Consider the following 170357-nt stretch of genomic DNA (forward strand, 5'->3'; position numbering starts at 1 on the left):
GGAAGACAGGACTAAAGACTGTCGGAGCTGACCGGTACTAATAAGCCGATAACTTGATAATCACTACACTCATACCGTTGTAAAGGCTGGTAGGAGTGGCCAGAGATTGCTTGCGTCCACTTTGTGGTTCCCAGAAGACGGGCACCCCGCATCCTCCTTCGGGAGGAGCGGAACAATTGAATACACGCACGGCGTGTAACCCAGATTTGACCATGTGCCCTCGGGTGCGTGTGTCGCCAGGGTTACGGCGGCCATAGCGAGAGGGAAACGCCCGGTCACATTCCGAACCCGGAAGCTAAGACTCTCAGCGCCGATGGTACTGCAGGGGGGACCCTGTGGGAGAGTAGGACACCGCCGGACACCATTCACGATGGCCACCCAGAAATGGGTGGCCATCGCTGTTTAACCGGTCGGTCTCTGTTCGAGGACGAACAGTACCGGCCGGAGCGACGATGACCGTCGTCGCCCGACTCCGGAACGAGGAGCAGCGATGACTCAGCACGACCCGACGCCCTCTCCGGAATCGAGGCCGCTCCAGAACGGCTTCGACGTCGTGGAGGAACACGTCCTGTCAGACGAGCTCCTCCGGATCGAGCAGACTGCGCTCGACGAGAGGGCAGCCGGATACGTCCAGCTGCAGGAGCAGCTGCGCATCCGACTCGAGAACGCGGACCGCGAGCGATGACCGAAGACTCGCGACTCGACTCGGCTCTCGCCGAACGTGGCATCGCCCGGTCCCGCACCCATGCCGCTCGGATGATCGCCGACGGTCTGGTGACGGTGGACGGCGTCCCTGCACTGAAGCCCTCGATCCGCGTCCGCGACGATCAGGACGTCGCGGTCGCCGGCCTCGACCACTACGTCAGCCGAGCCGCCCACAAGCTGCTCGCCGCCCTCGACACCTTCGCGACGGTGCGAGTCGCCGGCCGGAACGCTCTCGACGTCGGGGCGTCGACGGGCGGGTTCTCGCAGGTCCTGCTCGAGCGCGGCGCCGCCTCGGTGATCGCGCTCGACGTCGGGCATGCCCAGCTCGCTCCGCGGATCCGGTCCGACGATCGCGTCCACGTGGTGGAGGGGTTCAATGCGCGGGATCTCACCGCCGCCCGGCTCGCCGAAGCCGCCAGGACCGCGATCGTGCCGGACCTGGTCGTGTCCGACGTGTCCTTCATCTCCCTGCGGATGGTTCTGCCTCCGGTCGCCGCCTCTGTGGATCCGCTCGCCGACTTCGTGGTGCTGGTGAAGCCGCAGTTCGAGGTCGGCCGCTTGGGAGTGCGGGAGGGGATCGTCCGGGATCCCGAGCTGCGTCGCGAGGCCCTCTCGGACGTCCTGTGGTCGGCGTGGGACCTGGGGCTCGGCGTCGTCGGCCTGGCCGAGTCGCCACTCCCGGGGGGCGCTGGGAATCGCGAGTATCTGGCGCACCTCCACCGCGACCGTGGAACGATTCCGACAGAATGGAGGGACGCGGTCACCGCGCTCACCACCGGATGACGCGATCGTGTCCGCCGCTGTCGACCGACCAGAAGGACACACCCTCGATGCAGTCCCCTCGTGACGAGCGCAACATCCTCGTCGTCGCCCACACCGGACGGACGGACTCCCTCGATGCGGCGGTCCTCGTCGTCGAGCGCCTCCGGAACTCCGGCGCCCACCCCGTCCTCTGCGCCGACGACAAGGGCGACATCGTCGCGGTCGCTCCGGATCTGAGCGACGTCGCCGTGCTCGGGTCCGACGTGCCGCTCGAGTCCATCGAGCTCGTGTTCGTGCTCGGCGGGGACGGGACCATCCTCCGCGCAGCGGAGATCGTCCGGTCCGGGACGGCCCCTCTGCTCGGCGTGAACCTCGGCCACGTCGGGTTCCTCGCGGAGAGCGAGCGGGACGATCTCGACGACGCCGTCGCCCGTGCGCTCGACGGCGACTACGCGGTCGAGGAGCGGATGACCCTGCAGGTGCGCGTCAAGATCGACGAGGCCGTCGTCTACGAGACCTGGGCGCTCAACGAGGCGACCGTCGAGAAGGGCAGCCGCGAGCGGATGCTCGAGGTCATGGTGGGCGTCGACGGACGTCCGCTGTCGAGCTTCGGCTGCGACGGCATCGTCGTGTCCACTCCGACCGGTTCCACCGCTTACGCCTTCTCCGGGGGCGGCCCCGTCGTGTGGCCGACCGTCGAGGCGATGCTCCTCGTTCCGCTCAGTGCCCACGCGCTCTTCGCGCGGCCCCTCGTCGTGGGCCCGTCGTCGAGCCTCGCCGTCGAGGTCAAGGAGAGGACCGACGGCGTCGGCGTCCTCTGGGCCGACGGCCGGCGCGCCTACGAGCTGCCGCCGGGAGCGCGCGTCGTCTACCGGCGCTCGCCCGTGCCCGTGCGCTTCGCACGCCTGCACGACGCCCCCTTCACCGATCGACTCGTGCACAAGTTCGGTCTCCCCATCCGCGGATGGCGGGGGTCGGCGGAGACGGAGTAAGGCCCGATGCTCGAAGAGCTGCAGATCCGCGACCTCGGAGTCATCGCCGAGGCGACGCTCCCGCTCGGACCGGGCTTCACCGCGGTCACCGGCGAGACCGGCGCCGGCAAGACGATGGTGGTCACGGCGCTCGGCCTCGTGCTGGGCGCGCGCTCGGACGCGTCCGCGGTGCGCTCGGGAGCGAAGCAGGCCTGGGTGTCGGGGCGCTGGCTGGTCCCCGAGGAGGGCCCGGTCGCCGAGCGCGTCCACGACGCCGGCGGCGATCTCGACGGCCCGGAGCTGCTCCTCGCGCGGTCCGTCTCGGCGGAGGGACGCGGGCGAGCCGTCGTCGGCGGCCGGAGCGCACCGGTCAGCGTGCTGAGCGAGCTCGCCGATCAGCTGGTCGTCGTGCACGGGCAGTCGGACCAGATCCGCCTCCGCTCCGCCGCGGCGCAACGCGAGGCGCTCGACCGGTTCGGCGGACCCGGTCTCGCCGACGCCCTCCGCGACTACGCGAGCGCCTTCGAGCGCTGGCGGGCCAACCGGGAGGAGCTCGATTCGCTCACCGAGGCCCGGGAGACGCGCGCCCGCGAAGCCGAACGGCTCCGCTCCGCCCTCGCCGAGATCGAGGTGGTCGCCCCCCAGCGCGGGGAGGACGTCGAGCTCGCGGCGCAGTCCGCCCGGCTCGGGAGCATCGAGCAGCTGCGGCTCGCCGCCGGCGAGGCCCGCGAGGCGATCTCGTCCGAGGAGCTGGACGGGCGGGACGCGCTCGGGCTCCTCGAGACGGCGCGGCGCGTGCTGGAGCGGGCGGCCGAGCACGACGCCGCCCTGCAGCCGACGGTCCAGACGCTCGGCGAGGCGGCGGTGCTCCTCGTCGACGCCGCCGGCGGGCTCTCCTCGTACCTGGCGGAGCTCGACCTCGACGGCGCGCACGACCTGGAGCTGATCGAGAACCGGCGGGCGGAGCTGTCTCTGCTCGCCCGCACCTACGGACCGACGCTGGACGACGTGCTCGACCTGGTGGACTCCTCCGGACTCCGCCTGCTCGAGCTCGACGGCGACGACGAGAGGATCGCGGCTCTCGAGGCAGACACCGCTGCCGACGCGGACCTCGTCGACCGCCTCGCGACCCGGCTGACCGAGCTGCGGACCGCGGCGGCCGCCGAGCTGGGGGAGCGGGTCAGCGACGAGCTCACCGCGCTGGCCATGGCGGATGCGCACCTGCACGTGAAGGTGACGGCCGCGGGGGAGCCGAGCGTCCACGGGCGCGACTCCGTCGAGATGCTGCTCCAGCCGCACACCGGGGCCGCACCCCGGCCCCTCGCCCGCGGAGCCTCGGGAGGCGAGCTCTCGCGGGTGATGCTCGCGATCGAGGTCGTGGTCGCCGCCAACGACCCCGTGCCGACGTTCGTCTTCGACGAGGTCGACGCAGGGGTCGGCGGAGCGGCGGCGATCGAGATCGGCCGACGGCTCGCGCGGCTCGCCGAGACGTCGCAGGTCATCGTGGTGACCCACCTCGCGCAGGTCGCCGCATTCGCCACGAACCACCTCCGCGTCGAGAAGGGCTCGGACGGCGCGGTGACCTCGAGCGCCGTGACGCAGCTCGACTCCGAGGAGCGGGTGTCCGAGATGGCGCGCCTGCTCTCGGGGCTCACCGACTCCGCCAACGCTCTCGCTCATGCGCGGGAGCTCCTCGAATCGAGTCGGCGGGGCTGATCGCGAGCGGCCCGGGACGACATCGATCCGTCCCGGGCGGTCCGCCGCCGCCGTTCTGCTGTTACGGTGGAACCCCGTGGTGGACTTTACGAACGCGGGCCTTTCCTCTTCTTCTCCCTCGGATCCCGAGGGCTCCTCCGGGTCCTCGACCCGGAGCGCTTCGACGGCCGGGCAGGACGCCCCCTCGAAGATCACGAAGCACATCTTCGTCACCGGCGGTGTCGTCTCCTCGCTCGGCAAGGGACTCACTGCCGCGAGCCTGGGCAACCTGCTGACCGCGCGCGGGCTGCGCGTCGTCATGCAGAAGCTCGACCCGTACCTCAACGTGGACCCGGGGACGATGAACCCGTTCCAGCACGGCGAGGTCTTCGTGACCGACGACGGCGCCGAGACCGATCTCGACATCGGCCACTACGAGCGCTTCCTCGACATCAACCTGAACCAGGCCGCGAACGTCACGACCGGCCAGATCTACTCGCGGGTCATCGCGCGGGAGCGCGCCGGCGAGTATCTCGGCGACACGGTCCAGGTCATCCCGCACATCACGGACGAGATCAAGCGGCGCATGCGCCTCCAGTCGGAGGACGACCCGCAGCCGGACGTCATCATCACCGAGATCGGCGGCACCGTCGGCGACATCGAGAGCCAGCCGTTCATCGAGTCGGCCCGCCAGGTCCGCCACGAGCTCGGCCGCCGCAACGTCTTCTTCGTGCACGTCTCGCTGGTGCCCTTCATGGGCGCCTCCGGCGAGCAGAAGACCAAGCCCACCCAGCACTCCGTCGCGGCGCTGCGCTCGATCGGCATCCAGCCGGACGCCCTGGTGCTGCGGAGCGACCGGCCCGTCTCGGAGTCGAACAAGCGCAAGATCGCGCTGATGTGCGACGTCGACGAGCAGGCCGTGGTCAACGCCAAGGACGTCGCGTCGATCTACGAGATCCCGCAGATGCTCAACGAGCAGGGCCTCGACGCCTACATCATCGACCAGCTGGGCCTCCCGGCCGGCGAGGTCGTCTGGGACGGCTGGTCGCGACTGCTCGAGGCCGTGCACGAGCCCAAGCACGAGGTCACCATCGGCCTGGTCGGGAAGTACATCGACCTGCCCGACGCCTACCTCTCCGTGACGGAGGCTCTGCGGGCCGGCGGCTTCGCGCAGCAGACGAAGGTCGCCATCCGCTGGATCGCCTCCGACGGGCTCGAGGACCCCGAGGCTGCGGCCAAGGCGCTCTCCGAGCTCGACGGCATCTGCGTGCCCGGCGGCTTCGGCATCCGCGGCATCGAGGGCAAGCTCGGCGCGCTGCGCTTCGCGCGGGAGAACGGGATACCGACCCTCGGGCTCTGCCTCGGCCTGCAGTGCATGGTCATCGAGTACGCCCGCAACGAGGCCGGCCTCGAGGGGGCCTCGTCGTCGGAGTTCGACCCGGAGACGGAGTTCCCCGTCATCGCGACGATGGCCGAGCAGGTCGAGATCCTCGCGTCCGGGGACATGGGCGGCACGATGCGCCTCGGCCTCTACACGGCCGAGCTCGCCGAGGGCTCGATCGTCGCCGAGGTGTACGGCGCACCTGAGGCTGCCGAGCGCCACCGTCACCGCTACGAGGTCAACAACCGCTACCGCGACCGGATCGCCGAGGCGGGGCTCTGGTTCTCGGGCCTCTCGCCCGACGGCCACCTCGTGGAGTACGTCGAGCTGCCCCGCGAGAAGCACCCCTACTACGTGGGCACGCAGGCGCACCCGGAGCTTCGCTCGCGCCCGAACGCCGCGCACCCGCTCTTCCGCGGCCTCGTGACCGCCGCCCTCGAGCGCCAGGAGGCCTCGCGCCTCTTCCCGGCATCGGAGGCGGGCGCCGATGAGTGAGCCGCTGTCGGACGAGCTCGTCGAGCCGGAGGTCCTGACCAGTGAGCGCGTCTTCGACGGGATGGTCTGGGGCGTCCGCGCCGAGACGTTCCGCTACGGCGGCGGCGAGCTGCGCCGGGAGTTCCTCGATCACACGGGAGCCGTCGCCGTGCTGGCCCTCGACGACGAGGACCGCGTCGCCCTGATCAAGCAGTACCGGCACCCTGTCCGCACCCGCGAGTGGGAGATCCCGGCCGGCCTGCTCGACGTGGAGGGCGAGGATCCCCTGGTCGCCGCTCAGCGGGAGCTGGGCGAGGAGACGGACCTGCAGGCCGAGCGCTGGGACCTGCTCTCGGAGTTCGCCACCTCGCCGGGCGGCAGCGACGAGGTCATCCGGATCTACCTGGCCCGCGGGCTCTCGTCCACCGGCTCCGCCTTCGACCGCGAGGCGGAGGAGGCCGACATGGAGCTGCGGTGGGTGCCGCTGGACGAGGCGGTCGAGGCGGTCCTCGCCCGCCGGGTGCAGAACCCCTCGCTGACGATCGCGGTGCTCGCGGCGCACGCGTTCCGCTCGCGCGACTGGGACGGGCTGGGCGACGCGTCCTCGCCGTGGACGCGCCACCCGCGGGTCCGCCACCCCCGGGGGTGAGCCCCCACGCCTGCGCCGAGGCGTACCTCCGGCAGGCGAGCGTGGAGCGCGGGCTCTCGGCGCACACGCTCGCGGCCTACCGGCGCGACCTGGAGCTCTACCTCGGCTGGCTCGAGGAGCGCGGGACCGTCGATCTGGCGGAGCTCGGACGGGTCGACGTGGGGGAGTTCTCCTCCTGGCTGGCCGCACGCCCGGAGCGGCCGCTCGCGGCGAGCTCGCGCGCACGGATCCTCTCGAGCGTCCGAGGGCTGCACCGCTTCGCCCTCGAGGAGGGGGTCGTCGCGGACGACGTTGCCCGGGACGTGGTGCCGCCGAAGATCCCGATGACCCTGCCGAAGGCGGTCACGGTCGAGCAGATGGCGGCACTGCTCGACGCGGCGCGCGGCGAGGAGCTCGCGGACCTGCGGGACCGGGCCCTGCTGGAGCTGCTCTATGCGACGGGCGCGCGCATCTCGGAGGCGGTGGACCTGAACGTCGACGACGTGGTCGCCGCGGAGGTGGTGCGGCTGACGGGCAAGGGGTCCAAGCAGCGGATGGTGCCGCTCGGCCGCTTCGCCCGCGAGGCGGTCGACGAGTACCTCGTCCGTGCGCGGCCCGAGCTCTCGCGGAGGGGGCGCGCGACGCCGGCGCTCTTCCTGGGGGTCCGCGGGAGCCGCCTGTCGCGGCAGAGCGCCTGGCTGGTCATCCGCGCCGTCGCCGAGAAGGCCGGGCTGGACCGGGAGATCTCGCCGCACACCTTCCGGCACTCGTTCGCGACCCACCTGCTCGCGGGCGGTGCCGACGTCCGCGTGGTGCAGGAGCTCCTCGGGCACGCCTCGGTGGCGACGACGCAGATCTACACGCTGGTGACGGCGGACACGCTCCGGGACGTCTACACGTCCGCGCACCCGCGAGCGCGGCGCTAGAGCCGCGGCCCCGCGCGGCGGGGCGCGGCGGCCGGGGAGCGGGGCGCCGGTACACTCGTCGGAGGCCGCGCGGGAGCGCACGCCGCCACGGAAGCGAGGACGACGCAGGTGACACGCAAGACGGACGACAAGGCCGAGCTCACCGGTCTCGAAGCCCCGACGCTCGGCCCGACCGGCCGCCCCCTGCGCGAATTCCCGCTGCCGGTGGAGCTCACCGGTCACGGCCCCGCTCGAATCATCTCGCTCTGCAACCAGAAGGGCGGCGTCGGCAAGACGACGACGACCATCAACCTGGGCGCGACCCTCGCCGAGTACGGCCGCCGCGTGCTGGCCATCGACTTCGACCCGCAGGGCGCCCTCTCGGCCGGCCTCGGGGTCACGACCTACGACGCCATCACGATCTACGACCTGCTCCTCGGCACCGTGAAGGACCCGGCCGAGGCGATCCGGAGGACCCGCGTGCCGGGCCTGGACGTCATCCCGGCCAACATCGACCTCTCCGCCGCCGAGGTCCATCTCGTCAACGAGGTCGCGCGCGAGCAGATCCTCGCTCGCGTGCTCCGCAAGGTGAGCGCGGACTACGACGTCATCCTGATCGACTGCCAGCCCTCGCTGGGCCTGCTCACGGTCAACGCGCTCACCGCGAGCCACGGCGTCCTCATCCCGCTCGAGTGCGAGTTCTTCGCGCTGCGCGGCGTCGCCCTGCTGATCGAGACGATCGACAAGGTCCGCGACCGGCTCAACCCGGTGATCGAGCTCGACGGCATCCTGCCCACGATGTACGACTCCCGCACCCTGCACTCGCGGGAGGTGCTCGACCGGGTGGTCGACGCCTTCGGCGACAGCGTGCTCGAGACGGTGATCGGCCGCACGGTGAAGTTCCCGGACGCCAGCGTGTCCGGCGTCCCGATCACCCAGTTCGCGCCCGAGCACAACGCCGCGAAGGCGTACCGCAAGCTCGCCAGGGAGCTGATCTCGCGTGGCGCGGTCGCCTGAGGTCCTCCTCGAGGAGCGCGCCGCTCCCATCGGGTTCCACCTCGCGCTGACCAACTTCGAGGGTCCGTTCGACCTCCTGCTGAGCCTCATCGCGAAGCAGCAGGTCGACATCACCGAGATCGCGCTGCGCGCCGTGACGGACGAGTTCCTCTCGTACCTGCACGGGATCGACTCGCTCGAGGGGCTGGACCGCGCGTCGGAGTTCCTCGTCGTCGCCGCGACGCTCCTCGACCTGAAGATCGCCGGACTCCTGCCCCAGGGCGAGCTCGTGGACGCGGAGGACGCGGCGCTGCTGGAGGCGCGAGACCTGCTGTTCGCCCGGCTCCTGCAGTACCGGGCCTTCAAGCAGGTGTCGTCGTGGTTCGCCGAGCGGATCGCGATCGAGACCGCCCGCCACGTGCGGGACGTGCCTCTGGAGGAGGAGTACCGGTCCGCGAAGCCGGAGCTCGTCTGGACCCTGTCGCCCGCCGACTTCGCCGCCCTCGCGACCGTCGCCCTCGCTCCGCGCGAGCTGCCGACGGTGGGCCTGGACCACCTGCACGCCCCGCAGATCAGCATCCGGGAGCAGGCCGCCCACGTCGTGGCGGTGCTGCGCGCCCGCGGGAGGGCCACCTTCGGCGAGCTGATCGCGGACGCCGACGAGAAGGGCGTGATCGTCGCGCGCTTCCTGGCCGTGCTCGAGCTCTACCGGCACGCCGCGATCTCGTTCGACCAGCCGGAGCCGCTCGGCGAGCTCACGCTGCGCTGGGTCGCCGAGCAGTGGAGCGATGCGAGCCTCGCCGCGCTCGGAGCCGACTATGACTCCTGACGCCGGCCCCGGGACCGTCGCGTTCGAGATCGACCGGGCGATCGAGGCGATCCTGATGGTCGCGGACGAGCCGCAGCCGCTCGCCTCCCTCGCGACCGCGCTGTCGAGGCCGATCGCCGTGGTCCGCCAGTCGATCGAGCGCCTGGTAGCCGACTACGACGGCGCCGACGGGGCGATCCGCCGGGGCTTCGAGCTGCGCGAGGTCGGTGCCGGCTGGCGGATCTACGTGCGCCGCGAGTACGACCCGGTGGTCAGGGACTTCGTCCTGACGCAGAACCCGACGCGGCTCTCGCAGGCGGCGCTCGAGACGCTCGCCGTGATCGCCTACAAGCAGCCGGTCTCGCGCGGTCAGGTCGCGCAGATCCGCGCGGTCAACGTCGACTCCGTCGCGCGCACCCTCCTCGGCCGCGGCCTCATCGCGGAGGTCGGCCACGACCCCGAGACGGGCGCGGTCCTCTACGGCACCACCGAGCAGCTGCTCGTGCACCTCGGCCTCACCTCGCTCGACGAGCTGCCGAAGATCTCCCCCCTACTGAGCGACGGAAGAGACGGATTCGATGAGCGCGCCTGACAGCGGCCCCGACGGCGAACGACTGCAGAAGGTCCTCGCGGCAGCGGGGGTCGCCTCCCGACGAGTGGTCGAGGAGATGATCGTGGCGCGGCGGATCCGCGTCAACGGCGAGGTGGCGGACGAGCTCGGCCGCCGCATCGACCCGGCGACCGACCGGATCGAGGTCGACGGGGTCGCGGTGCAGCTGGACACCTCGCGCCGCTACGTCATGCTCAACAAGCCGATCGGCGTCGTCAGCTCGCTGGCGGACGAGAACGGACGCACCGACCTCAGCCTCTACACGAAGAACTTCGAGGAGCGGCTGTTCAACGTCGGGCGCCTCGACGCCGAGACCTCGGGCCTGTTGGTGCTGACCAACGACGGCGAGCTCGCCCACGTCCTCGCGCACCCGTCGTTCGGAGTGACGAAGACCTACATCGCGAAGGTGCACGGGCAGGTGCTCCCGCAGACGATCGCGACGCTGACCACCGGGATCGAGCTCGACGACGGACCGGTGGCCGCCGACAAGGCGCGTCTCCTCGGCCGGCCGGAGGGCCGCTCGAACGCCTCGCTCGTCGAGATCACCCTGCACTCCGGTCGCAACCGGGTCGTCCGCCGGATGATGGCGGCGGTCGGCCACCCGGTGATCGAGCTCGTCCGGCGCCAGTTCGGGCCGCTGCACCTGGGCACCCTGCGCTCGGGCGATCTGCGCGACCTGACCCGGGAGGAGCTGGGCGCGCTGCTCACGATCGCGCGGCAGGGCGGCGAGGCGGTGGCGGCCGCTCCCGCGGTCCCCTCGAAGAAGGCGAGCGCGGGTGCGCGGCGGCCCCGGCCTGACAGCGGCGAGCGCGTCGCCCCGGCGGAGCGCGGCTCGGCCGGGCGATCCTCGGATCGCGGCGGATCGTCCGGACGGTCGTCCGACCGCGGCGGCTCGGCGGGACGGTCGTCCGATCGCGGCGGCTCCTCCGCCGGCGGCGGGCGGAGCGACGGTCCTCCGCGCCGGTCCGGCGCCGACAAGCAGCGCCGTGCCGATCGCTAGGCTGTCGGGGTGAACGAGCTCCTGCACCCCGCGCCGCCCGCGATGCGGACGACCGGGACGGTGCGGGTGGTCGGCTCCGGACTGCTCGGCGCCTCCATCGGCCTCGGCCTCGCCTCCCGCGGGATCGACGTCGTCCTCGACGACGCCTCGCCCGCGAGCCTCTCTCTCGCCATCGACTACGGGGCCGGCCGCGCCGCCTCCGCCGACGACCGGCCCTCCGTCGTCGTCGTCTGCGTCCCCCCTGACGTCACCGCGAGCGTCGTCGAGCGCGAGCTCGCGGCGCATCCCGGAGCCGTCGTCACCGACGTGGCGAGCGTCAAGACCCAGCCGCTGCGCGAGCTGCGCTCCCGCGGCGTCGACCTCGCCCGCTACATCGGCTCGCACCCGATGGCCGGCCGCGAGCGCGGCGGACCGGTCGCCGCGCGGGGAGACCTCTTCGTCGGCAGACCCTGGGTGATCTGCCGCGACGGCGAGACCGCGCCCGACGCGCTCGCGCGGGTGGAGGGCCTCGCTCTCGACCTCGGCGGCACCATCGTCGAGATGGACCCGGAGGAGCACGACCTCTCGGTCGGCCTCGTCTCGCACGCCCCGCAGGTGATCTCGTCACTGCTCGGCCAGCGCCTCCTCGACGCCCCGAACGCGGCGCTCCGCCTCGCCGGGCAGGGCGTCCGCGACGTCTCGCGCCTGGCGGCCTCGGCCCCCGAGCTCTGGATGCAGATCCTGGCCGCGAACCGCGAGCACGTCGTCGCGGTGCTCGACGCCTTCCGCGACGACGTCGCCGCGGTCGCCGACGCTCTCCGCGACCTCGAGGCGCCCGGCTCGCGCCGCGTGCTCGCCGAGCACCTGGCCGCGGGCAACGCCGGAGTGGCGCGCCTGCCCGGCAAGCACGGCCAGGACCAGCGCTTCTCGACCCTGATCGTCCTCGTCGACGACTCTCCCGGAACCCTCGCGCGACTCCTGGTCGAGATCGGCGAGGCGGGCGTCAACCTCGAGGACGTGCGCCTCGAGCACGCGCAGGGGCGCCGAGTGGGTCTCGCCGAGATCTCGGTGGTGCCCGAAGCGGTCGCGCCGCTGACCGAAGAACTGACCATACGCGGCTGGAGGATCGCCGGATGAGCACCGAGCAGAACAGGCAGGAGGGCGGCCTGAACAGGATGACGCCCGCCCGCCGGGCACAGCAGAGGATCCCGGAGGACGGGGGCGCGGCTCCCGAGCGCGAGGCGCGCTCCGAGGCCGCCGAGCAGGGCGACTTCGGCGAGGCCGTCGTGGTCGCCATCGACGGCCCGGCCGGCAGCGGCAAGTCCAGCGTGTCGAGGGCTGCCGCCCGCCGCCTCGACTTCGAGTTCCTCGACACGGGAGCGGCCTACCGCGCGCTCGCCTGGCACGGGCTCGACCGCGGCCTCGACTTCGAGGACCAGGACGCGATCGTCGACGCGCTCGACGGCTTCGACTACTCCATCGGCACCGACCCCGAGTCGTACTCGGTGTGGGTCGGTCCGACCGAGGTGACCACCGCCATCCGCGAGCCCCGGGTGACCGCGCGCGTCTCGGCCGTGGCGAAGGTCCCCGAGGTCCGTCGGAGGATCACACTGCTGTTCCGGAGGATCATCGGCGAGACGCGTCGGGAGGGCATCATCGTCGAGGGCCGCGACATCACGACGGTCGTCGCACCGACCGCTCCGGTCCGGATCCTGCTGACGGCGAGCGAAGAGGCTAGAATGGCCAGGCGTTCGCGCGAGGTCACCACGGAATCCGCCGAGGCGACGGGTCAGGCGCTGCGGTCGAGGGACCGCGCCGACTCGCAGGTGGTCGACTTCATGAACGCCGCAGAAGGAGTCACTCTTCTCGACTCCACTCATCTCGACTTCGAGCAGACCGTCGACGCGGTCGTCGCCGAGGTCCGAACTTCGAGAGCAAGGGCCGGTCATGGCACAGGACACGCACGTCGGTGACGACGAGCTGAACTTCGGAGACGACGACCTCGTCGAGCGCCTCGGCGACCTCGACGAGCAGCTCGCCTCCTCACGCGCGCAGGCGCTCCGCAGCGGACTCGAGGACTACGACCTCGACGAGGAGGACCTCGACCTCCTCGAGTTCGCCGGGGAGGACTCGGACGAGGTCCGCTACCTCCCCGCCCTCCCGGTCGTGGCGATCGTGGGCCGCCCCAACGTCGGCAAGTCCGCGCTGGTGAACCGCATCCTGGGCCGCCGCGAGGCCGTCGTCGAGGACACCCCGGGCGTCACGCGCGACCGCGTGTCCTACAAGGCGGAGTGGATCGACCGGGCGTTCACCATCGTCGACACCGGCGGCTGGGAGCCCGACGCCCGCGGCATCGACGCCTCCGTCGCCATGCAGGCCGAGATCGCCATCGACCTCGCCGACGCCGTCATCTTCGTCGTCGACGCGAACGTCGGCGCGACCGCGACCGACGAGCACGTCGTGAAGCTGCTGCGCAAGACGAAGAAGCCGGTCTTCCTCGCCGCCAACAAGGTGGACGACGCCCGCCAGGAGCCGAACGCCGCCTCGCTGTGGTCGCTCGGCCTGGGCGAGCCCCGCCCCGTCTCGGCCGTCCACGGCCGCGGCGTCGCCGACCTTCTCGACGCGGTGCTCGAGAAGCTCCCTCTGGAGTCGGCCGTCGCCAAGCGCGAGGTCGGCGGGCCGCGCCGCGTCGCGATCCTCGGCCGCCCGAACGTCGGCAAGTCCAGCCTGCTCAACAAGGCGGCGGGGGAGGAGCGGGTCGTCGTCAACGAGCTCGCCGGCACCACGCGCGACCCGGTCGACGAGCAGGTCGAGATCGCCGGCAAGGTCTGGCGCTTCGTCGACACCGCGGGCATCCGCCGCCGCGTGCACCTCCAGCAGGGCGCCGACTTCTACGCGTCGCTGCGCACCTCGACCGCGCTCGAGAAGGCCGAGGTCGCCGTCGTCGTCCTCGACGTCTCGCAGCCGATCTCGGAGCAGGACGTCCGCATCATCGACCTGGTGCTGGAGTCGGGCCGGGCGCTCGTGCTCGCCTTCAACAAGTGGGACCTCCTCGACGACGAGCGCCGCCGCTACCTCGAGCGCGAGATCGAGACCGACCTCGCCCACGTGGCGTGGGCGCCCCGCGTCAACATCTCGGCCCGCACCGGTCGCCACCTCGAGAAGCTCGTGCCGGCGCTCGAGCTCGCCCTCGAGTCGTGGGACACGCGCATCCCGACAGGCAAGTTCAACGCGTTCCTCGCCGAGCTCACCGCGGCGCACCCGCACCCCCTCCGCGGAGGCAAGCAGCCCCGCGTGCTCTTCGGCACGCAGGCCTCGTCGCGCCCGCCGACATTCGTCCTCTTCACGACCGGGTTCCTCGACCCGGGCTACCGCCGCTACATCGCGCGCCGCCTGCGTGAGATCTACGGCTTCCAGGGTTCGCCGGTGAACGTCAACATGCGCGTCCGCGAGAAGCGCGCGCGCTGAGCGCAGCCGCACCGTGTCCGGCCCGTGGGAGCTCCTCCCGCGGGCCGTCCGCGTCTCCGGGAGGAACGGTCGTCGAGTCGCGGGGGCGGATGCCGCTCCGGTGCGTCTCGGTCGAGCAGATCGCACTCGTCTCGAGCGGGAGTGACGGGCGGCGCGGCGCTGCCGGAGGCCCAGCGGCGTCCCTCGAACCGGGAGGTCGTCTCTCCGAGCGGGCGTCGGCAGGGCCGGGAGGCCGGTCAGTCGCCGGTGGCGAAGGGCCACCACGGCGGCAGGAGCCGTCGGTAGGCGGCGAGGTAGCTGCCGGGATCGCGGGGCGCGGGCAGGCGGAGCCACTGCTCCATCAGGCCGACGGAGCCCGCCGCGAGGAACGAGGCCGTCGCGTCCTCGAGGAACCCGAGCGGTGCGTCCGCGGGCGGGACGTCGAGGATCCCGGTGTCGAGCGTCGCGGAGACGGCGGTGCGGAAGTGCCCCGCGAGCATCGAGCGGAGGCCCGAGTCGCCGCCGGGGGCGTCGAAGGCGCGGAGGTAGAGGTCGCGGTGGCCGTCCAGGTGGCCGAGGACGCGGGAGGTGCCCTCGCGGATGCTCGCGTCGGTCGTGGCGCCGCTCCGGAGCTGCTGGAGGTAGCCCTCGCGGATCGCGTCGAGCTCGTCCTGCAGGGCTGCGCAGAGCAGTTCTGCGGCGGAGGAGGCGTGGGCGTAGAAGGTGGAGCGGTTCACGCCGGCGAGATCCGTGATCTCGGAGACGGTGAGGGTGGCGACGTCGCGGCCGGTCGCGAGTTCGATGATGGCCCGGTGCAGGGCCACCTGTGATCGCTTCTGCCGCGCATCCACTGCTGACGCCTCCCGAGCTGCCGACGGCGCGTCGACCCGTGCCGACGCGTTCCGCGCAGCGAGTCTACGGGGCCCGCTCGTTTTCACTTCCGGCGTCGGCATCCGCTAAGGTAGTCGAGTTGCCCGGGCCTCGGCCCGGTCTGCCACGGGCTGTGGCGCAGCTTGGTAGCGCACTTGACTGGGGGTCAAGGGGTCGCAGGTTCAAATCCTGTCAGCCCGACGGAAAGCCCTGATGAGACCACTGGTCGTCGTCAGGGCTTCCGTCGTTTCCGGGCCTCGTCGTGATGCTGCGGACCGCTCACCGGAGCGCTGCGGCGACCTCGGCGAAGGCCTCGCGACGTCGAGCGGAGCGCGCCTCCCGCTCGGCGGGATCCCGTGCCCAGAGCGCCTGTCGCGACGGATGGAAGGTGCGGATCACCGTGAGGCCGCGCTCGCGCTCGATCGCCGGGTGCCGCCTGAGGAGGCGCCGCCAGCCGTGATCGGCGTCGCCGCCCTGCAGGAGGACCACCTCGACGTCGGGGGCGAGCGCGAGCAGATGCAGGACGGTCTCGACGCCGGCGTCGAGCTGCTCGGCGTTCGGCGCCTGGTTGATGTACCAGGGGTAGGCGTTCCACGGCAGCAGGTCGACGGGGGCGAGGCCCACCTCGTCCATCAGCCCGGCCATGAGCTCCGCCGTCGGGTCGTCGTTCTCGGTGCAGAGGAAGCCGCTTCCGATGCCGTCCTGAGTGGCGGGGCCGGGATCGCGGAGGACGCTGAGGACGCGCGCCTCCACTCCGCCGTGCAGGGGCGCGACGTAGGGCAGCCAGCCGCGTCCGTAGGGGTTCCGCAGCTCGTCGATCCAGCGGTTCACGGGAGCCACGTGCGGTGAGTAGCGCTGCTCCCACTGGGCGCGGCGGAAGGAGAGGTCGGCCATGGAACGGGGCATGTCCGCACCCTAGAGGGTCACCGGGGCGGCGCGGCACCCTTCCTGGTCGTCGGCCGTGCCGGCGGCGTCCGGACTGAGAAGCCGGAGCGGCATGCACGGCGTCTCCCCGACCGCCCGCAAGGGCGGCGGCAGGCCGGCTCCCTAGCGTCGGTGGACGTGACCGACTCCGCTCCGCTCGCCCGCTGGTGGCGGGAACCCTGGTGGGCGCGGCTCACCCTCCTGGCGATCCTGATCGGGTCGGCGGTGCTCACCGGGTGGAATCTCGCCCGGGGCGGAGACGCCGTCTTCTACGAGGCGGCGGCACGGTCGATGTCGGAGTCGTGGCACGCGCTGGCGTTCGGAGCCTTCGATCCCGCCGCCACGGTGACGCTGGACAAGCTGGCGGGGTTCGCGGTGCCGCAGGCGCTGAGCATCCGGCTGTTCGGCATGTCGACGTCGTCGATCGCGCTGCCGCAGCTGATCGAGGGGCTGATCACGGTCGCGGCGTGCTCGGTCGTCGGGCTCCGGTGGGGCGGCCGGGGGCTCGGGCTGGTCGCGGCGGCAGCGGCGGCGAGCACGCCGATCCTCGTGTCGATGTTCGGGCACCCGATGGAGGACGGGCTGCTCACGGCGGCACTCGCCGTGGCGCTGGTGTGGTGGCAGCGCGCGGTGCTGACCGGGCGGTGGTGGCCGCTCCTGATGACCGGGCTGTCCATCGGGATCGGCTTCCAGGCGAAGATGATGCAGGCCTGGTTCGTCCTGCCGGCGCTCGTGGTGGCGACTCTCGTCGGGGTGCACGGGTGGCGCCGAGCCCTCGCCTGGACGGGCGGGCTCCTGGCCGTCGCGGTGGGCGCCTCCGTGGCGTGGACGGTCGCGATCCAGGCGGTGCCCGCGGGCGACCGGCCGTACATCGACGGGTCGACGGGGAACGACGTGTTCGCAATGGTGTTCGGATTCGACGGGCTCGACCGGCTGATCTCGGGCGCGGTGCCCGGCGCCGTCGTCGCGTCCGCCCACGTCGCGGCGATGGGCGGAGCGGCGGGATCGTCGCCGGTGAAGCTTCTGCTCGCGCAGTACGCGACCCAGGTGGGCTGGCTGTACCCCGCGGCGCTCGCGGGGCTGATCCTGGGGGCGGTGCGCTGGCGGCCGCGGCGGGGGAGCACCCGCGGTCCGTTCGCCCTCCTGGTCCTGACCGCGGTGTGGCTGGCGACAGCGGCGGCGGTGCTCTCGGTGGCGACGGTGCCGCACACCGCCTACGTCGCGGCGATCGGAGTGCAGCTGGCGCTCCTCGCGGCGCTGGGCTGGGCGGAAGCGGTGCGGCTGCTCGCGTCGACCCGGGTCGTCGCGCGGCTGGCGCTGCCGCTCCTCCTCGTCGCGCAGACGGCGTGGAGCGCGGTGCTCGCCGTGGGCGGGCAGCTGCCCGCGGTGCTGGGCCTGCCGTTCGCGGCGCTCGCCGGAGCAGGGCTCGTCGTGGTCGCGGTGGCGGCGCGGCGACGGAGGGGCGGTGCGGTGGAGCGAGCGGTCGGGAGCCGTAGGGGAGCGGCCCGCCGTCGTCCCGTCGCGCTCGCGGCAGCGGTCGTGATCCTGGCCGGGCCGGTCGCGTTCAGCCTGCAGGTGCTCGAAGCGTCCCTCGACGGGTCGGGCGGCGACGCGCTCGTCGGCCTGCGCTTCCCGCAGCGGGCCGAGACCTCGGCTCCGTTCGCGGTCTCGTCGCCGGACGCGGTCGGCGGGCACGACTCGATGACCGCCGACGAGACCGGCCTGGTCGCCGCCGCTCGTGCCGCCGGCGGCGGGGTGGACGGAGCGCCCCTGTTCCTCACCGACTCCTGGGCGATCTCGGCGCCGATCATCACGGCGACCGGCGCGAGCGTGCTCACCGACGGCGGCTACTCCGGCCAGGCGCGGGTCTTCACCGAGCAGGACGTCACCCGGATGATCGCGGCAGGACGCACGCCTCTGCTGGTGCTGAAGGACTCCGCTCCGCCGACCGAGTCGGTGCGGAAGGCCGTGGTGGCGGACGGGTGCACCGAGCTGCAGGAGTGGGGGCGGGCGGCGACGGAGTCGGGGGAGCACGCCTCCGCGGTCACCGGGTTCTCTCTGTGGCGGTGCGGACCGGTGAGCTCGGCGGGCGGGGTGGCGGCTGTGGGCTGGTGACGGCGTCGGGTGATCCTCGCGTCGACGAGATCGCGACCCCGGCGGAACGGCGAGGAGCGGCTGCCGTCGTCCTGCCGCTCGCAGGATCGGGGCGGGCCGAGGAGGTCGGGTCCGCGAGCGGGACGGCCCCTGGCGCCTCGTCCGCGCGATGCCGGCCCGCCGCCTATCCTTGAGGGCGATGTCGAACTCCCGCGCCGAGGCCGCCTACCTGCGCTCCCTCGGCGCTTTCCGGACGCCGACACTCGATCTCCTCCACGGCCGCTACGCGCCTTTCGTCGTCGCCGCTCTGTCGCTCGTGTTCACGGTCGACCGGCAGGCCGTGGCGGTCGCCGACGCGCACGCCGAGGTGGGGGAGCTGCTCGAGGAGCTCCGCTCGGCCGGGTACGACGAGGGCGAGCGCGCTCTGCCGAGCGGCACGGCGCGCGAGGTGTGCCGCTACTGGGTCCGCGTCGGCTGGCTCGTGCCGCAGATCGAGGGCGAGGCCGAGGTCTACCGGCTGAGCGCCCACGCCGTGAGCGCCCTCGAGATCACCGGGCGCACCGGAGGCGGACGCACGCGCGTCTCGAACTCGCGGGTGCGCACTCTGCTGGAGGCGGTCGAGCGGCTGGCCGCGGACGTCGAGCCCGACCCGGAGGCCCGGCTCTCGCGGCTCCGCGAGGAGCGGGCGCGCCTGGACGTCGAGATCGCCGCCCTCGAGGAGGGCGCCGGTCTCGAGCCTGCCGACGACGAGCAGCTCCTGGAGGAGGCCGAGAACGTGGTGCACCTCGCCCGCGAGCTGCCGGCCGACTTCGCGCGGGTGGCGGAGTCGATCAAGGCGATGCAGCGCGACGTGGTCGCGGACCTGCGCCGCGACGTCCGCCCGACCGGCGAGGTGCTGCGGGAGTACCTCGAGCGCGGGCAGCACGTGATGCAGGCGACCAGCGAGGGCCGTGCGTTCGCCGGAGCCCTCCGCCTCCTGGGCGACCCCGAGCGGATCGACGCGCTCGCCGACCAGCTCCACACGGTGCTCGTGCAGCCGTTCTCCCGCCTGATGGACCCCGCCCAGCGCGCGGAGCTGGCCGCGATCGGCCGCCGGGTGGAGCTGGGCGTGCAGGAGGTCCTGACCGCGCAGCGCCGCGCGTCCCACGTCATCACGGGCCAGGTCCGCACCCACGACCCCGCTCGCGACCGCCAGGTGGACGAGCTGCTGCGCGACGTGATGGCGGGGCTCCAGGAGTGGACGGGCGGGATCTCGCCGGACGCGCCGGTCGCGCCGCTGCGGCACCTGCCCGTCGCCGGGATCGGCCACCTGCGCCAGACCCTGGGAGACGTGCGTCCGGCCGGCGGGCCGGCGCCCCTGGCCGGAGACGACGGCGACGCCGAGTTCGTCGGCGACGACAGCCGGGCCTGGGGCGGTCCCCGCTACGCGGAGCTGGAGGCCTACGTGGCGGAGCTCGGCGACGAGTTCGATCTGGCGGACGCGTTCAGCGCGGCTCCGGAGGACACGCGACGGCCCGTCGACCTGCTCGGGCTGCTCGAGATCGCGCACCGGACGGGCCTCGTCGACCGCGAGGGCTACTCCGTCGTGAGCACGCGCCGACCCGACGGGACCGTGCGCCGCTTCGCCTTCGGATCCGTGACCGCCCGCACCGAGGAGGAGACCGACGATGAGTGACACCCTGGCGACCGACGGGCCCGCCGCCGATCCGTTCATCGCGCCCGTGTCGATGGAGGAGGACCCCGACGAGCTCTTCCCCGGCGACCGCGGCGTCCTCGACACCGAGGTGCGCCGGGTGCTCGTGCACGTGCTGCAGCGCCGCTTCCTCCTCGCCGACCGCCACCGCGAGCAGTGGGCCGTGCTCCAGGAGCACCGGCAGCTGATCGAGTCGCGGCTGAACGACCTGTTCGTGCGGCTCGTCGTCGACCACGAGCGAGGGGTCGCCTACAAGCAGCAGGTGCGCTCCGACGAGGTGGAGATGCCGGTGCTGCTGCGCGACCTCCCCTACACCCGCGCCGAGACGCTGGTGCTGGTGCACCTGCGCACGGTCCATCAGCGGGAGTCGGCGGCCGGCGAGGCGTCGGCGCGCGTGGACGTCGAGGAGGTCGAGCAGACGGTGCTCAGCTACTTCGCCGACGCCGAGCGCGACACCGCCCGCCGGCAGCGCATGGTCCGCAAGGCGCTGGAGCGGCTCGGGCGCGACGGCATCGTCGACGAGGAGTCCGCAGGGCGGTACCGGATCAGCCCGATCGTGGAGATCGTGCTGAGCGCGCCGAAGCTGCGGGAGCTGAGCGACTGGCTGCGCGGGCGGGCGGGCGAAGACGCTTCCTCGGTGGTCGCAGAAGCGGCGCCCGCCGAGGAGCCCGGCTCGGACGATCCGGAGCAGGCGGACGACGACGCGCTCGAGGACGACGGCCTCGACGAGGACGCGGACCCGCCCACGGACGGCGTCCTGCCCGGAGCCGATGTCGCGGACGACGAGCCGCTGGACGACGAGCCGACCGACGACGACACCCCCGACCCGGAGGACGACCCCCGATGACGATGCTCGACACCCTCTTCGGCCTGATCCCCGCCGCCTCCCGCGGTCAGCAGTGGCTCGCCGAGGACCTGCAGCTGGTCAACTGGGGCGGCTACGACGGCGCGCACCGGGTCCGCTTCTCGCCCGGCGCCACGCTCCTCTGCGGCGGCTCCGGCTCCGGCAAGTCCACACTGATGGACGCCTACATCGCCCTGATGATGCCGCACACCACGCCGTTCAACGGCGCCTCGAACGGCGGAGTGACGGGCCGTCCGCGCGGCGAGGACCAGCGCAACATCCTCTCCTACGCGCGCGGCAAGCTCGACGAGTCGCGCACGGACGAGGGCACGACCATGCGCGTCCTGCGCGGCGACGGAGTCGACACCTGGACCGCCGTCGCGATGACCTGGGTCGACCACGACGGCTCGCGCTTCAGCGCGGTCCGCGCCTGGTACGTCCCGGCCGGCTCCCGGGTGCTCGAGGAGACCGTGCGGATCCGCGCGAGCGCCGAGGGCCCGGTCGACGTCGCCGCGCTCGACCGGGCGGCGGCGCACCGCTTCTCCGACGCGTCGCTGCGCGCGGCGGGCCTGGATCCGCTCGGCACCGATCGCGAGTTCTCGGCGCGTCTGCACGCGGTGCTCGGCATCGGAGCGGCGGGAGCCGGATCGAAGGCGATGAGCCTGCTCGCCCGCATCCAGGCCGGTCAGCAGATCACGACCGTCGACGACCTCTACAAGCGGCTCGTGCTCGAGGAGCCCGAGACCCTGGCCTCCGCCGACGCGGTCGTCGCCCACTTCGACGAGCTCGAGAGCACGCGGCAGCGGATGCTCACCGCGCGCCAGCAGGTCGCGGCACTCGAGCCGTTGCGGGGTTTGCGCCTGCGCATCGCCGCGTCCGCGGAGCGCGTGCGCCTCATCGACGCGCTCGGGGAGTTCGACGCCCCGGTGTCGCCGGCGGCCCTGTGGCGCGCTGAGCAGCGCCTCGGCCTGCTGCGCGACGTCGAGGTCGAGCTGCGCGAGCGCACCCGCGCCGTCGACGCCGTGCTCCGCGAGAAGCGGGCGCTCGCCGAGGCGGCGGAGTCGGAGCGGGACGGGCTCGCCGAGGTGCTGCGGGCCTCCGGCGGCGACCGCCTCGAGACGGCCCAGCGCGAGCTCCGCGAGGTGGAGCGGCGGCTGGGAGCGGCGCGCGAGAACCGCGCCCGGCTCGAGGAAGACCTGCGCGCTCTCGGCGAGCCGGAGACCACCCGCGAGCGGTTCGAGGCGGTGCTCGCCCGGGCGGCGAGCGCGGCCGACGCCAAGCGCAGCACCCGTGCGGCCTGGTCGGACGCGGTCGCCGAGCGGAAGGCCGCGGCGCGCGAGCTCGCCGAGCTCGAGGCGGAGCAGCGCTCGGCCTCGGACCGTCGGGACAGCATCCCCCGGCCTTTGCACGAGGCGCGCGAGCGGATCGCGGAGGCAGCCGGCCTCACCGCCGACGACCTGCCCTTCGTCGGCGAGCTGGTCGAGGTGCGTGCCGAGTTCGAGCCCTGGCGCGAGGCGTTCACGCTCGCCCTCGGCGGCTTCGCGACGACGCTGATGATCGACTCCGCCCACCTCGACCGCTTCCGCCGCGCCATCGACTCCCTCCGGCTCCCGGTTCGGCTCCGCTACGAGGGCGTGGAGACCGGGCTCGAGGAGGTGCGGGGCCTCGACCCGCAGACGCTGCCCGGGCGCCTCGACTACCGCGCCACCGCCTTCACCGGCTGGCTGCAGGACCGGCTCGAGGACCGCTTCGGCTACGTGTGCGTCGACAGCGCTGCGGAGCTCGGACGCCACCGGCTCGCCCTGACCCTCACCGGTCAGCTCTCGCAGGGGCAGCGCGGTGCGCACGGCGGCCACGGCGCCGCGAACGTCCTCGGCTTCTCCAACACCCGTCGACTCCGCGAGCTGAACGCCCTGGTCGAGGCGGCCCGGGCCCGCAGCGCGGCGGCCGTCTCGGCGGCGTCGGCGGCGGAGGAGGCCCTCGATGCGCTCGACGACCGGATGACGCGCCACGCCCGCCTCGCGCTGGTGAGCTGGGAGACGGTCGACGTCGAGTCGCTGCTCGCCGAGCAGGAGCGCTGGGAGGCGGTCGGCGCCGAGGCTGCGGAGGCGAACCCCGAGCTCGCCGGGCTGCAGCAGCAGATCGACGGGCTGCGCGGCCGCCTCGAGCGCCTCCGCCAGGAGATCGCCCGCGCCGGTGTGGAGCGCGAGCGGATCGAGGCGGAGTGGGCCGTCGTGGTCGACGACGTCGACGCGAGCCAGGCAGTTCTCGATGCGGCGGAGCGCGCAGGACGCGAGCTCGACGACGACCAGCGCGCCTTCCTGGACGCCCGGTTCACGCTGACCGAGGCCGCGGCGTCCGGCAGCGCCTCGGACGTCCTGGTCCGCTTCGACGCAGCGCTCGCCACGGCAGCGCAGCGACTGGCGGAGGACCGCCGCTCCGCGGCCGAGGCGCACGAGCAGCAGCGCGAGAGCGCCGGCCGGATCATGGCCGGCTTCCTCGACCGCTGGCCGAACCCCAACCTGCTCGCGGACCCCGAGGCGTCCGCGGGCGACTTCGAGCGGCTGCTCGACGCCCTCGAGACCAGCGGCCTGCACCGGCTCGAGACCGAGTGGCGCGACAGCCTGCTCACGCTCTCCGGCAACGACCTCACGAGCTTCGACTCCACGCTCGGCCGCTCGCTGCGGGAGATCCGCGAGCGGATCGAGCCGATCAACGTGATCATGCAGGATCTGCCGTTCTACGACGACGGCCACCGCCTGCAGATCACGACGCGCGAGAACCAGTCGGAGGTGCGCCGTCGCTTCCGCCGCGAGCTCCGCGAGGTGCGCGCGCAGATCCAGGCCGTGTCCGCGGAGGAGGAGCGCGAGCAGGTCTACCGGCGGATGTCCCGGCTCATCCAGCGGCTGCGGCGCACCGCGCCCGACTTCGGCGACCTCGTCGACGTCCGCAACCACGTCCGGGTCAGCGCCGAGCGCGTGGACGCCGTCACCCGAGCGCACGTGGCGCTGTACGACCACATCGGCGAGAAGTCCGGCGGGGAGTCGCAGGAGCTGATCGCCTTCATCGTCGGGGCAGCGCTGCGCTACCAGCTCGGCGACGCTGGAGCCGACCGCCCCCGGTACGCCCCGGTCTTCATGGACGAGGCGCTGATCAAGGCCGACGCCCACTTCACCAAGCGGGCGATCGGTGCGTGGCGCGGTCTCGGCTTCCAGCTCGTGATCGGCGCCCCGAACGACAAGTACAGCGCGATCGAGCCGCACGTCGAGGTGGAGTACGACATCCTCAAGGACACGCGCGGACGCTCCTGGGCCAGGCCGAAGGTGGGCCTGGCCCCCTAGGGCTTCGTGCCGATCTTCGCGTGGCTGCGCGAGTAGGCGAAGTAGATCGCGAAGCCCACGGCCAGCCAGATCAGGAAGCGCAGCCAGGTCTCGATCGAGAGGTTGAGCATCAGGTAGGTGCAGATCAGGGCCGAGAGCAGCGGGAGCCACGGGTTCAGCGGGACCCGGAAGCCGCGCTTCAGGTCGGGCCGCTTGCGGCGCAGCACCACGACGCCGACCGAGACCAGCACGAACGCCGAGAGCGTTCCGATGTTGACCATCTCCTCGAGCACGCCGATCGGAGTGAGCCCGGCGAGCAGCGCGACGACGATGGTCACGACCACGGAGGTGAACCACGGCGTGCGCAGGCGCGGGTGGACGGTGGCCAGGCGCCGGGGGAGGAGTCCGTCGCGCGCCATCGCGAAGATGATGCGCGTCGCTCCGATCAGCAGCGTCAGCACGACGGTGGTCAGACCGGCGACGGCGCCGGCCGAGATGACCGTCGCCATCCAGGTCTGCCCGTGGTAGGCGAACGCGTTGGCGAGCGCGGCCGACGGGTCGAGCTCGCGGTAGGGGACCATGCCGGTCACGACGAGGGCGACGGCGCAGTACAGGACCGTGCAGATGATCAGCGAGGCGATGATGCCGATGGGCAGGTCGCGCTGGGGGCGGCGGGTCTCCTCCGCGGTCGTCGCGACGACGTCGAACCCGATGTAGGCGAAGAACACCAGGGAGGCGCCGGCGATGATGCCGCCGACCCCGAACGTGGCCGGCTCGATGCCCGAGAGGAACTGGAGCAGCGGCTGGGTCAGACCGGACGCGGACGGCGAGGGCTCGGCGGCGGGGACGAACGGCGTGTAGTTGGCGGTGTTGACGAACTGCAGGCCCGCGATGATGACGAACAGGACGATGAACAGCTTGATCGCGACGAGCACCAGGTTGACGCGCAGCGATTCCTTGATCCCGAAGGTCATCAGCGCGCCGAGCACGAGGACGAGCAGGATCGCCGGCACGTCGACCACGCCGCCGTAGGTGAGCGCCGGCGGGAGGGTCACTCCCAGCTGCTGCAGCAGCGACCCGAGGTACGCGCTCCACCCCTGCGCGACCACGCTCGCTCCGAGGAACAGCTCGAGGATCAGGTCCCAGCCGATGATCCAGGCGAAGAGCTCGCCGAGGGAGGCGTAGGAGAAGGTGTAGGCGGAGCCCGACACCGGGACCGTGGAGGCGAACTCGGCGTAGCACATGGCCGCGAGGGCGCAGGCGAAGGCGGCGACGACGAAGCTCAGGACGATCGCCGGTCCGGCGATGTCGTGGGCGGCGCGGCCGGTGAGGGTGAAGATGCCGGCGCCGATGACGACTCCGACGCCGAAGACCGTGAGATCGAGCGCGGTCAGCGACTTCTTGAGCTTGTACTCGGGCTCATCGGTGTCGGCGATCGACTGCTCGACGGACTTGGTGCGGAGGAGGCTCACGGTGGTTCTCTCTGTGGGCTGCGGGGTGGAGGCGCGAGGGCCACTGGGGAGGATAGCGGGGCGGGCGCCTCTGCCGCGCCGGGCGTCGCGCGAGTACGCTTCCCGGCCATGAGCAGGATCTTCTCCGTGGCGTTCGCCGACGTGCACCCCCTCTACGTGGCGAAGGCGGAGCGCAAGGGCCGGACGAGGGAGGAGGTCGACGAGGCGGTCCGCTGGCTCACCGGCTTCTCGGACGAGGAGCTGGCCCGGCACCTCGAGAGCAGGACGACCTTCGAGGAGTTCTTCGCGGCGGCGCGCCTGCCTCCGCAGGCCTCGGCGATCACGGGGATGATCTGCGGCGTGCGGGTCGAGACGATCGAGGATCCGCTGATGCAGCGCATCCGGTACCTCGACAAGCTGATCGACGAGATCGCGAAGGGACGGCCGATGGCGAAGGTGCTGCGGGCTCCCGCGGCCGGCTGAGCCGCCGGCCCCGGGCGCTCCTCCACAGGCGCCGATCCGCTCCGGTTCTCCCCGGTCCGGGCCGGTGGGATCTCGCACCGCCGGCGACGCGAGCAGGGTGTCGGACATGACATCCACACAGCGAACCCCTGCTCCTCCGTCCCGCCGCCGCGATCCCGAAGTCCTGCGGGCGAGCGCGATCCAGGACCTCCTGGCGGCCGTCCCCTCCATCATCGGCATCCGTCCGGAGGAGTCCGTCGTGGTGGTGCCGTTCCTCGGCACGCGCGCCGGGGGAGGCTTCCGGATCCCGCTCCCGGAGACGCTGCGCGGGATGGAGGCGGAGGCGCTGGCGGGCGGCTGCGCGGCCATGATGGAGACGATGCCGCGGGCCACCGGTGTGCTGGTGGTGGTCTGCACCCGTGCGGGCTACGCCGAGGAGCGGGGGATCCCGCATCTCGACCTCGGCCACGCGGTGCTCCGGCGCCTGGAGCGCACGCGCCTGGACATCATCGCCGTGGCCTGCATCGCCGCCGACGGATGGGGGCGCTACACGGACGCCGAGGAGTGCCGCAGGCCACGTCCGCTCCTCGAGATCGAGCGGAGCGAGACCGGCGTCCTCGCCCGAGCGGTGGCCGACGAGCCACTGGACATCGACGCGCTCTCCGTGCTGCCGCCGGTCGCCGAGGACGATCGCGCGCTCGTCGCGGAGGTGCTCCGCCGGCCGCCCCTGGTCGGCGACATGGAACGGCTCGTCGATCGCTGGCTCAGCGGACCGCGGGACGTCCGCCGCGAAGGACTGATCGTGCGAACCCTGCAGTCGCCGCCCCTCCGCGACCGGGTGACCGTGCAGATCGCGCGGAGCCCGCAGGCAGGAGTGGGAGTGCCGCCCGGCGCGGTGGGCGACGCCCGCGCCGGAACGGACGACGACCACGACCTCGAGCTGTCGGCCCTGCTGCTCGGCAGCGGGCGTGCTCCGGAGCGCGGCCGTCTGGCGCGGGCGACCGGGCTCCTCGCCCGCGCCGCCGCGCTGGCGCCGGAGGAGGCGCGCTCCTCTGTGCTCACCGTTCTCGCGTGGTGCTGGTGGGCGAGGGGAGTCTCGAGCCTCGCGGGGCTCCACCTCGACGAGGCGCTGCGGCTCGACCCCGACGACTCGATGGCCCGGCTCTACGCCTCGCTGTTCGCGGCCCGCCCCCTGCCGGACTGGGTGCTCGCGGCCGCTGCCGAGGCCCTCGATGCCGCGAGCGCCTGAGGTCGGGCGCCGGCCGGTGCGCTCGCCCCGGAGACGGATGCTCTTGCGCGGGAGAGGGGACGGCCCTAATGTGCAACCACATGGTTGTACGAACGGACGCCGACACCGACCTGCTCTTCCGGGCGCTGGCCGACAGCACCCGCCGCGACATCGTCGCCCGGGTGCTGGTCGGCGAGCAGTCCGTCTCCGCACTCGCGGCGCGCTACGAGATGTCGTTCGCGGCGGTGCAGAAGCACGTGGCCGTCCTCGAGCGGGCGGCACTCGTCCGCAAGCGGAGGAGCGGGCGGGAGCAGCTGGTGCAGGGTGAGGTCGCCGCAGTGCGGCGGGCGTCGCGCCTGCTCGACGCCTACGAGCAGCTGTGGGCGGGGAGGATCGACCGCATGTCGGACCTCTTCGACGAGGAGTGACACCCGCGAGCCGATCGGCGCGCGGGATCTGCTGGAGGGAGAGGCGCGATGAGCGTGCTGCAGTCCGTGAAGGACATCGAGGAACTGACCCTGACCGTGACCGCCGAGTTCGACGCGGGGATCGAGCGCGTCTGGCTCCTCTGGACGGATCCGCGCCGCCTCGAGCGCTGGTGGGGGCCGCCGACCTGGCCGGCGACCTTCGAGCGGCACGAGCCGGTCGAGGGCGGACGGAGCGCCTACGTCATGACGGGACCGGACGGCGAGCAGGCGCGCGGCTGGTGGCGCGTGACCCGGGTGGAGGAGCCGACGCGGTTCGAGTTCGAGGACGGCTTCGCCGACGAGCGGGGCGATCCGGTCGACGCGCTGGGGATCACCCGGGCCACGGTCACCCTCGACGAGATCGAGCCGGGGCGCACGCGGATGGTCCTCAGCAGCCGTTTCGAGTCGGTCGAGCAGCTCGAGCAGATGGTCCAGATGGGCATGGAGGAGGGACTCCGCCAGGCGATGGGGCAGATCGACGCGATCCTGCTCGAGGACTGAGTCGGCGCCGTCGCCCCGGAGGCCTCGGCGCTCGCCGCGCCGAGCCTCCGGGCGGAGGAGCCGTCCGCGCTACTGCTCGGGGTCGGTGAGGGCGGCGGCGTAGGCGCGGACGGAGCGCTGGTACCGGGGGAGCACCGGAGCCAGCGCCTCCAGCGCGATCCGCAGGGCCTCGTCGACGCGCCCGGCGCTGTGCAGGGCGAGCGCGAGGAACACCTCCCGCGCGGAGCCCACCGCGGGGTGCGCAGCGGCGCCGGCGAGGAGGTCGATCGCCTCATCGGTGCGGCCGAGGTTCCGGAGGGTCGAGGCGTACTGGATCGTCAACCGCGCCCGCCGCTCGTCATCCAGGCCGGCGGCGAGGGCGCGCTCGTACTCGACCGCCGCCTCCGCCTCGTGTCCCGCGCTGTCGAGGGCGCCGCCCAGCTCGAAAGCGGCGACTCCGTCGTGTCCCGGGTAGCGGGCTGCGAGGACGCGCATCCGCTCGACGACGCCGTCCGGGTCGTCCTGAGCGTCGAGGCGCTCGACCGCCGCGAGCCAGAGGGCGAGCGCGTCGGTCTCGGGGCGGTCGGGGTCGGAGGCGCGTGTCTCGATCACGCCTCCGACGCTACCGCGCCCGCACAGTGCGGGGAGCGGGGCTACGAGGCGGTCGAGTCGGCGCCGTCGTCGTCCGACTCGCCGTCGTCGGAGCCGGAGGTGCCCGCTCCGACCGGCGCGGCGCGTCGGCCGGCCTCGATCAGGGCGGTCGACGCAGCCGCTCCGCCGATCAGGGCGAACAGCGCCCAGCCGGCTCCCCACTTGCGCTTGCCGATCAGGGCGTCGAACGAGAGCGCGCCGGGGCCGTCCGCGACGATCGCGGCCGTCGCCGCGACGAGGACGGCGTTGTACTCCCACCCGCCGCCCGCGTTCCACAGGCCGTTGCTCCAGTGCACCTTGCGCACGGCGGTGACCATCGTGGCGACGAGTCCGGCGGCGGCGAGCGGAGTCGCGGCGCCGAGGGCGAGAGCGGCGCCTCCGGCCGTCTCGGTCACCGCTGCGGCGACGGCGTTGCGCCGGGCCGGGTGCATCTCCAGGCTCGACATCATCTGCTCGGTGCCGTCGAGGCCGGGGCCGTCGAACGAGCCCCGCAGCTTCTGCAGACCGTGTCCGACGAAGAGCCCGCCGACGGCGAGACGGAGAACGAGTGAGCCGACCTTCATGGTGACCTCCGGGGTGGGGTGGGGACGTGTAGTGCGAGGGTCCCGGCTGCGCCGCGCCCGGTCAAGGGGTCGCGCCCGGTGAGCGGGCCGAGCAGGAGGCGTGCGCGCTCGGGGAGGGCTCAGAGCAGCGTGTAGGCGGACGCGTCCATCATCACGGTGCCGTCGGTGCACACCTGGAGCTCGGCGGGGGCGCGGACCGCGCCGTCCGGGGCGTCGAGGACCTCGGCGACGAGGAACGCGGAGGTCCCGACCGCGCAGCCGTAGGCGCCGGGGGAGTGCCAGGCGACCCGGACGTCCGCCCGGGCGCCCGGGATGAGGATCACGGGAGCGTCGGGGTTCGGGCCGGACGCGTCGGCGACCGCGCTGATCCGGTTCCCGTCGGCGTCGGTCGCGTAGACGCCGGGGATTCCCGCGAGAGCGCAGTCGGAGGAGGAGGTGCTGGTGAGCACGAGGTCGAAGGCGCTGTTCCCGGCACCCGACGCGTCGGGGTCGGGGCGGTACTCCATCGTCAGGTCGGAGCCCGTGCAGCGCGCGGCCGCCGGATCCGCGGCGGGAGAACCGGTCGACGAGGGCTCGGGGGTCGCCGTGACCGTCACGGTCACGGTGGGAGTCGGCGTCGGAGCGGGAGTCGGCGAAGACGTCGGGGTCGCGGTCGCGGTCGGCGTCGGGAGCGGCGTCCGCGCGGACGGGGCTCCGCCGCTGCCCGCGCAGCCGGAGAGGGCGAGAACGAGTGCTGCTGCTGCCAGCGCGGAGGCGCCGGTCCGGTGCGAGAACGTGCTCATGTCCGCAGTCTGCCACCGCCCGGACCGATCGGCCCCGCGGATCCGCGAGCATTCTCGGAGGTCCCGGTCAGGGAGGCGGAGGACGGATGCGGCGGGCGTCCGGAGGTGCCCCTCCCCGCGCCCGCCGCACCGGGGTCGGCGCTAGACGCGGACGACCATCTTCCCGGTGTTGCCGCCGCGCATCATCGAGAGGAACGCGTCCACGGCGTGGTCGATGCCGTCGACGACGGTCTCGTCGTAGGCGATCTCTCCGTCGGCGAACCAGCCGGCCATCAGCCGGTTGAACTCCGGCGCGTGGTCGAGGTAGCCGGACAGCGTGAAGCCGCGCAGCGTGAGACCGCGGGTGATGATGTTCGCCATGTTGTCGGGGCCGGGCGTCTTCTCGGTGCTGTTGTAGCCGGCGATCGCTCCGCAGAGCGCCGCGCGGCCGCCGTCGCGGAAGGCGTCGAGGGCCGCCTCGAGGTGGTCGCCGCCGACGTTGTCGAAGTACACGTCGATCCCGTCGGGCGCGGCCTCGGCCAGCTGCTCGCGGACCGGGCCGGAGTGGTAGTCGAAGGCGGCGTCGTAGCCGTACTTCTCGGTCAGCAGGGCGACCTTCTCGGCCGAACCCGCGGATCCGACGACCCGCTCGGCTCCGAGGAGGCGCGCGATCTGGCCGGCGGCCGAGCCGACGGCTCCCGCGGCGCCCGAGACGAAGACGGTGTCGCCCTCCTTCATGCCCGCGATGGCGGTGAGCCCGACGTACGCGGTGAGTCCGGTCATCCCGAGGATGCCGAGGCGGAGCGAGAGCGGCACTCCGGGGATCTCGGGGACGACGCGGAACTGCGACGACTCGGCCTGCACGACGTCGCGCCAGCCGAGCTGGTGCAGGACCGCGCTGCCGACGGGGAACGCGGGGTCGTCGGAGACGGTCACCCGGCCGACGGCACCGCCGGTCATGGTCTCGCCGAGGGCGAAGGGCGGGGTGTAGCTCTTCACGTCGTTCATGCGGCCGCGCATGTAGGGGTCGACCGAGAGGAAGGCGTTCTCGACGCGGATCTCGCCCGCGGCCGGGTCGCCGTACTCGACGGTCGCGGTCCGGAAGTCCTCGGCGACGGACCAGCCGTCGGGGCGGCGGACGAGCTGGATCTGGGTGCTGGTGACGGTGCTCATAGGACCTTTCGTGGTGGTGCAGCGGAGGGGATCAGAGTGAGAGGCCGACGGCGAGAGCGATCACCGCGAGCAGACCCGGGGTCATCTGGGTCAGCGCGGCGCGGCGCTTTGTCGGAGCGGAGAGGAGCAGGACGAGTGCTGCGGCGACCATCGATCCGGCGCCGGCGAACATGAGGGCCGCGCCGACGGCGGTGGCGCCGATCGCGACGGCGACGATGCCCGCCACGGTGACGACGGCGAGGAAGAGGTTGTAGAAGCCCTGGTTGTAGGCCATCTCCTTCGTCGCCTCCGCCTCGCCGGCGGTCGTGCCGAACGTCGATCGGGCGCGCGAGGTCGTCCAGAGGACCGACTCGAGCACGAAGATGTAGACGTGCAGCGCCGCGGCGAGAGCGGCGAGCACCAGTCCGAGAACGATCACGGCGGGCCTCCAGGCGATGGTCGTGGTGCGGAGGGCTCCGCACCGATTGTGTAACGACCAGTCCACAATATACTGGAGCGAGCGGTCCGCGCCAGTGCGGCGCCGCAGCTGTCACCCCTCAGGAGGAGCACCGTGGGTCGCACGCAGGGCTTCGACACCGAGCAGGTCGTCCGCGCCGCCCGCGCCGTCTTCTGGGAGAGCGGCTTCGAGGAGGCGTCCCTCCCGGACCTGGAGTCCGCGACCGGACTGCGCCGCTCCAGCCTCTACCACGCCTTCGGCAGCAAGCGCGGGCTCTTCGACGCTGCCGTGCAGAGCTACCTCGACGAGGTGGTGCGGCCCCGGCTCGCCCCGCTCGTCGATCCGGGAGGGGCGTCGCCGACGGCGCTCGAGGTGTACTTCACCGGGCTGCGGGCGGCGCTCGCCGACTCCCGCACGCTCTCGGCGAGGAGCGGCTGCCTGCTGCTCAACGCCGCGGGCGCGCCGATCGCGCGCGACGACGCCGTGCGCGAGGTGATCGCCGACTACCGGGCCGAGCTGCTGGGCGCACTGCGCGCCGGAGCGCTGGCCCGCTGGCCCGACGCGCAGGCGTGGGCGTCGGCTCAGGCGGACGTCCTCGTGTCGCTCCTGGTGGCCGCGCTCGTGCTGGCCCGCGTCGATCCGGCGCAGTCGCTCGCCACCGTGGACGCCGCGCTCGCGCTCGTCCGATCCTCCGCGCCCTGACGGCCATCGCGACGAACGCCGGAGCACCGCTCTCGCGCCGGGCCCGCCCTCGCACCCGGCGCGCCGGGTCGGCCCGCACAGCACGACGCCCCCGTGCGCCTCGCGTCCCGGTGGGACGGACGCGCGCGGGGGCGTCGGACGGGCGGGGTCAGTCGGTTCCGGCGTCGAACGCCGCACCCTCCGAGGCCAGGTCGGTGGCGCGTCCGAGCGCATCGGCCGCTGCGGACCCGCCGCCCTCGGTGATCGCATCGGCCTCGCCGATCTCGAGCTCGCCGACGAGCTCGGCGGTCGGACCGCCGACGAGGCCGGCGGCCGCGTACTGCTCGAGCCGCGAGCGGGAGTCGGCGATGTCGAGGTTGCGCATCGTGAGCTGCCCGATGCGGTCCTCGGGGCCGAAGGCGGCGTCGCCGACCCGCTCCATCGAGAGCTTGTCCGGGTGGTAGCTCAGCGCGGGGCCGGTCGTGTCGAGGATCGTGTAGTCGTCGCCGCGGCGCAGACGCAGGGTGACCTCCCCGGAGACGGCCGAGCCGACCCAGCGCTGGATGGACTCGCGCAGCATCAGCGACTGCGGGTCGAGCCAGCGGCCCTCGTACATCAGGCGGCCGAGACGGCGGCCCTCCGAGTGGTACTGGGCGACGGTGTCCTCGTTGTGGATCGCGTTCAGCAGGCGCTCGTAGGCGATGTGCAGCAGCGCCATGCCGGGGGCCTCGTAGATGCCGCGGCTCTTGGCCTCGATGATCCGGTTCTCGATCTGGTCCGAGACGCCGAGCCCGTGGCGTCCGCCGATCGCGTTCGCCTCGAGCACGAGCGCGACGGCGTCCGAGAACTCGACGCCGTTCAGCGCGACGGGACGGCCGGCCTCGAAGCGCACCGAGACGACCTCGGAGGCGATCTCGACCTCGTCGCGCCACGACGCGACCCCCATGATCGGCTCGACGAGCTCGAGGCCGCTGGAGAGCTCCTCGAGGCGCTTGGCCTCGTGGGTGGCGCCCCAGATGTTGGCGTCGGTCGAGTAGGCCTTCTCGGTGGCGTCGCGGTAGGGGAAGCCGCGGGCGACCAGCCACTCCGACATCTCGGTGCGGCCGCCGAGCTCGTTGACGAACTGCACGTCGAGCCAGGGCTTGTAGATGCGCAGGCGGGGGTTGGCGAGCAGGCCGTAGCGGTAGAACCGCTCGATGTCGTTGCCCTTGTAGGTCGAGCCGTCGCCCCAGATGTCGACGCCGTCCTCGCGCATGGCGCGGACGAGGAGGGTGCCGGTCACGGCGCGGCCGAGGGGGGTGGTGTTGAAGTAGGTCTTGCCGCCGGAGCGGATGTGGAAGGCGCCGCACTGCAGGGCGACGAGCCCCTCCTCGACCAGCGCGCTCTTCGCGTCGACGAGGCGCGAGATCTCGGCGCCGTACTGGGCCGCGCGGGACGGGACGCTCTCGATGTCGGGCTCGTCGTACTGGCCGATGTCGGCCGTGTACGTGCAGGGCACCGCGCCCTTCTCGCGCATCCAGGCGACGGCGACGGATGTGTCGAGGCCTCCCGAGAATGCGATTCCGACACGCTCGCCCACGGGCAGACTGCTCAACACTTTCGACATGCCTCCGATTTTAGGAGGAACGGGGACCTCCTCCGTGCCGCGGGAGGTCCGAGCCGCCTCCCGGGGCGCCGGCGCGGGGTGCGCTCCGGCCGTGGGAGCACGTCCTCCGTCGATCCGCGTCGATCGCCGCCGCCCCGACCGGGGCGCGCGAGCCGGCCGGAGGCTCCGTGGTCCGGAGGCGGCGCCCGCGCCCCCGGCGCGGATCGCCCGCTCCGGCTGAGTAGTTCCGCGCGGCCCGGATGGACGGCCGTGGCGAGCGCGTGCCAGGCTCCGCTCGACCCCGGCTTCCGCCGCCGCCGCCTCCGAAAGGGCTCTCCGTGCCACGACCTACTCATCGCCTCGCGGCGATGGCCCTCGCCTGCCTGCTCGCCGCGGGCGGTTCCGCCGCTCTGGCGCCGTCCGCCCTCGCGACGCAGGCCGTCGCCGAGACTCCGACCGCCTTCGTCCCGGGGGAGACTCCGCCCGCAGAGGCACGCGGATCGCAGACCTACACGAATGCCCTCCTCGGCGGCGACTCGCTCGACGCGGGCGAGCGCATCTTCTCGAACGGAGACTCCGCGAGCTTCGAGATGCAGGCGGACGGCAACGCCGTGATCTACGACGCCGGGCGCCGCCCCGTCTGGAGCACCAGGACCCAGGGCACCGGAGCGACCACGGTGCGGATGCAGGAGGACGGCAACCTCGTCGTCGTGACCGGCTCCGGCACGCCCGTCTGGGCGTCCGGGACCGCGGGGGAGACCGGCGCGCTCGCCCTCATCCAGGACGACGGGCAGCTCGTGCTCGTCCGTCCGAACGGGGACACGGCCTGGTCCTCGGCCGACGAGCAGGAGCCCGAGCCGGAGCCGATCGCCGACGTCCTCGACAGCGGGCGCGAGCTCTCTCCGGGACAGCAGCTGACCGCCTCCGACGGCCGCTCGCGCGCCGCGATGCAGAGCGACGGCAATCTTGTCGTCTACGTGGACGGATCGCCGCGCTGGAGCTCCGCCACCTCCGGAGCGGGCAACCGCCTCGCGATGCAGACCGACGGGAACGCGGTGGTCTCGGCCCCCGGGTCCGGCGTGCGCTGGCAGGCGGGAACGCCCGGGAACCCGGGCGCGCGGATGCGGATGCAGAACGACGGCAACCTGGTGATCACCGCCGCCTCCGGACGGCCGCTCTGGGCGAGCTCGACCTCGCGCGCGCCCGAGATCCGCGACGTCCTCTCCTCCGGCTCGCGGCTCAGCCGGGGACAGCAGCTCACCTCGCCGGACGGCCGGTCCCGTGCCTCCCTGCAGGGCGACGGCAATCTCGCGGTCTACTCGCGGGGGGACGTCCGCTGGGGCGCCGGCACCCAGGGCGAGGGCGAGACGCTCTCGATGCAGTCGGACGGCAACGCCGTGGTCACCTCCGCCTCGGGCCGACCCCTCTGGGCCTCGGGTACGGCGGGCAACCCGGGATCCCGCCTGCAGATGCAGAACGACGGCAACCTGGTCGTCTACTCCGCCTCGGGCCGCGCGCTGTGGGCGAGCGACACCCCTCCGGCGCCGCCCGCGCCCGCCGTCCGGGACACCCTCTCCTCCGGGAGCCGGCTCACCTCCGGACAGCTGCTGCGCTCCTCCGACGGAGGAAGCGAGGCGGTCATGCAGGGCGACGGCAACCTCGTCGTCTACTCGCGCGGCTCGGCCCGCTGGGCGGCCGGCACGTCCGGAGGCGGCAAACGGCTCGAGATGCAGTCCGACGGCAACGCCGTGGTCTACGCGGGCTCCGGCGGAGCGCGCTGGCAGTCCGGCACGGCGGGCAGCCCGGGCTCCCGGATGGTCATGCAGAACGACGGCAACCTGGTGATCTACTCGCCGCAGGGCCGCGCACTCTGGGCCAGCACGCAGGCCGCGGCGCCTGCACCGGCGCCAGGACCGGGACGACCTGCTTATCCCGGCGACGCTGTGAACTGCGACGACTTCCCGGACCAGGCCTCAGCTCAGCGGTACTTCGACCTGTACTACCCGTACTACGGCGATGTCGCCGGGCTCGACAGGGACGACGACGGGCTCGTCTGCGAGTCCAACTGAAGGCAGCGAAGGTCCGCCCCTGACGGAGGGGCGGGCCTTCGGCGGTCCTCCGACGACGAGAGCCTCACCCTCCTCTCTCAGGCCCGAGCGGTCCCCTGCAGGCCTCCGTGCCACGCTCGCGGGTATCGAGTGGCGAAGACGATTCGCCTGCGCGAGAGGCTCTCCGGCGGACGACCATCGACGAGTCGCCTTGCGCGCCGACGCTCCGCTGCCGCGCGAGCTCCCGCGCCGCCGGGCGACCCGGCATGCTGGGGCAGGACTCCGCCGACGACGCGGATCGGAAGGACGCCATGACCCCGACGACCCCCTCCAGCCGCGAGAGCCTGCTGGTCACCCCTGACGAGCTCGCCGAGCTCATGGCCTCCACCGAGCCGCCGCTCGTCCTCGACGTGCGCTGGCGCCTCGACCGGCCCGACGGCCGCCCGGAGTACCTCGCGGGCCACCTGCCCGGCGCGGTGCACGTCGACCTCGATCACGAGCTGGCCGCCCACGGCGAGCCGGAGGAGGGGCGCCACCCGCTGCCTCCGATCGAGGTGCTGCAGGAGGCGGCGTGCGGCTGGGGGCTCCGCCGAGGCCGGTCCGTCGTCGTGTACGACGACGCGCAGAGCGTCCCGGCCGCGCGGGCCTGGTGGCTGCTGCGGGCGACGGGAGTGGAGGACGTCCGCCTGCTCGACGGGTCGCTCGCCGGCTGGATCCGCTCGGGGCGGGAGCTCGAGACGGGCGACGTCCCGCGCGAGCGGGGCGACGTCGAGCTGGCCTACGGTCGGCTCCCGGTGCTGGACATCGACGAGGCGGCGGCGCTGCCCTCGGCGGGCGTCCTGCTCGACGCCCGCGCCCCTGAGCGGTACCGCGGCGAGGTCGAGCCGATCGACCCGCGGGCGGGCCACATCTCCGGCGCTCGGAACGCTCCGGCGTCCGCGGCGCTCGACTCCGAGGGGCGGTTCCGGCCCGCCTCGGACCTGCGCGCGGGATTCGAGGCGCTCGGCGTGCGGGAGGACGCCCCCGTCGGCGTGTACTGCGGCAGCGGTGTCTCGGCCGCGGTCGACGTCGTCGCGCTCACGCTCGCGGGCTTCGCGCCGGCGCTCTATCCGGGCTCCTGGTCGCAGTGGTCGAGCACGCCGGGCCGGACGGTGGCGACCGGCCCGGAGGCCTGAACCGCCTGCTCCGGAGCGCCCGCGGAGCTCAGCTGAGGCGGGAGTGCTCGCCGAGGTGGTGCCAGGTGCGGTTGTGGTAGACGAGCGGCGCCGTGGTCTCGGAGTCCTCGGGCACGTGGGCCTCGAGGGCGTGCACGGCGACGATCGTGGACGATCCCGCCTCCATGCGGTTGATCACCGTGCCGCGGATCCAGGCGGCGGCGCCCGGGAAGAACGGCTCGCCCGTGGGCAGCCGCGACCAGAGCGACGTATCGGCGAAGCGGTCGATGCCGCTGGTCGAGCCCAGACGCGCCAGGTCGAGCTGCTCCGCCCCGAGCAGGTGCACGACCAGCGTCTCGGACGCCTGGATGGCCGGAGAGCTGGACGAGGCGGACGAGAGCGAGAAGACGAACAGCGGCGGCTCGGCGCTCACCGAGAAGACGGAGGTCGCGGTCAGGGCGACCGGTCCGGTGCCCGGGTCCGCGGTGATCAGCGCGACTCCGGCGGCGTGGTTGCGGAACGCGAGCTTGAAGTCCTCCGGGGAGAGTCCGGCGAAGGCGCGGTGCTCCGGCTCGCGGTCCGGGGTGGTGGCGAGGTTCTCGCGGCTCATCGGAGACTCCTGATCGATCGAGGGTGCGGCACGGGGTGGTGGCCCGCCGTCGCGCCGCAGCACGGCTCCTCCAGACTGGCGCACCGGCCGGGGGAGGGCCGCCCCATTGCGGAGTATGACGCCGCCACCTCGGGGAACGCCGATCCGCCGCTCCCTGTTCCCGATCACGCCGGATCGGGTGCCCGTCGTCGGCGCCGGCCTCCGCGCGCCCGTCGCTCGCCCTCAGCGCAACCCGTCGCCGCGGCCGCGGTCTGCGCGCAGACTCGAGGGCATGGCCCACCGTCAGCGCACGTCCACCGAGCATCCCGAGAGCAAGACCTGCGCCTCCTGCGGTCGCGAGATCGAGTGGCGCGCGAAGTGGGCGCGCGACTGGGAGGACGTCCGCTACTGCTCGGACGCCTGCCGCCGTCGCGGAGTCGGACCGGAGGAGGCGCGGCTCGAGGAGGAGATCCGCACCGTCCTGCTCGCGCGAGCGGCGTCGTCGACGGCGTGCCCGTCCGAGGTCGCGCGCCGGGTCGGCGGCGAGGAGTGGCGGCCGCTGATGGAGCCCGTGCGCCGGGCCGCGCGCCGCCTGGTCGACCGGGGCGAGATCGACATCGTGCAGGGCGGACAGGTCGTCGACCCCTCGCGGGCGAAGGGCCCGATCCGGCTGCGGCGGCGCCCCGGCGGACCCCTGTCGCCGGGCGGCGCCGCGGGCTAGCCTCAGCAGATGCCCAGCAGCGACGCCGTCGTCCTCACCGTCCCCGGACCGCACGGCGACCGGGAGGTGCGGATCTCGAGCCCTGAGCGAGTGCTCTTCCCGGAGCCGGGCATCACCAAACGCGAGGTCGCGGAGTACCTGATCGCCGTCGGCGAGCCGTTCGTCGCGGCGAACGGCGGCCGCCCCGTCTCGCTGCAGCGCTTCTCCTCCGGGATCGAGGGCGAGCAGTTCTTCTCGAAGAACCCGCCCAAGGGCGCGCCCGAGTACGTCCGGTCGGTCCCGGTGACGTACCCGAGCGGGCGGGTGCATCCGCAGCTCGTGATCGACGAGCCCGCGGCCGCCGTCTGGGCGGCGCAGATGAACACCGTCGTCTTCCACCCGTGGGCGTCCCGCGCCGATGCGCCCGACCTGCCCGACCAGCTCCGGATCGACCTCGACCCGCAGCCCGGCACCGACGTCGCCGACGCGGTCGTCGCCGCGCACGCGCTGCGGGAGGTCCTGCGGGAGGCCGGCCTCGACCCGTTCGTGAAGACGTCCGGCAACCGCGGCCTGCACGTCTTCGCGCCGATCGTCGCCGAGCACGAGTTCCTCGACGTCCGCCACGCGGTGATCGCCGCGGCGCGCGAGCTGGAGCGGCGGATGCCCGAGCAGGTCACGACGGCGTGGTGGAAGGAGGAGCGCGGCGAGCGGATCTTCGTCGACTTCAACCAGGCCAACCGCGACCGCACGATCGCCGGTGCCTACAGCCCGCGGCCGCTCGCGCACGCTCCCGTCTCCACTCCGCTGGACTGGGACGAGCTCGACGGCGTCGACCCGCGGGCCTTCACGATCCGCACGGTCCCGGCGCGCCTCGCCGAGCGCGGTGATCCGTGGGCCCGGTTGCACGACGCCCCCGGTCACCTCGACGCCCTGCTCGGCTGGTGGGAGCGCGATGTCGCCGCCGGCCTCGGCGAGCTGCCGTTCCCGCCCGACTTCCCCAAGATGCCGGGCGAGCCGCCCCGCGTGCAGCCCAGCCGCGCGAAGAAGGCCTAGCCGAGGACGTCGCCGAGGTCGTACGCGGTCGGCTGCTCCAGCTGCTCCATGGTGCAGGAGGCGGCGTCGCGGTCCGGGCGCCAGCGCTCGAACTGCACGGTGTGCCGGAAGCGGTCGCCCTCGCGCTGGTCGTAGCGGACCTCGAGCACGAGCTCGGGACGCAGACGCACGAAGGAGGTGTCGCGGCCGCTCGAGAACCGGCTCCGCTCGCCCTCGCCGCGCACCGGCGCTCCCCCCGCGTCGCGCTCGACCGCGGGTGCGAGCTCCTCCAGCAGCTGCACGCGACGCTCGTCGCTGAAGGCCGAGGCCCCGCCGACCTGGCGGACCTCTCCGTCGTCGCCGTGCAGGCCGAGCAGGATCGAGCCCACGCCCGGCTTGGAGGCGTGCTCGCGGTACCCGATCGCGATCACGTCGGCCGTGCGGTGGTGCTTGACCTTGAGCACGGCGCGCTTCCCGGGGGAGTAGGGCGCGGCCAGGGGCTTCGCCACGACGCCGTCCAGTCCTGCGCCCTCGAAGCGCTCCAGCCAGTCGCGCGCCAGGGCCTCGTCGTCGGTGGCGCGGCCGAGGTGCAGCGGATGCGGGACGCCGGCCATCACCGCGGCGAGCGCCTCCCGCCGCGCCGAGTACGGCTCCTCGAGCATGCTGCGCCCGTCGACGGCGAGCAGGTCGAAGGCGACGAGCATCGCCGGGGTGGTCTCCGCCAGCATCTTCACGCGGCTCGCGGCCGGATGGATGCGCTGCGAGAGCAGGTCCCAGTCGAGCCGCTGGGCACCCGGCTCGCCGGTCGCCAGGACGATCTCGCCGTCGAGCACGCAGCCGTCGGGGAGCAGCCGGAGGAAGGCCTCGACGAGCTCGGGGAAGTACCGGGTCAGCGGCTTGGAGCCGCGGCTCCCGATCTCGCACTCCCCGCCGGAGACCGAGACGATCGCGCGGAACCCGTCCCACTTCGGCTCGTAGGAGTATCCGCCCGCGACGGCGGTCTGCTCCGGCACCGCAGGAACGGCCTTGGCGAGCATCGGGGCGACGGGGAGCGCGAACGGGAGGTCCATGCCCTGATCATCCCGGCCGCGGTCTCGGACCGCACCCCCTTCCGGAAGGCTGTGGACCGGGACGTTCCCGGCCCGCCGCGGAGGTTCGAGGCGTAGCGTTCCCGGCATGAGCATTGACTGGAAGCGCTGGACGCCCGTCGCCGTCGTCCCCGCGGTCGTCGTCGCCGCGGCCGTCGCCCTCCCCCTCTCGGCGAGCGCCGCGGGAGACCTCCCCGAGAAGTCCGCCGCCGACCTCCTCGCCTTCGTCGCCGAGAGCGACACCACGGCGTTCTCCGGCGAGATCCGGCAGACCTCGGACCTCGGCCTGCCCGACCTCTCGGCGCTCGGCGGCTCGGCCGGCTCGGCGTCCGCCGACCCCGCCGACTCCCTCGTCGAGCTCGCCACGGGCTCGCACCAGGCGCGCGTGTACGTCGACGCCGAGAAGGGCGCGCGCCTCCAGGTGCTCGACCGGCTGGCCGAGCGCGACGTCGTCGCCTCGACGACCGACGGAGTCTGGATCTACGACTCGAGCGCGAACACCGCCACCCACCTCGTGCCTCCCGCGGGCGGAGCCCCCGAGGCCTCGCCGGGCGATCAGGTCGTCACGCCGTCGTCCGCCGCCGAGCAGCTGCTCGCCGCGATCGACCCGACGACCACGGTCGCGGTCGGCTCGGACGTCAGCGTCGCCGGGCGCGACGCGTACGAGCTCGTGCTCACGCCCCGCGACGGCGGCACCCTCGTGGGCTCGGTGACCGTCTCGGTCGACGGCGAGACGGGCCTCCCGCTCGGAGTGGCGGTGACGGCCCGCGGGGGCACCGCGCCCGCGTTCAGCGTCGCGTACACGAGCATCGACTTCTCGACGCCCGACGCGTCCCTCTTCTCCTTCACGCCCCCGGCCGGCGCCGAGGTGACGGAGCAGGCCGCTCCGGTCGACGACGCGGCGGACGCCTCCGACGCGCCCGCCGCGGGCACGGCCGAGCACTCCGACGTCGCCACCACGGGCTCCGGCTGGACGAGCGTCGTCGAGCTGCCCGCCGGTGACGCCGACGCGCTCTCCTCGCTCGACGCGGTCACCACGCCGGTCGACGGCGGCCGCATCCTCTCCTCCGCCCTGCTGACCGTCCTCGTCACCGACGACGGACGCGTCCTCGCCGGAGCGGTCCCGGCCGAGACGCTCCGCGACGCGGCCTCCGCTCGGTGACGGCGGGCGAGCTCGCCGTCGAGACGCGGGGCCTCACCAAGCGCTTCGGGCGCCAGGAAGCGGTCTCCGGTCTCGACCTCGCCGTTCCCCGCGGCGCCGTCTTCGGCTTCCTCGGCCCGAACGGCTCGGGCAAGACCACGACGATCCGGATGCTGCTCGCCCTCGCCGCGCCGACCGCGGGCAGCATCACCGTCCTCGGGCAGGCCATGCCCCGGCGCGCGGCCGAGGTCCTGCCCCGAGTGGGGGCGCTGGTCGAGGGGCCGGGCTTCTACCCGTTCCTCTCCGGAGCGGCCAACCTCCGGCGCTTCGACGCCGCGGAGGCGGGCACCTCGTCCCGCACCCGCGACGCCCGCGCGAAGGAGGCCCTCGCCCGCGTCGGCCTCTCGGCCGCGGCGCGCAAGAAGGTCGGCTCCTACTCCCTGGGCATGAAGCAGCGGCTCGGCATCGCGGTCGCCCTCCTCTCGCCGCGCGACCTGATCGTGCTGGACGAGCCCACGAACGGCCTCGACCCGCAGGGCACCCGCGAGGTCCGCGCCCTTGTGCGCGGACTGAACCAGGACGGCACGACCGTCCTCGTCTCCAGCCACCTCCTCGCCGAGATCGAGCAGCTCTGCACCCACGCCGCCGTCATGCGCACAGGGCGCCTCGTCGCCCAGGGCGGGCTGGACGAGCTGCGCGGGGACGCCGCCTCGGTCGAGCTGCTGACGCCCGACCGCGAGCGCGCGATCGTGGCCCTGCACACCCGGGGTCTGGAGCCGCGCACCGCGCCGGGCCCGCACCCCGCCGATCCGCCGCTGGTCGTCGCCGCTCTGCCGCCCGGGCTCGCGGCCGAGGCGCTGGTCGCCGACCTCGTGCGGGCCGACGTCCGCGTCCGCGGGTTCTCCGTCCGCCGCCCCTCGCTCGAGGAGCGCTTCGTCGAGCTGACCGGGGAGGGCTTCGATGTCGAGCGCTGACGCGACCGTCCGCCGCGCAGGGATCGGGTCCCTGCTCGCCTCCGAGCTCGCCCTGCTCTTCCGCCGGCGCCGCACCTGGGCGCTGCTCGCGGCCCTGGCCGCCATCCCGATCCTGCTCGCCGTCGCAGTGCGGCTCCCGGGCGGGGACGGAGGCGGGCCCTCTTTCGTGGGCGCGATCGCCGGCAACGGCCTCTTCACCGGCTTCGCGGCCATCACGGTCGCCGTCCCGCTGTTCCTCCCGCTCACGGTCGGGGTCGTTGCCGGCGACGCGATCGCGGGCGAGGCCTCGCTCGGGACGCTGCGCTACCTGCTGGTCAGCCCCGTCGGCCGCGTGCGGCTGCTCGCGGTGAAGTTCGCCGCCTCCCTCGCCTTCTGCCTCGCCGCAGCACTCACCGTCATGGTGGTCGGGATCCTGATCGGCCTGGCACTCTTCCCGGCGGGACCGGTGACGCTGCTCTCCGGCAGCACCGTCCCGCTCGGCGACGCGATCGGCCGGGCCCTGGCGATCGCCGTGTACGCGGCGCTCTCGCTGGTCGGGCTCTCGGCGATCGGCCTCTTCATCTCGACGCTGACCGATGTGCCGGTCGGCGCCATGGCGGCCACCGTCGTCGTCTCCATCGCGGCGCAGATCGTCGGCTCGCTCTCGCAGCTGGACGCCCTCCACCCGTTCCTGCTGACCGACCGGTGGTTCGACTTCGCCGACCTCCTGCGCGACCCGATCGCGTGGAGCTCCTTCGGCGAGAACGCGCTGCTCCAGCTCGCCTACGTCGCCGTGTTCGGGTCGCTCGCGATCGGCCGCTTCACCACCCGCGACATCCTCTCCTGATCCTGGGACGACGGAGGCCGCCCTCCCGCACTGCGGTGGGGGCGGCCTCCGATGTCGACGGGGTCAGTCCTGGGGAGCGATCCCGAAGCTGATGGAGCCGCCCTCGTCCACCTGCGCGTCGAGGACCTTGTCGCCGAGAGCGACGGAGGCGGCGACGTCGAGGAACACGCGCGCTCCGTCCTGCTCCACGACGGCGTCCGTCGTCTCGGGGGCCGCGGCGACCGTGACAGCGAAGTTGCGGGCGTCGAGATCGGTGCCGCTGATGCGCAGGCCTCCCTCGACGGGGGTCTCGGTCTGCCCGGTGATGGTCTTGACGACGGTGCTGGCGTTGTCGGTGAGCGTGAGCATCGGGTCGTTCCTTCCGTCCGTGGTCGATGAGGGGGCCACGTTGCCGGGATCCGGCGGCACCCTCAAGGCGGCGGAGCGGATATGGAGGGGATGCACACCTGGACGGTCCGGGGAGTCACGGCGCTCGCCGGAGCCTCGCCGGGCCGGGGGCGCCGCATCGCCTGCCACACTGGCCGGATGCATCCCGCCGACTCCTGCCCCTGCGGAAGCCGCCGCCACTACGCCGACTGCTGCCGCCCCGCCCACCTCGGCGAGGAGCCCTCGCCGACGGCGGAGCGCCTGATGCGCAGCCGCTACAGCGCGAACGTCCTCGGCAGCGCCCCCTACCTGCTCGCGAGCTGGCACCCCTCGACCCGGCCGCGCCGCATCGACCTCGATCCCGACGTCCAGTGGCGCCGGCTCCAGATCGTCGACATCTCGTTCGGCGGGGAGGGCGACGAGGAGGGCCTGGTCGAGTTCCGCGCCTCCTACCGCTCGCCCGCCGGCCCCGGCCTCGTACACGAGCGCAGCCGCTTCCTGCGCGAGGACGGGCGCTGGCTCTACGTCGACGGCGAGATGCTCGGCGACGAGGCCTGATCCGTCCGGGCCGTCCTACTCTGGAGGCATGGCCAAGGACTTCCGCCGGGCGGACGACGCGTCGCGCTACGAGCTCCACCTCGACGGCGCCCTGGTGGGCGTCCTCGACTACCGCGAGGCGCCCGGCAGCGTCTCCCTCGTCCGCTCCTTCACGACCCCGCCCTTCCGCGGCCGCGGGCTCGCAGGGGAGCTCGTCTCCTTCGCCGTCGACGACATCGAGGCCGCCGGCGGGCGGAGCGTCGTGCCGATGTGCTGGTACGTCGGGCAGTGGTTCGAGCAGCACCCCGAGAAGGCGCACCTCCTCGCTCCCTCCTGAGCCGCTCGCTCACTCGCGGACCGCGGGCTCCACTCCGGCCAGGTCCGGGCCGAGGCCGATGTCGACCAGGCGCAGACGGCCCGCGTAGGAGTCGCCCGGAGGCAGCAGCAGACCGGCCTTGATCGCGCCGAAGGCGACCGTCACATCGGCGCGCAGCACGGTGGGATCGGGGACCGACCCGTCGTCGGGATGGATTCCGCTCGGCAGGTCGACCGCGACGACCACCGGGCGCTCGGCCCGCCGCTCCAGCGCGTCGAGCACCGCCTCGACGACGACGCGCGGCCGCCCCCGCAGCGCGGGCTCCTTCGCTCCGATGCCGAGGATCCCGTCGACCAGGACATCCGCCCGCGCCACCGCCGCGGCGAGGCCGGGCGCGTCGTCGGCCGGCACCTGCCCGCAGCCCTCGTCGAGCGCCACGGCGAGGCCCCGGCGGTGCACCCGCTCGGCCGTGAGGACGAGGACGACGTCGGTTCCGGAGGAGGAGAGCTCGGCGGCCGCGTAGAGCGCGTCACCGCCGTTGTCGCCCGGACCGACCAGGACGAGCACCGAGCCCGGACGGGAGCGGTCGGAGCGCCCGGCGAGCACGAGGCGAAGCTCGCGGGCGAGGCCGTCGGCGGCGCGCTGCATCAGCGGCTCCCGCCGGGCCAGGTGCGGAGCCTCGGCGGCCCGCACCTGCGCGGACGTGTATCCCTCGACCATGCGCTCCACTGTGCGCGCGGCGCTGCGGGCGTGCAACCCCGTCAGCTCTCCTGGACCGCCCGGTCCGACTCCTCGACGATCGCCCGCATCGCGGCCTCCGCAGCGTCCGCGTCGCCCGAGGCGACGGCGGCGGCCACCGCCCGGTGCAGCCGCACCGCGGTGGAGTCGGCCTCGCGCGGCATGAGCGCGTTGCGGGTGCGGCCGGCGAGGACCTCGGCGACCAGATCGCCCAGCTGCGCGAGCATCAGGTTGCCGGACGCGGCCAGGAGGGAGCGGTGGAAGGCGGTGTCGGCGGCGAGGTAGGCGGACTGGTCGGCTGCACGGGAGTGGGTGGAGAGGGCGTCGCCCGCCTCCGTGAGCGCCCGCCGCTGCTCCTCGGTCGCGTTCGCCGCGGCGAGCCGGGCGGCGAGCGGCTCCACCCCGAGTCGGAGCTCGCTGAGCTGGTGCAGCTGGCGCCGCCGGTCCGGGCCGTCCAGTCCCCACGCGACGACCCGCGTGTCCAGGGCGTTCCAGCACTCCGGAGGCTGGACCCGCGTCCCCGCGCGGCGGCGGGACGTCACGAGCCCGAGCGTCTCGAGGACGCGCACCGCCTCCCGCATCACCGAGCGGGAGACCCCGCGCCGTTCCGCACGCTCGTCGGCGCTGAAGGTGGTGCCCGGCGCGAGCTCGCCGCGCACGATCTGCGAGCCGAGCTCGTCCAGCACCGAGTGGTGCAGCGAGGGCGTCGGCGCGGGCATGCGGTCATCCTGCCATCGCCGGAGTCGCGTCCCGGCCGATCTTCGGGCATGATCGGGACACACGCAGGTTATGTCGGACAAAAGCCGGCCGCTGGCCGTCGGCTCGACCAAGGACGCTCATGACACCGACCCTCCTCCCCGCCCTCCGCGCCGCCGCCGGGGACGCCCCCGCCACCACCGCCGGGCAGGGGCAGCTGATCCTCGCCGCCGTCGTCGGCATCGCCGTGATCGTCGTGCTGATCACCTGGCTGAAGCTGCACCCCTTCGTCTCCCTGCTGATCGGAGCGCTGACGACGGGCCTGATCGCGGGGCTGGCGGCGGCGGACGCGGTCGCCAGCTTCGCGCTGGGGTTCGGCAACACCATGGGCGGCGTCGGCATCCTCATCGGCCTCGGCGCGATGTACGGCAAGCTCCTCGCCGACTCGGGCGGCGCGGACCGCATCGTGGACACCCTCATCGCCCGCTCGAGCACTCGCGCGCTGCCCTGGATGATGGGCTTCGTCGGCGCGCTGATCGGGCTGCCGATGTTCTTCGAGGTCGGGCTCGTGCTGCTGATCCCGGTCGTGATCCTGGTCGCCCGCCGGAGCGGTCTGCCGCTGATGAAGGTGGCGATCCCGACGCTCGCCGGCCTCTCGGTGATGCACGGCCTCGTCCCGCCCCACCCCGGACCGCTGGTCGCGATCGACGCACTCGGCGCGAACCTCGGCGTGACCCTCGCGTTCGGCGTCCTGGTCGCGATCCCCACCGTCGTCGTCGCCGGCCCGCTCTTCGGCCGGGTCGCCGCCCGCTGGGCGCCGGTGGAGACGCCGCCGCTCTTCGGCGAGGGCGCGAGCGAGACGCGCGAGCACCGCCCGGGCTTCGCCGCCGCCGTCGCGAGCATCCTGCTGCCGGTCGTGCTGATGCTGGGCAAGGCGATCGCCGACATCGCGGCCCCGGGCTCCACGGACGCCTGGAAGGGCGCCCTCGACTTCCTCGGCACGCCGACCATCGCGCTGGGGATCGCGCTCCTGGCCGGTCTGGTCCTGCTCGGCCGCGGCGGCCGGATGAACCGCACCGAGCTGCAGGCCTCGCTCTCGAGCTCGCTGCCGCCGATCGCGGGCATCCTGCTCATCGTCGGCGCGGGCGGCGGTTTCAAGCAGGTCCTCGTCGACACCGGGATCGGCGGGGTGGTCGCCCAGCTCGCGGAGGGGAGCGGCGCCTCGGCGCTGCTGCTCGCCTGGCTCGTGGCCGTCGTGATCCGCGTCGCCACCGGCTCCGCGACCGTCGCCACCGTGACCGCCGCAGGGATCCTCCAGCCGCTGACCGAGACCATGGACGGGCCGATGGTCGCCCTCATGGTGCTCGCGATCGGCGCCGGCTCGGTGTTCCTGTCGCACGTCAACGACGCCGGGTTCTGGCTGGTGAAGGAGTACCTCGGGCTCAGCATCGGCCAGACGCTCAAGACCTGGACCGTGATGGAGTGCCTGGTCTCGGTGACCGGGCTCGCCGGGGTCCTCCTGATCGGTCTCTTCGTAGGAGGTATCTGATGACCGCTCTTCCCACCGTCCCCGTCCGCGCCGTCGTCGTCATGGGCGTCTCCGGCAGCGGCAAGTCGACCGTCGCGTCGCTCCTGGCGCGCCGACTGGGCTGGGAGTTCCTCGAGGGGGACGACCTGCACCCGCAGGCGAATGTCGACAAGATGCACGCCGGCATCCCGCTGACCGACGAGGACCGGGCGCCCTGGCTGGCCGAGATCGCCCGCGTGGTGGACCAGCGGATCGCCGCGGGCGGCTCGGTCGTCGTGACCTGCTCTGCCCTGCGCCGCCGCTACCGCGACGTCCTGCGCCGCGACGACCTCGTCTTCGCGCACCTCGCGGGATCGAGAGACCGTATCGCCGGGCGGCTCGCCTCGCGGGTCGGCCACTTCATGCCGACCACGCTGCTCGACTCGCAGTTCGAGGCGCTCGAGCCCCTCGGCGACGACGAGCTCTACGTCACGGTCGACGTGGGCGGCGCTCCGGAGGAGGAGATCGCCGAGATCCTCGGGGGGCTCGGCCTCGCGCCCGCGGGCGCCTAGAGCAGCAGCGACTCCACCGGCACGGCCGGGAGGTCGAAGGCCGCGGCGACGGCGGTGTTCGTCACCCGGCCGTCGTGGGTGCTCAGGCCGCGGGCGAGCGCCGGGTCGGCGGCCAGGGCGGCCCGCCACCCGCGGTCGGCCAGCGCGAGCGCGTAGGGGAGCGTCGCGTTGGTGAGCGCGCGGGTCGAGGTCTCGGGGACGGCGCCGGGCATGTTCGCGACGCAGTAGTAGACGCTCCGGTGCACGGGGAACACCGGGTCGTCGTGCGTGGTCGGACGCGAGCCCTCGAAGCAGCCGCCCTGGTCGATCGCGATGTCGACCAGCACCGAGCCCGGCTTCATCGTGGCGACCATCTCGTCGGTCACCAGCTTGGGCGCCTTGGCGCCCGGGATGAGGACGGATCCGATCACGAGGTCGGCGTCGGCCAGCTGCGCGGCGATCTCGTAGGCCGAGGAGGCGCGGGTCTGGATCGCGCCCTGGAAGCGGTTCTCGAGCTGCGCAAGGCGGGGGAGCGAGAGGTCGACGATCGTGACGTCGGCCCCCATGCCGAGGGCGTTCGCCGCGGCGTGCTCGCCGGCCGTGCCGCCGCCGATCACGACGACCTTCGCCTTCGGAGTGCCGGGGACCCCGCCGAGTAGCGTGCCCCGTCCGCCGACGGCACTCATGAGGTGGTAGGCGCCGACCGTGATCGACAGGCGCCCGGCGACCTCGCTCATCGGCGAGAGCAGCGGCAGCCGCCGGTCGTCCAGCTGGACCGTCTCGTAGGCGATGGAGGTCGTCCCCGCCGCGAGCAGCGCATCGGTGCACGGGCGGGAGGCGGCGAGGTGGAGGTAGGTGAAGAGCACCTGGTCGCGGCGCATCCGCGGGTACTCGGCCTCGATCGGCTCCTTGACCTTGAGGACCAGCTCGGACTCGCCCCAGACCTCGTCGGGCCCGTCGACGACGCGGGCGCCGGCGCGGCGGAAGTCGTCGTCCGACACGCGCGAGCCCAGGCCCGCGCCGGCCTCGACGAGGACCTCGTGGCCGCGGCGCACCAGCTCGTGGACGCCGGCCGGAGTGGCGGCGACCCGGTTCTCGTTGTTCTTGATCTCGGTGGGGATCCCGACGCGCACGGCGGCTCCTTCGCTGCGGCCCGCGGGGCGGGCGGTGGGCGCCGATCCTGCACCGGCTCTGCCCCCATCGTGCGAAGATCGTGCCCGGAGCGGAGGAACTCCGCAGGATCGGTCGGAAGTCACCGCACGGGCCGAAGGTTCGTCGGCGGAGTGAGGGAGCGGGAGCATGCCACCGAAGGATCTGCACGACCTCGACGACCTGGATCCGGTCGATCGGACCCTGGTGCGCCTCCTCCGCGCCGACGCGCGGACGCCCAACAGCCGGCTCGCCGAGCGCGCCGGCATCGCCCCGTCGACCTGCGTCGCACGCGTCCGGGGCCTCGTCGAGCGCGGCGTCATCACCGGCTTCACCGCCGAGCTCGACCCGGCGGCGCTCGGCCTGACCCTGCAGGCGCTGATCAGCGTCAGCATCCGCGTCGGCCAGCGCCAGGCGATCACGCGCTTCGCGGAGGAGATCCGCGCGCTGCCCGAGGTGGTGCAGGTGTTCTTCCTCGGCGGCTCGGAGGACTTCATCATCCACGTCGCGGTCCGCGACTCCAGCGACGTGCGGGACTTCGTGGTCTCGAACCTCTCGGCGAATCCGGCGGTGGCCTCGACGCGCACGAGCCTGGTGTTCGACCACCACCGCAAGGGCCCGGCGGTCCCCGAGTAGCGCGAGCCGGCGCGGCCCGAGCGGCCGCTCGGCCCGCGCCCGTCCCCCGGGGCTAGTGCGCCCCGGGGTTCACGTCGCCGCCCCCGCGCTGCATGAGTCCGGGGATGCGCTTGGCGAGCCCCGGGATCGCCTCGTCCGAGATCGAGATCCGCGTGTCGCGCAGGCGCTGGCGCAGCAGGGTCTCGACGTCCTCCTCCGGTCGCAGCTCGGCGTCGCCGGCGACCTGCAGCAGCACGCCGCGAAGCTTCTCGTCGAGCTGCGCGTCGTCGCTGCCGTGCTGGATCGGGTGGTCCTGGGATGCGTTCGTCATGCCTCCATGCTGGCACCGGCGACCCCGTGCCGACAGGCCTTGCGCCGCGGCAGGATGGTCGCATGCCGTTCACCCGCGCCGAGCTCGCAGCGTTCCAGGACCGCACCGTCGAGGACCTGCTGGGCGACGACGTCCGGCTCCTCTTCGTCGGCATCAACCCGGGACTGTGGACCGCCGCCACCGGCGCGCACTTCGCCCACCCCGGCAACCGCTTCTACCCGGCGCTCGTCGCGGCCGGGATCCTCGAGCGCGCGCCGCGCGTGTCCGAGGGGATGGGCGCCGCGGACCGCGCGGAGCTCGTCTCCCGCGGCGTCGGCATCACCAATCTCGCCTCCCGGGCGACCGCCCGCGCCGACGAGCTGACCGCGGAGGAGCTGCGCGAGGGCGCTCAGCGGCTGGTCGCCACCGTGGGGCGGGTGCGGCCCCGGGCCGTCGCGGTCGTCGGCATCACCGCCTACCGGATCGCGTTCGGACGCCGCAGGGCGGTGCAGGGCAGGCAGGAGGAGGACGTGGCGGGCGCGCCGCTCTGGGTGCTGCCGAACCCGAGCGGCCTGAACGCGCACGACACCGTCGCCTCGCTCGGGCGCGCCTACCGCGAGCCGGCGCTCGAGGCGGGGATCGTCTCTTCCGACGCGCTCCTGCCCGGGGACGTCGGACCCCGCCCGCAGGAATAGCCGTCGACCCCCGGAGGTTGCAGAAGTCCATGAGTATGCATGAAGTCAAGTTCGGCGTCGACACGTTCGGCGACGTCACCGCCGGCCCCGACGGCGCCCCGCTGCCGCACGGCCAGGTCCTCCGCGACGTGGTCGAGGAGGGAGTCCTGGCCGACCGGGTCGGCATCGACTTCTTCGGGATCGGCGAGCACCACCGCGCCGACTTCGCCGTGAGCGCACCGGACGTCGTGCTCGCCGCCATCGCGGCCCGCACCGAGCGCATCCACCTCGGCTCCGCCGTGACGGTCCTCTCCTCGGACGACCCGGTGCGCGTCTACCAGCGCTTCGCCACCCTCGACGGACTCTCCGGCGGCCGGGCCGAGGTCATCCTCGGCCGCGGCTCCTTCACCGAGTCCTTCCCGCTCTTCGGCTACGACCTCGCGCAGTACGAGGTCCTCTTCGAGGAGAAGCTCGACCTCTTCCACGCCCTGATCCAGGGCGGCCCGGTCACCTGGCAGGGCACGACCCGCCCCGCGCTCACCGAGCAGAGCGTCTACCCGACCCTCGACAACGGCACCCTCCGCACCTGGATCGGCGTCGGCGGCAGCCCCGAGTCGGTCGTCCGCGCCGCCCGGTACGGCTTCCCGCTCGTCCTGGCGATCATCGGCGGCTCGCCGGCCCGCTTCCGCCCCTACGTCGACCTCTTCGGCCGCGCGCTCGACCAGCTCGAGCAGCCCCGCCTCCCGGTCGCCGTGCACTCGCCCGGCTTCGTCGCCGACACCGACGAGGAGGCGCGCGAGCTGTACTTCCCGCACCACAAGGCGATGATGGACGCCATCGGCCGCGAGCGCGGCTGGTCCCCGATGACCCGCGAGCGCTTCGAGGAGGAGGCCGGCCCCGACGGCGCCATCCACCTCGGCTCGCCCGAGACGGTCGCCCGGAAGATCGCGCGAACGGTCGAGGCCCTGGGCATCGACCGCTTCGACCTCAAGTACAGCGCCGGGACGCTGCCGCACCCGGCGATCATGCGCAACATCGAGCTCTACGGCACGCAGGTCATCCCGCGGGTGCGCGAGCTGCTCGCGCACTGAACCCCCGCCGGGCGCCCATTCCCCCGCTGGGCGCTCGGCGCGTTCCGAGCCGACGCGGTGCGCGCTCCCACCGGGCGCCCGGCCCGCGTCGATACACTCGGAACCCCCCGCCCCGACCCTCCCGGAAGCACATGCCCGACAGCCACGCCGCCCGCACCCCCTACGAGGTGCTGGGCGTCGCCGCCACCGCGTCCGACGACGAGCTCCGCCGGGCGTACCGGCTCCGCCTCCGCGAGACCCATCCGGACACGGGAGGCGACGCCGCGTCGTTCCACGCGGTGCAGCTCGCCTGGGAGCGGATCGGCAGCGCCTCCGCCCGCGGCGACTACGACCGAGGCGCTCCCGCCCCCGGGAGGTCCTCCCCGCAGTCGCCGTACACCGGCTCACCGCGCCCGCAGACCGCCTCGGCCGTGCGCGCCCGCTCCTACGGTCACCCGGGAGGCGCGGCGCGCGAGTACTACCTGCGCCTGGTGCGCGAGTGGCTCGGCCGCGGCGTCGAGACCGAGGACCCCTTCGACCCGGCGATCGTCCGCTCCGCTCCTCGCGAGGTCCGCTCCTGGCTCGCGAAGGCTCAGGCCGAGGAGGCGACGGCCGCGCTCGTCGGCGCGCTCGGCATCGCCTACACGATCTGGAACGACGTCGCGGTCGGCGACGGCGGGCTCAAGATCGACCACCTCGTGCTCGGGCCGGCCGGCCTGCTCGCGCTGACCTCCGCCGACTGGGGCGACCCGGTCCGCCTGAGGAAGGGCGAGCTCGAGGGCCCCGGGATCGCCGAGGACGAGAAGCCGATCGCCTCGCTCGCGAAGGCCGCGCGCCGTCTCGGCCGCGAGCTGGGCGTCCGCTTCTCGACGAGCGTCGTGGTCGTGCCGGACGACGCGCTGGAGCAGCCGTTCGAGCAGGTCGAGCGCGGCAGGCACCAGGGCGCCGTCGTCATCCGCCGCTCGCTGCTGCCGCAGCTGCTGCGCTCCGGCACGGACGACCCGCGGCTCGGCGGGTACGGCGAGTCGTTCGAGGTCCGCACCCGGGTGCAGAACCGCATCCGCTTCGTCTGACGCCGCGCTAGCCGCCGCTCGCAACCGGGGCAAGGGGTTAGCGCGCATCCGGCGCCCCGCCCACCATGGGACGTGCCCCCGGGCATCCCACGACGAGCGGAACGAGGACGGACCATGGTGCGATTCGGATACACCCTGATGACCGAGCAGAGCGGACCCAAGCAGCTGGTGGGCTACGCGGTCGACGCCGAGAGGCTCGGCTTCGAGTTCGCAGTCTCGAGCGACCACTACTCGCCGTGGCTGACCGAGCAGGGGCACGCCTCCTACGCCTGGACGCTGCTCGGAGCGGTCGCGCAGGCCACGTCGACCATCGACCTCACGACCTACGTCACCGCGCCGACCATCCGCTACCACCCGGCCGTGGTGGCGCAGAAGGCCGCGACGCTCGCGATCCTCTCCGACGACCGCTTCACGCTCGGCCTCGGCTCGGGCGAGAACCTCAACGAGCACGTCGTCGGCGAGGGCTGGCCCTCGGTCGCCGTGCGCCAGGACATGCTCGAGGAGGCCGTCCACCTCATCCGCGAGCTGCACACCGGCGAGTTGGTGACCTGGGAGGGCGAGTACTTCCGCGTCGACTCCGCCCGCATCTGGGACCTGCCGGACACGCCGGTCGAGATCGGCCTGGCGGTCTCGGGGGAGAAGTCGATCGCCCGCTTCGCGCCGATCGGCGACCACCTCATCACGACCGAGCCCGACGCCGAGCTGATCTCGCAGTGGACCGCGGTCCGCGGTGCGGACGCCGCCCCCTCGCGCACGATCGGCCAGATCCCGATCTGCTGGGCGCCGGACAAGGAGCAGGGAGTGGCGCTGGCCCACGAGCAGTTCCGCTGGTTCGCCGGCGGCTGGGCGGTCAACTCCGATCTGCCGACCCCCGCCGGCTTCGCCGGAGCGAGCCAGTTCGTGCGCCCGGAGGACGTCGCCGAGCAGATCGCCTGCGGCCCCGATCTCGACGAGCTCGCCCAGAGCTTCGTGCCCTACATCGAGGCGGGCTTCACCGACATCGCCCTCGTCCAGGTCGGCGACGAGCTGCAGCAGCGGTTCCTCGACGAGGCGGCGGAGGGGCTCCTGGAGCGCCTGCGCGCACTCGCCCCCTGAGGCCGCTGGCGGGTCGCGCGGTCAGAATCCGCGGAGGCGCTCGATGTCGCGCCGGTCGCGCTTGGTCGGGCGGCCCGCTCCGCGGTCACGGACGATCACGCCCGGCGCGGACTCCCGGGGTGGCGGCGGGGGTGTCCGGTCCTCCATGCACTCGGCGGCCACCGGCGCACCGACCCGCTTGACCACGAGTCCGCGGACGATCAGCTCCCGGTCGAAGCCGCCGATCCGGGCGCGGACCTCGTCGCCGACGCGCACGGTCTGCGCCGCCTTGGCCCGCTCGCCGTTGACGCGGATGTGGCCGGCCCGAGCCGCGGTCGTCGCGGCGGAGCGCGTCTTGTAGATGCGCACCGCCCAGAGCCACGCGTCCACCCGCACGGCACCGGTCACCGGGATCTGCATCCCCCCAGTCTACGAACGGCGCCCGCTCGCCACCCACCCCGCGGTCCTACACTGGCCGCCGACAAGGAGGTTCCCATGAACCGAGACGACAGCATCTACACCGGAGCGGACGACGCGCTGCGGAGCGGCGACGACCGCATGGTCGCGGCGAACGACAGCTCCGGAGCCGGCGGAACCCGCGGCGACGTCGGCATGAGCACGACGAGCGGCGAGGGCACCGGGGTCCCCACCCGCGGCGCGCCTCCGCAGAGCGGATCCCCGTCCGAGCTGCGCCCCACCGGCTTCCCGCACGCGGGCCTGGAGTTCTCGCTCGTCCCGTCCGGGCACGAGGAGTGGCGGATCGAGCACCCGGGCGGTCGCACCGTCGGCGTCCTCGCCGTCATCTCGCACGCGGGCGAGGAGTCGGAGGCCGTGTTCGTCACGCGCCGCGTCGGCTCCGAGGACGCCGTGGCCGAGGGCACCGACTGGCGCGGCATCGTCTCGGCCGTGATCAACGACGAGGCGGCGGACGAGCGCGATCCGGTGCAGCTCGACCCCACCGTCGAGCACGTCCGCGGCGGACTGATCAGCCGCGGCCCCGCGGACGTCGACGGCCTCTCCTGAGCCCTCTCTCCTCCGGGACGCCGTCCGCGCTCGGCGCGGGGCGTCCCACGGGGAGGATCGGAGTCTCAGCGGGCGAGCAGCGCGGCGTTGATCCGGGCCGAGAGGTCGGCGTCGACGCGGCGGTCGGTCCCGTCGACGGCGCGGACGGGAGCGGCGTTGCGCGCGCTCGAGACCAGCCACGCCGCGTCCGCCGCCTCCAGATCGCCCGAGCGCAGCGGACGCACCGCCCTCCCGAGGCCGAGGCCCGGCGCGAGCGCGAACAGGTCGGCCTGCGTGGTGCCGGGCAGCAGCCCGAGGCTCGGCGGAGGAGTCACGAGCTCCCCGCCCTTCAGTAGCACGAGGTTCGAGGTCGGCCCCTCGAGCAGGTAGCCGTCGCTCGACACGAACAGGGCGTCGTCGGCACCGCGCCGGGCGGCCTCCCGCGCGGCCGCACGGTTCACCGCGTACGAGAGCGTCTTCGCGCCGGCGAGCAGCCAGGGGGACGTCGACTGCACGTCCGAGCGCAGCCCGCGGTCCAGGAGCGCCACGCGCACGCCGTCGCGGCGGGCCGGGCCGAAGTCCGGGCTGGTCTGGACGAAGACGACGCCGGTGGGCCGCCCGCCGCCCTCGACGCCGCGGGTCAGGATCGTCTTCACCATCGCCTCGGCGACGGGCGGGTGCGCGGCCACCGCCGCTCCGATCGCCTCGAGCCAGGCGGGCCGGTCCGGCCGGGGCAGGTCGAGCATCCGGGCCGAGCGCTCGAAGCGGTCCAGGTGCGCGTCGAGCGCCTGCAGCCGTCCGTCGACCAGGTTGATCGTCTCGAACACGCCGTCGCCGCGGGTGAAGCCGAGGTCGGTGACGTCCAGATCGCCGCGCCCGCTCGGATCGATGCGGTGCGCGGGTCCTCCCGGCGAGTGCGCCTCGGCGTCGAGGGAGGGTCGGTCGAGGACGACGAGGGTCTCAGCGGGCATGGGCGGTGCGGTCCTTCCGGGAGCGGCGGCGGGGGGAGAAGCGGAGCAGCGCGATCGTCAGCAGGGCGCCGATCAGGGAGCCGCTGCCGTTCGAGATGAGGTCCTGCACGTCGGAGACGCGGGTCGGCAGCCACAGCAGCTGCGCTGTCTCGACGGCCGCCGACACGGCGAGCCCGATGACGGCGGCCCACAGGCGGCGACCCGCCGGCAGCTGCGCGGCGATCAGCGCACCGAGCGGCACGAAGAGCAGCACGTTCGCGGTGAACTCCGCCACGTCGAAGTCGAACCAGCCGGTGAGCGGCGTGGAGGCGAGGAAGGCGATGATCCCGCGGATCAGCGCGTTGGGCTCCCCGGCCGGGTAGGGCGCGGGCGTCAGCGTGATCAGGGCGATCAGCGCGAGCCAGGCGAGCGTCGCGAGGCGGAGGGGTCTCGAGCGGCGCATCGTCCGATTCTGCCAGCCCGTCGGGGTCGGGCGCGGCGGGCGCGGTGTGGGAGGCTGGAGGGCATGACCAGCGAGGACCCCGGCGCGGACGCCGTGCTCCCGCGCCACCCCTTCGACGCGTCGCTCGGCGACGGCTGGGTCGAGATCGGCGACGGACGCCGCTTCTGGGGGCGCTTCGGCGCCGCCGGCCTCCTCCTGCGCGATCCGTCGAGACGCGTCCTGCTCCAGCACCGCGTCAGCTGGAGCCACTTCGGCGACACCTGGGGGCTGCCCGGCGGCGCCCGTCACCCCGAGGAGACGGCCTTCGAGGCGGCCCTCCGGGAGTCGGAGGAGGAGGCGGGCGTCCCCGCCGACCTGATCCTGCCCGTGCTCTCCAGCGTCGTCGTGATCGGACCGTGGAGCTACTCCACCGTCCTGGCCGAGTCCCGCGAGCACTTCACTCCCCGCATCAGCGACGCCGAGAGCACCGAGCTGCGCTGGGTCGCCCCCGACGAGGTCGACTCCCTGCCGCTGCACCCGGGCTTCGGAGCGGCCTGGCCGGGTCTGCGCGCGCTCGGCTCCTCGATCCCGGTGCTCGTCGTGGACGCCGCCAACGTGGTCGGCTCACGCCCCGACGGCTGGTGGCGCGACCGCGCCGGCGCCGCGGAGCGCCTCCTCGCCTCCCTGGCCCGCCTCGCGGAGGCCGGCGTCCCCGGCCGTCTCCTGGGGATCGACGCCGACACGGTCTGGCCGCGCATCGCCGTGGTGCTCGAGGGAGTGGCGCGCGCCGCCCGCCCGGAGGCGGGCGCTCTCACGGAGCGGCTCACGGTCCACTCGGCCGACGGCTCGGGCGACGACGCGATCGTCGAGCTGGTCGGCGCGCTCGAGACCGCGGTCGTCGTCACGGCCGACCGGGGACTGGCCGCCCGCGTCGAGGCGCTCGGGGCCGCCGTGGTCGGTCCGCGCTCGCTGCTCGACCTCCTCGATCCCGCCCGGGAATAGGCCGCGGGGGCACCCGGTTGCATCCCCCATGGCTACGACTGCGATGACCCTCGACTCCCACGACCAGACGATCGCCGACGGCATCGTCCTCATCGACTTCTGGGCCGACTGGTGCGGCCCGTGCAAGCAGTTCGCTCCGGTCTTCGAGGCCACGAGCGAGAAGAACGCCGACATCACCTTCGCGAAGGTCGACACGGAGGACCAGCAGCAGCTCGCCGCGAGCTACGGCATCTCCTCCATCCCCACCCTCGTGGTGTACCGCGACGGGATCCCGCTGATGGCTCAGCCCGGCGCCCTGCCCGCCCCCGCGCTCGACAACCTGATCGAGCAGGTCCGCGGCCTCGACATGGTCGAGGTGCGCCGTCAGTACGAGGAGGCGAAGGCCGCTCAGGAGGCCGGCGTCGCCCCGCAGGCCTGATCCGCCCGGCGCCTCGACCCGCTCCGCAGGCGGGAGGCGCCCGCAGACGCACGAGAACCCCCGGCAGCCGTGAGGCCGCCGGGGGTTCCGTCGTTCCGAGCCGGGATCAGCCGGTGTTCTGCAGACCCGCCGCGACTCCGTTGACCGCGAGCAGGAGCAGCCGCTGGTTCTGCTCCGTCCCGGATCCGCCCGGGTCGGTGCGGAGCGCCTTCAGTGCGCGCAGCTGCAGGAGCGAGAGCGCGTTGACGTACGGGGTGCGCAGGCGCACGGCACGGCCGAGCACGCGGTGGCCCGTGAGCAGGCTCTCCTCGCCGGTGATCGAGAGCACCCACCGGCGGGTGAGCGCCATCTCGTCGAGCACGAGTCCGGCGAGGTCGTCGCGGGAGTCGAGGGCGAGGTAGCGGCGGGCGATGCCCTCGTCGGTCTTCGCGAGCGACATCTCGACGTTGTCGACCATCGTCGTGAACAGCGGCCAGGAGGCGTAGGCCTCGCGGAGCAGGTCGAGGTCGCCGACGGCCTCGAGCGCGCTGCCAAGCCCGAACCAGCCGGTCAGGTTGACGCGGGCCTGGGTCCAGGCGAAGACCCACGGGATCGCTCGCAGGTCCTCGAGCGACTCGACCGAGAGGCCGCGGCGGGCCGGACGCGAGCCGAGGGCGAGCAGGCCCACCTCCTCCTGCGGGGTGACCCGGGCGAACCACGGCGCGAAGCCGTCGGCCTTCACGAGCTCGAAGAAGCGGCGGCGCGACTCGCGGTCCATCGTCGCCGCCACCTCGGCGAAGCGCTCCGCGGCGCCCGCGTTGCGCTCGCCGACCGCGGGGGAGGAGGCGAGCAGCGTCGCTCCCGCCACCTGCTCGATGTGCCGGGTGGCGATGTCCGGGTTGCCGTAGCGGGCGAAGATGACCTCGCCCTGCTCCGTCAGCTTGAAGCGGCCGTCCACCGATCCGGGCGGCTGCGCGAGGACGGCCCGGTTGGCCGGCCCGCCGCCGCGGCCGAGCGCTCCGCCGCGCCCGTGGAACAGCGTGAGCACGATGCCCTCGTCGGCCGCCCACTGCGCGATGCGCGCCTGCGCGTCGTAGAGCGCGAGCGTCGCCGAGACCGGTCCGACGTCCTTCGACGAGTCGGAGTAGCCGAGCATCACCTCGAGCCGGTTGCCGGTGGCCGCGAGGCGCGCCTGCACCTGGGGGAGGCGGATCATCTCGGCGAGGATGTCGGTCGAGGCGTCGAGGTCGGCGAAGGTCTCGAAGAGCGGGACCGCGTCGATGATCGGCGGCTTGCCGTCGGTCGCCGCCTCGGCCAGTTCGAAGACCGTCCGCAGGTCGTCGGCCGACTGCGTGAAGGAGACGATGTACCGCCTCGCCGCGTCGGTGCCGAAGCGCTCCTGGACCTTCGCGATCGCCCGGAACACCGACAGGACCTCGAGGCCGCGCTCGTCGAGCTCCTCGCCGGCGCGGATCGCGGCGATCGTCTCGCGGTGCACCTTCGAGTGCTGGCGCACCTCGATCTCGGCGAGGTGGAAGCCGAAGGTCTCGAGCTGCCAGACGAAGTCCTGGAGGTCGCCGTAGGCGGCGCGGACGTCCTCGGCCTCGACCAGGGACTCCTGGAGGGTGCGCAGCTCGGCCAGCAGCTCGGCGGCGGCGGAGTAGGCCAGCGGCCCCTCGGACCGGGTCGCGGCCAGGCGCTCGGCCGCGAAGAGCAGGACGCGGCGGTGCGCCTCGTTGGGCGAGCGCTCGGCGATGTCGGCGGCGAGCTCGGGAGCCCGCTCGACGCAGGAGGCCCAGAGCGCCTCGACGGCGGCCGACGGGGGAGTGGTCGACGCGTCGAGGGTCAGCGCGCGGCCCACGCGGCGGGCGACCCGCTCGAGGCCCATGAGGACGTGCTCGGAGGCGATGTCCACCGCAGCGAGGGTCGTCTCGGCGGTGACGAAGGGATTGCCGTCGCGGTCGCCGCCGATCCAGGTGCCCAGGCGGACGAAGGCCGGTGCGACCGGAGCCCGGGTGCCCGAGCCCTCGCCGAGCAGAGCGTCGTCGAGGCGGCGGTAGACGCGGGGGAGCACCGAGAACAGCGACTCGTCGAAGACGCTCATCGCGGTGCGCACCTCGTCGAGGGGAGTGGGCTTGGACTCGCGCAGCGGAGCGGTGCGCCACAGCGTGTCGACCTCGGCCAGCAGCTTGCGGCGGATCTCCACCAGCACGACGCCGCCCATGCGCGGGTCGTCGCGCTGCTCGAGCAGGTCGCTGATGCGGCGGATGGTCGAGGCCACTGCGCGGCGGCGCGCCTCGGTCGGGTGCGCCGTGAGGACCGGGCGGAACTCCAGTCGGGACAGGCGCGCGAACGCCTCGTCCTCCCCGAGCTCCCCGGTCAGCCGGCGCATCGAGGCGAGGATCGAGTCCTCGGGCGACTGCGCGCCGGCGTCGGCCTCGCGCCGGCGCAGCACGCGGACGCGGTGGAACTCCTCCGCCACGTTGACGAGGTGGAAGTAGCAGGTGAACGCCCGGGCGACCTCCTCGGCGCGCTCGAGCGTGAGCGAGGCGACGAACTCCTCCGCCTCCGCGGTCCCGGCGGCGTCGCCGCTGTCGTAGGCGCTGATCGTGAGCGCGCGCAGGCGCTCCACGTCCTCGTAGAGGGAGGGCTCGCCCGACTCGCGGAGCACCTGGCCGAGCAGCTCGCCCAGCAGGTGGACGTCGGCGCGGATCCTCTCGTCGAGCGGAGGCGCGGTCGTCCCGTCGGCGGAGGAGGGGGCGGTGGCGGAGGCGGGTGCTGCGGTCGCGGCGGACGCGTCGGAGAACGGATGCACGGGAGAGACCTTAGCGGCGGTGCGTATCGAGCACATGACGCCTGCGTCACGATCCGAACTGGAATGATCGAGGGGTGACCGTGACAACCGCACCCCCCGCTCCCGCCGTCCAGACCGAGCAGGCGGCACCCCATGTCGTCGTGCTGTTCGGCGCCGTCGGCGACCTGGCCCGGCGCAAGCTCATCCCGGGGATGGCCCACCTCGCGCTCTCCTCCCTCGCACCGGACCTGCAGATCGTCGGCACCTCGCTCGAGGAGCACGACGACGCCTCGTTCCGCGCCTTCGCGAAGCTGGCCTACGACGAGTTCGGGAGCCGCTCCCTGACGCCGGCGCAGTGGGACGAGTTCGCGTCCAAGCTCCGCTACGTCCCGCAGTCCGCCGGTCCGGCCGCGCTGGCCGCCGCCGTGACCGACGCCGAGGCGGTCCTCGGCCCGGACGTGAGCCGGCTGCACTACCTCAGCGTCCCGCCCAGGGCAGCTCTCTCCGTCGTGCGGATGCTCGCCGAGGCCGGGCTGGTCGAGCGCTCGCGGATCATCATGGAGAAGCCGTTCGGCGTCGACCTCGAGAGCGCGGTCGTCCTCAACGCGGAGCTCCACGAGACCTTCAGCGAGGAGCAGATCTTCCGGATCGACCACTTCCTCGGCAAGGAGCCGGCGCAGAACATCCTCGCCTTCCGCTTCGCCAACGGCCTCTTCGAGCCCATCTGGAACCGCAACTTCATCGATCACGTCCAGATCGACATCCCCGAGCGCCTCACGCTCGACCGTCGCGCCGAGTTCTACGAGTCCACCGGCGCGTACAAGGACATGGTCGTCACCCACCTCTTCCAGGTGCTGGCGTTCATGGCGATGGAGCCGCCGACCGCGCTGGAGCCCCAGGCCATCAGCGAGGAGAAGAACAAGGTCTTCCGCTCGATGCGTCCGCTGAACCCCGAGAACGTGGTGCGCGGCCAGTACATCGGCTACCGCGACGAGCCGGGCGTCGCCGCCGACTCCGAGACCGACACCTTCGTCGCGCTGAAGTGCGAGATCGACAACTGGCGCTGGGCGGGAGTGCCGTTCTACCTCCGCACCGGCAAGCGGATGGCCGAGGGTCAGCGCATCATCTCGATCGCGTTCCGCGAGCCCCCGAAGAGCATGTTCCCGCAGGGCTCCGGAGTCGGTGCCCACGGCCCGGACCACCTCACCTTCGACCTGGCGGACGCCTCGAAGGTCTCGCTCTCGTTCTACGGGAAGCGCCCCGGTCCCGGCATGCGGCTCGACAAGCTGAGCATGCAGTTCGCGCTCCAGGAGACCGACCGCGCGGGCGACGCGCTCGAGGCCTACGAGCGCCTGATCCTCGACGCGATGCGCGGAGACCACACGCTGTTCACCACCGCGGAGGGCATCGAGCGGCTCTGGGAGGTCTCCGCGCCGCTCCTGCAGGATCCGCCGCCCGTCCGTCTCTACGCGCCCGGCTCCTGGGGGCCGAACGCGATCCACCAGCTGATCGCGCCGCACGCCTGGCGCCTGCCGTTCGAGCGGGTCTGGCGCGACAAGCGCTGACCACGCCGCCGTGCGCCCCGCCTAGGCTGGGCGCATGGCGCGCACCGGTGAGGACCGGATCTGGACGGTCCCGAACGTCCTCAGCATGGTGCGTCTCGCGCTGGTGCCGGTGTTCCTCGTGCTCGTGGTCCTCGGCGAGGACGCGCTCGCGCTCCTGACCCTCGTCGTCTCGAGCCTCACCGACTACCTCGACGGCTGGATCGCGCGCCGCTTCGACCAGATGACGCGCCTCGGCCGCGTCCTCGATCCGGCCGCCGACCGCCTCTACATCTTCGCCACCGTCCTGGGCCTCGCGGCCCGCGGACTGGTGCCCTGGTGGCTGGTCGCCGTGCTGCTCGCCCGCGACCTGATGCTCGTGGTCCTGGCGGTCGTCCTGGCGAACAACGGCTACGGACCGCTTCCCGTGCACCACCTGGGGAAATTCGCGACCTTCTGCCTCTTCTACGCGCTCCCGCTGATCATGCTGGGGCAGGCGTTCCCGGCCCTCGCGCCCGCCTCGCTCCCCATCGCCTGGGCCTTCGCGCTGTGGGGCGCATTCCTCTACTGGTGGGCCGGGATCGTCTACGCCGTCCAGACGCGGGACCTCGTCCTGGGGGTCCGCACAGGTGCTCAGGGGTCCGACGAGGGTCACGATTCGGATACGCTGACCTGATAGGAGGTACGTCTTGGTCGAGCCCGTCGGTGGAGCATCATCCGCCCAGCACAATTCCGTTCCCGGTGAGCCGTCGACGGAGACGACTCTGACGTTCACCGACGACATCGGTGCCCAGCTCGCCGCTCTCGACAACCGCGCGTCCCGCGAGGAGGCCGAGGCCGTCGGGGCTCTGCCCTCGGGATCCGCGCTGCTGGTCGTGCGCCGCGGACCGAACACCGGCGCCCGCTTCCTCCTCGACACCGACTCCACGACGGTCGGCCGTCACCCCGACGCGGGCATCTTCCTCGACGACGTCACGGTCTCGCGCCGGCACGCCGAGTTCGTCCGCCGCGGCACGGCGTTCGAGGTCCACGACCTCGGCTCCCTGAACGGCACCTACTTCGACGGGGTCCGGATCGAGTCCGCGATCCTCACCGACGGCTCCGAGGTGCAGGTCGGCAAGTTCCGACTCACCTTCTACGCGTCCCGCGCCGACCTCGTCGCCGCTCCGGACGCGTGAGCCGTGGGCCGCTCCTCCGCGCGCGCCCTCCCCACCGGCTCCGCCGCTCTGCTGAGCATCGGGCAGGTGCTGGCCAGGCTGACCAGTGAGTTCCCGGACGTCACCCCGTCCAAGCTGCGCTTCCTCGAGGAGCAGGGGCTCGTCTCGCCGGCCCGCACCGACTCCGGCTACCGCAAGTTCTCGGGCTCCGACGTCGAGCGGCTCCGGATGATCCTCGCTCTGCAGCGCGACCACTACCTCCCCCTCAAGGTCATCCGCGGATACCTCGACGACATCGACGCCGGACGCGAGCCCGCCCTGCCGGCCGGTGTCGGGGGTCCGAGCGCCTCGCTCCTCGGCCCCGCCACGCGGTTGACCCGCGAGGGCCTCGCGGCCGAGTCCGGTGCCACGCCCGCTCTCGTCCAGGAGGCCATCGCCGCCGGGCTCGTGCGGGGCGGCGACGTGTTCGGGGACGAGGCCGTGACGACGCTCAAGGCGCTCGTCGACCTCGGCCGATCCGGTATCGAGCCCCGCCATCTCCGACCGCTCCGCGTCGCCGTCGAGCGCGAGATGTCGCTCATCGAGAGCGTCGTCGCCTCCAGCGCCCGCCGCGGGGAGGCGTCCGGCTCCGCCGGCGCTGCCGAGAACGCGGTGGGGCTCGCGACCCAGCTGGGCACGATCCGCGGGGCGATGGTGCGCAGCGCCCTCTCGCGGATCGCCCGCTCGTGAGGGCCGCGCCGCCGGCCGTCGGGCGGCCCGTGCGACACGCCGCGGCGCCGAGGCCGATGTCGTTTACTCGGCCTGCGCCGGTCGGTACGGTAGGGAGCGCGTTCGGAGGATCCGGCGTCCGGATCCGAGAGGCACAGGGATGAGAGAAGTCAGCCGCGACGTCAGCGGCCAGCGCGACCTCGTCCTGTTCACCGACGGACTGCCCGAGCTTGACGCCGACGCGGGCTACCGCGGGGCCGTCGCGGCGCGCGCCGCGGGGATCACCTACCGGCAGCTCGACTACTGGGCGCGGACCGAGCTCGTCGAGCCCACCGTGCGCGGCGCGTCCGGCTCCGGAACGCAGCGCCTCTACGGCTTCCGCGACATCCTCGTGCTGAAGCTGGTCAAGCGCCTGCTCGACACCGGGATCTCGCTCCAGCAGATCCGCACGGCGGTCAACCAGCTCCGCGAGTCCGGGGTCGACGACCTCGCCCAGACGACCCTGATGAGCGACGGCGCGAGCGTCTACCTCTGCACCTCGAACGACGAGGTCATCGACCTGCTCAGCCGCGGCCAGGGCGTCTTCGGCATCGCCGTCGGCAAGGTCCTCCGCGAAGTCGAGTCGAGCCTCGTCGAGCTCGACCATCAGTCGGTCGACCCGGGCGACGAGCTCGCCCAGCGCCGCGCCTCCCGCCGCGTCGGCTGACCGCCCACCCCTCGCGGGTCGGCCGCGGCCCCGGGGACTCCGGGGTCTCCTCCGCGCGCTCAGCTGATCAGGAGCGGACCTGCCTGCAGCCGTGCTGAGCGGGCAACGGGCGGCACCAGAGTCTCACCGAGCTGGTCGAATGGCGGGCCCCGCCCGCGTGATCCGTCCGCCGGACGCGAGCTCCCCGCCGATCACGCCCGCTAGCATGCGGGTCCGATGACGGGCTCCGTCCGTGTCCCGCCCTGCGGATCCGACGATGGGCTCCGCCCGCGCATCGAGAGTCCGCGCTGAACTCCGACGCCGAGCGTCCGCCGGCGCCGTCCCTGGCACTCCTCGGGCACCGAACATCGCCCGCGTCCCGAGACCTCGAGCCGGAGAAGTCCGGCGGACCCGCCGGCCCTAGGTCGCGGCGGGGACCTGCTCGCCGATGCGACCGGTGCGGATCACGCGGTCGAGCAGCAGGTCGAAGTTGTGCGCCATCTCCTGAGCGCTCTCCCCGGGCCAGACATGCACGGGCTTCGCCGCGCCCTGCGCCTGCTGGAGGGAGGTGCGCTCCGGGAGCTGCGGGCTGAGCACGAGCGGTCCGAACATGTCGCGCAGCTCCTTGATCCGGAACTGGTGCTCCAGCGACTGGACGCGGGCGCGATTGACGATGATGCCCAGCGGCTGGAGGCGCGGACTGAGTCCGCGGCGGATCTCCTCGATCGCCCGGAGCGCTCGGTCGGCGGCGGCCACCGAGAACAGGCCCGGCTCCGTGACGACGGCGACGCGGTCGCTCGCGGCCCACGCCGTGCGGGTCAGGGCGTTGAGCGAGGGGGCGCAGTCGATCAGCACGAGGTCGTAGTCGGCCTCGACGCTCGCGAGGGCCTCCTCGAGCTTCCAAATGTCGCGGATGCTGGGGTGCGGCCCGTCGAAGTTGATCGCGGAGGGGCTGCCGATCAGCACGTCGATCGTGCCGTGGTGCTCCTTGGTCCAGCCGGAGGGGGCGATCGCCGAGCGGACGATCTTCTCCTTCGGCGACGTCAGGACGTCGGCGATGTTGAGGTGGCCGGCGACGTTGATGTCCATTCCGGTCGACACGTCGGACTGGGGATCGAGGTCGACGACCAGCGTTCGCAGGCCCTTCGAGAACGCCGCGGATGCAAGGCCGAGCGTCACCGTGGTCTTGCCGACGCCGCCCTTGAGGGAGCTCACGCTGAGTACATGCATGGCTGACTACTTTACGTTCCTCCGGGCGGCAGAACCTAACCGTTCGCTGCACGCGCCGTCTGCGCCGCCTCCGGAAGCGGGCCGCACTAGCAGTCGGAGCGCGCTCCGACCAAGCCGCCCGGCGCGATCCGGGCCCGCCGGTACACTCGTCCTGAGCGGAAGGAGGCTCGTTCGCATGGATGAGCGCAACGACGAACAGCCCGACACCGGCACCGGTCCCACGCCGCGGACCGCCATGGACGCGGCTCGGGAATCGGGTCAGTACTCCCCGCGAGCGAGCGACACCGCTCCGACCCTCCTGCCCGACGGCGTGCGGATCACCCCGCCCGGCCCGCGGCGCCGCTCCACCGCCCCCGCTCCGGTCGAGGACGAGGACGCGATCGACGTCGGCCGCCTCGGCCTGCCGCCCTCGCGCTCGCACGCTCTCGTGCCCCCGGAGCCGAGTCCTGCTCCGACCCCCTCACCGGCTCCCGCTCACCCGTCCGGCGCGAACGGACCGGTCTCGGCGGGGATCCCCGCCCGAGCGGAGTCCGCCGAGAAGCCCGCGGCGTCCGAGTCCGCGGGGGAGCCCGCCGCCGTCCCCACGCGCCGCGACCGCCTCCGCGCCGAGTCCTCGAGCGCCGCTCCCGCCCCGTCCGCGCCGAGCGCCGCCGTCCCCGAGTCGGCGTCGATGCTCACCCCGGACAGGCTCCTGGAGGTCAACCGCAAGACCCGTCCCGCTCCCACGGGCGGCTGGCACCGCTTCCTCTACGGCCTGACCTTCCACACGGTCAACCTCGGCGACTCCGCGAAGGTGAAGGCGTGGAAGGCGATGGACGAGCGGATCGGCCGGCAGTTCGAGGGCGGCACCCGCTTCGTCCCGGTCATGACCCGCAAGGGCGGCGTCGGCAAGACCACGGTCACGACGCTCCTGGGCATGGCCCTCGCCGACGCGCGCGAGGACCGCATCATCGCGGTCGACGCGAACCCCGACCGCGGCACCCTGGCCGAGCGCGTCCCCAAGCAGACGCGGGCGACCGTCCGCGACGTCGTGAACCGCGCGGCCGGCGTGACCGGGTTCACCGAGTTCTCGACGATGGTCTCCCGCGACGAGACCCGCCTCGACGTCCTCGCCTCCGACACCGACCCGCAGCTCTCCGAGGCCTTCGACGAGGACGACTACAACGTGGTCGCCGACCTGGTCGAGCGCTTCTACTCGATCATGCTCACCGACTGCGGCACGGGCATCGTGCACTCGGTGATGCGGCCCACGCTGCAGCGCGCCGACACGGTGGTGATCGTCTCGGGCGGCAGCGTCGACGAGGCCCGCCTGGCCTCCGAGACCCTCACCTGGCTGGACGCGAACGGCTACGGCGCCCTGGTGCGCAACGCGGTCGTCGCGCTCAACACGGCGACGCAGGGCACGAGCCTGGTGAAGCTGGAGGAGATCGAGTCGCACTTCCGCTCCCGCGTCCGCGACATCGTCCGGATCCCCTACGACCCGGTGCTCGCCGCCGGCTCCGTGGTGAAGTGGGAGCAGCTGCGCGAGGGCACGAAGGACGCCGCGCGCCTGCTCGCCGCGCTCGTGGTCGAGGGCATGCCGGTCCGACGTGTCTGAGCCCCGGGCTTCCGGGGCGGCGTCCGCCGCGCACCAGGACCGCACCGACGGGCCCGACGCGTCCACCGACGCCTTCGACCTGATCGTCATCGGGGCCGGCTCCGGCAACTCGATCGTCGGTCCGGAGTTCGACGGCCTGCGGGTCGCGATCCTCGACGACGGGGAGTGGTTCGGCGGCACCTGCCTCAACGCCGGCTGCATCCCGACCAAGATGTTCGTCCACGTCGCCGACGTGGTCACCGACGTCGACCAGGGCGGCCCGATCGGCGTCCACTCCCGCCTCCGCCGCCCCGAGTGGGCCGAGGTGCGCAACCGGGTGTTCGGCCGGATCGACGCGATCAGCGAGGGCGGTTTCGAGTACCGCGATCAGCGCTCCCCGAACGTGACCGTCCTCCGCGAGAGCTTCGGCTTCGAGTCGCTCGGAGACGGCGACCGCCCGCACGTCCTCGTCAGCGCCAGCGGTGCCCGCATCAGTGCGCCGCAGGTGGTCGTGGCCGCCGGTTCGCGGCCCAGGCCGCTCCTCGCCGCGTACGAGCCGGACCCCCGCATCCAGGACTCCTCCTCCGTCATGCGGCTCGACGAGCTCCCCGAGCGGATGCTGATCCTCGGCGGCGGCGCGGTAGCCGTCGAGTTCGCCCACGTCTTCTCCTCCTTCGGCACGGCCGTGACCGTCGCCGTCCGCGGCGACCGCCTCCTCCGCGCCCTCGACGAGGACGTCTCGCGCCGGTTCACCGGGATCGCCGCCGAGCGGTACACGGTGCTCACCGGAGTGAGCGCCGAGAGCGTCGACGCCCGCCCTGACGGGCTCCGCGTCGCCCTCAGCGACGGCACGACGGTCGAGACCGACCTGCTCCTCGTCGCCCTCGGCCGCGACCCCAACAGCGACACGGTCGCCGCCGCCTCCGTCGGGATCGATCTGCACGAGGACGGCCGGATCAGCGTCGACCCCGAGCAGCGCGTCCTCTCCGGCGGACGCCCCGTGCCCGGCCTCTTCGCCCTCGGCGACGTGTCGTCCCGCTGGCAGCTCAAGCACGTCGCCAACCACGAGGCGCGCCTCGTGGCGCACAACCTCCTGCACCCGGGCGAGATGCTCTCCGACACCCTCTCGCCGGTGCCCGGCGCGATCTTCGCCCACCCGCAGATCGCCCACTTCGGGCTCACCGCGGCCGAAGCGCGGGACCAGGGCCTGGACGTCGTCACCGTCACCCAGGAGTACGGCTCCACCGCCTTCGGCTGGGCGCTCGAGGACGACTCCAGCGCCTGCCTCCTGGTCGTCGGACTCGACGGCGCCCTCCTCGGCGCGCACATCATCGGGCCGCAGGCCAGTATCCTCATTCAGCCGCTCGTCCAGGCCGCCAGCGCCGGCACCGGCATCCGCGGACTCGCCCGCAGCCAGTACTGGCCGCACCCCGCAGCGAGCGAAGTCGTCGAGAACGCCCTCCTGAGCGCGGAGGAGGCCCTGAGGGAGCGCACCACATGACCGAACGCCAGATCCGCATCTTCGGGGACCCGGTGCTGAAGACCCCGTCCACGACCATCGAGACGGTCGACGCCGGCGTCCGCGGCCTCGTCGAGGACCTCGTCGACAGCGTCCGCCCGCCCGGACGCGCCGGCGTCGCAGCCCCCCAGATCGGCGTCAACCTCCGCGCCTTCAGCTACAACGTCGACGGCGTCATCGGCTACATCCTCAACCCCGAGATCATCGAGCTCAGCGGAGACCCGCAACCGGTCGACGAGGGCTGCCTCTCCGTCCCGAACCTCTGGTACCCCGCGATCCGCTACCCGCACGCGAAGGTCCGCGGCACCGACCTCGACGGCAACGAGATCGTCCTCGAAGGCGACGGCCTCATGGCCCAGGCCCTCCAGCACGAATGCGACCACCTCGACGGACGCCTCTACCTCGACCGCCTCTCCCAGGACGACCGCCGCGCCGCCATGAAGGCCGTCCGGGAATCCGACTGGTTCTGAGTTGGATTCCGAGCCGGTCCTTGCCCGGCTCGGCGCGGTCGGCTTTTCGAGGTGGGCGCGTTCGGTGGAGCGTCCTGCGTTCCGCCGACGGGAAAGCGCTGGGACGCGCTTTCCCGGATACGGCTGTGTCGAGGGGGGGGGCCGGTCCCTGCCCGGCCCGGCGCGGTCGGCTCAGCGAGGTGGGGGCGTTCCGTGGAGCGTCGTGCGTTCCGCCGACGGTGAAGCGCTGGCACGCGCTTCACCGGATACGGCTGCGTTGAGGGGGGAGCCGGTCCCTGCCCGGCTCGGCGCGGTCGGCTCAGCGAGGTGGGGGCGTTCCGTAGAGCGTCGTGCGTTCCGCCGACGGGAAAGCGCTGGGACGCGCTTTCCCGGATACGGCTGTGTGAGGGGGAGCCGGTCCTTTCCCGGCTCGGCGCGGTCTGCATCGCGACGTGGGCGCGACGAGGAGAGCGTCGGGCGTTTGGCCGACGGGATAGAGCTGGGCGCGCTGTCCCGGAGGCGGCTGCGATCGGGACGGCCTGCTGGTGACGCGGGGAGAGCGCGGGGTCAGCGGAGGGAGATGCCCTCGGTGGCGGGGGCGGCGGAGTAGACGGCGGCGATGGTGTCGGCGAAGTCGGCGAGGATGACGTTCCGCTTGATGCTCATCTTCGGAGTCAGGTGACCGCTCGCCTCCGTGAACTCGGTCGGGAGGATCACGAACTTCCGGATCGACTCTGCACGGGAGACGCGTTCGTTCGCCGCGTCGACGGCCCGCTGCACCTCGGCCAGAACGACCGGGTTCACGGCCGCGTCCTCGAGTGAGAGGCCCTTGTCCTGCCCGTTGTTCGCGAGCCACGTCGGCAGCATCTCGGAGTCGAGCGTGACCAGAGCGGCGATGAACGGGCGCTGATCGCCGACGACGACGACCTGGCCGACCAGCGGGTTCGCGCGGATCGGATCCTCCAGCGCCGCCGGAGCGACGTTCTTGCCGCCGGCGGTGACGATGATCTCCTTCTTCCGCCCGGTGACGCGCAGGTACCCGTCCTCGTCCAGAGTTCCGAGGTCGCCCGTGCGGAACCACTCGCCGTCGAACGACTCGGCCGTCGCCGCCTCGTTGTTCCAGTAGCCGCCGAAGACGTCGATGCCGCGCACCTGGATCTCGCCGTCGCCCGCGATCCGGATCGAGACGCCGGGCATCGCCGGGCCCACCGAGCCGATCTTGAAACGCTCGGTGCGGTTGACCGTGGCGGGCGCCGTCGTCTCCGTGAGGCCGTAGCCCTCGAGGATCTTGATGCCGAGGCTGTGGAAGAAGTGCCCGAGCCGGTCTCCCAGCGGCGCCGAGCCGGACACGGCGAAGCGGACGTTCCCGCCCATGGCGGTGCGCAGCTTCGAGTACACGAGCCGGTCGAAGAGGAGGAACTGCAGCTTCAGCGCAAGCGGCACCGAGCCCGCCTCGAGCGCCATCGAGTGGGCGACGGCGACGTCGGCCGCGCGGCGGAAGATCTTCCCCTTCCCCCCGGCCTCGGCCTTCTGCTCCGCGGAGTTGTAGACCTTCTCGAACACGCGCGGCACGGCCAGGAGGAACGTCGGCTTGAAGGACGCGAGCGAGGGGAGCAGCTGCCTGGTGTCGGCCTGGTGCCCCACCTTCACCCCGCCGTGCACGCAGAGGATCGCGATGAAGCGGGCGAACACGTGCGCCGTGGTGATGAACAGCAGCGTCGACGCGCCGGGCTGGTGGATCAGCTCCGTCAGGGCGACCGCCGAGTTGCGGCTGAGCTCGACGAAGTTCGAGTGCCGGATGATGCAGCCCTTGGGGCGGCCGGTGGAGCCGGAGGTGTAGATGATCGTCGCGATGTCGGTGCCGGTCGCCAGCGAGCGGCGGCGCTCGATCTCGGCGTCCGGCACGTCGACGCCGCGCGCGACGAGCTTGTCCAGATCGCCCAGCCCGATCTGCCAGGCGAGTCGGACCTCGGGAAGGTCGGCGCGGATCTCGTCGAAGCGGGCGAAGTGCTCGGGAGTCTCGACGATCACGGCGTGCGCGCCGGAGTCGGTGAGGTTCCACTGCACCTGCGCGGGGGAGGAGGTCTCGTACACCGGGACGAGGATCCCGCCGGCGAACCAGACGGCGAAGTCGATCAGCGTCCACTCGTAGCGCGTCTTGCAGATCAGCCCGACCTTCTCGCCCGGCTCGAGGCCGGCGGCGACGAAGCCCTTCGCGAGGGCCGTGACCTGGTCGAGGAACTCCTGCGCCGTCACATCGCGCCAGCCGTCGCCGTCGGGCAGCGCGAAGAGCGGGCGATCGGGCGTCTCGCGGACGCGGTCCAGCAGGAGGGCGGTCGTGTTGGCCTGGGGATCGGCCGGAACCACCAGGGGGGAATCGAACTGGTCCACGGCAACTCCTTCGGTACCTGAATGAACGTCGTCTCCACCCTACCGGCGCGGCGCAAGCTGTGGATCCGTTCAGGGTAACGATCCAGGGGTGGCTCCGCGAGGAGGGCCGACACGCGTCGCCGGGTCTCGCCGCTGAGCCGCATCGGAGCGCTCGCGGTCACTACACTCGTCCTGGCCGCCGCTCAGGGCGGCCCGCCGACGCTGCCGCGCCGGTGGCGACGGGAAGGCGGTTCGCGTGCACGCGATCGGGATCGACATCGGCGGCACGAAGATCGCCGGAGCCCTGGTCGACGAGTTCGGGGGGATCCTCCGCGAGGACCGTCGGCCCACTCCTGCCGGGCACCCCGAGCTGATCGTCGACGTCGTGGTCGAGATGGTCGAGCATCTGCGCTCCGGCCTGCTCCCGGGAGACGTCTCCGCGGTCGGAGTCGCCGCCGCCGGCTTCATCGACGCCTCGCAGTCGATCGTCTACTACGCCCCGAACATCAACTGGCGCAACGAGCCCTTCCGCGAGAAGCTCTCGGCCCGCATCGACCTGCCGATCATCATCGAGAACGATGCGAACGCCGCCGGCTGGGCCGAGTTCCGCTACGGCTCGGGCCGCCTCGTCAGCGACATGCTGATGCTCACCATCGGCACCGGAGTGGGTGGCGCGATCGTCATCAACGACCGGCTCCTGCGCGGCGGCTTCGGCGCCGCGGCCGAGATCGGGCACATGCGCGTCGTCCCCGGAGGCCTGCCCTGCGGCTGCGGCGCCCGCGGCTGCATCGAGCAGTACGGCTCGGGCCGCGCGCTCCAGCGCTTCGCCGGCGAGCTGGCCGACGCGGGCGGGATCGGCCAGGGCATCGCCGACGCCCGCGCCCGCAACGGCGGCGAGCTGAACGGCCACCTCATCTCCGAGCTGATCACCGCTGGCGACCTCGGCGCCCTCGCGGCGCTGCGACAGCTCGGCCACTGGCTGGGCGAGGCGGCGGCCAGCCTGAGCGCCGTCCTCGACCCGCAGATGTTCGTCATCGGCGGCGGAGTGGCGCAGGCGGGCGACCTCCTGCTGGACCCCATCCGCCAGGCCTACCTCGACAACCTCCCCGCCCGGGGCTACCACCCCGAGCCCGAGTTCCGCATCGCGGAGCTCGTCAATGACGCCGGAGTCGTGGGGGCCGCCGACCTGGCGCGCCTGCACGCGAGCTCCCTCTAGCGGCACCCGCCGCACCCGATCCGCCGCACCGCCGAGGAGCCCGATGTTCTACTGGTTCATGAAGCACATCGTCGCGGGCCCGCTCCTGAAGACGATCTTCCGGCCGTGGGTGGTCGGCGCCGACAAGGTGCCGCAGAACGGCGGCGTGATCCTCGCGAGCAACCACCTCTCCTTCATCGACTCCGTGATCCTCCCGCTGGTGATCGAGCGGAACATGGTCTTCCTCGCCAAGAGCGACTACTTCACCGGCAAGGGCCTCAAGGGCTGGGCGACGCGGACGTTCTTCACCGCCACGGGGATGCTGCCCATCGACCGCTCCGGTGGCAAGGCGTCGGAGGCCTCGCTCAACACGGGCCTCCGCGTCCTCGCGGGCGGCCACGCCCTGGGCATCTATCCCGAGGGCACGCGCAGCCCCGACGGCCGCATGTACCGCGGCCGCACCGGTGTCGCACGCATGGTCCTCGAGGCCCGCGTGCCCGTCATCCCGGTCGCCATGATCGACACCGCGCGCATCATGCCCATCGGCAAGCGCCTGCCGAAGCTGGGCCGCATCGGCATCGTCTTCGGGGAGCCGCTCGACTTCAGCCGCTTCGAGGGCATGGAGGGCGACCGGTTCATCCTCCGCTCGATCACCGACGAGATCATGTACGAGCTCCTCGCCCTGAGCGGCCAGGAGTACCTCGACGTCTACGCGACCTCGGTCAAGGAGAAGCGCGCGGCCCTCACCCGCTGAGCGCCCGCTCGACGCCGGGGGCCCCTCCCGGCCGAGCGCCCTGCCAGGCTATAAGCTCGTCAACCGCTGCCGTCCGTCCGGACGGCGGCCCTCCGCGCGCCGCTGGCGCCCGTCAGAACCGGGAACACCCTCGTGGTCATCGATCCGAACGAACCGTACGTCCTCGCCGCCCCCTCCGTGGTCGCCGGCCTGGACTATTGGCGCGAGCTCGAGATCAAGCAGCAGCCGCAGTGGCCCGATGCGGAGGCCGTGCGAGCGGCGTCCGCCGAGGTGGCCGCGCTCCCTCCGCTGGTGTTCGCCGGCGAGGTGGACCAGCTGCGCGAGCGTCTCGGAGCCGCGGCCCGCGGCGAGGCGTTCCTCCTGCAGGGCGGCGACTGCGCCGAGACCTTCGCCGGAGCGACCGCCGAGCAGATCCGCAACCGCGTCAAGACCGTGCTGCAGATGGCCGTCGTCCTGACCTACGGCGCGAGCATGCCCGTCATCAAGATGGGCCGGATGGCCGGCCAGTTCGCGAAGCCGCGCTCGAGCGACCTCGAGACCCGCGGCGACGTGACCCTGCCCGCCTACCGCGGCGACATCGTCAACGGCTACGACTTCACCCCGGAGTCGCGCGCCGCGGACCCGCGCCGCATCGTGCAGGGCTACCACACCGCCGCCTCGACGCTGAACCTCATCCGCGCCTTCACGCAGGGCGGATTCGCCGACCTGCGCCTCGTCCACTACTGGAACAAGGGCTTCACCGAGAACCCGCAGAACCAGCGCTACGAGCAGCTGGCCCGCGAGATCGACCGCGCGGTAAAGTTCATGGTGGCGTGCGGGGCCGACTTCGAGGGCATGAAGCGCACCGAGTTCTACACCGGCCACGAGGGCCTGCTGATGGACTACGAGCGCCCCATGACGCGCATCGACTCGCGGACCGGCACGCCGTACAACACCTCCAGCCACTTCATCTGGATCGGCGAGCGCACCCGCGAGCTCGACGGTGCGCACGTCGACTTCCTGTCGCGGGTGCGCAACCCGATCGGCGTGAAGCTCGGCCCGTCGACCACGCCCGAGACGATGCTCGAGCTGATCGACAAGCTCGACCCCGAGCGGGAGCCCGGTCGCCTCACCTTCATCACCCGCATGGGTGCCGGGAGGATCCGCGACGCCCTCCCGCCGCTGCTCGAGGCCGTCAAGCGGAGCGACGCCCTGCCGCTGTGGGTGACCGATCCGATGCACGGCAACGGGCTGACGACGCCGACCGGCTACAAGACCCGTCGCTTCGACGACGTGGTCGACGAGGTCAAGGGCTTCTTCGAGGCGCACCGCGCCGCGGGGACGCACCCCGGCGGCATCCACGTCGAGCTCACGGGCGACGACGTCACCGAGTGCCTCGGCGGCTCGGAGCACATCGACGAGGCGACGCTCGCCACCCGGTACGAGTCGGTCTGCGACCCGCGCCTCAACCACATGCAGTCGCTCGAGCTCGCGTTCCTCGTGGCGGAGGAGCTCCGGGGCCGCGCGATCTGATCCGACCCCGACCGCCGGTCGAGTCCTCGTTGAGGGGCTCGACCGGCGGCGTCAGGTCGTGATGGTGATCGACAGCTGGATCGTCGTGCCGCGCTGCACGAGATCGCCGGCCTTGTTGGACTGGTTCGTGACCTTGGTCAGCTCGTTCGGCGCCGCGTCGATCAGCGGGCCGAGCGTCGTCAGGGAGTAGCTCCACGACAGGTCCGCCGCCTCGAGGGCCGCCTTCGCCTCGTCGCGGTTCATCCCCACGACGTTCGGCACGGCGACGGGCTCGGGCCCCTTCGACACGATGACCGAGACGGTGTCGCCGGTCACGGCGGGCGCCTCCGGGTTCGCCTGCGTGAGGACGACGCCCGCGGCCACGGTGTCGCTCCAGTCCTCGCCGCTGCGGTCGAGGGCGAGACCGGCCGCCTCCGCCTTCGCCGTCGCGTCGTCGATCGAGAGGCCGACGACGTTCGGGATCGGTCCGAGGCTCACCACCATCGCGATGGTGCTGGTCTCGGACATCGTCTCGGGCAGCGCCGATCCGTCCGGCAGCGAGGCGGAGACGACCACACCGGCGTCGACGTCGGCGTCGAAGATCTTCGAGACGTCGCCGACGGTGAAGGAGCCTCCCGTCACCGCGGCGGCAGCGTCGGCCTCCGAGAGGCCGGCGAGAGACGGGACCGGCAGCTGGCGCGGCCCGCTCGAGACGGTCAGCGTGATGACGGAGCCCTTGTGCACCCCCTGCCCGCCGGGCGGATCGGAGCTCACCACCGTCCCCGCGGGCACGGTGAGGTCGGGCGTCTCCTGCGGCTGCACCTCGAAGCCCTGCGCCTGCAGCTGGGCCGTCGCGTCCTGCTGCGACTGGCTGACGACGTCCGGGATCGACACGATCGCGCCGGGTCCCTCGCCGAACCACCAGGCCGTCCCGCCGCCGATGAGCGCCAGGAGGAGCACGACCACCGTGAGCAGGACGCCGCGACGCCGTCGGACGCGGCGCCTGCTCGCGAGCCGGGCGACGGTGTCGTCGTCCTCGTCGACCACGAGTACCGCTCCGGGCGCCGGCGCCGGGTCGAAGACCGAGGTCTGCCCGGGCTCCGCCGGATCGAAGACGGCCGTCGCGGGCGCCGGATCGGCGACCGGCGCCGGGAGCGGGGTGACCGCCTGCGTGTCGCCGCGGCGGTCGCTCGGTGTGATGCCCATGAGCCGCTCGGCCTCGAGCAGCTGCGCGAGCATGACACCGGCGTCGCGGGGCCGCATGTCCGGGTCGCGCTCGGTCGCCCAGAGGACGAGCTCGTCGAGCGAGGTGGGGACGGAGGCGACCGTCGCGCTGGGGTACGGGACGGAGTCGTTCGCGTGCTGGTACGCGATCTGCATCGGCTGCTCGCCCGTGAAGGGCTGCTCTCCGGTGAGCATCTCGTAGATCATGATCCCGATGGCGTAGATGTCGCTGCGGGTGTCGGCGGTGCCCCGCGTGACCAGCTCGGGGGAGAGGTAGGCGATCGTGCCGAGGAGGGCCTGACCGGAGGCGGTGTTGGCGGAGGCGGCGCGCGCGAGGCCGAAGTCGCCGATCTTGATCCGGCCGTCGTCGGCGAGGAGCACGTTCTCGGGCTTGAGGTCGCGGTGGAGGATCCCGGCGCGGTGCGCGGCGGCGAGACCCGAGAGCACGGAGTGCATGATGTCGACGACCTGCTGGGCGGTCAGCCGGCCGCGCTCCTTGAGCAGGTCGCGCAGGGTGATCCCGGGGAGGTACTCCATCACCAGGTAGGCCATGTCCGAGTCCTGGCCCTGGTCGAAGACGCTGACCACGTTCGGGTGGGCGAGACGGGCGGCGGAGCGTGCCTCCTGGACGAAGCGGCTCTTGAACGTCGCGTCGTCGGAGAGGTGGCCGTGCATGACCTTCATCGCCACGCGGCGCTCGAGGCGCTGATCGTGCGCGAGGTAGACCGTCGCCATGCCGCCGCGGGCGATCCTCGAGCGCACCTCGTACCGGCCGTCGACGAGACGGCCGAGGAGAGGGTCGAGCTGGCTGGTGGTCACGCGACGAGTCTAGGCAAGACCCCCGGGGGAACCGGTGAGCGACGCCCGGGCGGCGCAGGACGGGCCCGACTCCTTCTCCGGGGCGCCCGCAGTTGGCGGCCCTCCGGGCTCGTGGCAGTCTTGACGCGTGACCGACTCGTCCGCTTCCCCCGCCACCTCGACCGATTCCGAGCTCGAGTGGCTGACCGTCCCCGACCTCGTGGAGCTGACCGGGCTCGGCGCCGGCCGGGTCCGCCGCCTCCTCGAGGAGCGCCACCTGCTCGGCACCCGCCGCGACGGCGTGCTGAAGGTCCCCGCCCTCTTCCTCCGCGACGGGGAGCCGATGAGCGAGATCCGCGGCACCGCGATCCTGCTCGCCGACTCCGGCTTCACCGACGACGAGGCGGTCGACTGGATGCTGACGGTCGAGGAGAGCCTGGGCACGAGCCCGATCGTCGCCCTCCGCGCCGGCCGCAAGGCCGAGGTCCGGCGGGTCGCCCAGGCCCTGGCCTGATCCCGCCCGTCCGCTCCTAGGAGGTGCGGACCGTGACCTGGGCGGCCAGCTCGCGCAGCTCCGCCACGCCCTCCGTGCGGAGCGGCGCGTCGGGGAGGACCGCGACCGCCGCGGCCACCTCCTGGTCGATGCGCTCCTCGAGCCGCTCGAGGGCGCCGCTGCCCGCGATGATCTCCTGCGCCCGCGCGATGGACGCCGCGTCGGCGTCGTTCCGGCCCACGACCGCGTCGAGCTCGGCCCGCTCGCCCGGCGAGCACGCGCCGCGGGCGAGGCCGAGCAGCACGGTGCGCTTGCCCTCCCGCAGATCGTCGCCGGCCGGCTTGCCCGTCACTGCCGGGTCGCCGAAGACTCCGAGGACGTCGTCGCGCAGCTGGAAGGCGATCCCGACCGGGAGCCCGAAGCGGCGCAGGGCGTCCAGCTGAGCGTCGTCGCCGCCGGCGAGGGAGCCGCCGATCACCAGCGGCGCCTCGATGCTGTACTTCGCGCTCTTGTAGACCACCACCCGCTCCGCCCGCTGCAGGTGCTCGTGCTCGGGGTGCTGCACCCACGCGCTCTCCTCGAGGATGTCGAGGTACTGGCCCAGCGTGACCTCGGTGCGCATCAGGTTGAACTCGGCGCGCGCGCGCTCGGCCGCGACTCGATCCCCGAGCGACCACTCCGCCGCGGCGAAGATCTCGTCCGACCAGACCAGGAGGAGGTCGCCGAGGAGGATCGCGGAGGAGCGGCCGAACTCGTCGCGGTCGCCGGTCCAGCCGCCGTCGGCGTGGAAGGAGGAGAAGCGCCGGTGCGCCGCGGGAGCGCCGCGGCGGGTGTCGGAGTTGTCGATCACGTCGTCGTGGACGAGAGCGGCGGCGTGGAACAGCTCCAGGCCGGCGCCCACCCTCGCGATCGGATCGGAGCCGCTCGGATGGGCCTCGCTCGAGGTGCTCGACACGGCGTTCCAGCCCGCCTCGCAGAAGCGCGCGCGGAACCGCTTGCCCCCGCTGAGAAAGTCCCGCGAAAGGTCGCCGAGGGCGGAGACGTCCTCTCCTATGGAGCGCAGAATTGGCGTGCGCCCGGTGAGGAATTCATCGATTCGGAGCTGGACGCGATCGACCAGTCGAGAGCTGTGGTTCACCCGACCAGCCTATGCACCGAAGGTGCCTGGTGCCTGCGTCGGGCTCGGTCTACACTGAAGCGCCGCCCGACCGGTCGAGCCCAGACGCCGCCTATTCCGGTGCCGATCCCCGAAAGGGTCGACGCCGCACCCTGAAGGGGTCACGATGCCGCTTTCGGAACACGAGCAACGGCTCCTCGATGAGATGGAGCGGAACCTCTACCAGAACGACGCCGATTTCGTGGCGGCGGTCGGCAAGGGACGCGGCGGCACCAACTACCGGGCCCTCGTGCTCGGCATCCTCCTCGGCATCCTCGGTCTCGCCGTGCTCGTAGCGGGAGTGGTCGTGCGCCAGCCCCTCGTCGGCATCCTCGGGTTCGCCTTCATGCTCGGCGGCGTGATCGTGGCCATGCGCCCGGCCGCCGGCGGCTCCTCCGAGCCCGGCCTGCCCGACGTCGGCCGTCCGTCGAAGCCCCGCTCGGGCAACCGCCAGGGGTCCGGCTTCATGGACCGTCTGAACGACAGGTGGGACAACCGCGGAGACGGGCGCGGCTAGCCTCCCCTCCGCTCCACCACAGGGTCGATCCTCACGGATCGGCCCTTTTTTCGTGCCCGCGGCCTCCCTCCCGCGGCTTTCCCCCTCCACTTCGCCCCACTGTCGAGATTCCGCGGAAACACGCGGATGACCGGGGCCTCTCCGGCGCGCCCCGCGCTGCGCCGGGGTTGTGAGTGGGGGGAAGTGGAGTACTGTGGAGGACACACCATCCTTGGCCGGAAGAAGTGGGGGGCAGTCCGTGTTCCTCGGCACCTATTCCCCCAAGCTCGACGAGAAGGGCCGCGTGATCCTCCCCGCCAAGTTCCGCGACGAGCTCTCCTCCGGAGTCGTCGTCACGCGCGGCCAGGAGCGGTGCCTGTACGTGTTCAGCCAGGCCGAGTTCGAGGTGATGCACGAGAAGATCCGGCAGGCGCCGGTGACCAGCAAGCAGGCGCGGGACTTCCTCCGGGTGTTCCTCTCGGGCGCGAGCGCCGAGACGCCGGACAAGCAGAACCGCGTGACCCTTCCGGCTCCGCTGCGCTCCTACGCCGGCCTCGACCGCGACCTCACCGTCATCGGAGCGGGCAACCGCGCCGAGATCTGGGCGCAGGGCGCCTGGGAGACCTACCTGCAGGAGCAGGAGTCCGTGTTCTCCGACACCCAGGAGGAGGTGATCCCCGGCCTGTTCTAGGTCCTGTCGCGCGACTCCCAGCCACTCGGCGCCCGGACGCACCTTCCCCGGTGTCCGGACGCGAGGTGGATGGGGATCGGACGACAGGAACGGGAACGGCGGGACCGCCATGGCAGAGAACACTCCGAAGGACGCTCCGCGCCCGACCGAGGAGCGGCACCTCCCGGTGCTGCTCGAGCGCTGCGTCGAGCTCCTCGCTCCGGCGCTGGAGCGCGACGGGGCGGTCGTCGTCGACGCGACGCTCGGCATGGGCGGGCACTCGCTCGCGCTGCTCGAGCGCTTCCCCGGCCTGCACCTCGTGGGCCTGGACCGCGACCCCGAGGCGCTGCAGCTCGCGGGGGAGCGGCTCTCCGCCCACGCCTCCCGGATCGACCTCGTGCACGCCGTCTACGACGAGCTGCCCGACGTGCTCGACGAGCTGGGCATCGACACGATCGACGGTGCGCTCTTCGACCTCGGCGTCTCCTCGCTCCAGCTCGACGAGACCGAGCGCGGCTTCTCCTACTCCAAGGACGCGCCGCTGGACATGCGGATGGACTCGACCGCCCCGCTCACGGCGGCGAGCATCCTCGCCGACTACGACGAGACCGCCCTGCGCCGCATCTTCCACGAGTACGGCGAGGAGCGCCTCGCCGCGCGCTACGCCAAGAAGATCGTGGAGGCCCGCCGCGAGGCTCCGCTGGAGCGCTCCGGCCGTCTCGTCGAGATCATCCAGGCGGCGACCCCGGTCGCGATCCAGCGGAACGGCCACCCCGCCAAGCGCGTCTTCCAGGCGCTGCGGATCGAGGTCAACCAGGAGCTGTCCGTCCTCGAGCGGGCGATCCCCGCCGCCCTGGGCCGGATCAACGAGGGCGGGCGGATCGTCGTCGAGGCGTACCAGTCGCTCGAGGACCGGATCGTCAAGCGCGCGCTCCAGGCCGCGTCCTCCTCCACCGCCCCGGCCGGCCTCCCGATGGAGCTGCCGGAGCACCGACCCGAGTTCCGACTCGTCATCCGCGGAGCCGAGCTCGCCTCCGACGACGAGAAGGCCCGCAACCCCCGAGCGACACCCGTGCGTCTGCGCGCGGCCGAGAGGATCAGGAGCACCGCATGAGCGCCACCGCCGTCATCGACCCCGCCGTCATCGACACCGCCCGCCGAGCACGCCCCGAGGAGGAGGCGCCCCGCCCCCGCATCGAGGCCGTCCCGGCCGGTCAGGCGCAGTCGCGCCCGAAGCTCGTCTACGGGATCGTCGCCGTCGCCGGCCTTTTCGCGATCATCGTCGTCCAGCTCCTGGTGAGCGTCGGCCTCTCGCAGGGGGCCTACCAGATCTCGGCACTGCAGACCGAGCAGAAGTCGCTCACCCGCAGCAACGCGGAGAAGCAGGACGCCGTCGACACGCTGAGCTCGCCGCAGAACCTCGCCACCGCCGCACAGGGCCTGGGCATGGTCGCCAACACCGCGCCGGTCTACCTCCGCCTCTCGGACGGCGCCGTGCTGGGCGACCCCTCCTCCGCCGCGTCGAGCGAAGTCGCGGGCACCGCCTCCGCGCCGCTCGTGCCCAACGCCCTCGTCCCGGCTCTCCAGCCCGGCGCGAGCGCGTCCTCCCCGGCTGTCGACGGTGCGGCCGTACCGTTGCAGGGCGAGCTGCCCGCGCCCATCACGCACTGACGCACGGCGTCGCGGTCCGCCTCCGTGCGGGCACCCGCCCCGCGGGGCGCACGACGACCATCCGGACCCGACGAACGGCGGCCCGCCCGCCCGGAGCAAGAAGGACACCGCCGCAGTGAGACACCACCGCTCGAGCAGACGCCGCACGGCCGTCACGTTCGTCATCATCGTCGCCGTCGTCGGACTCTTCATCGGCAAGCTGGTGGACATCCAGATCGTGCGGGCGAACGAGCTCACCGATGCGGCCGCCCAGAACCAGTCGAACAGCGTCGTCACCTACGGTCAGCGCGGCCCCATCGTGGACCGCTCCGGGACGGTGCTCGCGGACACCACCACGCGCTACCGGCTGACCACCTCGCCGAAGAACGTGGCCGAGTTCCCGCGCGAGCTGGGCGAGGACCAGAAGGTCATGGTCAGCGTGCAGCAGGCCGCCTCCGAGATCGGCGCGATCACCGGGCAGTCGGTCGAGCAGATCACCGGAGCGGTGGACGCCGCGCTCGCGAAGGACGCCAAGGCCAACTACCTGATCCTCTCGGAGGGGCTCGACCTCGAGGCCTACCAGAAGCTCGTCGCGCTCGACATCCCGTGGACCTACTTCGAGACCCAGCAGGGACGCAGCTACCCCAACGGCGCGGTGGCCGGCAACCTCGTCGGCTACGTCGGGGCGGACGGAGCGGCCCAGGAGGGCATGGAGTACGCGGAGAACACCTGCCTCGCGGGGCAGAACGGGTCCGAGAGCTACGAGCGCAGCGCCGACTACGTCCGGATCCCGGGCAGCACCGTCTCGGAGACCCCGGCCGTCGACGGCGGGACGCTGAAGCTCACCATCGACTCCGACCTCCAGTACTACTCCCAGCAGGTCCTCTCGCAGCGCGTCGCCGAGGTCGGCGGCAGCTACGGGATCGTCGTGGTGCAGGAGGTCAAGACCGGCAAGCTGCTCGCCGTGGCCGAGACGCCGACCGTCGACCCCAACAACGTCGAGGCGAGCGCCTCCGCCGACCGCAGCTCGCGCGCGTTCCGCGCGCCGTTCGAGCCGGGCTCGACCTTCAAGCCGATGACGGCCGCGATGCTGATCGACCAGGGCCAGGCGGGCCCGACGACCCAGGTCGTCGTCCCGGACTCCTTCGAGAAGGACGGCGCCTCGTTCAGCGACGACTTCGCGCACACCCCGACGAACTACACGCTGACCGGCATCCTCAAGGACTCGTCGAACGTCGGCATCTCGATGCTCGGCTCCCGCCTGTCGGCCCAGACCCGCTACGACTACCTGCAGAAGTTCGGTCTCGGCACGCCCACTACGAGCGGCTTCCCCGGCGAGGAGGGCGGCCTGCTCGCCGACTACCAGGACTGGGACAACCAGACGAACTACACGACGATGTTCGGCCAGGGCGTCTCGGCGACCGCGGTGCAGGTCGCGAGCATCTACCAGACGCTCGGCAACGGCGGAGTGCGGCTCCCGTCGCAGCTGATCGACGGCTGCACCACGGCCGACGGCTCCGTCGTGGACGTCCCCGATGCGACGGGCACCCAGGTGGTGTCGAGCTCGGCCGCGAAGCAGGTCGTCGACATGCTGCAGACGCACTACAACGAGGGCTGGCTGGCGAACGACATCCACGTCGACGGCTACAACATCGCCACCAAGACCGGTACCGCGCAGCAGCCCGACGGCAAGGGCGGCTACTCGAAGAGCTACACCGTCTCGCTCGCCGGGCTCGCGCCGGCGGAGGACCCGGAGTACGTCGTGACGGTCACCATCGCCGATCCGGTTAAGATGAACACGTCCCAGGCGACGGCTCCCGTCTTCCAGCAGGTCATGACCCAGGTGCTCAAGACCAACCGGGTGGAGCCGTCCACGGTGCCGCCCGTCGAGTACCCGACGACGTGGTGAGCCCCGCCGGGACCACGATCCACGCACCAGAACGAGAGAAAGAGCGGGCAGTGCACGACCCTCGCCCGCAGTCCTCCCTCCGCCCCGAGCACCCCGTGCCGCGGAGCCTCTCGCAGCTCGTGGCCGAGTTCTCCCTCGGCCCGGTCCGCGGCCTCGAGGGCGTCGAGGTGAGCGGAGTCACGCTGGACTCGAACCAGGTCGAGTCCGGGGACCTCTACGTCGGTGTCGCAGGACGCCGTGCCCATGGCGCGGCCTTCGCGTCGGCCGCCGCGGCGTCCGGAGCCGTCGCCGTGCTGACCGACCCGGCCGGAGCGGAGCTCGCCGCCGACAGCGGCCTGCCCGTGCTGGTGACCCCCGACCCGCGGGCCGCCCTCGGCGACGTCGCCGCGTGGATCCACCGCACCCGCGAGGACGTCCCGACGCTCTTCGGCGTGACGGGGACCAACGGCAAGACGAGCGTCGTCTACATCCTCGACGCGCTGCTGCGCCGGCTCGGAGTCGTCTCCGGCCTCAGCTCCACCGCCGAGCGCCGGATCGGCGACGTCGCCGTGGTCAGCTCGCTGACCACTCCCGAGGCGAGCGAGCTGCACGGCCTGCTCGCGCGGATGCGCGAGTCCGCCGTCCGCGCGGTCTCCATCGAGGTGTCGGCGCAGGCGCTCACGCGGCACCGGATCGACGGCCTCGTCTTCGACGTCGTCGGCTTCACGAACCTCAGCCACGACCACCTCGACGACTACTCCGATCTGCGCGAGTACTTCGAGGCCAAGGCCGACCTCTTCGAGCCGGAGCGCGCACGCCGCGGCGTCGTCACGGTCGACAGCGCCTGGGGGCGCGAGCTCGCCGAGCGCAGCCGCATCCCCGTCGCGACGCTCGCCGGCTCTCCGGTCGTCGGAGTCGCCCCGACGACGCCCGCCGACTGGTCGATGACGGTGCTGGACGCGACGCCCGACAGCACCACCTTCCGCCTGGAGGGGCCCGAGAACCGCTCCGTCGTCGTCACCGTCTCGCTGATCGGCTGGTACATGGCGTCCAACGCCGCGCTGGCGATCGTGATGCTGGTGGAGTCGGGCTTCGACCTGGACGCCGTCGCGCACGCGCTCGAGGACAGTCGTCTCGACGTCTACATCCCGGGCCGCGCGGAGCTCGTCTCGGGGGAGCGCGGACCGCGCGTCTACGTCGACTACGGCCACACCCCCGACGCGTTCCAGAACGCGCTCGAGGCGCTGCGGACCATCACGCCCGGCCGCCTGTTCATGGTGTTCGGGGCGGACGGGGACCGCGACACGACCAAGCGGAGCGACATGGGCGCCATCGCCGCCCGCCTCGCCGACGTCGTGGTCGTCACCGACTTCCACCCGCGCTGGGAGGATCCGGCCGCCATCCGCGCCGCGCTCCTCCAGGGCGCCCGGGCCGCCGTGCCCGACCGGGAGATCCACGAGATCGCCGACCCGCGCGCCGCCGTGCGCGCCGCCGTCGCCCTCGCGCGCGAAGGGGACTCGATCCTCTACGCCGGGCCCGGCCACGAGGACCACCAGGAGATCGCAGGAGTGCACATGCCGTATTCGGCCAGAGACGACGTCCGTCACGCGCTGCGCGAGGCGGGCTGGCTGTAGATGATCGCCCTCACCCTCACCGAGATCGCCGAGGCCGTCTCCGGACGCCTCCACCTGGCCGGCTCGTCCGCCACGGCCGCCACCGTGATCGACGGAGCGACCGAGACCGACTCCCGCGAGATCGCGCCCGGCGGGATCTTCGTCGCCAAGCGCGGCGAGCACACCGACGGCCACCTCTTCGCTCCCGCCGCTCTCGAGCGCGGTGCCGCGCTCCTCATCGTGGAGCGCCCGCTCGACCTCGACGTGCCGCAGGTCCTCGTCGACGACTCCGTCGAGGCGCTCGGAGCGCTGGCGACCGAGGTCGTCCGGCGCGTCCGCGCGAAGGGCGGGCTCACCGTCATCGGCGTCACCGGCTCGAACGGCAAGACGACGACCAAGAACCTCCTCCGCACCGTCCTCGAGCGGGTCGGAGAGACGGTCGCTCCGCGCGGATCCTTCAACAACGAGGTCGGCGCGCCGATCACGATGCTCCAGGTGTCCGAGTCGACGCGCTTCCTCGTCGCCGAGATGGGCGCGAGCGCGGTCGGCGAGATCCGCCGCCTCGTCCGGATGGCCAGGCCCGACGTCGGCGTCGTCCTCGCCGTGGGCCTCGCGCACGCCGGCGAGTTCGGCGGGATCGAGCGCACGCTCGAGGCCAAGACAGAGATGGTCGCCGACCTCACCGCCGACGACGTCGCCGTGCTGAACGCCGACGACGGCCGGGTCGCCTCGATGGCGGGCCGCACCGCCGCCCGGGTCCTCTGGTTCGGCCGCGGCGAGAGCGCGGACGTCCGCGCCGTCGATATCGACGCGACCGCCGACGGCACCCGCTTCGCCATCGAGGTCTCGGCGGGGGAGGGCCGCGAGGCCGCTCGCGCCGAGCTCCTGCTGCGCGTCCTCGGCGAGCACCACGTGATGAACGCCCTCGCGGCGACCGCCGCCGCGCTCTCTGTCGGAGTGGCGCTGCCCGCGATCGTCGAGGCTCTCGCGACCGTCACCCTCGCCGAGCGCGGCCGCATGGAGGTCCTGGGCGGCGAGGACGTCCGCATCATCAACGACGCGTACAACGCGAGTCCCGACTCCACCGCGGCCGCCCTGCGCACCCTCGCTCAGATCGCGAAGCCCGGGGGGCGCACCGTCGCCGTCCTGGGAGAGATGAGCGAGCTCGGCGAGTGGGCCGACGAGGAGCACGAGCGCGTGGGCTTGCTGGCCGTGCGCCTCAATATCTCCCAGATCGTGGTGGTGGGCCGAGGCGCCCGCCGGATCCACGTCGCGGCCGAGCGCGAGGGGTCGTGGAGCGGCGAGTCCGTCTTCGCGGAGACCTCCGACGAGGCGTTCGACCTCCTCGAGGACTACCTGCGACCCGGCGACACCGTGCTGGTCAAGTCGTCCAACTCCGCGGGGCTGCGCTTCCTCGCCGACCGTCTCGGGGAGCGTCACCGATGAGGGCACTCCTCCTGTCCGGCGCGTTCTCGGGAGCCTTCACGCTCCTGATGACGCCCCTGTTCATCCGCCTCTTCCACCGCCTGCAGTGGGGCCAGTTCATCCGCGAGGACGGACCGAAGTCGCACCACGTCAAGCACGGGACGGCGACGATGGGCGGCATCGTCATCATCATCGGCACCGTGGTCGGCTACTTCCTCGGGATGCTGTTCGGCAACCGGGCGATCGCGCCGTCGGCCCTGCTGGTGCTCTTCATGATGGTCGGGCTCGGACTCGTCGGCTTCGTCGACGACTTCCTGAAGACCCGCAACCAGCGCAGCCTCGGCCTCGGCGGCTGGGCGAAGATCGCCGGCCAGGTCATCGTCGCCGCGGCCTTCGCGGTGATCGCGATCATGGTCCGCGACTCCAACGGGCTCACCCCCGCGTCCACCTCGATCTCGTTCATCCGCGACCTGCCGTTCGACTTCGCCTCCCTCGGCTGGATCGGCATCGGCCTGTTCGTGCTGTGGATCTGCATCATCGTCACCAGCACGTCGAACGGCGTGAACGTCGCCGACGGGCTCGACGGACTCGCGACCGGGTCCTCGATCCTCGCGATCGGCTCCTACGTCATCATCGGGTTCTGGCAGTCGAACCAGTGGTGCTTCGACCAGCACCTCAACCCCGAGGTCGTCGACAAGTGCTACCAGGTGAGCGACCCGTTCGACCTGGCCATCATCGCGGCGGCCGTCTCCGGTGCCCTGGTGGGCTTCCTCTGGTGGAACACCTCGCCGGCGCAGATCTTCATGGGCGACACCGGCTCGCTCGGCCTCGGCGGCGCGCTCGCGGCCCTGGCGATCCTCACCCGCACCGAGCTGCTGGTCATCCTCATCGGCGGCCTGTTCGTCATCGTGACCGGCTCGGTCATCCTCCAGCGGATCTACTTCAAGCTGACCCGGGGCAAGCGCATCTTCCTGATGAGCCCGCTCCACCACCACTTCGAGCTCAAGGGCTGGGCCGAGATCACCGTCGTGGTCCGGTTCTGGATCATCGCCGGCATCTTCGTCGCCGCCGGAGTCGGGCTCTTCTACCTGGAATGGCTGTCGCTGGCATGACCGATCCCGCCCGTCCCGACTCCCTCCGCAGCTGGCACTCGGACTGGCGCGGCCTGCGCGTCGCCGTGCTGGGCCTGGGCGTCACCGGGTTCTCGGTGGCCGACACCCTGACCGAGCTCGGCTCCGAGGTGCTGGTCCTCGCCGACCGCGCCGACGAGGAGCGCGAGCGCCTGCTCGAGGTGATCGGCGCCCGCCTGCACCGGGCCGACCGCCTCGACTCCGCTCCGGAGGAGCTGCACGCGTTCGCACCGGAGCTGGTCGTGGTGTCGCCCGGCTTCCGGCCGACGCACCCGATCCTCGTGTGGGCGGCGGAGTCCGGGATCCCCGTGTGGGGCGACGTCGAGCTCGCCTGGCGCGTCCGCGACAAGGTCGTGCGCGCCGACGGCACTCCGGCGGAATGGGTGGCCGTCACCGGCACCAACGGGAAGACCACGACCGTCCAGCTCACGGCGACGATGCTCGTGGCCGGCGGCCTCCGCGCCGCCCCCTGCGGCAACATCGGCGTGCCCGTGCTCGACGCGGTCCGCGACCCGCAGGGCTTCGACGTCCTCGTCGTGGAGCTCTCGAGCTACCAGCTGCACTACCTGGGCGCGATCGAGCCGATCGCGAGCGCGTGCCTCAACATCGCCGACGACCACCTCGACTGGCACGGTTCGTTCGACGCCTACCGCGCGGCCAAGGGCAAGGTCTACGCCGGCACCCGCGTCGCCTGCGTGTACAACCGCGCCGACGCGGCGACCGAGCAGATGGTGCTCGACGCCGAGGTGGTGGAGGGCGCCCGGGCGATCGGGTTCGGCCTCGGCGTGCCCGGCCCGAGCGACTTCGGGATCGTCGACGGCATCCTCTGCGACCGCGCCTTCCTCGAGGACCGCCGCACCAGTGCCCTCGAGATCACCACCGTGGACGAGCTCGCCGCACGGAACCTCGCCGCTCCGCACATCGTCCAGAACGTGCTCGCCGCGGCAGCGCTCTCCCGAGCGTGCGGGATCGAGGTCACGGCCGTCCGCACCGCGCTGGCGTCCTTCGAGCTCGACGCCCACCGCATCCAGGTCGTCGCCGAGCACGACGGGGTGACCTGGGTGAACGACTCCAAGGCCACGAACCCGCACGCCGCCGACGCCTCGCTGCGCGCGTACCCGTCGGTCGTCTGGGTCGTCGGCGGCCTGCTCAAGGGCGTCGACGTGGACGCCCTCGTGGCCGCGCACGTCGGCCGCCTGCGGGGCGCCGTGGTGATCGGCGCCGACCGCTCGGCGCTGCTCGCGGCATTCCGACGACACGCGCCCGCCCTCCCCGTGAGCGAGGCGGTGCCGGACGACACTGGTGCGGTGATGCAGGCGGCCGTCGAGGCGGCCGCGACGCTCGCCCGCTCGGGGGACGTCGTCCTGCTCGCACCCGCCGCGGCCTCGATGGACCAGTTCCTCGACTACGCGGCTCGGGGCCGCTCCTTCGCGGCCGCCGTGGCGACACACCTGGGAGGGGGAGCCGATGACCGCTCCGACGACGAGCCGCCCCGCGGGCCGCTCGCGCACTGAGCCGCGCGGGAAGGACCGGAGCGGGGCCCGCTCCGCGCGGATCGTCCTCTCGAAGGTCTTCGCCTCCCACTCGCCGAACTTCTACCTCCTCTTCGGAACCACGCTCTTCCTGGTGCTGTTCGGACTGACGATGGTGCTCTCCTCCTCGTCGGTCACCTCCTACGTGTCGAGCGACGACTCCTTCGGGGGCTTCCTGCGCCAGGGCGGGTTCGCCCTCCTCGGGATCCCGATGATGCTGGTGGTCTCGCGGCTGCCCCTCGGCGTGTGGAAGCGCGTGACGCCGATCCTGCTCATCGCCGGCTGCGTCCTCCAGTGCCTCGTGCTCTTCACGCCGCTCGGCGACTCCGTCGGCGGGAACCGCAACTGGATCCGACTCGGCGCCTTCAGCATGCAGCCCTCCGAGATCATCAAGCTCGCGCTCGCCCTCTGGCTGGGGCTCCTGCTCGCCCGCCGCTACCGGTCGCCGAAGGACTGGAAGGACGCGCTCATCCCCGTCCTGATCGTCGGCGGCGCAGCGATCGGACTGGTCCTCATCGGAGGCGACCTGGGCACGGTCGTGATCATGGCGGGCATCGTCCTCGCCGCGCTCTTCTACGCGAACGTCCAGATGAAGGTCCTCGTGCCGATCGTGGTGGTCGGCGCGATCGGAGCGGTGCTGTTCGCCGTCTCCAGCGACAACCGCCTCACCCGGATCATGTCCTTCCTCGGCGACTGCTCCAACGTCGAGGAGTACCAGAACTCGTGCTGGCAGCCGGTGCACGGCACCTGGGCGATGGCCTCCGGCGGGATCTTCGGCGTGGGCCTCGGCAACTCCAAGGCCAAGTGGTCCTGGCTGCCCGCCGCGGACAACGACTACATCTTCGCCATCATCGGCGAAGAGCTCGGGCTGATCGGAGCGATCGTCGTCCTGGCGCTGTTCGTGGTCCTCGCGGTCGCCTTCTTCCGCGTCATCCACGCGTCCTCCGATCCGTTCGTGCGGATCAGCACCGGCGCGATCATGGTCTGGCTGATCGGCCAGGCGTTCGTCAACATCGGCGTGGTCCTGGGGGTGCTCCCGGTGCTGGGGGTCCCGCTGCCGCTGATCTCCTCCGGAGGCACAGCCCTGCTCAGCTCGCTCCTCGCCATCGGCGTCGTCCTCTCCTTCGCCCGCACCCAGACCGCGCCCCTGCCCGGCGCTGGCGTGCTGCGCCGCAGGAAGGCGGCGGCGGAGTGACCCGCTACCTGCTCGCCGGCGGCGGCACCGCCGGCCACGTCACTCCGCTGCTCGCGACGGCCGACGAGATCCGCAGGCGGAACCCGCGCGACGAGGTGCTCGTGCTCGGCACCGCCGAGGGGCTCGAGGCGCGCCTCGTCCCCCTCCGCGGCTACGAGCTCTCGGTGATCCCGCGGCTGCCGTTCCCGCGCCGCCCGAACGCGGCGGCGCTGCGGTTCCCCGGAGCCTTCCGCGCGACCATCGCCGGCATCGTCCGGACGATCCGCGACCGGCGGATCGACGCGGTGGTCGGCTTCGGAGGGTACGCGGCAGCACCCGCCTACCTGGCGGCCCGCCGCGCCGGCGTCCCCTTCACCGTCCACGAGGCCAACGCGCGCCCCGGGCTCGCCAACCGCCTCGGCGCGCGCGCGACCCGCTCGGTCGGCGTGGCCTTCGAGGGCACGCCCCTGCCGCACGCGCGGGTGGTCGGCATGCCGCTGCGCCGCGAGATCGCCGAGCTCGACCGGGCCGCGCGCCGCGACGAGGCGATGGCGGCGCTGGGCCTCGACCCGTCCCGGCAGACCCTCCTGGTCACCGGCGGCTCCCTCGGCGCTCGACGGATCAACGCGACGGTGCACGCCGCCGCCCGGGATCTCGTCGCCACCGGCTTCCAGGTCCTCCACATCACGGGCGACCGCGCCGAGATCACGGACCCGGGGGTGGTCGGCTACCACCTCCTCGCCTACTGCGACCGGATGGACCTCGCGCTGTCCGCCGCGGACGTGGCCGTCTCCCGCGCGGGGGCAGCGACGGTCAGCGAGCTGACAGCCCTCGGCCTGCCTGCGGTCTACGTCCCGTACCCGGTCGGCAACGGCGAGCAGCGCTACAACGCGCGCGGCGTCGTCGACGCCGGGGGAGCGGTCCTCGTCGAGGACGCCGCCTTCCTCCCCGGCTGGGTCCAGCGGGAGCTCGTACCGCTCCTGGGCGACACCGCCCGTCGCGACGAGATGGCGCGCCGGGCCGCCCGCGTGGGAGTCCGCGACGGCTCCGGGCGGCTCGTCGACCTGATCGAGTCGACCCTCTCCGCTCCGCGCTGAGCCCGCTCCGCGCGGCTCGGGAGAGCACTCCCGCCCACCGTCTACACTGATCCGGCGCACCGCGGGAGGCCCCTCCCGCCCGCCGCGACCCACCCGAAAGCGAGAGCCCCGTGATCAAGCCCGACCTCGGCATCACCGTCCCCGACGAGCTCGGCTCGGTCCACTTCATCGGCATCGGCGGCTCCGGGATGAGCGGGATCGCCCGGCTGTTCCACCACGCCGGGCACCGCGTCACCGGGTCGGACGTCCGCGAGTCCCACCCCATCGAGCAGCTGCGGGAGCTCGGCGTCCCGGTCGCCATCGGCCACGACGCGGCGAACCTCGGGGACGCCGAGGCGGTCGTCGTCACCTCCGCCCTGTGGCCCGACAATCCGGAGTACCTGCTCGCGAAGGAGCGCGGCCTGCCCGTGCTGCACCGCTCGCAGGCCCTCGCCTGGCTGGTGCGCGGCAAGCGCCTGGTCGCGGTCGCCGGAGCGCACGGCAAGACCACGTCGACCGGGATGATCGTCACCGGCCTCCTCGGCGTCGACGCCGACCCCAGCTTCGTCAACGGCGGCATCATCGAGAGCCTCGGCACCTCCTCCGCCGCCGGCTGCGGCGAGGTCTTCGTCGTCGAGGCCGACGAGTCGGACGGCAGCTTCCTCCTCTACGACACCGCGGTCGCCCTCATCACGAACGTCGACCCGGACCACCTCGACCACTACGGATCGCTGGAGGCGTTCGAGGAGGCCTTCGTCACCTTCGCCTCCTCCGCGAGCGAGCTCGTCGTCATCTCCTCCGACGACCCCGGCGCCGTCCGCGTCACCGAGCGGCTGGTCGGCGGACGGGTGCTGACCTTCGGCGAGGCCGAGGGGGCGGACGTCCGCGTCGTCGACCTCGACCTCGTCGGCCCCGTCGGCTTCTCGGTCGAGTACGAGGGCAGGCGCTACTCGGCCCGCCTCCGCATCCCCGGCCGGCACAACGCGATCAACGCGGCCGGCGCGTTCGCAGTGCTGGTGGGCCTGGGCTTCGATCCGGCCGCCTCGCTCGAGGCCGTGTCGGCGTTCGGAGGCACGGAGCGCCGCTTCGAGCTGCACGGAGCGGTCCGCGGAGTCAGCGTCTACGACGACTACGCCCACCACCCCACCGAGGTGGCCGCCGCCCTTTCCGCCGCGCGCACCGTGGTCGGCGAGGGCCGCATCATCGCCGTGCACCAGCCGCACCTCTACAGCCGCACCCGCCTCTTCGCCCGCGAGTTCGCCGAGACGCTCGAGCGCTACGCCGACGAGACGATCGTCCTCGACGTCTACGGGGCGCGCGAGGATCCGGAGCCCGGAGTGACCGGAGCGCTGGTCAGCGAGAAGTTCGCCGACCCGTCGCACGTCTCGTTCGTCCCGGACTGGGCGGAGGCGGCCCGCCTCGCGGCCGGCATCGCGCGCGAGGGCGACTTCGTCATCACCCTCGGCTGCGGCGACGTCTACCGGATCATCCCGCAGGTGCTCGAGTCGCTCGGCGCGAGCGAGGCCGCGCCGGTCGCACGATGACCGCGGTCCTCGCGCCCGAAGCGGGGGAGCGGCCGTGAAGCGGCCCGACGGCGGACGCCCTCCGGCGCCCGGTCGGAGCGGCCCCACGCGCGGCGGCGAGCCGGAGCCGGACACCGAGCCGATCCGGATCGTCTCCGCGATCCGCGTGGACCCGGAGCCGGCCGAGCGCACTCCGTCGCGCGCGGGCGCGGTCCGCCGCACCCTCTCGGGCCTGCGTCTGCCCGGTGCCGAGAACCGGGCCGTCTCCCGGGCCGCCCGCGAGCGGAGGCGCTACGAGCGGGGGGAGGTCCGCCGCTTCACGAAGCGCGCGCGTCGGCGCCGCCTGATCGCCCTGGTCGTGGCAGGGTCGCTCGTCGCCCTCGCCCTGATCGTCGGAGTCGCGGCCTTCTCGCCGCTCATGGCCGTGCGCACGATCGAGATCGCGGGCACCCAGCGCGTCGACGCCGCCGCCCTGCAGAGCGAGCTCGACGACCAGCTCGGCGTCCCGCTCACCCTGGTGGACCGGGACGAGGTCGGCCGCGTGCTGGGCGCGTCCCCGCTCATCCAGAGCTACTCGGTGCAGACCCGGCCGCCGAGCACCCTCGTGGTGTCGATCGTCGAGCGCACGCCCCTCGGCGTGATCGCGGCGGGGGGCCGCTTCGAGCTCGTGGACGCGGCCGGAGTCGTCATCGAGACGGCGGACTCGGCGCAGCCCGGCTACCCGGTCCTCACCACCGCGTCCGGCGACGCCTCGGGAGCCGGCTTCCGCGCGACCGCGCGGGTGCTGCGCTCCCTGCCCGCGTCGCTCGCTCCGCAGGTGACGGCCGCCACGGCCACGACCGGCGACGACGTCTCGCTCACCCTGCAGAACGGCACGGAAGTCGTCTGGGGCGGGTCGGACGAGTCGGCGCTCAAGGCCGTCGTGCTCGAGAAGCTGATGGCCGCGACCGACCCCGCCGTCGTCGGCACCTACGACGTGTCCTCGCCCCAGGCCGCCGTCGTGGCGCCCCGGCCCTGACCGGCGGCGGATCCGCGGGTTCTTTCGAGCGTTGCGGGCGTGTCTGCTGGGAGCGCGACCGGACTCCGCCTACCGTCGGAGCCGAACCCCAAATGCATACTCAGCATAACTTTAAGCCTCAACTACAGGTTTAAGGTTCAGCCCGGAGGCCGGAGACGTGACTTCAAACCAGAACTACCTCGCCGTGATCAAGGTCGTCGGCATCGGCGGTGGCGGCGTCAACGCCGTCAACCGCATGATCGAGCTCGGCCTGCGCGGTGTCGAATTCATCGCGATCAACACGGACGCCCAGGCGCTCCTGCTCAGCGACGCCGACGTCAAGCTCGACGTGGGCCGCGAGCTGACCCGCGGACTCGGCGCCGGCGCCGACCCCGAGGTCGGCCGCCGCGCCGCCGAGGACCACGCCGAGGAGATCGAGGAGGTCCTCGCGGGGGCCGACATGGTCTTCGTCACCGCGGGCGAGGGCGGCGGTACCGGCACCGGCGGCGCGCCCGTCGTCGCGCGGATCGCCAAGTCGATCGGCGCCCTCACCATCGGCGTCGTGACCAAGCCCTTCGGGTTCGAGGGACGCCGTCGGCAGACGCAGGCCGAGGCCGGCGTCGCGACGCTGAAGAACGAGGTCGACACGCTCATCGTCGTCCCGAACGACCGCCTGCTCGAGATCAGCGACCGCGGCATCTCGATGCTCGAGGCCTTCGCGACCGCCGACCAGGTGCTCCTCGCCGGCGTCCAGGGCATCACCGACCTGATCACCACCCCCGGCCTGATCAACCTCGACTTCGCCGACGTGAAGTCGGTCATGCAGGGCGCGGGCTCGGCGCTGATGGGCATCGGCTCGTCGCGCGGCGCCGATCGCGCGATCAAGGCGGCCGAGCTGGCCGTCGCCTCACCGCTGCTCGAGGCCAGCATCGACGGCGCGCACGGCGTGCTCCTCTCGATCCAGGGCGGCTCGAACCTCGGCATCTTCGAGATCAACGACGCGGCGCGCCTCGTCCAGGAGGCGGTGCACGCCGAGGCGAACATCATCTTCGGTGCCGTGATCGACGACACGCTCGGCGACGAGGTGCGCGTCACCGTCATCGCCGCGGGGTTCGACGGCGGAGAGCCGGGCGGAACCGCTCAGGCCGCGATCGCCCAGCCGCGCCAGCAGCAGAGCTCGGCGAGCGAGTCGGCCGCCGAGCCCGTCCCGGCTCCCGCAGCCGCCCCTGCGGCCGGCTCGATCTGGTCGAGCACCCCCGTCGCCGCCCCGGCCCCTGTCGCCGACCCGTCCTTCGACGACGACGACAGCGACCTGGACATCCCCGACTTCCTCAAGTAGTCGTGCCGGATCCGGAGCTGGCCGCGCGCTGGGCCGAGGTCTCCGAGCGGGTCGCCGACGCGACCCGCTCGGCCGGTCGCGAGGCGTCCTCGATCACGACCATCGTGGTGACCAAGTTCCACCCCGTGTCGCTGCTCCGCGACCTCCTCGAGCTGGGCGTCGTCGACTTCGGCGAGAACCGGCACCAGGAGGCGCAGGAGAAGTCGGCCGAGCTGGCGGGGACCGCTGCGCGCTGGCACTTCATCGGGCAGCTCCAGAGTAAGAAGGCGCGCCAGGTGCGCCGCTACGCCGACGCGGTCCACTCCGTCGACCGGCTCGCGCTCGTTCCGCTGCTGGAGGCGGGGGAGGAGCCGCTCGACGTGTTCCTGCAGGTCAACCTCACCGAGGATCCCGACCGCGGGGGAGCGTCGCCCGCCGACGTCGAGCCCCTCGCCGAGGCTCTCGCCCGGGCGCCCGGCCTCACGCTGCGCGGCGTGATGGCGGTCGCTCCGCTGGACGAGGAGCCCCGTCCGGCTTTCGCCCGGCTCCGGTCGATCTCCGACCGCGTGCGCGCCGTGGAGCCCTCCGCCACGGCGATCTCGGCGGGCATGTCGAACGACTTCGCCGAGGCGATCGCGGAGGGTGCGACACACCTGCGAATCGGATCGGCAATCACCGGAGAACGCCCCGCCCGCACCTAACCTCGTGGTGACCCACCTGTGGGAGCACACACGACACGGAGGACACCCCATGGCCAACCCGCTGAAGAAGACGATGGTCTACCTCGGACTCGCCGACGAAGAGGTCGAGTACGAGCGCGCAGAGCCCGTCGAGGCGGCCCCGGCGACGGCCCACCGCGCACCGGTCTCCCCGGTGCAGCCCGTCCCTCCCGTCGAGCCGGTGCAGCAGCCCCGCGCGACGGTCACCCCGCTCCGCAAGCCCACCCCCCAGACCCCGAAGGCGACGGCACCCGCCGAGATGAACGAGATCCTCACCGTCCACCCGAAGCAGTACCGCGACGCGCAGGTCATCGCGGAGAACTTCCGCGACGGCATCCCCGTGATCATCAACCTCTCGCAGATGAGCGATGCGGACGCCCGCCGCCTCATCGACTTCGCGAGCGGACTCTCGCAGGGCCTCTACGGCCGCATCGAGCGCGTGACGAGCAAGGTCTTCCTGCTCTCGCCGTCGCACATCACCGTCGCCGGCGACTCCGCCTCCGCCGAGAGCGACGCCGACGCGTCGTTCTTCGCGAAGTCCTGATCCCGGGGAGCCCTGGCCCCCGGTGACCTCCGTCGTCTCGCTCCTCGGGAGCGTCCTGTACTTCGTGCTGCTGCTCTACTTCTTCGCGATGTGGGCGCGGTTCGTGCTCGACCTCGTCCGCGTGATCCGACGCGACTGGCGCCCCCGCGGTGCCGGCCTCGTCGCCGCGGAGGGCGTCTACACCGTCACGGACCCGCCGATCGGCTTCTTCCGACGCCTGATCAAGCCGGTCTCGATCGGTCCGATCGCGCTCGATTTCGGCTGGAGCCTCACCATGCTCTGCGTCATCGTGGGCATGTACATCGCCACGTGGCTCCAGCGCGCCTGACCGTCCCTGTATCGTTGGCACGTCCGGACGTTCCCCGCGGTGTCAGCACTGCGCCGTGCGCCTGAAGTTGCTAGCTTTAGTCGCGCGTTGTTAAACGTGTACCTACTTGAAATCGAAGGTGGAAAGCCATGGCGCTCACTCCCGAAGACGTTGTCAACAAGCGGTTCCAGCCGACCAAGTTCCGTGAGGGATACGACCAGGACGAGGTCGACGACTTCCTCGACGAGGTCGTCGTGGAGCTCCGCCGCCTGAACCAGGAGAACGAGGAGCTTCGTCAGCGCCTCTCCTCCGGCGACAGCCGCCCCTCGGACGCCCGAGTCTCCGACGCCCCGCGCGAGAGCACTCCTGCTCCCGCCCCGGTGGTCGACGAGGCACCCGAGCCGGAGCCGCAGCCCGAGCCCGAGCCCGAGCCCACCCCGGCTCCCGCACCGGTCGTCGCTCCCGTCAGCTCCTCGCAGTCGGCTCCGGTCGACGAGGCCGAGAGCTCCAGCGGACTCCTGCAGCTCGCCCGCCGCCTCCACGAGGAGCACGTGCGCGAGGGTGCCGAGAAGCGCGACGCTCTCGTCGCCGAGGGCCGTGCCACGGCCGCCCGCATCGTCGCCGAGGCCGAGGCCAAGCAGCGCCAGCAGGTCGCGAAGCTCGAGGAGGAGCGCGCGACGGTCGAGCACCGCATCGACGAGCTCCGCACCTTCGAGCGCGAGTACCGCCAGAAGCTGAAGAGCTACATCGAGGGCCAGCTCCGCGACCTCGACACCCAGCCGGCGTCGACGGAGTCCTCGCTGTCGGGCTTTGGGGCGTAGTCCCGCCGCAGCGGACGTCAGGCCGAGGGTGCTCGTCACCCTCGGCCTCGTCGCGCTCGCGGTCTTCGCGATCGATCAGACCGCGAAGTTCCTGGTCACGACGAACCTGACCCTGGGCGAGGACGTCCACGTCCTCGGCGACGTCCTGATCCTGCACTACGTGAAGAACCCGGGTGCCGCCTTCTCCCTCGCGAGCGGGTCGACCTGGATCTTCTCGATCATCGCGGCGTGCGTCGTCGTCGCCGTGATCTGGTTCTCGCGCCGGATCCGCTCCACCGCGTGGGGCGTCTTCTTCGGCCTGCTGCTCGGCGGCACCCTCGGCAACCTCTTCGACCGGCTGTTCCGAGAGCCCTCCTTCGGGCTCGGACACGTCGTCGACTTCCTCTTCACGCCGTGGCTGCTCCCGGCGATCTACAACGTCGCCGACATCGCGATCTGCACGGCGATGGCGCTGTTCGTCCTCCTGAGCGTGCGGGGCGTCGGCCTCGACGGCACCCGCGAGCGCGCGGGCCGCGACGAGCAGGAGCAGGTCGTCTCCGAGGACGGCGCTCTCGCCGCCCCCGGAGCGGGCGCCCCCGCAGCGGCCTCCTCCGTCGAGGAGGCGGCCCGCGACGCCGACCGCCCCGGCGGACGCTGATGGCGCAGTCCCGAGAGCTGCCGGTCCCGGACGGGCTCGACGGCCTCCGCGTTGACGCGGCCGTCGCGAAGCTGCTCGGCTTCTCGCGCACCTTCGCGGCCGAGGTCGCCGAGGCGGGCGGAGTGAGCGCCGACGGACGGGTCCTCGACAAGAGCGACCGCGTGCACGCCGGCACCTGGCTGAGCGTCGAGTGGAGCCCGCGCGAGGAGCCGCGGATCGTGCCGATGGCGGTCCCCGGCCTCGGCATCGTGCACGACGACGACGACATCGTGGTGATCGACAAGCCCGTCGGAGTGGCCGCGCACCCCGCCGTGGGCTGGGAGGGACCGACGGTGCTCGGCGCCCTCGCCGCCGCGGGCTTCACCGTGTCGACCTCCGGTGCGGCCGAGCGCGCGGGCATCGTGCACCGGCTCGACGCCGGCACGAGCGGCCTCATGGTCGTCGCGAAGTCCGAGCGCGCCTACACGCACCTCAAGCGCGCGTTCCACGACCGCACGGTCGAGAAGGTCTACCACGCGGTCGTGCAGGGCCACCCCGACCCGCTCGCCGGGACGATCGACGCCCCGCTCGGCCGCCACCCGTCCTCGGACTGGAAGTTCGCGGTCCGCGCCGACGGCAAGCCCTCGGTGACCCACTACGAGACGATCGAGGCCTTCCCGTTCGCCTCCCTCCTCGAGATCCACCTCGAGACCGGCCGCACCCACCAGATCCGCGTGCACATGGCCGCCCAGCGCCACCCGTGCGTCGGCGACGCGATGTACGGCGCCGATCCGACCCTCTCGAAGCGGCTCGGCCTCACCCGCCAGTGGCTCGACGCGGTCCGGCTCGGCTTCACCCACCCGGGCTCGGGGGAGTGGGTGCAGTTCGAGGCGTCGTACCCCGACGACCTGGTGCACGCCCTCGAGGTGCTGCGCGGGGAGTGATCCGCGCTCTCCCGGCCGGACCCGCGTCCGGCGCGGTTAGACTTCTTCCCGCCGTGTCCACGGGCCCTCCCGGGTCGCCGGCCATCCCTCCCCTGCCCGCAGTCCGCCGGAGGCGCATCCTTGCCGAGTAACGATTCCTTCGTCCACCTCCACGTGCACAGCGAGTACTCGATGCTCGACGGTGCAGCGCGAGTGAAGCCGCTGATCGACGCGGCGGTCGAGGAGGGCATGCCGGCCATCGCCGTGACCGACCACGGGAACGTGTTCGGCGCCTTCGACTTCTGGCGCACCGCGACGGCGGCGGGGATCAAGCCGATCATCGGCACCGAGGCCTACCTCACCCCGGGGACGCACCGCTCCGACAAGACCCGCATCCGCTGGGGCGACGGCGGAGGGGACGACGTGTCCGGCTCCGGCGCGTACACCCACATGACGCTGCTCAGCTCGACCACGACGGGCATGCACAACCTCTTCCGCCTCTCCTCGCGCGCGTCGATCGAGGGCTACTACTTCAAGCCGCGCATGGACCGCGAGATCCTCTCGCAGTACTCCGAGGGCCTGATCGGCACCACGGGCTGCCCGAGCGGCGAGGTCCAGACGCGCCTGCGCCTCGGCCAGTACAAGGAGGCCCGCCAGGCGGCCGCCGACTACCGCGACATCTTCGGCAAGGAGAACTTCTTCGCCGAGATCATGGATCACGGCCTCGACATCGAGCGGCGGGTGATCGGCGACGTCATCCGGCTCGCGAAGGACCTCGACCTCCCTTTGGTCGCCACCAACGACCTGCACTACACGCACGCGCACGACGCGACCTCGCACGCGGCGCTGCTCTGCGTGCAGTCCGGAACCACCCTCGACGACCCCAAGCGCTTCAAGTTCGACGCGGACGAGTTCTACCTCAAGTCGCCGCGCGAGATGCGCCAGGTCTTCCGCGACCACCCCGAGGCCTGCGACAACACGCTCCTCATCGCGGAGCGCTGCGACGTCCAGTTCGACACCTCGGCGAACTACATGCCCCGCTTCCCGGTGCCGGAGGGCGAGACGGAGGACACCTGGTTCGTGAAGGAGGTCGAGGCCGGACTGCGCGAGCGCTACCCGGACGGCATCTCCCAGGAGGTGCGCGACCGGGCGGACTACGAGACCCGCGTCATCCTGCAGATGGGCTTCCCCGGCTACTTCCTCGTCGTCGCCGACTTCATCAACTGGTCCAAGCGCAACGGGATCCGCGTCGGTCCCGGCCGCGGCTCCGGTGCCGGCTCGATGGCGGCCTACGCGATGAAGATCACCGACCTCGATCCGCTGCGCCACGGCCTGATCTTCGAGCGCTTCCTCAACCCCGACCGCGTCTCCATGCCCGACTTCGACGTCGACTTCGACGACCGTCGCCGCGGCGAGGTCATCCGCTACGTCACCGAGAAGTACGGCGACGAGCGCGTCGCGCAGATCGTCACCTACGGCACCATCAAGGCGAAGCAGGCTCTCAAGGACGCCTCGCGCGTCCTCGGCTTCCCGTTCGGGATGGGCGAGAAGCTGACGAAGGCCATGCCGCCCGCGATCATGGGCAAGGACATCCCGCTCAGCGGCATCAACGACCCCGCCCACGCGCGCTACAAGGAAGCGCTCGACGTGCGCAACGTCATCGCCGAGGACCCGCAGGCCAAGCTGGTCTTCGACACCGCGCTCGGACTCGAGAACCTCAAGCGCCAGTGGGGCGTGCACGCGGCCGGCGTCATCATGTCCAGCGATCCGCTGCTGGACATCATCCCGATCATGAAGCGGGAGCAGGACGGCCAGATCGTCACGCAGTTCGACTACCCCGCGTGCGAGTCGCTCGGGCTGATCAAGATGGACTTCCTGGGGCTGCGGAACCTCACGATCATCGACGACGCCCTCGACAACATCCGCGCCAACCGCGGACAGGACCTCGTGCTCGAGGACCTCGAGCTCGACGACCAGGCCGCCTACGACCTCCTCGCCCGCGGCGACACGCTCGGCGTGTTCCAGCTCGACGGCGGCCCGATGCGCGGCCTTCTCCGACTGATGAAGCCCGACAACTTCGAGGACATCTCCGCGGTCCTCGCGCTCTACCGGCCGGGCCCGATGGGCGCCGACTCCCACACCAACTACGCGCTGCGGAAGAACGGCGTGCAGGAGATCACCCCTATCCATCCGGAGCTCGAGGAGCCGCTCTCGGAGGTGCTCGGAGGGACCTACGGCCTGATCGTGTACCAGGAGCAGGTCATGTCGATCGCGCAGAAGCTCGCGGGCTTCACGCTCGCACAGGCCGACCTGCTGCGGCGCGCGATGGGCAAGAAGAAGAAGTCCGAGCTGGACAAGCAGTTCGAGGGCTTCTCGGGCGGCATGATCGCCAACGGCTACTCGATGGAGGCCGTCAAGACCCTCTGGGACATCCTGCTGCCCTTCTCCGACTACGCCTTCAACAAGGCGCACTCGGCGGCGTACGGCGTCGTCTCCTACTGGACGGCGTACCTCAAGGCGCACTACCCCGCGGAGTACATGGCCGCGCTGCTCACCAGCGTCGGCGACTCCAAGGACAAGATGGCCGCCTACCTCAACGAGTGCCGGCGGATGGGGATCAAGGTGCTCCCGCCGGACGTCAACGAGTCGATCGGCTTCTTCACCGCAGTCGGCACCGACATCCGCTTCGGCCTCGGCGCCGTCCGCAACGTCGGCATGAACGTCGTCGAGGGCATCCGGGCCGCGCGCGAGGAGAAGGGCCGCTTCGAGACGTTCCACGACTTCCTCCGCAAGGTGCCGCTGCAGGTGACCAACAAGCGCACCATCGAGTCGCTGATCAAGGCCGGCGCCTTCGACTCGCTCGGCTCGACGCGCCGCGCCCTGGTCGAGGTGCACGAGGACGCCGTCGAGGCGGCGGTGGGGGAGAAGCGCAACGAGGCGAACGGCCAGGTCGGCTTCGACTTCGACAGCCTCTGGGACGAGCCGCAGGCCGCGATCCAGGTGCCCGAGCGGCCCGAATGGGCCAAGCGCGACAAGCTCGCCTTCGAGCGCGACATGCTCGGGCTCTACGTGTCCGACCATCCGCTCGCCGGACTCGAGACCGAGCTCGCCAAGCACTACAGCACCACGATCGCCGACCTGCTGATCTCGGAGACGATCGCCGACGGCGAGACCGTGGTCGTCGCGGGCCTCGTCACGAGCGTCCAGCACCGCATGGCCAAGGCCTCCGGCAACCAGTACGGGATGATCCAGGTCGAGGACTTCGGCGGCGAGATCACCTGCATGTTCATGGGGAAGGCGTACCAGGAGTTCGCCCCGGCGCTCACGAACGACTCCATCGTCGTCGTCAGAGGCCGCGTCAGCATGCGCGACGACGGGATGAACCTGCACGCGTTCAGCCTGTTCGCCCCCGAGATGAGCCAGGACGGCGACTCGGGACCGCTCACCGTCTCGATGCCCGAGTCGCGCGCGACCACCGACACGGTCTCGCAGCTCAGCGACGTGCTCATCCGCCACTCCGGCCAGACCGAGGTGCGGCTGAAGCTCATCAAGGGCGACACGGCCCGCGTGTTCGAGGTGCCGTTCCCCGTGCGCATCACCCCGGACCTCTTCGGCGAGCTGAAGAGCCTGCTGGGGCCGAACTGTCTGTATTGAATTCCGAGCCGGTCCCTGCCCGGCTCGGCGCGGTCAGCTGGGGAGGGTGGCCGGGTTCGTGAGAGCGTCATGCGTCCAGCTACGACGATCCGCTGGCACGCGGATCGCCGGTTCGCGGTGCCTGTGGCGAGCCGGTCCCCGACCGGCTCGGCGCGGTCGGCTGGGGAGGGTGGCCGGGTTCGTGAGAGCGTCATGCGTCCAGCTACGACGATCCGCTGGCACGCGGATCGCCGGTTCGCGGTGTCTGTGGCGAGCCGGTCCCCGACCGGCTCGGCGCGGTCGGCTGGGGAGGGTGGCCGGGTCGGTGAGAGCGTCGTGCGTACGGCTACGACGATCCGCTGACACGCGGATCGCCGGTTCGCGGTGTCTGTGGCGAGCCGGTCCCTGCCCGGCTCGGCGCGGTCGGCTGGGCAGGGTGGCCGGGTTCTCAAGAGCGTCGTGCGTACGGCTACGGCGATCCACTCGAACGAGGATCGCCGGTTCGCCTCGGAGGGTCGGGCGAGAGGGTGGCGGATCGGAGGGCGAGCCTGCGGCCGCCGGTGTCCTCCTGGTGGTCGAGTAGCCGCGCGGCGGCGTATCGAGACCGGGCGAGCGCCCGTAGATGCTGGTCGAGTAGCCGCGGAGCGGCGGATCGAGACCGGGCGAGGGTCGGGCGGGACGGGGTCCGGGCGGGGGAGCGCGCGGCGAGGGAGCGGGGGAGGGCGGCGCGTAGACTGGGGCGGCCATGATCCAGACTCTCGACCTCCGCGGCCGTCGTCCCTCCTCCGCCGAGCTCCTCGCCCTCGTGCCCCGCAATCCGGGCACGTCCGCCTCCGTCGGGCCCGTCGTCGCCGAGCTGATCGCCGACGTCCGAGAACGCGGCGCGGAGGCGCTCCTCGACCAGGCGGAGCGGCTGGACGGCGTGCGCCCCCCGCACCTCCGCGTGCCCGCCGAGCAGATCGCCGAGGCGCTCGACCGCCTCGATCCGGCCATCCGCAGCGCACTCGAGGAGGCGATCGCGCGCGTCCGCCGCGCCAGCGCCGCACAGATCCCCCCGCCCCGCACCACCGAGCTCGACGACGGCGCCACGGTCACCCAGCGCTGGCAGCCCGTCGCCCGCGCCGGGCTGTACGTCCCCGGCGGCAAGGCGGTCTACCCGTCGAGCGTCGTCATGAACGCCGTGCCCGCGCAGGCCGCCGGAGTCGCCTCCATCGCCCTGGTCTCGCCGCCGCAGAAGGCGTTCGGCGGCTCCGTCCACCCCACGATCCTCGCGGCGGCCGCTCTGCTCGGCATCGACGAGGTCTACGCGGTCGGGGGCGCCGGAGCCGTCGCCGCACTGGCCTACGGCGTCGACTCGATCGGGCTGAATCCCGTCAGCATCATCACCGGGCCGGGCAACGTCTGGGTCACCACCGCGAAGCGCCAGGTGCTCGGCCAGGTCGGCATCGACTCCGAGGCGGGCCCGACCGAGATCCTCGTGATCGCCGACGACTCCGCCGACCCGCGCCTTGTCGCCGCCGACCTGGTCAGCCAGGCCGAGCACGACGAGGCCGCCTCCGCGGTCCTGGTCACCGACAGCGCCGAGCTCGCCGCCGCCGTCGAGCGCGAGGTCGCCGCCCAGGCCGCTGCCACCCACCACGCGGAGCGCGTGGCCATCGCACTAGACGGCCCGCAGTCCGCGCTCGTGATCGTCGACGACCTCGAGCTCGCCTGCGCGTTCAGCGACGCCTACGGCCCCGAGCACCTCGAGCTGCACACGGCCGACCCCGTCGCGACGGCCAAGCGGATCCACGACGCCGGCGCGATCTTCCTCGGTCCGACCACCCCGGTGAGCCTGGGCGACTACCTCGCCGGCTCCAACCACGTGCTCCCGACGCTGGGGCAGGCGCGCTTCTCCTCCGGGCTCGGCGCCTACACCTTCCTCCGGCCGCAGCAGCTGATCTCGTACGACCGCGGTGCGCTCGAGCGCGTCGCCCCGCACATCCGCGCTCTCAGCGACGCCGAGGCGCTGCCCGCCCACGGCGACGCCGTCGACGCCCGCTTCGCCTGAGACCGAGAGGCCCTCGATGTTCTGCCCCTTCTGCCGGCACCCCGACTCCCGAGTGATCGACTCGCGCACGAGCGACGACGGCCTCTCGATCCGCCGCCGCCGGCAGTGCCCGTCGTGCGGCCGGCGCTTCTCGACGACCGAGACCGCGAGCCTCGTCGTGATCAAGCGCAGCGGAGTCGTGGAGCCGTTCAGCCGCGAGAAGATCGTCAGCGGCGTCCGGAAGGCCTGCCAGGGCCGGCCCGTCACCGACACCGATCTCGCCGTCCTCGCGCAGCGGGTGGAGGAGAGCATCCGCTCCACGGGCGCGTCGCAGATCGACGCGAACGACATCGGCCTCGCCATCCTGCCGCCGCTGCGCGAGCTCGACGAGGTGGCCTACCTCCGCTTCGCGAGCGTCTACCAGGCGTTCGACTCGCTGGACGACTTCGAGTCTGCGATCACCCTGCTCCGCGCCGAGCGCACCTCCGTGCCCCACAGCGCCGACGAGATCTGAGGCCCGGGTGTACCCGCTCCTGTTCCGCACCGTCCTGCGCCGCCTCGACCCGGAGCGGGCGCACCACCTGAGCTTCCCGGTGATCCGGGCCCTCGGAGCCCTCGCTCCGGTCCTGCGCCGGACCACCGTCCCGCGCGGAACGCCCGCGGTCGAGACGCTCGGGCTCCGCTTCGAGACCCCGTTCGGCGTCGCGGCCGGCTTCGACAAGGACGCCACCGCGGTCCTGGGCTTCGGTGCGCTCGGCTTCGGACACGTCGAGGTCGGGACCCTGACCGCGCGGGCGCAGCCGGGCAACGACCGGCCGCGCCTCTTCCGGCTGATCGCGGACCGCGCCGTCGTCAACCGGATGGGCTTCAACAACCACGGGGCCGAGGCCGCGGCGCTGCGGCTGATCCGGCTGCGCAGCGCGCGCCGCCGCCCCGTGATCGGCGTCAACATCGGCAAGAGCCGGGTGGTCGAGGTGGACGACGCGATCGAGGACTACCTGATCAGCACGCGCCTTCTCGCGCCGCTCGCCGACTACCTCGTCGTGAACGTCAGCTCGCCGAACACCCCCGGGCTCCGCGGCCTGCAGGAGATCGACCGCCTCGAGCCGCTCCTCGCGGCCGTCAAGGACGCCGCCGACACGACGCCCCTGCTGGTCAAGATCGCCCCCGACCTCTCCGACGACGAGGTCGGCCGGGTCGCCGAGCTCGCCGTCCGCCTGAGTCTGGACGGGATCATCGCGACCAACACGACGCTCTCCCGGGAGGGCCTCTCGACCGATCGTGCCGTGGTCGAGGCGGCCGGCGCCGGCGGCCTCTCCGGTGCCCCGCTGGCCGCGCGCTCGCTCGAGGTGCTCCGCGTGATCCGGGGCGTGGTCCCCGCGGCTTTCTGCGTGATCTCCGTCGGAGGAGTCGAGACGGCCGAGGACGTGCGCGAGCGCCTCGACGCGGGCGCCACCCTCGTCCAGGGCTACACCGCCTTCATCTACCGCGGGCCCCTGTGGGCTCGGGACATCAACCGGGGACTGGCCCGCGCCTCCTGACCCGCCGTGCACGACGAAGGGCCCCGGAGCCGCGCGAGGCGCGACCGCAGGGGCCCTTCGTGGTCCGCCGTCCGACTACTCGGGGAAGGCGCGGCGCTTGACCTGGGGCTTCGGCAGTCGCATGACGCGCAGCTGGAGGGCGCGCATCGCGGCGTACCAGCGGATGCCCTTCTCGACCTTGTCGGCGCCGTAGCGCTCGGCGAGCTTCCGGCGCATCCGCATGCCGAGGAGGATGCAGTCGATCACCGCGAGGAGGAAGAACACCCAGAGGATGACGAGCGTCGCGTACTGCAGCTCCGGCTGCGGGAAGAAGCTCAGCAGCAGGACGACGACCATCACCGGGATGAGGAACTCGCCGAGGCTGAAGCGTGCGTCGACCCAGTCGCGCACGAACTTGCGCTGAGGACCCTTGTCGCGCAGCGGCAGGTAGCGCTGGTCGCCGGCGGCCAGGCCGATGCGGGCCTGCTCGCGTGACACGGCGGCCTTCTCGCGGGCGTCGCGGGCGGCCTGCTTGCGGTCGGTGACGACCAGCGGACGCTTGCGGGCCAGCTCCTGCTCGCGCCGGGTCGGCGTCGGCCGGCCCTTCCCGGGGCCGGGGGAGCCGGCGTCGTCGGGCGTGTCGGTTGCGATCGGGTGCTTGGCCACGGGGAACGTCCTTGGAATCGGGGGTCTCTTAAGATTACCTCCATGGCTCACGACGCTCCGACTCCGCCCGCACTCTCCTCCGACGAGGAGGCCGTCCTCGCCGCCGTCCGCGACGATCTGCCGCGCTCGCTCGCCCAGCTCGGGCAGCTCGTGCGGATCCCGTCCGTCTCGTGGGACGGCTTCGACGCGACCCGCGTGGCCGCCAGCGCCGAGGCCATCGCCGAGCTCGCGCGCGAGACGGGCGTCTTCGATGACGTCGCGATCCACAGCGCCACGATCGACGGCACCGACGTGCTCGGCCAGCCTGCCGTCCTGGCCACCCGCGCCGCCCGCAACGGAGCGCCGACCGTCCTCCTCTACGCCCACCACGACGTGCAGCCGCAGGGCGCCGAGTCGGCGTGGGAGACGCCTCCGTTCGAGCCGACCGTGCGCGGCGACCGCCTGTACGGGCGCGGTGCCGCCGACGACAAGGCGGGAGTCGTGTCCCACCTCGCCGCGGTGCGCGCACTCCGCGAGGTCGCGGGCGAGGACCACGACCTCGGGCTCGTCCTCTTCATCGAGGGGGAGGAGGAGTTCGGGTCGCGCTCGTTCCCCACCTTCCTCCGCGAGCACCACGACGCCCTCCGCGCGGATGCGATCATCGTCGCCGACAGCGACAACTGGGACGTCGACACCCCCTCGCTGACGGTGGGCCTGCGCGGCAACGTCACCTTCACCCTCACCGTCAGCACTCTCGCGCACGCCTCGCACTCGGGCATGCTCGGCGGAGCGGTCCCGGACGCGATGCTCGCGGCGGTCCGACTGCTCGCGACGCTCTGGAACGAGGACGGCTCGGTCGCCGTCGCCGGCCTCACCGAGCACGACGGAGCGGTGCCCGAGACGACCGAGGAGGACCTCCGCCGCGACTCCGGGCTGCTCGACGGGGTCTCGCCGATCGGCACCGGCGCGATCCTCTCGCGCCTGTGGTCGAAGCCGGCCGTCACGGTCACCGGGATCGACGCGCCCAGCGTCGTCGACGCCTCCAACACCCTCGTCCCGTCCGTGCGCGTGAAGATCAGCGCCCGCATCGCCCCCGGCCAGGACGCGGAGGAGGCCTTCGCCGCGATCGAGAGCCACCTGCGGGCGAACTCCCCGTTCGGCGCACACCTCGCGGTCGAGGACGTCGACACCGGCAGCCCCTTCCTGGTCGACGCGAGCGGCTGGGCCGTGGACCTGGTGAAGGGCGCGATGGCCGACGCGTGGGGACGCGAGCCCCTCGAGACCGGGATCGGCGGGAGCATCCCGTTCATCGCCGACCTCGTGCGCGAGTTCCCCGAGGCTCAGATCCTCGTCACCGGTGTGGAGGACCCCGACTCGCGCGCGCACAGCCCCAACGAGTCGCTTCACCTGGGCGTCTTCAAGCGCGCCGCGCAGACCGAGGCGCTGTTCCTGCTCCGCGCCGCCGCTCACCGCGACTGACCACCGGTCGTGGAATACCCGGGTGACCACCCGGGTTGCAGCCGTAGAATCCCGGAAGGCACGACGACCGTTCCGCCCGTCCCCTGAGGAGTGACATGTCAGACACACTGACCGACCAGACGGCGACCCCCCTCGCCACCCCGCCCAGCGCGGCCCACGGCGTCTCGATGACCCCGACCGCCGCCGCCAAGGTCAAGAGCCTGCTCGAGCAGGAGGGCCGCGACGACCTGCGCCTGCGCGTCGCGGTGCAGCCCGGCGGCTGCTCCGGCCTCATCTACCAGCTCTACTTCGACGAGCGCACCCTCGACGGCGACGCCGCGGTGGAGTTCGAGGGCGTCGGCCTCGTCGTCGACAAGATGAGCGTCCCCTACCTCGACGGCGCCTCGATCGACTTCGAGGACACCATCCAGAAGCAGGGCTTCACCATCGACAACCCCAACGCGGGCGGCAGCTGCGCCTGCGGCGACAGCTTCCACTGACGCCGCGCGGCCCCGGGCCGCAGCGCCTCCGAACGGCGTCCGACAGTCCACCCCGGTGGCCCGTCGGGCGCCGTTCGTCATGACTGCACCACTCGGCCGGGACGTCAAGAGCGGGTCGTCGTGCACCGGGCCGCCGGAGCGGAAGGGTAGGCTGGAGCCGGTCTAATACAGTTTCGTGTGAACTGGTCCCCAGTCTTCCGAAAGGTCACCGGTGCGCTTCAATCGCCGAATCCGCAGATGGGTCGCTGCCCCCGTCGCAGGAGCCCTCGCCCTCGTCCTCGCGGGCTGCACGCAAGAGCAGCTCCAGGGCTGGCTCCCCACCGAACCCGGCACGACGAACCACGTCGACCGCGTCATCGGACTCTGGGTCACCTCCTGGATCGTCCTGCTCGCCGTCGGCGTCGTCACGTGGGGTCTCACCATCTGGGCGGTGGTCGTCTACCGCCGTCGCAAGGGGCAGACCGGCCTGCCGGTCCAGCTGCGCTACAACATGCCGATCGAGATCTTCTACACGATCGTGCCGCTGATCCTCGTGATCGGCTTCTTCGCCTTCACCGCGCGCGACCAGGCCGCTATCGAGCAGCCCTACGACGACCCGGACGAGACCATCCAGGTGTACGGCAAGCAGTGGGCGTGGGACTTCAACTACGTCGACGAGGACGTCTACTCCGCCGGTATCCAGGGCCAGTACCAGGAGGGCGGAGACGCCGCCGGCTCGCTCGTCGAGTCCGAGATCCCCACGCTCTACCTGCCCGTCGGACAGAAGATCAAGATCCAGCTCGACGCGCGCGACGTGATCCACTCCTTCTGGGTCGTCGACTTCCTCTACAAGAAGGACATGATCCCCGGCAAGACGAACTACATGTACGTCACGCCTCTCAAGGAGGGGACTTACGCGGGCAAGTGCGCCGAGCTCTGCGGCGAGTACCACTCCGCGATGCTCTTCAACGTCAAGGTCGTCTCGCAGGGCGAGTACGACGACTACATCCAGTCGCTGCGCGACGCGGGCCAGACCGGTCAGCTCGGCGCCGAGTACAACCGCAATTCGAACCTTCCCGGAACCGGCGCGCCGGCCCGCGAGAACGAGGAGTAAGGGAGCATGAGCACCGCTACGGCACCCCGCCCGACGCGCACCGCCGGCACTCCGCCGGTCCAGCGCAAGGCGAACGTCCTCGTCCGCTGGATGACGTCGACCGACCACAAGGTCATCGGGTACATGTACCTGATCACGTCGTTCATCTACTTCTGCATCGCCGGCGTGATGGCACTCGTCATCCGCGCCCAGCTGTTCGAGCCCGGCCTGAACGTGGTCGAGACGCGCGAGCAGTACAACCAGCTGTTCACGATGCACGGCACGATCATGCTGCTGATGTTCGCGACGCCGCTCTTCGCCGGGTTCGCCAACGTCCTGATGCCGCTGCAGATCGGCGCCCCCGACGTCGCGTTCCCCCGCCTCAACGCCTTCGCGTACTGGCTCTACAGCTTCGGCTCGCTCATCGCGGTCGCCGGATTCGTCACCCCGCAGGGTGCGGCGTCGTTCGGCTGGTTCGCGTACGCGCCACTGTCGAGCACGACGTTCTCGCCAGGGCTCGGCGGCAATCTCTGGGTCTTCGGCCTCGCGCTCTCGGGCTTCGGCACGATCCTCGGCGCGGTGAACTTCATCACGACGATCATCACGATGCGCGCCCCCGGCATGACGATGTTCCGGATGCCGATCTTCACCTGGAACATCCTGGTGACGTCGATCCTCGTGCTGCTCGCGTTCCCGGTGCTCGCCGCCGCGATGTTCGCCCTCGGCGCCGACCGGGTGTTCGACGCCCACATCTACGATGCGGCCAACGGCGGTGTCCTGCTCTGGCAGCACCTGTTCTGGTTCTTCGGCCACCCCGAGGTGTACATCATCGCGCTGCCGTTCTTCGGCATCGTGTCCGAGGTCTTCCCGGTCTTCAGCCGCAAGCCGATCTTCGGCTACAAGACGCTGATCTACGCGACCATCGCGATCGCCGCCCTCTCCGTGACGGTGTGGGCGCACCACATGTACGTCACCGGATCGGTCCTGCTGCCGTTCTTCTCGCTGATGACCATGCTCATCGCGGTTCCGACCGGCGTGAAGATCTTCAACTGGGTCGGCACCATGTGGCGCGGATCGGTGACCTTCGAGACCCCGATGATCTGGGCGATCGGCTTCCTGATCACCTTCACCTTCGGTGGACTCACCGGCGTGATCCTCGCGTCGCCCCCGCTCGACTTCCACGTCTCGGACTCGTACTTCGTGGTGGCGCACTTCCACTACGTCGTGTTCGGAACCGTCGTCTTCGCGATGTTCTCGGGCTTCTACTTCTGGTGGCCCAAGTGGACCGGCAAGATGCTGAACGAGACGCTGGGCAAGTGGCACTTCTGGCTGCTGTTCATCGGCTTCCACACCACCTTCCTCATCCAGCACTGGCTGGGCGTCGTCGGCATGCCGCGCCGCTACGCCAGCTACCTGCCCGAGGACGGCTTCACCTGGATGAACCAGGTGTCGACGGTCGGAGCGATGATCCTCGCGGTGTCGCTGATCCCGTTCTTCCTGAACGTGTACATCACCGCCCGCAAGGCGCCCAAGGTGACGGTGAACGACCCGTGGGGCTTCTCCCGGTCGCTCGAGTGGGCCACCTCGTGCCCGCCGCCCCGCCACAACTTCACCTCGATCCCGCGCATCCGCAGCGAGGCCCCGGCGTTCGACCTCAACCACCCCGAGGCCGGCATCCCCGTCGGAATTGGTCCGGCGAAGGACGCTCCGGACGCCCCCACGTACGACAAGTCCGAAGGCACGGTGAAGTAGGGCCATGCGCGCCAACGTCAATCTCTTCTGGCTCCTCGCGGGCTTCTTCCTCCTCGCCGACATCACGTACATCGTGTGGTCGCTGCTCGACACGGGCCAGGTGGAGTGGGTCGGCACCGTCGGCATCGGCCTCTCGGCCGTGCTGGGCGCGTTCATCGCGTTCTACGTCGGCCGCGTCCACAAGGCGCAGGGTGCTGAGCTCCCCGAGGACCGCCTCGATGCGGACATCGACGACGGAGACCCCGAGCTGGGCTTCTTCAGCCCGTGGAGCTGGTGGCCGCTGATCCTGGGCGGTTCCGCGGCTCTCGGATTCCTCGGCCTTGCCGTGGGGTTCTGGATCACCTACATCGCCGTCGGGCTCTTCCTGGTCGCCATCGCCGGCTGGGTGTACGAGTACTACCGCGGATACTTCGCCCGCTAGGGCGCATCGCACGGCCGAGGGCCGGGTGCACGAGGGCTTCGGCTCTGTGCACCCGGCCCTTTCGCTTATCCAGGAGGAAGCGACGCGCGGTCGGGGCCCGGTCGGCTCGGCCATTCGGCTTCGTGCAGGGGCGGCACTCGCCGATCGGTGGCGGATCGGGCCTCCCGGTGAGAGCCGGGACCTCCCGGTGAGGGCCGGGACCGCTCAGTGAGGGATGACGAGGTGAGCTGGATCTCTCGCGGTGTCATGCTGGCGGGACACCGAGGCGTCCTGCGCGGAGGAACTCGTCGGGGCACATCCCGACGGCCCGCGACGTGGAAGCTCGCAGGGGAGTGCAGCGGGCGGCGCCGAGCAGGAGCGTCGGCCCGCGTCATCACCCCTACGGGTCTGCGCTGCGACGGCTCCTGCTCCGGTCGCGGGTGAGCGGGCTACGCCTGTGGCGGCTCTCCTGTGCGCCTGTCGGCGTGCCGACGGCGGTGGCGCGCTACGGATCGCGGATACTGCTGCGCCTGCGGCTGTACTGGGGCTGCTGCGCCTGTTCTGGCGCCTGCGCCGCCCTGCGGGCCTCTTGCACACCGTTCTGAACCCAGTGGAGCCTGCACCCCGACGGAACCGCGCGCGCCCCTGCAGCTCGTGGAGCTCCTCGGTACTTGCTAACGGGTTGTGTGCCGGTCGGCGCGACGACAGGGAGCCTGAGACGCCGCTGCAGCGACGGTCGTCGATGTCCGGAGGTCGCCTCCTCGGTCGCACCGGCGAGCGTCGCCGTCGCCGATCACAGAGGGTTCGACCGTGAGTGGGGGGAGGGCAGTCCTGATAGGCCTGCTGGGGACGGGTGCCCTCGAACCGATGCCGAGTGTCTCGACGTGGACGGGGACGGGGACTTCACCGGACGACGACGCCGCGACAACGGAGACAGGCTGAATCACTCGGTGATCCGAGGGAGGCGGACGTCTCCAGCTCGGCGGTCAGATGGCATCTCGTGATCCGCGGAGCGGGGGCCTCGCCGTCCGGAGGATCGCCTCACGTTCCTGCCGGCTTGTCGCCGTCGAGGCGCTGTGATCCGGTCTCACCGGCTCTCGGTCCACCGCCGACCTCCAACCGCGCCGGAGGACAGGCGCCGCCCCGCTGCGGGAACGACGAAGGGCCCGGACGAATGAACGTCCGGGCCCTTCGGGGGAGGATCAGTGCTCGCTGTGCGAGCTCTCGAGCTCCTTCTGGGTGACGGGGGTGATCCGGTCCTCGAAGAACCAGCGGGAGAGGCCGGCGCGGACGCGCTGCGGGGCGGTGATGCGGCCACGCGAGTCCGGACGGATCATCAGGGGCTCGTACTCGTCCTGACCGACGAGCTTCCAGCGCTCGTACTCGTCGAGCTGCTGGTGCACCTCGATGAACTCGCCGCCGGGGAGGCGGACGATGCGGCCGGACTCGAAGCCGTGCAGCGCGATTTCGCGGTCCTTCTTCTGCAGCGCCAGGCAGATGCGCTTGGTGATGAAGTACGCGATGAACGGACCCGCGATGAGCAGGAACTGCAGGCTGTGGATCACGCCCTCCATCGTGAGGTGGAAGTGCGTCGCGATGAGGTCGGACGAGGCGGCGGCCCAGAGGACGGCGTAGAAGCTGACTCCGGCGGCGCCGATCGCGGTGCGGGTCGCGGCGTTGCGCGGACGGTCGAGCAGGTGGTGCTCGCGCTTGTCACCGGTGATCCACGCCTCGAGGAACGGGTAGAGCATGACCACGGCGATGAACAGTCCGAGACCGACGAGCGGGATCAGGATGTTGAACGACAGGGTTCCGATGCCCGGGATGGCCCACTCGAGTCCCGGCGGGACGAGGCGCAGGGCGCCGTCGGCGAACCCGATGTACCAGTCGGGCTGGGTTCCCGCGGAGACGGGCGAGGGGTCGTACGGGCCGTAGTTCCAGATCGGGTTGATCGTGAACAGCGAGGCGATGAGGACGACGACGCCGAAGACGATGAAGAAGAATCCACCGGCCTTCGCGGCGTAGACCGGCAGCACCGGGTAGCCGACGACGTTCTGCTCGGTCTTGCCCGCACCGGGGAACTGGGTGTGCTTGTGGACGACCACGAACACGAGGTGCAGGGCGATGAACGCGAGCACCAGCGCCGGCAGCAGCAGGATGTGCAGCGTGTAGAGGCGGCCGACGATGTCGGTGCCCGGGAACTCGCCGCCGAAGAGCAGGAACGAGATCCAGGTGCCGACGATCGGGATGCCCTTGACCATGCCGTCGATGATGCGGAGGCCGTTGCCCGAGAGCAGGTCGTCGGGGAGCGAGTAGCCGGTGAAGCCCTCGGCCATCGCGAGGATGAAGAGGACGAAGCCGATGACCCAGTTGAGCTCGCGGGGCTTGCGGAACGCACCGGTGAAGAAGATGCGCAGCATGTGCAGGCCGATCGAGGCCACGAACAGCAGTGCCGCCCAGTGGTGGATCTGCCGCATCAGCAGGCCGCCGCGGATGTCGAAGGAGATGTCGAGCGAGGACGACATCGCCGCCGACATCTCGATGCCCTTGAGGGGCAGGTAGCTGCCCTCGTAGTGCGTCTCGACCATCGAGGCCTGGAAGAAGAAGGTGAGGAAGGTGCCCGACAGCAGGATGATGACGAAGCTGTAGAGCGCGACCTCGCCGAGGAGGAAGGACCAGTGGTCGGGGAAGATCTTGCGACCGAACTCCTTGACGACCGCGGAGATGCTCGTGCGCTCGTCGATGTAGTTCGACGCCGCTCCGACGTACCCCTTCTGGAACTTGCCGGATCCGAGGATGACGCCGTCCTCGGGCTCCGCGGGGGAGCTGGAGGGGCGTGAGGGGGTGGTGGTGGACATGTGAGTCATCGCTCCCAGAAGGACGGTCCGACGGGCTCCGTGAAGTCGCTTCTGGCGACCAGGTAACCCTCGGCGTCGACGGTGATGGGGAGCTGCGGAAGCGGACGCTTCGCCGGGCCGAAGATGACGGCGGCCTCGCGCGTGATGTCGAATTGCGACTGGTGGCACGGGCACAGCAGGTGGTGGGTCTGCTGCTCGTACAGCGCCACAGGGCAGCCGACGTGCGTGCAGATCTTGGAGTAGGCGACGATTCCGTCGTAGTTCCAGGTCTCGCGACCCTCACTGACGATGAGGTCCTCCGGCTTCAGGCGCATCAGGAGGACGGCGGCCTTGGCCTTCTCCTCCAGCTTGCCCTCGGCGTCGTTGAGGCCCTCGGGGATGACGTGGAAGGCGGATCCGAGGGTGACGTCCGATGCGAGGATCGGCGCTCCCGACGGGTCCAGGGTGAGCCTCGTGCCCTCTTCCCACAGGGTGGTCTTGAGGAGGGCGACGGGGTTCTGGTCCTGCGGGCCGAGGCCCCGGAACAGGATCACGGCGGGCAGGGGGAACACGACGAGGGAGGCGATCAGGCTGTTCCGGACGAGGGAGCGGCGGCCGAAGCCGGACTCCTTGTCGGACTGGTCGAAGATCTCGAGCGCACGGGCGCGGGTGGGCTCCGCGCTGCGGACGGGGTGGCGGATGTCGATGCCCTCGTGGTCCGACATCAGCTGCTTGCCCCAGTGGACGGCGGCGATGCCGATGCCCAGGAGCGCGAGGGACATGCCCAGGCCGATGAACAGCGTGTTCAGCCGGACCGACGCGACGTCCTCGGTGATCGGGAACGCCATGTAGGCGGCGACCGCGAAGATCGAGCCCGCGAAGGAGAGGTAGAAGAGCGTGTACACCGTGCGCTCGGCACGCTTCTCGACCTTGGGGTCGAGGTCGGTCATCCGGGGGCGGTGCGGCGGGAGGCCCGGGTCCTGGACGCGGTCCCGCGTCACGACCGCGGTGCCGGCCGGAGCCGTTCCGTGCCCGGTGGCCGACGAGGTGGCGAGGTCCGTGCCACCCTCATCGTGCTCTGCCATGGTTCTCCTTTTCACGCCGTGTCGGCACCAGTCGGTGCCGTGGGTCAGTCGCGCCCGTCAGGGCGCTGCAGTCGTCTAGTTGGATCGGGCGGTGATCCACACCGTCAAGGCCACGATCGCGCCGAGGCCGAAGATCCAGAGGAACAGGCCCTCTGCGACCGGCCCGAGGGAGCCGAGCGCGAATCCGCCCGGGGACGGGTTGGCCTCGATGTACTTGAGGTACGAGATGATGTCGCGCTTGTCCTCGGGCGAGATGTTCAGGTCGTTGAAGACCGGCATGTTCTGCGGGCCGGTGACCATCGCCTCGTAGATGTGCGCCTCGGTCACGCCGCCCAGCGGGGGAGCGAACTTGCCCTCGGTGAGCGCGCCGCCGGCCCCGGCGACGTTGTGGCACATGGCGCAGTTGATGCGGAACAGCTCGGCGCCGTTCGCCGCGTCGCCCTGTCCGTCGAGGACCTCGCCCTCGGGGATCGCGGGGCCGGGGGCCAGCGACGCGACGTAGGCGGCGAGCTCGCCGACCTGCTCGTCGGTGAACTGCACCGGCTTCTCGAGCGCCTGGGGGCCGTGCATCTGCATCGGCATGCGGCCGGTGCCGACCTGGAAGTCGACCGACGCCGCGCCCACTCCGATGAGGGAGGGAGCGTTGTCGGTGCCCGCGGCGTCGAGGCCGTGGCAGGTGGCGCAGTTCGCGGCGAAGAGCTTCGAGCCCTCGTCGATCGTCTGCTGGCTGGTGGACGACGTCTCCGCGGAGGCGGACGTCGCGACGCCGACCGCGGCGTAGGTCCCGCCGGTGAGCCCGAGGCCGATGGCGATCAGGGCCAGGGTGGCGAGCGGGTGGCGGCGACCCTTCTTGGCTCGGCTCTTCGTCTTCGGGGAGGCCATCGAGGCGTCCTTCCTGCGGGGGTCGGGAGTGGAGTGGGGCATCGGCGGGCGCGTCACTTGAGGAAGTAGATGACGGCGAACAGGCCGACCCAGACGACGTCGACGAAGTGCCAGTAGTACGAGACGACGATGGCGCTCGTCGCCTCCTTGTGGCCGAAGTTCTTGACCGCGAAGCCGCGGCCGATGACGAGGAGGAACGCGATGAGGCCGCCGGTGACGTGCAGGGCGTGGAAGCCGGTCGTCAGGTAGAAGGCGGAGCCGTAGGCGTTGCTGGAGAGCGTGACGCCCTCGGAGACGAGGGTCGCGTACTCGAGCACCTGGCCGGAGACGAAGACCGCGCCCAGGGCGTAGGTGAGGAAGAACCACTCGACCATGCCCCACTTGAACGGGCTGAGGCCCGTCGCACGCGGCTGCAGCCGCTCGGCGGCGAACACGCCGAACTGGCAGCTGAACGACGAGGCCACGAGGATCACCGTGTTCACGCCCGCGTAGGGGACGTTGAGGATCTGGGTCTCGGCGCCCCAGAGCTCGGGGGAGGTGCTGCGCAGGGTGAAGTAGATCGCGAAGAGGCCGGCGAAGAACATGACCTCGCTGCCCAGCCAGACGATCGTTCCGACCGCGACCGGGTTGGGTCGGTTCACTACGGGCGCGGTGGCCGTGGGGGAGAGAGAGGTGCTCGTCACACAGACCATTATGGCCGATGGCAGGGGAGGGAAGTCGCACTAGCCGGGAGGCGATCCTCGTCGCATAATCTGGGAGCCATGTCGGAAACCCTGTCCTGGCCGCACGTTCTCAGCGCACTCCTCGAGTCCTCCGATCTGAGCGTCTCCGAGGCGACGTGGGCCATGGAGCAGGTGATGGAGGGCGCGGCGACTCCGGCGCAGCTCGCCGGACTGCTGGTGGCCCTCCGGGCGAAGGGCGAGACCGTCGACGAGATCGTCGGCTTCCGCGACGCGATCCTCGACCACGCGGTGCCGCTGGACGTGGACCCGATGGCCCTGGACATCGTCGGGACGGGCGGGGACCGCTTCGGGACCGTCAACATCTCCTCCACCGCGTCGATCATCGCGGCCGCCGCCGGCACGCCCGTCGTGAAGCACGGGAACAAGGCCGCGTCCTCCTCCTCCGGCTCCTCCGACGTGCTCGCGGCACTCGGGGTCGACCTCTCCCTCTCTCCCGAGCGGGTGGCCGAGGTGTTCCGGCGGACGGGGATCGCCTTCGTCTTCGCGTCCCTCTTCCACCCCGGCTTCCGGCACGCCGGTCCGGTGCGCGCCGAGCTGGGCGTGCCGACGGTGTTCAACTTCCTCGGCCCGCTCTGCAATCCGGCGCGTCCCGAGGCCTCGGCGGTCGGAGTGGCGCACCTCGACCGGGTGCCGCTGGTCGTCGGCGTGTTCCGGACGCGCGGGGCGACGGCTCTGGTGTTCCGCGGGGACGACGGCCTCGACGAGCTCACCACCACGGGTCACAGCCACATCTGGGAGGTGTCGCGCGGCTCCGTGGTCGAGCACGACCTCGACCCGCGCGACCTGGGCCTGCCCCGCGCGCGGATCGACGAGCTGCGCGGCCGCGACGCCGCCTACAACGCGAGCGTGGTGCGCTCGGTGCTCGCGGGAGACGGCGGCCCCGTCCGCGACATCGTCCTTCTGAACGCGGCCGCGGGCCTCGCGGCGTTCGACCTGGCGCGCGACCCGGACCTGGTGCGCACGCCCGTCCTGGAGCGCCTGCGGACGTCGATGGACCGCGCGGCGGAGGCCGTCGACTCCGGGGCCGCCACGGCCAAGCTCGAGGAGTGGGTCCGCGAGACGCAGCGCGCCGTCGTCCCGCTGCCGTAGGCGCGAGCGCAGGGCGTAACGTGGGGCTGCTGTCCGCGACGGTGCGGGCGGCGATCCACCACGCGCCGGATCGCCCGCAGGTCACGGGACGCCCGAGTGGTGGCCCGATCCTGGAGGAGACCTCGATGAAGAAGCTCATCAACGACCCGAAGAACGTCGTCACGGAGTCGGTGGCCGGCTTCGGCCTGGCGCACGCCGACCTGGTGCGGGTGGTGCCGGATCCCCTGTTCGTGGTGCGGGCCGACGCGCCCCGCTCGGGCAAGGTGGGCATCGTCAGCGGAGGCGGCAGCGGGCACGAGCCGCTGCACGCGGGCTTCGTCGGATTCGGGATGCTGGACGCCGCCGTCCCGGGTCCCGTCTTCACCTCGCCCACGCCCGACCCGATCGTCGCGGCCACGCAGGCCGTCGACGGCGGCGCGGGTGTGCTGCACATCGTGAAGAACTACACGGGCGACGTCCTGAACTTCGAGACCGCGGCCGACCTCGCCGGCGCCGAGGGGATCGAGGTGCGCAGCGTGATCGTCGACGACGACGTCGCGGTGAAGGACTCGCTCTACACCGCGGGCCGCCGCGGGGTGGCCGGCACCGTGCTGGTCGAGCGGATCGCGGGCGCCGCGGCCGAGCGGGGCGACTCCCTCGACGAGGTCGCGACGATCGCCGAGACGGTGATCGCGAACGTGCGCTCGATGGGCGTCGCCCTCACGCCGTGCATCGTCCCGCACGCGGGCGAGCCGAGCTTCGAGCTGGGCGAGGACGAGATCGAGATCGGCATCGGCATCCACGGCGAGCCCGGCCGGGAGAAGATCGCGCTGGAGCCGGCCGACCGCATCGTCGACCGGATCCTCGGTCCGATCCTGGAGGACCTGCCGTTCTCCTCCGGGGACGAGGTGCTGCTCCTGGTGAACGGCATGGGCGGCACGCCGCAGATCGAGCTGTACCTCGCCTACCGCCGCGCAGCCGAGGCGCTGGCCGAGAAGGGGATCACCGTCGCACGCAGCCTCGTCGGCAACTACACGACGTCGCTCGAGATGCAGGGCTTCTCGCTCACCGTCCTCAAGCTCGACGACGCCCTGACCGAGCTGTGGGACTCCCCGGTGCAGACCGCGGCGCTGCGGTGGGGACGCTGAGCGCCCGCGCGCACACCATGACCGGAACGACAGCCGCAGGAGCGGCGCACGAGGAGGAGACGACCATGCAGGACGCACAGGGAGCCGGGCTCGACGCGGCGTGGGCGACGGCGTGGATCCGCCGCGCCGCCGAGTCGATCGCGGAGCACCGGGTCGAGCTGATCACGCTCGACCGGGCGATCGGCGACGGGGACCACGGCGAGAACATGGACCGCGGCTTCCAGGCGGTGGTCGCGAAGCTGGACGCGGCGCCGGAGCAGGGGCTCCCGGCGGACGTGCTCAAGCTGGTCGCGACGACGCTCATCTCCACCGTCGGCGGCGCCTCGGGCCCGCTGTTCGGCACGGCGTTCCTGAAGGCCTCCGCCGCGGTCGCGGGCGAGGTCGCGCTCGAGGGTGCGGACGTCGCAGCGCTCCTGGCCGCGGCGAGGGACGGCATCGTGCTCCGCGGCAAGGCCGAGGTGGGCGACAAGACGATGGTGGACGCGTGGACGCCGGCGGTCGACGCGGCCGCGGCCGCCGCCGAGGAAGGAGCGGCTCCGGCCGACGTCCTCGCCGCGGCGGCGGAGGCGGCGCAGAGCGGAGCGGAGTCGACGGACCCGCTGGTCGCCCGCAAGGGACGAGCCAGCTACCTCGGCGAGCGCGCCATCGGGCACCGTGATCCCGGCAGCGTGTCGACCGTGCTCCTGCTCCGCGCAGCGGCCGAGGCGGCGGCGTGAGCGTCGGGCTGGTCCTGGTCTCGCACAGCGCGCAGCTGGCGGAGGGGCTGGTCGAGCTCGCGGAGCAGATGGCGGCCTCGGTCGCGCTGGTCGCCGCGGGCGGGACGGACGACGGCGGCATCGGCACCAGCTTCGACCGCATCACGGCGGCGCTGGCGGAGGCGGACTCCGGCGAGGGGGTCGTCGTCCTCTGCGACCTCGGCTCGGCGATCATGACGGCGGAGACCGCGGTCGAGTTCCTCGGCGACGAGGCGCGCGCCCGGGTCCGGATCGCCGACGCCCCGCTGGTGGAGGGGGCGGTCGCGGCCGCCGTCGCCGCGGGCACGGGGGCGTCGCTGGACGAGGTGCTCGCCGCCGCGGAGTCGGCCCGGGGCGAGGCGCTCGCTGCTCCCGCCGAGGAGGCTCCGCCCGGTGACGAGCGCGTGCAGCGCCGCGTCCGCCTCATCAACCCGAACGGCCTGCACGCCCGTCCCGCGGCCGACTTCGTGACGCTCGCCGCCACCTTCGACGCCCGGATCGACGCGAACGGCAAGGACGCCACGAGCCTGCTCGGCGTGATGTCGCTGGGGCTCGACCGCGGGGACGAGGTCGTCCTCTCGGCGTCGGGGCCGCAGGCCCAGGAGGCGGTCGGCCGGCTCGGCGATCTGGTCGAGTCGGGCTTCGGCGAGGTGTAGCGCGCCGTCGACCGGTCCAGGGACCGCGGAGGCGCCTCCTCCTACGCTGAGCGCATGGCCCTCCGCGGAACCCGACCCCCGTCCGTCCTGCTCCGCCGACTCGTCACCGTCCCGCGGGTCGTGCGCCGGGCGGACGCTCGTGCGGCCCGGCGGCTGAACGCCCGTCGCCCGTCGCCCGTCGTCGACGGGGCGCTCGTGGGGCTCTCCCGGGCCGCGGACCACGGAGTCCTCTGGGCCGGCGTCGGCGTCCTGCTGCTCCTGGCGGGCCGTCCCCGCGAGGCTCTGCGGGGGACCGCCTCGCTCGCCGCGGCCAGCGCGCTCGCGAACCTGGTCGGCAAGCGCGTGTTCGGCGGCGACCGGCCGCTCCTCGTCGACGTCCCGGTCGGCCGGCGCCTGGCGACGGTGCCGACGTCGGCGTCCTTCCCCTCGGGGCACGCGGCGAGCGCCGCTGCCTTCGCCGCCGGGGTCGCGCTCGAGTCGCCCCGAGTGGGGGCGGCGGTCGCCCCGCTCGCCGCCGCCGTGGCCTTCTCCCGCCTGCACGTCGGCGTCCACTGGCTCTCGGACGTCCTCGGCGGCGCGGCGCTCGGCGCGGCGGTCGCGGTCGTCGGCCGAGCCGTCCTGCCGGCCGAGCCGCGCCACGTGCCCGTCTCGGAGCGCGCGACCCGGCCCCCCGTCGACCGCAGCCCGCTGGGGGACGGCGCCGCCCTCCTCGTGGTCCTCAACCCCGGCGCGGGCCGGGACTCGCACCGCCCCGATCCCGAGCCGCTGGTCCGGGCCCGGTTCCCGAAGGCGCGCGTGCACCGGCTGACCGAGGGGGAGGACCTCGCCGACGTGGTGCGCGAGGCGCGCTCGGGGGACTCTCCGCCCCGGGTGCTCGGGATCTACGGCGGGGACGGGACCATGTCGGTCGGTGCCGCTCTCGCCCGCGCCGAGGGGATGACGCTGCTCGTGCTGCCGGGCGGGACCATGAACCACTTCGCGAAGGCGCTGGGGCTGCTCACCGTCCAGGACGCGCTCGACGCGGCGACGATCGGCGAGCGCCGCGACGTCGACGTGGCCGAGGTCGTCGCGGACGGGGGAGACCCGGTCACGGTGCTCAACACGGTCTCGATCGGCGTCTACCCGGAGTTCGTCGCGGCCCGCGAGAAGCGCGAGAAGCGGATCGGGAAGCCGCTCGCCGCCGTGATCGCGGCCCTCTCGGTCGTGCGGCGCACCGATCCGTTCGAGCTCCGGCGCGACGGGCGCACGCAGCTCGTCTGGTCGTACTTCGTCGGGGTGAATCAGGAGCACCCGCGCACGGCCGCCCCGCTCGCCCGGCGTCGGCTCGACGACGGCCACCTCGACGTGCGCATCCTGCACTCAGGACGGACTCCTCGCACCCGGGGAGCGTTCTCGCTCCTGCTCGGCCGTACGGCGACCCCGGTGGTCGGCCGTGTGCCCGGCTGGCGGACACCGGTGGTGGAGTCGTTCTCGACGCCGGAGATCACCGTCGGCGCGCGCCGGCCCGCGGGGGACGACCCCGAGTGGGCGCACGACGGCGAGATCGAGCGCTTCGACGGCTCCCGCGACGGATTCGACGAGGCCGTGGTGCGGATCGTGCCGCTGGGCCTGCGGGTCTACGCGGCCGCCGACTAGGGGGCGGTGCCGGCCCGGTCCCCGCCGTCCGGATCCGCCAGCAGCTCGGCCAGCGCGTCGAGGGCGGCGACCTGCCCGGCCACCACCAGCGAGCGGGCCTCGACGAGCGGGTGCCACCGGGCGTCCTCCAGCTCGGGGAAGCTGCGCAGCACGCCGGAGCCCCGCGGCCACTCCAGCTCGAAGGTGTTGCTCGCGACGAAGGCGGTGTCCGCGTGTCCGCGCCCGGCGAAGACCGTGACGGTCTTGGCCGCGCTCTGCCGGAACGCGCCGAGGAGGGTCAGCTCCCCGACGGGCGGAGGAGCGCCGGTCTCCTCCTCGAACTCGCGGCGCGCGGCGTCCAGCGGCGTCTCGTCGCCCGTGTGCACGCCCTTCGGGATCGTCCACGCGCGGGGGCGCCGGGTCCAGAAGGGGCCGCCCATCCGCCCGAGGAACACCTCGGTGCCGGAGGGGCCCTCGCGGTGCAGCAGGATCCCCGCGCTCGTCACCGCGGCCATCGCGTCTCTCCGGTCATCCCGCCATCCTGCCCCGCGCCCGTGGAAGGATCGGAAGGACCCGCCCGCGACCGCACGGAGTGAACCATGCTCGACCAGGAGATCCTCCGACAGCTGCGCGACGCGCTCGGAGACGCGGTCCTGACCGAGGGCCCCGGGTTCGAGGCCGTGCACACCGACAAGTCGGGCTTCTCCGCACCGGGTCGCGCGCTCGCGCTCGTCGCTGCGCGCTCGGTCGAGGACGTGCAGGCGGCGCTGCGCATAGCGACGGAGCACCGGCTCCCGGTCGTGCCGCGCGGAGCGGGAACGGGCCTCGCTGCCGGGGGAGTGGCGAGCGGGGGAGCGCTCGTCCTCTCGACCGCCGCGATGGACCGCATCCTCGAGGTGTCGCTCGAGGACGAGCTGGCGGTGGTCGAGCCCGGGGTCATCAATCAGGCGCTGTCGGACGCTGTCGCTCCGCACGGCCTCGTGTTCTCGCCCGACCCCGCGAGCCGCGCGATCTCGAGCATCGGCGGCAACATCGCGACGAACGCCGGGGGGCTGCTGTGCGCCAAGTACGGCGTGACCCGGGAGGCGGTGCTCGGGTTGACGGTCGTCCTCCCCGACGGGCGACTGCTCCGCACCGGCCGCCGCAGCGTGAAGGGAGTCACAGGGTACGACCTCACCGCGCTCCTGACCGGCTCCGAGGGGACGCTGGGCGTCATCGTGGAGGCCACCGTGAAGCTCCGCCCGATCCCGACCGGGCGCGTGGTCACGGTCGGCGCGTACTTCCCGAGCGTCGTCGCCGCGGCCGCCGCCTCCGCCGCGATCACCGCCGCGCGGCTCCGTCCCGCGGTGATGGAGCTGATGGACGAGGCGGCGCTCGCCGCGATCTCGCGCTACACCGGAGCGATGCTGGACCGCGGTGCCGCCTACCTCCTCGTCCAGACGGACGGCGGAGGAGCGGCGGAGGAGTCGCAGCGCGTCCTCGAGATCGTGACCGCCTCCGGGGGCGCCGCCGAGGCGACCGAGGACCCGGCCGAGGGTGAGGCTCTGCTGGCCGTCCGCCGGGCCTTCCACCCGGCGCTCGAGGCGGAGGGCCGCGTGCTGATCGAGGACGTCTGCGTGCCCCGCTCCGCGCTGCCGGCGATGTTCGCGGCGATCCGCGGCATCGAGGAGCGGACGGGGCTCAGCATCCCCACCGTCGCCCACGCGGGGGACGGGAACCTCCACCCGAACTTCGTGCTGCCCGCGGGGGACGGACCCGTGGGGGAGGACGTCTGGGACGCCGCCGCGGAGCTCTTCCGCACGGCCCTGGCCCTCGGCGGCACGCTCACGGGCGAGCACGGCGTGGGACTGCTCAAGCAGCGCTGGCTGGCGGAGGAGCTGGGCGAGGACTCGCTGGCGCTCCAGCGCGGGATCAAGGCCGTGTTCGACCCGCTGGGGATCATGAACCCGGGGAAGGTCTTCTGAGGAGGGCGCCCCGGGCTACAGCAGCTCGGCCGTGATCATCGAGGCGGTGAGCACGATCGTCGCCGCGGACATGAGCCAGTAGAGGACCGTCTCGCGCCAGGACCCGGAGGAGCCCAGGACGGGCAGCGCGGCGTAGCCTCCGGTGGTCCAGACGTGGCGCAGCGGTGTCCGGCGCAGGCGCCGCGGCAGGCGCACGCGCAGCGGCCACAGCCAGTTGATCCCGCCGGTCGTGAGGGCGTCGCCGGCCACGTGCACGAGGTAGCCCAGCGTCGCGGCGACCCGGAGCCACGCCCAGGTGCCGTCGGCGAGCGCGACGAGCAGGACCGTGACGACCGTCGCCCCGGCCCAGGCGATGCGCCAGGAGGGGGCGGCCCGGACGGCCTTCGCGGCGAAGGCGAGGGCGGGCAGCGTGAGCACGGCGGCCACGGCGACGGGGCCGACGACCGGCACCGGGAAGCGCAGCGCCGTGAGCACCGGCACCAGGTACCAGACGACGGCGACCGCGAGCAGCGAGTGCATCCCGTGCCGGTGCCCTCCGCTGATCCGGCCCGCGGTCGCCGTGAGCAGGGAGGCGCCCGGCGCCGAGCGGGAGACGGTCGCGCTCGCGTGGTCCGCGTCGGGCACCAGGGCCCAGCCGGCGGCGACTCCGAGGCCGACCAGTCGGAGGTCGAGCGGGAGACCCGCGAGGCCGAGGGGCCCGGCGACGGCGGGCACGGAGGCGGCGACGGCCCAGGCGAGCGCACCGGAGACGGCGTGCGAGCGGCCCATCATCGCGGGTCGGCTCCTTCGACTGGGCGCTGCGAGGCCGGAGGACGACCGCGGCGGGACGAGAGAACCCCCGGCCGAGTGCGTGAGCACGGACCGGGGGTGAGGGTGGGCGATACCGGACTCGAACCGATGACCTCTTCCGTGTGAAGGAAGCGCGCTACCAACTGCGCCAATCGCCCAGGGGGACGTGCTGGACGACCCGAGAGACGATCGTAGCGGATCCGCGGGGCCCGGATGCACCGCCGACGCCCGCCACGCCCGGGTGAACGGACGGCGACGAGCCGGTTTCGCGCGGAAAGACGCGGATCGGACTCCGAGCGGCGGGATCGGCGTCCGCTCGATTTGGATTCCGGCGCCGCTGTCGTATACATTCTTCTAGGTCGAGCCGGGCAGCGAAAGCGCCGGACAGACAGCAAGACAGCACGACACGCAAGACGGCAACACCAGTACGACCTACATGCGGATGTGGCGCAGCGGTAGCGCATCACCTTGCCAAGGTGAGGGTCGCGAGTTCGAATCTCGTCATCCGCTCGAACACCGGTCCTCGGACCGGCGTCATCGGGACGGCACCCTCGGGTGCCTCCCACCTGGTCGGCCCTCGGGCCGCCGACACCGAATCCCGTACACGGTGGATTGGCCGAGAGGCGAGGCAGCGGCCTGCAAAGCCGTATACACGGGTTCGAATCCCGTATCCACCTCGATCGTTCACCGAACGAGGCGCTCCGCACGGAGCAACGGGCGATTGGCGCAGCGGTAGCGCGCTTCCCTGACACGGAAGAGGTCACTGGTTCGATCCCAGTATCGCCCACCACGAGAACCCCCGGCCCCTGGCCGGGGGTTCTGTCGTTCCCGGCTCCGGCGCTACCCTCGCAGGATGCCCGCCCCGATCCCCGTCGACGACCAGGGCACCCTCCTGCGGCTCGTCTCGCGGGACGACGGACCGGCCCTCGCCGCCGCGTACCGGCGCAACCGCCGGCACCTCGCGCCCTGGGAGCCGACGCGCTCGACCCGCTTCTTCGAGGCGGGGGGCCAGACCGACGCCGTCGCGGACGCGCTCGCCGCGCACCGGGCCGGCAGCGTCCTCCCGCTCGTCCTCGACGCGGGCGGCGTGATCGTCGGTCGGCTGACTCTCGCGAACATCGTCCGCGGCGCCTTCGACAGCGGCGATCTCGGCTACTGGCTCGACAGCGGTCTGCAGGGCCGCGGCGTGATGACCCGCGCGGTCGGAGCCGTCCTGCGCACCGCGCGTGAGGATCTGGGGCTGCACCGCGTGCAGGCCGGGACGCTCCTCCACAACGTCGGATCGCAGACCGTGCTGCAGCGCAACGGCTTCGAGCGGATCGGCGTCGCGCGGCGCTACCTGCGGATCGCCGGGGAGTGGCAGGACCACGTCCTCTTCCAGGCGCTGCTCGAGGGCGGCCCGCTCCAGCCTCCGCCGACTCCGCTCGTCTAGGGTGAGCGGCGCCGGCCTTCTCCCGGCGCTCCGAGCGGGAGGGACGCGCCCATGACCACGCGGCACATCGGCGGACGAGAGTTCGACTTCGAGCGGCAGGTGGCCGTGATGGCGGTCGTGAACCGCACACCCGACTCCTTCTACGACAAGGGCTCCACCTTCGCCCTGGACAGCGCCATCGCGGCCGCCGTGCGCGCTGCGGAGCTCGGCGCCGACTGGGTCGACATCGGCGGAGTGCCGTTCGGCCGCGGCCCCGCTGTCACGCTCCAGGAGGAGCTCGACCGGGTCGTCCCCGTCGTGGCGGGCATCGCGGAGCGGAGCGACGTGGTCGTCTCGGTGGACACGACGAGCGCCGAGGTCGCGCGCGCGAGCATCGCCGCGGGCGCCTCCGTCATCAACGACACGAGCGGGCTGCACGACCCCCGGATGCTCGAGGTCGTCGCCTCCTCCTCCGCTCAGCTCGTCATCACCCACAGCGTGGGCGCCCCCCGCAGCGAGCCGGAGAGACCCGAGTACGACGACGTCGTGGCGACAGTGGTCGACCATCTGCGGAGCCGCGTCGATCGCGCGCTCTCGGGTGGAGTGCCTGCCGGGAGGATCATCGTCGATCCGGGTCACGACCTGAACAAGAACACCGTGCACACGCTCGAGCTCACCCGCCGGCTGGGCGAGGTGGCCGCGCTCGGCTTCCCGGTGCTCGCCGCGGTGTCCAACAAGGACTTCATCGGCGAGGCGCTGGACCGGCCGCAGGGGGAGCGCCTCGAGGGCTCCCTCGCCGCCGCGGTGATCTGCATCCTGAACGGTGCGCGGATCGTGCGCATGCACGACGTGCGCCAGGCGGTGGACGCCGTGCGGATGACGGAGGCGGTGCTGGGCTGGCGGGCGCCCGTCTTCCTCCGCCACAACGTGGAGCCGGCGGCGTGAGCGCCCGCATCGACGGCCTGTCGCAGGCCGGGCAGGACCTGTCCGACGAGGCTCTGCTGGCCCTCTACGCGGACGGGGCGGGCGAGGAGTGGCTCCGGGTCAACTTCGTCGCGAGCGTCGACGGCGCGGTCACCCGTGACGGCGTCTCGGGCGATCTCGGGGGCGCGGCGGACCTGCGCGTGTTCGACCTGCTCCGCCGGCTCGCCGACGTCGTGCTCGTCGCGGCCGGCACGGTGCGGACCGAGGGCTACGGCCCGATGGTGCTGAGCGACGAGTCCGTGCGGTCCCGGCTCGGCACCGGGCTCGCCCCGCAGCCCGTCTTCGCGATCGTCTCGGGGTCGCTCGACCTCGATCCCGACTCGCGGATCTTCACCGAGGCGCCGGTGCGCCCGATCGTCGTGACCACCGGCTCCTCGCCGGCCCGCCGCCGCGCGGAGCTCGCCGAGGTCGCCGACGTGCTCGTCTGCGGCGACGCAGAGCTCGACGCGACGCGGATGCGGGCGCAGCTCGCGGAGCGGGGGCTCGGCAGGATCCACTGCGAGGGCGGTCCGTCGCTGCTCGGGACCCTCCTCGCCGCGGACGCCGTCGACGAGCTCTGCCTGACCGTCGCTCCGACGCTCGAGGCGGGGGACTCCGGGAGGCTCGCCCGCGGCGACGTCCCCGGACCGCGCCCGCAGCACCTGGCGCACGTGCTCAGCGCCGGCGACACGCTGCTCCTGCGCTACCTCCGCCGGCGCTGACCCGCGCTACTCGTGGCGCCGCTCGTTCCCGTCGCGCTTGGCCTCGGAGGCCGGACGGGCGGCGATCACGGGGTGGGCGCCGGTGAAGCCGTCACGGGCGGACGCGATCGCCAGGATGCGCGGCTTCGCGACGTGCCAGCCCACGATCAGGGCGGGCACGCCGACCACCGCGACGATCCCCACGGTCCAGGTGCCGGTCGGGAAGTCGACGGCGATGAGGACCACCACGATCACCAGGAACGCCAGGGTGAGCCACGAGGTCACCGGGGCGCCGGGCATCCGGAAGGACGGGCGCTCCAGGCGCCCCTGGGCCGCCCAGCGCTGCAGCTGCATCTGGCAGAGGACGATCATGCCCCAGCCCGTGACGATGCCCAGCGCCGAGACGTTGAGGACGATCTCGAAGGCCTCGGACGGCACGAAGAGGTTCAGCACGATCCCGATCAGGGTGATGCTCGCCGTGAGCAGGATGCCGCCGTAGGGGACGCCCTGCTTGTTCATCCGGCCGGTGAAGGCGGGGGCGGAGCCGTTGAGCGCCATGGAGCGGAGGATGCGGCCGGTCGAGTAGAGCCCGGCGTTGATGCTGGAGAGCGCGGCCGTCAGCACGACGAAGTTCATGATCGATCCGGCGATCTCGCCCGAGGAGCCGTCGCCCAGCGAGCTGAAGAACGTGACGAACGGGCTCTCGCCCTTCGAGTAGGCCGTGTAGGGCAGCAGCAGCGTCAGCAGCAGCACCGAGCCGACGTAGAAGACGGCGATGCGCAGGATGACCGAGTTGATGGCGCGCGGGATGACCTTCGCCGGCTCCGCGGTCTCGCCCGCCGCCGTGCCGACCAGCTCGACTCCGGAGTAGGCGAACACCACGCCCTGGACGACCAGGACGCTGGCGATCAGGCCGCCGGGCAGGATGCCGCCGTTGTCGTTCCAGAGGCTGATCCCGGGGTCCACGGAGACGCCGCCGGACTGCAGCGGCCAGCCCGCGGCGAGCACGACGACGCCGATCACCAGGAAGACCACCAGCGCCGTGACCTTGATGAGCGCGAACCAGAACTCCAGCTCCCCGAAGACCTTGACCGAGACGAGGTTCAGCGAGAGCACGACGACCAGGGCGATGAGTGCGAGGAGCCACTGGGGCACGGAGGAGAAGAGCGACCAGTACTTCACGTACAGGGCCACCGCGGTGACGTCGGCGATCGCGGTCATCGCCCAGTTCAGGAAGTACATCCATCCGGCGACGAAGGCGGCCTTCTCGCCCAGGAACTCGCGGGCGTAGGAGATGAAGGAGCCCGAGCTCGGCCGGTGCAGGACCAGCTCGCCGAGCGCGCGGAGGATCAGGTAGGCGAAGACGCCGCAGACCGCGTACACGACGACGAGCGAGGGACCGGCGGTGGCGAGTCGGCCGCCCGCGCCGAGGAAGAGGCCGGTGCCGATCGCGCCGCCGATGGCGATCATCTGCAGCTGCCGGGGCTTGAGCCCGGGACGGTAGCCCTCCTGCTCCTTCGAGAAGTCGGGCTGCACGGGCCCGCGGTCGTCGTCGCTCTGCGTCACGGGGGCTCCCTCGTCACCGGATCGCGCCGGGCGGCTGCTCCGGCACGCCCGTCAGGGTAAGGGCGCGCTGCTCGGAGGAGGCGGGTGGCGCGGTCCGCGGCATGCGGATCCTCTCAGGATCGGGGCGCCTACCCTGAGGGCATGAGCGGTCCGGACCTCGCACGGCAGTCCTCGCTCGAGGGCGTCCGGATCCCGTCGCCGGCGAGGCGCCTGAACGGCGGCACCGATCCGGCGCTCGTCTGGCGCAACGAGCTCGACGGGCTGACCTTCCGCGTGGACGCCGGGTACCTGAAGTGGAATCCCCGGTCCACGGGCGTCGACCTCCGTCGCGAGATCGCGCGTCTGCGCTGGCTGGAGGGGCGGATCGACGCGCCCCGGATCCTGGAGGCGGGCGAGGACGAGGAGGGGCAGTGGCTCCTCACCGCACCGCTGGCCGGGCGGAGCGCCGTCGACCCGGAGTGGACAGCCCGGCCGGAGGAGGCCGTCCGCGCGATCGCGGCCGGCCTGCGGGCGGTCCACGCGCTCCCCGTCGACGCGGTGCCCGAGGAGCTGCGCGACGACTCCTGGTTCGCGCGCCGGCCGTCGGCGCTCGGCGCGGCTCCGGAGCTCGTGGACCCCGTCGTGGTGCACGGCGACGCGTGCGCTCCGAACACGCTCGTCGACGACGACGGACGCTGGAGCGGCACGGTCGACGTCGGCGACCTGGGCGTGGGCGACCGCTGGGCGGATCTGGCGGTCGCCGCCGTCAGCCTCGGCTGGAACTACGGCCCCGGCCACACCCCGCTGCTCCTCGCGGAGTACGGAGCGGATCCGGACGACGAGCGCGCGGCCTACTACCGCGCGCTCTGGTCGTCCGAGTCCTGAGTCACTTCTTCTTCGCGGCCTCGTCGTCCTGGGCCGTGCCCTCGTCGCTGCGGTTCTCGCTCGCCAGCCGCAGCCAGCGCCCGTCGCGGACGTCCTTCTCGTGCACTGCCGCCTTCTTGTCGCTCGCGGCGGTGTCGCGCGGGGGGAGCTGGATGGTCTCCTCCGCCTCGATGCCCGCCTGCAGCTCGCGTCCGCGCTCGAGCTCGGCGTCGAACTCCGCGCCGAAGAGCAGGGCGATGTTGGTGATCCAGATCCAGAGGAGGAAGACGATCACCGCGCCGAGCGAGCCGTAGGTCTTGTTGTAGTTGGAGAAGTTGGCCACGTAGAACGCGAAGCCGGTCGAGGCGATCAGCCAGATCGCCAGGGCGACGATCGATCCGATGCTGATCCAGCGGAACTTCGGCTGGCGGATGTTGGGCGCCCAGTAGTACAGGGTCGCGACGATCACGATCGCGATGACCACGAGCACCGGCCATTTCGCGATGTTCCACACGGTGAGGGCGGCGGGCCCGAGGCCCACGACGTCGCCGACGGCGGTCGCGACCGGTCCGCTGAGCACCAGGATGAGCGCCGCGATCACGATCAGGACGACCGTCACCACGGTCACGCCGAGCATCGTCGGGCGGAGCTTCCAGAAGGGGCGCCCCTCGTCGATCTGGTAGACGCGGTTCATCGCGCGGCCGAAGGCGCCGACGTAGCCGGAGGCGGACCAGATCGCTCCGACGACACCGGTCACGAAGGCGAGACCCGCGGCGGAGGAGCTGGTCAGCGCCTGGATCGGGTCGCGCAGCAGGTCGACGACCTCGCTCGACGCGAGGTTCCCGATCAGGTCGAGCACCAGATCAGTGGTGGCCTGCGCCTGGCCGAAGAGCCCCAGCACCGACACGATCGCGAGCAGGGCGGGGAAGAGCGCGAGCACGGCGTAGTAGGTGAGCGCGGCGGCGAGGTCGGTGCACTGGTCCGCGCCGAATTCGCGGGCCGTCTTCTTGAGGACGTAGAACCAGGAGCGCTTGGTGATGTCGGTGACGTCGTCGGGCTTCCGGGAATCGTCGGGATCGGGCGCTGTCTTCTCGCGGGTAGTGCTCTGCTCGGCCATGCGGACACGCTACGGGGCCGACAGTCGTCGGACGGCCCCCTTGACGGCGCGGCCGGTCGTGTCGCGGGTCAGGCCCGGCGCTGGCGCGCGGCGGCGAGGGTGCCGAAGAGGAGGAAGGAGCAGGTCGCGGCGAGGACGGTCAGCAGGGGAGCCTCCCAGCCGCCGCTCGCGTCGTGCGCGAACCCGATGACGGTCGGGGCGGTGGCGGCCACGGCGTAGCCGATCCCCTGCACCGTGGCCGAGAGCCGCGACGCGTGGGCGTCGGAGCGGGAGAGCCGCACGACGAGCACGAAGACCACCGTGAATCCTCCGCCCTGGGCCGTGCCGCCCAGCACGCACCAGAGCGCCCAGAGCTGCGGCGCGAGCAGCAGCCCCGCCGGCACCGTGCACCAGAGGAGGCCGACGAGCACGATGCCCCCCAGGGGTCCGAGCCTCCGGACCAGGAGCGGGACGCCGAGGGCGCCGGCGACCGCGGCGAGCTGGAACACCGAGGCGCTCGCGCCCGCGGTCGCGATCGAGAAGCCGTTGCGGTCGACGAGCAGCGAGGGGAGCCACGCCGTCACTCCGTAGTACGAGAACGCCTGGCTCGAGAAGCAGAGCGCGAGCGCCAGCACGGTCGCGCTGCGGAAGATCCGCGGAGCCGGTGCGGCCGGTGCGCGGTCGGCGCGGGCCGGGCGGGGAGTCGGACGCAGGGCCGCCCGAGGCCCCACGGCCACGAGCCAGCCGGCCAGAGCGAGGGCGTTGAGGGCGAGCCAGACGAGCAGGGCGCCGCGCCAGCCGAGGGCTAGAGCGAGCGGAGCGGTGCCGAGCGAGGTGATCGTCGAGCCGATGTTGAGGGCTGCGGTGTAGACGCCCGTCGTGAGGTCGACGCGCTCGGGAGCGACGTCCCGCCGGATCACGACGGGGAGGACGACGTTGCCGATCGTGATGGAGACGCCGATCAGGACGGTGCCCGCCACGGCCGGTCCCACGTCGCCGATCGATCGGACGATCGTGCCGAGCGCGACGCCGATCACCGTGACGGTCACGGCGGCGTCGGGTCCCGCGCGGCGGATCACCAGGAGGGCGAGCGGAGTCGCCAGGGCGAAGCAGAGCACGGGGATGCTGGTGAGGATCCCCGCCTGGCCCGCGGACAGCGCGAGGTCCTCGCGCACCGCGTCGATGATGGGCGCGACGGCGACGATCGGACCGCGCAGGACCAGCGCGACCAGGGCGACCGCCACGACGAGGAGCCAGGGAGCGCTCCGGCGCGCGGTCATCGGGGCGTCGAGGGCCGCGGCACCCCGGTCAGCCGGTCAGGCCGGGGACCCCGGCCGAGAGGTTGCCGACGATGGTGAAGACGCCCGACACCAGACCGAGGATCCCGGTGACGAGTCCGGCCGTCGCGAGCCCGCGACCGCCTCCGACGAGCGGTGCGGCCGCCCGGCCCTTCGCCGAGAAGACGATGGCGAGGATCGAGGGGATCAGCAGCGGATTGATCAGCAGGCTCAGGACGCCGAGCACGAGGCTCGCGATCGCCATGGGGTTGCGGCCCGCCGCGGAGGACGGGGCGGACGGATAGGCGTACAGCTCCTGCTCCGGAGCGCCCGGGGGCGTGCCGTAGGCGGGAGCGGGCGCCGAGGAGGACGGACGGGACCGGTCCGTCCACGCCGCGCCGTCCCAGTAGAGCTCCGAGCCGAGGTCGGCCGGGTGCGGGTACCACCCGGGCGCGGGCAGCGGAGCGGAGTCGTCGGGCATGGGGCGAGTCTAGAGCGGCGCCGATCAGCTCTTGGGCTGCTCGAAGCCGAGCGCGTTCCCGTCGGGATCGAGGATCCAGGCCGCCCAGACGCTGCCGCGGTCGGCCACGCCGTTCTCGGTGCGCAGCTCGTCGCTGTCGTAGTCCTCCGGAGCCACGCCCCGAGTCGCCAGCGCGTCCAGCTCGGCGCGCAGGTCGGCCACCCGCCAGGCGGCCTTGGTCTGCTCGTCCTTCGAGCCCGTGGTGCTGGCGGTGACGGTGAGCCGCGTGCCGCCGCAGGAGTAGGCGATCGCCGACTCGCTCTCCTCGAGGACCTCCAGTCCCAGGGAGCCGGCGTAGAAGGCGCGGGAGGCGGCGAGGTCGCGGGAGAGCAGAACGGGGCCGATGGGGGAGTCGGAGAGCACGGTGAGTCCTTTCGTCGGTGGGCCTCCAGTCGACGCCCGCTGCGTTCCGGCGCGGAAGGGGTTGCCACCGGGTCGGCCGGAGGGGGCTGGCGCGGCAGAATGGCCTCGGCCGTGCCCGCCGCGCGGCCGGGAGGAGCCCTCATGAGCTGGACCATCGACGAGGTGGCGTGGACCCACCCGGACGCCGAGCGTCTGCGCGACGCGCAGCGGCGCGAGCTCGACGAGCGCTACGGCAACGACGACCACGAGCCCGGTACGCCGCCCTCGGCCGACGACGTGCCCGTCTTCCTCGTCGCCCGCGACGCGAGCGGCACGGCGGTGGCCTGCGGCGGACTGCGGCCTCTCGACGACGACGTCCTCGGACCGGGGGCGATCGAGGTGAAGCGGATGTTCGCCGACCCCGCCGCCCGCGGCACCGGAGCGGCCACGGCCGTCCTGCGCGCGCTCGAGGCGCGGGCGGCCGCTCTGGGCACGACGCGCCTGGTGCTGGAGACCGGGACGCTCCAGCCCGACGCGATGCGGTTCTACCTCCGGGAGGGCTACCACGCCATCCCGCCGTTCGGCGCCTACATCGGGTCCGAGCACTCGGTCTGCTACGCCCGCGATCTCGCTCCCGGCGCCTGAGCGTCAGCGGCGCAGGGTCTCCACCGGGTACTCGCCGAAGCGGCGGTGGTACGCCCCCGAGAAGCGGCCCTGGTTGAGGAAGCCCCAGCGCGCGGAGACGGCGCGCACGGTCTCCTCGCCCGGAGCGGCCTCGCGAAGCTCGACGCGCGCCCGGTCGAGACGCACGCCGCGCAGGTAGCCGAGCGGAGTGTCGCCGAAGTGCCTCCGGAACGCGGCCTGCAGCGCCCGCGGAGTGAGCCCCGCCGCTGCCGCGATGTCGGACACGGTGACGGGTGATGCGGCGAACGCGTGCAGGAACTCGGCGGCCCGCAGCAGGTGCTCGAGCCCCGGCCGCAGCACCTGCGGCGGGACGACGACCGGCCGGTGCGCGAAGGTCGCGAGCAGGTGCAGAGCGACGCCGCGCTCCGCCGCCACGAGCTGCAGCGCGGTCGCCTCGCGGCCCGACCGCAGGACGCCCGCGAAGTCGTCGACCGCCCGCCACCAGCCCGGGAGTGCCGACAGGGAGGCGATCGAGCGGTGGTCGAAGACGAGCGGCAGCGGCACGCCGTCGCCGGCCTCGGACGCGACCTGCTCGAGGAGGCCGGCGGCCACGTGCACGAGCCGCTGCTGGAAGTCGCGGCTGACGAACTCGAACGGACGCGCGCTGGGGAACACGACCGGCCGCCCCGGCAGGTGGACGATCCGATCGCCCTCCGGGTCCACCACGCTCGTGCCGGAGAGGAACCACGAGACGACGTACTCGCCCTCCGGACGCAGCCCCCCGGACACGGAGCCCCGGAACACCGACGTCCGCAGGCTCACGCCCTCGCTCCCGGAGACGTCGTAGCGGAAGGAGAAGGGCCGCTCGACCGTCTCCGTCCGGAATCCCGACCCGCCGTAGCCGTCCGAGTAGAAGCGCCGCGCCTCGTCCAGGTCGGCCCCGGAGCGCGTGAAGCGCTGCAGCGCAGGACCGGCACCCATCTGACCAGGATGACACCTGGACGGATTGCGCACCGGTCGCCGCCGCGCCCCTCTCCGGGGCACGTCCTGTCGGCAGGGTGACGGGGTCGGACGACACGGACGGAGACGCATGGAGATCAGCGCACGCAGACTCGCGGCACGCGACGCGGTGGCCGTCGTCGCCGTGCTCGCCGCACTCGAGGGGGCGCTCGCCGTGGACTCCCTGCCGTCCGGCCTGGAGGAGGTCCTCCTGCACCAGCTCGAGCGCAGCTCGCTCGTGCTCCCCCGCGCCGACCGGGACGAGTTCGCCTCCGCTCTGCGCGCGCTCGGCGTCCGCGTGCTCGACGCGCTCGGGTAGAGGCCGCCGCCGACTACAGTCGAGGGGTCAACCGAGCCCGAGGAGTGCCCGCACGTGTCGAACGAACCGTCGAATCCCGCAGAGAACGAGTCCCACTCGGTCGTCACCGAGGCGGGCACGGGATTCACGCACTTCACCGACCGGGCCGTGGTCGCGATCCGCGTCAACGGGGAGCTCAAGGACCTCGCCGCCGACGTCGTGCCGGGCGACCGCATCGAGCCGGTGCTCATCTCCTCGCCGGACGGGCTGAACATCCTCCGCCACTCCGCGGCCCACGTGCTCGCGCAGGCGGTGCAGCAGATCAACCCGGAGGCGAAGCTGGGCATCGGCCCGCCCGTCACCGACGGCTTCTACTACGACTTCGACGTCGAGGAGCCCTTCACGCCCGAGGCGATGAAGGCGCTCGAGAAGGCGATGGACCGCATCGTCCGCCAGGGCCAGCGGTTCGTGCGCCGCGTCGTCTCCGAGGAGGAGGCGCGCGCCGAGCTCGCCGGCGAGCCCTACAAGCTCGAGCTGATCGGGATCAAGGGAGGGGGAGCCGAGGACGAGAGCGTCGAGGTCGGCGGCGCCGAGCTCACCATCTACGACAACGTCGACCCGCGTTCCGGCGAGACGGTCTGGAAGGACCTCTGCCGCGGTCCGCATCTGCCCAACACCCGCATGATCGGCAACGGCTACGCCCTGACCCGCAACGCTGCCGCCTACTGGCGCGGCTCGGAGAAGAACCCGCAGCTGCAGCGCGTCTACGGCACCGCGTGGCCCACGAAGGACGAGCTGCGCGAGCACCAGGCCCGCCTCGAGGAGGCGGCGCGCCGCGACCACCGCAAGCTCGGCCACGAGCTCGACCTGTTCTCCTTCCCGGACGAGATCGGCTCCGGCCTCGCGGTCTTCCACCCCAAGGGCGGGATCATCCGCTACGAGATCGAGCAGTACATGCGCGAGCAGCTGCTCGCCCACGACTACGAGCTCGTCTACACGCCGCACATCACCAAGGGCGACCTGTTCCTCACGAGCGGGCACCTGCAGTGGTACTCCGAGGGGATGTTCCCCCCGATGCACCTCGACGAGCTGCAGGACGAGGACGGCAACGTCACCCGCCAGGGCCAGGACTACTACCTCAAGCCCATGAACTGCCCGTTCCACAACCTGATCTTCCGCTCGCGCGGCCGCAGCTACCGCGAGCTCCCGCTGCGCCTGGCCGAGTTCGGCACCGTGTACCGCTACGAGAAGAGCGGCACCCTGCAGGGCCTCACCCGCGTGCGCGGCCTGACCCAGGACGACGCCCACATCTACGTCGCGCAGGAGGACGTGTCGGCCGAGCTGACCCGCAACCTCGAGTTCGTGCTGCAGGTGCTGCGCGACTACGGCCTCGACGACTTCTACCTCGAGCTGTCCACGAACGAGGAGGGCAACCCGAAGTTCGTCGGTGCGCCCGAGCAGTGGGAGGAAGCGATCGAGTCGCTGCGCGCGGTCGCCGTCGCCTCCGGTCTCGAGCTGGTGCCGGATCCGGGAGGAGCGGCGTTCTACGGTCCGAAGATCTCGGTGCAGGCGCGCGACGCCATCGGCCGCACCTGGCAGATGTCGACCATCCAGCTCGACTTCAACCAGCCCGAGCGCTTCGAGCTCGAGTACACGGCCTCGGACGGCTCGAAGAAGCGGCCCGTGATGATCCACCGCGCGCTCTTCGGCTCCATCGAGCGCTTCTTCGCGATCCTCACCGAGCACTACGCCGGGGCGTTCCCGGTCTGGCTGTCGCCGGTCCAGGTCGTGGGCATCCCGATCGCCGACGAGTACCTGCCCTACCTCGAGGAGGTCGTCGGCGAGCTCAAGCGGTCGGGCATCCGCGCCGAGATCGACTACTCCAGCGACCGGATGCAGAAGAAGATCCGCAACGCCACGCTGCAGAAGGTGCCCTTCCAGATGATCGTGGGGGAGAAGGACCGCGACGCCGGAGCCGTCAGCTTCCGCTTCCGCGACGGCACGCAGGAGAACGGGATCCCGGTCGCCGACGCCGTCGCGCGCATCCGCGAGGCCGTCGCCTCGAAGGCGCAGGTCTGAGCGTGGGCGACGGCTGCGTGCCCGAGGGGGCGGAGGGCTCGGCGCACCTCGCCGGGGTTCCCGACGAGTTCCAGCGCCTGTGGACGCCGCACCGGATGGTCTACATCCAGAAGGGGCAGCCCGGAGCCGACGACTGCCCCTTCTGCGTGGCGCCGACGCTGAGCGACGAGGAGGCCCTCATCGTCGCCCGCGGGGAGCACGCCTACGTTCTGCTGAACCTGTTCCCGTACAACTCCGGCCACCTCCTGGTCTGCCCGTACCGGCACATCCCGCTCTACGACGAGGCCACTCCCGAGGAAGTGGCCGAGATCGGAGCGCTCACGCAGACGGCCATGCGCGTCGTCCGCTCGGTCTCGAACAACGACGGCTTCAACCTCGGGATGAACCAGGGCGCGGTCGCGGGAGCGGGGATCGCCGCGCACCTGCACCAGCACGTGGTTCCGCGCTGGGCGACCGACGCGAACTTCTTCCCGATCATCGCCCGCACGAAGGCGCTCCCGCAGCTGCTCGGCGACGTGCGGGCGAGCCTCGCGGCGGCCTGGCCGAGCCTCTAGACCGCCGCCCGGCCCCCTGTCCAGCGCCGCGGACGGTGGGTGCCGTCTCGTAGACTCGGAGCTGCCGTCGGCGGAAGTCGCCGCACAGAACAGGACTCGCGAACATGACCGACACCACCACTCCGTCCTCGTCCGCTCCCGAGCAGTTCGGCTCGAGCCGCGTCAAGCGCGGTCTCGCCGAGATGCTCAAGGGCGGCGTCATCATGGACGTCGTCGACGCCGATCAGGCCCGCATCGCGGAGGACGCCGGCGCGGTCGCCGTCATGGCGCTCGAGCGCGTCCCCGCCGACATCCGCTCGCAGGGCGGCGTCGCACGCATGAGCGACCCCGACCTGATCGACGGCATCGTCTCCGCCGTGTCGATCCCCGTCATGGCGAAGGCGCGCATCGGCCACTTCGTCGAGGCGCAGATCCTGCAGGAGCTCGGCGTCGACTACATCGACGAGTCCGAGGTCCTCTCGCCCGCCGACTACGTGAACCACATCGACAAGTGGAACTTCACCGTCCCCTTCGTCTGCGGAGCGACCAACCTGGGCGAGGCGCTGCGCCGCATCACCGAGGGCGCAGCGATGATCCGCTCGAAGGGCGAGGCCGGCACCGGCGACGTCTCCGAGGCGACCAAGCACATCCGCACGATCTCCGGCGAGGTCAACCGCCTGAAGGCGATGACCAAGGACGAGCTCTACGTCGCCGCGAAGGAGCTGCAGGCCCCCTACGACCTGGTCGTCGAGATCGCCCGGACCGGCAAGCTCCCCGTCGTCCTCTTCACCGCCGGCGGGGTCGCGACCCCGGCCGACGCGGCGCTGATGATGCAGCTGGGCGCCGACGGCGTGTTCGTCGGCTCCGGCGTCTTCAAGTCGGGCGAGCCCGCCAAGCGCGCGGCCGCGATCGTGAAGGCGACCACCTTCTTCGACGACGCGAAGGTCGTCGCGGAGGCCTCGCGCGGCCTGGGCGAGGCGATGGTCGGCATCAACGTGGCCGACGTGCCCGCGCCGCACCGCCTCGCCGAGCGTGGCTGGTAGCGCCGACGCGCCGCTCGCCGGCGCAGGATCGACGCGGGAGTCCCTCGAGGGGCTCCGCGTCGGGGTCCTCGCGCTGCAGGGCGACTTCCGCGAGCACGCGCACGTCCTGCGCGAGCTGGGCGCCGAGGTGGTGCTGGTGCGACGCCCGGAGGAGCTCGCCACCGTCGCGGGGCTGGTCATCCCGGGCGGCGAGTCCACGGTGATGGACAAGCTGTCGCGCCTCTTCGGCCTCGCGGAGCCGGTCGTCGAGGCGATCGGGGCGGGGATGCCCGTCTACGGGACCTGCGCCGGGCTGATCATGCTCGCCGACCGGGTCCTCGACCGCATCGACGGCCAGAGCAGCTTCGGCGGCCTGGACGTGTCGGTCCGGAGGAACGCGTTCGGCAACCAGCTCGACTCCTTCGAGACCGATCTCGACGTGCCGGCCATCGGCGATCCGCCGGTGCACGCGGTCTTCATCCGCGCACCGGTCGTGGAGGAGCTGGGGGAGCGGGCGACCGCGCTCGCCAGCGTCGCCGACGGGCGGGTGGTCGCGGTCGAGCAGGGCAACCTCCTCGGGACGGCGTTCCATCCCGAGATCACCGGCGACTACCGGTTCCACGAGCTGTTCCTGCGAAAGGTCGCGGCGACGCGCTTCGGCGACTGACCCGCTGCCGTCCCCTCCGCCAGGGGTGGACGGTGCGGGACCCGCGGGCCAGGGTGGTCGCATGCCCGAACTCCCCGAGGTCCAGGCCCTCGCCTTCGATCTCGACGCGCGCCTGGGCGGACGCGTCCTCGAGCGGCTCGACGTGTTCGCGATCTCCGCCCTCAAGACCGTCGCCATCCCGCCGTCGGCTCTGTCCGGCGAGACCGTCCACGGAGTATCGCGGCACGGCAAGTTCCTCGACATCGCAGTCGGCGAGGCCCACGTCCTCCTGCACCTCGCCCGCGCCGGCTGGGTCCGCTGGCGGCCCGAGCGGCCGACGGCTCCGGCGAAGCCCGGCCGGGGCCCGCTCGCCGCTCGGCTGGTCCTCGACGACGGGTCGGGGTTCGACGTGACGGAGGCCGGCACCAAGAAGAGCCTCGCGCTCTCGATCGTCGCCGATCCGCTCGACGTCCCGGGCGTCGCCCGGCTGGGTCCCGATCCGCTGGACCCGGAGTTCACCGAGGAGATCCTCGGCGCGATCCTCGCCACGGCGGGCCGGGCGCAGGTGAAGGGCGTCCTCCGCGACCAGTCCCGCATCGCCGGCATCGGCAACGCCTACTCGGACGAGATCCTCCACGTGGCGCGCATGTCGCCCTTCAAGCCCGCCGCGCTCACCGCCGACGAGCTGGACCGCCTCTACGCGGCCCTCCGCTACACACTCGAGGAGGCGCTCGCCCGCGCCGAGGGCCTGCACGCGGCCGACCTCAAGCGCGAGAAGAAGCTCGGCATGCGCGTCCACGGCCGCACAGGAGAGGCGTGCCCCGTCTGCGGCGACACGATCCGCCAGGTGGTCTTCCACGACTCCACGCTCCAGTACTGCCCCACCTGCCAGACCGACGGCAGGATCCTCGCCGACCGGCTGCTGTCGCGGCTGATCAGATAGCGAGCCGGTCCCTGCCCGGCTCGCCGCGGTCGGCTCTCGGGGGTGGCTGGGTGGGTGGAGCGGGTCGCGTTCGCCTACAGCGATCCGCTGGTACGCGGATCACTGGTTCGGCTGTGCTTGTGGCGAGCCGGTCCGCGCCCGGCTCGCCGCGGTCGGCTTCCGGAGATGGCGGGGCGGGTGGAGCGGGTCGCGTCCGCCTACAGCGGTCCGCTGGCACGCGGATCACTGGTTCGGCTGTGCTTGTGGCGAGCCGGGCGCGGACCGGCTCTCGAATAGACTGGCCCCTGCCATCAGCGGCGCCCTCGGGGGCCGCACGCAACGAGATTTCCGAGGGAGCACCGTGTCCGGGCATTCCAAGTGGGCCACGACCAAGCACCAGAAGGCGATCAAGGACTCGCGCCGCGCGAAGTCCTTCGCCAAGCTGATCAAGAACATCGAGGTGGCCGCCAAGATCGGCGGCGCCGACCTCTCCGGCAACCCGACGCTCGTCGACGCCGTGCAGAAGGCGAAGAAGACCTCGGTGCCGAACGACAACATCGACCGCGCGATCAAGCGCGGCGCCGGCCTCACCGGCGAGGTCATCGACTACACGACGATCATGTACGAGGCCTACGGCCCCAACGGCATCGCCCTGCTCGTCGAGTGCCTCACCGACAACAAGAACCGCGCCGCGGCGGACGTCCGCACCGCGATGACCCGCAACGGCGGCACCATGGCCGACCCGGGCAGCGTCGCCTACAACTTCGCGCGCAAGGGCGTCATCTCCGTGCCCCACGGAGAGAGCGTCACCGAGGACGACGTGCTCGGCGCGGTCCTCGACTTCGGCGTCGACGACGTGCTCGACCACGGCGAGAGCTTCGAGGTCCGCGTCGAGCCGAGCGAGCTCGTCCCGGCCCGCTCGGCCCTGCAGGAGGCGGGCATCGACTACGACTCCGCCGACATCGAGTTCGTCGCCTCCCTCCAGGTCGAGGCCGACGCCGAGACGGCCCGCAAGGTCTTCCGCCTGATCGACGCGCTCGAGGACTCGGACGACGTGCAGAACGTCTACACCAACCTCGACATCACGGCAGAGGTGCGCGCCGAGCTCGAGAACGAGGAGTGACGCGGTGAGCCCGGCCCGATCCCGGAGGGCGGCCTGATGCGCGTCCTCGGGATCGACCCCGGGCTCACCCGCTGCGGCGTCGGCATCGTCGACGTCTCGCGCGACCGCCGCGCGACCCTCGTGCACGTGACGGTCCTCCGGACACCGCCCGACAACGCGCTGGAGCGCCGCCTGCTGGCCCTGGGCGACGGGCTCGAGGCGCTGCTCGACGAGCACCGCCCCGACGCCGTCGCGATCGAGCGGGTCTTCGCTCAGAACAACGTCAGCACCGTGATGGGCATCGCGCAGATCAGCGGCGTCGCCCTCGTAGCGGCGGCCCGGCGCGGGCTCCCGGTCGGGATGCACACGCCGAGCGAGGTGAAGGCCGCCGTCACCGGCTACGGAGCCGCGGACAAGCGCCAGGTCACCGCGATGATCCAGCGCGTCCTCCGGCTCGACGCCCCGCCGCGGCCGGCCGACGCGGCCGACGCCCTCGCCCTGGCCGTCTGCCACGCCTGGCGGGCCCCTCTCGCGCCCTCCTCCGGGTCGGCGGGAGCCGGTGCCGACGGAGCGGCGGGCGGCACAGCAGCGCAGCGGGCGTGGCGCGCCGCCGAGGCCGCGAGTCGAACGCCTGTTCGAGCATCTAGACTGACGCGGTGATCTCCTCCCTCCGCGGCACCGTCCTCTCCGCCCGCGGGAGTCTCGCCGTCCTCGACGTCCACGGCGTCGGCTACGCGGTGAACGTGACCCCGCAGCACGCGCTCGAGATGCGCGTCGGCGACGAGACCACGGTCAGCACCGTGCTCGTCGTCCGCGAGGACTCGCTCACCCTCTACGGCTTCCCCGACGAGGAGCAGCTCGAGATCTTCGAGCTGCTGATCGGCGTGACCGGTGTCGGCCCGAAGTCCGCCCTCGGCGTGCTCGGCGCGGTCGAGCCGGACCGGATCGCGCAGGCGGTCGCCGACGAGGACGACGGGGTGTTCCGGAAGGTCAGCGGCATCGGCCCGAAGACGGCCAAGCTGATCATCCTGTCCCTCGCCGGCAAGGTGACCGTCCGTCCGCGCGCCGCCCGCGGCTCCGGTCCCGCCGCCACCGCCGCGCAGAACGTGCTCGCGGCGCTCGTCGGCCTGGGCTGGCCCGAGCGCACCGCGGCCGATGTGGTCGACGAGATCCTGCTCGACGCGCAGGCCTCCGACGCCACGAACGTGCAGGCGCTGCTCCGGCTCGCCCTCGCCCGCCTCGGTCCGGCGGCCCGCTCGTGAGCGACGAGGTGCTGGGCGCCGAGGTCGCGTCGGAGGCCGAGGTCGCCTTCGAGGGCGCCCTGCGGCCCAGGAACCTCAGCGAGTTCGTCGGCCAGCGCAAGGTGCGCGGCCAGCTCGAGCTGCTGCTCAAGGCCGCGGCCATGCAGGGCCGGACCCCGGACCACATCCTGCTGGCGGGCCCGCCCGGTCTCGGCAAGACGACCCTCGCGATGATCGTGGCGGAGGAGAGCTCCTCGCCCCTGCGGCTCTCCAGCGGCCCCGCGATCCAGCACGCGGGCGACCTCGCCGCCGTCCTCTCCTCGCTGCTGCCCGGCGAGATCCTCTTCATCGACGAGATCCACCGCATGGCGCGCTCCGCGGAGGAGATGCTCTACCTCGCGATGGAGGACTTCCGGATCGACATCATGGTCGGCAAGGGGGCGGGAGCGACGTCCGTCCCGCTGGATCTCGCCCCGTTCACGCTCGTCGGCGCCACGACCCGCTCCGGCCTGCTGCCCAATCCGCTCCGCGACCGCTTCGGCTTCACCGCGCACCTCGAGTTCTACGCGGAGGACGAGCTGCGGCAGGTGCTCGCCCGGGCGGCACGGCTGCTCGAGCTCGACATCGACGCGGACGCGATCGCCGAGATCGCCGGCCGCTGCCGAGGCACCCCGCGCATCGCCAACCGCCTGCTCCGGCGGGTGCGGGACTTCGCCCTGGTCCACGGCGGACGGGCCGACGTGACCGCCGTCCGCGCGGCGCTGGAGCTCTACGACGTCGACGCGCTCGGACTCGACCGGCTCGACCGCGCGGTGATGGAGATCGTGCTGACCCGCTTCGACGGCGGGCCGGTCGGCCTGAACACCCTCGCCGTGTCGGTGGGGGAGGAGGCGGAGACGGTCGAGGCCGTCGTCGAGCCGTTCCTCGTGCGGATCGGATTGCTGACCCGGACGCCGCGCGGCCGCGTGGCGACCCCCGCCGCCTACCGCCACTTCGGCATCGACCCCCGGGGGACGGCGGCTCAGCCGCCCCTGTTCCCCGATGATCTATGATTCTCTAGGCCCGACGGGCCGCTCGATCCGCTCCGCCTCGACCTGAGGCCGCGCGGCGGATCGCCCATCCACTCCGGAAGGCCCACCCATGGATCCGACGATCATCCTGCTCGTCCTGCTGCTCGCCGTGATGATCATCTTCATGTTCCGCAACAACAAGAAGCGCCAGCGCGACGCGGAGAGCATGAAGAACAACCTCCAGCCGGGGGTGGAGCTCATGACCGGCTCCGGCCTCTTCGGCACCGTCGTGTCGATCGACGACGAGGCGAACAAGATCGTCATCGAGTCGACCCCCGGCACGCTGCTGACCATCCACCGTCAGGCGATCGCCCGCCTCATCGACCCGAGCGAGAACGCCGTCGCCGCCGACACCGAGGACGAGGCCGACCCGCTGACCGCGACCGGCTCGCCCGAGTTCGGCGAGCGCGACTCCGCGCACCGCGACCCGCTGGTGGACCCGGTCGAGCGCGACCGCCGCCCCGACGCGCAGTAGTCTCCTGGGCGGGCCGGGCGCATCGGCGCCCGCCCGCCCTTCTCCACGCCCGGGCGACCCCGGGCCGATCACCGTCGACCGAAGAGAAAGCTGAGCCCTGGGTGGCCGCATCAACCCCCGTCCGGAAGGCCCGCCGCTCCCTGAGCTGGCTCGGTGTCCTGATCCTCGCTCTCGTCGGACTCAACACGGCGGCCGTCCTCTGGGGCGGCGGCTCCTGGACGCCGAAGCTCGCCCTCGACCTCGAGGGCGGCACGCAGATCGTCCTGCAGCCGCAGCTGAACGACGGCGACACCGTCTCGTCGGAGCAGCTGACGCAGGCCGTCTCGATCATCCGCCAGCGCATCGACGCGTCCGGCGTCTCCGAGGCCGAGATCACGACCCAGGGCTCGAGCAACATCGTCGTCTCGATCCCCGGCACGCCCGACGACGAGACGCTCCAGCGCATCGAGGCCTCGGCGAAGCTCGACTTCCGCCCGGTCCTCGTCGCGAGCCAGGCCACCAACAGCTCGGTCGGCGGCGACGCGACGTCCTCGCCCACGCCGACACCCGTCGACCCGTCGCTCTCGACGGAGCCGACCGCCTCGCCGACGAACGCGAGCGACCTCGCCTACCTCACGCCGGCGCTCGAGGCCCAGTACACCTCGTTCGACTGCGCGTACCTCAACGGCCAGGACCCGAACCTCGCCCCGGCCGACCAGCCGCTCATCACCTGCGACGACAGCGGGACGGTGAAATACGTCCTCGGCCCGGTGGAGATCACCGGCGAGGACATCTCGGACGCCTCGAACGGCCTGATGACGACTTCCTCCGGTGCCAGCACCGGCACCTGGGCCGTCAACCTCTCGTTCGACGACCAGGGCACGCAGGCCTTCGGCGCCACGACCTCGCGCCTCGTGGCGCTGCAGGGTGCGCAGAACCAGTTCGCGATCGTCCTCGACGGCCGGGTCATCTCGGCCCCGTCGACGAACGCCGCCATCACGGACGGCAACGCGCAGATCTCGGGCTCCTTCACGCAGGAGTCGTCGAAGACGCTCGCCGACCAGCTCAAGTACGGCGCGCTGCCGATCGGCTTCCAGGTCCAGAGCTCGGACAGCATCTCGGCGACGCTCGGCTCCGCCCAGCTCGCCAGCGGCCTGCTCGCCGGCCTCATCGGCCTGATCCTCGTCATCGTCTACTCCATCGCGCAGTACCGCGTGCTCGGAGCCGTCACGATCGCCTCGCTGCTCGTCGCGGCGATCGTCACCTACCTCGTCGTCACGCTGCTGTCCTGGCGGGAGGGACTGCGCCTCTCGCTCGCAGGAGTCGCGGGTCTCATCGTCGCGATCGGCATCACGGCCGACTCGTTCATCGTGTACTTCGAGCGCATCCGCGACGAGCTCCGCGACGGACGCGGCCTCGAGTCCGCCGTCGAGTCCGGCTGGCGGCGCGCGCTGCGCACGATCTTCGCGTCCGACATGGTGAACCTGCTCGCCGCGGTGGTCCTCTTCCTCCTCGCCGTCGGCAGTGTCCGCGGCTTCGCGCTCACCCTCGGGATCACGACGATCATCGACCTGATCGTGGTGGCGCTGTTCACCCACCCGATCCTGCAGCTGATGGCCACGAGACCGTTCTTCGCCGAGGGGCACAAGGCCTCGGGCCTGGATCCCCGGGCGCTCGGGGCCGTCTACCGCGGCCGAGCCGCCTTCCGTCCGCAGGACCAGGTGGTCGCCGGCAAGCGCGCCTCCGCGTCCCGTGAGGCGGCCAAGCGCCAGACCATCGCCGAGCGGAAGGCCGCCGAGGCGGCCGGCCTGCGCGACTCCAACGACTCGAACGGGAAGGACGCGTGATGGCCAGCTTCTCGCAGTTCGGAAACGACCTCTACACCGGTGCGCGATCGATCGACTTCGTCGGCCGGCGCCGCACGTGGTACCTCGTCTCGCTCGCCCTGATCCTGATCACGCTGCTCGGGACGGTCGCCCGCGGCGGCTTCAACTTCGGCATCGAGTTCACCGGCGGCTCGCAGTTCACGGTGTCCTCGCCGTCGAGTCTCGAGCAGGCGACGGCGACGGACGCGGTGACCTCGGTCGCTCCCGAGACCGTGCCGCGCGTGTCCATCGTCGGCGACGACTCCATCCGCGTGCAGACCGGGCAGCTCTCGACCGACGAGTCGACCGCGGTGCGGAACGCCCTGTCGGAGGCGTACGACGTGCCCACCGACCAGGTCGCCTCCTCCTTCATCGGAGCGGCGTGGGGCAACGACGTGACCCAGCAGGCCCTGCGCGGCCTGGTGATCTTCGTGGTCCTCGCGGCCCTGGCCATGTGGGCGTACTTCCGCACCTGGAAGATGTCGCTCGCGGCGATCGTCGCGCTCCTGCACGACCTCGTGATCGTGGCGGGCGTCTACGGCATCACCGGCACCGAGGTGTCGCCGGCGGCGGTGATCGGACTGCTGACGATCCTCGGCTACTCGCTCTACGACACGGTCGTGGTCTTCGACAAGATCCGCGAGAACACCGTGGAGGCGCTCGGCAGCACGACCCGCACCTTCTCCGAGACGGTGAACCTGGCCGAGAACCAGACTCTCGTGCGCTCCATCAACACCTCGATCGTCGCCGCCCTCCCGGTGGCCGCGATCCTCGTGATCGGTGCGTTCGTCCTCGGCGCGGGCACGCTCCGCGACATCTCGCTCGCCCTGCTGATCGGCATCATCGTCGGCACGTACTCGACGATCTTCGTCGCGGCGCCGCTGTACGCCCAGCTGCGCAGCCGGGAGCCCGAGATCTCCAAGCACGACAAGCGCGTGGAGTCGGCCCGGGCGAAGGCGACCGCTCCGGCCGCGCCGGCCGTGCAGGGCTGAGCCGTGGCCGACTACGCACAGGTCACCGCGGGCGACGCCGTCGGACTCGTCGCGCGCGACGAGGTCTGGCTGCTCGACGTCCGGGAGCCGCACGAGTGGGCGGCGGGGCACGCTCCGGCCGCCCACCACATCCCGATGGGGGAGATCGGCGCCCGGCAGGACGAGCTCCCCGCCGACACGGCGATCCTGGTGGTCTGCCACTCCGGAGTCCGCTCCGCGATGGTGACGCAGGCCCTCGAGGGCGCCGGATACGAGGTCGCCAACGTCGACGCCGGCATGACCGCCTGGGCCGCGGCGGGCGGCGACGTGGTCGACGGCGAGGGGCGCCCCGGACGCATCGGCTGACGCAGGCGCCGTCCGCCCCGGGCGGAACGGTCGTCGGCACCGTCCGCACGGGCGATAATGGGGCGATGGAGATCCTCGCGTGACGGAAACGACGACGACGTCCTCGACCGCTGCCCTGCGCAGACTGGTCCCGCGGATCTTCTCGCGTGCGCAGCCCTCCGGTGCTGTCGACACCCTCGTCCGCACCGTCCGGATGCACCATCCCAAGAGCGACATCGCGCTGATCGAGCGCGCGTACTCGGTCGCGGAGCGGGCGCACGCGAACCAGAAGCGCCGCAGCGGCGAGCCCTACATCACGCATCCGCTGGCCGTCGCGCAGATCCTCGCCGACCTCGGCATCGGCTCGAAGACGATCGCCGCCGCGCTGCTGCACGACACCGTCGAGGACACCGACTACCAGCTCGACGAGCTCCGCGCGGACTTCGGCGACGAGGTCGCGATGCTCGTCGACGGCGTCACCAAGCTCGACAAGGTCAAGTACGGCGACAGCGCGCAGGCCGAGACCGTCCGCAAGATGATCGTGGCGATGTCGAAGGACATCCGCGTCCTGATCATCAAGCTCGCCGACCGCCTTCACAACGCGCGGACCTGGGGCTTCGTCCCCGCCGAGTCCGCGGCCCGCAAGGCCACCGAGACCCTCGAGATCTATGCGCCGCTGGCGCACCGCCTCGGCATCCAGGCGATCAAGTGGGAGCTCGAGGACCTGTCCTTCGCGGTGCTCTACCCCAAGATCTACAACGAGATCGAGAGCCTGGTGAAGCGGCGGACGCCGCAGCGCGAGGAGTTCGTGCAGAACGTCATCGACCTGATCAGCGAGGACCTGCGGGCCGGGCGGATCCGCGGTCGTGTCGTCGGCCGGCCGAAGCAGTACTACTCGATCTACCAGAAGATGGTCGTCCGCGGTCGCGAGTTCGACGAGATCTACGACCTGGTCGGCATCCGCGTCCTCGTGAACTCGGTGCGCGACTGCTACGCCGTGCTCGGCTCGATCCACGCCCGCTGGACGCCGATGCCGGGCCGGTTCAAGGACTACATCGCCACTCCGAAGTTCAACCTCTACCAGTCGCTGCACACGACGGTCGTCGGGCCGAAGGGGCGTGCGGTCGAGATCCAGATCCGCACCAACGAGATGCACCAGCACGCGGAGTTCGGCATCGCGGCGCACTGGAAGTACAAGGAGCAGATGGCCACCGGCAAGGTGCCCACCTCCGGATCGAACGACACCGACCTCGCCTGGCTCGCGCACCTCTCGGACTGGCAGTCGGAGACCACAGACCCGAACGAGTTCCTCGACTCCCTCCGCTTCGAGATCGGCGCCAAGGAGGTCTACGTCTTCACCCCGAAGGGACGCGTGATCGGCCTGCCGACCGGTGCGACCCCGGTCGACTTCGCCTACGCGGTGCACACCGAGGTCGGGCATCGGACGATGGGCGCCAAGGTCAACGGGCGCCTCGTGCCGCTCGAGTCGGCTCTGACGACGGGCGACGTGGTCGAGGTCTTCACCTCGAAGAACCCCGACTCGGGACCGAGCCAGGACTGGCTCCACTTCGTGCAGAGCCCCCGGGCACGCAACAAGATCCGGCAGTGGTTCACCAAGGAGCGGCGCGACGAGGCGATCGAGCAGGGCAAGGACTCCATCGCCCGGGCGATGCGGAAGCAGAACCTGCCGCTGCAGAAGCTGATGAGCCAGGACACTTTCACCGAGGTGGCCAGCCAGCTGCGCTACAACGACGTCGAGGCGCTCTACGCGGCCGTCGGCGAGGGCCACGTCTCGACCCAGTCGGTGCTCGAGAAGGTCGTCTCCTCCATCCAGGGCGATCCGGAGTCGGACGAGAACGAGGTCACCCTCCCGCGCTCGCCCCGGCCGCGGAGCCGGAGCAGCGAGTCGGGCGTCCTCGTGAAGGGCGCGCCGGACATCCTGGTGAAGCTCGCGAAGTGCTGCACCCCGGTTCCGGGCGATCAGATCGTCGGATTCGTGACGCGGGGAGCCGGCGTCTCCGTGCACCAGGCGAACTGCCACAACGTGCAGGAGCTGCTGAAGGAGCCGGAGCGGATCGTCGACGTCGAGTGGGCGCCGTCCTCCAAGAGCATCTTCCTCGTGCAGATCCAGGTCGAGGCGCTGGACCGCTCGGGCCTGCTGAGCGACGTGACGCGCGTGCTCTCGGAGCACCACGTCAACATCCTCTCGGCGACGGTCTCGACCTCGAGCGACCGGCTGGCGATCAGCCGGTTCGTCTTCGAGATGGGCGACACCACCCACCTGGACCGCGTGCTGAACGCCGTGCGCCGGATCGACGCCGTCTACGACGTCTACCGGGTGAACGCGGGCTGATCCCCGGGCGGCGCCTCGCCGAGCGCCGCCCGCAGCCGTCGTCCGACGATCCTCCGTCCGGCGACGGCGCTGCCCTCCTCCAGCCTCGCGAGGACGGCGTCGAGGCCGGTCCGGGTGCTCCGAGAGAGCGCTCGGAGGATCGCGCCCGCGTCCTCCGTCCGGGCGAGGTCGATCAGCGTGCGAGCAGGTGACGTGACCGGCGCGCCGCCGAGGAGGACGACGTCGTCCTCGTCGAGCAGGACCTCGTGGCAGCGCAGGCGGGGGTTCGACGGCGCCTGTCGGCGCTTCCGCCGGTCGATCGAGGCGCTGTGCACCGGCGGCGGGCCGTGCGTCGCCCCGTGCACCCATGCGGCGGAGAGACGATCGGCGACGGCGCCGCGGGGGAGCAACGAGCGCAGGGAGGCGGCCCGCTCGGACGCCCCCAGGGGCAGGTCCGCGACGAGGAAGCCCTCGTCGAGCGCGACCAGCTCGCCGTCGAGGCGGGCGGCGCACAGCTCCGCGAGAGGGAGGTGCCCGGGGAGGAGCACGGAGGGGAGGCGCATCCGGCCATGCTGGCCGATGCGCCTCCCCTCCGGAGCGTCGCGAGCGGATCTGTGGAGGGATCCGCCGGCGCGGGTCTAGCCGATCGCGTCGAGCCAGACCTTGCGGGCGTCGAGCGCCTCCTGAGCCTGGGCGATCGCGTCGCGGTCGCCGCGCGCCTTCGCCTCGTCGAGCTCGTCCTGGAGCTTCTGGATCGCGGCGGTCAGCTGCGAGGCGAGACCCTCGGAGCGGGCCTTGCGCTCCGGGTTGCTGCGGTTCCAGTGCTCCTCGTCGAGCTTGCGGACGTGCGCCTCGACCTTGCGGAGGCGGTCCTCGACGGTGCGCACCTGCTCGCGCGGCACGCGGCCGACGGCGTCCCAGCGCTCCTGGATCGAGAGCAGCACCCGCTTGGCCTTCTCGCGGTCCTGCTCCTGCAGGAGCGGCTCCGCCTCCTCGAGGAGGGCGAGCTTGAGGTCGAGGTTCTCGGTGTACTCGACGCTCTCCTGCGCGACGATCTCGGCCTTGGCGCCGTAGATCGCGTCGCCGGCGGCCTTGAAGCGCGCCCAGAGCGCGTCGTCGAACCGCTTGCCGGCACGGCCGGCGACCCGCCAGCGCTCCAGGAGCGCGCGGTAGTCCGGGATGGCATCGGCGCCCTGCGGCACCAGCGCCTCGGCCTGGTCGATGAGCGCCTGCTTGGCCTGCTTGGCCTCGCGGTGCGCGGAGTCGAGGTCGGCGAAGAACGCCTTGCGGTTCTGCTCGATCGTGGTGCGCGCTCCGCGGAACCGGCGCCACAGCTCGTTCGCGTCGTTCTTGGGAAGGCGCGGGCCCTGCTGCTGGTGGTTCTGCCAGCGGGCGAAGAGGTCGTCGATCGCGGCGCTGGCCTGCTTCCACTGCGTCTTCGCCGGGTCGACCGCCGCCAGGGCCTCGGCCTCGGCGACGATGGCCTCGCGGTGGGCGAGGGCCTCGGACAGCGCGGCCTTCGACTCGGCCGCCTGCTGCTCGGTCAGATCCTCGACGGAGCCGCTCAGCGCGTCGACCCGGGTCTGCAGCGACTCGAGGTCGCCGACGGCGTTCGCCTGCGCGATGGCCGCGGACAGCGACTGCACCGTGCGGGCGACGTCTCCGGCGGGCGCGCCCCGCTTGGCGCGCTGCTCGAGCAGGGAGACCTGCCCGGCGAGCTCCGTGTACTTGCGCTCGTAGTAGGCGAGCGCCTCCTCGGGAGTCGCATCGGGGTACTGGCCGACCTCTCGCTCCCCGTCGCCGACGCGGACGTAGACCGTCCCGTCGTCGCCGACCCGTCCCCACGGCTGCTGGTCACTCATCGCTCGGAGCCTCACCTTGCTGTTCGATGTCGTGCTTCTCGGTGCCCGTCGCGTCGTCGGCCGGTGGGGCTCGACGGCCGGAGGGCCGAAGACCGCGCTCGGCCGCGAACGGGCAGTGACGACAAGCCTATTGCACTCCCCGCGCGGGCGGACCGTGACGACGCCGCGGGTGCGGCTACTGGACGGAGACGGAGGTGATGGTCACGGGCTCGGCGGGGGCGCCGTCACCCGATCCGTCGGCCGTGCCCTTCGACACGACGTCGCTGACGAGGGCGTCGAGTCCCGAGGTGACCTGCCCGAGCACGGTGTACCCGCCGGCCGCGTCGGCGGGCAGGGTCGTGTCCTGGTAGACGACGAAGAACTGGCTTCCCTGGCTGTAGCCGTTGCCGCCCTGGCGGGCCATCGCGATGGTCCCGGCCGGGTAGACGCCGTCCTCGGGCGCGTTCTCGACGGGACCGTAGCTGTAGCCGGGGCCGCCGGTGCCGTCGCCGTCCGGGTCGCCGCACTGGAGGACGTAGAGGCCCTCCGTGGTGAGGCGGTGGCAGGAGACGCCGTCGTAGAAGCCGGACTGCGTCAGCGAGATGAAGGAGGACACCGCCTGCGGGGCGGCGGCGCCGGCGAGCGTGATGCCCAGCGGGTCCTCGCCGATCGTGAGCGTGCCCGTCCAGTCGCGGCCCTCGGCGATGTCGGAGGAGGGGACGTCGCCGGTGTTCGCCCCCGTCGCCTCGGGCGTCGGGGTCGCGGAGGAGGAGGAGGTCGGCTCGGCGACCGGGGTGCCGGGGCCGCCGGAGAAGTAGAGGATCTGGGCGACGACCGCGAGCCCGATCACGACGACGGCGGCGATCGCCGCGATCACGTTGTCGCGCACGCGCCGCTTCTGCCTCGAGCGGTGGAGGCTCTGACGGGCCTGGTAGGCCCGGAGCCGGGTGCGCGCCTCGCGGTCGTTCGACTTGCCCTGGGCCACGTGTTCCTCCGACGTCCTCGTCCGCGCGGCTTCGGCGCGGCGGCCCGCGCACGCAGGCCGCGTCGAGCCTACGAGAACCGCCGGAGGCGCGACAAACGCCGCTCCGTCGCGCCGGGCAGTCGGGCCGGGGCTCTGTCGGAGGCCGTCGTTACGCTGGGGGCATGACCATGCAGCAGGCCGGACTCCGCTCCGGGGCGACTCCGCTCGCCGTGCGGATGCGGCCGCGCAGCCTCGAGGAGGTCGCCGGCCAGCGCCACCTCCTGACGCCCGGCTCGCCCCTGGTCGCCCTCGCCGCCGACACCACGGGGGAGCGGGGAGCGGTGTCCGTGATCCTCTGGGGCCCTCCCGGCACGGGCAAGACCACGCTCGCGCAGGCGGTGGCCCACTCCAGCGGCCGCCGCTTCGTCGAGCTCTCCGCCGTCACGGCGGGCGTGAAGGACGTGCGGCAGGTGATGGAGGAGGCGCTCTCCACCCGCGACCTCTACGGCACGTCCACCGTGCTCTTCCTCGACGAGATCCACCGCTTCACCAAGGCCCAGCAGGACGCGCTGCTGCCCGGGGTCGAGAACGGGTGGGTCATCCTCATCGCGGCCACGACCGAGAACCCCTCGTTCTCGGTGATCGCGCCGCTGCTCTCGCGCTCGCTCCTGCTGACCCTCGAGCCGCTCAGCGACGACGACCTGGGCGTCCTGGTCGACCGCGCCCTGCACGACGAGCGGGGTCTGCGCGACTCGGTGACGCTGGAGGAGGAGGCCCGGGCGAGCATCGTGCGGCTCGCCTCCGGAGACGCCCGGCGGGCGCTGACCGCGCTCGAGGCCGCCGCCACCTCCGCCCGCTCGGAGGCCCGCGAGGCCGACCGGGTCGCCCGCGCCGCCGCCGCGGAGGACCCGGACGAGGAGGACGAGGACGACGAGGGCGCTCCCGTCGAGGCCGCCGCCGAGGAGCCCGCGCTCCCCGTGATCACGACCGAGGTCGTCGCGCGCGCCGTCGACCGCGCCCTGCTGCGCTACGACCGCAACGGCGACGAGCACTACGACGTCATCAGCGCCTTCATCAAGTCCATCCGGGGCTCGGACGTCGACGCGGCGCTGCACTACCTGGCCCGGATGATCGAGGCGGGGGAGGATCCGCGGTTCATCGCCCGCCGCATCATCGTCTCCGCGTCCGAGGACATCGGCATGGCCGACCCGCAGGCGCTCGTCGTCGCGATCGCCGCGGCCGACGCCGTGCAGTTCATCGGCATGCCGGAGGGGCGCATCCCGCTCGCCCAGGCGGTCGTGCACCTGGCGACCGCCCCGAAGTCGAACGCGTCCTACTCCGCCATCGACGCGGCCATCGCGGACGTGCGCGCGGGCCGCGCGGGCCGGGTGCCGGCGCACCTGCGCGACGCGCACTACCCCGGCGCCAAGAAGCTCGGCCACGGGAAGGGCTACCGGTACCCGCACGACGCCGACCTCGGCGTCCTCGAGCAGCAGTACCTCCCGGACCCGCTCCAGGGCGCGCGGTACTACCGGCCCACCGAGCACGGCAACGAGCGCGACGTCTCCGCACGACTGGCGAAGCTCCTGCGCATCATCCGCGGCGACCGGGGCTGACCGCGCCGACCGCGAACTCGCGCGACCCGCACGGGAGGCCGTGGCCTGATAGTCTTGCGAGGTTGCCCACCGCTCTGTAGCCGAGCGGAGCAGCGCATCCCTCTGAATCGCGCAGCCCGCCACTGCGGTCACCCTTCCCCCGCACCCGCGGAGGACACGACCGCGGCGTCCGCCCTCCTCCCGGAGCCGGCGGTCGAGAGCTGCGACCGAACCTCTCAGACCTTGGAAGGACCACTGTGTCGACCACGTCCCGTACCCGCTCGAAGACGCGCCTCTCGCGCGCCCTCGGCATCCCCCTGACCCCGAAGGCCGCCCGCTACCTCGAGAAGCGTCCCTACGCTCCCGGCGAGCACGGCCGCTCGAAGCGCAAGGCCGACTCCGACTACGCGGTCCGCCTGCGTGAGAAGCAGCGTCTGCGCGCCCAGTACGGCATCCGCGAGAAGCAGCTCCGCATCGCCTTCCAGGAGGCGCGCCGCACCCAGGGCCTGACCGGTGAGAACCTGGTCGAGCTCCTCGAGATGCGCCTCGACGCCCTCGTCCTGCGCTCGGGCTTCGCCCGTACCACCGCGCAGGCCCGCCAGTTCGTCACCCACCGCCACATCATGGTGGACGGCAAGACGGTCGACCGCCCCTCCTTCCGCGTGAAGCCGGGCCAGGTCATCCACGTCAAGACCCGCTCCGAGGGCACCGAGCCCTTCCAGGTCGCCGCCGCCGGTGGACACGTCGACGTCCTCCCCAAGACCCCGGGCTACCTCGAGGTCGAGATCGACAAGCTGCAGGCGACGCTCCTGCGCCGCCCGAAGCGCGCCGAGGTCCCCGTGACCTGCGAAGTGCAGCTCGTCGTCGAGTACTACGCGGCCCGCTGAGTCCAGCCCCGCAGAGAAAGGCCCCGGTGTCCGCACCGGGGCCTTTCCCGTTCCCGGGGTCGCGATCCGGAGTGCCCGCCGCGCTCCGAGAGTCCCGCGCTGCGCCCGATCCGGCCGTCGCGCCCGAGCCGAGCGCTCGTCCCCGCGTCCGACCCTCTCGCGGCCCGTCGGTAGGCTGGAGTGCCGCGCTGGGCGGCATCGAACGGAGGTCACCGTGACCGGTGGAGACATCGCAGGGCTCATCGCCGCGGGGGTGTTCGCGATCCTGGTGGCGATCACCGCCGTCCCGCTCTGGAAGCTCGGGCGCGTCTTCGACAGCACGAGCGAGGCCATCAAGCAGGCCAGCGACGGCCTGACGCCGATCCTCGACGAGTCGGCCTCCACCCTCCGCGAGGCCAACCACCAGCTCGCGCGGGTGGACACGATCACCAAGGACGTCGCCGAGGTCACCGGCAACGTCAACGCGCTCGTCGCTCTCACGGCCGCGACCGTCGGCGGTCCGCTCATCAAGCTCGCCGGCTTCACCGCCGGAGTCCGCGCCGTGCTCGTCGCCGGACGGACGGCCGACAAGGCCGGAGCCGCGGTCGGCCGCTCCGCCGCGAAGCGCACGAAGCGCCCGCGCTCGAAGTAGCGCCGCGCCCGCGCCCTAGAATCGAACGGGTCGTCGCGCCGTCGCGCCCGCCCCGCCGCTGTGGAAGGACACCCCGTGAAGAACATCCTCCTGATCGTCATCGGGATCGGCCTCGGATTCGCGGTCGCCCACCAGGTCTCGCGCACCGAGGCGGGCGCCCGGCTCTTCGCCGACATCAACCGCACCGCGAAGGAGCTCGGCGAGGCCGTCTCCGAGGGCTACCACCAGCGCGAGGCCGAACTGAAGGCCGCCATCGGCGAGGGCTGACGCCCCGCCGCCCGACATCCGCGTCGTCACCGACCGAACCGTAACGGAACCCATGCAGACCGCAGACATCCGCAACCGCTGGCTCGACTTCTTCGGGAGCCGCGGCCACACCGTGGTCCCCTCCGCCTCCCTCGTGAGCGAGGACCCGAGCCTCCTCTTCACCGTCGCCGGCATGGTGCCGTTCGTGCCCTACCTCACCGGAGTGGTCCCCGCGCCGTACCCGCGTGCCACCAGCGTGCAGAAGTGCATCCGCACCAACGACATCGAGGAGGTCGGCAAGACGCCTCGTCACGGCACCTTCTTCCAGATGAACGGCAACTTCTCCTTCGGCGACTACTTCAAGGAGGGGGCGATCGGCTACGCCTGGGAGCTGCTCACCGGCGCCGAGAGCAACGGGGGACTGGGCTTCGACGAGAAGGACCTCTGGGTCACCGTCTACAAGGACGACGACGAGGCGATCGCGCTCTGGAAGACGATCGCGGGACTGCCGGACGAGCGCATCCAGCGCCTGGACAAGGACACCAACTACTGGTCGACCGGCCAGCCCGGCCCCGCGGGCCCCTGCTCCGAGATCTTCTTCGACCGTGGACCCGCCTACGGGATCGACGGCGGCCCGGCGACGGACGACGACCGCTACGTCGAGATCTGGAACCTCGTCTTCATGCAGTACCTCCGCGGCGAGGGCACGAGCAAGGTCGACTTCGACATCCTCGGCGAGCTGCCGCGCAAGAACATCGACACCGGCATGGGCCTCGAGCGCGTCGCCTTCCTCAAGCAGGGCGTCGAGAACATGTACGAGATCGACCAGGTCCGTCCGGTCCTCGATCGCGCCGCCGAGCTCTCGGGCCGCCGCTACGGAGCCGTCCACGAGGACGACGTCCGCATGCGCGTCATCGCCGACCACGTGCGCTCCTCGCTGATGCTGCTGTCGGACGGCGTGACGCCGTCGAACGAGGGGCGCGGCTACATCCTCCGCCGCCTGATGCGCCGCACGGTGCGCGCCATGCGCCTGCTCGGAGTGGACACCGCGACGTTCCCCGAGCTCTTCGCCGCCTCGCGCGACGCGATGGCGTCGGCCTACCCCGAGGTGTCCACGGACTTCGAGCGCCTCTCGACCAGCGCCTACGGCGAGGAGGAGGCGTTCCTGCGCACCCTCGCGGCCGGCACCGAGATCCTCGACCTCGCGGTCCTGAAGACGAAGAAGGCCGAGTCGCCGACGCTGCCGGGCGACACCGCGTTCCTCCTGCACGACACCTTCGGGTTCCCGATCGACCTCACCCTCGAGATCGCCGAGGAGTCGGGTCTGACGGTCGACCGCGAGGCGTTCGACTCCCTCATGACCGCGCAGCGCACGCGTGCGAAGGCCGACGCGAAGTCGAAGAAGTCGGCGCTGGCCGATCTCTCGGTCTACGCCGACTTCCGCGCCCACGGCGAGACGCTGTTCACCGGCTACGACGTGCTCGACACCGAGACGCGCATCCTCGGCCTCATCGTCGGCGGGCACTCCGTCACGAAGGCGGTCGCGGGCGACATCGCCGAGGTGATCCTCGAGGCGACCAGCCTCTATGCGGAGTCGGGCGGCCAGGAGGCCGACGCCGGCCGCATCGTCGGCTCCGGCTTCGATCTCGAGGTCCTCGACGTGCAGAAGCCCGTCAAGGGTCTCATCAGCCACAAGGTCCAGGTCGCCAGCGGCGAGGTCGGAGTGGGCGACGCCGCCACCTCCGTCGTCGACCGCGACTGGCGCCGGGGCGCCACGCAGGCGCACTCGGGCACCCATCTCATCCACGCCGCGCTGCGCCAGGTGCTCGGCCCGCAGGCGCACCAGTCCGGCTCCTACAACAAGGCGGGCTACCTGCGCCTGGACTTCTCGTGGAACCAGGCCCTCTCGCTCGAGACCCGCAGCGAGATCGAGGAGATCGCCAACACGGCGATCCGGGACAACCTCGAGGTCGTCACGCGCGAGCTCCCGATCGACGAGGCGAAGGCGCTCGGCGCGATGGCCCTCTTCGGCGAGAAGTACGGCGACGTCGTCCGCGTGGTCGACATCGGCGGGCCCTGGTCGCGCGAGCTCTGCGCGGGCACCCACGTCGGGCGCTCGTCGGAGGTCGGCGTGATCAGCCTGGTCAGCGAGTCCTCGGTCGGATCGACCAACCGCCGCGTCGAGTCGCTCGTGGGCCGCGAGGCCTTCCAGGAGCTCGCCGCCGAGCGCGCCCTCGTCAGCACGATCTCGTCCTCGCTGAAGACCCCGCGCGAGCAGCTGCCCGAGCGGATCGGCGAGCTCGTCGCGAGCCTCAAGGCCGCCGAGAAGCGGATCGCCGCGTTCGAGGCCAAGGCCCTCGCCGACCGGGTGCCCGCCCTCGCCGCGACCCGTCGCACGGTGGGCGGCACGACCGTCGTCGCCGAGAGCATCGGCACCGCGGGATCGACCGACGAGCTGCGCTCCCTCGTGACCTCCGTCCGCGAGCGGCTCGGCCAGGAGCCGGCCGTCGTCGCGCTCGCCGCCGACGTCTCGGGCAAGCCCGCGGTGATCGTCGCCACCAACCAGGCCGCCCGCGACCAGGGCCGCCGCGCGGGTGCGCTCGCCAAGCGCGCCGCCGGGATCCTCGGTGGCGGCGGAGGCGGCAAGGACGACCTCGCCCAGGGCGGCGGCTCCGACGTCTCCGCCATCGGCGCGGCGCTCGAGGCCGTGGTGCAGGAAGCGACCAGCTGAATGAGCCGGTTCGGCGTCCGGCTCGGCATCGATGTGGGCCGTGCCCGCATCGGGGTCGCCCGCTGCGACGCCGACGGCCTGCTCGCGGTGCCCGTCGAGACGGTCGCGAGGGCGGGCACTGACGGCGGATCCTCGGACGTCTCCCGGATCGCGCACCTCGCCGCCGAGTACGATGCCCAGGCGATCATCGTCGGACTGCCGTTGTCGCTGTCGGGGGCCGAGACGGCCTCGACGGAGGACGCGCGCGGATTCGCTCGACTGCTCGCCGAGGCGGTGCCCACCGCTCCGGTGCGGCTCGTCGACGAGCGGCTGTCGACGGTCACCGCTCAGAGCGCCCTGCACCGCTCCGGACGCACCACCCGCGGCTCCCGAGCCGTGATCGACCAGGTCGCCGCCGTGGTGATCCTGCAGCACGCCATCGATTCCGAGCGCTCGGCCGGCACCCCGGCCGGAGTCCTGCTCGAACCGAACGAAGGACCTCCTCGTGACCGACGTCCCCCCGAGCCGCCGCGACGCCCGCGCCGCCGAGCAGGCGCAGCCGACTCCGCCCGACCCGACTCCGGAGCAGCAGCCCGCGCCGACTGAGGCGCACGATCCGCTGGGCCGCCTCTTCACCGGGCCCGACGTGCCCGAGCCCCGCGGCCGCGACGACGCGGCCGCGTTCGACCCGGACGCGCGCCCGAAGCGTCGCCGCGCGGCTCGCGCGACGGGCGGCGCGAAGAAGCGCCGCAGCCGCCGCGGGCTCATCGGCGGGCTTCTGGCCTTCGGCGTCTTCGCCGCGCTCGTCGCCATCGCCGTCACGATCTTCCTCGAGCCCGTGCGCGGCCTGTTCGCGGAGCCCGAGCCGACCGACTTCACCGGCACCGGCTCGAGCGAGGTGCTGTTCACGATCCACCAGGGCGACGGCGGCAGCGACATCGCCAACAACCTCGTCTCGGACGGGGTCATCAAGTCGTACGATCCCTTCTACGACCTGCTCCTCGCCCAGAGCCCGGAGCCCGTCTTCCAGCCCGGCGCGTACTCGCTCAAGGCCGAGATGAGCGCCAAGGCCGCACTGTCGGCGCTGCTCGACTCCGAGTCGACGCGCCTCGCGAACACCTTCGTCATCCCCGAGGGGACGGCGCTCAAGGAGGCGCTGCCGCTCATCGCGGACGGTACCGGGGTCGCGCTGACGGACCTCGAGGCGGCCGCCGCCGACTGGGGCTCGTTCGGGCTCCCGGCCGGGGCGACGAGCCTCGAGGGGTTCCTGTTCCCCGCGACGTACGACATCGACCCGTCGACGCCGGCGCACGACATCCTGAAGACGCTGGTCGACCGGATGTACCAGTCGCTCGACCAGGCCGGTGTGCCGGTGGACGACCGCTACCGCGTCGTGGTGTTCGCGTCCCTCGTGCAGCGCGAGGCCCGCGTCGCCGAGGACTTCCCGAAGGTCGCGCGCGTGTTCCAGAACCGCCTCGACCAGGGGTGGCGCCTGCAGTCGGACGCGACCGTGGCGTACGGCACCGGCGCGACCGACCGCGTCTCGACCACGGACGCCGAGCGGAACGACGCCGGCAACGTCTACAACACCTACCAGCGCGACGGTCTGCCGCCCGCGCCGATCTCGAACCCGGGGGACGTGGCGATCGACGCGGTCATGCACCCCGCGGACGGCACCTGGATGTACTTCGTCACGGTGAACCTCGAGACGGGCGAGACGGTCTACTCCACCACCGACGCCGAGCACAACGCGGCCGTCGACCAGTGGCAGGCCTGGATGCGGGACCACCCGGAGTACCAGTGACGGCCGCCGGGTACCGCCTCGCGGTCCTCGGCGCGCCGATCGCGCACTCGAAGTCGCCCGCGCTGCACGCGGCCGCCTACCGGGTGCTCGGGCTCGACTGGAGCTACCGCGCCGTCGAGACGACGGAGGCGACCCTCTCCGAGGTCGTGTCCGGTGAGCCCTGGCACGGCCTGTCGCTGACCATGCCGCTCAAGCACGCGGTGCGCCCGCTGCTGGCGGAGGAGGACGCGGTCGCCCGGGCCACCGGCGCGGTCAACACCGTGCTGGTCGACCGCTCCGGCCCGGCACCCCGCCTCCGCGGGTTCAACACCGACGTCGCGGGCATCGTGCGCGCCCTCGCCGAGGCGGGCGTCGTCTCGGCGGAGCGCGTCCAGGTGCTCGGCGGGGGAGCGACCGCCGCCTCCGCCCTGGCCGCCGCCGCCGAGCTGGGCGCGGCGCGGGTCGACCTCGTCCTGCGGACGGCGTCGAGGGCCGTCGAGCTCGCTCCGCTCGCGGAGTCGCTCGGCGTCCTGCTCTCGGTCCGCTCCTTCGCCGACTGGTCCACCGGAGCGCCGCTGGTGATCTCGACGCTCCCCGGCGGAGCGGCGGACGGCCTCGACGTGCCCGACGCGGCGGTCGCGGGCTCGACCCTGTTCGACGTGGCGTACTCCCCGTGGCCGAGCGCTCTCGCCCAGCGCTGGGAGCAGGGCGGCTCCCCGGTCGTCTCCGGGCTCGGGATGCTGCTCCACCAGGCCCTCGTGCAGGTGCGGATCTTCGTCGGCGGCGACCCGGCCCTGCCTCTCGATCGCGAGGACGAGGTGCTCGCGGCGATGCGCCGAGCCGTCTCGACGGGTCCGGCGCACTGACCTCGTGTGCCAGAATCGGAGGATGCTCCGTTGGCTCACGGCCGGGGAATCCCACGGTCCCGAACTCGTCGCCGTCCTCGAAGGACTGCCGGCGGGCGTCCCCGTCTCCCTCGACGACATCCGCGCCGATCTGGCGCGCCGGAAGCTCGGCTACGGCCGCGGAGCCCGGATGAACTTCGAGCAGGACGAGCTGACGATCTCCTCCGGCGTCCGGCACGGAGCGACGATGGGCAGCCCCATCGCCCTGCGCATCGGCAACACGGAGTGGCCGCGCTGGGTCGACGTCATGTCGGCGGAGCCCCGTGACCCCGAGAGCCTGCCCAAGGGCCGCGGCGCCGCGCTCACACGGCCCCGCCCGGGCCATGCCGACCTCGTCGGGATGCAGAAGTACGGCTTCCCCGAGTCCCGCAACGTGCTCGAGCGCGCCTCCGCCCGCGAGACCGCAGCCCGCGTCGCCCTCGGCGCCGTCGCCCGCCGCTTCCTCGGCGAGCTCGGCGTCTCGCTCGTCAGCCACACCCTCGCCATCGGGCCGGTCCGCGTGCCCGAGGGCTCGCCGCTGCCCGGCCCGGCCGACGTCGCCGCCCTGGACGCTGATCCGCTGCGCTGCCACGACGCCGCGACCAGCGCCCTCATGGTCGCCGAGGTGGACCGCGCCCACGACGACGGCGACACCCTCGGCGGCGTGGTCGAGGTCCTCGCGTACGATCTCCCGCCCGGACTCGGCTCCTACGTGCACTGGGACCGCCGTCTCGACTCCCAGCTCGCGGCGGCCCTGATGGGGATCCAGGCGATCAAGGGCGTCGAGGTCGGCGACGGCTTCCTCACCACCACCCGCCGCGGCTCGGAGGCGCACGACGAGCTGTTCCAGTCCGACGCCGGCATCTCCCGGTCCAGCGACCGGGCCGGCGGCACCGAGGGCGGGATGAGCACGGGGACCGTGCTGCGGGTCCGCGCCGGCATGAAGCCGATCGCGACCGTGCCGCACGCGCTGCGCACCGTCGACGTCGCCACCGGCGAGGCGGCCGGCGCTCACCACCAGCGCTCCGACGTCTGCGCGGTGCCGGCGTCCGGTGTCGTCGCGGAGGCGATGGTCGCCCTGGTGCTCGCGAACGCCGTGCTCGAGAAGTTCGGCGGCGACAGCGTCGCCGAGACCCGCCGCAACCTGCAGGGCTACCTCGCCGCCATCCCCGACGAGCTCCGCACGGCCGCCGCGAGCGACCCGGCTCTCGGGCTCGCCTGATGGCCGCGTCCTCGGCGGCCCGCTGATGGCGGGTCACGATACCGGCGCGGCCCGCGCCCGCCTCGTCCTGATCGGCCCGATGGGGGCCGGCAAGACGACGATCGGCAAGCGGGTCGCGAAGGCGCTGAGCGCCGGGTTCGTCGACTCCGACGCGGAGTTCGTGCGCACCCACGGCCCGATCGCCCCCTACTTCGACGCCCACGGCGAGCCGGCCTTCCGCCGGGAGGAGCGCCGCGTCGTCGAGCGCGCCGTCCGCCGCGACGTGGTGCTGAGCCTCGGCGGGGGAGCGGTGCTCGATCCCGCGACGCGCGCCGACCTCGCGGACGTCCCCGTCGTGCTCCTCACCACCACGGCCGAGGCCGTCCGCGACCGGCTCGGCTCCGGCTCCCGCCCGCTGGTGCGCGGCGGGGTCGGCGACTGGGTCCGCATCTTCGACGAGCGGCGCCCGGTCTACGAGTCCCTCGCGGACAGCGTGGTCGACACCTCCCGGCGGCCGATCACCCTGATCGCCGCCGAGATCGCGGAGTGGGTGCGCGCGCAGCGCCCCTCCGCCACCCCTGCACCATCGGACCCGGCGGCCGCGAGCCGCCCGAGCGGAAGACAGTCATGAACGACGGCACCACCGCCATCCCCGTCGCCGGAGAGAACGGCTACGACATCCACGTCGGGCGCGGACTCCTCGACGGCCTCGCCGACGCGATCGGCCCCCGGGCCGCGAAGGTGCTCATCGTGCACCCGCCGACCCTCGCGGTCCTCGCCGCCGAGATCCGCGAGAGCCTGCTCGAGCGCTACGAGGTGCTGCTCGCCGAGGTCCCGGACGCCGAGGCCGCGAAGCGCGTGGAGGTGGCGGCCTTCTGCTGGCAGGTGATGGGGCAGTCGGACTTCACCCGCACGGACGCGGTCGTCGGCTTCGGCGGAGGCGCGATCACCGACCTGGCCGGCTTCGTCGCCGCCACCTGGCTCCGCGGGGTCGACCTGGTGCAGGTGCCGACCACCGTGCTCGGGATGGTCGACGCGGCCGTCGGCGGGAAGACCGGCATCAACACGGCTGAGGGCAAGAACCTCGTCGGCGCCTTCCACGCGCCGCGGGCGGTCGTCGCCGACCTCGACGTGCTGACCAGCCTCCCGCGCAACGAGATCCTCGCCGGCTTCGGCGAGATCGTGAAGTACGGGATGATCGCCGAGCCGCGCATCCTCGACATCATCGAGTCCGACATCGACCTGGCCACCGACCCGACGTCGGAGGAGTTCCGCAGCCTGGTCGAGCTGTCGATCGGGATCAAGGCGCGGGTCGTCGGCGAGGACTTCACCGAGAAGGGCCTGCGCGAGATCCTGAACTACGGGCACACCCTCGGGCACGCGGTCGAGCACGCCGAGCGCTACCAGTGGCGCCACGGCGCGGCCGTCTCCGTCGGGATGATGTTCGCGGCGGAGCTCTCGCGCCTGACCGGATCGCTCAGCGACGCGGTGGTGGACCGCCAGCGCCGGGTCCTCGAATCGCTGACCCTGCCGACGAGCTACCCGCTCGGACGATGGGAGACGCTCCTCGCCGCGATGCAGCGCGACAAGAAGACCCGCGCGGGGATGCTCCGCTTCGTGGTCCTCGACGACATCGCCCGCCCGAGCATCCTGCAGGGGCCGGAGACGTCGCTGCTGTTCGCGGCGTACCAGGAGATCGGATCGTAGGTCCGGCTCGGCTGAGCCCGGGCGGCGCCGTCAGCCTCCGCCCAGGGCGGCCCTCCGCGCCTGGGCGTACTCGGCCTCGATGATCGTGCCCGCCGCTCGCAGCGCCTCCAGCTCGGCGAGCCGGTCCGCCAGCGGGCGGGCGGAGCCGGGACCCTCGCGCGCGAAGCGGGCCGCGACCTCGGTCCGCAGGGTCAGCGGATCCACTCCGAGCGAGCGCGCCCGGCGCACGTTCACGACGATCAGCACCACGACGAGCACGATCACGACGGCGATGACGATCGGCACGGCGATGAACGCGATCGAGTACCAGGGCGGCACGACGGTGTCGGCGGGAACGGCGTCCCTGTGCTCCTCCTCGGGGTCGGTCCTCCACCGTCTCGCGCTCCCGCGGACCGGTGGGGCGATTCGCACGCGGCGTCCAGACTCCTCTGCCGACGGGGCCGCGTCGACTACACTCGACGGGTCAGCCGGACCGGCCGATATCGCCGCGCCCGCGTACCGGGCTCGCCGGCGCAGACTTCCACCGAAACGGATCCCCCTTCGCATGGCCTCTACCACCGACATCAAGAACGGCACCGTCCTCAGCATCGACGGCCAGCTCTGGAACGTCATCGACTTCCAGCACGTCAAGCCGGGCAAGGGCGGCGCCTTCGTCCGCACCAAGATGAAGAACGTTCTCACGGGCAAGGTCGTCGACAAGACCTTCAACGCGGGCGCCAAGATCGACACGGCCAACGTCGACCGCCGCGACTTCCAGTACCTCTACCGCGACGGCGCGGACTTCGTGTTCATGGACACCAGCGACTACGACCAGATCACCGTCCCCGAGGCGGTCGTCGGCGACGCGGCGAACTTCATGCTCGAGAACCAGAACGTGACCCTCGCCCTGCACGACGGCGACCCGCTCTACATCGACCTCCCCGCCTCGGTCGTCCTCGAGATCACGTACACGGAGCCGGGCCTCCAGGGCGACCGCTCGACCGGCGGCACCAAGCCCGCGACGGTCGAGACCGGCTACCAGATCCAGGTCCCGCTGTTCCTCGAGCAGGGCACGAAGGTCAAGGTCGACACCCGCACGGGCGACTACCTCGGCCGCGTCAGCTGAGCCGGGCCTCCCGTGAGTGCTCGCACGAAGGCGCGCAAGCGCGCCCTCGACATCCTCTACAACGCCGACGTCCGGCAGATCAGCTTCGCCCAGTCGCTGCGCGCCGAGGCCGAGCGGGCGGCGAACGAGCCGGCCCGTGAGGCCTCGTGGCTCTACGCCCGTGAGATCGTCGACGGGGTCATCGACCACGCCGACGAGATCGACGAGTTGATCGCCCGGCTCGCCCAGGGCTGGACCCTCTCGCGCATGCCCTTGGTTGACCGCGCGATCCTCCGGATCGGGGTGTGGGAGATCCTGCACAACGACGCGGTGCCCGACGGCGTCGCCATCTCGGAGGCCGTCGAGGCCGCCACGTCGCTGTCGACCGACGACTCGGCGGGCTTCATCAACGGGCTCCTCGCCTCCGTCGCGGAGTCCCGCACGACGGCCTGACCCGCCCCGGAGACCTGCTCGGCCCGCCGGATCCCCGTGATCGGACGGGCCGAGGTCGTTCCCGGGGAGGCCGTCCGGCGGGCCGCGCGACGGCCCCTATACTCGTCACGGCTTTTCCTTTAACAGCCGTCCTGTGAGGCGGGGAAGGAGGTCGGTGTGACGGCACGAATCGTGCTCAACGGCGCTGACATCACGCGAGCGCTCACGCGCATCGCCCACGAGATCCTCGAGTCGAACCGCGGCCCCGAGTCGCTGGTCGTCCTCGGCATCCCGACGCGCGGCGTCGCCCTCGCGAGGCGCATCGCCGAGACGATCGCGCGGATCGAGCCGGACGGGCCCCCCGTCTACGCCGGCTCCCTCGACGTGACGATGTACCGCGACGACCTCTCCCGGCACCCGGTCCGCACCCCCGCGCGCACCGCCGTCCCCGCGAGCATCGACGGCCGGACCGTGGTCCTCGTCGACGACGTCCTCTTCTCGGGCCGCACCATCCGCGCCGCGCTGGACGCCCTCAGCGACATCGGCCGTCCGCGGGCCGTGCGGCTGGCCGCGCTGGTCGATCGCGGGCACCGCGAGCTCCCGATCCGGGCGGACTTCGTCGGCAAGAACCTGCCGAGCAGCCTGAGCGAGCGGATCAACGTCCGGCTCGTCGAGACGGACGGCGAGGACCTGGTCGCGATCGAGTCGCAGGCCACCGGCGAGGAGACGGCTCCGTGAAGCACCTGCTCTCGACCCGCGACCTCGACCGCGCGAGCGCGATCGCCCTCCTCGACATCGCCGAGGACATGGCGGACGTGCAGAACCGCGAGGTCAAGAAGCTGCCGACCCTGCGCGGGAAGACCGTGGTCAACCTCTTCTTCGAGGACTCCACGCGCACGCGGATCTCGTTCGAGGCGGCGGCGAAGCGGCTCTCGGCCGACGTCATCAACTTCAGCGCGAAGGGCTCCAGCGTCTCCAAGGGCGAGAGCCTGAAGGACACCGCGCAGACGCTCGCCGCGATGGGCGCCGACGGCGTGGTCGTCCGCCACAGCGCCTCCGGAGCCCCTGCGGTTCTGGCGGCGAGCGGCTGGATCGACGCGTCGATCCTCAACGCCGGCGACGGGACCCACGAGCACCCGACCCAGGCGCTCCTGGACGCGTTCACCATCCGCCGGCGCCTGCACGGCGCCTCCGCGTCCCGCGGCAAGAGCCTCGACGGTGTCGCGGTCACGATCGTGGGCGACGTCCTGCACTCGCGGGTGGCGCGCTCGAACGTCTGGCTGCTGACGGCGCTGGGCGCCGAGGTGACCCTGGTCGCACCGCCGACCCTCGTGCCGGTCGACACGCGCGACTGGCCCGCGACCATCCGCTTCGATCTGGACGAGGCGATCGACACCGGGCTCCCCGACGTCGTGATGCTCCTGCGCATCCAGCTCGAGCGGATGTCGAGCGGGTTCTTCCCCAACGGCCGGGAGTACGCGCGGATCTGGGGCCTCGACGACGAGCGGCTCGCCCGGCTGGGTCCCGATACCATCGTCATGCACCCCGGACCCATGAACAGGGGCGTCGAGATCTCCTCGGCGGCCGCCGATTCGAGCCGCTCCACGGTGCTCGAACAGGTCACGAACGGAGTGTCCGTCCGGATGGCCGCGCTCTACCTGCTGCTGTCCGGCGAACGGGAGGTCCACTGATGAGCACTGCCCAGCCGCTTCAGAGCACGGCGCCGGAGCGGATCCTGATCTCGGGAGCGACGCTCGCCGACGAGTCGACCGCCGACCTGCTGATCGACGGGGGCGTGATCGTCGAGATCGGCGCCGACCTCGACTCGCGCGGGGCCCGCGTGATCGACGCCGACGGCCTGCTGGCGCTGCCCGGCCTGGTCGACCTGCACACCCACCTGCGCGAGCCGGGGTTCGAGCAGAGCGAGACGATCCTCACCGGCACGCGAGCTGCGGCCGCCGGAGGCTTCACCGCCGTCTTCGCGATGGCGAACACCTCGCCGGTGCAGGACACCGCGGGCGTGGTCGAGCAGGTGCAGAGCCTGGGCGAGGACGCCGGCTACGCGACGGTCCGCCCGATCGGCGCGGTGACCGTGGGTCTGGCGGGGGAGTCGCTCGCCGAGCTCGGCGCGATGGCCCGCAGCCGCGCGGCCGTGCGGGTCTTCTCGGACGACGGGAAGTGCGTCTCGGACGCGCTGCTGATGCGCCGCGCTCTCGAGTACGTCAAGGCGTTCGACGGAGTCGTCGCCCAGCACGCGCAGGAGCCGCGGCTCACCGTGGGCGCGCAGATGAACGAGGGCGCCGTCTCCAGCGCCCTCGGCCTGCAGGGCTGGCCCGCCGTGGCCGAGGAGGCGATCATCGCCCGCGACGTGCTCCTCGCCGAGCACGTGGGCTCCCGCCTGCACGTCTGCCACGTCTCGACCGCGGGCTCGGTCGACGTCATCCGCTGGGCGAAGGCCCGGGGGATCGACGTGACCGCCGAGGTCACCCCCCACCACCTGCTCCTCACCGAGCAGGCCGTCGCCGGCCAGGACGGGCCGAGCTACGACGCCCGCTTCAAGGTGAACCCGCCGCTGCGCCGCGACGAGGACGTGCTCGCCCTCCGCGAGGCCCTCGCCGACGGCACCATCGACATCGTCGCCACCGACCACGCGCCGCACCCGGTCGAAGCGAAGGACTGCGAGTGGGACGCCGCGGCGTTCGGCATGGTCGGCCTCGAGAGCGCGCTGAGCGTGGTGCACGCCGCCGTCGTCGAGGACGGGCGGATGAGCTGGTCCGACGTCGCGCGCGTGCTCTCCTCCGCCCCCGCCCGCATCGGCCGGCTCGACGGCTACGACCGCGGCCTCGCCGTCGGGGCCGCCGCGAACGTCGTGCTCTACGACCCGGAGGCGCGACGCCGCTTCTCCGTCGAGGACCTGCGCGGCCGCAGCGGCAACTCCCCGTACCTCGGTCGCGAGCTGCCGGGCCGCGTCGTCGCCACCCTCCACCGGGGCTTCCCGACCGTGCTGGACGGCG

The 170357-nt window shown here is 72.4% G+C and carries 164 protein-coding genes, 5 tRNA genes, 1 rRNA gene and 2 pseudogenes; 130 read left to right on the plus strand and 42 right to left on the minus strand.

The window, feature by feature from the left end; genetic code table 11:
- The first annotated feature begins 243 nt into the window (after nucleotides 1-243).
- The 15 genes and pseudogenes from rrf to der all read left to right on the plus strand — a co-directional run bounded on the left by rrf (nucleotide 244) and on the right by der (nucleotide 14382).
- Nucleotides 244-360 (plus strand): 5S ribosomal RNA (rrf, locus tag C5C69_RS02905).
- Nucleotides 361-490: 130 nt separating this feature from the next.
- A complete protein-coding gene (locus C5C69_RS02910) occupies nucleotides 491-685 on the plus strand; it encodes a hypothetical protein (protein WP_104233395.1) in 195 nt (64 codons plus the stop codon).
- Entirely contained in the window at nucleotides 682-1488 is an 807-nt protein-coding gene (locus tag C5C69_RS02915) for a TlyA family RNA methyltransferase (RefSeq protein WP_104233394.1), read from the plus strand. Before C5C69_RS02910 ends, C5C69_RS02915 begins: the two co-directional genes overlap by 4 nt.
- Nucleotides 1489-1535: 47 nt before the next feature.
- The gene (locus tag C5C69_RS02920; RefSeq protein WP_104222498.1) at nucleotides 1536-2459 is read left to right on the plus strand and encodes an NAD kinase; all 924 of its coding nucleotides are present in this window, start codon (nucleotides 1536-1538) and stop codon (nucleotides 2457-2459) included.
- A gap of 6 nt (nucleotides 2460-2465) precedes the next feature.
- A complete protein-coding gene (gene recN, locus C5C69_RS02925) occupies nucleotides 2466-4154 on the plus strand; it encodes a DNA repair protein RecN (RefSeq protein WP_104233393.1) in 1689 nt (562 codons plus the stop codon).
- Between the two features lie 190 nt (nucleotides 4155-4344).
- On the plus strand, nucleotides 4345-6009 hold the full coding sequence (locus C5C69_RS02930; protein ID WP_104222604.1) for a CTP synthase: 1665 nt from the start codon (nucleotides 4345-4347) through the stop codon (nucleotides 6007-6009).
- The gene (locus tag C5C69_RS02935) at nucleotides 6002-6637 is read left to right on the plus strand and encodes an NUDIX hydrolase (protein ID WP_104233392.1); all 636 of its coding nucleotides are present in this window, start codon (nucleotides 6002-6004) and stop codon (nucleotides 6635-6637) included. The genes C5C69_RS02930 and C5C69_RS02935 overlap by 8 nt, the downstream gene beginning before the upstream one ends.
- Nucleotides 6634-7542 carry a site-specific tyrosine recombinase XerD gene (xerD, locus tag C5C69_RS02940; RefSeq protein WP_104233391.1) on the plus strand — a complete coding sequence of 303 codons (909 nt, stop codon included), beginning with the start codon at nucleotides 6634-6636 and terminating at the stop codon, nucleotides 7540-7542. Before C5C69_RS02935 ends, xerD begins: the two co-directional genes overlap by 4 nt.
- A gap of 108 nt (nucleotides 7543-7650) precedes the next feature.
- On the plus strand, nucleotides 7651-8538 hold the full coding sequence (locus C5C69_RS02945) for a ParA family protein (RefSeq protein WP_104233390.1): 888 nt from the start codon (nucleotides 7651-7653) through the stop codon (nucleotides 8536-8538).
- Nucleotides 8522-9346 (plus strand): ScpA family protein, encoded by an 825-nt coding sequence (locus C5C69_RS02950; protein ID WP_104233389.1) that lies wholly within the window; start codon nucleotides 8522-8524, stop codon nucleotides 9344-9346. Before C5C69_RS02945 ends, C5C69_RS02950 begins: the two co-directional genes overlap by 17 nt.
- Entirely contained in the window at nucleotides 9336-9917 is a 582-nt protein-coding gene (gene scpB / locus C5C69_RS02955; protein ID WP_104233388.1) for an SMC-Scp complex subunit ScpB, read from the plus strand. Before C5C69_RS02950 ends, scpB begins: the two co-directional genes overlap by 11 nt.
- Nucleotides 9904-10674, plus strand: a pseudogene (locus C5C69_RS02960) (pseudouridine synthase); the annotation flags it as partial. The gene scpB and the pseudogene C5C69_RS02960, both read left to right, overlap by 14 nt.
- A gap of 303 nt (nucleotides 10675-10977) precedes the next feature.
- Entirely contained in the window at nucleotides 10978-12051 is a 1074-nt protein-coding gene (locus C5C69_RS02965) for a prephenate dehydrogenase (RefSeq protein WP_104222605.1), read from the plus strand.
- The gene (gene cmk, locus C5C69_RS02970; RefSeq protein WP_258065121.1) at nucleotides 12048-12887 is read left to right on the plus strand and encodes a (d)CMP kinase; all 840 of its coding nucleotides are present in this window, start codon (nucleotides 12048-12050) and stop codon (nucleotides 12885-12887) included. The genes C5C69_RS02965 and cmk overlap by 4 nt, the downstream gene beginning before the upstream one ends.
- Nucleotides 12862-14382, plus strand: a complete 1521-nt coding sequence (gene der, locus C5C69_RS02975; protein WP_104222506.1) for a ribosome biogenesis GTPase Der — start codon at nucleotides 12862-12864, stop codon at nucleotides 14380-14382. Before cmk ends, der begins: the two co-directional genes overlap by 26 nt.
- A 236-nt stretch (nucleotides 14383-14618) precedes the next feature.
- On the opposite strand, the gene C5C69_RS02980 is transcribed toward der, so the two are convergent.
- Nucleotides 14619-15185: a TetR/AcrR family transcriptional regulator gene (locus C5C69_RS02980; RefSeq protein WP_104257291.1), complete on the minus strand. Its 567-nt coding sequence runs from the start codon at nucleotides 15183-15185 to the stop codon at nucleotides 14619-14621.
- A gap of 173 nt (nucleotides 15186-15358) precedes the next feature.
- Between C5C69_RS02980 and C5C69_RS02985 the strand changes: the two genes are divergently transcribed.
- Nucleotides 15359-15432, plus strand: a tRNA-Pro gene (locus tag C5C69_RS02985).
- 78 nt (nucleotides 15433-15510) lie between these two features.
- On the opposite strand, the gene C5C69_RS02990 is transcribed toward C5C69_RS02985, so the two are convergent.
- Nucleotides 15511-16137, minus strand: coding sequence for a uracil-DNA glycosylase (locus C5C69_RS02990; RefSeq protein WP_104257292.1), 627 nt, complete (start codon nucleotides 16135-16137; stop codon nucleotides 15511-15513).
- Nucleotides 16138-16293: 156 nt separating this feature from the next.
- On the opposite strand from C5C69_RS02990, the gene C5C69_RS02995 reads away from it, so the two are divergent.
- The 4 genes from C5C69_RS02995 (at nucleotide 16294) to C5C69_RS03010 (ending at nucleotide 24127) form a co-directional block, all read left to right on the plus strand.
- Nucleotides 16294-18270, plus strand: a complete 1977-nt coding sequence (locus C5C69_RS02995) for a glycosyltransferase family 39 protein (protein ID WP_104257335.1) — start codon at nucleotides 16294-16296, stop codon at nucleotides 18268-18270.
- Between the two features lie 178 nt (nucleotides 18271-18448).
- Nucleotides 18449-19924, plus strand: coding sequence for a DUF3375 domain-containing protein (locus C5C69_RS03000; protein ID WP_104257293.1), 1476 nt, complete (start codon nucleotides 18449-18451; stop codon nucleotides 19922-19924).
- Nucleotides 19917-20789 (plus strand): DUF4194 domain-containing protein, encoded by an 873-nt coding sequence (locus tag C5C69_RS03005; RefSeq protein ID WP_104233383.1) that lies wholly within the window; start codon nucleotides 19917-19919, stop codon nucleotides 20787-20789. The genes C5C69_RS03000 and C5C69_RS03005 overlap by 8 nt, the downstream gene beginning before the upstream one ends.
- Nucleotides 20786-24127, plus strand: a complete 3342-nt coding sequence (locus C5C69_RS03010; RefSeq protein ID WP_104257294.1) for an ATP-binding protein — start codon at nucleotides 20786-20788, stop codon at nucleotides 24125-24127. The genes C5C69_RS03005 and C5C69_RS03010 overlap by 4 nt, the downstream gene beginning before the upstream one ends.
- On the opposite strand, the gene C5C69_RS03015 is transcribed toward C5C69_RS03010, so the two are convergent.
- Nucleotides 24124-25578, minus strand: coding sequence for an amino acid permease (locus C5C69_RS03015; protein ID WP_104257295.1), 1455 nt, complete (start codon nucleotides 25576-25578; stop codon nucleotides 24124-24126). The two genes, C5C69_RS03010 and C5C69_RS03015, sit on opposite strands and share 4 nt — an antisense overlap.
- 108 nt (nucleotides 25579-25686) lie before the next feature.
- On the opposite strand from C5C69_RS03015, the gene C5C69_RS03020 reads away from it, so the two are divergent.
- The 4 genes from C5C69_RS03020 to C5C69_RS03035 all read left to right on the plus strand — a co-directional run bounded on the left by C5C69_RS03020 (nucleotide 25687) and on the right by C5C69_RS03035 (nucleotide 28215).
- Nucleotides 25687-26040 (plus strand): DUF2200 domain-containing protein, encoded by a 354-nt coding sequence (locus tag C5C69_RS03020; RefSeq protein ID WP_104257296.1) that lies wholly within the window; start codon nucleotides 25687-25689, stop codon nucleotides 26038-26040.
- A 106-nt stretch (nucleotides 26041-26146) separates the two neighbouring features.
- Entirely contained in the window at nucleotides 26147-27268 is a 1122-nt protein-coding gene (locus tag C5C69_RS03025; protein WP_104257297.1) for a DUF4192 family protein, read from the plus strand.
- Nucleotides 27269-27348: 80 nt separating this feature from the next.
- A complete protein-coding gene (locus tag C5C69_RS03030; RefSeq protein ID WP_104257336.1) occupies nucleotides 27349-27675 on the plus strand; it encodes a helix-turn-helix domain-containing protein in 327 nt (108 codons plus the stop codon).
- A gap of 48 nt (nucleotides 27676-27723) precedes the next feature.
- Nucleotides 27724-28215: an SRPBCC domain-containing protein gene (locus tag C5C69_RS03035; RefSeq protein ID WP_104222538.1), complete on the plus strand. Its 492-nt coding sequence runs from the start codon at nucleotides 27724-27726 to the stop codon at nucleotides 28213-28215.
- Nucleotides 28216-28284: 69 nt separating this feature from the next.
- Here C5C69_RS03035 and C5C69_RS03040 read toward each other — a convergent pair whose 3' ends face one another.
- From C5C69_RS03040 to C5C69_RS03065, 5 genes are all read right to left on the minus strand, one after another.
- Nucleotides 28285-28806 carry a tetratricopeptide repeat protein gene (locus C5C69_RS03040; RefSeq protein WP_258062897.1) on the minus strand — a complete coding sequence of 174 codons (522 nt, stop codon included), beginning with the start codon at nucleotides 28804-28806 and terminating at the stop codon, nucleotides 28285-28287.
- A gap of 41 nt (nucleotides 28807-28847) precedes the next feature.
- A complete protein-coding gene (locus C5C69_RS03045) occupies nucleotides 28848-29408 on the minus strand; it encodes a DoxX family protein (RefSeq protein WP_104257298.1) in 561 nt (186 codons plus the stop codon).
- Nucleotides 29409-29527: 119 nt separating this feature from the next.
- Entirely contained in the window at nucleotides 29528-30190 is a 663-nt protein-coding gene (locus tag C5C69_RS16860; RefSeq protein WP_181127016.1) for a DUF4232 domain-containing protein, read from the minus strand.
- Between the two features lie 141 nt (nucleotides 30191-30331).
- Nucleotides 30332-31342 (minus strand): NADP-dependent oxidoreductase, encoded by a 1011-nt coding sequence (locus C5C69_RS03060; RefSeq protein WP_104257301.1) that lies wholly within the window; start codon nucleotides 31340-31342, stop codon nucleotides 30332-30334.
- A gap of 31 nt (nucleotides 31343-31373) precedes the next feature.
- Entirely contained in the window at nucleotides 31374-31760 is a 387-nt protein-coding gene (locus tag C5C69_RS03065) for a DUF1304 domain-containing protein (protein ID WP_104255470.1), read from the minus strand.
- A 132-nt stretch (nucleotides 31761-31892) separates the two neighbouring features.
- Between C5C69_RS03065 and C5C69_RS03070 the strand changes: the two genes are divergently transcribed.
- On the plus strand, nucleotides 31893-32480 hold the full coding sequence (locus tag C5C69_RS03070) for a TetR/AcrR family transcriptional regulator (RefSeq protein ID WP_104225404.1): 588 nt from the start codon (nucleotides 31893-31895) through the stop codon (nucleotides 32478-32480).
- A 148-nt stretch (nucleotides 32481-32628) separates the two neighbouring features.
- On the opposite strand, the gene argG is transcribed toward C5C69_RS03070, so the two are convergent.
- On the minus strand, nucleotides 32629-34065 hold the full coding sequence (gene argG, locus C5C69_RS03075; protein ID WP_104222545.1) for an argininosuccinate synthase: 1437 nt from the start codon (nucleotides 34063-34065) through the stop codon (nucleotides 32629-32631).
- A gap of 347 nt (nucleotides 34066-34412) precedes the next feature.
- On the opposite strand from argG, the gene C5C69_RS03080 reads away from it, so the two are divergent.
- Complete coding sequence (locus tag C5C69_RS03080; protein ID WP_181127017.1) at nucleotides 34413-36113, plus strand: hypothetical protein; 1701 nt, start codon at nucleotides 34413-34415, stop codon at nucleotides 36111-36113.
- Between the two features lie 290 nt (nucleotides 36114-36403).
- On the plus strand, nucleotides 36404-37267 hold the full coding sequence (locus C5C69_RS03085; RefSeq protein WP_104257338.1) for a sulfurtransferase: 864 nt from the start codon (nucleotides 36404-36406) through the stop codon (nucleotides 37265-37267).
- Nucleotides 37268-37295: 28 nt separating this feature from the next.
- Here the strand turns inward: C5C69_RS03085 and C5C69_RS03090 are convergent, their stop codons facing one another.
- Complete coding sequence (locus tag C5C69_RS03090; protein ID WP_104222547.1) at nucleotides 37296-37856, minus strand: flavin reductase family protein; 561 nt, start codon at nucleotides 37854-37856, stop codon at nucleotides 37296-37298.
- A 271-nt stretch (nucleotides 37857-38127) separates the two neighbouring features.
- Between C5C69_RS03090 and C5C69_RS03095 the strand changes: the two genes are divergently transcribed.
- Both C5C69_RS03095 and ligD read left to right on the plus strand, forming a co-directional pair.
- The gene (locus tag C5C69_RS03095; protein ID WP_104257303.1) at nucleotides 38128-38556 is read left to right on the plus strand and encodes a DUF2256 and DUF3253 domain-containing protein; all 429 of its coding nucleotides are present in this window, start codon (nucleotides 38128-38130) and stop codon (nucleotides 38554-38556) included.
- A gap of 9 nt (nucleotides 38557-38565) precedes the next feature.
- A complete protein-coding gene (gene ligD / locus C5C69_RS03100) occupies nucleotides 38566-39588 on the plus strand; it encodes a non-homologous end-joining DNA ligase (RefSeq protein WP_181127018.1) in 1023 nt (340 codons plus the stop codon).
- Here the strand turns inward: ligD and C5C69_RS03105 are convergent.
- On the minus strand, nucleotides 39585-40637 hold the full coding sequence (locus tag C5C69_RS03105) for an ATP-dependent DNA ligase (protein WP_104257304.1): 1053 nt from the start codon (nucleotides 40635-40637) through the stop codon (nucleotides 39585-39587). The two genes, ligD and C5C69_RS03105, sit on opposite strands and share 4 nt — an antisense overlap.
- 106 nt (nucleotides 40638-40743) lie before the next feature.
- Between C5C69_RS03105 and C5C69_RS03110 the strand changes: the two genes are divergently transcribed.
- The 3 genes from C5C69_RS03110 to C5C69_RS03120 are packed head-to-tail and all read left to right on the plus strand — an operon-like array spanning nucleotide 40744 to nucleotide 43596.
- Nucleotides 40744-41817: a DUF2092 domain-containing protein gene (locus C5C69_RS03110; protein ID WP_104257305.1), complete on the plus strand. Its 1074-nt coding sequence runs from the start codon at nucleotides 40744-40746 to the stop codon at nucleotides 41815-41817.
- A complete protein-coding gene (locus tag C5C69_RS03115) occupies nucleotides 41814-42770 on the plus strand; it encodes an ABC transporter ATP-binding protein (RefSeq protein WP_104257306.1) in 957 nt (318 codons plus the stop codon). Before C5C69_RS03110 ends, C5C69_RS03115 begins: the two co-directional genes overlap by 4 nt.
- A complete protein-coding gene (locus C5C69_RS03120) occupies nucleotides 42757-43596 on the plus strand; it encodes an ABC transporter permease (protein ID WP_104257307.1) in 840 nt (279 codons plus the stop codon). Before C5C69_RS03115 ends, C5C69_RS03120 begins: the two co-directional genes overlap by 14 nt.
- Before the next feature lie 63 nt (nucleotides 43597-43659).
- Here the strand turns inward: C5C69_RS03120 and C5C69_RS03125 are convergent, their stop codons facing one another.
- Complete coding sequence (locus C5C69_RS03125; RefSeq protein ID WP_104257308.1) at nucleotides 43660-43944, minus strand: hypothetical protein; 285 nt, start codon at nucleotides 43942-43944, stop codon at nucleotides 43660-43662.
- 177 nt (nucleotides 43945-44121) lie between these two features.
- On the opposite strand from C5C69_RS03125, the gene C5C69_RS03130 reads away from it, so the two are divergent.
- Nucleotides 44122-44520 (plus strand): YchJ family protein, encoded by a 399-nt coding sequence (locus C5C69_RS03130; protein ID WP_104233402.1) that lies wholly within the window; start codon nucleotides 44122-44124, stop codon nucleotides 44518-44520.
- 28 nt (nucleotides 44521-44548) lie between these two features.
- Nucleotides 44549-44836, plus strand: coding sequence for a GNAT family N-acetyltransferase (locus tag C5C69_RS03135; protein ID WP_104222554.1), 288 nt, complete (start codon nucleotides 44549-44551; stop codon nucleotides 44834-44836).
- A gap of 9 nt (nucleotides 44837-44845) precedes the next feature.
- Here the strand turns inward: C5C69_RS03135 and C5C69_RS03140 are convergent, their stop codons facing one another.
- Both C5C69_RS03140 and C5C69_RS03145 read right to left on the minus strand, forming a co-directional pair.
- Nucleotides 44846-45535 (minus strand): NAD(P)H-hydrate epimerase, encoded by a 690-nt coding sequence (locus C5C69_RS03140; RefSeq protein ID WP_104233365.1) that lies wholly within the window; start codon nucleotides 45533-45535, stop codon nucleotides 44846-44848.
- A gap of 41 nt (nucleotides 45536-45576) precedes the next feature.
- Nucleotides 45577-46272 carry a FadR/GntR family transcriptional regulator gene (locus C5C69_RS03145; RefSeq protein WP_104233364.1) on the minus strand — a complete coding sequence of 232 codons (696 nt, stop codon included), beginning with the start codon at nucleotides 46270-46272 and terminating at the stop codon, nucleotides 45577-45579.
- A gap of 119 nt (nucleotides 46273-46391) precedes the next feature.
- Here C5C69_RS03145 and C5C69_RS03150 point away from each other — a divergent pair, with 119 nt between their 5' ends.
- Together C5C69_RS03150 and C5C69_RS03155 are read left to right on the plus strand one after the other, a co-directional pair.
- The gene (locus tag C5C69_RS03150; RefSeq protein ID WP_104233363.1) at nucleotides 46392-47798 is read left to right on the plus strand and encodes a GntP family permease; all 1407 of its coding nucleotides are present in this window, start codon (nucleotides 46392-46394) and stop codon (nucleotides 47796-47798) included.
- Complete coding sequence (locus tag C5C69_RS03155) at nucleotides 47798-48328, plus strand: gluconokinase (RefSeq protein WP_104233362.1); 531 nt, start codon at nucleotides 47798-47800, stop codon at nucleotides 48326-48328. The genes C5C69_RS03150 and C5C69_RS03155 overlap by 1 nt, the downstream gene beginning before the upstream one ends.
- On the opposite strand, the gene ald is transcribed toward C5C69_RS03155, so the two are convergent.
- Entirely contained in the window at nucleotides 48325-49440 is a 1116-nt protein-coding gene (ald, locus tag C5C69_RS03160) for an alanine dehydrogenase (protein WP_104233361.1), read from the minus strand. The two genes, C5C69_RS03155 and ald, sit on opposite strands and share 4 nt — an antisense overlap.
- 166 nt (nucleotides 49441-49606) lie before the next feature.
- On the opposite strand from ald, the gene C5C69_RS03165 reads away from it, so the two are divergent.
- A complete protein-coding gene (locus C5C69_RS03165) occupies nucleotides 49607-50092 on the plus strand; it encodes an Lrp/AsnC family transcriptional regulator (protein WP_104222560.1) in 486 nt (161 codons plus the stop codon).
- 52 nt (nucleotides 50093-50144) lie between these two features.
- Here the strand turns inward: C5C69_RS03165 and C5C69_RS03170 are convergent, their stop codons facing one another.
- Nucleotides 50145-50402: a hypothetical protein gene (locus C5C69_RS03170; protein ID WP_104222561.1), complete on the minus strand. Its 258-nt coding sequence runs from the start codon at nucleotides 50400-50402 to the stop codon at nucleotides 50145-50147.
- A gap of 62 nt (nucleotides 50403-50464) precedes the next feature.
- Between C5C69_RS03170 and C5C69_RS03175 the strand changes: the two genes are divergently transcribed.
- From C5C69_RS03175 to C5C69_RS03190, 4 genes are all read left to right on the plus strand, one after another.
- Complete coding sequence (locus tag C5C69_RS03175) at nucleotides 50465-51076, plus strand: mismatch-specific DNA-glycosylase (protein WP_104257309.1); 612 nt, start codon at nucleotides 50465-50467, stop codon at nucleotides 51074-51076.
- A 35-nt stretch (nucleotides 51077-51111) separates the two neighbouring features.
- Nucleotides 51112-52146, plus strand: a complete 1035-nt coding sequence (locus C5C69_RS03180) for an LLM class flavin-dependent oxidoreductase (RefSeq protein ID WP_104225389.1) — start codon at nucleotides 51112-51114, stop codon at nucleotides 52144-52146.
- 131 nt (nucleotides 52147-52277) lie between these two features.
- The gene (locus C5C69_RS03185; protein WP_104222564.1) at nucleotides 52278-53198 is read left to right on the plus strand and encodes a J domain-containing protein; all 921 of its coding nucleotides are present in this window, start codon (nucleotides 52278-52280) and stop codon (nucleotides 53196-53198) included.
- A 114-nt stretch (nucleotides 53199-53312) separates the two neighbouring features.
- A complete protein-coding gene (locus C5C69_RS03190) occupies nucleotides 53313-54293 on the plus strand; it encodes a TIGR03557 family F420-dependent LLM class oxidoreductase (RefSeq protein ID WP_104222565.1) in 981 nt (326 codons plus the stop codon).
- 21 nt (nucleotides 54294-54314) lie between these two features.
- On the opposite strand, the gene C5C69_RS03195 is transcribed toward C5C69_RS03190, so the two are convergent.
- Nucleotides 54315-54692, minus strand: a complete 378-nt coding sequence (locus tag C5C69_RS03195; protein ID WP_181027140.1) for an RNA-binding S4 domain-containing protein — start codon at nucleotides 54690-54692, stop codon at nucleotides 54315-54317.
- 75 nt (nucleotides 54693-54767) lie between these two features.
- On the opposite strand from C5C69_RS03195, the gene C5C69_RS03200 reads away from it, so the two are divergent.
- A complete protein-coding gene (locus C5C69_RS03200; protein ID WP_104225386.1) occupies nucleotides 54768-55295 on the plus strand; it encodes a hypothetical protein in 528 nt (175 codons plus the stop codon).
- Nucleotides 55296-55360: 65 nt separating this feature from the next.
- Here C5C69_RS03200 and C5C69_RS03205 read toward each other — a convergent pair whose 3' ends face one another.
- Together C5C69_RS03205 and C5C69_RS03210 are read right to left on the minus strand one after the other, a co-directional pair.
- Nucleotides 55361-56245: an aminotransferase class IV gene (locus tag C5C69_RS03205; protein ID WP_104257310.1), complete on the minus strand. Its 885-nt coding sequence runs from the start codon at nucleotides 56243-56245 to the stop codon at nucleotides 55361-55363.
- Nucleotides 56235-56687 carry a VanZ family protein gene (locus C5C69_RS03210; RefSeq protein WP_104257311.1) on the minus strand — a complete coding sequence of 151 codons (453 nt, stop codon included), beginning with the start codon at nucleotides 56685-56687 and terminating at the stop codon, nucleotides 56235-56237. The genes C5C69_RS03205 and C5C69_RS03210 overlap by 11 nt, the downstream gene beginning before the upstream one ends.
- A 63-nt stretch (nucleotides 56688-56750) precedes the next feature.
- Between C5C69_RS03210 and C5C69_RS03215 the strand changes: the two genes are divergently transcribed.
- Together C5C69_RS03215 and trxA are read left to right on the plus strand one after the other, a co-directional pair.
- Nucleotides 56751-57668 carry an NUDIX domain-containing protein gene (locus C5C69_RS03215; protein WP_104257312.1) on the plus strand — a complete coding sequence of 306 codons (918 nt, stop codon included), beginning with the start codon at nucleotides 56751-56753 and terminating at the stop codon, nucleotides 57666-57668.
- 28 nt (nucleotides 57669-57696) lie between these two features.
- Nucleotides 57697-58086 carry a thioredoxin gene (trxA, locus tag C5C69_RS03220; RefSeq protein WP_104222570.1) on the plus strand — a complete coding sequence of 130 codons (390 nt, stop codon included), beginning with the start codon at nucleotides 57697-57699 and terminating at the stop codon, nucleotides 58084-58086.
- Nucleotides 58087-58192: 106 nt separating this feature from the next.
- On the opposite strand, the gene C5C69_RS03225 is transcribed toward trxA, so the two are convergent.
- Complete coding sequence (locus C5C69_RS03225) at nucleotides 58193-60916, minus strand: phosphoenolpyruvate carboxylase (protein ID WP_104222571.1); 2724 nt, start codon at nucleotides 60914-60916, stop codon at nucleotides 58193-58195.
- A 44-nt stretch (nucleotides 60917-60960) separates the two neighbouring features.
- On the opposite strand from C5C69_RS03225, the gene zwf reads away from it, so the two are divergent.
- From zwf to C5C69_RS03250, 5 genes are all read left to right on the plus strand, one after another.
- Nucleotides 60961-62424 carry a glucose-6-phosphate dehydrogenase gene (gene zwf / locus C5C69_RS03230; RefSeq protein ID WP_104225448.1) on the plus strand — a complete coding sequence of 488 codons (1464 nt, stop codon included), beginning with the start codon at nucleotides 60961-60963 and terminating at the stop codon, nucleotides 62422-62424.
- 34 nt (nucleotides 62425-62458) lie between these two features.
- The gene (locus tag C5C69_RS03235) at nucleotides 62459-63076 is read left to right on the plus strand and encodes a CDP-alcohol phosphatidyltransferase family protein (RefSeq protein WP_104222572.1); all 618 of its coding nucleotides are present in this window, start codon (nucleotides 62459-62461) and stop codon (nucleotides 63074-63076) included.
- A 13-nt stretch (nucleotides 63077-63089) separates the two neighbouring features.
- Nucleotides 63090-63578, plus strand: coding sequence for an FHA domain-containing protein (locus C5C69_RS03240; protein WP_104222573.1), 489 nt, complete (start codon nucleotides 63090-63092; stop codon nucleotides 63576-63578).
- 3 nt (nucleotides 63579-63581) lie between these two features.
- Nucleotides 63582-64286 (plus strand): MerR family transcriptional regulator, encoded by a 705-nt coding sequence (locus tag C5C69_RS03245; RefSeq protein ID WP_104222574.1) that lies wholly within the window; start codon nucleotides 63582-63584, stop codon nucleotides 64284-64286.
- Between the two features lie 139 nt (nucleotides 64287-64425).
- Complete coding sequence (locus C5C69_RS03250; protein ID WP_104222575.1) at nucleotides 64426-64971, plus strand: MerR family transcriptional regulator; 546 nt, start codon at nucleotides 64426-64428, stop codon at nucleotides 64969-64971.
- A gap of 399 nt (nucleotides 64972-65370) precedes the next feature.
- On the opposite strand, the gene C5C69_RS03255 is transcribed toward C5C69_RS03250, so the two are convergent.
- Nucleotides 65371-66180, minus strand: a complete 810-nt coding sequence (locus C5C69_RS03255; protein WP_104222576.1) for a ParA family protein — start codon at nucleotides 66178-66180, stop codon at nucleotides 65371-65373.
- 175 nt (nucleotides 66181-66355) lie between these two features.
- Between C5C69_RS03255 and C5C69_RS03260 the strand changes: the two genes are divergently transcribed.
- From C5C69_RS03260 to def, 3 genes are read left to right on the plus strand one after another with little or no spacing between them, the layout of a single operon-like run.
- Complete coding sequence (locus C5C69_RS03260; RefSeq protein WP_258059940.1) at nucleotides 66356-67777, plus strand: MinD/ParA family protein; 1422 nt, start codon at nucleotides 66356-66358, stop codon at nucleotides 67775-67777.
- Nucleotides 67770-69257, plus strand: a complete 1488-nt coding sequence (locus tag C5C69_RS03265; protein WP_104257313.1) for a mycothione reductase — start codon at nucleotides 67770-67772, stop codon at nucleotides 69255-69257. The genes C5C69_RS03260 and C5C69_RS03265 overlap by 8 nt, the downstream gene beginning before the upstream one ends.
- Nucleotides 69254-69745, plus strand: a complete 492-nt coding sequence (def, locus tag C5C69_RS03270; RefSeq protein ID WP_104222578.1) for a peptide deformylase — start codon at nucleotides 69254-69256, stop codon at nucleotides 69743-69745. The genes C5C69_RS03265 and def overlap by 4 nt, the downstream gene beginning before the upstream one ends.
- 546 nt (nucleotides 69746-70291) lie before the next feature.
- On the opposite strand, the gene C5C69_RS03275 is transcribed toward def, so the two are convergent.
- Nucleotides 70292-72115, minus strand: a complete 1824-nt coding sequence (locus C5C69_RS03275) for a long-chain fatty acid--CoA ligase (protein ID WP_104257314.1) — start codon at nucleotides 72113-72115, stop codon at nucleotides 70292-70294.
- Nucleotides 72116-72350: 235 nt separating this feature from the next.
- Here C5C69_RS03275 and C5C69_RS03280 point away from each other — a divergent pair, with 235 nt between their 5' ends.
- The 3 genes from C5C69_RS03280 to C5C69_RS03290 all read left to right on the plus strand — a co-directional run bounded on the left by C5C69_RS03280 (nucleotide 72351) and on the right by C5C69_RS03290 (nucleotide 75555).
- Nucleotides 72351-73310, plus strand: a complete 960-nt coding sequence (locus C5C69_RS03280; RefSeq protein ID WP_104222580.1) for an ROK family glucokinase — start codon at nucleotides 72351-72353, stop codon at nucleotides 73308-73310.
- A gap of 43 nt (nucleotides 73311-73353) precedes the next feature.
- Nucleotides 73354-74043: a 1-acyl-sn-glycerol-3-phosphate acyltransferase gene (locus tag C5C69_RS03285; protein WP_104222581.1), complete on the plus strand. Its 690-nt coding sequence runs from the start codon at nucleotides 73354-73356 to the stop codon at nucleotides 74041-74043.
- 177 nt (nucleotides 74044-74220) lie between these two features.
- On the plus strand, nucleotides 74221-75555 hold the full coding sequence (locus C5C69_RS03290) for a class II 3-deoxy-7-phosphoheptulonate synthase (RefSeq protein ID WP_104222617.1): 1335 nt from the start codon (nucleotides 74221-74223) through the stop codon (nucleotides 75553-75555).
- A 51-nt stretch (nucleotides 75556-75606) separates the two neighbouring features.
- On the opposite strand, the gene pknB is transcribed toward C5C69_RS03290, so the two are convergent.
- Nucleotides 75607-77577 (minus strand): Stk1 family PASTA domain-containing Ser/Thr kinase, encoded by a 1971-nt coding sequence (pknB, locus tag C5C69_RS03295; RefSeq protein WP_104257315.1) that lies wholly within the window; start codon nucleotides 77575-77577, stop codon nucleotides 75607-75609.
- A 127-nt stretch (nucleotides 77578-77704) separates the two neighbouring features.
- On the opposite strand from pknB, the gene C5C69_RS03300 reads away from it, so the two are divergent.
- The gene (locus C5C69_RS03300; RefSeq protein WP_104222583.1) at nucleotides 77705-78070 is read left to right on the plus strand and encodes an Rv2175c family DNA-binding protein; all 366 of its coding nucleotides are present in this window, start codon (nucleotides 77705-77707) and stop codon (nucleotides 78068-78070) included.
- Between the two features lie 16 nt (nucleotides 78071-78086).
- On the opposite strand, the gene C5C69_RS03305 is transcribed toward C5C69_RS03300, so the two are convergent.
- The gene (locus C5C69_RS03305) at nucleotides 78087-79187 is read right to left on the minus strand and encodes a polyprenyl synthetase family protein (protein ID WP_104257316.1); all 1101 of its coding nucleotides are present in this window, start codon (nucleotides 79185-79187) and stop codon (nucleotides 78087-78089) included.
- A 145-nt stretch (nucleotides 79188-79332) separates the two neighbouring features.
- On the opposite strand from C5C69_RS03305, the gene C5C69_RS03310 reads away from it, so the two are divergent.
- The 24 genes from C5C69_RS03310 (at nucleotide 79333) to C5C69_RS03425 (ending at nucleotide 106830) form a co-directional block, all read left to right on the plus strand.
- A complete protein-coding gene (locus tag C5C69_RS03310; RefSeq protein ID WP_104233350.1) occupies nucleotides 79333-79722 on the plus strand; it encodes a DUF3040 domain-containing protein in 390 nt (129 codons plus the stop codon).
- A 238-nt stretch (nucleotides 79723-79960) separates the two neighbouring features.
- Nucleotides 79961-80392, plus strand: coding sequence for a division/cell wall cluster transcriptional repressor MraZ (gene mraZ, locus C5C69_RS03315; protein ID WP_104257317.1), 432 nt, complete (start codon nucleotides 79961-79963; stop codon nucleotides 80390-80392).
- Nucleotides 80393-80501: 109 nt separating this feature from the next.
- The gene (rsmH, locus tag C5C69_RS03320) at nucleotides 80502-81485 is read left to right on the plus strand and encodes a 16S rRNA (cytosine(1402)-N(4))-methyltransferase RsmH (protein ID WP_104255491.1); all 984 of its coding nucleotides are present in this window, start codon (nucleotides 80502-80504) and stop codon (nucleotides 81483-81485) included.
- Nucleotides 81482-82042 (plus strand): hypothetical protein, encoded by a 561-nt coding sequence (locus tag C5C69_RS03325; protein WP_104222588.1) that lies wholly within the window; start codon nucleotides 81482-81484, stop codon nucleotides 82040-82042. Before rsmH ends, C5C69_RS03325 begins: the two co-directional genes overlap by 4 nt.
- Nucleotides 82043-82157: 115 nt before the next feature.
- Complete coding sequence (locus C5C69_RS03330; RefSeq protein WP_244229623.1) at nucleotides 82158-83930, plus strand: penicillin-binding protein 2; 1773 nt, start codon at nucleotides 82158-82160, stop codon at nucleotides 83928-83930.
- A 50-nt stretch (nucleotides 83931-83980) separates the two neighbouring features.
- Nucleotides 83981-85543 carry a Mur ligase family protein gene (locus C5C69_RS03335; protein WP_104238697.1) on the plus strand — a complete coding sequence of 521 codons (1563 nt, stop codon included), beginning with the start codon at nucleotides 83981-83983 and terminating at the stop codon, nucleotides 85541-85543.
- A complete protein-coding gene (gene murF / locus C5C69_RS03340) occupies nucleotides 85544-86968 on the plus strand; it encodes a UDP-N-acetylmuramoyl-tripeptide--D-alanyl-D-alanine ligase (RefSeq protein ID WP_104247145.1) in 1425 nt (474 codons plus the stop codon).
- Nucleotides 86965-88059, plus strand: coding sequence for a phospho-N-acetylmuramoyl-pentapeptide-transferase (gene mraY, locus C5C69_RS03345; RefSeq protein ID WP_104222591.1), 1095 nt, complete (start codon nucleotides 86965-86967; stop codon nucleotides 88057-88059). The genes murF and mraY overlap by 4 nt, the downstream gene beginning before the upstream one ends.
- Entirely contained in the window at nucleotides 88056-89591 is a 1536-nt protein-coding gene (gene murD, locus C5C69_RS03350; protein WP_104222592.1) for a UDP-N-acetylmuramoyl-L-alanine--D-glutamate ligase, read from the plus strand. The genes mraY and murD overlap by 4 nt, the downstream gene beginning before the upstream one ends.
- Entirely contained in the window at nucleotides 89545-90804 is a 1260-nt protein-coding gene (gene ftsW / locus C5C69_RS03355; RefSeq protein WP_104222593.1) for a putative lipid II flippase FtsW, read from the plus strand. Before murD ends, ftsW begins: the two co-directional genes overlap by 47 nt.
- Nucleotides 90801-91880 (plus strand): undecaprenyldiphospho-muramoylpentapeptide beta-N-acetylglucosaminyltransferase, encoded by a 1080-nt coding sequence (gene murG, locus C5C69_RS03360; protein ID WP_104257318.1) that lies wholly within the window; start codon nucleotides 90801-90803, stop codon nucleotides 91878-91880. Before ftsW ends, murG begins: the two co-directional genes overlap by 4 nt.
- 110 nt (nucleotides 91881-91990) lie before the next feature.
- Entirely contained in the window at nucleotides 91991-93403 is a 1413-nt protein-coding gene (gene murC / locus C5C69_RS03365; protein WP_104257319.1) for a UDP-N-acetylmuramate--L-alanine ligase, read from the plus strand.
- Between the two features lie 34 nt (nucleotides 93404-93437).
- Nucleotides 93438-94400, plus strand: a complete 963-nt coding sequence (locus C5C69_RS03370; RefSeq protein ID WP_104257320.1) for a cell division protein FtsQ/DivIB — start codon at nucleotides 93438-93440, stop codon at nucleotides 94398-94400.
- 157 nt (nucleotides 94401-94557) lie between these two features.
- Nucleotides 94558-95718 (plus strand): cell division protein FtsZ, encoded by a 1161-nt coding sequence (gene ftsZ / locus C5C69_RS03375; RefSeq protein WP_104222597.1) that lies wholly within the window; start codon nucleotides 94558-94560, stop codon nucleotides 95716-95718.
- Between the two features lie 2 nt (nucleotides 95719-95720).
- Entirely contained in the window at nucleotides 95721-96398 is a 678-nt protein-coding gene (locus tag C5C69_RS03380; RefSeq protein WP_104257321.1) for a YggS family pyridoxal phosphate-dependent enzyme, read from the plus strand.
- Nucleotides 96399-96447: 49 nt separating this feature from the next.
- On the plus strand, nucleotides 96448-96960 hold the full coding sequence (locus C5C69_RS03385; protein ID WP_104222599.1) for a cell division protein SepF: 513 nt from the start codon (nucleotides 96448-96450) through the stop codon (nucleotides 96958-96960).
- A 22-nt stretch (nucleotides 96961-96982) separates the two neighbouring features.
- Nucleotides 96983-97288 carry a YggT family protein gene (locus tag C5C69_RS03390; protein ID WP_258059242.1) on the plus strand — a complete coding sequence of 102 codons (306 nt, stop codon included), beginning with the start codon at nucleotides 96983-96985 and terminating at the stop codon, nucleotides 97286-97288.
- A gap of 128 nt (nucleotides 97289-97416) precedes the next feature.
- Nucleotides 97417-98088 carry a DivIVA domain-containing protein gene (locus C5C69_RS03395; protein ID WP_104233343.1) on the plus strand — a complete coding sequence of 224 codons (672 nt, stop codon included), beginning with the start codon at nucleotides 97417-97419 and terminating at the stop codon, nucleotides 98086-98088.
- Between the two features lie 28 nt (nucleotides 98089-98116).
- Complete coding sequence (gene lspA, locus C5C69_RS03400; RefSeq protein WP_104233342.1) at nucleotides 98117-98725, plus strand: signal peptidase II; 609 nt, start codon at nucleotides 98117-98119, stop codon at nucleotides 98723-98725.
- A complete protein-coding gene (locus tag C5C69_RS03405) occupies nucleotides 98725-99648 on the plus strand; it encodes an RluA family pseudouridine synthase (protein ID WP_104233341.1) in 924 nt (307 codons plus the stop codon). The genes lspA and C5C69_RS03405 overlap by 1 nt, the downstream gene beginning before the upstream one ends.
- A 171-nt stretch (nucleotides 99649-99819) precedes the next feature.
- Nucleotides 99820-103281 (plus strand): DNA polymerase III subunit alpha, encoded by a 3462-nt coding sequence (dnaE, locus tag C5C69_RS03410; RefSeq protein ID WP_244229655.1) that lies wholly within the window; start codon nucleotides 99820-99822, stop codon nucleotides 103279-103281.
- 724 nt (nucleotides 103282-104005) lie between these two features.
- Nucleotides 104006-105310: a histidinol dehydrogenase gene (gene hisD / locus C5C69_RS03415; protein WP_104233340.1), complete on the plus strand. Its 1305-nt coding sequence runs from the start codon at nucleotides 104006-104008 to the stop codon at nucleotides 105308-105310.
- A 16-nt stretch (nucleotides 105311-105326) separates the two neighbouring features.
- The gene (gene nrdR, locus C5C69_RS03420) at nucleotides 105327-105803 is read left to right on the plus strand and encodes a transcriptional regulator NrdR (protein ID WP_104224657.1); all 477 of its coding nucleotides are present in this window, start codon (nucleotides 105327-105329) and stop codon (nucleotides 105801-105803) included.
- Between the two features lie 7 nt (nucleotides 105804-105810).
- Nucleotides 105811-106830 carry a quinone-dependent dihydroorotate dehydrogenase gene (locus C5C69_RS03425; protein WP_104233339.1) on the plus strand — a complete coding sequence of 340 codons (1020 nt, stop codon included), beginning with the start codon at nucleotides 105811-105813 and terminating at the stop codon, nucleotides 106828-106830.
- 75 nt (nucleotides 106831-106905) lie between these two features.
- Here the strand turns inward: C5C69_RS03425 and C5C69_RS03430 are convergent, their stop codons facing one another.
- On the minus strand, nucleotides 106906-107475 hold the full coding sequence (locus C5C69_RS03430) for a DUF3043 domain-containing protein (protein ID WP_181067792.1): 570 nt from the start codon (nucleotides 107473-107475) through the stop codon (nucleotides 106906-106908).
- A gap of 42 nt (nucleotides 107476-107517) precedes the next feature.
- Here C5C69_RS03430 and C5C69_RS03435 point away from each other — a divergent pair, with 42 nt between their 5' ends.
- The 5 genes from C5C69_RS03435 (at nucleotide 107518) to C5C69_RS03455 (ending at nucleotide 112657) form a co-directional block, all read left to right on the plus strand.
- Nucleotides 107518-108933: a dipeptidase gene (locus C5C69_RS03435; protein ID WP_104233338.1), complete on the plus strand. Its 1416-nt coding sequence runs from the start codon at nucleotides 107518-107520 to the stop codon at nucleotides 108931-108933.
- 95 nt (nucleotides 108934-109028) lie between these two features.
- The gene (erpA, locus tag C5C69_RS03440) at nucleotides 109029-109412 is read left to right on the plus strand and encodes an iron-sulfur cluster insertion protein ErpA (protein WP_104224654.1); all 384 of its coding nucleotides are present in this window, start codon (nucleotides 109029-109031) and stop codon (nucleotides 109410-109412) included.
- A gap of 211 nt (nucleotides 109413-109623) precedes the next feature.
- Entirely contained in the window at nucleotides 109624-110505 is an 882-nt protein-coding gene (gene coxB / locus C5C69_RS03445) for a cytochrome c oxidase subunit II (RefSeq protein ID WP_104224653.1), read from the plus strand.
- 6 nt (nucleotides 110506-110511) lie between these two features.
- Nucleotides 110512-112236, plus strand: coding sequence for a cytochrome c oxidase subunit I (gene ctaD / locus C5C69_RS03450; RefSeq protein WP_104224652.1), 1725 nt, complete (start codon nucleotides 110512-110514; stop codon nucleotides 112234-112236).
- 4 nt (nucleotides 112237-112240) lie between these two features.
- Nucleotides 112241-112657, plus strand: coding sequence for a cytochrome c oxidase subunit 4 (locus C5C69_RS03455; RefSeq protein ID WP_104224651.1), 417 nt, complete (start codon nucleotides 112241-112243; stop codon nucleotides 112655-112657).
- Nucleotides 112658-113838: 1181 nt separating this feature from the next.
- Here C5C69_RS03455 and C5C69_RS03460 read toward each other — a convergent pair.
- From C5C69_RS03460 to C5C69_RS03475, 4 genes are all read right to left on the minus strand, one after another.
- Complete coding sequence (locus C5C69_RS03460; RefSeq protein ID WP_104224650.1) at nucleotides 113839-115494, minus strand: ubiquinol-cytochrome c reductase cytochrome b subunit; 1656 nt, start codon at nucleotides 115492-115494, stop codon at nucleotides 113839-113841.
- Nucleotides 115495-115499: 5 nt separating this feature from the next.
- Nucleotides 115500-116558 (minus strand): ubiquinol-cytochrome c reductase iron-sulfur subunit, encoded by a 1059-nt coding sequence (locus tag C5C69_RS03465; RefSeq protein WP_104225358.1) that lies wholly within the window; start codon nucleotides 116556-116558, stop codon nucleotides 115500-115502.
- Between the two features lie 75 nt (nucleotides 116559-116633).
- Nucleotides 116634-117440 (minus strand): c-type cytochrome, encoded by an 807-nt coding sequence (locus C5C69_RS03470; RefSeq protein ID WP_104224648.1) that lies wholly within the window; start codon nucleotides 117438-117440, stop codon nucleotides 116634-116636.
- Between the two features lie 53 nt (nucleotides 117441-117493).
- Nucleotides 117494-118132 (minus strand): heme-copper oxidase subunit III, encoded by a 639-nt coding sequence (locus tag C5C69_RS03475; RefSeq protein ID WP_104224647.1) that lies wholly within the window; start codon nucleotides 118130-118132, stop codon nucleotides 117494-117496.
- A gap of 69 nt (nucleotides 118133-118201) precedes the next feature.
- Between C5C69_RS03475 and trpD the strand changes: the two genes are divergently transcribed.
- The 5 genes from trpD (at nucleotide 118202) to C5C69_RS03500 (ending at nucleotide 123424) form a co-directional block, all read left to right on the plus strand.
- Complete coding sequence (trpD, locus tag C5C69_RS03480) at nucleotides 118202-119272, plus strand: anthranilate phosphoribosyltransferase (RefSeq protein WP_104225357.1); 1071 nt, start codon at nucleotides 118202-118204, stop codon at nucleotides 119270-119272.
- 125 nt (nucleotides 119273-119397) lie between these two features.
- Nucleotides 119398-120399: a dihydroxyacetone kinase subunit DhaK gene (gene dhaK, locus C5C69_RS03485; protein WP_104233337.1), complete on the plus strand. Its 1002-nt coding sequence runs from the start codon at nucleotides 119398-119400 to the stop codon at nucleotides 120397-120399.
- Between the two features lie 65 nt (nucleotides 120400-120464).
- On the plus strand, nucleotides 120465-121115 hold the full coding sequence (gene dhaL, locus C5C69_RS03490) for a dihydroxyacetone kinase subunit DhaL (RefSeq protein WP_104233336.1): 651 nt from the start codon (nucleotides 120465-120467) through the stop codon (nucleotides 121113-121115).
- The gene (gene dhaM / locus C5C69_RS03495; protein ID WP_104257322.1) at nucleotides 121112-121789 is read left to right on the plus strand and encodes a dihydroxyacetone kinase phosphoryl donor subunit DhaM; all 678 of its coding nucleotides are present in this window, start codon (nucleotides 121112-121114) and stop codon (nucleotides 121787-121789) included. The genes dhaL and dhaM overlap by 4 nt, the downstream gene beginning before the upstream one ends.
- A gap of 54 nt (nucleotides 121790-121843) precedes the next feature.
- Nucleotides 121844-123424, plus strand: coding sequence for a bifunctional phosphatase PAP2/diacylglycerol kinase family protein (locus C5C69_RS03500; RefSeq protein WP_104233334.1), 1581 nt, complete (start codon nucleotides 121844-121846; stop codon nucleotides 123422-123424).
- Here the strand turns inward: C5C69_RS03500 and C5C69_RS03505 are convergent.
- A complete protein-coding gene (locus C5C69_RS03505) occupies nucleotides 123421-123918 on the minus strand; it encodes an NUDIX domain-containing protein (RefSeq protein WP_104233333.1) in 498 nt (165 codons plus the stop codon). The two genes, C5C69_RS03500 and C5C69_RS03505, sit on opposite strands and share 4 nt — an antisense overlap.
- An 84-nt stretch (nucleotides 123919-124002) precedes the next feature.
- Between C5C69_RS03505 and C5C69_RS03510 the strand changes: the two genes are divergently transcribed.
- Nucleotides 124003-125367: an FAD-binding oxidoreductase gene (locus tag C5C69_RS03510; RefSeq protein WP_104233332.1), complete on the plus strand. Its 1365-nt coding sequence runs from the start codon at nucleotides 124003-124005 to the stop codon at nucleotides 125365-125367.
- 15 nt (nucleotides 125368-125382) lie between these two features.
- Here C5C69_RS03510 and C5C69_RS03515 read toward each other — a convergent pair whose 3' ends face one another.
- A complete protein-coding gene (locus C5C69_RS03515; RefSeq protein WP_104233331.1) occupies nucleotides 125383-126138 on the minus strand; it encodes a metal-dependent hydrolase in 756 nt (251 codons plus the stop codon).
- 103 nt (nucleotides 126139-126241) lie between these two features.
- Nucleotides 126242-126314 (minus strand) — tRNA-Val (locus C5C69_RS03520).
- Between the two features lie 280 nt (nucleotides 126315-126594).
- Here C5C69_RS03520 and C5C69_RS03525 point away from each other — a divergent pair.
- The 6 genes from C5C69_RS03525 to C5C69_RS03550 all read left to right on the plus strand — a co-directional run bounded on the left by C5C69_RS03525 (nucleotide 126595) and on the right by C5C69_RS03550 (nucleotide 129252).
- A tRNA-Gly gene (locus C5C69_RS03525) sits at nucleotides 126595-126666 on the plus strand.
- A gap of 96 nt (nucleotides 126667-126762) precedes the next feature.
- Nucleotides 126763-126833 (plus strand) — tRNA-Cys (locus tag C5C69_RS03530).
- Between the two features lie 38 nt (nucleotides 126834-126871).
- A tRNA-Val gene (locus tag C5C69_RS03535) sits at nucleotides 126872-126946 on the plus strand.
- Between the two features lie 63 nt (nucleotides 126947-127009).
- Nucleotides 127010-127588 (plus strand): GNAT family N-acetyltransferase, encoded by a 579-nt coding sequence (locus C5C69_RS03540; RefSeq protein ID WP_104225349.1) that lies wholly within the window; start codon nucleotides 127010-127012, stop codon nucleotides 127586-127588.
- Between the two features lie 51 nt (nucleotides 127589-127639).
- Nucleotides 127640-128512 (plus strand): dihydropteroate synthase, encoded by an 873-nt coding sequence (folP, locus tag C5C69_RS03545; RefSeq protein ID WP_104233330.1) that lies wholly within the window; start codon nucleotides 127640-127642, stop codon nucleotides 128510-128512.
- Nucleotides 128509-129252, plus strand: coding sequence for a pyrimidine reductase family protein (locus C5C69_RS03550; RefSeq protein ID WP_104233329.1), 744 nt, complete (start codon nucleotides 128509-128511; stop codon nucleotides 129250-129252). The genes folP and C5C69_RS03550 overlap by 4 nt, the downstream gene beginning before the upstream one ends.
- A 6-nt stretch (nucleotides 129253-129258) precedes the next feature.
- Here C5C69_RS03550 and C5C69_RS03555 read toward each other — a convergent pair whose 3' ends face one another.
- Nucleotides 129259-130797 carry an amino acid permease gene (locus tag C5C69_RS03555; protein WP_258065186.1) on the minus strand — a complete coding sequence of 513 codons (1539 nt, stop codon included), beginning with the start codon at nucleotides 130795-130797 and terminating at the stop codon, nucleotides 129259-129261.
- Between the two features lie 141 nt (nucleotides 130798-130938).
- Between C5C69_RS03555 and C5C69_RS03560 the strand changes: the two genes are divergently transcribed.
- Entirely contained in the window at nucleotides 130939-131661 is a 723-nt protein-coding gene (locus tag C5C69_RS03560; RefSeq protein ID WP_104233328.1) for an aminoglycoside 3'-phosphotransferase, read from the plus strand.
- 1 nt (nucleotide 131662) lies between these two features.
- Here C5C69_RS03560 and C5C69_RS03565 read toward each other — a convergent pair whose 3' ends face one another.
- From C5C69_RS03565 to C5C69_RS16865, 4 genes are all read right to left on the minus strand, one after another.
- Entirely contained in the window at nucleotides 131663-132757 is a 1095-nt protein-coding gene (locus C5C69_RS03565; protein WP_104233327.1) for a YihY/virulence factor BrkB family protein, read from the minus strand.
- 68 nt (nucleotides 132758-132825) lie between these two features.
- Nucleotides 132826-134016, minus strand: a complete 1191-nt coding sequence (locus C5C69_RS03570) for a CynX/NimT family MFS transporter (RefSeq protein ID WP_104257323.1) — start codon at nucleotides 134014-134016, stop codon at nucleotides 132826-132828.
- 28 nt (nucleotides 134017-134044) lie between these two features.
- Nucleotides 134045-134494 (minus strand): DUF2510 domain-containing protein, encoded by a 450-nt coding sequence (locus C5C69_RS03575; protein WP_104224633.1) that lies wholly within the window; start codon nucleotides 134492-134494, stop codon nucleotides 134045-134047.
- Between the two features lie 24 nt (nucleotides 134495-134518).
- Nucleotides 134519-134896, minus strand: coding sequence for a VOC family protein (locus C5C69_RS16865; RefSeq protein ID WP_104233325.1), 378 nt, complete (start codon nucleotides 134894-134896; stop codon nucleotides 134519-134521).
- 141 nt (nucleotides 134897-135037) lie between these two features.
- Here C5C69_RS16865 and C5C69_RS03585 point away from each other — a divergent pair, with 141 nt between their 5' ends.
- A complete protein-coding gene (locus tag C5C69_RS03585) occupies nucleotides 135038-135520 on the plus strand; it encodes a GNAT family N-acetyltransferase (protein ID WP_104233324.1) in 483 nt (160 codons plus the stop codon).
- Nucleotides 135521-135523: 3 nt separating this feature from the next.
- Here C5C69_RS03585 and C5C69_RS17110 read toward each other — a convergent pair whose 3' ends face one another.
- Nucleotides 135524-136480, minus strand: coding sequence for an AraC family transcriptional regulator (locus C5C69_RS17110; RefSeq protein ID WP_219812336.1), 957 nt, complete (start codon nucleotides 136478-136480; stop codon nucleotides 135524-135526).
- A gap of 109 nt (nucleotides 136481-136589) precedes the next feature.
- On the opposite strand from C5C69_RS17110, the gene C5C69_RS03595 reads away from it, so the two are divergent.
- The 15 genes from C5C69_RS03595 (at nucleotide 136590) to C5C69_RS03665 (ending at nucleotide 151399) form a co-directional block, all read left to right on the plus strand.
- Nucleotides 136590-136817 (plus strand): hypothetical protein, encoded by a 228-nt coding sequence (locus C5C69_RS03595; protein WP_104233323.1) that lies wholly within the window; start codon nucleotides 136590-136592, stop codon nucleotides 136815-136817.
- A 147-nt stretch (nucleotides 136818-136964) separates the two neighbouring features.
- Nucleotides 136965-138875, plus strand: coding sequence for a threonine--tRNA ligase (gene thrS / locus C5C69_RS03600; RefSeq protein WP_244230674.1), 1911 nt, complete (start codon nucleotides 136965-136967; stop codon nucleotides 138873-138875).
- 2 nt (nucleotides 138876-138877) lie between these two features.
- A complete protein-coding gene (locus tag C5C69_RS03605) occupies nucleotides 138878-139429 on the plus strand; it encodes an HIT domain-containing protein (RefSeq protein WP_258062960.1) in 552 nt (183 codons plus the stop codon).
- A 104-nt stretch (nucleotides 139430-139533) separates the two neighbouring features.
- Nucleotides 139534-140451 (plus strand): pyridoxal 5'-phosphate synthase lyase subunit PdxS, encoded by a 918-nt coding sequence (pdxS, locus tag C5C69_RS03610; protein ID WP_104224629.1) that lies wholly within the window; start codon nucleotides 139534-139536, stop codon nucleotides 140449-140451.
- 73 nt (nucleotides 140452-140524) lie between these two features.
- Entirely contained in the window at nucleotides 140525-141097 is a 573-nt protein-coding gene (pdxT, locus tag C5C69_RS03615) for a pyridoxal 5'-phosphate synthase glutaminase subunit PdxT (protein ID WP_258065190.1), read from the plus strand.
- A 61-nt stretch (nucleotides 141098-141158) separates the two neighbouring features.
- Nucleotides 141159-142019, plus strand: a complete 861-nt coding sequence (locus C5C69_RS03620; protein WP_104257324.1) for an Fpg/Nei family DNA glycosylase — start codon at nucleotides 141159-141161, stop codon at nucleotides 142017-142019.
- Nucleotides 142020-142359: 340 nt separating this feature from the next.
- A complete protein-coding gene (locus C5C69_RS03625; protein WP_104224772.1) occupies nucleotides 142360-143121 on the plus strand; it encodes a YebC/PmpR family DNA-binding transcriptional regulator in 762 nt (253 codons plus the stop codon).
- A gap of 36 nt (nucleotides 143122-143157) precedes the next feature.
- A complete protein-coding gene (ruvC, locus tag C5C69_RS03630; protein WP_104257325.1) occupies nucleotides 143158-143760 on the plus strand; it encodes a crossover junction endodeoxyribonuclease RuvC in 603 nt (200 codons plus the stop codon).
- Entirely contained in the window at nucleotides 143757-144362 is a 606-nt protein-coding gene (ruvA, locus tag C5C69_RS03635; RefSeq protein WP_104257326.1) for a Holliday junction branch migration protein RuvA, read from the plus strand. Before ruvC ends, ruvA begins: the two co-directional genes overlap by 4 nt.
- A complete protein-coding gene (gene ruvB / locus C5C69_RS03640) occupies nucleotides 144359-145393 on the plus strand; it encodes a Holliday junction branch migration DNA helicase RuvB (RefSeq protein ID WP_104224769.1) in 1035 nt (344 codons plus the stop codon). Before ruvA ends, ruvB begins: the two co-directional genes overlap by 4 nt.
- An 88-nt stretch (nucleotides 145394-145481) precedes the next feature.
- Nucleotides 145482-145886 carry a preprotein translocase subunit YajC gene (gene yajC, locus C5C69_RS03645; protein ID WP_104257327.1) on the plus strand — a complete coding sequence of 135 codons (405 nt, stop codon included), beginning with the start codon at nucleotides 145482-145484 and terminating at the stop codon, nucleotides 145884-145886.
- A gap of 101 nt (nucleotides 145887-145987) precedes the next feature.
- On the plus strand, nucleotides 145988-147712 hold the full coding sequence (secD, locus tag C5C69_RS03650) for a protein translocase subunit SecD (protein WP_104257328.1): 1725 nt from the start codon (nucleotides 145988-145990) through the stop codon (nucleotides 147710-147712).
- Nucleotides 147712-148722 (plus strand): protein translocase subunit SecF, encoded by a 1011-nt coding sequence (gene secF, locus C5C69_RS03655; protein ID WP_104233316.1) that lies wholly within the window; start codon nucleotides 147712-147714, stop codon nucleotides 148720-148722. Before secD ends, secF begins: the two co-directional genes overlap by 1 nt.
- Before the next feature lie 3 nt (nucleotides 148723-148725).
- The gene (locus C5C69_RS03660) at nucleotides 148726-149067 is read left to right on the plus strand and encodes a rhodanese-like domain-containing protein (protein ID WP_104257329.1); all 342 of its coding nucleotides are present in this window, start codon (nucleotides 148726-148728) and stop codon (nucleotides 149065-149067) included.
- A gap of 79 nt (nucleotides 149068-149146) precedes the next feature.
- On the plus strand, nucleotides 149147-151399 hold the full coding sequence (locus tag C5C69_RS03665) for a bifunctional (p)ppGpp synthetase/guanosine-3',5'-bis(diphosphate) 3'-pyrophosphohydrolase (RefSeq protein WP_104225334.1): 2253 nt from the start codon (nucleotides 149147-149149) through the stop codon (nucleotides 151397-151399).
- Here the strand turns inward: C5C69_RS03665 and C5C69_RS03670 are convergent.
- From C5C69_RS03670 to C5C69_RS03680, 3 genes are all read right to left on the minus strand, one after another.
- The gene (locus C5C69_RS03670; protein ID WP_104225333.1) at nucleotides 151378-151941 is read right to left on the minus strand and encodes a type IV toxin-antitoxin system AbiEi family antitoxin; all 564 of its coding nucleotides are present in this window, start codon (nucleotides 151939-151941) and stop codon (nucleotides 151378-151380) included. The genes C5C69_RS03665 and C5C69_RS03670 overlap by 22 nt on opposite strands.
- A gap of 75 nt (nucleotides 151942-152016) precedes the next feature.
- Nucleotides 152017-153240, minus strand: a complete 1224-nt coding sequence (locus C5C69_RS03675; protein ID WP_104233314.1) for a DUF349 domain-containing protein — start codon at nucleotides 153238-153240, stop codon at nucleotides 152017-152019.
- Between the two features lie 175 nt (nucleotides 153241-153415).
- Nucleotides 153416-154204 (minus strand): peptidylprolyl isomerase, encoded by a 789-nt coding sequence (locus C5C69_RS03680; RefSeq protein WP_104233313.1) that lies wholly within the window; start codon nucleotides 154202-154204, stop codon nucleotides 153416-153418.
- Nucleotides 154205-154365: 161 nt separating this feature from the next.
- On the opposite strand from C5C69_RS03680, the gene C5C69_RS03685 reads away from it, so the two are divergent.
- The 11 genes and pseudogenes from C5C69_RS03685 (at nucleotide 154366) to aroB (ending at nucleotide 165827) form a co-directional block, all read left to right on the plus strand.
- On the plus strand, nucleotides 154366-155799 hold the full coding sequence (locus C5C69_RS03685; RefSeq protein WP_104225330.1) for a replication-associated recombination protein A: 1434 nt from the start codon (nucleotides 154366-154368) through the stop codon (nucleotides 155797-155799).
- Nucleotides 155800-156035: 236 nt separating this feature from the next.
- Nucleotides 156036-156665 (plus strand): 30S ribosomal protein S4, encoded by a 630-nt coding sequence (gene rpsD / locus C5C69_RS03690; protein WP_068210518.1) that lies wholly within the window; start codon nucleotides 156036-156038, stop codon nucleotides 156663-156665.
- Nucleotides 156666-156879: 214 nt separating this feature from the next.
- A complete protein-coding gene (locus C5C69_RS03695) occupies nucleotides 156880-157296 on the plus strand; it encodes a DUF948 domain-containing protein (RefSeq protein ID WP_104224759.1) in 417 nt (138 codons plus the stop codon).
- A gap of 75 nt (nucleotides 157297-157371) precedes the next feature.
- Complete coding sequence (locus tag C5C69_RS03700) at nucleotides 157372-157563, plus strand: hypothetical protein (protein ID WP_104225329.1); 192 nt, start codon at nucleotides 157372-157374, stop codon at nucleotides 157561-157563.
- Nucleotides 157564-157615: 52 nt separating this feature from the next.
- Nucleotides 157616-160273 (plus strand): alanine--tRNA ligase, encoded by a 2658-nt coding sequence (gene alaS / locus C5C69_RS03705; RefSeq protein WP_104233312.1) that lies wholly within the window; start codon nucleotides 157616-157618, stop codon nucleotides 160271-160273.
- Nucleotides 160274-160747 (plus strand): annotated as a pseudogene (gene ruvX / locus C5C69_RS03710) (Holliday junction resolvase RuvX); the annotation flags it as partial.
- A 10-nt stretch (nucleotides 160748-160757) separates the two neighbouring features.
- On the plus strand, nucleotides 160758-162056 hold the full coding sequence (gene mltG / locus C5C69_RS03715; protein ID WP_104313171.1) for an endolytic transglycosylase MltG: 1299 nt from the start codon (nucleotides 160758-160760) through the stop codon (nucleotides 162054-162056).
- Nucleotides 162053-162901, plus strand: a complete 849-nt coding sequence (locus C5C69_RS03720; protein WP_258065188.1) for a shikimate dehydrogenase — start codon at nucleotides 162053-162055, stop codon at nucleotides 162899-162901. The genes mltG and C5C69_RS03720 overlap by 4 nt, the downstream gene beginning before the upstream one ends.
- A 22-nt stretch (nucleotides 162902-162923) precedes the next feature.
- Nucleotides 162924-164141: a chorismate synthase gene (gene aroC, locus C5C69_RS03725; RefSeq protein WP_104233310.1), complete on the plus strand. Its 1218-nt coding sequence runs from the start codon at nucleotides 162924-162926 to the stop codon at nucleotides 164139-164141.
- 25 nt (nucleotides 164142-164166) lie between these two features.
- Entirely contained in the window at nucleotides 164167-164751 is a 585-nt protein-coding gene (locus tag C5C69_RS03730) for a shikimate kinase (protein WP_104233309.1), read from the plus strand.
- Nucleotides 164748-165827, plus strand: coding sequence for a 3-dehydroquinate synthase (gene aroB, locus C5C69_RS03735; RefSeq protein WP_104225324.1), 1080 nt, complete (start codon nucleotides 164748-164750; stop codon nucleotides 165825-165827). Before C5C69_RS03730 ends, aroB begins: the two co-directional genes overlap by 4 nt.
- Before the next feature lie 30 nt (nucleotides 165828-165857).
- Here aroB and C5C69_RS03740 read toward each other — a convergent pair whose 3' ends face one another.
- Nucleotides 165858-166145 carry a hypothetical protein gene (locus C5C69_RS03740; RefSeq protein WP_104257330.1) on the minus strand — a complete coding sequence of 96 codons (288 nt, stop codon included), beginning with the start codon at nucleotides 166143-166145 and terminating at the stop codon, nucleotides 165858-165860.
- 226 nt (nucleotides 166146-166371) lie between these two features.
- On the opposite strand from C5C69_RS03740, the gene efp reads away from it, so the two are divergent.
- From efp to C5C69_RS03765, 5 genes are all read left to right on the plus strand, one after another.
- Nucleotides 166372-166932 carry an elongation factor P gene (gene efp, locus C5C69_RS03745; protein WP_068210208.1) on the plus strand — a complete coding sequence of 187 codons (561 nt, stop codon included), beginning with the start codon at nucleotides 166372-166374 and terminating at the stop codon, nucleotides 166930-166932.
- A gap of 12 nt (nucleotides 166933-166944) precedes the next feature.
- Nucleotides 166945-167364, plus strand: coding sequence for a transcription antitermination factor NusB (nusB, locus tag C5C69_RS03750; RefSeq protein ID WP_104224751.1), 420 nt, complete (start codon nucleotides 166945-166947; stop codon nucleotides 167362-167364).
- 156 nt (nucleotides 167365-167520) lie between these two features.
- The gene (gene pyrR / locus C5C69_RS03755; protein ID WP_104257331.1) at nucleotides 167521-168081 is read left to right on the plus strand and encodes a bifunctional pyr operon transcriptional regulator/uracil phosphoribosyltransferase PyrR; all 561 of its coding nucleotides are present in this window, start codon (nucleotides 167521-167523) and stop codon (nucleotides 168079-168081) included.
- Nucleotides 168078-169034 carry an aspartate carbamoyltransferase catalytic subunit gene (locus C5C69_RS03760; RefSeq protein ID WP_104257332.1) on the plus strand — a complete coding sequence of 319 codons (957 nt, stop codon included), beginning with the start codon at nucleotides 168078-168080 and terminating at the stop codon, nucleotides 169032-169034. Before pyrR ends, C5C69_RS03760 begins: the two co-directional genes overlap by 4 nt.
- Nucleotides 169034-170357 (plus strand): dihydroorotase (locus tag C5C69_RS03765; RefSeq protein WP_104257333.1); only part of this gene is annotated, 1324 nt, incomplete at its 3' end. The genes C5C69_RS03760 and C5C69_RS03765, both read left to right, overlap by 1 nt.

This window comes from Rathayibacter sp. AY1C7 (assembly GCF_002931865.1).
GTDB lineage: Bacteria > Actinomycetota > Actinomycetes > Actinomycetales > Microbacteriaceae > Rathayibacter.

Excerpts from the sequence above, each read along its gene's own strand:
- C5C69_RS02910 (WP_104233395.1), top strand. The coding sequence starts at position 491 with ATGACTCAGCACGACCCGACGCCCTCTCCGGAATCGAGGCCGCTCCAG.
- C5C69_RS02915 (WP_104233394.1), top strand. The coding sequence starts at position 682 with ATGACCGAAGACTCGCGACTCGACTCGGCTCTCGCCGAACGTGGCATC.
- C5C69_RS02920 (WP_104222498.1), top strand. The coding sequence starts at position 1,536 with ATGCAGTCCCCTCGTGACGAGCGCAACATCCTCGTCGTCGCCCACACC.
- recN (WP_104233393.1), top strand. The coding sequence starts at position 2,466 with ATGCTCGAAGAGCTGCAGATCCGCGACCTCGGAGTCATCGCCGAGGCG.
- C5C69_RS02935 (WP_104233392.1), top strand. The coding sequence starts at position 6,002 with ATGAGTGAGCCGCTGTCGGACGAGCTCGTCGAGCCGGAGGTCCTGACC.
- scpB (WP_104233388.1), top strand. The coding sequence starts at position 9,336 with ATGACTCCTGACGCCGGCCCCGGGACCGTCGCGTTCGAGATCGACCGG.
- C5C69_RS02965 (WP_104222605.1), top strand. The coding sequence starts at position 10,978 with ATGCGGACGACCGGGACGGTGCGGGTGGTCGGCTCCGGACTGCTCGGC.
- cmk (WP_258065121.1), top strand. The coding sequence starts at position 12,048 with ATGAGCACCGAGCAGAACAGGCAGGAGGGCGGCCTGAACAGGATGACG.
- der (WP_104222506.1), top strand. The coding sequence starts at position 12,862 with ATGGCACAGGACACGCACGTCGGTGACGACGAGCTGAACTTCGGAGAC.
- C5C69_RS02990 (WP_104257292.1), bottom strand. The coding sequence starts at position 16,137 with ATGCCCCGTTCCATGGCCGACCTCTCCTTCCGCCGCGCCCAGTGGGAG.
- C5C69_RS03000 (WP_104257293.1), top strand. The coding sequence starts at position 18,449 with ATGTCGAACTCCCGCGCCGAGGCCGCCTACCTGCGCTCCCTCGGCGCT.
- C5C69_RS03005 (WP_104233383.1), top strand. The coding sequence starts at position 19,917 with ATGAGTGACACCCTGGCGACCGACGGGCCCGCCGCCGATCCGTTCATC.
- C5C69_RS03010 (WP_104257294.1), top strand. The coding sequence starts at position 20,786 with ATGACGATGCTCGACACCCTCTTCGGCCTGATCCCCGCCGCCTCCCGC.
- C5C69_RS03020 (WP_104257296.1), top strand. The coding sequence starts at position 25,687 with ATGAGCAGGATCTTCTCCGTGGCGTTCGCCGACGTGCACCCCCTCTAC.
- C5C69_RS03025 (WP_104257297.1), top strand. The coding sequence starts at position 26,147 with ATGACATCCACACAGCGAACCCCTGCTCCTCCGTCCCGCCGCCGCGAT.
- C5C69_RS03030 (WP_104257336.1), top strand. The coding sequence starts at position 27,349 with ATGGTTGTACGAACGGACGCCGACACCGACCTGCTCTTCCGGGCGCTG.
- C5C69_RS03035 (WP_104222538.1), top strand. The coding sequence starts at position 27,724 with ATGAGCGTGCTGCAGTCCGTGAAGGACATCGAGGAACTGACCCTGACC.
- C5C69_RS03045 (WP_104257298.1), bottom strand. The coding sequence starts at position 29,408 with ATGAAGGTCGGCTCACTCGTTCTCCGTCTCGCCGTCGGCGGGCTCTTC.
- C5C69_RS16860 (WP_181127016.1), bottom strand. The coding sequence starts at position 30,190 with ATGAGCACGTTCTCGCACCGGACCGGCGCCTCCGCGCTGGCAGCAGCA.
- C5C69_RS03060 (WP_104257301.1), bottom strand. The coding sequence starts at position 31,342 with ATGAGCACCGTCACCAGCACCCAGATCCAGCTCGTCCGCCGCCCCGAC.
- argG (WP_104222545.1), bottom strand. The coding sequence starts at position 34,065 with ATGTCGAAAGTGTTGAGCAGTCTGCCCGTGGGCGAGCGTGTCGGAATC.
- C5C69_RS03080 (WP_181127017.1), top strand. The coding sequence starts at position 34,413 with ATGGCCCTCGCCTGCCTGCTCGCCGCGGGCGGTTCCGCCGCTCTGGCG.
- C5C69_RS03085 (WP_104257338.1), top strand. The coding sequence starts at position 36,404 with ATGACCCCGACGACCCCCTCCAGCCGCGAGAGCCTGCTGGTCACCCCT.
- C5C69_RS03090 (WP_104222547.1), bottom strand. The coding sequence starts at position 37,856 with ATGAGCCGCGAGAACCTCGCCACCACCCCGGACCGCGAGCCGGAGCAC.
- C5C69_RS03095 (WP_104257303.1), top strand. The coding sequence starts at position 38,128 with ATGGCCCACCGTCAGCGCACGTCCACCGAGCATCCCGAGAGCAAGACC.
- ligD (WP_181127018.1), top strand. The coding sequence starts at position 38,566 with ATGCCCAGCAGCGACGCCGTCGTCCTCACCGTCCCCGGACCGCACGGC.
- C5C69_RS03105 (WP_104257304.1), bottom strand. The coding sequence starts at position 40,637 with ATGGACCTCCCGTTCGCGCTCCCCGTCGCCCCGATGCTCGCCAAGGCC.
- C5C69_RS03110 (WP_104257305.1), top strand. The coding sequence starts at position 40,744 with ATGAGCATTGACTGGAAGCGCTGGACGCCCGTCGCCGTCGTCCCCGCG.
- C5C69_RS03120 (WP_104257307.1), top strand. The coding sequence starts at position 42,757 with ATGTCGAGCGCTGACGCGACCGTCCGCCGCGCAGGGATCGGGTCCCTG.
- C5C69_RS03125 (WP_104257308.1), bottom strand. The coding sequence starts at position 43,944 with ATGCTCACGCTCACCGACAACGCCAGCACCGTCGTCAAGACCATCACC.
- C5C69_RS03130 (WP_104233402.1), top strand. The coding sequence starts at position 44,122 with ATGCATCCCGCCGACTCCTGCCCCTGCGGAAGCCGCCGCCACTACGCC.
- C5C69_RS03135 (WP_104222554.1), top strand. The coding sequence starts at position 44,549 with ATGGCCAAGGACTTCCGCCGGGCGGACGACGCGTCGCGCTACGAGCTC.
- C5C69_RS03140 (WP_104233365.1), bottom strand. The coding sequence starts at position 45,535 with ATGGTCGAGGGATACACGTCCGCGCAGGTGCGGGCCGCCGAGGCTCCG.
- C5C69_RS03145 (WP_104233364.1), bottom strand. The coding sequence starts at position 46,272 with ATGCCCGCGCCGACGCCCTCGCTGCACCACTCGGTGCTGGACGAGCTC.
- C5C69_RS03150 (WP_104233363.1), top strand. The coding sequence starts at position 46,392 with ATGACACCGACCCTCCTCCCCGCCCTCCGCGCCGCCGCCGGGGACGCC.
- C5C69_RS03155 (WP_104233362.1), top strand. The coding sequence starts at position 47,798 with ATGACCGCTCTTCCCACCGTCCCCGTCCGCGCCGTCGTCGTCATGGGC.
- C5C69_RS03165 (WP_104222560.1), top strand. The coding sequence starts at position 49,607 with ATGCCACCGAAGGATCTGCACGACCTCGACGACCTGGATCCGGTCGAT.
- C5C69_RS03170 (WP_104222561.1), bottom strand. The coding sequence starts at position 50,402 with ATGACGAACGCATCCCAGGACCACCCGATCCAGCACGGCAGCGACGAC.
- C5C69_RS03175 (WP_104257309.1), top strand. The coding sequence starts at position 50,465 with ATGCCGTTCACCCGCGCCGAGCTCGCAGCGTTCCAGGACCGCACCGTC.
- C5C69_RS03180 (WP_104225389.1), top strand. The coding sequence starts at position 51,112 with ATGCATGAAGTCAAGTTCGGCGTCGACACGTTCGGCGACGTCACCGCC.
- C5C69_RS03185 (WP_104222564.1), top strand. The coding sequence starts at position 52,278 with ATGCCCGACAGCCACGCCGCCCGCACCCCCTACGAGGTGCTGGGCGTC.
- C5C69_RS03190 (WP_104222565.1), top strand. The coding sequence starts at position 53,313 with ATGGTGCGATTCGGATACACCCTGATGACCGAGCAGAGCGGACCCAAG.
- C5C69_RS03195 (WP_181027140.1), bottom strand. The coding sequence starts at position 54,692 with ATGCAGATCCCGGTGACCGGTGCCGTGCGGGTGGACGCGTGGCTCTGG.
- C5C69_RS03200 (WP_104225386.1), top strand. The coding sequence starts at position 54,768 with ATGAACCGAGACGACAGCATCTACACCGGAGCGGACGACGCGCTGCGG.
- C5C69_RS03205 (WP_104257310.1), bottom strand. The coding sequence starts at position 56,245 with ATGCCCGCTGAGACCCTCGTCGTCCTCGACCGACCCTCCCTCGACGCC.
- C5C69_RS03210 (WP_104257311.1), bottom strand. The coding sequence starts at position 56,687 with ATGCGCCGCTCGAGACCCCTCCGCCTCGCGACGCTCGCCTGGCTCGCG.
- C5C69_RS03215 (WP_104257312.1), top strand. The coding sequence starts at position 56,751 with ATGACCAGCGAGGACCCCGGCGCGGACGCCGTGCTCCCGCGCCACCCC.
- trxA (WP_104222570.1), top strand. The coding sequence starts at position 57,697 with ATGGCTACGACTGCGATGACCCTCGACTCCCACGACCAGACGATCGCC.
- C5C69_RS03225 (WP_104222571.1), bottom strand. The coding sequence starts at position 60,916 with ATGTGCTCGATACGCACCGCCGCTAAGGTCTCTCCCGTGCATCCGTTC.
- C5C69_RS03235 (WP_104222572.1), top strand. The coding sequence starts at position 62,459 with ATGGCGCGCACCGGTGAGGACCGGATCTGGACGGTCCCGAACGTCCTC.
- C5C69_RS03250 (WP_104222575.1), top strand. The coding sequence starts at position 64,426 with ATGAGAGAAGTCAGCCGCGACGTCAGCGGCCAGCGCGACCTCGTCCTG.
- C5C69_RS03255 (WP_104222576.1), bottom strand. The coding sequence starts at position 66,180 with ATGCATGTACTCAGCGTGAGCTCCCTCAAGGGCGGCGTCGGCAAGACC.
- C5C69_RS03260 (WP_258059940.1), top strand. The coding sequence starts at position 66,356 with ATGGATGAGCGCAACGACGAACAGCCCGACACCGGCACCGGTCCCACG.
- def (WP_104222578.1), top strand. The coding sequence starts at position 69,254 with ATGACCGAACGCCAGATCCGCATCTTCGGGGACCCGGTGCTGAAGACC.
- C5C69_RS03285 (WP_104222581.1), top strand. The coding sequence starts at position 73,354 with ATGTTCTACTGGTTCATGAAGCACATCGTCGCGGGCCCGCTCCTGAAG.
- C5C69_RS03310 (WP_104233350.1), top strand. The coding sequence starts at position 79,333 with ATGCCGCTTTCGGAACACGAGCAACGGCTCCTCGATGAGATGGAGCGG.
- rsmH (WP_104255491.1), top strand. The coding sequence starts at position 80,502 with ATGGCAGAGAACACTCCGAAGGACGCTCCGCGCCCGACCGAGGAGCGG.
- C5C69_RS03325 (WP_104222588.1), top strand. The coding sequence starts at position 81,482 with ATGAGCGCCACCGCCGTCATCGACCCCGCCGTCATCGACACCGCCCGC.
- murF (WP_104247145.1), top strand. The coding sequence starts at position 85,544 with ATGATCGCCCTCACCCTCACCGAGATCGCCGAGGCCGTCTCCGGACGC.
- mraY (WP_104222591.1), top strand. The coding sequence starts at position 86,965 with ATGAGGGCACTCCTCCTGTCCGGCGCGTTCTCGGGAGCCTTCACGCTC.
- murD (WP_104222592.1), top strand. The coding sequence starts at position 88,056 with ATGACCGATCCCGCCCGTCCCGACTCCCTCCGCAGCTGGCACTCGGAC.
- ftsW (WP_104222593.1), top strand. The coding sequence starts at position 89,545 with ATGACCGCTCCGACGACGAGCCGCCCCGCGGGCCGCTCGCGCACTGAG.
- C5C69_RS03385 (WP_104222599.1), top strand. The coding sequence starts at position 96,448 with ATGGCCAACCCGCTGAAGAAGACGATGGTCTACCTCGGACTCGCCGAC.
- C5C69_RS03395 (WP_104233343.1), top strand. The coding sequence starts at position 97,417 with ATGGCGCTCACTCCCGAAGACGTTGTCAACAAGCGGTTCCAGCCGACC.
- C5C69_RS03405 (WP_104233341.1), top strand. The coding sequence starts at position 98,725 with ATGGCGCAGTCCCGAGAGCTGCCGGTCCCGGACGGGCTCGACGGCCTC.
- dnaE (WP_244229655.1), top strand. The coding sequence starts at position 99,820 with ATGCTCGACGGTGCAGCGCGAGTGAAGCCGCTGATCGACGCGGCGGTC.
- hisD (WP_104233340.1), top strand. The coding sequence starts at position 104,006 with ATGATCCAGACTCTCGACCTCCGCGGCCGTCGTCCCTCCTCCGCCGAG.
- nrdR (WP_104224657.1), top strand. The coding sequence starts at position 105,327 with ATGTTCTGCCCCTTCTGCCGGCACCCCGACTCCCGAGTGATCGACTCG.
- C5C69_RS03435 (WP_104233338.1), top strand. The coding sequence starts at position 107,518 with ATGGCTCACGACGCTCCGACTCCGCCCGCACTCTCCTCCGACGAGGAG.
- erpA (WP_104224654.1), top strand. The coding sequence starts at position 109,029 with ATGTCAGACACACTGACCGACCAGACGGCGACCCCCCTCGCCACCCCG.
- ctaD (WP_104224652.1), top strand. The coding sequence starts at position 110,512 with ATGAGCACCGCTACGGCACCCCGCCCGACGCGCACCGCCGGCACTCCG.
- C5C69_RS03455 (WP_104224651.1), top strand. The coding sequence starts at position 112,241 with ATGCGCGCCAACGTCAATCTCTTCTGGCTCCTCGCGGGCTTCTTCCTC.
- C5C69_RS03460 (WP_104224650.1), bottom strand. The coding sequence starts at position 115,494 with ATGTCCACCACCACCCCCTCACGCCCCTCCAGCTCCCCCGCGGAGCCC.
- C5C69_RS03465 (WP_104225358.1), bottom strand. The coding sequence starts at position 116,558 with ATGGCAGAGCACGATGAGGGTGGCACGGACCTCGCCACCTCGTCGGCC.
- C5C69_RS03470 (WP_104224648.1), bottom strand. The coding sequence starts at position 117,440 with ATGGCCTCCCCGAAGACGAAGAGCCGAGCCAAGAAGGGTCGCCGCCAC.
- C5C69_RS03475 (WP_104224647.1), bottom strand. The coding sequence starts at position 118,132 with ATGGTCTGTGTGACGAGCACCTCTCTCTCCCCCACGGCCACCGCGCCC.
- trpD (WP_104225357.1), top strand. The coding sequence starts at position 118,202 with ATGTCGGAAACCCTGTCCTGGCCGCACGTTCTCAGCGCACTCCTCGAG.
- dhaK (WP_104233337.1), top strand. The coding sequence starts at position 119,398 with ATGAAGAAGCTCATCAACGACCCGAAGAACGTCGTCACGGAGTCGGTG.
- dhaL (WP_104233336.1), top strand. The coding sequence starts at position 120,465 with ATGCAGGACGCACAGGGAGCCGGGCTCGACGCGGCGTGGGCGACGGCG.
- C5C69_RS03500 (WP_104233334.1), top strand. The coding sequence starts at position 121,844 with ATGGCCCTCCGCGGAACCCGACCCCCGTCCGTCCTGCTCCGCCGACTC.
- C5C69_RS03505 (WP_104233333.1), bottom strand. The coding sequence starts at position 123,918 with ATGGCCGCGGTGACGAGCGCGGGGATCCTGCTGCACCGCGAGGGCCCC.
- C5C69_RS03510 (WP_104233332.1), top strand. The coding sequence starts at position 124,003 with ATGCTCGACCAGGAGATCCTCCGACAGCTGCGCGACGCGCTCGGAGAC.
- C5C69_RS03515 (WP_104233331.1), bottom strand. The coding sequence starts at position 126,138 with ATGATGGGCCGCTCGCACGCCGTCTCCGGTGCGCTCGCCTGGGCCGTC.
- C5C69_RS03540 (WP_104225349.1), top strand. The coding sequence starts at position 127,010 with ATGCCCGCCCCGATCCCCGTCGACGACCAGGGCACCCTCCTGCGGCTC.
- folP (WP_104233330.1), top strand. The coding sequence starts at position 127,640 with ATGACCACGCGGCACATCGGCGGACGAGAGTTCGACTTCGAGCGGCAG.
- C5C69_RS03560 (WP_104233328.1), top strand. The coding sequence starts at position 130,939 with ATGAGCGGTCCGGACCTCGCACGGCAGTCCTCGCTCGAGGGCGTCCGG.
- C5C69_RS03565 (WP_104233327.1), bottom strand. The coding sequence starts at position 132,757 with ATGGCCGAGCAGAGCACTACCCGCGAGAAGACAGCGCCCGATCCCGAC.
- C5C69_RS03570 (WP_104257323.1), bottom strand. The coding sequence starts at position 134,016 with ATGACCGCGCGCCGGAGCGCTCCCTGGCTCCTCGTCGTGGCGGTCGCC.
- C5C69_RS03575 (WP_104224633.1), bottom strand. The coding sequence starts at position 134,494 with ATGCCCGACGACTCCGCTCCGCTGCCCGCGCCCGGGTGGTACCCGCAC.
- C5C69_RS03585 (WP_104233324.1), top strand. The coding sequence starts at position 135,038 with ATGAGCTGGACCATCGACGAGGTGGCGTGGACCCACCCGGACGCCGAG.
- C5C69_RS17110 (WP_219812336.1), bottom strand. The coding sequence starts at position 136,480 with ATGGGTGCCGGTCCTGCGCTGCAGCGCTTCACGCGCTCCGGGGCCGAC.
- C5C69_RS03595 (WP_104233323.1), top strand. The coding sequence starts at position 136,590 with ATGGAGATCAGCGCACGCAGACTCGCGGCACGCGACGCGGTGGCCGTC.
- pdxS (WP_104224629.1), top strand. The coding sequence starts at position 139,534 with ATGACCGACACCACCACTCCGTCCTCGTCCGCTCCCGAGCAGTTCGGC.
- C5C69_RS03620 (WP_104257324.1), top strand. The coding sequence starts at position 141,159 with ATGCCCGAACTCCCCGAGGTCCAGGCCCTCGCCTTCGATCTCGACGCG.
- ruvC (WP_104257325.1), top strand. The coding sequence starts at position 143,158 with ATGCGCGTCCTCGGGATCGACCCCGGGCTCACCCGCTGCGGCGTCGGC.
- yajC (WP_104257327.1), top strand. The coding sequence starts at position 145,482 with ATGGATCCGACGATCATCCTGCTCGTCCTGCTGCTCGCCGTGATGATC.
- secF (WP_104233316.1), top strand. The coding sequence starts at position 147,712 with ATGGCCAGCTTCTCGCAGTTCGGAAACGACCTCTACACCGGTGCGCGA.
- C5C69_RS03670 (WP_104225333.1), bottom strand. The coding sequence starts at position 151,941 with ATGCGCCTCCCCTCCGTGCTCCTCCCCGGGCACCTCCCTCTCGCGGAG.
- C5C69_RS03675 (WP_104233314.1), bottom strand. The coding sequence starts at position 153,240 with ATGAGTGACCAGCAGCCGTGGGGACGGGTCGGCGACGACGGGACGGTC.
- C5C69_RS03685 (WP_104225330.1), top strand. The coding sequence starts at position 154,366 with ATGACCATGCAGCAGGCCGGACTCCGCTCCGGGGCGACTCCGCTCGCC.
- alaS (WP_104233312.1), top strand. The coding sequence starts at position 157,616 with ATGCAGACCGCAGACATCCGCAACCGCTGGCTCGACTTCTTCGGGAGC.
- aroC (WP_104233310.1), top strand. The coding sequence starts at position 162,924 with ATGCTCCGTTGGCTCACGGCCGGGGAATCCCACGGTCCCGAACTCGTC.
- C5C69_RS03730 (WP_104233309.1), top strand. The coding sequence starts at position 164,167 with ATGGCGGGTCACGATACCGGCGCGGCCCGCGCCCGCCTCGTCCTGATC.
- aroB (WP_104225324.1), top strand. The coding sequence starts at position 164,748 with ATGAACGACGGCACCACCGCCATCCCCGTCGCCGGAGAGAACGGCTAC.
- efp (WP_068210208.1), top strand. The coding sequence starts at position 166,372 with ATGGCCTCTACCACCGACATCAAGAACGGCACCGTCCTCAGCATCGAC.